The 230,686-nt window shown below is 71.4% G+C and carries 194 protein-coding genes and 6 tRNA genes (2 of these 200 cut by a window edge); 103 read left to right on the forward strand and 97 right to left on the reverse strand.

The features are described 5' to 3' along the window. Positions 1–997, forward strand: the 3' portion of a protein-coding gene (locus ABT034_RS03640) for a protein kinase domain-containing protein (protein ID WP_351210847.1). The gene continues 662 nt to the left of window position 1, outside the view; the window shows 997 of its 1,659 coding nt (coding positions 663–1,659); its start codon lies off the left edge, out of view; it ends in the stop codon at positions 995–997. Positions 998–1,102: 105 nt separating this feature from the next. Here ABT034_RS03640 and ABT034_RS03645 read toward each other — a convergent pair whose 3' ends face one another. Then, entirely contained in the window at positions 1,103–1,648 is a 546-nt protein-coding gene (locus tag ABT034_RS03645; protein WP_351210849.1) for a hypothetical protein, read from the reverse strand. Here ABT034_RS03645 and ABT034_RS03650 point away from each other — a divergent pair. The 5 genes from ABT034_RS03650 (at position 1,632) to ABT034_RS03670 (ending at position 7,033) form a co-directional block, all read left to right on the forward strand. Then, positions 1,632–1,919: a hypothetical protein gene (locus tag ABT034_RS03650; protein WP_351210851.1), complete on the forward strand. Its 288-nt coding sequence runs from the start codon at positions 1,632–1,634 to the stop codon at positions 1,917–1,919. The two genes, ABT034_RS03645 and ABT034_RS03650, sit on opposite strands and share 17 nt — an antisense overlap. 95 nt (positions 1,920–2,014) lie before the next feature. Next, positions 2,015–2,719 (forward strand): PadR family transcriptional regulator, encoded by a 705-nt coding sequence (locus ABT034_RS03655; protein WP_351210853.1) that lies wholly within the window; start codon positions 2,015–2,017, stop codon positions 2,717–2,719. A 69-nt stretch (positions 2,720–2,788) separates the two neighbouring features. After that, entirely contained in the window at positions 2,789–3,523 is a 735-nt protein-coding gene (locus ABT034_RS03660; RefSeq protein ID WP_351210854.1) for an ABC transporter ATP-binding protein, read from the forward strand. Continuing rightward, complete coding sequence (locus ABT034_RS03665; RefSeq protein ID WP_351210856.1) at positions 3,520–6,384, forward strand: FtsX-like permease family protein; 2,865 nt, start codon at positions 3,520–3,522, stop codon at positions 6,382–6,384. The genes ABT034_RS03660 and ABT034_RS03665 overlap by 4 nt, the downstream gene beginning before the upstream one ends. A gap of 97 nt (positions 6,385–6,481) precedes the next feature. Then, positions 6,482–7,033 carry a bacterial proteasome activator family protein gene (locus ABT034_RS03670; protein ID WP_351210858.1) on the forward strand — a complete coding sequence of 184 codons (552 nt, stop codon included), beginning with the start codon at positions 6,482–6,484 and terminating at the stop codon, positions 7,031–7,033. A 75-nt stretch (positions 7,034–7,108) separates the two neighbouring features. Here ABT034_RS03670 and ABT034_RS03675 read toward each other — a convergent pair whose 3' ends face one another. The 7 genes from ABT034_RS03675 to pdhA all read right to left on the reverse strand — a co-directional run bounded on the left by ABT034_RS03675 (position 7,109) and on the right by pdhA (position 15,252). Next, positions 7,109–8,095 (reverse strand): NAD(P)H-quinone oxidoreductase, encoded by a 987-nt coding sequence (locus ABT034_RS03675; RefSeq protein WP_351210860.1) that lies wholly within the window; start codon positions 8,093–8,095, stop codon positions 7,109–7,111. 89 nt (positions 8,096–8,184) lie between these two features. Beyond that, complete coding sequence (locus ABT034_RS03680) at positions 8,185–9,270, reverse strand: potassium channel family protein (protein WP_502972790.1); 1,086 nt, start codon at positions 9,268–9,270, stop codon at positions 8,185–8,187. After that, positions 9,267–10,610: a molybdopterin molybdotransferase MoeA gene (locus tag ABT034_RS03685; RefSeq protein WP_351210862.1), complete on the reverse strand. Its 1,344-nt coding sequence runs from the start codon at positions 10,608–10,610 to the stop codon at positions 9,267–9,269. The genes ABT034_RS03680 and ABT034_RS03685 overlap by 4 nt, the downstream gene beginning before the upstream one ends. After that, a complete protein-coding gene (locus ABT034_RS03690; protein WP_351210864.1) occupies positions 10,607–11,470 on the reverse strand; it encodes an NTP transferase domain-containing protein in 864 nt (287 codons plus the stop codon). The genes ABT034_RS03685 and ABT034_RS03690 overlap by 4 nt, the downstream gene beginning before the upstream one ends. 100 nt (positions 11,471–11,570) lie before the next feature. Further along, positions 11,571–13,046: a dihydrolipoamide acetyltransferase family protein gene (locus ABT034_RS03695; RefSeq protein ID WP_351210866.1), complete on the reverse strand. Its 1,476-nt coding sequence runs from the start codon at positions 13,044–13,046 to the stop codon at positions 11,571–11,573. Beyond that, on the reverse strand, positions 13,046–14,092 hold the full coding sequence (locus tag ABT034_RS03700) for an alpha-ketoacid dehydrogenase subunit beta (RefSeq protein WP_351210868.1): 1,047 nt from the start codon (positions 14,090–14,092) through the stop codon (positions 13,046–13,048). Before ABT034_RS03700 ends, ABT034_RS03695 begins: the two co-directional genes overlap by 1 nt. Further along, complete coding sequence (gene pdhA, locus ABT034_RS03705; protein ID WP_351211390.1) at positions 14,092–15,252, reverse strand: pyruvate dehydrogenase (acetyl-transferring) E1 component subunit alpha; 1,161 nt, start codon at positions 15,250–15,252, stop codon at positions 14,092–14,094. The genes ABT034_RS03700 and pdhA overlap by 1 nt, the downstream gene beginning before the upstream one ends. Positions 15,253–15,429: 177 nt before the next feature. Here pdhA and ABT034_RS03710 point away from each other — a divergent pair, with 177 nt between their 5' ends. Further along, positions 15,430–15,981 carry an Lrp/AsnC family transcriptional regulator gene (locus tag ABT034_RS03710; protein WP_351210870.1) on the forward strand — a complete coding sequence of 184 codons (552 nt, stop codon included), beginning with the start codon at positions 15,430–15,432 and terminating at the stop codon, positions 15,979–15,981. 22 nt (positions 15,982–16,003) lie between these two features. Here the strand turns inward: ABT034_RS03710 and ABT034_RS03715 are convergent, their stop codons facing one another. Next, the gene (locus tag ABT034_RS03715) at positions 16,004–16,597 is read right to left on the reverse strand and encodes a TetR/AcrR family transcriptional regulator (RefSeq protein WP_351210871.1); all 594 of its coding nucleotides are present in this window, start codon (positions 16,595–16,597) and stop codon (positions 16,004–16,006) included. After that, positions 16,594–18,174: a 3-hydroxyacyl-CoA dehydrogenase gene (locus ABT034_RS03720; RefSeq protein ID WP_351210873.1), complete on the reverse strand. Its 1,581-nt coding sequence runs from the start codon at positions 18,172–18,174 to the stop codon at positions 16,594–16,596. Before ABT034_RS03720 ends, ABT034_RS03715 begins: the two co-directional genes overlap by 4 nt. 124 nt (positions 18,175–18,298) lie before the next feature. On the opposite strand from ABT034_RS03720, the gene paaN reads away from it, so the two are divergent. Further along, the gene (gene paaN / locus ABT034_RS03725; RefSeq protein ID WP_351210875.1) at positions 18,299–19,996 is read left to right on the forward strand and encodes a phenylacetic acid degradation protein PaaN; all 1,698 of its coding nucleotides are present in this window, start codon (positions 18,299–18,301) and stop codon (positions 19,994–19,996) included. 60 nt (positions 19,997–20,056) lie between these two features. On the opposite strand, the gene ABT034_RS03730 is transcribed toward paaN, so the two are convergent. From ABT034_RS03730 to ABT034_RS03740, 3 genes are read right to left on the reverse strand one after another with little or no spacing between them, the layout of a single operon-like run. Next, complete coding sequence (locus ABT034_RS03730; RefSeq protein ID WP_351210877.1) at positions 20,057–20,746, reverse strand: TrmH family RNA methyltransferase; 690 nt, start codon at positions 20,744–20,746, stop codon at positions 20,057–20,059. After that, the gene (locus tag ABT034_RS03735; protein ID WP_351210879.1) at positions 20,743–22,020 is read right to left on the reverse strand and encodes an HTTM domain-containing protein; all 1,278 of its coding nucleotides are present in this window, start codon (positions 22,018–22,020) and stop codon (positions 20,743–20,745) included. The genes ABT034_RS03730 and ABT034_RS03735 overlap by 4 nt, the downstream gene beginning before the upstream one ends. Then, entirely contained in the window at positions 22,017–22,748 is a 732-nt protein-coding gene (locus ABT034_RS03740; RefSeq protein ID WP_351210881.1) for a DUF5819 family protein, read from the reverse strand. Before ABT034_RS03740 ends, ABT034_RS03735 begins: the two co-directional genes overlap by 4 nt. A 112-nt stretch (positions 22,749–22,860) precedes the next feature. Here ABT034_RS03740 and paaA point away from each other — a divergent pair, with 112 nt between their 5' ends. The 6 genes from paaA (at position 22,861) to ABT034_RS03770 (ending at position 27,761) form a co-directional block, all read left to right on the forward strand. After that, positions 22,861–23,883, forward strand: a complete 1,023-nt coding sequence (gene paaA / locus ABT034_RS03745; RefSeq protein ID WP_351210883.1) for a 1,2-phenylacetyl-CoA epoxidase subunit PaaA — start codon at positions 22,861–22,863, stop codon at positions 23,881–23,883. Beyond that, positions 23,880–24,167: a 1,2-phenylacetyl-CoA epoxidase subunit PaaB gene (paaB, locus tag ABT034_RS03750; RefSeq protein ID WP_015034815.1), complete on the forward strand. Its 288-nt coding sequence runs from the start codon at positions 23,880–23,882 to the stop codon at positions 24,165–24,167. The genes paaA and paaB overlap by 4 nt, the downstream gene beginning before the upstream one ends. Beyond that, positions 24,164–24,901 (forward strand): 1,2-phenylacetyl-CoA epoxidase subunit PaaC, encoded by a 738-nt coding sequence (gene paaC, locus ABT034_RS03755; RefSeq protein WP_351210885.1) that lies wholly within the window; start codon positions 24,164–24,166, stop codon positions 24,899–24,901. The genes paaB and paaC overlap by 4 nt, the downstream gene beginning before the upstream one ends. Beyond that, entirely contained in the window at positions 24,895–25,392 is a 498-nt protein-coding gene (paaD, locus tag ABT034_RS03760) for a 1,2-phenylacetyl-CoA epoxidase subunit PaaD (RefSeq protein ID WP_351210887.1), read from the forward strand. The genes paaC and paaD overlap by 7 nt, the downstream gene beginning before the upstream one ends. After that, a complete protein-coding gene (locus ABT034_RS03765) occupies positions 25,393–26,508 on the forward strand; it encodes a 2Fe-2S iron-sulfur cluster-binding protein (RefSeq protein ID WP_351210889.1) in 1,116 nt (371 codons plus the stop codon). 119 nt (positions 26,509–26,627) lie between these two features. After that, entirely contained in the window at positions 26,628–27,761 is a 1,134-nt protein-coding gene (locus tag ABT034_RS03770) for an acyl-CoA dehydrogenase family protein (RefSeq protein ID WP_351210891.1), read from the forward strand. Positions 27,762–27,775: 14 nt separating this feature from the next. Here ABT034_RS03770 and ABT034_RS03775 read toward each other — a convergent pair whose 3' ends face one another. The 4 genes from ABT034_RS03775 to ABT034_RS03790 all read right to left on the reverse strand — a co-directional run bounded on the left by ABT034_RS03775 (position 27,776) and on the right by ABT034_RS03790 (position 31,764). Continuing rightward, positions 27,776–28,120, reverse strand: a complete 345-nt coding sequence (locus ABT034_RS03775) for a rhodanese-like domain-containing protein (RefSeq protein WP_351210893.1) — start codon at positions 28,118–28,120, stop codon at positions 27,776–27,778. Between the two features lie 56 nt (positions 28,121–28,176). After that, the gene (locus tag ABT034_RS03780) at positions 28,177–28,995 is read right to left on the reverse strand and encodes a hypothetical protein (protein WP_351210895.1); all 819 of its coding nucleotides are present in this window, start codon (positions 28,993–28,995) and stop codon (positions 28,177–28,179) included. A 136-nt stretch (positions 28,996–29,131) separates the two neighbouring features. Continuing rightward, positions 29,132–30,592 carry a DUF2252 domain-containing protein gene (locus ABT034_RS03785; RefSeq protein ID WP_351210897.1) on the reverse strand — a complete coding sequence of 487 codons (1,461 nt, stop codon included), beginning with the start codon at positions 30,590–30,592 and terminating at the stop codon, positions 29,132–29,134. A 113-nt stretch (positions 30,593–30,705) separates the two neighbouring features. After that, on the reverse strand, positions 30,706–31,764 hold the full coding sequence (locus tag ABT034_RS03790) for an ABC-2 transporter permease (protein ID WP_351210899.1): 1,059 nt from the start codon (positions 31,762–31,764) through the stop codon (positions 30,706–30,708). Between the two features lie 91 nt (positions 31,765–31,855). On the opposite strand from ABT034_RS03790, the gene ABT034_RS03795 reads away from it, so the two are divergent. Continuing rightward, a complete protein-coding gene (locus tag ABT034_RS03795; RefSeq protein ID WP_351210901.1) occupies positions 31,856–32,335 on the forward strand; it encodes a MarR family winged helix-turn-helix transcriptional regulator in 480 nt (159 codons plus the stop codon). Positions 32,336–32,390: 55 nt separating this feature from the next. Here the strand turns inward: ABT034_RS03795 and ABT034_RS03800 are convergent, their stop codons facing one another. The 3 genes from ABT034_RS03800 to ABT034_RS03810 all read right to left on the reverse strand — a co-directional run bounded on the left by ABT034_RS03800 (position 32,391) and on the right by ABT034_RS03810 (position 35,121). Then, a complete protein-coding gene (locus tag ABT034_RS03800) occupies positions 32,391–33,050 on the reverse strand; it encodes a response regulator transcription factor (protein WP_351210903.1) in 660 nt (219 codons plus the stop codon). 38 nt (positions 33,051–33,088) lie between these two features. After that, entirely contained in the window at positions 33,089–34,867 is a 1,779-nt protein-coding gene (locus ABT034_RS03805; protein WP_351211392.1) for a sensor histidine kinase, read from the reverse strand. 167 nt (positions 34,868–35,034) lie between these two features. Beyond that, a tRNA-Leu gene (locus ABT034_RS03810) sits at positions 35,035–35,121 on the reverse strand. Positions 35,122–35,530: 409 nt separating this feature from the next. Between ABT034_RS03810 and ABT034_RS03815 the strand changes: the two genes are divergently transcribed. The 6 genes from ABT034_RS03815 (at position 35,531) to pknB (ending at position 43,762) form a co-directional block, all read left to right on the forward strand. Further along, positions 35,531–36,397, forward strand: coding sequence for an FHA domain-containing protein (locus ABT034_RS03815; RefSeq protein WP_351210905.1), 867 nt, complete (start codon positions 35,531–35,533; stop codon positions 36,395–36,397). A 10-nt stretch (positions 36,398–36,407) separates the two neighbouring features. After that, on the forward strand, positions 36,408–36,929 hold the full coding sequence (locus ABT034_RS03820; protein ID WP_351210907.1) for an FHA domain-containing protein FhaB/FipA: 522 nt from the start codon (positions 36,408–36,410) through the stop codon (positions 36,927–36,929). Between the two features lie 179 nt (positions 36,930–37,108). After that, positions 37,109–38,599, forward strand: coding sequence for a Stp1/IreP family PP2C-type Ser/Thr phosphatase (locus ABT034_RS03825; RefSeq protein WP_351210909.1), 1,491 nt, complete (start codon positions 37,109–37,111; stop codon positions 38,597–38,599). A gap of 26 nt (positions 38,600–38,625) precedes the next feature. Then, positions 38,626–40,065 (forward strand): FtsW/RodA/SpoVE family cell cycle protein, encoded by a 1,440-nt coding sequence (locus ABT034_RS03830; RefSeq protein ID WP_351210911.1) that lies wholly within the window; start codon positions 38,626–38,628, stop codon positions 40,063–40,065. After that, a complete protein-coding gene (locus tag ABT034_RS03835; protein ID WP_351210913.1) occupies positions 40,062–41,525 on the forward strand; it encodes a peptidoglycan D,D-transpeptidase FtsI family protein in 1,464 nt (487 codons plus the stop codon). The genes ABT034_RS03830 and ABT034_RS03835 overlap by 4 nt, the downstream gene beginning before the upstream one ends. Positions 41,526–41,680: 155 nt before the next feature. After that, complete coding sequence (gene pknB, locus ABT034_RS03840) at positions 41,681–43,762, forward strand: Stk1 family PASTA domain-containing Ser/Thr kinase (RefSeq protein WP_351210915.1); 2,082 nt, start codon at positions 41,681–41,683, stop codon at positions 43,760–43,762. Between the two features lie 112 nt (positions 43,763–43,874). Here the strand turns inward: pknB and ABT034_RS03845 are convergent, their stop codons facing one another. The 6 genes from ABT034_RS03845 to ABT034_RS03870 form a co-directional block, all read right to left on the reverse strand. After that, positions 43,875–44,549, reverse strand: coding sequence for a class E sortase (locus ABT034_RS03845; protein WP_351210917.1), 675 nt, complete (start codon positions 44,547–44,549; stop codon positions 43,875–43,877). 37 nt (positions 44,550–44,586) lie between these two features. Beyond that, positions 44,587–45,765 (reverse strand): class E sortase, encoded by a 1,179-nt coding sequence (locus tag ABT034_RS03850; RefSeq protein ID WP_351210919.1) that lies wholly within the window; start codon positions 45,763–45,765, stop codon positions 44,587–44,589. Further along, positions 45,762–46,400: an aminodeoxychorismate/anthranilate synthase component II gene (locus ABT034_RS03855; protein ID WP_351210921.1), complete on the reverse strand. Its 639-nt coding sequence runs from the start codon at positions 46,398–46,400 to the stop codon at positions 45,762–45,764. Before ABT034_RS03855 ends, ABT034_RS03850 begins: the two co-directional genes overlap by 4 nt. After that, the gene (locus ABT034_RS03860; RefSeq protein WP_024760376.1) at positions 46,397–46,558 is read right to left on the reverse strand and encodes a hypothetical protein; all 162 of its coding nucleotides are present in this window, start codon (positions 46,556–46,558) and stop codon (positions 46,397–46,399) included. The genes ABT034_RS03855 and ABT034_RS03860 overlap by 4 nt, the downstream gene beginning before the upstream one ends. Positions 46,559–46,622: 64 nt before the next feature. Next, positions 46,623–47,300 carry a class E sortase gene (locus ABT034_RS03865; RefSeq protein WP_351211394.1) on the reverse strand — a complete coding sequence of 226 codons (678 nt, stop codon included), beginning with the start codon at positions 47,298–47,300 and terminating at the stop codon, positions 46,623–46,625. Between the two features lie 24 nt (positions 47,301–47,324). After that, positions 47,325–48,092 carry a DUF881 domain-containing protein gene (locus ABT034_RS03870; RefSeq protein WP_351210924.1) on the reverse strand — a complete coding sequence of 256 codons (768 nt, stop codon included), beginning with the start codon at positions 48,090–48,092 and terminating at the stop codon, positions 47,325–47,327. A gap of 140 nt (positions 48,093–48,232) precedes the next feature. Here ABT034_RS03870 and crgA point away from each other — a divergent pair, with 140 nt between their 5' ends. Continuing rightward, positions 48,233–48,487, forward strand: coding sequence for a cell division protein CrgA (gene crgA, locus ABT034_RS03875; protein WP_351210926.1), 255 nt, complete (start codon positions 48,233–48,235; stop codon positions 48,485–48,487). A 304-nt stretch (positions 48,488–48,791) separates the two neighbouring features. On the opposite strand, the gene ABT034_RS03880 is transcribed toward crgA, so the two are convergent. Both ABT034_RS03880 and ABT034_RS03885 read right to left on the reverse strand, forming a co-directional pair. Then, entirely contained in the window at positions 48,792–49,673 is an 882-nt protein-coding gene (locus tag ABT034_RS03880) for a rhomboid family intramembrane serine protease (protein WP_351210927.1), read from the reverse strand. A 22-nt stretch (positions 49,674–49,695) separates the two neighbouring features. Next, positions 49,696–50,223 carry a peptidylprolyl isomerase gene (locus tag ABT034_RS03885; RefSeq protein WP_351210930.1) on the reverse strand — a complete coding sequence of 176 codons (528 nt, stop codon included), beginning with the start codon at positions 50,221–50,223 and terminating at the stop codon, positions 49,696–49,698. 173 nt (positions 50,224–50,396) lie between these two features. Between ABT034_RS03885 and ABT034_RS03890 the strand changes: the two genes are divergently transcribed. Then, on the forward strand, positions 50,397–51,104 hold the full coding sequence (locus tag ABT034_RS03890; RefSeq protein WP_351210932.1) for a DUF5324 family protein: 708 nt from the start codon (positions 50,397–50,399) through the stop codon (positions 51,102–51,104). 208 nt (positions 51,105–51,312) lie between these two features. Here ABT034_RS03890 and ABT034_RS03895 read toward each other — a convergent pair whose 3' ends face one another. Both ABT034_RS03895 and ABT034_RS03900 read right to left on the reverse strand, forming a co-directional pair. After that, positions 51,313–51,696 (reverse strand): DUF6344 domain-containing protein, encoded by a 384-nt coding sequence (locus ABT034_RS03895; protein ID WP_351210934.1) that lies wholly within the window; start codon positions 51,694–51,696, stop codon positions 51,313–51,315. Between the two features lie 256 nt (positions 51,697–51,952). After that, positions 51,953–52,025 (reverse strand) — tRNA-Ala (locus tag ABT034_RS03900). A gap of 129 nt (positions 52,026–52,154) precedes the next feature. Here ABT034_RS03900 and ABT034_RS03905 point away from each other — a divergent pair. Both ABT034_RS03905 and ABT034_RS03910 read left to right on the forward strand, forming a co-directional pair. Continuing rightward, the gene (locus ABT034_RS03905) at positions 52,155–52,703 is read left to right on the forward strand and encodes a helix-turn-helix domain-containing protein (protein ID WP_351210936.1); all 549 of its coding nucleotides are present in this window, start codon (positions 52,155–52,157) and stop codon (positions 52,701–52,703) included. Between the two features lie 102 nt (positions 52,704–52,805). Continuing rightward, positions 52,806–54,182, forward strand: a complete 1,377-nt coding sequence (locus ABT034_RS03910) for a serine/threonine-protein kinase (RefSeq protein ID WP_351210938.1) — start codon at positions 52,806–52,808, stop codon at positions 54,180–54,182. Here the strand turns inward: ABT034_RS03910 and ABT034_RS03915 are convergent. The 11 genes from ABT034_RS03915 to dnaA all read right to left on the reverse strand — a co-directional run bounded on the left by ABT034_RS03915 (position 54,169) and on the right by dnaA (position 68,351). Beyond that, complete coding sequence (locus ABT034_RS03915) at positions 54,169–55,503, reverse strand: hypothetical protein (RefSeq protein ID WP_351210939.1); 1,335 nt, start codon at positions 55,501–55,503, stop codon at positions 54,169–54,171. The two genes, ABT034_RS03910 and ABT034_RS03915, sit on opposite strands and share 14 nt — an antisense overlap. A 104-nt stretch (positions 55,504–55,607) precedes the next feature. Beyond that, positions 55,608–55,742, reverse strand: coding sequence for a DLW-39 family protein (locus tag ABT034_RS03920; protein ID WP_003958712.1), 135 nt, complete (start codon positions 55,740–55,742; stop codon positions 55,608–55,610). A 158-nt stretch (positions 55,743–55,900) separates the two neighbouring features. Continuing rightward, a tRNA-Ile gene (locus ABT034_RS03925) sits at positions 55,901–55,974 on the reverse strand. Positions 55,975–56,072: 98 nt separating this feature from the next. Next, a complete protein-coding gene (locus ABT034_RS03930; protein WP_502972792.1) occupies positions 56,073–56,735 on the reverse strand; it encodes a DUF3566 domain-containing protein in 663 nt (220 codons plus the stop codon). Positions 56,736–56,739: 4 nt separating this feature from the next. Continuing rightward, a complete protein-coding gene (gene gyrA / locus ABT034_RS03935; RefSeq protein ID WP_351210942.1) occupies positions 56,740–59,400 on the reverse strand; it encodes a DNA gyrase subunit A in 2,661 nt (886 codons plus the stop codon). Between the two features lie 41 nt (positions 59,401–59,441). Then, positions 59,442–61,469: a DNA topoisomerase (ATP-hydrolyzing) subunit B gene (gene gyrB / locus ABT034_RS03940; RefSeq protein ID WP_351210944.1), complete on the reverse strand. Its 2,028-nt coding sequence runs from the start codon at positions 61,467–61,469 to the stop codon at positions 59,442–59,444. Positions 61,470–61,865: 396 nt separating this feature from the next. Next, a complete protein-coding gene (locus ABT034_RS03945; protein ID WP_351210946.1) occupies positions 61,866–62,438 on the reverse strand; it encodes a DciA family protein in 573 nt (190 codons plus the stop codon). Continuing rightward, positions 62,435–63,556 carry a DNA replication/repair protein RecF gene (recF, locus tag ABT034_RS03950; protein WP_351210948.1) on the reverse strand — a complete coding sequence of 374 codons (1,122 nt, stop codon included), beginning with the start codon at positions 63,554–63,556 and terminating at the stop codon, positions 62,435–62,437. The genes ABT034_RS03945 and recF overlap by 4 nt, the downstream gene beginning before the upstream one ends. Before the next feature lie 60 nt (positions 63,557–63,616). Beyond that, the gene (gene gnd / locus ABT034_RS03955; RefSeq protein ID WP_351210950.1) at positions 63,617–64,495 is read right to left on the reverse strand and encodes a phosphogluconate dehydrogenase (NAD(+)-dependent, decarboxylating); all 879 of its coding nucleotides are present in this window, start codon (positions 64,493–64,495) and stop codon (positions 63,617–63,619) included. A 108-nt stretch (positions 64,496–64,603) separates the two neighbouring features. Next, positions 64,604–65,734, reverse strand: coding sequence for a DNA polymerase III subunit beta (gene dnaN, locus ABT034_RS03960; protein ID WP_351210952.1), 1,131 nt, complete (start codon positions 65,732–65,734; stop codon positions 64,604–64,606). Positions 65,735–66,596: 862 nt separating this feature from the next. After that, complete coding sequence (gene dnaA / locus ABT034_RS03965) at positions 66,597–68,351, reverse strand: chromosomal replication initiator protein DnaA (RefSeq protein WP_351210954.1); 1,755 nt, start codon at positions 68,349–68,351, stop codon at positions 66,597–66,599. A 395-nt stretch (positions 68,352–68,746) separates the two neighbouring features. On the opposite strand from dnaA, the gene rpmH reads away from it, so the two are divergent. The 9 genes from rpmH to ABT034_RS04010 all read left to right on the forward strand — a co-directional run bounded on the left by rpmH (position 68,747) and on the right by ABT034_RS04010 (position 75,489). Beyond that, entirely contained in the window at positions 68,747–68,884 is a 138-nt protein-coding gene (rpmH, locus tag ABT034_RS03970; RefSeq protein WP_030205020.1) for a 50S ribosomal protein L34, read from the forward strand. A gap of 21 nt (positions 68,885–68,905) precedes the next feature. After that, complete coding sequence (gene rnpA / locus ABT034_RS03975; protein WP_351210957.1) at positions 68,906–69,277, forward strand: ribonuclease P protein component; 372 nt, start codon at positions 68,906–68,908, stop codon at positions 69,275–69,277. Further along, positions 69,274–69,600 carry a membrane protein insertion efficiency factor YidD gene (gene yidD / locus ABT034_RS03980; RefSeq protein WP_015034858.1) on the forward strand — a complete coding sequence of 109 codons (327 nt, stop codon included), beginning with the start codon at positions 69,274–69,276 and terminating at the stop codon, positions 69,598–69,600. Before rnpA ends, yidD begins: the two co-directional genes overlap by 4 nt. Positions 69,601–69,603: 3 nt before the next feature. Further along, on the forward strand, positions 69,604–70,923 hold the full coding sequence (yidC, locus tag ABT034_RS03985; protein ID WP_351210959.1) for a membrane protein insertase YidC: 1,320 nt from the start codon (positions 69,604–69,606) through the stop codon (positions 70,921–70,923). Positions 70,924–70,952: 29 nt separating this feature from the next. Further along, complete coding sequence (locus tag ABT034_RS03990; protein WP_351210961.1) at positions 70,953–71,462, forward strand: Jag family protein; 510 nt, start codon at positions 70,953–70,955, stop codon at positions 71,460–71,462. Positions 71,463–71,580: 118 nt separating this feature from the next. Continuing rightward, complete coding sequence (gene rsmG / locus ABT034_RS03995; protein WP_351210963.1) at positions 71,581–72,297, forward strand: 16S rRNA (guanine(527)-N(7))-methyltransferase RsmG; 717 nt, start codon at positions 71,581–71,583, stop codon at positions 72,295–72,297. A 236-nt stretch (positions 72,298–72,533) separates the two neighbouring features. Then, positions 72,534–73,625, forward strand: coding sequence for a ParA family protein (locus tag ABT034_RS04000; RefSeq protein WP_351210965.1), 1,092 nt, complete (start codon positions 72,534–72,536; stop codon positions 73,623–73,625). Further along, a complete protein-coding gene (locus tag ABT034_RS04005; RefSeq protein WP_351210967.1) occupies positions 73,622–74,710 on the forward strand; it encodes a ParB/RepB/Spo0J family partition protein in 1,089 nt (362 codons plus the stop codon). The genes ABT034_RS04000 and ABT034_RS04005 overlap by 4 nt, the downstream gene beginning before the upstream one ends. Before the next feature lie 161 nt (positions 74,711–74,871). Beyond that, complete coding sequence (locus ABT034_RS04010) at positions 74,872–75,489, forward strand: GNAT family N-acetyltransferase (protein ID WP_351210968.1); 618 nt, start codon at positions 74,872–74,874, stop codon at positions 75,487–75,489. Between the two features lie 97 nt (positions 75,490–75,586). Here ABT034_RS04010 and trxA read toward each other — a convergent pair whose 3' ends face one another. The 7 genes from trxA to ABT034_RS04045 form a co-directional block, all read right to left on the reverse strand. Further along, positions 75,587–75,919, reverse strand: a complete 333-nt coding sequence (gene trxA, locus ABT034_RS04015) for a thioredoxin (RefSeq protein ID WP_351210970.1) — start codon at positions 75,917–75,919, stop codon at positions 75,587–75,589. A gap of 45 nt (positions 75,920–75,964) precedes the next feature. Beyond that, positions 75,965–76,930 carry a thioredoxin-disulfide reductase gene (gene trxB, locus ABT034_RS04020; RefSeq protein WP_351210972.1) on the reverse strand — a complete coding sequence of 322 codons (966 nt, stop codon included), beginning with the start codon at positions 76,928–76,930 and terminating at the stop codon, positions 75,965–75,967. A 140-nt stretch (positions 76,931–77,070) separates the two neighbouring features. Next, entirely contained in the window at positions 77,071–78,003 is a 933-nt protein-coding gene (locus tag ABT034_RS04025; protein ID WP_351210974.1) for an RsmA family anti-sigma factor, read from the reverse strand. After that, on the reverse strand, positions 78,000–78,704 hold the full coding sequence (gene sigM / locus ABT034_RS04030) for an RNA polymerase sigma factor SigM (protein ID WP_351210976.1): 705 nt from the start codon (positions 78,702–78,704) through the stop codon (positions 78,000–78,002). The genes ABT034_RS04025 and sigM overlap by 4 nt, the downstream gene beginning before the upstream one ends. Before the next feature lie 25 nt (positions 78,705–78,729). After that, positions 78,730–80,415 (reverse strand): protein kinase family protein, encoded by a 1,686-nt coding sequence (locus ABT034_RS04035; RefSeq protein WP_351210978.1) that lies wholly within the window; start codon positions 80,413–80,415, stop codon positions 78,730–78,732. Positions 80,416–80,533: 118 nt separating this feature from the next. Beyond that, positions 80,534–82,771, reverse strand: a complete 2,238-nt coding sequence (gene murJ, locus ABT034_RS04040; protein WP_351210980.1) for a murein biosynthesis integral membrane protein MurJ — start codon at positions 82,769–82,771, stop codon at positions 80,534–80,536. Positions 82,772–82,816: 45 nt separating this feature from the next. After that, positions 82,817–85,219 (reverse strand): DUF6049 family protein, encoded by a 2,403-nt coding sequence (locus tag ABT034_RS04045; protein WP_351210982.1) that lies wholly within the window; start codon positions 85,217–85,219, stop codon positions 82,817–82,819. 225 nt (positions 85,220–85,444) lie between these two features. Between ABT034_RS04045 and ABT034_RS04050 the strand changes: the two genes are divergently transcribed. After that, positions 85,445–86,911 (forward strand): CCA tRNA nucleotidyltransferase, encoded by a 1,467-nt coding sequence (locus tag ABT034_RS04050; protein WP_351210984.1) that lies wholly within the window; start codon positions 85,445–85,447, stop codon positions 86,909–86,911. Positions 86,912–86,991: 80 nt separating this feature from the next. Here the strand turns inward: ABT034_RS04050 and ABT034_RS04055 are convergent, their stop codons facing one another. From ABT034_RS04055 to ABT034_RS04065, 3 genes are all read right to left on the reverse strand, one after another. Beyond that, positions 86,992–88,251, reverse strand: coding sequence for an MFS transporter (locus tag ABT034_RS04055; RefSeq protein ID WP_351210986.1), 1,260 nt, complete (start codon positions 88,249–88,251; stop codon positions 86,992–86,994). Positions 88,252–88,326: 75 nt separating this feature from the next. Next, entirely contained in the window at positions 88,327–89,409 is a 1,083-nt protein-coding gene (locus tag ABT034_RS04060) for an inositol-3-phosphate synthase (RefSeq protein ID WP_351210988.1), read from the reverse strand. Between the two features lie 48 nt (positions 89,410–89,457). Next, complete coding sequence (locus ABT034_RS04065; RefSeq protein WP_351210990.1) at positions 89,458–90,138, reverse strand: PadR family transcriptional regulator; 681 nt, start codon at positions 90,136–90,138, stop codon at positions 89,458–89,460. 371 nt (positions 90,139–90,509) lie between these two features. Between ABT034_RS04065 and ABT034_RS04070 the strand changes: the two genes are divergently transcribed. Together ABT034_RS04070 and ABT034_RS04075 are read left to right on the forward strand one after the other, a co-directional pair. Further along, positions 90,510–93,281: a transglycosylase domain-containing protein gene (locus tag ABT034_RS04070; protein WP_351210992.1), complete on the forward strand. Its 2,772-nt coding sequence runs from the start codon at positions 90,510–90,512 to the stop codon at positions 93,279–93,281. Positions 93,282–93,395: 114 nt separating this feature from the next. Continuing rightward, the gene (locus ABT034_RS04075; RefSeq protein WP_351210994.1) at positions 93,396–94,910 is read left to right on the forward strand and encodes a glycosyltransferase family 87 protein; all 1,515 of its coding nucleotides are present in this window, start codon (positions 93,396–93,398) and stop codon (positions 94,908–94,910) included. Positions 94,911–94,925: 15 nt separating this feature from the next. Here ABT034_RS04075 and ABT034_RS04080 read toward each other — a convergent pair whose 3' ends face one another. From ABT034_RS04080 to ABT034_RS04090, 3 genes are all read right to left on the reverse strand, one after another. Further along, positions 94,926–95,957: an alanine racemase gene (locus ABT034_RS04080; protein ID WP_351210996.1), complete on the reverse strand. Its 1,032-nt coding sequence runs from the start codon at positions 95,955–95,957 to the stop codon at positions 94,926–94,928. A 64-nt stretch (positions 95,958–96,021) separates the two neighbouring features. Then, on the reverse strand, positions 96,022–97,140 hold the full coding sequence (locus tag ABT034_RS04085; RefSeq protein ID WP_351210998.1) for a lipid II:glycine glycyltransferase FemX: 1,119 nt from the start codon (positions 97,138–97,140) through the stop codon (positions 96,022–96,024). A gap of 117 nt (positions 97,141–97,257) precedes the next feature. Beyond that, positions 97,258–97,572, reverse strand: coding sequence for a hypothetical protein (locus ABT034_RS04090; protein WP_351211000.1), 315 nt, complete (start codon positions 97,570–97,572; stop codon positions 97,258–97,260). Positions 97,573–97,856: 284 nt separating this feature from the next. On the opposite strand from ABT034_RS04090, the gene rpsF reads away from it, so the two are divergent. The 4 genes from rpsF (at position 97,857) to rplI (ending at position 99,577) form a co-directional block, all read left to right on the forward strand. Continuing rightward, the gene (rpsF, locus tag ABT034_RS04095) at positions 97,857–98,147 is read left to right on the forward strand and encodes a 30S ribosomal protein S6 (RefSeq protein WP_015034882.1); all 291 of its coding nucleotides are present in this window, start codon (positions 97,857–97,859) and stop codon (positions 98,145–98,147) included. Positions 98,148–98,221: 74 nt separating this feature from the next. Continuing rightward, positions 98,222–98,818, forward strand: coding sequence for a single-stranded DNA-binding protein (locus ABT034_RS04100; protein WP_351211002.1), 597 nt, complete (start codon positions 98,222–98,224; stop codon positions 98,816–98,818). A gap of 57 nt (positions 98,819–98,875) precedes the next feature. Then, entirely contained in the window at positions 98,876–99,112 is a 237-nt protein-coding gene (rpsR, locus tag ABT034_RS04105; protein ID WP_003956534.1) for a 30S ribosomal protein S18, read from the forward strand. Between the two features lie 18 nt (positions 99,113–99,130). After that, positions 99,131–99,577: a 50S ribosomal protein L9 gene (gene rplI, locus ABT034_RS04110; protein ID WP_073811712.1), complete on the forward strand. Its 447-nt coding sequence runs from the start codon at positions 99,131–99,133 to the stop codon at positions 99,575–99,577. Positions 99,578–99,661: 84 nt separating this feature from the next. Here the strand turns inward: rplI and ABT034_RS04115 are convergent, their stop codons facing one another. After that, positions 99,662–100,999 carry an MATE family efflux transporter gene (locus ABT034_RS04115; protein WP_351211004.1) on the reverse strand — a complete coding sequence of 446 codons (1,338 nt, stop codon included), beginning with the start codon at positions 100,997–100,999 and terminating at the stop codon, positions 99,662–99,664. A gap of 424 nt (positions 101,000–101,423) precedes the next feature. On the opposite strand from ABT034_RS04115, the gene dnaB reads away from it, so the two are divergent. Then, the gene (gene dnaB, locus ABT034_RS04120) at positions 101,424–102,905 is read left to right on the forward strand and encodes a replicative DNA helicase (protein ID WP_250762462.1); all 1,482 of its coding nucleotides are present in this window, start codon (positions 101,424–101,426) and stop codon (positions 102,903–102,905) included. Between the two features lie 10 nt (positions 102,906–102,915). Here dnaB and ABT034_RS04125 read toward each other — a convergent pair whose 3' ends face one another. Continuing rightward, complete coding sequence (locus ABT034_RS04125; RefSeq protein WP_351211007.1) at positions 102,916–103,641, reverse strand: dienelactone hydrolase family protein; 726 nt, start codon at positions 103,639–103,641, stop codon at positions 102,916–102,918. 134 nt (positions 103,642–103,775) lie between these two features. Here ABT034_RS04125 and ABT034_RS04130 point away from each other — a divergent pair, with 134 nt between their 5' ends. Next, complete coding sequence (locus ABT034_RS04130; protein WP_351211009.1) at positions 103,776–105,158, forward strand: serine hydrolase domain-containing protein; 1,383 nt, start codon at positions 103,776–103,778, stop codon at positions 105,156–105,158. A gap of 75 nt (positions 105,159–105,233) precedes the next feature. Here the strand turns inward: ABT034_RS04130 and ABT034_RS04135 are convergent, their stop codons facing one another. Together ABT034_RS04135 and ABT034_RS04140 are read right to left on the reverse strand one after the other, a co-directional pair. Next, a complete protein-coding gene (locus ABT034_RS04135; protein ID WP_351211011.1) occupies positions 105,234–105,686 on the reverse strand; it encodes a GNAT family N-acetyltransferase in 453 nt (150 codons plus the stop codon). Positions 105,687–105,799: 113 nt separating this feature from the next. Then, complete coding sequence (locus tag ABT034_RS04140) at positions 105,800–106,663, reverse strand: GNAT family N-acetyltransferase (RefSeq protein WP_351211013.1); 864 nt, start codon at positions 106,661–106,663, stop codon at positions 105,800–105,802. Positions 106,664–106,766: 103 nt separating this feature from the next. Between ABT034_RS04140 and ABT034_RS04145 the strand changes: the two genes are divergently transcribed. Both ABT034_RS04145 and ABT034_RS04150 read left to right on the forward strand, forming a co-directional pair. Next, a complete protein-coding gene (locus ABT034_RS04145) occupies positions 106,767–107,423 on the forward strand; it encodes an HAD family hydrolase (RefSeq protein ID WP_351211015.1) in 657 nt (218 codons plus the stop codon). A gap of 104 nt (positions 107,424–107,527) precedes the next feature. Continuing rightward, positions 107,528–108,787 carry a globin domain-containing protein gene (locus ABT034_RS04150; RefSeq protein WP_351211017.1) on the forward strand — a complete coding sequence of 420 codons (1,260 nt, stop codon included), beginning with the start codon at positions 107,528–107,530 and terminating at the stop codon, positions 108,785–108,787. On the opposite strand, the gene ABT034_RS04155 is transcribed toward ABT034_RS04150, so the two are convergent. The 4 genes from ABT034_RS04155 to ABT034_RS04170 all read right to left on the reverse strand — a co-directional run bounded on the left by ABT034_RS04155 (position 108,730) and on the right by ABT034_RS04170 (position 111,920). Next, the gene (locus tag ABT034_RS04155; RefSeq protein WP_351211019.1) at positions 108,730–109,209 is read right to left on the reverse strand and encodes an NUDIX domain-containing protein; all 480 of its coding nucleotides are present in this window, start codon (positions 109,207–109,209) and stop codon (positions 108,730–108,732) included. The two genes, ABT034_RS04150 and ABT034_RS04155, sit on opposite strands and share 58 nt — an antisense overlap. Positions 109,210–109,244: 35 nt before the next feature. Then, a complete protein-coding gene (locus ABT034_RS04160; protein ID WP_351211021.1) occupies positions 109,245–110,141 on the reverse strand; it encodes a LysR family transcriptional regulator in 897 nt (298 codons plus the stop codon). Between the two features lie 237 nt (positions 110,142–110,378). After that, positions 110,379–111,518 (reverse strand): cystathionine gamma-lyase, encoded by a 1,140-nt coding sequence (locus ABT034_RS04165; RefSeq protein WP_351211023.1) that lies wholly within the window; start codon positions 111,516–111,518, stop codon positions 110,379–110,381. A gap of 24 nt (positions 111,519–111,542) precedes the next feature. Next, a complete protein-coding gene (locus ABT034_RS04170) occupies positions 111,543–111,920 on the reverse strand; it encodes a phage holin family protein (protein ID WP_351211025.1) in 378 nt (125 codons plus the stop codon). A 50-nt stretch (positions 111,921–111,970) separates the two neighbouring features. On the opposite strand from ABT034_RS04170, the gene ABT034_RS04175 reads away from it, so the two are divergent. The 4 genes from ABT034_RS04175 (at position 111,971) to ABT034_RS04190 (ending at position 114,241) form a co-directional block, all read left to right on the forward strand. After that, positions 111,971–112,288, forward strand: coding sequence for a cupin domain-containing protein (locus ABT034_RS04175; RefSeq protein WP_351211027.1), 318 nt, complete (start codon positions 111,971–111,973; stop codon positions 112,286–112,288). 144 nt (positions 112,289–112,432) lie between these two features. Then, the gene (locus ABT034_RS04180) at positions 112,433–112,651 is read left to right on the forward strand and encodes a DUF5326 family protein (RefSeq protein ID WP_351211029.1); all 219 of its coding nucleotides are present in this window, start codon (positions 112,433–112,435) and stop codon (positions 112,649–112,651) included. A gap of 237 nt (positions 112,652–112,888) precedes the next feature. Next, on the forward strand, positions 112,889–113,659 hold the full coding sequence (locus ABT034_RS04185; RefSeq protein WP_351211031.1) for an IclR family transcriptional regulator: 771 nt from the start codon (positions 112,889–112,891) through the stop codon (positions 113,657–113,659). A 138-nt stretch (positions 113,660–113,797) separates the two neighbouring features. Beyond that, the gene (locus ABT034_RS04190; RefSeq protein ID WP_073811732.1) at positions 113,798–114,241 is read left to right on the forward strand and encodes an SsgA family sporulation/cell division regulator; all 444 of its coding nucleotides are present in this window, start codon (positions 113,798–113,800) and stop codon (positions 114,239–114,241) included. Between the two features lie 48 nt (positions 114,242–114,289). Here ABT034_RS04190 and ABT034_RS04195 read toward each other — a convergent pair whose 3' ends face one another. Then, positions 114,290–115,648: a YibE/F family protein gene (locus ABT034_RS04195; RefSeq protein WP_351211034.1), complete on the reverse strand. Its 1,359-nt coding sequence runs from the start codon at positions 115,646–115,648 to the stop codon at positions 114,290–114,292. Between the two features lie 199 nt (positions 115,649–115,847). On the opposite strand from ABT034_RS04195, the gene thiC reads away from it, so the two are divergent. After that, positions 115,848–117,635 carry a phosphomethylpyrimidine synthase ThiC gene (thiC, locus tag ABT034_RS04200; protein WP_351211036.1) on the forward strand — a complete coding sequence of 596 codons (1,788 nt, stop codon included), beginning with the start codon at positions 115,848–115,850 and terminating at the stop codon, positions 117,633–117,635. A gap of 72 nt (positions 117,636–117,707) precedes the next feature. Here thiC and ABT034_RS04205 read toward each other — a convergent pair whose 3' ends face one another. From ABT034_RS04205 to ABT034_RS04215, 3 genes are all read right to left on the reverse strand, one after another. Continuing rightward, on the reverse strand, positions 117,708–118,358 hold the full coding sequence (locus ABT034_RS04205; protein ID WP_351211038.1) for a hypothetical protein: 651 nt from the start codon (positions 118,356–118,358) through the stop codon (positions 117,708–117,710). Between the two features lie 160 nt (positions 118,359–118,518). Further along, positions 118,519–119,775, reverse strand: a complete 1,257-nt coding sequence (locus ABT034_RS04210; RefSeq protein ID WP_502972794.1) for a metallophosphoesterase — start codon at positions 119,773–119,775, stop codon at positions 118,519–118,521. 264 nt (positions 119,776–120,039) lie between these two features. Beyond that, positions 120,040–121,146, reverse strand: coding sequence for a LacI family DNA-binding transcriptional regulator (locus ABT034_RS04215; protein ID WP_351211040.1), 1,107 nt, complete (start codon positions 121,144–121,146; stop codon positions 120,040–120,042). Between the two features lie 391 nt (positions 121,147–121,537). On the opposite strand from ABT034_RS04215, the gene hisC reads away from it, so the two are divergent. The 5 genes from hisC (at position 121,538) to ABT034_RS04240 (ending at position 130,832) form a co-directional block, all read left to right on the forward strand. Continuing rightward, the gene (gene hisC / locus ABT034_RS04220; protein WP_351211042.1) at positions 121,538–122,635 is read left to right on the forward strand and encodes a histidinol-phosphate transaminase; all 1,098 of its coding nucleotides are present in this window, start codon (positions 121,538–121,540) and stop codon (positions 122,633–122,635) included. 249 nt (positions 122,636–122,884) lie between these two features. Further along, positions 122,885–124,393, forward strand: a complete 1,509-nt coding sequence (locus ABT034_RS04225; protein WP_351211044.1) for a cytochrome ubiquinol oxidase subunit I — start codon at positions 122,885–122,887, stop codon at positions 124,391–124,393. 18 nt (positions 124,394–124,411) lie between these two features. Further along, a complete protein-coding gene (gene cydB, locus ABT034_RS04230) occupies positions 124,412–125,419 on the forward strand; it encodes a cytochrome d ubiquinol oxidase subunit II (protein WP_351211046.1) in 1,008 nt (335 codons plus the stop codon). A gap of 30 nt (positions 125,420–125,449) precedes the next feature. After that, a complete protein-coding gene (gene cydD / locus ABT034_RS04235) occupies positions 125,450–129,100 on the forward strand; it encodes a thiol reductant ABC exporter subunit CydD (RefSeq protein ID WP_351211048.1) in 3,651 nt (1,216 codons plus the stop codon). Between the two features lie 19 nt (positions 129,101–129,119). Then, a complete protein-coding gene (locus ABT034_RS04240; protein WP_351211050.1) occupies positions 129,120–130,832 on the forward strand; it encodes a sensor histidine kinase in 1,713 nt (570 codons plus the stop codon). A gap of 82 nt (positions 130,833–130,914) precedes the next feature. Here ABT034_RS04240 and ABT034_RS04245 read toward each other — a convergent pair whose 3' ends face one another. Beyond that, positions 130,915–131,793, reverse strand: a complete 879-nt coding sequence (locus ABT034_RS04245; protein ID WP_351211052.1) for a Cof-type HAD-IIB family hydrolase — start codon at positions 131,791–131,793, stop codon at positions 130,915–130,917. Between the two features lie 274 nt (positions 131,794–132,067). On the opposite strand from ABT034_RS04245, the gene ABT034_RS04250 reads away from it, so the two are divergent. After that, a complete protein-coding gene (locus tag ABT034_RS04250; RefSeq protein WP_351211054.1) occupies positions 132,068–132,310 on the forward strand; it encodes a hypothetical protein in 243 nt (80 codons plus the stop codon). A 170-nt stretch (positions 132,311–132,480) separates the two neighbouring features. Here the strand turns inward: ABT034_RS04250 and ABT034_RS04255 are convergent, their stop codons facing one another. Together ABT034_RS04255 and ABT034_RS04260 are read right to left on the reverse strand one after the other, a co-directional pair. Next, positions 132,481–132,624 carry a hypothetical protein gene (locus ABT034_RS04255; RefSeq protein WP_351211056.1) on the reverse strand — a complete coding sequence of 48 codons (144 nt, stop codon included), beginning with the start codon at positions 132,622–132,624 and terminating at the stop codon, positions 132,481–132,483. Between the two features lie 145 nt (positions 132,625–132,769). Beyond that, positions 132,770–132,982 carry a hypothetical protein gene (locus ABT034_RS04260; RefSeq protein WP_351211058.1) on the reverse strand — a complete coding sequence of 71 codons (213 nt, stop codon included), beginning with the start codon at positions 132,980–132,982 and terminating at the stop codon, positions 132,770–132,772. Positions 132,983–133,246: 264 nt separating this feature from the next. Between ABT034_RS04260 and ABT034_RS04265 the strand changes: the two genes are divergently transcribed. From ABT034_RS04265 to ABT034_RS04275, 3 genes are all read left to right on the forward strand, one after another. Then, entirely contained in the window at positions 133,247–134,242 is a 996-nt protein-coding gene (locus ABT034_RS04265) for a helix-turn-helix transcriptional regulator (protein WP_351211060.1), read from the forward strand. Between the two features lie 352 nt (positions 134,243–134,594). Further along, entirely contained in the window at positions 134,595–135,146 is a 552-nt protein-coding gene (locus tag ABT034_RS04270; protein ID WP_351211062.1) for a LuxR C-terminal-related transcriptional regulator, read from the forward strand. A 118-nt stretch (positions 135,147–135,264) separates the two neighbouring features. Continuing rightward, a complete protein-coding gene (locus tag ABT034_RS04275; RefSeq protein ID WP_351211064.1) occupies positions 135,265–135,477 on the forward strand; it encodes an MbtH family protein in 213 nt (70 codons plus the stop codon). Here the strand turns inward: ABT034_RS04275 and ABT034_RS04280 are convergent. Next, positions 135,437–136,213 carry a 4'-phosphopantetheinyl transferase family protein gene (locus tag ABT034_RS04280; protein ID WP_351211066.1) on the reverse strand — a complete coding sequence of 259 codons (777 nt, stop codon included), beginning with the start codon at positions 136,211–136,213 and terminating at the stop codon, positions 135,437–135,439. The genes ABT034_RS04275 and ABT034_RS04280 overlap by 41 nt on opposite strands. Further along, positions 136,203–136,493 (reverse strand): phosphopantetheine-binding protein, encoded by a 291-nt coding sequence (locus ABT034_RS04285; RefSeq protein ID WP_351211068.1) that lies wholly within the window; start codon positions 136,491–136,493, stop codon positions 136,203–136,205. Before ABT034_RS04285 ends, ABT034_RS04280 begins: the two co-directional genes overlap by 11 nt. Before the next feature lie 307 nt (positions 136,494–136,800). Between ABT034_RS04285 and ABT034_RS04290 the strand changes: the two genes are divergently transcribed. The 11 genes from ABT034_RS04290 to ABT034_RS04340 all read left to right on the forward strand — a co-directional run bounded on the left by ABT034_RS04290 (position 136,801) and on the right by ABT034_RS04340 (position 166,831). Beyond that, positions 136,801–137,622: a TauD/TfdA family dioxygenase gene (locus ABT034_RS04290; RefSeq protein WP_351211070.1), complete on the forward strand. Its 822-nt coding sequence runs from the start codon at positions 136,801–136,803 to the stop codon at positions 137,620–137,622. 77 nt (positions 137,623–137,699) lie between these two features. Continuing rightward, on the forward strand, positions 137,700–139,067 hold the full coding sequence (gene glyA, locus ABT034_RS04295) for a serine hydroxymethyltransferase (protein WP_351211072.1): 1,368 nt from the start codon (positions 137,700–137,702) through the stop codon (positions 139,065–139,067). Between the two features lie 128 nt (positions 139,068–139,195). Continuing rightward, a complete protein-coding gene (locus ABT034_RS04300) occupies positions 139,196–154,111 on the forward strand; it encodes a non-ribosomal peptide synthetase (RefSeq protein ID WP_351211074.1) in 14,916 nt (4,971 codons plus the stop codon). Beyond that, entirely contained in the window at positions 154,108–158,730 is a 4,623-nt protein-coding gene (locus ABT034_RS04305; RefSeq protein ID WP_351211076.1) for a non-ribosomal peptide synthetase, read from the forward strand. The genes ABT034_RS04300 and ABT034_RS04305 overlap by 4 nt, the downstream gene beginning before the upstream one ends. Beyond that, a complete protein-coding gene (locus ABT034_RS04310) occupies positions 158,727–160,061 on the forward strand; it encodes a diaminobutyrate--2-oxoglutarate transaminase (protein ID WP_351211078.1) in 1,335 nt (444 codons plus the stop codon). Before ABT034_RS04305 ends, ABT034_RS04310 begins: the two co-directional genes overlap by 4 nt. A 63-nt stretch (positions 160,062–160,124) precedes the next feature. Continuing rightward, positions 160,125–161,174 (forward strand): cupin-like domain-containing protein, encoded by a 1,050-nt coding sequence (locus ABT034_RS04315; RefSeq protein WP_351211080.1) that lies wholly within the window; start codon positions 160,125–160,127, stop codon positions 161,172–161,174. 74 nt (positions 161,175–161,248) lie between these two features. Further along, positions 161,249–162,544: an MFS transporter gene (locus ABT034_RS04320; protein WP_351211082.1), complete on the forward strand. Its 1,296-nt coding sequence runs from the start codon at positions 161,249–161,251 to the stop codon at positions 162,542–162,544. Next, positions 162,541–162,732 carry an MbtH family protein gene (locus ABT034_RS04325; protein WP_351211084.1) on the forward strand — a complete coding sequence of 64 codons (192 nt, stop codon included), beginning with the start codon at positions 162,541–162,543 and terminating at the stop codon, positions 162,730–162,732. Before ABT034_RS04320 ends, ABT034_RS04325 begins: the two co-directional genes overlap by 4 nt. Positions 162,733–162,741: 9 nt before the next feature. Further along, positions 162,742–163,488 (forward strand): thioesterase II family protein, encoded by a 747-nt coding sequence (locus ABT034_RS04330; protein WP_351211086.1) that lies wholly within the window; start codon positions 162,742–162,744, stop codon positions 163,486–163,488. Between the two features lie 2 nt (positions 163,489–163,490). Next, complete coding sequence (locus ABT034_RS04335; RefSeq protein WP_351211088.1) at positions 163,491–164,348, forward strand: alpha/beta fold hydrolase; 858 nt, start codon at positions 163,491–163,493, stop codon at positions 164,346–164,348. Further along, a complete protein-coding gene (locus ABT034_RS04340) occupies positions 164,345–166,831 on the forward strand; it encodes a M28 family peptidase (RefSeq protein ID WP_351211090.1) in 2,487 nt (828 codons plus the stop codon). The genes ABT034_RS04335 and ABT034_RS04340 overlap by 4 nt, the downstream gene beginning before the upstream one ends. A gap of 70 nt (positions 166,832–166,901) precedes the next feature. On the opposite strand, the gene ABT034_RS04345 is transcribed toward ABT034_RS04340, so the two are convergent. The 5 genes from ABT034_RS04345 to ABT034_RS04365 form a co-directional block, all read right to left on the reverse strand. Further along, complete coding sequence (locus ABT034_RS04345) at positions 166,902–168,482, reverse strand: aldehyde dehydrogenase family protein (RefSeq protein WP_351211092.1); 1,581 nt, start codon at positions 168,480–168,482, stop codon at positions 166,902–166,904. A gap of 86 nt (positions 168,483–168,568) precedes the next feature. Beyond that, complete coding sequence (locus ABT034_RS04350; RefSeq protein ID WP_351211094.1) at positions 168,569–169,132, reverse strand: RNA 2'-phosphotransferase; 564 nt, start codon at positions 169,130–169,132, stop codon at positions 168,569–168,571. A 141-nt stretch (positions 169,133–169,273) separates the two neighbouring features. Beyond that, the gene (locus ABT034_RS04355; RefSeq protein ID WP_351211096.1) at positions 169,274–170,203 is read right to left on the reverse strand and encodes a MerR family transcriptional regulator; all 930 of its coding nucleotides are present in this window, start codon (positions 170,201–170,203) and stop codon (positions 169,274–169,276) included. Between the two features lie 83 nt (positions 170,204–170,286). Beyond that, on the reverse strand, positions 170,287–172,089 hold the full coding sequence (locus tag ABT034_RS04360) for an SDR family oxidoreductase (RefSeq protein ID WP_351211398.1): 1,803 nt from the start codon (positions 172,087–172,089) through the stop codon (positions 170,287–170,289). Positions 172,090–172,127: 38 nt separating this feature from the next. Beyond that, positions 172,128–172,973, reverse strand: a complete 846-nt coding sequence (locus ABT034_RS04365) for a M24 family metallopeptidase (RefSeq protein WP_351211098.1) — start codon at positions 172,971–172,973, stop codon at positions 172,128–172,130. A gap of 251 nt (positions 172,974–173,224) precedes the next feature. Between ABT034_RS04365 and ABT034_RS04370 the strand changes: the two genes are divergently transcribed. Genes ABT034_RS04370 through ABT034_RS04385 form a run of 4 tightly spaced genes read left to right on the forward strand, consistent with a single transcriptional unit; the run spans position 173,225 to position 176,793 of the window. Beyond that, positions 173,225–174,190, forward strand: a complete 966-nt coding sequence (locus tag ABT034_RS04370; RefSeq protein WP_351211400.1) for an ABC transporter ATP-binding protein — start codon at positions 173,225–173,227, stop codon at positions 174,188–174,190. After that, entirely contained in the window at positions 174,187–175,098 is a 912-nt protein-coding gene (locus tag ABT034_RS04375; protein ID WP_351211100.1) for an ABC transporter permease, read from the forward strand. Before ABT034_RS04370 ends, ABT034_RS04375 begins: the two co-directional genes overlap by 4 nt. Before the next feature lie 49 nt (positions 175,099–175,147). Further along, the gene (locus tag ABT034_RS04380) at positions 175,148–176,059 is read left to right on the forward strand and encodes an ABC transporter ATP-binding protein (protein WP_351211102.1); all 912 of its coding nucleotides are present in this window, start codon (positions 175,148–175,150) and stop codon (positions 176,057–176,059) included. Positions 176,060–176,073: 14 nt separating this feature from the next. Further along, positions 176,074–176,793 carry an ABC transporter permease gene (locus ABT034_RS04385; RefSeq protein ID WP_351211104.1) on the forward strand — a complete coding sequence of 240 codons (720 nt, stop codon included), beginning with the start codon at positions 176,074–176,076 and terminating at the stop codon, positions 176,791–176,793. A gap of 85 nt (positions 176,794–176,878) precedes the next feature. Here the strand turns inward: ABT034_RS04385 and ABT034_RS04390 are convergent, their stop codons facing one another. Together ABT034_RS04390 and ABT034_RS04395 are read right to left on the reverse strand one after the other, a co-directional pair. Continuing rightward, positions 176,879–178,198 carry a CynX/NimT family MFS transporter gene (locus ABT034_RS04390; protein WP_351211106.1) on the reverse strand — a complete coding sequence of 440 codons (1,320 nt, stop codon included), beginning with the start codon at positions 178,196–178,198 and terminating at the stop codon, positions 176,879–176,881. Beyond that, positions 178,198–178,875, reverse strand: coding sequence for a FadR/GntR family transcriptional regulator (locus ABT034_RS04395; RefSeq protein WP_351211108.1), 678 nt, complete (start codon positions 178,873–178,875; stop codon positions 178,198–178,200). The genes ABT034_RS04390 and ABT034_RS04395 overlap by 1 nt, the downstream gene beginning before the upstream one ends. Before the next feature lie 123 nt (positions 178,876–178,998). Between ABT034_RS04395 and lpdA the strand changes: the two genes are divergently transcribed. Continuing rightward, the gene (lpdA, locus tag ABT034_RS04400) at positions 178,999–180,402 is read left to right on the forward strand and encodes a dihydrolipoyl dehydrogenase (RefSeq protein WP_351211110.1); all 1,404 of its coding nucleotides are present in this window, start codon (positions 178,999–179,001) and stop codon (positions 180,400–180,402) included. Positions 180,403–180,592: 190 nt separating this feature from the next. Here the strand turns inward: lpdA and ABT034_RS04405 are convergent, their stop codons facing one another. The 9 genes from ABT034_RS04405 to ABT034_RS04445 all read right to left on the reverse strand — a co-directional run bounded on the left by ABT034_RS04405 (position 180,593) and on the right by ABT034_RS04445 (position 190,433). Further along, positions 180,593–181,399 carry an HAD family hydrolase gene (locus tag ABT034_RS04405; protein WP_351211112.1) on the reverse strand — a complete coding sequence of 269 codons (807 nt, stop codon included), beginning with the start codon at positions 181,397–181,399 and terminating at the stop codon, positions 180,593–180,595. Then, entirely contained in the window at positions 181,396–182,685 is a 1,290-nt protein-coding gene (gene serS / locus ABT034_RS04410) for a serine--tRNA ligase (RefSeq protein WP_351211114.1), read from the reverse strand. Before serS ends, ABT034_RS04405 begins: the two co-directional genes overlap by 4 nt. Before the next feature lie 496 nt (positions 182,686–183,181). Beyond that, complete coding sequence (pheA, locus tag ABT034_RS04415; RefSeq protein WP_351211116.1) at positions 183,182–184,117, reverse strand: prephenate dehydratase; 936 nt, start codon at positions 184,115–184,117, stop codon at positions 183,182–183,184. A gap of 48 nt (positions 184,118–184,165) precedes the next feature. Continuing rightward, positions 184,166–185,434 carry an iron uptake transporter deferrochelatase/peroxidase subunit gene (gene efeB / locus ABT034_RS04420; protein WP_351211402.1) on the reverse strand — a complete coding sequence of 423 codons (1,269 nt, stop codon included), beginning with the start codon at positions 185,432–185,434 and terminating at the stop codon, positions 184,166–184,168. A 9-nt stretch (positions 185,435–185,443) separates the two neighbouring features. Then, positions 185,444–187,396: a copper resistance protein CopC gene (locus ABT034_RS04425; RefSeq protein ID WP_351211118.1), complete on the reverse strand. Its 1,953-nt coding sequence runs from the start codon at positions 187,394–187,396 to the stop codon at positions 185,444–185,446. Positions 187,397–187,440: 44 nt separating this feature from the next. Continuing rightward, the gene (locus ABT034_RS04430; RefSeq protein ID WP_351211120.1) at positions 187,441–187,899 is read right to left on the reverse strand and encodes a copper chaperone PCu(A)C; all 459 of its coding nucleotides are present in this window, start codon (positions 187,897–187,899) and stop codon (positions 187,441–187,443) included. Then, positions 187,896–188,603, reverse strand: a complete 708-nt coding sequence (locus tag ABT034_RS04435) for an SCO family protein (protein ID WP_351211122.1) — start codon at positions 188,601–188,603, stop codon at positions 187,896–187,898. The genes ABT034_RS04430 and ABT034_RS04435 overlap by 4 nt, the downstream gene beginning before the upstream one ends. Positions 188,604–188,657: 54 nt before the next feature. After that, positions 188,658–189,467 carry a YcnI family copper-binding membrane protein gene (locus ABT034_RS04440; protein ID WP_351211124.1) on the reverse strand — a complete coding sequence of 270 codons (810 nt, stop codon included), beginning with the start codon at positions 189,465–189,467 and terminating at the stop codon, positions 188,658–188,660. Positions 189,468–189,641: 174 nt separating this feature from the next. After that, on the reverse strand, positions 189,642–190,433 hold the full coding sequence (locus ABT034_RS04445) for a hypothetical protein (protein ID WP_351211126.1): 792 nt from the start codon (positions 190,431–190,433) through the stop codon (positions 189,642–189,644). Positions 190,434–190,637: 204 nt separating this feature from the next. On the opposite strand from ABT034_RS04445, the gene ABT034_RS04450 reads away from it, so the two are divergent. Continuing rightward, positions 190,638–191,081, forward strand: coding sequence for an ATP-binding protein (locus tag ABT034_RS04450; protein WP_351211128.1), 444 nt, complete (start codon positions 190,638–190,640; stop codon positions 191,079–191,081). A 112-nt stretch (positions 191,082–191,193) separates the two neighbouring features. On the opposite strand, the gene ABT034_RS04455 is transcribed toward ABT034_RS04450, so the two are convergent. Both ABT034_RS04455 and ABT034_RS04460 read right to left on the reverse strand, forming a co-directional pair. Beyond that, on the reverse strand, positions 191,194–192,657 hold the full coding sequence (locus ABT034_RS04455; protein ID WP_351211130.1) for an aminopeptidase P family protein: 1,464 nt from the start codon (positions 192,655–192,657) through the stop codon (positions 191,194–191,196). 125 nt (positions 192,658–192,782) lie between these two features. Next, complete coding sequence (locus tag ABT034_RS04460; protein WP_502972795.1) at positions 192,783–194,234, reverse strand: PP2C family protein-serine/threonine phosphatase; 1,452 nt, start codon at positions 194,232–194,234, stop codon at positions 192,783–192,785. A gap of 578 nt (positions 194,235–194,812) precedes the next feature. Between ABT034_RS04460 and ABT034_RS04465 the strand changes: the two genes are divergently transcribed. Then, the gene (locus ABT034_RS04465; protein WP_351211134.1) at positions 194,813–195,496 is read left to right on the forward strand and encodes a bifunctional DNA primase/polymerase; all 684 of its coding nucleotides are present in this window, start codon (positions 194,813–194,815) and stop codon (positions 195,494–195,496) included. 168 nt (positions 195,497–195,664) lie between these two features. Next, the gene (locus ABT034_RS04470; protein WP_351211136.1) at positions 195,665–196,330 is read left to right on the forward strand and encodes a hypothetical protein; all 666 of its coding nucleotides are present in this window, start codon (positions 195,665–195,667) and stop codon (positions 196,328–196,330) included. A 220-nt stretch (positions 196,331–196,550) separates the two neighbouring features. On the opposite strand, the gene ABT034_RS04475 is transcribed toward ABT034_RS04470, so the two are convergent. The 3 genes from ABT034_RS04475 to ABT034_RS04485 all read right to left on the reverse strand — a co-directional run bounded on the left by ABT034_RS04475 (position 196,551) and on the right by ABT034_RS04485 (position 199,187). After that, positions 196,551–197,528: a DUF5926 family protein gene (locus ABT034_RS04475; protein ID WP_351211138.1), complete on the reverse strand. Its 978-nt coding sequence runs from the start codon at positions 197,526–197,528 to the stop codon at positions 196,551–196,553. Positions 197,529–197,657: 129 nt separating this feature from the next. Then, positions 197,658–198,263: an ATP-binding protein gene (locus ABT034_RS04480; RefSeq protein ID WP_351211140.1), complete on the reverse strand. Its 606-nt coding sequence runs from the start codon at positions 198,261–198,263 to the stop codon at positions 197,658–197,660. 102 nt (positions 198,264–198,365) lie between these two features. Further along, positions 198,366–199,187 (reverse strand): glycerophosphodiester phosphodiesterase, encoded by an 822-nt coding sequence (locus ABT034_RS04485; protein WP_351211142.1) that lies wholly within the window; start codon positions 199,185–199,187, stop codon positions 198,366–198,368. Between the two features lie 216 nt (positions 199,188–199,403). On the opposite strand from ABT034_RS04485, the gene ABT034_RS04490 reads away from it, so the two are divergent. The 12 genes from ABT034_RS04490 (at position 199,404) to ABT034_RS04545 (ending at position 210,382) form a co-directional block, all read left to right on the forward strand. Next, positions 199,404–200,822 carry a S1C family serine protease gene (locus tag ABT034_RS04490; protein ID WP_351211144.1) on the forward strand — a complete coding sequence of 473 codons (1,419 nt, stop codon included), beginning with the start codon at positions 199,404–199,406 and terminating at the stop codon, positions 200,820–200,822. Positions 200,823–200,870: 48 nt separating this feature from the next. Continuing rightward, positions 200,871–200,957 (forward strand) — tRNA-Ser (locus tag ABT034_RS04495). Positions 200,958–201,091: 134 nt separating this feature from the next. After that, positions 201,092–201,322 (forward strand): antitoxin, encoded by a 231-nt coding sequence (locus ABT034_RS04500; protein WP_351211146.1) that lies wholly within the window; start codon positions 201,092–201,094, stop codon positions 201,320–201,322. A gap of 115 nt (positions 201,323–201,437) precedes the next feature. Beyond that, on the forward strand, positions 201,438–201,959 hold the full coding sequence (locus ABT034_RS04505) for an O-acetyl-ADP-ribose deacetylase (protein WP_351211148.1): 522 nt from the start codon (positions 201,438–201,440) through the stop codon (positions 201,957–201,959). 478 nt (positions 201,960–202,437) lie between these two features. Then, the gene (locus tag ABT034_RS04510; protein ID WP_351211150.1) at positions 202,438–202,743 is read left to right on the forward strand and encodes a hypothetical protein; all 306 of its coding nucleotides are present in this window, start codon (positions 202,438–202,440) and stop codon (positions 202,741–202,743) included. Positions 202,744–202,974: 231 nt separating this feature from the next. Further along, positions 202,975–204,141 carry an acyl-CoA dehydrogenase family protein gene (locus ABT034_RS04515; RefSeq protein WP_351211152.1) on the forward strand — a complete coding sequence of 389 codons (1,167 nt, stop codon included), beginning with the start codon at positions 202,975–202,977 and terminating at the stop codon, positions 204,139–204,141. A gap of 47 nt (positions 204,142–204,188) precedes the next feature. After that, a complete protein-coding gene (locus ABT034_RS04520) occupies positions 204,189–205,184 on the forward strand; it encodes a bifunctional MaoC family dehydratase N-terminal/OB-fold nucleic acid binding domain-containing protein (protein WP_351211404.1) in 996 nt (331 codons plus the stop codon). A 1-nt stretch (position 205,185) separates the two neighbouring features. Continuing rightward, entirely contained in the window at positions 205,186–206,229 is a 1,044-nt protein-coding gene (locus tag ABT034_RS04525) for an acyl-CoA dehydrogenase family protein (protein WP_351211154.1), read from the forward strand. Continuing rightward, complete coding sequence (locus ABT034_RS04530; protein ID WP_351211156.1) at positions 206,226–206,609, forward strand: MaoC family dehydratase; 384 nt, start codon at positions 206,226–206,228, stop codon at positions 206,607–206,609. Before ABT034_RS04525 ends, ABT034_RS04530 begins: the two co-directional genes overlap by 4 nt. Further along, entirely contained in the window at positions 206,606–207,772 is a 1,167-nt protein-coding gene (locus ABT034_RS04535) for a lipid-transfer protein (protein WP_351211158.1), read from the forward strand. The genes ABT034_RS04530 and ABT034_RS04535 overlap by 4 nt, the downstream gene beginning before the upstream one ends. A gap of 264 nt (positions 207,773–208,036) precedes the next feature. Beyond that, entirely contained in the window at positions 208,037–208,582 is a 546-nt protein-coding gene (locus ABT034_RS04540; RefSeq protein WP_351211160.1) for a SigE family RNA polymerase sigma factor, read from the forward strand. A gap of 147 nt (positions 208,583–208,729) precedes the next feature. Next, positions 208,730–210,382 (forward strand): long-chain fatty acid--CoA ligase, encoded by a 1,653-nt coding sequence (locus ABT034_RS04545; RefSeq protein WP_351211162.1) that lies wholly within the window; start codon positions 208,730–208,732, stop codon positions 210,380–210,382. Between the two features lie 45 nt (positions 210,383–210,427). Here ABT034_RS04545 and ABT034_RS04550 read toward each other — a convergent pair whose 3' ends face one another. Both ABT034_RS04550 and ABT034_RS04555 read right to left on the reverse strand, forming a co-directional pair. Further along, positions 210,428–214,294 carry a response regulator gene (locus tag ABT034_RS04550; RefSeq protein WP_351211164.1) on the reverse strand — a complete coding sequence of 1,289 codons (3,867 nt, stop codon included), beginning with the start codon at positions 214,292–214,294 and terminating at the stop codon, positions 210,428–210,430. A gap of 196 nt (positions 214,295–214,490) precedes the next feature. After that, positions 214,491–214,919 (reverse strand): SSI family serine proteinase inhibitor, encoded by a 429-nt coding sequence (locus ABT034_RS04555; protein WP_351211166.1) that lies wholly within the window; start codon positions 214,917–214,919, stop codon positions 214,491–214,493. Positions 214,920–215,215: 296 nt separating this feature from the next. Between ABT034_RS04555 and ABT034_RS04560 the strand changes: the two genes are divergently transcribed. Beyond that, positions 215,216–215,306, forward strand: a tRNA-Ser gene (locus ABT034_RS04560). 211 nt (positions 215,307–215,517) lie between these two features. Continuing rightward, positions 215,518–215,590 (forward strand) — tRNA-Arg (locus tag ABT034_RS04565). Positions 215,591–215,906: 316 nt separating this feature from the next. Here ABT034_RS04565 and ABT034_RS04570 read toward each other — a convergent pair. Continuing rightward, positions 215,907–217,151: an NAD(P)/FAD-dependent oxidoreductase gene (locus ABT034_RS04570; protein WP_351211168.1), complete on the reverse strand. Its 1,245-nt coding sequence runs from the start codon at positions 217,149–217,151 to the stop codon at positions 215,907–215,909. Between the two features lie 93 nt (positions 217,152–217,244). Next, positions 217,245–218,189, reverse strand: coding sequence for an RNA polymerase sigma-70 factor (locus ABT034_RS04575; RefSeq protein ID WP_351211170.1), 945 nt, complete (start codon positions 218,187–218,189; stop codon positions 217,245–217,247). Between the two features lie 106 nt (positions 218,190–218,295). On the opposite strand from ABT034_RS04575, the gene ABT034_RS04580 reads away from it, so the two are divergent. Next, the gene (locus ABT034_RS04580; protein ID WP_351211171.1) at positions 218,296–218,661 is read left to right on the forward strand and encodes a PH domain-containing protein; all 366 of its coding nucleotides are present in this window, start codon (positions 218,296–218,298) and stop codon (positions 218,659–218,661) included. Positions 218,662–218,791: 130 nt separating this feature from the next. Continuing rightward, a complete protein-coding gene (locus ABT034_RS04585; protein ID WP_351211172.1) occupies positions 218,792–219,616 on the forward strand; it encodes a BRO-N domain-containing protein in 825 nt (274 codons plus the stop codon). A gap of 11 nt (positions 219,617–219,627) precedes the next feature. On the opposite strand, the gene ABT034_RS35290 is transcribed toward ABT034_RS04585, so the two are convergent. After that, positions 219,628–220,023: a hypothetical protein gene (locus ABT034_RS35290; RefSeq protein ID WP_502972797.1), complete on the reverse strand. Its 396-nt coding sequence runs from the start codon at positions 220,021–220,023 to the stop codon at positions 219,628–219,630. A gap of 221 nt (positions 220,024–220,244) precedes the next feature. Between ABT034_RS35290 and ABT034_RS04595 the strand changes: the two genes are divergently transcribed. The 9 genes from ABT034_RS04595 to ABT034_RS04635 form a co-directional block, all read left to right on the forward strand. Continuing rightward, positions 220,245–221,132, forward strand: coding sequence for a DUF2797 domain-containing protein (locus ABT034_RS04595; protein WP_351211176.1), 888 nt, complete (start codon positions 220,245–220,247; stop codon positions 221,130–221,132). Between the two features lie 160 nt (positions 221,133–221,292). Further along, the gene (locus ABT034_RS04600; RefSeq protein WP_351211178.1) at positions 221,293–221,628 is read left to right on the forward strand and encodes an antibiotic biosynthesis monooxygenase family protein; all 336 of its coding nucleotides are present in this window, start codon (positions 221,293–221,295) and stop codon (positions 221,626–221,628) included. Further along, positions 221,615–222,538 carry an amidohydrolase family protein gene (locus ABT034_RS04605; protein WP_351211180.1) on the forward strand — a complete coding sequence of 308 codons (924 nt, stop codon included), beginning with the start codon at positions 221,615–221,617 and terminating at the stop codon, positions 222,536–222,538. The genes ABT034_RS04600 and ABT034_RS04605 overlap by 14 nt, the downstream gene beginning before the upstream one ends. Before the next feature lie 96 nt (positions 222,539–222,634). Then, the gene (locus ABT034_RS04610) at positions 222,635–223,378 is read left to right on the forward strand and encodes a response regulator transcription factor (RefSeq protein WP_351211182.1); all 744 of its coding nucleotides are present in this window, start codon (positions 222,635–222,637) and stop codon (positions 223,376–223,378) included. A gap of 6 nt (positions 223,379–223,384) precedes the next feature. After that, on the forward strand, positions 223,385–225,004 hold the full coding sequence (locus tag ABT034_RS04615; RefSeq protein ID WP_351211184.1) for a sensor histidine kinase: 1,620 nt from the start codon (positions 223,385–223,387) through the stop codon (positions 225,002–225,004). Between the two features lie 26 nt (positions 225,005–225,030). Then, positions 225,031–226,341 (forward strand): bifunctional glycosyltransferase family 2/GtrA family protein, encoded by a 1,311-nt coding sequence (locus ABT034_RS04620; RefSeq protein ID WP_351211186.1) that lies wholly within the window; start codon positions 225,031–225,033, stop codon positions 226,339–226,341. Beyond that, positions 226,338–228,440 (forward strand): ArnT family glycosyltransferase, encoded by a 2,103-nt coding sequence (locus ABT034_RS04625; protein WP_351211188.1) that lies wholly within the window; start codon positions 226,338–226,340, stop codon positions 228,438–228,440. Before ABT034_RS04620 ends, ABT034_RS04625 begins: the two co-directional genes overlap by 4 nt. Before the next feature lie 86 nt (positions 228,441–228,526). Further along, positions 228,527–230,062, forward strand: coding sequence for an MFS transporter (locus ABT034_RS04630; RefSeq protein WP_351211190.1), 1,536 nt, complete (start codon positions 228,527–228,529; stop codon positions 230,060–230,062). A gap of 44 nt (positions 230,063–230,106) precedes the next feature. Next, a protein-coding gene (locus ABT034_RS04635; protein WP_351211192.1) for a TetR/AcrR family transcriptional regulator crosses the window boundary here: on the forward strand, positions 230,107–230,686 show its 5' portion. It continues 215 nt past the right edge of the window; 580 of the gene's 795 nt are visible here — the first part of the coding sequence; it begins with the start codon at positions 230,107–230,109; the stop codon falls past the right edge of the window.

Raw genomic sequence — 230,686 nt, forward strand, 5'->3', positions numbered from 1 at the left:
GCTGCTCACGGGCCGGCTCCCCTTCGACGCCGACTCCGCCCTCGCCATCGCGTACGCGCACGTGCAGGAGGAGCCGGTCGCCCCGTCCACCGTCAACCGGGCGGTGACGCCGGCGATGGACGCGCTCGTCGCCCGCGCGCTGCGAAAGAACCCGAACGAGCGGTTCCCGAGCGCGGCGGCGATGCGCGACGAGTGCCTGCGGGTGCTCGCGGCGGGCCAGACCGGCGCTCCGGTGATCGTCCAGGGCGGCGGCCCGGTCAGCAGCGGCGCGGGCGTCGGCTCGGCGGTCTTCCCGCCCGTCGGCCAGACCCCGCCGCCGCACCCGCAGCCCGGCCCGCACGGGGTGCAGCAGCCCTACCAGCCGGGACCGTACGGCCCGGCGACCCCCGCGCCCGCGCCCTCGTACGGCTACCCGCAGCAGGCGCCGACGCCCGCGCCGGTGTCGTACCAGACCCCCGCCCCGGCCCCCGCGTCGTACCGGACGCCGGGCCCCGCGCCGTACGCGCCGGTGCACACGCCCGCGCCCGCCCCGACGGGCGGCGGTTCGCGGCGGACGCCGCTGCTGGTGGGCGCGATCGTCGCCGCGCTGCTCGCGATCGGCGGAGTGCTCGTGGTGACCAACATGAAGGACAAGGACCCGGGCACCGAGGCGGGCGGCACCGGCGGCTCGGAGACGCAGCAGAGCCAGAGCGCGGCCCCGGGCCACAAGGGTCCCGACCTGACCAAGACGATCGACTCGAAGAAGTGCTCCCAGCCGAGGGAGTCGAGCGACGACCCCGAGAAGTTCGAGGTCCCGAACTTCATGTACAAGAACATCCAGTCGGTGAAGGACTGCGTCCAGGCCGCCGGGTGGAAGATCATGACCCAGACCCCGGTGGACGAGGCGACGTACGGCGAGGGCACGGTCCTTGAGCAGTACCCGCCGGCCGGTGAGGACATCACCGCCAAGGACGCCGAGTTCACTCTCAAGATCTCGACGGGCAACCCGCCGCAGTAGCCCTGGCGCTCACCTCTTCCACCTGCTGACCCCGTCCCGGATGCCGGAAACGTCCCGTCATGTGACGCTGAGTCGACCATCTCGGCTGCTCGGTACGGGAGGGGGTCACCCGGTGACTCCAGCACTCCGCAGGGCACGCGCGCGGGCTCTCGGCCCCGCGCTCACCTGCGTGTTCACCTGCGCGTGCACCCTGTACGCCGCGCCCCTCGGATACGGGCAGGGCCTGGCGTACGGGGTGGAGGCGGCCGCCGGCCCGTCGGCGGCGACCACGGCCCCGCCGCCCGCGACCGGCACCACCCCCGCGCCGCCGCCTTCTTCGACCCCGCCCGCGGCCCCTTCCTCGTCCGCCGCCGCGCCGACCGCGACCGTCAGCCCGTCCCGTTCCTCTTCCTCGCCCCCCTCGGCGTCCGCGTCCCCTTCCTCTTCCTCCTCCGTATCCGCCTCTGTCCCTGTCTCGCCGGGGCGGACCGGTGGCTCCGGTACGCCCCCGCCCCCGGCGCCCGCGCCGACCGGCACCGGGGCGCCGGCCCCGTCCGCGTCGAGGGCCGAGCCCAGCGACGCCCCCGCCCCCGTCGGCTCCGCCTCCCTCGCGGGCAGGCCGGCCGGTGAGGGGCGGACCCGGCCCGGCCGCTCCGTGCCGCCCAGCGCCACGGAGCCCTCGTCCGACGCCTCCCGTACCGAAACGGCAACAGACCCGGCTGCCCCGGAGGGCGAGGAGGAGGAAGCCGAAGCGGTACGCGAGGAGGACCCCGTCCTCACGGAGGTGCCGCCCGCGAGCCGGCCCGCCGCCGCGCCGCGCGGGGCGGCCGAAGCCGCTCCCGCCCTCGTCGACCAGCGGATTCCCGTCCTCACCCTGGGAGTGGGGCTGGCCATGATGGGACTCGGGATCGGTTTTCTCGGGGTGCGGATGCGCCGCCGCTGAGCCCCTCGGCCCGCGGGGGTCCCCCTTGAGGCGGACCTGCCGCTTCCGTCTCAGGGCGGTTGTTCGCACGGGCATACCCGGTATACATACTGAGTATGTCGATCCGCCACGGGCTTCTCGCCCTCCTCGAACGCGGCCCTCGGTACGGCTCCCAGCTCCGTACGGAGTTCGAGTCCCGCACCGGCTCCACCTGGCCGCTCAACGTCGGCCAGGTCTATACGACCCTGAGCCGGCTGGAGCGCGACGGCATGGTCACCCAGGGCGGCGAGGACGCGGCCGGGCACGCGCTCTACGCGATCACCGACAGCGGCCGCGCCGAGCTCAGGACCTGGTTCGAGAACCCGGTGGACCGCACCAGCCCCGCCCGTGACGAGCTGGCCATCAAGCTCGCCATGGCCGTGGGAGCCCCCGGTGTCGACATCCGCGCCGTCATCCAGTCCCAGCGCCGGCACACCGTGAAGGCGATGCAGGACTACACCCGCCTCAAGGCCCAGGCCCTCGCCGCCGTCGAGAGCAGCGCGGCCCGCGAACGGGACGACGTGGCCTGGCTGCTCGTCCTGGAGCAGCTGATCTTCCAGACCGAGGCCGAGGCGCGCTGGCTGGACCACTGCGAGTCCCGGCTGATCCGCCTGTCGGCGACGGCCGCGAACGCACCGGGCGTACCGGGAGCGCCGAGCTCGGCGGCCGAGTCGAACGCACCGGCCGAGAACGCTCCGGACGCGCCGCCCGCCGAGGCGGCACCTGCCGTCGCCGCATCCGCCACCGCACGGCCGGGTGCCGTACGGCCCCAGGACCACTGACGCACCACCTTTCCACCGCTCGTTCCCGTACCCGGCCGACCGCCGTGTACGTCCAAGGGGGGACCCCTCATGCCCGCACAGCAGCCCGTGCTGCAACTGCAGAACCTGACCCGCGTCCATGGCGCGGGCGCCACCGAGGTGCATGCCCTGCGCGGCATCGACCTCGCCGTGTACCCCGGTGAACTCGTCGCCGTCATGGGTCCGTCCGGCTCCGGCAAGTCCACGCTCCTGACCATCGCGGGCGGCCTCGACACCGCCACCTCGGGCCGGGTGATCGTCGAGGACACCGACATCACCACCGCCGGCGTCAAGGAGCTGGCGGCCCTGCGCCGCCGCAGCATCGGCTACGTCTTCCAGGACTACAACCTCATTCCGGCGCTCACCGCGGCCGAGAACGTGGCCCTGCCCCGTGAGCTGGACGGGACCTCCGCCCGCAAGGCGCGCGTCGAGGCCCTCAGCGCTCTGGAGGAGATGGGGCTCGGCCACCTCGCCGACCGCTTCCCCGACGAGATGTCCGGCGGCCAGCAGCAGCGTGTCGCCATCGCCCGCGCCCTCGTCGGCGACCGCCGGCTCGTCCTCGCCGACGAGCCGACCGGCGCCCTCGACTCCGAGACCGGCGAGTCCGTGCTCGCTCTCCTCCGCAGCCGCTGCGACGCGGGCGCCGCCGGCGTCCTCGTCACCCACGAGCCGCGGTTCGCCGCCTGGGCCGACCGTGTCGTGTTCCTCCGGGACGGCGCCATCGTCGACCAGACCGTGCGCAGCGAGGCCGATTCCCTGCTGTCGGGCCAGGTGGCTGAGGCGTGAAGACCTGGTTCCACTCCTGGCGGGCCGCGATCCGCATCGCCCGTCGTGACGCCTGGCGTTCCAAGGGCCGCAGCGCCCTCGTCCTGGCCATGATCGCCCTGCCGATCCTGGGTGTCAGCGCCCTGGATCTGACCATCCGCAGTTCCGAGCTGTCGCCCGCCGAGCGGGCGGACCGCACGATCGGCGCGGCCGACGCCCAGTTCAAGGACTCCGGCTACGGCGGGGTGCCGATCTTCCAGGATCCGATCGGCGAGTTGAACACACCGGCCAAGGACTACGGGGACGGGGTGTGGCCGACCGGTTCCGTCGATGTCACCAAGAGCATCCCGGCGGGTTCCACGGTCCTGACGGACAGCAACGGCTCCGCCAAGGTGACGACGGCTCACGGTCTGCTCATGACCGAGATCCGTGAGCTCAAGGCTGGCGATCCGATCGCCCGCGGCATCATGACGCTCCTCGACGGGCGCTTCCCGGAGAAGAACGACGAGGTCATGGCGACCTCCCACTTCCTGGAGACCAGTGGTCTGGCGATCGGCTCGAACCTTTCCGCCCGCAACTTCGACCGCCCGTACCGGATCGTCGGCTCCTACGAACTTCCCGACTCGCTGAAGACCGCCCAGGTCAACGCGCTGCCGGGGGCCTTCCTCGCGCCGTACGCGAAGGCCGCCGAGAAGGCCGGTCTGCCCGCACCCGGGTCCTCCACCACGTATCTGGTGCGCAAGCCCGGTGGTTTCACGTGGAACATGGTCAAGGAGCTCAACACCAAGGGTGTGGTCGTCGCCTCGCGTGCCGTGCTGCTCGACCCGCCGGCCGAGTCCGAGATCCCGCTCTTCCAGAAGGAGGGCTGGGGCAACTTCAACGACAGCCCGGCGGCGAACGCCGCCGAACTCGCCGCCCTCGGCACCGTCGTCGGCCTGGCGATGCTGGAGATCTGTCTGCTCGCAGGACCGGCCTTCGCGGTCGGCGCCCGCCGCTCGCGCCGCCAGCTCGGTCTGGTCGGGGCCAACGGCGGTGCCCGCAGCCACATCCGAGCGATCGTGCTGAGCGGCGGTCTGGTCATCGGTGTCGCCGCGGCCGTCACGGGTACGGTGCTCGCCCTGGTCCTCACCCTGGCGCTCCAGCCGGTCCTCGAAGAGGCCATGGGCCAGCGGTTCGGGGCCTTCGACGTCCGGCCGCTCGAGATCCTCGGCATCGCGCTGCTCGCCGTTCTGACCGGTCTGCTCGCCTCGATCGTGCCGGCCGTCACCGCCTCCCGGCAGACGGTCCTCGCCTCGCTCACCGGCCGCCGCGGAGTCCGCCGCAGCAGCCGGGTGCTGCCCCTGATCGGGCTCGGGGCCGTCCTGGTCGGCGGCGCCATCGCGCTCTTCGGCTCCGTGGTCAGCGAGCAGTTCATCATGGTGGCGGGCGGCTCGGCCATCGCCGAGCTGGGTGTCGTCGCCATGACCCCGGCCCTGGTGGGCCTGTTCGGGCGGGCCGGGCGCTGGCTGCCGCTGTCGCCGCGGCTCGCGCTGCGGGACGCCGTGCGCAACCGGGGCCGTACGGCCCCCGCCGTCGCCGCCGTCCTCGCCGCCGTCGCGGGCACCGTCGCCGTGGCCACGTACATGGCGAGCAGCGAGGCCCAGTACAAGGCCGAGTACCAGGCCATGCTGCCGTACGGAGCTGTCTCCGCCTTCGTCACGGAGGAGGGCGGCCGGGACGTCCCCGCGGTCCGCGAGACGGTCCAGCGCCTCCTGCCCGTCGACGTCCGCGCCGACGTCGAGCGCGTCTCCCTCGGCAAGCCCGGCTGCCCGCTGTGGGGCGGCGGCGAGGGCTGCGGCCGCTACGAGGTCGTCATTCCCCCGGCGAACGAATGCCCCATGTACGTGGCGGTTCCCGGGAGCGCCGACCCCTCGGAACGGTTCACCCCCGAGCAGCGGCGGAAGATGATGGCCGAGGACTGGCGGTGCCAGCAGTCGTCGAACGGCCACGGCGTCTACACCGACGGCGGTCTGCTGGTCGGTGACGCCAAGGTCCTCAAGGTCCTCGGCATCGAGGACGCGGGAGCCGTGAAGGCCCTCGCCGAGGGGAAGATCGTCAGCTTCAACCGCTCCCAGGTCGACAAGAACGGCACCATCGGGATCCGCCAGGTCACCGACATCGCCGCCGCCGACAAGGCCGCCGAGACAGGCCGCCCCGCACCCGGCAAGGTCAGCTCGATTCCCGCCTACCGCGTGCCCGGCAGCCCGAAGACCTACGGCCTCCAGGCCCTGATGACCCCGGCCACCGCCAAGGCCGCCGGACTCTCCACGGTGGCGCTGGGCGTGTACGCCTCCACCGACCACCTGCCGGACAGCGAGCAGCGGCAGAAGCTCGACAGCGAGCTCACCAAGCTCGGCAGCACCGTCGAGGTCCACGTGGAGGAAGGTTTCGTCAACGACAACAGCATCATCCTGCTCGCGCTCTCCGTCTTCGCGGGCCTCGTCACCATCGGCGCCGCCGGTATCGCCACCGGCCTCGCCCAGGCCGACGCCGAGGCCGACCTGAAGACGCTCGCCGCGGTCGGCGCTCCGCCCCGGGTACGCCGTACGCTCAGCGGCTTCCAGTGCGGGGTCGTCGCCGCGATGGGCGTGATCCTCGGCTCGGCGGCGGGGCTGCTGCCCGCGATGGGCCTCCGGCTCACCGAGGAGCGCGAACGGATCCGCTTCCACGAGGAGGCCGTCGCCCAGGGCTGGAGCACCGCGTCCGACCTGCCGTACGTCCCGATCGTCGTCCCGTGGGAGACCCTGGCGGGCCTGCTCGTCGCCGTACCGCTCGGTGCCGCGCTGCTCGCCGCCCTGGTGACCCGCTCGCGCGGCGCGGTGGCCCGGCGCGCGGCGACCTGACGGTCTTCGTTGCCGTCCTGTGCCCCTGTACGAGGGTGGATCACCCTCGTACAGGGGCACACCCCGTGGTGACGCATGTGTACGAGAGAATGGCGGCATGGAGATGCCGAGGAATGACAGGTCGCAGGAGAGCCCCCAGGTCCTCATCGTGGGACAGGACGGGATGGCGCTCGGCGGCACTCAGGGCGACGACGAACCCCGCGAGGTCCCGGTGACGGATATGGTCGAGCAGCCTGCGAAGGTCATGAGGATCGGCAGCATGATCAAACAGCTCCTGGAGGAAGTACGCGCGGCACCTCTCGACGAGGCCAGCCGCGTGCGGCTCAAGGACATCCACGCCAGCTCCGTGAAGGAGCTGGAGGACGGGCTCGCGCCCGAACTGGTCGAGGAACTGGAGCGTCTCTCCCTGCCGTTCACGGACGAGGCGATCCCCTCCGAGGCGGAGCTGCGCATCGCGCAGGCCCAGCTCGTGGGCTGGCTCGAGGGCCTCTTCCACGGCATCCAGACCGCGCTGTTCGCCCAGCAGATGGCGGCCCGCGCGCAGCTGGAGCAGATGCGCAGCAGGGCGCTGCCGCCGGGCGCGTCGCACGACGAGGACGACGAGGACCGCGGCCACGGCCACGCGGTCCGCTCGGGGCCGTACCTGTAGACCCGGGGAGACGGAAGGGGCCCGGCACGCGAAGTGCCGGGCCCCTTTGCCGTAGGTGCTTCAGGCCTGAGTCCTTCAGGCCTGGGGCGCGAGGAGCAGCACCTTGCCGACGTGGCCGCCGGATTCAAGGGCGCGGTGGCCCTCGGCGGCGTCCGTCAGCGGCACCGTACGGTCGACGACCGGTCGGACCGTGCCGGCGCCGATCAGCGGCCAGACGTGCTCCCGTACGGCGGCGACGATCGCCGCCTTCTCCTGTACCGGGCGGGACCGCAGCGTGGTCGCCAGGACGGCGGCGCGCTTCGCGAGCAGCGCCCCGAGGTTCAGCTCGCCCTTCACCCCGCCCTGGAGCCCGATGACGACGAGGCGGCCGTTCACGGCCAGCGCCTTCACGTTCCGCTCCAGGTACTTGGCGCCGACGATGTCCAGGATGACGTCCGCTCCCGCCCCGTCGGTGGCCTTGTGCAGCTCCTCGACGAAGTCCTGCTCGCGGTAGTCGATGAGGATGTCCGCGCCGAGCTCGGCGCAGCGCGCCAGCTTCTCTGGACCCCCGGCGGTGACCGCGACCCGCGCCCCGACCGCCTTCGCCAGCTGGACGGCCATCGTGCCGATCCCGCTCGCGCCGCCGTGCACGAGCAGCGTCTCGCCCGGCCGCAGGTGGGCGAGCATGAAGATGTTCGACCAGACGGTGCAGGCGACTTCCGGCAGCGCGGCGGCCGTGGCCAGGTCGACGCCCTCCGGAACGGGGAGCAGCTGGCCGGCCGGGACGACGACCTTCTCCGCGTAACCGCCGCCGGCGAGCAGCGCGCACACCTCGTCACCGACGGACCAGCCGGACACCCCCGGGCCGAGGGCGGCGATCCGGCCCGAACACTCCAGGCCGGGGTACGGGGAGTTGCCGGGCGGCGGGTCGTAGAAGCCCTGGCGCTGGAGCAGATCGGCGCGGTTGACGGCGCTCGCCACCACCTCGACGAGCACCTCGCCCTCGCCGGGTACGGGATCGGGCACCTCGGCCCAGACGAGGGCCTCGGGGCCACCGGGTTCCGGAATCGTGATCGCATACATGGCGGCGAGGCTACTCCCGCCGCCGCCCCGGGACGGGGTGCAGCCGGGCCCGGGGGCGGGGCTGGGGCCGAGGGCGGGGTGCCGCCGGCTCAGTCCTCCGGCGGAGTGCTGAGCGGGGTGACCGCCGCGGCGCGCACGATGGTGATCAGCCGGTCGGTGAGCTGGAGCGGGTTGGCGGCGGGGTCGTCGTACCCGAGGAGCCGGTGGCCGCGGAGCACGCTCACCACCAGGTCGCCGGTCTCCCGCGGGCTCTTGCCGGCCTCGCTCTTGGTCACCGGGCGTTCCACCAGGTCGAGGCCGGAGCCCTGCTGGATCAGGTCCTCCATCACCGTGCCGGCGCTGGGGCTGAGCACGGAGAGCCCGAGCAGACGCCCGGCGGCGCTGGCGCTGGTGATGACCGCGTCCGCGCCGGACTGGCGCAGCAGCGGCGCGTTCTCCTCCTCGCGGACCGCGGCGACGATCTTCGCGCCCCGGTTGAGCTGGCGGGCCGTGAGGGTGACCAGGACGGCCGTGTCGTCGCGCTGGGTGGCGATGACGATCTGCCGGGCCCGCTGCACCTCGGCGCGGAGCAGCACGTCACTGCGGGTCGCGTCGCCGATGACGCCGACGAACCCGTCCGCGTTCGCCGTCTCGATCACCTTGCTGGACGGGTCGACGATGACGATCTGTTCCTTGCTCAGGCCGGTCGCGCAGAGGGTCTGGATCGCGGACCGCCCCTTCGTACCGAAGCCGACGATGACGGTGTGGTCGCGCAAGGTGGACCTCCAGCGGTTCAGCCGGAACTCCTCGCGGGTCCGCTCGGTGAGGACCTCGAGAGTGGTGCCGACCAGGATGATCAGAAACAGCACGCGCAGGGGCGTGACCAGCAGGATGTTGGCGAGCCGCGCCGTGTCGCTGTACGGGACGATGTCGCCGTATCCGGTGGTGGAGAGCGTCACGGTCGCGTAGTAGGCGCAATCGAGGAAGTCGAGCGTCTCGTTGGCGTTGTCGTGGTAGCCCTCGCGGTCGACGTAGACGATGAGGACCGTCAGGGCGAGCACGCCGAGCGCCATGAGCAGCCGCTTGCCGACCTGGCGCAGCGGGCGCTCGACCTCTCGGCGGGGCAGCGTGACCCGAGGACCGGAGAGTTTCTCGTCCGCGTGGCGGGCCATCACGTCACGACTGGGAAGTTTCACGTGAAACACGCTCCTTGGGCCGGCACGGCCCCCGCTTCGGTCGGCCAGGGAAGATCGAGGATGTGCAGCTCCTGGCCGGACCGCGCACCGCCGGGTGGCACGACGGCCAGGCCGTCCGCGGCGGCGATGCCCCGGAGCATGGCCGGGCCGTTGTAGCGCAGGGGTACGGCCCGTCCGCCGCGGCGGACGACCGGGACGAGCCGCGTGTCGTACGGATGCCCGTGCACCTCGTCCTGAACGGCGGCGCGGGGCGGGGGCGGGGTCGTTCCGCCCTCCGTTCCCGGTGTCGCGAGGGCCGTGAGCAGGGGCTCGGCGAGGGTGAGGAGTCCGGAGACGGCCGCGAGCGGGTTACCGGGGAGCCCGACGAGATGCCGTACGGGGCGGTCCGGGGCGGGTTCGGCGTCGAGGCGGGCGAGCAGCATCGGGTGGCCCGGCCGGACCTTCACCCCGTCGACCAGGAGGGTGGCGCCGGCCTTGTCGAGCACTCCGTGGACGTGGTCCACGGGCCCGGCGGCGGTCCCGCCGGTGGTGACGACGAGGTCGGCGGTGGAGCCGGTGACGGCGGCGTACAGCTCCTCGGCGTCGTCACCGATACGGCGGGTGGCGAGGACGTCGGCGCCGAGCGCTGTCAGCCAGGGGCCGAGCATCGGGCCGAGGGCGTCACGGATCAGCCCCTCGTGGGGGAGGCCGGCCGTGAGCAGTTCGTCGCCGAGGACCAGGATCTCCACGCGGGGGCGGGACGGTACGGGCAGCTCGTCGTAGCCGGCGGCGGCGGCGAGGCCCAGCACGGCGGGGGTCACGGTGGTCCCCGAGGGGAGCAGCTCGTCGCCCGAGCGGCACTCCTGGCCCCGGGGGCGGATGTCCTGCCCCGGCACCACCTCGCGCAGGGCGTGCAGCAGGGTGGCGGCAGCGTCCGTGCCCGACTGCTCGGTGCGGGAGTGCTCGGTACGGACGACGGCGGTGGTCCCGGTGGGGACGCGGGCGCCGGTGGCGATCCGTACGGCCTCACCGGCGGCCGACACCTCGGCGGACGTCTGCCCGGCGAGCACGGCGCCGTCCTCGCGTACGGTCCAGGGGCCGGGGCCGGAGACCGCCCAGCCGTCCATGGCGGAGGTGTCGAAGGGCGGCAGATCGGTGAGGGCGAGGAGCGGCTCCGCCAGGACCTGGCCGAGCGCCCGGCCCAGGGGAACGCCAAGGGGCGCCCGGCCGGCCCGAGCGGAGACCCCGGCGCGTACGGCGGCGGCACGCGCCTCGGGCCAGGCGGTGGCGCGGTGCGGCTGCCCGGCGCGGGCGTCGGTGGCGGTGCCCGGGGTCACCGGGGCGGGCTCCCTCGGACTCATCCGGCCTCGTCCCGCTCGTCCTGCTCGGCGGCCCAGCGCTGGGCCAGCGCGGCGGCCTTGCGGGCGGCCTCGGCGACCGCCTCAGGACCGCCCTCGGCGCCCGCGCGCGCCGCCGCGTAGCCGACCAGGAAGGTGGTCAGGGGCGCGGCGGGGCGGGCCACTCCATGGGCGGCGTCACGGGCCAGGTCGAGCAGCAGGCCGGTGTCGACGTCCAGCTCGATGCCCAGTTCGTCCTTGACTGCGGTGATCCATTCATCCAGCACGGTCCCATGCTCCCTGATGCGGGCCCGGGCCGTGGCGATGTCCTCCCAGGTGTCGCAGTCGAAGGAGGCGAGGGGGCCCGCGGTGACGCGGGCGAGGCGGAGCGCCCCGGTGAGCAGGCGCAGCGGAGCACCGGAGAGGGTGCCGCGTCCTTCGGCGATCAGCGCCAGTTCCCGCCGGAGCGGAGCACTGCGGTACACGGCGACGAGCGGCTGGTCCCGTCCCTCGGGGTCGGTGAGGAGCACGGCCTCGGCGTCGGGGGCCTCGGTGAGTGCCCCGAGCAGCCGTCGCACGGTGTCCTCGTCCAGGAAGGGCAGATCTGCGGAGAGGACGAGCAGGACCTCGGCCCCGGTCTCCCGTACCCCCGCGCCGAGGGCGGCGAGCGGCCCTCCGCCGGGCGGGTCCTCCCTGGTCCAGCGGACGGGACGGGTGGTCGGGCGGGGATCCCCGACGACCACGGTCCGGTCCGCGCCTCGGGCAGCCGTGAGGACCCGGTCGAGGAGCGCCCGGCCTCCGATCCGTACACCGGGCTTGTCGGCGCCGCCGAGGCGCTCGGCGGCGCCTCCGGCGAGCACGACGGCGTCATGTGCAGTGGTCACCCGAGCAGTATGGGCTGCCACCGGCCCCCGCCGTCGGGCGCGTCTCCCTTGATGAGACGGACCCGGCGGCGGTGGCCGCGCGAAGCCCCCCGGTCGGGGGTCAGAGCGTGCGCAGCAGGACCGCGGGCTGCTCGACGCAGTCCGCCACGTACCGCAGGAATCCGCCCGCCGTGCCGCCGTCGCAGACGCGGTGGTCGAAGGTGAGGGAGAGCTGGACCACCTGACGGACGGCCAGCTCGCCCTGGTGCACCCACGGCTTGGGGATGATCCGGCCGACGCCGAGCATGGCGGCCTCGGGGTGGTTGATGATCGGCGTGGATCCGTCGACCCCGAACACCCCGTAGTTGTTCAGGGTGAACGTGCCGCCCGTCAGATCGGCGGGGGTGAGCGCGGACTGCCGGGCCGCCTCCGTCAGCCGGGCGAACTCCGCCGTCAGCGACTCGGCCGTGCGGGTCCCCGCGTCCTTGACGACGGGGACGACGAGGCCGCGCGGGGTCTGGGCGGCGAAGCCGAGGTGCACGGCCGGCAACCGGACGATCTCCCTGGCGGCGGTGTCCACGGTGGAGTTGAGCTCGGGGAACCGGGCCAGGGCGTGGACGCAGATCCGGGCGAGGAGCGCGAGCAGGGAGATCTTCGGCCCGCCCGCCGCGTTCATCGCCGTCCGCACGGTCATCAGCTCGGTGGCGTCGGCGTCGACCCAGCAGGTCGCGTCCGGGATCTCTGTACGGCTGCGGGACAGCTTGTCCGCGACGGCGCCGCGGACCCCGCGCAGCGGGACCCGTTCACCGGCCGCGGCGGCGACCGCCGGGGCGGTGGCGACGGCGGGTACGGGCGCCTGTGGGGCCACCGTACGGTCCAGGGCCGCGAGGGCCAGCTCCACGTCGGCGCGCAGGATCAGCCCCTCGGGCCCCGATCCGCGTACCTCCCGCAGGTCGAGCCCCCGGTCCCTGGCCAGCTTCCGTACGAGCGGAGAGATGACGGGCACCGGGCCCCCGTTCCCCGCGCCCCCCACGCCAACGGACGCCGACGGCAGGCCGGCGGGCGCCGGGGGCGCGACGGCGGGTGCCGCAGCCGGGACAGCGACGGTGGGCGCCGCCGCCGGGGCGGCGACGGGTACGGCCGTCCGCGCCACGGCCGGGCTCTCGTGCCGTACGCGACGGCGCCGGGCGGCGGGCCCGGCCGTGCCGTAGCCGACCAGCACGTTGCCCGAGTACTCGGACGAGACGGCAGAGGCGGCGTGCTCCTCCGACGCGGCAGGGGCGGCGGTGGCAGGAGCCGCGTCGGCTCCGACCTCGTCCGCCCCCGCTCCCGCACCCGCGCCTGTCCCCGTACCGCCCACCGCGACCGTCAGGAGCGGTGCGCCGACGGGCAGTTCGGCGCCCTCCTCGCCGTACCGGGCGGTGACGACACCGCCGTACGGGCAGGGCACCTCGACCATGGCCTTGGCCGTCTCGACCTCGACGACCGGCTGGTCGATGGCGACGACGTCGCCGACGGCGACCAGCCAGCGGACGATCTCCGCCTCGGTGAGTCCCTCACCGAGGTCGGGCAGCTTGAACTCGAGCACCTGGGCCATCAGCTTCCCGCCTCCCACTGCAGCCGCGCCACCGCGTCCAGGACCCGGTCCACGCCGGGCAGATGGTGCCGCTCCAGCATGGGCGGCGGGTACGGGATGTCGAAGCCCGCGACCCGCAGCACCGGTGCCTCCAGGTGGTGGAAGCAACGCTCCGTCACGCGCGCGGCGATCTCCGCGCCGGGGCCGCCGAACCCGGTCGCCTCGTGGACCACGACCGCGCGGCCGGTGCGCCGCACCGAGGCGCAGACGGTCTCGTCGTCGAAGGGCACGAGCGAGCGCAGGTCGACGACCTCCAGGTCCCAGCCCTCGGCCTGCGCGGCCTCCGCGGCCTCCAGGCAGACCGGCACCGAGGGACCGTAGGTGATCAGGGTGGCCCCGGTGCCCGGCCGCCGTACGACGGCCTTGCCGATCGGCTCCACGCGCGCGGGGGCCTCGGGGGACCAGTCCGACTTGGACCAGTAGAGCCGCTTGGGTTCGAGGAAGACCACGGGGTCGTCGGAGGCGATGGCCGCGCGCAGCAGCCCGTACGCGTCCTCGACGGTGGCCGGGGTGACGACGTGGAGGCCGGGGGTGGCCGTGTAGTAGGCCTCGGAGGAGTCGCTGTGGTGCTCGACGCCGCCGATCCCGCCGCCGTACGGGACGCGGATGACGATCGGCATCGGCATCGCGCCGCGGGTGCGGTTCCGCATCCGCGCCACATGGGAGATCAGCTGCTCGAACGCCGGGTAGGCGAACGCGTCGAACTGCATCTCCACGACGGGCCGCAGGCCGTACATGGCCATGCCGACGGCCGCGCCGAGGATGCCGGCCTCGGCCAGCGGGGTGTCCGTGCAGCGGTCCTCGCCGAACTCCTTGGCGAGCCCGTCGGTGACCCGGAAGACGCCGCCGAGCGTGCCGACGTCCTCGCCCATCACGTGGACGGTCGGGTCCTCGGCCATCGCGTCGCGCATGGCGCGCTGGAGTGCCTGCGCCATCGTGGCGGGCTTGGCCTTGCCGGCGTTTCCGCCGGCCTTGGCCGCCGCGGGGCCGGTCGTCGCGGTCGTCATCACGCCTCACCCTCGGCTTCGAGCTCGGCGCGCAGCTGCGCCGCCTGTTCCCGCAGCTGCGTGGTCTGCTCTGCGTACACGTGGGCGAAGAGGTCCATCGGGTCGAGCACCGGGTCGGCGTTCATCCGCTCGCGCAGCTCCGCGGCCATCGTCTCGGCGGCCTCGGCCGCCGCGCGCCTGCCGTCCTCGTCGAGCAGGCCGCGCTCCGTCAGTTCCCGTTCGAGGAGGAGGATCGGGTCGTGCGCCCGCCAGGTCTCGACCTCGCCTGCCGCGCGGTAGCGGGTGGCGTCGTCGGCGTTGGTGTGGGCGTCGATCCGGTAGGTGATGGCCTCGACGAGGGTGGGCCCGCCGCCGCGCCGCGCGCGTGCCACGGCCTCGGTGAGCACCTGGTGGACGGCGACCGCGTCGTTGCCGTCGACGAGCCGGCCGGGCATCCCGTATCCGACGGCCTTGTGGGCGAGGGAGGGGGCGGCGGTCTGCTTGGCGAGCGGCACGGAGATCGCGAAGCCGTTGTTCTGCACGAAGAAGACCACCGGGGCCTGCCAGACGGCCGCGAAGTTCAGCGCCTCGTGGAAGTCGCCCTCGCTGGTGCCGCCGTCGCCGACCATGGCGAGCGCGACCACGTCGTCGCCCTTGAGCCGGGCCGCGTGGGCCAGGCCCACCGCGTGCGGGAGCTGGGTGGCGAGCGGGGTGCAGAGCGGCGCGATGCGGTGCTCGTGCGGGTCGTAGCCGGTGTGCCAGTCGCCGCGCAGCAGGGTCAGGGCCTGCACGGGGTCGAGGCCGCGGGCGACGGCCGCCAGGGTGTCGCGGTACGAGGGGAAGAGCCAGTCCCGGTCCTCCAGGGCGAGGGCGGCGGCGATCTCGCACGCCTCCTGGCCGGTGGTCGACGGGTACACGGCGAGGCGGCCCTGCTTGGTGAGGGCGGTGGCCTGCGTGTTGTACCGGCGGCCGCGGACCAGCTCCGCGTAGAGCCGGAGCAGCAGCGCGGGGTCGGCGTCGGCCACGGCGTCCGTGCCGAGCACGCGCAGCGGCTCGGTGTCGGGCAGCAGCGGGGCGGGGTCGGTACGCGGCTGCCACGCCGGCGGCGGGGTCGGCCGGTAGGCGGGAACGGCACCGGGCGGCTCTTGGACTGTCGAACTGCGCTGTTGCAACGAGTCCACCTCCTCGTGGGAGCGGGCATAGAACCCGAAGGCGGGTGGCGCGGGTGTGGCGCGCCTCACCTACCGATTGTTCGGTCGTGGAGTCATTTTGGCTACAGGCACCTCCAGCCTGTGGACAAACGGTTCTCCACAGCCTGGGATATGAGCAGGACGTCCATCGGAGAGAGGCGGGGGCACATGGCGGATGAACAAATGGCCGTCGACCGGGGCGGCGCTCCGGGCGACGAGAACGAAATCCTGAGCGCCCGCGTCGGCCCGCTGACCGGCGCGCTGCCGGCCCGCCCGCTCGACGCGATCGACCGGGACATCCTGCGGCTGCTGCAAACGGACGGTCGCGCCTCGGTACGCTCCGTCGCCGAACGGGTGCACGTCTCCCGCGCCAACGCCTACGCGCGCATCAACCGGCTCATCGACGACGGGGTCATCCGGGGCTTCAGCGCCCGGGTCAACCACGAGCGCGCCGGCCACGGCGCCTCGGCCTACATCACGCTCAAGATCGTCCAGAACTCCTGGCGGACGGTCCGCGAGCAGCTCAGGGCACTGCCGGGCGCCGCGCACATCGCCCTGGTCAGCGGCGATTTCGACGTCCTGCTCCTGGTGCACACGCCGGACAACCGGACCCTGCGCGAGCTGGTGCTCACCCGGCTCCAGGCGATCCCGGAGGTGCTGTCCACGCGCACCCTGCTGGTCTTCGAGGAGACCGATCTCGACACCGACCAAGGCGGCTGACCCCTCCGCCGGAGGGCGACGCTCAGCGGGCCGTCCGCAGCCCGTCGAAGGCCAGGTGGGCGACGGTCTCCGCGAGCTGCTCGCGCTCCGCCGTCGCGTCCGGATGCGGCCGGTACCACTCCACCAGCGAGTTGATCATGCCGAAGAGGAGCCGGGTCGCGAGCCGGATGTCCACGTCGGCCCTCAGGTCGCCCTCGTCGGCGGCGGCCTTGAGCAGCTCGGCCACCTTGTGGTCGAACTCCCGCCGTCGCTCCATGGCCCACCGCTCGGTGCCCGTGTTGCCGCGCACCCGCAGGAGCAGCGTCACGTACGGCAGCTCCGCGATGAGCACCTCGACCGTCCGCCGTGTGACGTACTCGACCCGCTCGACGGCCCGGCCCCGCCCGGCGCCCGGCTCGTCGAGGATCGCGAAGAGCCCGTCGAGCGCCCGGCTGACCGCCCGCCGAAGCAGCTCCTCCTTGCCGGACACGTGGTGGTAGATCGACGACTTGGAGATCCCGGCCGCCTTGGACAGATGCTCCATGGAGGTGCCGTCGTAGCCACGCTCGTTGAAGACCCGCACGGCGACCGAGAGCAGCGTCTCGGGGGTGTAGGTGTCGCGCTTCGCGGTGGTCATCGGGAGTCCTCCGCGTCCTCGGCGTACGCGCGCCGCACGAGACCGACGCTCGGCGCGTACCGCCCCGTCGGGTACCGCTCGTGCAGCTCCCGCAAGAGCCCCACCGTGGGCCGGTGGCCCACCTTCGCGGCCCACTCCAGCGGCCCGGCCGGGTAGTTGACCCCGAGCCGCATCGCCGTGTCGACGTCCTCGGCGGTGGCGACGCCCCGGTCGACCGCGTCGGCGGCGAGGTCGGCCAGCATCGCGACCGTACGGGCCACGATCATGCCGGGGACGTCGCCGATCACGGACACCTGCTTGCCGAGGGCCTGGAAGAGGCCCGCGGCCTCGCGGAGCGTCTCGGGCGCCGTCCGGTCTCCGGTGGAGAGAACGATCCGGCTCGCGCGCGCGTAGTCCAGCGCGAGATCGAAGTAGATGATCTCATCGTTGTAGTACTCGAAGGCGGTCTCGCCGTCGGCAGGGCAGAGCCTGCCTCCCCCGGGCAACGCGATGTACCCCGGGCCGCCCTTGCGCCGGACCTTGATCCCGGCCTCTTCGAACAGCCCCACCAGCGGCTCCGCGGGCCCCAGGTCGCCCCGGACGACTATCTTCGCCGGTGCCTCGGCCGGCTCCGCCGTGTGCGGTGCGGGCCGCTCGGCGCCCTCCGCGTACGAGAACCAGCCCTGGCCCGTCTTGCGGCCGAGGCGCCCGGACTCCACGAGCCGGCGCTGCGCGAGCGAGGGCGTGAACTTCGGGTCCTGGTAAAAGGACTCCCACACCGACCGGGTGACCGCCTCGTTCACGTCCTGGCCGATGAGGTCGGTCAGCTCGAAGGGGCCCATCTTGAAGCCGCCGCAGTCACGCAGGGCCGCGTCGATGGTCGCGGGGTCGGCCGCGCCCTCCTCGTAGACCCGCAGTGCCTCGGCGTAGAAGGGGCGCGCGATCCGGTTCACGATGAAGCCGGGGGTGTCCGCGCAGCGCACCGGCGTCTTGCCCCAGGCCTTCATCGTCCCGTACGCGCGCGTGGCGACGTCCGCGTCGGTGGCGAAGCCGCTGACGACCTCGACGAGCGGGAGCAGCGGCGCCGGGTTGAAGAAGTGCAGGCCGACGAACCGGCCGGGCAGCCTCAGGCCGCCCGCGATGGCGGTGACGGAGAGGGACGAGGTGTTGGTGGCGAGGACGGTGTCGTCGCCGACGACCTTCTCCAGGTCGGCGAAGAGCTGCTGCTTGACCGGGAGCAGCTCGACGATCGCCTCGACGACGAGCGCCGCGTCCGCGAGCTCGGCGAGGTCCTCGGCGGCGTGCAGCCGCCCGACGGCGGCCTCGCGCGCGGTGGCGTCCAGGCGGCCCTTCTCGACGAGCCGGTCCAGGCGGGCCGTGAGGGCGGCGACGGCCTCCGCGGCGCGGCCCGGGGCGCTGTCGTAGAGGCGCACGGGGTGGCCGGCGACCAGGGCGACCTGGGCGATGCCCTGGCCCATGGTCCCCGTGCCGACGACGGCGACGGTGCGGTCGACGGGGACGGTGCGGTCCTGCGCGAGGGCGGTGGGCTCAGTGGCGGTCACGTCGTCGCTCCCCCTGACGGTCACGTTGGCGCTCATAGGGGTGATCCTCCCCGATGGGTTTTCCACAGGATCGACGGACCCCCTTGTCCCGACCGATCGTTCGGTTACTCTAACTCCGTACGCGTCTCCCTGCCCAGCTCGACGAGGAGTTGGTCCATCCATGGCCACCGCTCAGCTGACCACCGACCGTCTGGCCGAGAAGCACCGGTCCACGCTCGACCAGGCGCTCGACACCATCAGGACCCGTGCCTACTGGTCGCCGCACCCCGAGCACCCGAAGGCGTACGGGGCGGACGGCTCGCTCGACGCGGCGGCCGGCCTCGCCGCCCACCAGGCCCTGCTGAACACCCGCTTCGAGCTCGACCAGCCCGGCACGGACGGCTGGACCGGCGGCGAGACCTCGCCGTACGGCCCGTCGCTCGGCATCGAGTACCCGCACGCCGACATCGACGTCCTGCTCCCCGCGATGCGCGCGGGGACGGCGGCCTGGCGCGACGCGGGCGCCGAGACCCGCGCCCTGGTCTGCCTGGAGATCCTCGCCCGGATCTCCGCCCGCACCCATGAGTTCGCCCACGCCGTCATGCACACCAGCGGGCAGGCGTTCATGATGGCGTTCCAGGCCGGCGGCCCGCACGCGCAGGACCGCGGCCTCGAAGCCGTGGCGTACGCGTACGCGGAGCAGACCCGCACCCCCGCCGGGCGGGCCGACTGGTCCAAGCCCCAGGGCAAGCGCGACCCCCTGGAGCTGAGCAAGGAGTTCACCCCGGTCGGCCGCGGCATCGCCCTGGTGATCGGCTGCAACACCTTCCCCACGTGGAACGGCTACCCGGGCCTGTTCGCCTCCCTGGCCACCGGCAACCCGGTCCTGGTCAAGCCGCACCCGCGCGCGGTCCTGCCGCTCGCGCTCACCGTCCGCGTCGCCCGTGAGGTGCTCGCCGAGACCGGCTTCGACCCCAACCTGGTCGCGCTCGCCGTCGAGCGGTCGGGCGAGGGCATCGCCAAGACCCTGGCGGTGCGCCCCGAGATCCGGATCATCGACTACACCGGCTCCACCGAGTTCGGCGACTGGCTGGAGGCCCACGCCCGACAGGCGCAGGTCTACACCGAGAAGGCCGGCGTCAACACGGTGGTGGTCGACTCCACCGACGACTACAAGGGGATGCTGTCCAACCTGGCGTTCTCGCTGTCCCTCTACAGCGGCCAGATGTGCACCACCCCGCAGAACCTCCTGATCCCCCGCGAGGGCATCACCACCGATCAGGGCCCCCGGTCGTACGACGAGGTCGTCACCGACCTCGCGGCGGCGGTCGACGGTCTGCTCGGCGACGACGCCCGGGCGAACGGCATCCTCGGCGCCCTGGTCAACCCGGACGTGAAGGCCCGCCTGGAGGCCGCGGCGGGTCTCGGCGAGGTGGCGCTCGCCTCCCGTGAGGTGGCGAACCCGGAGTTCCCGGACGCCGTGGTCCGTACGCCGGTCATCGTGAAGCTGGACGGCTCCAAGCCGGACGCCCAGGCCGCGTACTTCTCGGAGTGCTTCGGGCCGGTCTCCTTCGCCGTCTCGGTGGACTCCACCGACGACGCCCTGGAGCTGCTGCGGCGCACGGTCCGGGAGAAGGGCGCCATGACGGTCGGGGCCTACACGACCTCGGCGGAGACCGAGCGCGCGGTGGAGGAGGTCTGCCTGGAGGAGTCGGCCCAGCTCTCGCTGAACCTCACGGGCGGGGTGTTCGTGAACCAGACCGCCGCGTTCTCCGACTTCCACGGCTCCGGTGGCAACCCGGCGGCGAACGCGGCCCTGTGCGACGGCGCCTTCGTCTCCAACCGCTTCCGGGTGGTGGAGGTCCGCCGCCAGGCCTGAGGCACGCGCGCGTGGAGGCCCACGGGGGGCCTCCACGCGGCGGAAACCGTCGGACAGGCCCTACCGCGGGCTCTCGATCTCGGCGTAGCGCTGCACCCACGCGTGCATGGCGATGGCGGCGGCCGCCCCGGCGTTGATCGAGCGCGTCGAGCCGAACTGGGCGATCGAGCAGACCATCTCGACGTGGGCGCGGGCCTCCTCGGTGAGTCCCGGGCCCTCCTGTCCGAAGAGCAGCACGCAGCGGCGGGGCAGCGCGGTCCGCTCCAGCGGTACGGCGCCCGGCAGGTTGTCGATGCCGATGACCGGGATGCCCTCGGCGGCCGCCCACGAGGTCAGCGACTCGGTGTCCGGGTGGTGCCGGACGTGCTGGTAGCGGTCGGTGACCATGGCGCCCCGGCGGTTCCAGCGCCTTCGGCCCACGATGTGGACCTCCTTCGCCAGGAAGGCGTTGGCGGTCCGCACCACCGAGCCGATGTTGAAGTCGTGGCCCCAGTTCTCCACGGCCACGTGGAAGTCGTGGCGCCGGGTGTCCAGGTCGGCGACGACCGCCTCCCGCGTCCAGTACCGGTAGCGGTCCACGACGTTGCGCCGGTCGCCGTCGGCGAGCAGCTCGGGGTCGTACCGCTCGCCCTCGGGCCACGGCTTCGGGTGCGGTCCGACGCCGACCTCGGGACCGAAGCCCTCGTCGTACTGGACCGGCTCGACGGCCTCGGCCGCGGGCTGCTCGTCGGTGGTGCTGGTGGTGCTCACCCGACGAGGGTACGGGGACCGTGCTCCTCACCCGTACGGCGCTGCTCGGGCAGCGGCCCGGCGGGCGCGCGCCGCAGCAGCCGTTCCCTGCCCCGTACGACCCACGCGCCGAGCGCCATCAGGAACGGCGTCGGCAGGAACACGGCGTCGGCGGAGATCATCGCGAGCGAGAAGACCGGCAGTCCGAGGATCACCGCGATTCCGGCGTGTTCCAGCATCATCGCGACCAGCAGGACGTTCTTGACCTTGCGGTGGAAGAGCGTGAACGGGAAGGCGACCTGGACGAGCACCGTGCCGTAGGTCAGCAGCATCACCATGACCCCGCTGGACCCGAGCAGCTCGGAGAGGGCGGGCCAGGGTGTGAAGTAGTCGAGGTTCAGCGGGTAGAACAGGGCGGTGCCGTCCTGCCAGCGCGAGCCCTGGATCTTGTACCAGCCGGCCGTGGCGTAGATCAGGCAGACCTCCGCCATGATCACGAAGAGGGCGGCGTTGTGCGCGAGGTGGGCGAGGGCGTCGAGCAGGGTGCGCGGTTCCTCCGGCGCGTACCGGCGGACCAGCCACCACAGGCCGTTCCCGAGCCACAGGACCCACAGCAGCACCGGCAGCCACCACTCGCCTGTGGTCTCGCTGAACCAGGTCGTGGCGAGGAGGAAGCCGCCGAGCACGGTCCACAGCAGCGGGCCGACGCGGTCGTCGCGCGGTGGTCCGCCCGCGCGGGCGGCGCGGGCGTCACGGGCCGCCCGCCGGGCGTCGAGTGACCACACCTGGGCGCAGCGGGTCAGGACGAGGTAGATCGCGGCGAGGTGGAGGACGTTGTCGCCGCCGTCACCCACGAAGACGGAGCGGTTCTGCAGCGAGAGCACCCCGACCATGAAGACCACCGACACGGCCCGGGTGCGCCAGCCGACCAGGAGTAGGACGGCGGAGAGCACGGCGAGCCCGTAGACGAGCTCGAACCAGATCCGGCCGTCCGACCACATGAGGACGGTGAAGGACCGGTTGTCGGCGATCAGCCGGCGGGCCATCTCCCAGGACCAGGGGCCGTCGGGGCCGTACAGCTCGTGGCGGTGCGGCAGCTCGCGCAGCAGGAAGGCCAGCCAGGTCAGCGAGAAGCCGATCCGCACGATCGCGGTCTGGTACGGGCCGAGGGAACGGCCCGTGACGGTCTGGACGGCGCGGGCGAGCCGGCGGTCGAGGGGCTCGCGGGTACGCGCGCGCGTGGCGGTGCCGGTGGGCGGGGGAGTGGGGGCGGGGGTGGGGACGGGGGTGCTCATCGGCCCGCCTCCACGCGGCTTCGGTCGGCTTCGGTGGGCCGGTCGGCTTCGGTCACCGGCCACCACGGGAAGTCGCGGTAGGAGGGGGCGGTGTCGGTCTTCTCGGAGCTCCACCGAGGGGCCCCGACGGGCCGGGTGACGGTACGGAGCTGGACCCGCCGCACGTCACCGGCGACGGCCTGCCCGTCGGGGCCTTCGAGGGCGGGGAGGGCGTCGAGGCGGAGCACCGCGATCCGGCGGATGTACTCCTCCGAGAGGCGGCCGCGCGACCCGTTGGGGTGGTCGTCGTCGGAGTGCGAGTTGAGATAGAAGTCCACGGCCCGGCGGAGTTCGTTCTGCTGGGCGTGGCTGGGCATCGGGTTGTGGCGGATCGCCTCGGTGTCCTGGGCGGTGAGGTCGATCCAGTCGGTGGTGCGGAGGGCGCCGTCGAGGGTGGCGAGCTCGGCGCGGACCTCGACGGAGATGTTCTGCTGGAGCGGATTGGGAGCGAAGAGCTTCCAGTTCTGTTCGAACTCGGGATAGACCCAGTCGTCGACGGCCTGGCCGTGCCGTTTGGTCAGCGTGTTCGACGGCGCCACGTGCAGGAACACCATCGCCAGATGGACGCAGGCGAACACCCCGGCGACGGCGAGCGCCACGGCGATAACGACCTGGTAGGGCAGCGAGAGGGCCATGATCCCGGTGGTCGCGCGCTCCGCGTCGGCGTCCTTCTCGACGTACGCGTCCATTCCGCCCCGATCTCGATCGGCCCACCTCGGTTATCCACAGGGTTGACACCATACGGGCCGTCGACTCACCATTGAAGTCATTCAACCGAACGATCGGTCGGTAGGGGGTCTGATGACCGCAGTGACGGCAAGGACGGCAGGGACCACGGGCGTGCCCGGCGTGTCGGACACGGCCGTGGCGGCGGAGCAGGCCGCCCACGAGGCCGTGTTCGACGCCGCCGTGGCCGCCGACGAGCGGATCGAACCGCGCGACTGGATGCCCGAGGCCTACCGGGCCTCACTCGTCCGGCAGATCGCGCAGCACGCACACTCCGAGATCATCGGCATGCAGCCGGAGGCGAACTGGATCACCCGCGCGCCCTCGCTGCGGCGCAAGGCGATCCTCATGGCCAAGGTCCAGGACGAGGCCGGCCACGGCCTGTACCTGTACAGCGCGGCGGAAACCCTCGGCACCAGCCGCGACGAGCTGCTCGACAAGCTCCACTCGGGCCGCCAGAAGTACTCCTCGATCTTCAACTACCCCACGCTGACCTGGGCCGACGTCGGCGCGATCGGCTGGCTGGTGGACGGGGCCGCGATCACCAACCAGGTCCCGCTCTGCCGCTGCTCGTACGGGCCGTACGCCCGCGCGATGGTCCGGGTCTGCAAGGAGGAGTCCTTCCACCAGCGCCAGGGGTACGAGGCGCTGCTCGCCCTCTCCCGGGGCACCGAGGCCCAGCACGCGATGGCGCAGGACGCGGTGGACCGCTGGTGGTGGCCCTCCCTGATGATGTTCGGCCCGCCGGACGACGAGTCGGCGCACTCCGCCCAGTCGATGGCCTGGAAGATCAAGCGCCACTCCAACGACGAGCTGCGGCAGCGCTTCGTCGACATCGCCGTGCCGCAGGCCGAGGCGCTCGGACTCACCCTCCCCGACCCGGACCTCCGGTGGAACGAGGAGCGCGGGCACCACGACTTCGGCCCGATCGACTGGGCCGAGTTCCGGGACGTCCTGAAGGGCAACGGCCCCTGCAACGACCAGCGGCTGAGCAAGCGGCGCCAGGCCCACGAGGACGGCGCCTGGGTCAGGGAAGCGGCCGCCGCCCACGCGGAGAAGCACAAGCACACCGGCAAGCACGGGGAGGCACAGGCATGACGAGCGACGGTTGGCCCCTGTGGGAGGTGTTCGTGCGCTCCCGCCGCGGACTGTCCCACACCCACGCGGGCAGTCTCCACGCGCCCGACGCGGAGATGGCCCTGCGCAACGCCCGCGACCTGTACACCCGCAGGAGCGAAGGCGTGTCGATCTGGGTCGTCCCCTCCACGGAGATCACCGCCTCCTCGCCCGACGAGAAGGACCCCTTCTTCGAGCCGGCCGCGGACAAGCCCTACCGCCACCCCACGTTCTACGAGATCCCGGAGGGGGTGAAGCACCTGTGAGCACCCCCGACACGCGTGAGGCCGCCGTGCCCACCGGAGCCGCCCTCGCCCTCGGCGACGACGCCCTCGTCCTCTCCCACCGACTGGGGGAGTGGGCGGGCTCCGCCCCCGTCCTGGAAGAGGAGGTCGCCCTGGCCAACATCGCGCTCGACCTCCTCGGCCAGGCCCGGATCCTGCTCTCGCTCGCCGGCGACGAGGACGAACTGGCCTACCTGCGCGAGGAGCGTTCCTTCCGGAACGTCCAGCTGGTCGAGCAGCCGAACGGCGACTTCGCCCACACCATCGCCCGACAGCTCTACTTCTCCACCTACCAGCGCCTGCTGTACGGGCAGCTGGCCGCCGGGGACGGGCCCTTCGCCGGACTCGCCGCCAAGGCCGTCAAGGAAGTGGCCTACCACCAGGACCACGCCGAGCAGTGGACCCTGCGGCTCGGCGACGGCACCGCCGAGAGCCACGAGCGGATGAGCCGAGCGTGCGACGCCCTCTGGCGGTACACGGGAGAGCTGTTCCAACCCGTCGAAGGCCTCGACGTGGACCACGCGGCCATGGAGAGCGCCTGGCTGGCGTCGGTCACGGACGTCCTCGGCAGAGCCACGCTCACCGTCCCCTCCGGACCGCGCACCGGCGCCTGGCGCGCCGGGGCCGGCCGGCAGGGGCTGCACACCGAGCCCTTCGGACCGATGCTCGCCGAGATGCAGCACCTGCACCGCAGCCACCCGGGGGCGACATGGTGACCATGACCGCCCTCGAGGAGGAGCTGAGCCGGATCGCCGGCGCCGTCCTCGACCCCGAGCTGCCCGTCCTCACCCTGGCGGAGCTCGGCGTGCTGCGAGGCGTCCAGGTCACAGGACCCGGCCGGGTCGAGGTCGCCCTCACCCCGACGTACACGGGCTGCCCCGCCGTCGAGGCCATGTCCTCGGACATCGAGCGCGCACTCCACGAGCACGGAGTGCCGGAGGTCTCCGTCGTCACGGTCCTCGCCCCCGCGTGGTCCACCGACGACATCAGCGAGGAAGGGCGACGCAAGCTGGCCGAGTTCGGCGTCGCCCCGCCGCGCCCCCAGGGCCCGGCCGCAGGACCGGTGCCGCTGACCCTGGCGATCCGCTGCCCCCACTGCGGCTCCACCGACACCGAGCTCCTGAGCCGCTTCTCCTCGACCGCGTGCAAGGCACTGCGCCGCTGCACCGCCTGCCGCGAACCGTTCGACCACTTCAAGGAGTTGTAGATGGTGACCTCAGGCTCCCCCAGCCCCCGCCGGGAGGGTCCCCCGGGGCGCGCCGGGTTCCATCCGCTCAGGGTGAGCGAGGTCGAGCGGCTCACCGACGACTCCGTGGCCGTCACCTTCGCCGTGCCGCCCGAACTCCACGAGGCGTACCGGCACCTCCCCGGCCAGCACCTCGCCCTGCGCCGCACCGGCGAGGAGGGCGAGGAGATCCGCCGCACGTACTCGATCTGCGCCCCCGCCGCCCCGGTCGGCGAGCCCCCCGTCCTGCGCGTCGGCATCCGGCTCGTCGACGGCGGCTCGTTCTCGACGTACGCGCTCAAGGAACTGGCCGTCGGTGACCTCGTCGAGGTCATGGAACCCATGGGCCGCTTCTCGCTCACCCCGCGCCCGGGCCGCTTCGCGGCGGTCGTCGGCGGCAGCGGCATCACCCCCGTCCTGTCGATCGCGGCCACCCTGCTCGCCCGCGAACCGGAGGCCCGGTTCTGCCTGATCCGCAGCGACCGCACCGCCGCGTCCACGATGTTCCTCGACGAGGTCGCCGACCTGAAGGACCGCTACCCCGACCGCTTCCAGCTGGTCACCGTGCTGTCCCGGGAGGAACAGCAGGCGGGTCTGCCGTCCGGCCGTCTCGACCGCGAGCGGCTCGCCGAGCTGCTGCCCGCGCTGCTGCCGGTCGACGCGATCGACGGCTGGTTCCTCTGCGGCCCGTTCGGGCTCGTACAGGGCGCCGAGCGGGCGCTGCGCGGCCTCGGGGTCGACCGCGGCCGGATCCACCAGGAGATCTTCCACGTCGACGACGGCTCCGCGCCCGCCGCGGTCCCCGCGGCCGACGCCCCCGCACACGCCACCCTGACCGCGACCCTCCACGGCCGGTCCGGCAGCTGGCCGGTGGACCGGGGGGAGACGCTCCTCGACACCGTGCTCCGCGCCCGCGCGGACGCTCCGTACGCCTGCAAGGGCGGGGTGTGCGGCACCTGCCGCGCCTTCCTCGTCGGCGGAGAGGTGCGGATGGACCGCAACTACGCGCTGGAACCGGAGGAGACCGAAGCCGGATACGTCCTGGCCTGCCAGTCCCATCCGGTCACGCCGGACGTGGAGTTGGACTTCGACCGCTGACGAAGCCGGCACCGCGCCGCCGGAGCCCGGACACCGCCGCAGCCATTCCCTTCCACTAGAACCTGTTCTATCTTGACGGATCGTCAGGAGAACAGCGGCAGCAACGGGAGGGCAGGGCAGTGGACTTCACCTTCACCGAAGAGCAGCAGGCGGCCGTCGAGGCGGCCAAGGCGATCTTCACGGACGTCGCGCCCGACGCGGTACCCAGCCCCGCCCTCACCCCGGGTGCCGTGTCCGAGGACCTGGACCGACCCCTCTGGTCCCGCCTCGCCGCCGCCGACCTGCTCGGCATGGTGGTGTCCCCGGAACACGGCGGCGCCGGACTCGACCCCGTCGCACTCTGCCTCGTCCTGCGCGAGTCGGCCCGCGTCCTCGCCCGCGTCCCCCTCCTGGAGACCAGCGCCGTCGCCATGACCGTCGAGCGGTACGCCCCCCGGCACACGGCCGCCGAACTGCTCCCCCGCGTCTCCCGCGGCGAACTCGTCCTCACCGCCGCCTCCCAGGGACGCACCGGCCACGACCCCGCCGAACGCGCCGTCACCGCCCGCCGCGACGGCACCACCTGGATCCTCGACGGCCTCCAGACCGCCGTCCCCTGGGCCCACGGCGCCGACCTCGTCGCCGTACCCGCGCACACCCCCGAGGGACGCACCGTGCTCGCCCTGCTGCCCCGCGCACACGACGGCCTCGCCCTCACCGCGCAGTACTCCACCCACGGCGAACTCCTCGCCGAACTACGACTCGACTCCGTACGCCTCGACGACACCCACCTCATCGACGCCGACGGCGCCTGGGAATGGCTGCGCGCCCTCCTCACCACCGGCACCTGCGCGCTCGCCCTCGGTCTCGGCGAGGCCGTCCTCACCATGACGAGCCAGTACACCGGGAAGCGGGAACAGTTCGGCCACCCCGTGGCCACCTTCCAGGCCGTCGCCGTCCAGACCGCCGACCGCTACATCGACCTGCGCGCCATGGAGGCCACCCTCTGGCAGGCCGCCTGGCGCCTCTCCAGCGCATCCGAAGGAGCGCTCCCCGCCGCCGGGGACATCGCCGTCGCGAAGATCTGGGCCTCCGAAGGGGTCAGGCGCGTGGTGCAGACCGCACAGCACCTGCACGGCGGCTTCGGCGCCGACACCGACTACCCCCTGCACCGCTACCACGCCTGGGCCAAGCACCTGGAGCTGTCTCTCGGCCCCGCCGCGGCCCACGAGGAGGCCCTGGGCGACCTACTGGCCGCCCACCCCCTCGGCTGACCGGCCGCCGGACGTCAGAGGACGAAGGCCGGGCTGCCGTTCCCCGACACCATCGGACGCCCGGCACCGTCCCAGGCGAGCATCCCGCCGTCGACATTCACCGCGTCGAAGCCCTGCTGCACCAGATACTGCGTGACCTGCGCCGACCGGCCGCCGACCCGGCACATCACATAGGCGCGACCCTGCTCGGCCACGGCCTCCGTCACCTCACCGAAGCGGGCCACGAAGTCGCTCATCGGCACGTGCAGCGCGCCCTCGACGTGACCGGCCGCCCACTCGTCGTCCTCCCTGACGTCCAGCACCAGGCCATCCGCCGGCACGGAAGCCGCGTCCACCGAGGGCAGCGGGGAGAAATTCATGGGACCGGCCTTCTCTCGTCAGTACCGCCCGAAGGAACTCGAGCGCACGGAAAAACCTACTGCACCAGCTCGGACAGCTCGTTCTCCCGCTCGGAGACCTGCGCGAGCAGCTGCTCCGCGATCTCCTCCAGAAGCCGGTCCGGGTCGTCCGGGGCCATCCGCAGCATCGCGCCGATCGCGCTCTCCTCCAGCTCGCGCGCCAACGCCGACAGCATGTCCTTGCGCTGCGCGAGCCACTCCAGGCGCGCGTACAGCTCCTCGCTCTCGCTGAGCCGTTCCTCCGCCGGTACGGGACCGGCCTCCCACTCCGCGGAGAGCTCACGCAGCAGCGCCTCGTCGCCCCGGGCGTAGGCGGCGTTCACCCGCGTGATGAACTCCTCGCGCCGCTTGCGCTCGGCCTCCTCACGGGCCAGGTCGGGGTGGGCCTTGCGGGCCAGCTCCCGGTAGAGCCTGCGGACCTCGTCGCTGGGACGGACCCGCTTCGGCGGCTGCACCGGCCGGTCGGTGAGCATGGCCTCGGCCTCGGGGGAGAGGCCGTCGGAGTCGATCCAGTCGTGGAACAGCTCGTCCACCCCGGGCATCGGCATGACCGCCGCCCGCGCCTCCTGCGCCCGCAGCAGATCCTCCGGGTCACCGCTGCGCGCCGCCCGGGCCTCGGCGATCCGGGCGTCGAGCTCGTCGAGCCGCGCGTACATCGGGCCGAGCTTCTGGTGGTGCAGCCGCGAGAAGTTGTCCACCTCGACCCGGAAGGTCTCGACGGCGATCTCGAACTCGATCAGAGCCTGCTCAGCCACCCGCACAGCCCGCTCAAGCCGCGCCTCAGGCCGCTCGTCCCCGGGCTCCTCGTTCACACCCTGGTCCACGCTCACGTCCACGCCCGCCCAGTCCTCGTTCCGCCTCGTCCCCCCAGCCTACGGGCCTCGGGGGGGCCTCCCCCCCTCCCTCCCCCTCCCCTCCCCCTCCTGCCCTCGCTCTCCTGCCTCGTTCTCGCTCTCACTCCCGCGACGGACGTCAGACGCCCAGTTCCGCCGCTATGCGGCCCGCGCGGACGGCCGAGAGCAGGTCGGCGTGGTCGGCGGTGGTGCGGTCCGCGTACGAGACGGCGAAGGAGGCGACGGCCTCGTCGAACTCCTCGTTCTTGCCGCAGTACCCGGCTATCAGGCGCGGGTCGGCGCTGTGGGCGTGGGCGCGGGCGAGCAGCGCCCCGGTCATCCGCCCGTAGTCGTCGACCTGCTCGACGGTGAGCGCGGCGGGGTCGACGCTGCCCTTCCGGTTGCGGAACTGACGCACCTGGAAGGGGCGCCCGTCCACGGTGGTCCAGCCGAGCAGGATGTCGCTGACGACCTGCATCCGCTTCTGTCCGAGCACCACCCGTCGCCCCTCGTGGCCGGGCTCCGCCACGGTGAAGCCCGCGGCCGGCAGGTGCGGCAGCAGCGCGGACGGCCGGGCTTCCTTCACCTGGAGCACCAGCGGCTCTCCCCGGTGGTCGAGGAGCAGGACGACATAGGAACGGGTGCCGACGCTGCCGGTGCCGACCACCCGGAAGGCCACGTCGTGGACGGCGTACCGCGCGAGCAGCGGCAGCCGGTCCTCGGACACCGTCTCCAGGTACGGGCCGAGGGCGGCGGCGACGGCGGCGGCTTCGGCGTCCGGGACCCTGCGCAGCACCGGGGCGGCGTCCACGAACCTGCGGCCGCCGCCTTCCGCGTCGGTCACCGCTTCGGTCGACCGGGCGGCGAACCGGGCACTCGTGTTGTTGCGGGCCTTGGCGGAGACCCGTTCCAGGGTGCCGAGGAGATCACGGGCGTCGGTGTGGGAGACGAGTTCCTCGTCGGCTATCGCGTTCCAGGCGTCGAGCGAGGGGAGCCGGGCGAGCAGGCGCATGGTGCGCCGGTAGGCGCCGACGGTGTCGAAGGCGGCGGCCCGGCACATCTCCTCGCTCGCGCCCACCTCGCGGCCCGCGAGGACCAGGGAGGTGGCGAGCCGCTTGAGGTCCCACTCCCAGGGGCCGACGACGGTCTCGTCGAAGTCGTTGAGGTCCATGACGAGCCGGCCGCGGGCGTCTCCGTAGAGGCCGAAGTTGGCGGCGTGGGCGTCACCGCACAGCTGGGCGGCTATCCCGGTGACGGGGGTGGCTTCGAGATCGTGGGCCATGAGTCCGGCGGATCCACGGAGGAAGGCGAAGGGGCTCGCCGACATCCTGCCGACCCGTATCGGGGCGAGCTCGGGGACGCGGTCCCGGCTCGACTCCTCTACGGCCCTGACCGCGTCCGGGCGGTCGTCGGCGAGGGCCGGCTGACGGTGTGCGGAGCGCGGGACCAGCTCCCGGAGCTTCTTGCCCTGCTGCTTGTGGGCGGTCCCGCCCATGAGGGCGGTGCGTCGCGCGAACCCCGGCACGTGCGGCACGCGCACGCCCTCCAGCCCTTCGTCCGTACCGCGCTGTCCCGGTACTCCGGCCAGGATCTCGTCCATGGCGCGCCCTCCCCCGATGCGAAGTCCAACATCATCCGGGGCTGACGGTACCGCCGTACCCGAGGGACCGTCTCCCCCTGTGGACAACGCCGCCCGCAGCCTGTGGACAACCCTCAGACCGCCACAGCCTCCTCCACCTCCTCCTCGGCCTCGGCTTCTCCGTGCGGACCCTGCCCCAGGCCGCCCGCGCGTCCGCGCCTCGCCTCCGTGATCCCGGCGGCGACGACGAGAGCTGCTCCGGCGAGGAACCAGAGGGCGAGGACGAGGACGTGCCCGCCGAGCGCGTGCCCGTCGAAGTACACATGGCCGCGTACGCCCTCGACGAAGCCCGCGCCGTTCCAGAAGGAGTGCAGCGCGCCGAAGAAGCCGGGCTGGAGTTCGGGCCGGTAGATGCCGCCGGAGCTCGTGAAGTTGAGCATGACGAACAGCACCATCACGCCAAGGGTGGTCCAGCGGCGCAGGAAGGTGTGGAGGCCGACGCCGACGAGCAGGATGCCCGCCGCGTACAGCCAGGACAGCGCCCACACGCTGCCGAGTCCCTGATCGACCAGGTGGAAGACCGGCCCGGCGAAGAGCGTCCCGATCAGGCTGACGACGAGCGACATCCCGGCGGCGAGGAGGACCCGGATCCGCATGGGCAGGACGGCGCCGGCTCCACCGATGACGGCGACCGAGGCGTACGCGCCGATGCTGAGGGCGACGAGCAGGAAGAAGACGCCCTGCCCGGTGGGGTCGCCGGAGGCGGCGGGCGCCACGTCGGTGACCTCGAGCGGGGCGCCCTGGCCGGCGGCGACCTTGGTGAACAGCTTCTCGACGGCCATGGCGCTGGTGTCGGAGGAGGCCGAGGCCACGAGCAGCTCGGGCTTCTCGCCGGGGACGTAGGCGCCGAAGCTGCCCTGCTCGCGCAAGGCGGTGACGGCCGTGTCCCGGTCGGCGACGGTACGGACGTCGAGGGCGCCGGCCCCCTTGTCCTGGAGGGTCTGCGCGAGGATCTGGGCGGGGGGCCCGGAGCCGACGACGTCGACGCGCAGGTCGTGGGGTTCGGGGGCGTGGAAGGCGCCGAGGTAGGCGAGTCCCATGCCGACGCACATCAGCAGCGGGGTGAGCAGATGTCCGAGGACGTGCCGCAACGCCCCGGTGGTGTTCGATCCTGCGGACACCGAGACCTCCATGGTTGGCTTTTACAACTAAACAACCGTTGTACTATACAACTGAAAGTCCGTGGCAGGCGAACCGTGCCCGCCCGCCGACGAGGGAGCCACCATGACCGGCGCCGCAGAACCCCCACGCGAGGTGTCCGTGGACGTCATCCAGCGCGAGCTGACGGCGTTCGCCCGCCGGGCACGCGCCGCAGCCGCCCGGGTCCACCCCGAACTCCCGCTCGTCTCGTACACGCTCCTCGCCCACATCGAGGAGCAGAGCGGCTGCCGCGCGACCGACCTCGCGGCCCACTACCTGCTGGACAAGTCGACGGTCAGCCGCCAGATCGCGGCCCTGGAGAAGCTCGGCTTCATCGAGCGCCGCCCCGCCCCCGACGACCACCGCGTGCACGTCCTGCACCCCACCGAAGCGGGCACCGAGGTGCTGGCCTCGGCCCGGACGAGCCGTCACGCGGCCTACCAGGAGCGCCTCAAGGACTGGCCGGCCGAGGACCTCGCCCGCTTCGCCGCCTACCTGCTCCGCTACAACGCCGCCGACCCGACCGACCCCCCGACCGACCTCCCCGAGGGCCCCTCACGCTGAGCCCCCCAGCCCGCCGCCCCCGATCCCGCCGCCCCCGATCCCGCTGCCCCGGCCCCTACAGCCCCGCGTCCCGGGCCAGCAGCGCCGCCTGCACCCGGTTCTCGCAGTCCAGTTTGGCGAGGATCCGGCTCACGTACGTCTTCACCGTCGCCTCGCTCATGTGCAGCCGCTTCCCCGCGTCCGCGTTGGAGAGCCCCTCTCCGAGCAGCGCCAGTACGTCCCGTTCCTTCTCGCTCAGCGCCGCGACCCTCCCCCGCGCCTGCTCCGCGCGAGCCGCCTCCCGGCCGCCGGCCAGCCGCTCCACCACGTGCCGGGTCGCCGCCGGCGACAGATACGCGTCGCCCGCCGCGGCCGCCCGTACGGCCCGGATCAGCTCCGCGGGGGCCGTGTCCTTGAGCAGGAACCCGGCCCCGCCGTGCTCGAGCGCCCGCAGCACGTTCTCCCGTTCCCCGAAGGTCGTCAGGACGATCACCCGGGCCTTCGGCGCCGCCCGGCGCAGCTCCGGCAGGGCCGAGAGACCGTCGAGCACCGGCATCTGGATGTCGAGGAGCACCACGTCGGCGGCGTGCGACCGAGCCGCCTCGACCGCCTCCCGGCCGTCAGCGGCCTCGCCGACGACCTCGATCTCCGGGTCCGAGGTGAGGATCATCCGGATCCCGGCCCTGATCAGAGGCTCGTCGTCGGCGATCACGACCCTGATCGACTGCCCTGCCACCGCTGTTCCCCCACCCCTTCGGTACGGGCGGATGAGCGCTACCGCGCCTCGACCTCGTACGACTTCTTCTCGATCAGCTTGCCGTCCTTGAAACAGAACCGGAAGACAGGCTCCGTCTCGAAGGTCTCACCCATCTCCGAGGACATCAGCACCAGGCAGTCGGCACCCTCCGGTCTTGCGGGCCCCTTGCCGCTCAGACCCGCGGTGGCGATCGTGTCCCCCGACGGAAGCAGGCCACGGACCTCCTCCTCGGACGCCCCCACCTTCACCGCGTCGTACTGCTCGGGGTCGATCATCCCCTCCTTCAGCGAGCCCACCAGGAAGTAGAGGCCGAACCCCGCAGCCACCACCAGCAGCACGAGCGCCGCGAACGAGATCCCGCAGCCCAGCGCGATCGAACCGCCCGTACTTCTGCCCCTGCCCCCACGCATCGCCATCGCGAGCTCCCGCTCCGTGAACGTCCAGTCGGCCGGTCCGACCACGACCGGACGACCATCGCCCACCAGCGGCTTCGTGGTCTGCTGCCGGAAGTCGTCGGCCACATCGACCAAAGGCGCTGCCTCCGCGACGGGCGCCGCCCCGTACGGCAGCATCCCGGCCACCCGGAACCCGCCGCCGTCGGCCGGACCCGCATGGCACATGCCTCCCACCAGGCGGGCCCGCTCGGCGAGTCCGTCCAGTCCCTGCCCGCCGCTCACCACGTCCTTCGCGGGCCCGTCCGTCGGCCTCTCGTTGAGGACCTCCACGACGAAGGTGTCCGGCTCGTAGCGCAGTTCGACACCGATCGGCGCTCCCGGCGCGTACTTGTAGGCGTTGGTCAGTGCCTCCTGCACGATCCGGTACGCGGCGTGGTCGGCGGCCGGCGCCAGCGTCCGCTCCTCCCCCGACCGTCTCAGCCCGACCGAGGTGCCGGACGCCCGTGCCGCCTCCACGAGCCCCTCGATGCCCGCGATCCCCCGTGCGGCCCGCCCCGTCTCGTCCCCGGCCCGCCCGGGTGCCGGGGACGTCCCGTCGACGGCCTCGACGCCGTCGCGGAGTATCCCGACGACCTCCCGCAGCTCGTGCATCGCGGTCACCGAGGCGTTCCGCAGGACCCCCACCACCTCGCGCTGCCGTTCGCTCAGCTCCCGGTCCACCTCGAGGGCGCCCGTGTGCACGGCGATGAGGGCCAGCTGGTGCCCGAGGCTGTCGTGCATGTCCTGGGCGATCCGCTGCCGCTCTCTCAGCCGCGCCTGCCAGGCAACCATCGTCCGCTCCCGCAGCAGCTGGGCGTTGCGCTCCTGGAGCGCGTGCAGCAGGGTCCGCCGCTGGGTCCAGTAGCGGTGGGCGAGCCCGGGAGCCAGCGTGGTGCCCAGGTAGTAGAGGGTCGCCGTGAGGGCGACGGCGAGCAGCCGCTGCCGGTCCCAGGGCCCGACGAGGCTCCCCCCGACGTTCAGGACGAAGGCGGCGATGAACGCGGCAAGCGCCCGCCCGACGCCCGCGATGTACCGGCCGGACGACCAGCCGACCACGAGCAGCAGGGGGCCGAAGCCGGGCACGAAGGGCGTGAGCCCCGCGGTCAGGACGAGCACGCTCGCGGGAAGTCTGCGCCGCACCAGCGACAGCGCGGCGGAACCGGCGGCCACCCCGGCCAGCCGCCAGCCCTCGCCGCCCAGCAGGTCCTCGGTCCCGGCGCCCAGCAGCGCGACGACCGCGGCGAGCGCCACCTCACCGGTGGTCCTGCGCCCCGACCACTGCCCCGGCACCGCGAACCAGGCCCAACCGGCAGCGAGCAAGGCCCCGACCCCGTACGAACTCCGGGTCCCCGACTTCGACATAACGTCCACGCTCGCACCGTAGGCCGCGGCCCGACGCCAGGACTTCCCTCTTTCGTCTCGGCCGCCGACGACCAAAGTCGCACCCGACCACCACGAGACGTGGGAAGCCTCACACGCACCCGACAACGCGGAAGCCCCGTAGGTCGATGACCTACGGGGCTTCCGTCTGGTGCGCGAGGGGGGAGTTGAACCCCCACGCCCTTTCGGGCACTGGAACCTGAATCCAGCGCGTCTGCCTATTCCGCCACCCGCGCATTGGGTGTGCTCCGGGCTCTCTCACTTTTCGGTGCGAGTGCCTGGCGACATCAGAAGATTAGCACGTCGCAGACCGTGGATTCACATCCGTTGTTTCGGCTCCGCTCGGGAAGACCAAGGTGAGGAAGGGACAGAAGCACGGAAGCGGGAAGGAGGGGAGAGAGGGAGGGCCGGAGAGGGAGGAAGGAGAGGGAGGAAGGGGACGGACCGCCCCCGCAGCCGGACCGAGCCGCCGTTCCCACAGCCGGGTGCGGGACACTGTCCACAGCCCGCCTCTACGATCCGTGGGGAAAGCCTGTGAGAGGTGACACTCGTCCACAGGGCAGAGAAGGGGAACCAGCCGATTTCCCGACGCGTGGATACGATCAGTAAGCAGTACCAGGACGACAACGACGGAGGAGGTGCCCCATGGGAGTCATGAAGCGTTTCGAGCAGCGTCTCGAAGGTCTGGTCAACGGCACCTTCGCCAAAGTCTTCAAGTCCGAGGTCCAGCCGGTCGAGATCGCCGGCGCGCTCCAGCGCGAGTGCGACAACAACGCGCAGATCTGGAACCGCGAGCGGACCGTCGTCCCCAACGACTTCATCGTGGAGCTGAGCACACCGGACTACGAGCGTCTCAGCCCCTACTCGGGACAGCTCGGCGACGAGCTCGCCGGCCTGGTCAGGGACTACGCGAAGCAGCAGCGGTACACCTTCATGGGCCCGATCAAGGTCCACCTGGAGAAGGCCGAGGACCTCGAGACCGGCCTGTACCGCGTTCGCAGCCGCACGCTCGCGTCGAGTACGTCACAGCCTCAGCCGCCCGCGGGCGGACACGCACACCAGCAGCCTGGCCCGGCACAGGGCGGCCGCGGCGGCTACGGGTACCCCCCGGCCGGCGCCCCGCCCATGCCCGCCTCCCCGCCGCCCGGCGCCCCCGGCCCCCGGCCGACGGCCGCCGCGGGCGGAGCCGGCGCCATGCCCGGCGCCGGTACCCACGGCGGAGCGGGCACCCGGGTGCGCCACTGGATCGAGATCAACGGCACCCGCCATCAGATCTCCCGCCCGACCCTGGTCCTCGGCCGCAGCACCGACGCGGACGTGAGGATCGACGATCCCGGCGTCTCCCGCCGGCACTGCGAGATCCGGACCGGAACGCCCTCGACGATCCAGGATCTGGGATCCACCAACGGCATCGTGGTGGACGGGCAGCACACCACCCGCGCTACGCTCCGCGACGGCTCGCGGATCGTCGTGGGTAGTACCACCATCGTTTACCGGCAAGCCGAAGGGTGAAGCGGGGGCAATGTCAGAGCTGACCCTGACGGTCATGCGGTTGGGTTTCCTGGCCGTTCTGTGGCTGTTCGTCATCGTGGCCGTCCAGGTCATCCGTAGCGACCTCTTCGGTACGCGGGTGACCCAGCGAGGTTCACGGCGCCAGGAGGCGCGATCCCAACAGCAGGCGCGGCAGGCTGCCGCGCCTCCGCAGCAGCGCGGCCAGCAGAGCGCGGGCGGTGGGCGGCAGCGCCGCGGCGCCCCGACCAAGCTGGTCGTCTCCGAGGGCACCCTCACCGGCACGACCGTCGCCCTCCAGGGGCAGACGATCACGCTGGGCCGGGCGCACGATTCGACGATCGTCCTGGACGACGACTACGCGTCCAGCCGGCACGCCAGGATCTACCCGGACCGGGACGGCCAGTGGATCGTCGAGGATCTCGGGTCCACCAACGGCACGTATCTCGACCGGACCCGCCTCACCACCGCCACACCGATTCCGCTGGGCGCGCCGATCCGCATCGGCAAGACCGTCATCGAGCTGCGGAAGTAGTGCTACATCATGAATAGGCGCGAGCGGAGCGAGCGAGTCGGGACGGTCCCCGCCACAGGCTGTGCCGCGCTCCCGACCGGAGCGAACGAGGCGACCGGCGTGACCGGAGCGACCGGAGGGTGGGCAGTGTGGGTCGAGACCGGCCGTACCCCGATGCAGCGGCGACAGGGCAGGTGCGCATGAGTCTGTCCCTGCGATTCGCCGCGGGTTCGCACAAGGGCATGATCCGCGAGGGCAACGAGGACTCGGGCTACGCCGGTCCCCGGCTGCTCGCCATCGCCGACGGCATGGGCGGCCAGGCCGCCGGTGAGGTCGCCTCCTCCGAGGTGATCTCCACCCTCGTCACGCTCGACGACGACGTCCCGGGCTCCGACATCCTCACCTCGCTCGGTACGGCGGTGCAGCGCGCCAACGACCAGCTCCGGATGATGGTCGAGGAGGACCCGCAGCTGGAGGGCATGGGCACCACGCTCACCGCCCTCCTGTGGACCGGCCAGCGGCTCGGTCTCGTGCACGTCGGCGACTCCCGCGCCTATCTGCTCCGCGACGGCGTCCTCACCCAGATCACCCAGGACCACACCTGGGTCCAGCGGCTCGTCGACGAGGGCCGGATCACCGAGGAAGAGGCGACCACCCACCCGCAGCGCTCGCTCCTCATGCGCGCGCTCGGCAGCGGCGACCACGTCGAACCCGACCTCTCCATCCGTGAGGTCCGGGCCGGCGACCGCTATCTGATCTGCTCCGACGGCCTGTCCGGCGTCGTCTCGCACCAGACGCTCGAGGACACCCTCGCCAGCTACCAGGGCCCGCAGGAGACCGTGCAGGAGCTGATCCAGCTCGCGCTGCGCGGCGGCGGCCCCGACAACATCACGGTGATCGTCGCCGACGTCCTCGACGTCGACGGCGGCGACACCCTCGCCGGCCACCTCAGCGACACCCCGGTCATCGTGGGCGCGGTCGCGGAGAACCAGGCCCAGCTGAACGACGGCGGGGCGATGCAGACCCCGGCCGGCCGCGCCTCCGGTCTCGGCCGCACGGCCGCGCACCAGCAGCCGCCCGCCGGCGGCTTCGGTCCGCCCGGCAGCGGCGACGACCACGGCTACGGCGGCATGCCCCCGCAGGGCTCCTTCGAGTCGTACACGGACGACGACTTCGTGAAGCCGCGCCCCGGCCGCAAGTGGCTCAAGCGCTCCTTCCTCCTCGTCCTCGTCCTGGCGGTCGTCGGCGGCGGTCTCTACGGCGGCTGGCGCTGGACGCAGACGCAGTACTTCGTCGGTTCCAAGGACCAGCACGTGGCGCTGTACCAGGGCATCAGCCAGGACCTGGCCTGGGTCTCGCTCTCGAAGGTCCAGAAGGACCACCCCGAGATCGAACTCAAGTACCTCCCCGCCTACCAGCGGAAGCAGGTCGAGGACACGATCGCGGGCGGCAGCCTCGGCAAGGCCGAGACGAAGATCGCCGAGCTGGCGGCGCAGGCCTCGGCCTGCAAGAAGTCCGAGCAGCGCCGCGAGGCCGCCGAGAAGGCCGCCGACCAGGCGAGCAAGCCGCCGACCGAGAAGCCCGGCGACGCCGCCACCCCTGACCCCAAGCCCACCACAGCCGCTCCGTCCCCGGGTCCCACCCTCACCGCGGAGGAGCAGAAGCTGGCCTCGAACTGCGGCAAGCAGTAAGCACCCGTAGGGGGCCTTTCACCACCATGAGCGTTGTCACCAACACGACCACCATCGGCGCGATCGACGCGCCGAGCCGCCGCAACACCGAGCTGGCGCTGCTCGCGTTCGCCGTCGCCATCCCGGTGTTCGCGTACCTCAACGTGGGCCTGGCCATCGACGGCAAGGTCCCGGCCGGCATGGCCGGGTACGGGCTCGGCCTCGCCCTGCTCGCGGGCGTCGCGCACCTCGTGGTGCGGAAGTGGGCCCCGTACGCGGACCCGCTGCTGCTGCCCCTGGCCACGTTGCTCAACGGCATGGGCCTGGTGCTGATCTGGCGTCTCGACCAGTCGCCGCGGCTGATCGCCACGTCGATGCGGCTGTACAAGTCCTACAGCCCCGACGCCCCCAGCCAGATGATGTACTCGGCGATCGGCATCGCCATGTTCGTCGGCGTGCTGCTGCTCCTGAAGGACCACCGTGTCCTGCAGCGCTACACGTACATCTCCATGGTGGTCTCCCTCATCCTGCTGCTGCTGCCGCTCGTCCCCGGCCTCGGCGCGGACGTCTTCGGTGCCAAGATCTGGATCCGCATCGGCGGTTTCTCGATCCAGCCCGGCGAGTTCGCCAAGCTGGTCCTGGCGGTGTTCTTCTCCGGCTACCTGATGGTGAAGCGTGATGCCCTGGCTCTGGCCAGCCGCCGCTTCATGGGGCTCTACCTGCCCCGTGGCCGTGACCTCGGCCCGATCCTGACGATCTGGGCGGTCAGCCTCCTCATCCTGGTCTTCGAGAACGACCTCGGCACCTCGCTGCTGTTCTTCGGCATGTTCGTGATCATGCTGTACGTGGCGACCGAGCGGACCAGCTGGATCGTCATGGGCCTGTTGATGGCCGCGGGCGGCGCGGTCCTCGTCAGCTCCTTCGCCAGTCACGTCAAGTCCCGTGTGGCCGCCTGGCTCGACCCCTTCGGCTGCCTGGAGACGGCCACCGACCAGAACATGCTCAACGCCTGCGACCAGATGACGCAGGTGCTGATGTCCTTCGGCTCCGGCGGCATCCTCGGCACGGGCCTCGGTCAGGGCAACTCCGACCTCATCAGCTTCGCCGCCAACTCCGACTTCATCTTCGCCACGGTCGGCGAGGAGCTCGGCCTCACCGGCGTGATGGTCTTCCTGCTCCTCTACGGGCTGATCGTCGAACGCGGTGTCCGCACCGCCCTCGCCGCCCGAGACCCCTTCGGCAAGCTGCTCGCGATGGGCCTCTCCGGTGCCTTCGCGCTCCAGATCTTCGTCGTCGCCGGCGGTGTGATGGGCCTCATCCCGCTGACCGGTATGACCATGCCGTTCCTCGCGTACGGCGGATCCTCCGTGATCGCCAACTGGGCTCTGATCGGCATCCTGATCCGGATCAGCGACACGGCGCGCCGTCCCGCGCCCGCGCCCGCCCCGTCCCCCGACGCCGAGATGACCCAGGTGGTCCGTCCGTGAACAAGCCGCTGCGCCGGGTCGCGATCTTCTGCGGCCTGCTCATCCTCGCCCTGCTCCTGCGGGACAACTGGCTCCAGTACGTCCGCGCCGACGAGCTGAACACCCACCCCAAGAACACCCGCGTCCGGATCGAGCGGTACGCGAACGAGCGCGGCAACATCATCGTCGACGGCAAGCCGATCACCGGCTCCGTCGACTCCAAGGACCCGTACTACAAGTACAAGCGGACCTATGTCGACGGCCCCATGTGGGCCCCGGTCACCGGGTACGCCTCGCAGGCCTACGACGCCAACCAGATCGAGAAGATCGAGGACGGCATCCTCACCGGCAACGACGACCGGCTGTTCTTCGACCGCACCCTCGCCATGTTCACCGGCGAGAAGAAGAAGGGCGGCGACGTCGTCACCACCCTCAGCGGTGCCGCCCAGAAGGCCGCCTACGAGGGCCTCGGCGGCAAGACCGGCGCCGTCGTCGCCATCGAGCCGAAGACCGGCAAGATCCTGGCGATGGCCTCCACCCCCTCGTACGACCCCGCCTCGTTCGCCGGCTACTCCGGCAAGGACGAGAAGGCCTGGGTGGCGCTGGAGAAGGACAAGTCCAAGCCGAAGCAGAACCGTGCGATCCGCGAGATCTACCCGCCCGGTTCCGTCTTCAAGGTCGTCACGGCCGCCGCCGCGCTGGAGAACGGCAAGGTCACCGACATCAACGCGGCGACCGACACCCCCGAGGGCTGGAAGCTCCCGCTCTCCACCAAGGAGATGAAAAATCACGCCAAGGGCTGTGCCAACGCCAGCCTGAAGCGTGCCCTCGACATCTCCTGCAACTCGGTCTTCGCGAAGCTCGGCGACGACATCGGCGTCGAGAAGATGAACGAGATGGCGGAGAAGTTCGGTTTCAACGCCGAGCAGTTCACCCCGGTCCGCTCCGCCGCCTCCGTCTACGACAAGAAGGCCGACCGCCCCGGCAACGCGCTCTCCTCCATCGGCCAGTTCAACACCGCGACCACCCCGCTCCAGATGGCGATGGTCACGGCGGCGATCGCCAACGACGGCAAGCTGATGAAGCCGTACATGATCGACCAGCTGCGCGCCCCGAACGTCGACATCATCAAGCAGAACGAGCCGGAGGAGATGAGCCAGCCGATCAAGCCGCAGAACGCCCAGCTCCTCCAGCAGATGATGGAGAGCGTCGTCACGGACGGCACCGGCGGCAACGCCGACCTGAACATGGACGGCGTGAAGGTCGGCGGCAAGACGGGTACGGCCCAGCACGGCGACAAGAACGCCAAGCGCCCGTACGCCTGGTTCATCTCGTACGCGAAGACCTCCGAGGGCTCCCCGGTCGCGGTCGCCGTCATCGTCGAGGACTCGGAGGCCGACCGCGAGGACATCAGCGGTGGCGGTCTGGCCGCGCCGATCGCGAGGGACGTCATGAAGGCGGTCCTGAAGAGCCGGGGCTGACGTCTCGGCCCCGTACGTGCCAGGTACCGGTCAGGTATCAGCTACCGGCCCCGGGCGGAACGTCTCCCCGGGGCCGGTAGCGTATGCGCGAACAGCACACACCGCCGGACCACCCATGGGTGCGGTCGGGACAGACGGAGAGGGCTGGATTAGCTATGGAAGAGCCGCGTCGCCTCGGCGGCCGGTACGAGCTGGGCTCGGTGCTCGGCCGTGGTGGCATGGCCGAGGTGTACATCGCCCAGGACACCCGGCTCGGCCGCACCGTCGCCGTGAAGACGCTGCGGGCCGACCTGGCCCGCGATCCGTCCTTCCAGGCCCGGTTCCGCCGTGAGGCACAGTCCGCCGCCTCGCTGAACCACCCTGCGATCGTCGCGGTGTACGACACCGGCGAGGACATGGTGTACGACAGCGCCTCCGGCTCGGGCTCCGGGGTCTCCATCCCGTACATCGTGATGGAGTACGTCGACGGGTCGACCCTCCGTGAGCTGCTGCACTCCGGGCGCAAGCTGCTGCCCGAGCGCACCCTCGAGATGACGGTCGGCATCCTCCAGGCGCTGGAGTACTCGCACCGCGCGGGCATCGTGCACCGTGACATCAAGCCGGCGAACGTCATGCTGACGCGCACCGGCCAGGTCAAGGTCATGGACTTCGGCATCGCGCGCGCCATGGGCGACGCGGGCATGACCATGACGCAGACCGCCGCGGTGATCGGCACGGCCCAGTACCTCTCCCCGGAGCAGGCCAAGGGCGAGCAGGTCGACGCCCGCTCCGACCTGTACTCCACGGGTTGCCTGCTGTACGAGCTCCTCACCGTCCGGCCCCCCTTCATCGGAGACTCCCCGGTCGCGGTCGCGTACCAGCACGTCCGCGAGGAGCCGCAGACGCCGAGCAACTTCGACGCCGAGATCACGCCCGAGATGGACGCCATCGTCCTCAAGGCGCTGGTCAAGGACCCCGACTACCGCTACCAGTCCGCGGACGAGATGCGTGCGGACATCGAGGCCTGCCTCGACGGGCAGCCGGTCGCGGCGGCCGCGGCGATGGGGATGGGCATGGGCGCGCCCTCGTACGGCGGGGGCTACGGCGGCTACCCGCCGGAGGACCAGCCGACCACGGCGCTGCGCCAGGCCGACCCGGCCGGCCAGACCTCGATGCTGCCGCCGATCAACGCGGACGACGGCGGCTACGGCTACGACGACCGCCCGGACCGTCGTCGCGGCGGCCAGAAGAAGTCGAACACGTCGACGATCCTGCTGGTCCTCGCGGGCATCCTGGTGCTCGTCGGCGCGATCTTCATCGGTGTCTCCCTCTTCGACAAGAAGGAGGGCAACCGGCAGATCGGCGTCCCGCAGTTGGTCGGGCAGACGGTCGAAACGGCGAACGGGCTCGCGGCCAACGCCGGCGTGAAGTTGCTGCAGGCCGGCACCGAGCGCTGCGAGCAGCCCACGGGCTCCATCTGCCGCCAGACCCCGGTCGCCGAGCCCGGCGCGAAGATGGAGACGGGCGGCACGATCCAGCTGTACGTCTCCGAGGGCGCCCCGCTCGTGGAGGTCCCGGACGTCAAGGAGAAGTCCCAGGAGAGCGCCGAGACGCTCCTGAAGGAAAAGGGCTTCAAGGTCAAGGTCGAGCAGGAGGAGTCCGAGGAGGACCCCGGCACGGTCCTGCGCCAGAACCCTGACGGCGGCACCAAGGCAGAGAAGAACTCCGAGATCACGATCACCGTCGCGAAGCAGAAGCTGAAGACCGTTCCCCCGGTCGTCGGCAACCAGCTCGCCCAGGCCGAGCAGCAGCTGAAGGCGCTCGGTTTCGTCGTGGTCACCGAGGAGGTCGACTCCGAGAAGCCCAAGGGCGAGGTCCTGGAACAGACCCCGAACGGCAACGAGTCCGCGGCCGAGGGCGCCGAGGTCAAGCTGCGCGTCTCGAAGGGTCCGCAGGTGACCCAGGTCCAGATCCCGGCCGACATCGCCACCAAGCCGTTCAAGGACGTCAAGGCGCAGCTGGAGGCCTTGGGCCTGGTGGTTCAGCAGCAGGGCTCCGACAAGGAGGACGCCATGGTGGTGGGCTCGAATCCGGCGGCGGGTTCGATGGTCAACACCGGCGAGACGGTCACCGTCTACACGGTCGGCGGCGCCCCGGGCGACCAGGGCGGCAACGGCGACGGCAACAACGGGGACAGCAACGGGAACAACGGGGGCAACGGCGGGGACAACGCCGGCATCGGCGGCATCTTCGACTGACCCCCGCACCGCACCGCCCGCACACATGGGGAGAGCCCCGGCATCCAGTGGACGCCGGGGCTCTCCCCATGCCTGGGCAGGTGCCCGATCGCCCGATTAACCGATTACCCGATCAGCGGAGTTCCGCCGGAGGCGTCCGGTCGCGGTCGACCTTCTCCGTGCGCTCCAGCTCGCCCCAGACGATGTACCGGTAGTCGGAGGTGTACAGGGGCGTGCAGGTGGTCAGGGTGACGTAGCGGCCGGGCTTGGTCTTGCCGGATTCCTTGGGCACGGGCTGGAGGACGTCCACGTTGTACTTCGTGGTCTCCGGAAGGGACTTGTAGACCTTGTAGACGAACCAGGTGTCCTTCGACTCGAAGACGATCGCGTCGCCGGTCTTCAACTTGTGGATGTTGTGGAACTTGGCCCCGTGCCCGTCGCGGTGCGCGGCGAGCGTGAAGTTGCCCTGCTTGTCCTGCGGGAGCGCGGACTTGATCGGGTCGGTGTAGTAGCCGGCGACGCCGTTGTTGAGGATGCCGCTGGTGGTGCCCCGCTTGACCAGGATCTCGTCACCGCCCATGGCGGGGACGTGCAGGAAGCCGATGCCGTCCTTCGTGTCGAGCGCGCCGGGGCCGTCGGCCCAGCGGTCGCGGACCTGGGCGCCGTCCTGGTCGGCGGCCCGGTCGGCGAGGACGTTCGTCCACCACAGGGAGTAGACGACGAAGAGGCCGAGCACCAGGCCCGCGGTGATGAGGAGTTCACCGAAGAGGCTGATGATTCCGGCGATCCGATTACGCACGCGTGCCACTAGGTCGTCCCGTCGTCCCGTCCGGAGGTGTCGGGTCTCAGCCTACGAGCGCTTCGGGCTTTCCCTTGCTGCGCGGTCGTTCCTCGACCAGCTTGCCCCACACGATCATCCGGTACGTGCTGGTGAACTCGGGTGTGCAGGTGGTCAGCGTGATGTACCTGCCCGGTCCGGTGAAGCCCGAGCCCTTCGGCACCGGGTCGATCACGGAGACGTTGGAGGGCGCGGTCTGCGGCAGGATGCTCGCCATCTCGTAGGTGTAGTACGCGCTCTGGGTCTCGACGACGATCGGGTCGCCGGGCTTCAGGCGGTTGATGTACCGGAACGGCTCACCGTGGGTGTTGCGGTGGCCGGCGACCGCGAAGTTGCCCTGCTTGTCGGAGGGCATGGCCGTCTTGAGACTGCCCTCGGCGTAGTGGCCGGCCATGCCCTTGTCGAGGACCTTGGCCTTGTCGATGCCCTCGGCGACGGGGACGACGACGTCCAGCTTGGGGATGTACATGATGGCGAAGCCCTCACCCGGCTCGAACGCCTCCGGCTTGGTCTCGCCCTTGGCCCAGGTGTCCTCGATCTGCTCCTTGGCCTGGTCGGTCTCCTGACCGGCCAGGACGTTCGTCCACCACAGCTGGTAGGTGACGAAGAGCAGCATCACGACGCCGAAGGTGATGAAGAGTTCCCCGACGGCGCGGCTGGCGATGACGCCGAAGCTGTCCTTGGCGGCGCGGGCGGCGCGCCGGGCCTCGACGCGGGAGAGCGGGGCGGGAGAGGCGGGGGGCGTGGCCGGGCCGCCGGGCGGGCCGCCGCGGCTCTTGCCGCGGCCGCCGCCCTTGGCGGCACGGCGGCGTTCGGCCCTGCCGGGTCCGGGAAGGGGCTCCACGGCCGCCAGGGGCATCGTCTCGCTCGGGGAGGCCTGCCGGGGCTTCTCCGCCTCGTACGGCTCGTACGGGGGCACGTAGGGGTCCTCGTAGGGGGGCTGGGGGTTGGAGCGGCCCTGCTCGGTGGCGGCCTGTCCGTACCCCGGGTCCTGGCCGTACGCGGCGGTGGTGGCCTGTCCGTACCCAGGGTCCTGCCCGTACGCGGCCTGCCCCTGCCCGTACGTCGTCTCCTGCCCGTACGGGTACGGCGACGGCGCCCCGTACGGGTCCGCGGGTATCGGCTCGGGTCCCGGCTCGGCTCCCGGCTCGTTCGTCGGCCGGAACCAGGGAGAGCCCGTCGTCACGCGACGGCCTTGCCCACCACCGGCGCGAGCCCCGCCGACCGTCCGACCGCCCCCTTGTCGCCGCACTGCTCGAGCCAGTTGGCGAGCATCAGGTGGCCGTGCTCGGTGAGGACCGACTCGGGGTGGAACTGGACGCCCTCGACGGGCAGTTCGCGGTGACGCAGGCCCATGATGATGCCGTCCTCGGTCCGCGCGGTGACCTCGAGTTCGGCCGGCAGGGCCCCGGGCTCGGCGGCCAGCGAGTGGTAGCGGGTGGCGGTGAACGGCGAGGGCAGGCCGGCGAAGACGCCCTTGCCCTCGTGCGTGACGGGGGAGGTCTTGCCGTGCAGCAGCTCGGGCGCGCGGTCGACGACTCCGCCGTACGCCACGGCCATCGACTGCATGCCGAGGCAGACGCCGAAGACGGGCACGCCGGTGGCCGCGCAGTGCCGGACCATGTCGATGCAGACACCGGCCTGCTCGGGCGCGCCGGGTCCCGGCGAGAGCAGGACACCGTCGAAGCCGTCCTGGGCATGGCTCAGTTCGACCTCGTCGTTGCGCAGGACCTCGCACTCGGCGCCGAGCTGGTAGAGGTACTGGACGAGGTTGAAGACGAAGCTGTCGTAGTTGTCGACGACGAGAATCCGCGCGCTCACTGGCCGTCCACCGTCACATCGTTGAACGGAAGCAGAGGCTCCGCCCAGGGGAACACGTACTGGAAGAGGGCGTAGACGACCGCGAGGACCAGCACGATCGAGATCAGCGCGCGCACCCACGCGTTGCCCGGCAGATGCCGCCAGATCCAGCCGTACATGACGTCGACCGCCCCTTCCGTTCGTTACGGGGACCAGAGTACGGGGCGAGGGGGCCCTGAGGGGTCAGCCGGCCAAAGCCTGTGGACGACCGTCGGCGACCGGCCGGGTGGCGTCGAGGTGCGCCCAGACGACGAGCCGGTGGCTGCTGCCCCACTCGGGCTCGCAGGTCGTGAGGGTGAGATAGCGGCCGGGCCCGTCGAAGCCCGACTTCGCGGGCAGCGGGTCGACGACCCCGACGTCCGTGGGCACGGTCCGGTAGGGGCCGCGGGTGATCCGGTACGTGAACCAGGTCGTCCCGTCGGTCAGGACCACCGCGTCGCCGGCACGCAGCCGCGGGAAGTCCCGGAAGGGGTCCCCGTAGGTGCGGCGGTGCCCCGCGACGGCGAAGTTGCCGGTCCCGCCGAGCCGGGCGGTGGCGGCGTAGTGCCCGAGGCCCTTCTTCAGGACGTCGGTGCCGGTGCCTTCGAGGACCGGCCACTTCCAGTCCTTGCCGAGCCGTGGGACGTACATGACAGCGATTCCCTTGCCCGGGGCGTAGGACGCGGTACCGGGTCCCGCAGAGTCGGCGGGTGCGGCCGTGACCGGGGTGCTCGCCCACTCCCGCTGGAGGGTGTCGATCTGGCCGGCGCTCGCGCTCGCGGCCTGGACGCCGGTCCAGTGCAGGACATATGCGACGAAGAGGACGATCAGGGCGCCGGCGGTCAGGCACAGTTCACTGAGGGTCCTGACGACGAGACGCAAGCCCCCCAAGCCGCCCTCCCGCTGTCAGCTCACCGGCTTCGCGTGGTGGAGGTCCACTGTGCCCGAGTAGCCGGGCAGAGTCACCGCCCTGTGCTCGTCGACTTTCCAGCCGAGCCCGTACGCCTTCACGTACAGCTGGTAGTTCTGGATCGCCGGGGAACCGGCGAGCGCCCGGCTCAGCTTTCCCCGGTCGCCGACGGCCGTGATCTTGTACGGGGGCGAGTAGACGCGGCCCTGGAGGATCAGGGTGTTGCCGACGCAGCGCACGGCGCTGGTGGAGATGAGCCGCTGGTCCATGACCCGGATCCCCTCGGCTCCGCCCTGCCACAGGGCGTTGACGACGGCCTGGAGGTCCTGCTGGTGGATGACGAGGTCGTTGGCCTGCGGCTCGGGGTAGCCGGGGGCGGCCTGCGCGTTCGGCGGGGCGTCGTCGAGGGTGACGGTCAGACCGGAGCCGGCGACCTCGGTGGTGCCCGCCGACGCCTCCAGCGCGTCGAGTCTCGCGTCCTCCGCACGGGTGGATCCGTCGTCGCGGGCGGCGAGCGAGTCGACCTGGGAGCGGAGGGCGGCGGTGGACTCGTCGAGGCCGGCGTTCTTGTGGCTGCGCTCCTCGATCAGGTCGGAGAGCCGCAGCAGGGAGGCGTCCGTGCGGAGGTTGGTGCCCTTGGCGGTGTTGAAGCTCGTGACGAAGATCAGACCGGCGAGGGCGAAAACGGCAAGGGTGAGGACCCGGACGGGGCGCCACCTCGCGGTGCGACCCGCTCCTTCGGGAGTGCCGGCGGAATTGCTCAACGTACCCTGATCCCCTTCGGTGCCGCGGAACCACTACGCTAACGGACGCCTGGGGGACGCAGTCGTCCTCCTTCGTCACATCCCGGCGCCAGCCACAGTTCCCTGCGCGGTCACGCAGCGCATCGACAGGAGAGTCCCTCGTGCCGAAGTCACGGATCCGCAAGAAGGCCGACTTCACGCCTCCGCCCGCCAAGCAGGCCACCAGTATCAAGCTGACCAACCGCAGCTGGGTGGCGCCTGTGATGCTGGCTCTGTTCGCCATCGGTCTGGTGTGGATCGTGGTCTTCTACGTCACCGACGGTTCGATGCCGATCGAGTCGCTCCGGAACTGGAACATCGTGGTGGGCTTCGGCTTCATCGCGGCCGGCTTCGGTGTCTCCACGCAGTGGAAGTAGCGACGGCCGGACCTCCTCGGAGGCCGCTCGTCAAGCTCTGCCCTGAACTTATCCACAGCGTTGTGCACAGCACTGGATAACTTACGAAGATCTGTGGATAACTCGCACGGGGTTGACGCCGGTATGATCGGGATCACCCTCGCAAGAGCCGAGAACGCCCCTCACCTCCCTGGAGAAACACCAGGTCAGAGGTGAGGGGCGCGCTCTTTCCCCACAGAGCGGCCACGGGTCGCCACGCACTGTGGATAACTCTGGGGAAAGCTCGCAGAAGTGAGCAGTGGAGCTCTTCCACAGCTCTGTGCGCTCAGGTGAGCGCCGCCGAGCGGGCGAGTACGACCCCGACGTCGATCAGGAGCACCAGACCGCAGGCGCCGTACTGCACGAGGTCCCGGCGGGCCCGCGGCGCGTGCACGAGGGCGTACGTCACCAGGGCTCCGGCGACCAGACCGCCGACGTGGGCCTCCCAGGAGATCCCCGGACGGGTGAACGTCATGAGCAGCGACAGGGCCACGAAGAGGACCACCGGCCGCATGTCGTGGCGGCGCCGGCGGGCCAGCACCACCCAGGCGCCGATCAGCCCGTAGACGACCCCGGAGGCACCGAGCGAGGCCTGGTTCGGCGCGGCGACGAGGTAGGCGAGCGCGGAGCCGGAGAGACCGGAGAGCAGGCAGAGGGCCGCGTACCGGATCCGGCCCAGCTCGGGTTCGACGATCCCGCCGATCACCCACAGGCCCAGCACGTTGAAGAGGATGTGCCAGACCTCCTGGTGGAGGACGGTCGAGGTCAGCAGCCGGTACCACTCGCCGTCCGCGACCCCGACGACCTCGCCGGGCCGCGGGCTGAAGGCGCCGATGAGCATGAGCTCGTCGACGAGCCGGTCGCCGAAGGCGAGGACCGCGAGGTAGACGGCGAGGTTGATCCCGATGAGGACCTTGGTGACGAGCCGGTCGTCGGCCGCCACCCTGCCGCCCGCAAGCGTCCTCGGCTGGTTGGCGTCGGGCGCGTGGCCGGTCCCCGAGCCGTTGCGTACGCAGTCGGGGCACTGGAAGCCGACGGAGGCGGAGATCATGCACCGGGTGCAGATCGGCTTGTCGCAACGGGTGCAGCGGATGCCGGTCTCGGCCTCCGGGTGGCGGTAGCAGCGGGGCGGACCGGCGTGCGGGTCCGAGGAGGGTCGCGGGTCCATGGAGGTTCCGTCCCTTCCCGTCTCAGCGCTTCTCGATCACCACGGACTCGACGACCACGTCTTGGAGCGGTCGCTCGGTGTGCGGGTCGGTGGCGGTGGTCGCGATCGCGTCCACGACCTTCCGGCTCTCCTTGTCGACGACCTCGCCGAAGATGGTGTGCTTGCGGTTCAGCCAGGTCGCGGCGCCGACGGTGACGAAGAACTGCGAGCCGTTGGTGCCCGGTCCCGCGTTGGCCATGGCCAGCAGGTAGGGGCGGTCGAAGAAGAGCTCCGGGTGGAACTCGTCGGCGAACTCGTAGCCGGGACCGCCCGTGCCGTTCCCCAGCGGGTCGCCGCCCTGGATCATGAAACCCTCGATGACCCGGTGGAAGACCGTGCCGTCGTAGAGCGGGTCCGAGGAGACCGTGCCGGTCGCGGGGTGCGTCCACTCGCGCTCGCCGCCGGCGAGTTCGACGAAGTTCCGGACCGTCTTCGGCGCGTGGAACGGCATCAGCCGCACCTCGATGTCGCCCAGGCTGGTCTTGAGGATCGCGTACAGCTGCTCGGCCACGGTCGCCTTCCGTCCACGTCATGTCGCGTCATGCCACGTCTGTCGCTGGCGCCTCCGATCCTCGCATGCCCCCGTATGCCCGCCCCACATGCCGGACCTGATCCTGACGGGCATGATTCGGAAGAGGATGGATAGGTGAAAAACCGACATCGCCACCGAGGAGGAGGAATCCTGTGACCCGCATGGACAGCGTGCGCGCCGCGACAGGTTCGGCGAAGGAGAGCGTCATGCACGCCGCGGAAGTGGTGGCGCCGTACGCCGACACGGCGAGGGACCAGGCCTCGCACTACGCGCACGAGGCGCGGGCGCTGATCGCGCCGAAGGTCTCGAAGGCCGCTCACCAGGCCCGAGCGCAGGCTCGTACGCAGTACGACTCGTATGTCGCACCGCGTGTACCGCCGCGGGTCGACGCGGCCGCACACCGTGCGGCGGTCAAGACCCGCTATGCCGCCCGTCAGGCGGCCGACTACACCGTTCCGCGTGTCGAGCACGCGGTCGCCGTGACCGGTCCCGTCCTTGAGGAGGCCGGTTCGCGTTCCACCGCCGCCTGGGCCGCGCTGCGCGGTCAGGTGACGCCGAGGGAAATCCAGAAGATCGTGAAGAAGCACGAGCGTCGGGCCAGGGCCGGACGCCTCGCCAAGGGCCTCATGGTCCTGGGCGTTCTCGCCGGCGGCGCGTACGCCGCCTGGAAGTGGTGGGACAAGCAGGCCAATCCCGACTGGCTGGTCGAACCGCCCGCTCCCACCGACGTGGACGAGGGCGCCGTACTGGTGGCGTCCGTCGACGACACCGGGGAGGCCATCGAACCGGATGTGGAGGCCGACGAGGCCGCAGCCGCGGCCGAAGCCGAAGCAGCCGCCGAACGCGACGAGCGCCGCTGACCGACCGGGCACCGCTGGGATCCACCGGGTACTGCTGAGCTGGCCTTAACGGGTACTGCTGAGCTGGCCTTACCGGGTACTGCTGAGCTGGCCTTACCGGGTACTGCTGAGCTGTTCCTAGCTGTTCCTACCGGGTGCTGCTGGGCTGTTCTTGGCGGGTTCTGTACGAGTGCGGTGCGGGGAGTACGGATGATCGGCTCCCCGCGCCCTACGCCGCAGCGGCCTGCGCCAGCTCCGTCAGCGCGGCCGGCTCGTCGCTCTCGGCCCCGGCGGTCGCGCCGGTCGCGGAACGCTGACGGGTGGCGGGAGAGGAACCGTGCGCCTCGGCGGCGATGCGCTGCTTGATCGTGGGCGGCAGGGAGCGGTCCCCGGCGAGCGTCCACCGATGGGCCCTCTGCGCCGGTACGGAGGCGAGAGCGGCGCGCTCCCTGGCGACGGGAGCGGCGGCGGCGGGGCCGGCCGGCTCCTCGGGCTGCTGAACGGCGGGCTGCTGGGTCGCGGCGGCGGTGCCCGCCAGGCCGACGGAGGCGAGCAGGGCGAAGAGGACGGAGATGAAGGCGGTCCAGAACTGCTTGACCTTGGCGGTGGCCATGGCCCCTCACTTTCGTGACGTTCTCGGATGGTTCATTTCGGATTGCGCGCTTTTCGTACCTTCCTCATCATGTGGATGCGCCCCCGATTTCCGTGGACCGACGCCACCGCCGCGCAGTTCTTCCGATGAACACAACCCGTCCGGCCCAGCGGTCCCCCCTGGCAGGCGGGGACCGTGGCGTGCGCCGACGCCTCCGACCGCACGCGAAAATGCCCCCCGACACTGCGTTTCCGCAGGTCGAGGGGCATTTTTCCGGTGGAGCCTAGGGGAGTCGAACCCCTGACATCTGCCATGCAAAGACAGCGCTCTACCAACTGAGCTAAGGCCCCGGAACGAGAACAGCGTACCGGGTCACCCCCCATGTCCGGCAAAAGGATTGGGACTCCCGGTCGGCGACCACTCTCCGTAAGATGCTGACCGAGGTTCGCAGTGGCGAACCGCAGGGATGGGGAGAAGTAATGGACGCAGCGCAGCAGGAAGCCACGGCCAGAGCCAGAGAGCTTCAGCGCAGTTGGTACGGAGAGCCGCTGGGGGCGCTCTTCCGTCGGCTGATCGACGATCTCGGGCTCAATCAGGCCAGGCTCGCGGCCGTGCTCGGGCTGTCCGCGCCCATGCTGTCCCAGCTGATGAGCGGCCAGCGCGCCAAGATCGGCAACCCGGCCGTCGTCCAGCGTGTCCAGGCACTCCAGGAGCTCGCCGTGCAGGTCGCCGACGGCAGTGTCAGCGCCGCCGAGGCCACCGACCGCATGGACGAGGTGAAGAAGTCGCAGGGCGGCTCCGTCCTCACCAGCACGGGTCAGACCAGCACCGGCCCCGGCGCTCCGACCGTCCGCCGGGTGGTCCGCGAGATCCAGTCCCTGCTGCGCTCCGTAGCGGCGGCGGGCGACATCATCGACGCGGCCGACTCCCTCGCCCCTGCCCACCCCGAACTGGCAGAGTTCCTCCGGGTGTACGGCGCCGGGCGCACCGCGGACGCGGTCGCCCACTACGAGTCGCACCAGAACTGACGCGGGCGGCAGCCGGCCGGCATCGCCGAGACGAAGCCGCCGAAGCCGACCCGGCAGACGCAGCGCACGAAGCAGACGAGGCAACGGGAGCGACGCGGCACGATGGGTGAGGTCTTCGCTGGTCGGTACGAGCTGGTCGACCCGATCGGACGGGGCGGGGCGGGCGCGGTATGGCGTGCCTGGGACCACCGTCGCCGCCGCTATGTGGCGGCCAAGGTGCTTCTGCAGAGCGACGCGCACACCCTGCTCCGCTTCGTCCGCGAGCAGGCGCTGCGGATCGACCATCCGCACGTCCTCGCCCCGGCCAGCTGGGCCGCCGACGACGACAAGGTCCTGTTCACCATGGACCTGGTCGCCGGCGGCTCCCTGGCCCACGTCATCGGCGACTACGGCCCGCTGCCGCCCCTGTTCGTCTGCACCCTGCTGGACCAGCTGCTCTCGGGCCTGGCGACGGTGCACGCCGAGGGGGTCGTCCACCGGGACATCAAGCCCGCCAACATCCTGATGGACGTCACCGGCACCGGCCGGCCGCATCTGCGGCTCTCCGACTTCGGCATCTCCATGCGCAAGGGCGAGCCGCGCCTCACCGAGACCAACTACGTCGTGGGCACGCCCGGGTATTTCGCGCCCGAGCAGCTCCTCGGCGCCGAGCCGGACTTCACCGCCGACCTCTTCGCCGTCGGCCTGGTCGCCCTCTATCTGCTCCAGGGTCGCAAGCCGGACTCCCAGGCGCTGGTCGAGCACTTCCTCACGCACGGCACTCCCCGTGCCCTCGAGGGCATCCCGGAGCCCCTGTGGCAGGTGCTCGCGGGGCTGCTCCAGCCCGATCCGCAGGCCCGCTTCCGGACGGCCACGGGGGCGCGCAAGGCGCTGTCCGCCGCCGTGGAGATGCTTCCCGATCCGCCCGCCGACGAGCAGCCCGTGGAGATCTTCGACCAGCTCGGCCCCCTGCCGTCCGGCTTCGACCTCCAGGGCCCCACGGGCCGCTCCGGGACCGCCGACGGCACCGCAGCTCCCGCCACGCCCCCAGGGGCCGTGGGGGACGCCTCCGCCGCCCCCGAGGCCGTACGGACGCCCGCTCCCGCCCCCGAACCGCCCCAGCAGCCCCCACAGCCCCAGTACCAGCCCCCGCACCACCCCCAGCACCCGTACCAGTCGCCGTACCAGCCCCAGCACGCGGCCGCGCCCCTCGCCGCCCCGCTGCCCGGCCCCTCCGCGACGGGCAGCTTTCACCTGCCCCCTCCGGTCACGCACCCGACCCCCTCCTTCGAACGGGCCCCCACGGCCGCATCGCCGTACGGACAAGCCCCTACTCATCCATACACCGCTCGACCCGATCAGGTTCCCGGGCACCGCACCGCACCCGCGCCGCACACCCCCGCACGCCGACCGGGACCGCCCCCGAAGGTGACGATCCCGGTCCTCCTGCTCGCGCTGGCATGCTTCGCGGTCGGCTTCTGGGCCCTCACCCAGACCTGAGCCGCGCCACCACCGTCCACGCGCCGAGCCCGAGCAGCAGCGCCGAGCCGCCGCCGATGCCGGCCATCGCGACGACGCGCATCGAGTCGTTCCGCTCCGCCGCACGCGCCCCCGTGGCGCCGTTCGCGGCCGCCTCCTTGTCGTCGGCGGTCACCGTGAACGGCCCGGGGTCCCCGTCGTACCCGGGACCCGCCTTGGCGCCGCCGCGCAGGGACACCCGCAGCGTCAGCGGAACCGCCCCGGCCCCGTACTCCTTCGCGACCGCCGGGCTGAGCGTGGCCGACAGGTAGTACCAGCCGGCGAACCGCATGCCGCTGGTCGCGTCCTGGTACGAGGTGCGGTTCTCGTGGGCCACCGGCCGCAGCGCGTCGAGCGCGAGCGTCGAGGGCTTCCCGTCGTAGCTGGCGGTGTTCTTGTCGACGTGCCCGAGCGCCGGGTTCTCGAGGGAGAGGACCAGGGCGTTGCCGATGTACTCGTCGCCCGCGGCGCTGCTGCCGAGTTCGGCGCTGGCGAAGAGCTGCTGCCCCCAGTCGACGGGGACCCGGTAGAAGAGCGTCTGTCCCGGCCGGATGTCGGACCGCCACTCGCCCTGCTCCAGTGAGGCGGCGTCGTGGATGCCGGAGCCGCCCTGCCGCTTCCTCGAACCGCCCGTGGGGGGCGCGGGCGTGCCGGAGGCCCAGACCTCGGGGAGCTCGGTCGGCCCGGCCTTCTTGAGGCCGGGCTCGGAGGCGTACCGGATCTCGAGGTCCCAGTCGTCCGGGCTGGAGGTCGCCTTCGACTCCCGCTCGACCAGCACGTAGTAGGCGCCCGGGCGCTGGCAGGTGGAGCTGTCCGCGTCGACGATGCGGCGGGCGTACGCGGCGAGCGGCCGGGTGTACTCGGCCGACGAGAAGTCCACCTTCTGGTAGCCGCACTCGGTGCCGGAGCTGTCCTGCATGCTGATCTTGACGCCGTCGCCGTAGTCGACCTTGCCACCGGGCTTCGGGACGGCGACGACGGAGACGTACGCGTTCCGCTTGTCGTCGAGGTCGACGCGGTAGTAGACCTTGCCGTCCTTCGCGAGCTTGTCGCGGTAGGTCTGCCCGGTCTTCAGCGGCACCGCGTCGCCGCTCGAAGCCGCTCCCTGGACCTGCTGGGCCGCGCTGTCGAAGGTGTACGGCGGAAGCCCGCCCCCGTCGGCGTCCCCGTCGACGCCCTGGGCCGCGAGCGCCTGGCCGGGCAGCGCCGCCACCGCTCCGATCGCCGCCACCGCCACTCCCATGGGTGCGGCGGCCGTGATCAGGGCCCCCGCCCTCCGGCCGATGCCGGCCTGCGTCCTCACCCGCTGCTCCTCTTCACTCAAGCAAGTCGACAATTCGCTCAGGCAAAGCAAAGCCCCGGCCCGCTCACGCGCGGCCGGGGCTTCACCCACAGACGGTCTTCGTCTCAGACACCCGAACCTGCGGGCACGGAGTCGGTCGCCTCCGTCCACAGATCCTGCTCGGCGCGATCCGCCTGGATCTGGCGGTACACGAGGAGTCCGCCGATGGCGGCCAGTGCGACCAGGAGCAGCTTCTTCACCGCGCGACCTCGTCTTTCGTTGACGTAGGAGACTTCTGACGCCCACTCTACACATCGACCGATACCAATCGGTGATCTGTACGAGCTTCAAACCTCCCCCGGCCACGGGAAAAACAAATCGACCCGGACGGAGTAACCGTCCGGGTCGATCGATACTGTGGGGCTAACAGGATTTGAACCTGTGGCCTCATCCTTATCAGGGATGCGCTCTAACCAACTGAGCTATAGCCCCGCCGCGCTGTGCGGTGTGTGTCCCGCGCGCTGACTCCTGAAGATTAGCGCACGTGGGGGCCAGTCCCAAAATCCGTTCCCGGACCGGCCCCACGCGTCCTACTCGTCCTCGGCGAGCGTCAGCTCCACACCGCCCACGAAGCCTGCCGACAGGTTGTAGATGAACGCGCCCAGGGTCGCCAGGGCGGTCATCAGGACCACGTCGATCACGGCGATCACCGAGGTGAACATCAGCACCCGCGGCAGCGACAGGAACGACTGCAGGTCGAAGCCGTTGGACTCGTTCGAGCCCGTGGCCTCGCTGATCGTGCCGCCGACCGTCGAGAAGACGCCCATGGCGTCCATGACCATCCACAGCACCGCCGCGGCGACGACCGTGCAGATGCCCAGTGCGATGGAGAGCAGGAAGCTCACCTTCATCACCGACCACGGATCGGCCTTGGCCACCCGCAGCCGCGCCTTGCGCGTCCGGGGCGTCGTACGCGCGCCCGTACGAGGCCGGCGCACAGCCCCGGCCGCCGCCTGACCGCCCGGCGCCGGAGCGCCGTACGCCTGCGGCGGGTGGTACGGGCCGCCCTGCTGCTGCGCGCCCGCGCGTTCGCCGGGCAGCGGCCCGCTGTAGTTGTCGTACGAGGGCTGCTGCCCCCGAGTGTCCGTCACCGCAACCCCCTGGGAGTCCGTGGCGGGGCCACGGGCGCCGTTCGCTCCAGCACCAGCAGAAGCTCCGGCGGCCGCCGATCCGGCGCCCGTGGCTCCACTCACGCTCTTACTCCTCGTGCTCCCCGGCCGAGGGCTCCGTGCCCTCGGCTGCCTCGGTCTCGACCACGTCGGTCGCGACCACGCCGGTCCCGTCCACCGCGGCCTCGGACGCCTCCACGGCGCCCTCGGTGTCGATGGCGTCGATGGCGTCGTCGGCGTCCTCGACGTCCTCGTCGCTGCCGGCCTCGGCGTTCCGTGCGATGCCGACGACGGCATCGCGCTTGCCCAGGTTGATCAGCTGGACGCCCATGGTGTCACGGCCGGTCTCCCTGACTTCGTTGACTCGCGTACGAATCACACCGCCGGACAGCGTGATGGCGAGGATCTCGTCCGTCCCCTCGACCACCAGCGCGCCCACGAGCGAGCCACGGTCCTCCACGATCTTGGCGGCCTTGATACCGAGGCCGCCACGGCCCTGGACGCGGTACTCGTCGACGGGGGTGCGCTTCGCGTACCCGCCGTCGGTCGCGGTGAAGACGAACGTACCGGGCCGGACGACATTCATCGAGAGCAGCTCGTCGTCCGCGCGGAAACTCATCCCCTTGACGCCCGAAGTGGCGCGTCCCATCGGACGCAGCGCGTCGTCCGTGGCGGTGAAGCGGATCGACTGCGCCTTCTTGCTGATGAGCAGCAGATCGTCCTCGGCCGAGACCAGTTCCGCCCCGATCAGCTCGTCGTCGCTGCCGTCCTCCGTCTCCCGGAGGTTGATGGCGATGACACCGCCCGAACGCGGCGAGTCGTAGTCCTTCAGCGCGGTCTTCTTGACCAGACCGGCCTTGGTGGCGAGCACCAGGTAGGGCGCGGCCTCGTAGTCGCGGATCGCCAGGATCTGGGCGATCTGCTCGTCCGGCTGGAAGGCGAGCAGGTTGGCCACGTGCTGGCCGCGCGCGTCCCGTCCTGCGTCGGGCAGCTCGTACGCCTTCACCCGGTAGACCCGGCCCTTGTTGGTGAAGAAGAGCAGCCAGTGGTGGGTCGTGGAGACGAAGAAGTGGTCGACGATGTCGTCCTGCTTCAGCTTCGTGCCGCGCACGCCCTTGCCGCCGCGCTTCTGCGAACGGTAGTCCTCGGTCTTCGTCCGCTTGACGTAGCCACCGCGCGAGATGGTGACGACGATGTCCTCCTCGGCGATCAGGTCCTCGATGGACATGTCACCGTCGAAGGGCACGAGCTTGGAGCGGCGGTCGTCGCCGAACTTCTCGACGAGCGCGGCCAGCTCCTCGCTGACGATCGAGCGCTGGCGCTCCGGCGAGGCCAGGATCGCGTTGTACTCGTTGATCTTCGCCTGGAGTTCGTCGTGCTCGGCGACGATCTTCTGGCGCTCCAGAGCGGCGAGCCGGCGGAGCTGCATCTCCAGGATCGCGTTGGCCTGGATCTCGTCGATCTGGAGGAGGTCCATCAGGCCGCCGCGCGCGACCTCGACCGTGTCGCTGCGCCGGATGAGCGCGATGACCTCGTCGATCGCGTCGAGCGCCTTGAGCAGACCGCGCAGGATGTGGGCGCGCTCCTCGGCCTTCCGCAGCCGGAACTTCGTCCGGCGGACGATGACCTCGATCTGGTGCGTCACCCAGTGGCGGATGAACGCGTCGAGCGAGAGGGTGCGCGGCACGCCGTCGACGAGCGCCAGCATGTTCGCGCCGAAGTTCGTCTGGAGGTCGGTGTGCTTGTAGAGGTTGTTCAGGACGACCTTGGCGACGGCGTCGCGCTTGAGCACGATGACGAGGCGCTGGCCGGTGCGGGACGAGGTCTCGTCGCGGACGTCGGCGATGCCGCCGACCTTGCCGTCCTTCACCAGGTCGGCGATCTTCTGCGCGAGGTTGTCGGGGTTGGTCTGGTACGGCAGTTCCGTGACCACCAGGCACTGGCGGTTGTGGATCTCCTCCACCTCGACGACCGCGCGCATCGTGATCGAGCCACGGCCGGTGCGGTACGCCTCCTCGATGCCCTTGCGGCCGACGACGAGCGCGCCGGTCGGGAAGTCCGGGCCCTTGATCCGCTCGATCAGCGCGTCGAGGAGCTCCTCGTGGGTGGCCTCGGGGTGTTCGAGGGCCCACTGGGCGCCGGCGGCGACCTCGCGCAGGTTGTGCGGCGGGATGTTGGTCGCCATGCCGACCGCGATGCCGGCGCTGCCGTTGATCAGCAGGTTCGGGAAGCGGGACGGCAGGACCGTCGGCTCCTGGTTGCGGCCGTCGTAGTTGTCCTGGAAGTCGACGGTCTCCTCGTCGATGTCCCGGAGCATCTCCATCGACAGCGTCATGAGCTTGCACTCGGTGTACCGCATGGCGGCGGCCGGGTCGTTGCCCGGGGAACCGAAGTTGCCGTTGGAGTCGACGAGCGGCATCCGCATCGACCAGGGCTGGGCGAGGCGGACGAGCGCGTCGTAGATCGAGGAGTCGCCGTGCGGGTGGTACGTACCCATGACGTCACCGACGACGCGGGCGCACTTGTAGAAGCCCTTCTCGGGCCGGTAGCCGCCGTCGTACATCGCGTACAGCACGCGCCGGTGGACGGGCTTGAGGCCGTCCCGTACGTCGGGCAGCGCGCGGGACACGATGACGGACATCGCGTAGTCGAGGTACGAGCGCTGCATCTCGGTCTCGAGCCCGACGGGCTCGATCCGCAGCACGGGCTCCTGCTCTTCGGTGGTGCCGGAGGTGTTTTCGTCGGCCATTGCTGGTCGTCAGTCCTTTCGTACGGTCAGCTGAGACCGACTCAGATGTCGAGGAAGCGAACGTCCTTGGCGTTGCGCTGGATGAACGAGCGGCGTGCCTCGACGTCCTCGCCCATCAGCACCGAGAACAGGTCGTCGGCCTGCGCGGCGTCGTCCAGGGTGACCTGGCCGAGTACGCGGTGCTCGACGTCCATGGTGGTGACGCGCAACTCCTCGGCATTCATCTCACCGAGACCCTTGAAGCGCTGGATCGAGTCTTCCTTGATCCGCTTGCCGCTCTGCTTGCCCAGCTCGACGAGCGCGTCCCGCTCCCGGTCCGAATACGCGTACTCGAAGTCGTCCCGGCCCCACTTGATCTTGTAGAGCGGGGGGCGGGAGAGGTAGACGTGGCCGGCCTCGACCAGCGGCCGCATGAAGCGGAAGAGGAAGGTCAGCAGCAGGGTGTTGATGTGCTGGCCGTCGACGTCGGCGTCCGCCATCAGGATGATCTTGTGATAGCGGAGCTTCTCGATGTCGAAGTCCTCGTGGACCCCGGTGCCGAACGCCGAGATCAGCGCCTGGACCTCGGTGTTCTGCAGGATCTTGTCGATCCTGGCCTTCTCGACGTTCAGGATCTTGCCGCGGATCGGCAGGATGGCCTGGTACATCGGGTTGCGGCCGGACTTGGCCGAGCCGCCGGCGGAGTCACCCTCGACGATGAAGATCTCGCACTTGGCCGGGTCGTTCGACTGGCAGTCGGACAGCTTGCCCGGCAGCGACGCCGACTCCAGGAGACCCTTGCGGCGGGTCAGGTCGCGCGCCTTGCGGGCGGCCACGCGCGCGGTGGCGGCCTGGATCGACTTCCGGATGATGTCCGCGGCCTCGACCGGATTGCGGTCGAGCCAGTCGTTGAGGTGCTCGTAGACCGCCTTCTGGACGAAGGTCTTCGCCTCCGTGTTGCCCAGCTTGGTCTTGGTCTGGCCCTCGAACTGGGGCTCGCTCAGCTTGACCGAGATGATCGCGGTCAGACCCTCGCGGATGTCGTCGCCCGTGAGGTTGTCGTCCTTCTCGCGGAGCAGCTTCTTGTCGCGCGCGTACTTGTTGATCAGCGAGGTCAGCGCCGCACGGAAGCCCTCCTCGTGCGTGCCGCCCTCGTGGGTGTGGATGATGTTGGCGAAGGAGTACACGCCCTCGCTGTAGCCGCTGTTCCACTGCATCGCGACCTCGAGGGACAGCGCCTTGTCCTTGTCCTCCGCCTCCAGGTCGATCACGGTGGGGTGGATCAGCTCGCCCTTGCGCGAGTTGAGGTACTTCACGAAGTCGACGATGCCGCCCTCGTAGTGGTACTCCACCGTGCGCGCGGTGGGCTCCGCGGCCTCCGCCTCCGGGTCGTCCGCGCCGACCGTGGCCTTCGCCGACTCGCGCTCGTCCGTGAGCGTCAGGGTGAGGCCCTTGTTGAGGAAGGCCATCTCCTGGAAGCGGCGCGCGAGCGTCTCGAAGGAGTACTCGGTGGTCTCGAAGATGTCCGGGTCGGCCCAGAAGGTGACCGAGGTGCCGGTCTCGTCGGTCGCCTCGTGCTGGGCGAGCGGCGCCGTCGGGACGCCCATCTTGTAGTCCTGCGTCCAGCGGTGGCCGTCCGTCTTGATCTCGACGGAGATCTTGGTGGACAGGGCGTTCACGACGGAGACGCCGACACCGTGCAGACCGCCGGAGACGGCGTAGCCGCCGCCGCCGAACTTGCCGCCCGCGTGCAGCACGGTCAGCACGACCTCGACGGCCGGCTTGCCCTCGGAGGCCACGATGCCCACCGGGATGCCGCGGCCGTTGTCGACGACGCGCACGGCGCCGTCGGCCAGGATCGTCACGTCGATGGTGTCCGCGTGGCCTGCGAGGGCCTCGTCGACGGAGTTGTCGACGACCTCCTGCACCATGTGGTGAAGACCGCGCTCGCCGGTCGAGCCGATGTACATGCCGGGGCGCTTGCGCACGGCATCCAGGCCTTCGAGGACCTGGATGTTGCTGGCGGTGTACTGGTTGTTCTCGTTGGGGTTGCCGGAATCGGCCACGAAGCGCCCTTTCTGGCACAGCACAGGCCGTTCTCCGGGCATACGGGAGCGGCTGCGTCGTTCGACATGTTCCGCAGGGTGGCGGGATTGTCTCCCAGTCTACCGGTAGCGCCGACACTCATGGGGGTTTGCCGGTCCCTGAGTCCGCATGTGCCGCCCTGAGCGGGAGCGAGACGACTCCCCATATCCGGACAGGGGCTCCAGAGCCCTCTGACGGCCACCCAGCGCTTCGACCCGTAGCGCGTTGTGGGCATGGGGTGAGCGACGGGACGGGCGCTCCGCCGCACCGTGTTGTGGGCATACGTTCCGCAGGGCGTGGGGGTCCCCCCGGACGGAGTCTGGGGGAGGGTGGGCACGACACCCACGCGCGCGGCGCCCTTCCGCCCGCACCCGCGCCCCCAGGACCTGTCCGCCCGGCGGCTACCCGTACGTGTCCCCGGGCCCCACGCTGCCCGGCGCCCGCAACGGCCCGTACCCCCGCCGCGGCCCCCCCGGCCCCAGCACCTTGATCACCCGCACCGTCCCGTGCCCGAGGTCCTCGTTGAGGCGGGCGACGAGCTTGGGCGCGAGCAGCCGCAGCTGCGTCGCCCACGCCGTGGAGTCGCACTGCACGGTCAGCACCCGCGCGTCCGGCTCGTCGTCGAACTTCAGCGGTACGCAGTGCTTCGCCAGGTCCTCGCCGACGATCTGCGGCCAGCGGCCCATGACCCCGCCGACGGCCGCCGGCGTCTCCCAGCCCCGCTCGGTGATCAGCCGGTTGATCGCCGCCCCGAGCGCCATCGGGTCGCGTCCGTCGGCGCGCGCGCCGGAGCGCAGGCCGCCTCCGCGCCGGGCCTGCTTCTTCTGCTGCGCGGCCGCGCCCTTGGCCCTCGCCTGTTCCTTGGCCGCGCGCAGCGCGACCCGCGCGAGATCGACACCGGAGGCTTCGGGAACGGAAGGCGCCGGCGGAACCGCAGACGTATCCACAGCCTGTGGAAGCTTTTCCTCGCTCATACCCGCTCCACCGTCCCGCCGGCCACCTCGTACCGCGCCCCCGCGAGGACCCCCGGCACGTCGTCGTCCACGGCCGCCGTCACGAGGACCTGCTCGCCGCCCGCCACCAGCTCCGCGAGCCGCTCGCGCCGGCGCGCGTCCAGCTCGGCGAAGACGTCGTCGAGGACGAGGACCGGCTCGTTGCCCTCGGACCGCAGCAGGTCGTACGAGGCGAGCCGCAGCGCGAGCGCGTACGACCAGGACTCGCCGTGGCTGGCGTACCCCTTGGCCGGCAGCTCACCGAGCTTGAGCAGCAGTTCGTCGCGGTGCGGTCCGACCAGCGTGACGCCCCGCTCGATCTCCTGCTTGCGTACGTCGGTGAGCGCGGCGAGCAGCTGTCCGTACAGCTCCTCGCGGGTGTGGCCGGCGCCGGGCGCGGACGGGCGGTACTCCAGCAGAATCGGTCCACCACCGGGCGCCAGCTGGTCGTACGCCTTGTCCGCGAGCGGCTGCAGTACGGCGATCAGATCCAGCCGCTGGGCCAGCAGCTCGGCTCCGGCCCGCGCCAGGTGCTGGTCCCAGACCTCCAGCGTGGAGAGGTCCATCCCGCGGCCGCCGTGCCGCCGGGCCATCGCGGCCGACTTGAGGAGCGTGTTGCGCTGCTTGAGCACCCGGTCGTAGTCGGAGCGCACGCCCGCCATGCGCGGCGTGCGCGCCGTGATCAGCTCGTCCAGGAAGCGCCTGCGCTCGCCCGGATCGCCCTTGACCAGGGCGAGGTCCTCCGGCGCGAACAGTACGGTCCGTACGATTCCGAGCACGTCACGCGGTCTGACCTGCGAGGACCTGTTGATACGGGCACGGTTGGCCCGGCCGGGGTTGAGTTCGAGCTCGATCAGCTGGGAGCGCTCGCCCTGGGTGACGGCGGCGCGGACGATCGCGCGCTCCGCCCCCATCCGGACGAGCGGGGCGTCGGAGGCGACGCGGTGGCTGGAGAGGGTCGCGAGATAGCCGACGGCCTCGACCAGATTGGTCTTGCCCTGGCCGTTGGCGCCCACGAAAGCGGTGACGCCCGGGTCGAGCGGGACCTCGACCCGGGCGTAGGAGCGGAAGTCGGCCAGCGACAGATGCGTGACGTGCATAGTTGGGCGCCGACCTTCTTCCCCCGGCGGCTGTGCACCGCGGGGCACACAGCCTGTGGATTACTTCTTGGACTCGACCGCGTGGCCACCGAACTGGTTGCGCAGCGCGGCGATCATCTTCATCTGCGGGGAGTCGTCCTGCCGCGAGGCGAACCGCGCGAAGAGCGACGCGGTGATCGCCGGCAGCGGTACGGCGTTGTCGATGGCGGCCTCGACGGTCCACCGGCCCTCGCCGGAATCCTGGGCGTAGCCGCGGAGCTGCTCCAGGTGCTCGTCCTCGTCCAGCGCGTTCACCGCGAGGTCGAGCAGCCAGGAACGGATGACCGTGCCCTCCTGCCAGGAGCGGAAGACCTCACGCACGTCGGTGACGGAGTCGACCTTCTCCAGGAGCTCCCAGCCCTCGGCGTAGGCCTGCATCATCGCGTACTCGATGCCGTTGTGGACCATCTTCGCGAAGTGGCCGGCGCCGACCTTGCCCGCGTGGACCGAGCCGAACTCGCCCTCGGGCTTGAGCGCGTCGAAGATCGGCTGGACCCTCGCCACGTCCTCGGCGGAGCCGCCGTACATCAGCGCGTAGCCGTTCTCCAGGCCCCAGACGCCGCCGGAGACGCCGCAGTCGACGAAGCCGATGCCCTTGGCCGCGAGCTCCTCGGCGTGCTTCTCGTCGTCCGTCCAGCGCGAGTTCCCGCCGTCCACGACGATGTCGCCGGGGGAGAGCAGGTCGGCCAGCTCGTCGACGGTGGACTGGGTCGCGGCACCGGCCGGAACCATGACCCACACGACGCGGGGCCCCTTGAGCTTGCCCACAAGCTCCTCGAGGCTGTGGACATCGGCGAGGTCCGGGTTGCGGTCGTATCCGATGACGGTGTGGCCTGCGCGGCGGATGCGCTCACGCATGTTGCCGCCCATCTTGCCGAGACCGACGAGACCGAGCTCCATCAGAGATTCCTTAAGCGTCGTGTGCGGTTTACCCGGGTCCGAGCCTACGCCGGGACCCGGGTGCACACCTGTGGGGTCAGCCGCTCAGTCGTCGGCCGCCCCGAAGGGTCATCCGGAGAGCCGCACCGGCATGATCAGGTACTTGTACGCCTCGTCCGCCTCGGCGTCCACGGCCGGCTTGCCGCTCAGCAGCGCCGGCTTCGTGGAGGTCGTGAAGGAGAGCTGGGCGACCGGGGAGTCGATCGCGCTCAGGCCGTCCAGGAGGAAGGTCGGGTTGAAGGCGATCGAGATGTCGTCGCCCTCCAGCTGCGCGTCGACCCTTTCCACAGCCTGTGCGTCGTCGCTTGAGCCCGCCTCGAGGATCAGCACGCCCTGCTCGAAGCTGAGCCGGACCGGGGTGTTGCGCTCGGCCACCAGGGCCACACGCTTGACGGCCTCGACGAAGGGGGCGGTCTCGATCACCGCGACCGAGTTGAACTCGGTGGGGAAGAGCGTCCGGTACTTCGGCAGATCGCCCTCGAGCAGCCGGGTGGTGGTGCGGCGGCCGGCGCCCTCAAAGCCGATGAGGCCCTCGCCCTTGCCGGAGCCCGAGAGCGCCAGGGTGACGGTGTCGCCGCTGGTGAGCGCCTTGGCGGTGTCCAGGAGGGTCTTCGCGGGCACCAGGGCGACCGCGGAGGCGTCCGGGGACTCCGGCTTCCACAGGAACTCGCGGACCGCGAAGCGGTAGCGGTCGGTGGAAGCCAGGGTGACCGTGTCGCCCTCGATCTCGATGCGCACACCGGTGAGGACGGGAAGCGTGTCGTCACGGCCGGCGGCGATGGCCACCTGCGCGGCGGCGGAGGCGAAGACCTCACCGGGGACGGTGCCGGTCGCGGTGGGCATCTCCGGCAGCGCCGGGTACTCCTCCACAGGCAGGGTGTGGAGGGTGAAGCGGGAGGAGCCGCAGACCACGGTCGCCCGTACACCGTCTGTGGAGATCTCCACCGGACGGTTGGGGAGGGCACGGCAGATGTCGGCGAGCAGCCGACCGGAGACCAGGACGGTGCCGTCCTCCTCGACCTCCGCCTCGACGGACACGCGGGCCGAGACCTCGTAGTCGAAGCTCGAGAAGCTCAGGGCGCCGTTCTCGGCCTTCAGCAGAAGGCCCGCGAGTACGGGCGCCGGCGGACGGGCCGGGAGGCTGCGGGCCACCCAGGCCACCGCCTCGGCGAGTACGTCGCGCTCCACCCGGATCTTCACCGGAACCGCCTCCTGCTTGTTGCTGGCTCTTCGTCGACTGCGGGAACCAGTCTGACGTACGCCGCCGACACTCGGTGCTGCTCCGGGTCAAGTCGCGACGAGAGCGCGTCGGAACTCCGGCGCCGAGTTGTGCACAGGCCCCACTTCGAAACGGATTCCTAGCTAACTCTAAGTGGGAGTAGTAGTAGGGCCTGTGGAAACGGTGGATAACGTCGTTTTCGCAGGTCAGACCCGATTTTTTGTCCACCGACCCTGTGGGTGGAACCGGTGGACAACTGGGGTTCTCTGTGGACACCCGAAAGTTCTGCACAGCCCATGCACAGGGCACGGGGAGTTCTCCCCAGCGCTGTCCCCAGCTTTCCCCAGGTTCCCCACAGCCCAAACGTCTCCCTTGGTGTGACCGCTTTCACTCGGCCCGGTGAGCGGGGGTGTTTCGTTGCCGAACAGTGGACAGCGGTGTGGAGAAGCTGTGGGCAACCGGCCCTTCCCTGTGGGCGGCCGGTGGACAACCTTCCGGCCCCCCTGTGGACGAAAGATTCATCCACAGCCTGTGGAGATCTTTTACCAACAATTCCACAGGGGCCTGACCTGGGGTGATGATCAGTCAGCAGGTCAGCCTGTGGACAGGATCCGGATAACTCGGCAGTCCCCACCCTGTGGACGGGAGATCATCCCCCAATCTGTGGAGAACCCGCCACCGGAACGGAGTAATCGAACACTCCGGCCTCGTACACAGCTGTGCACAGCGAACAGACGCTCCCAGGAACGGGCCCACGAGCGGGCCCGGACACCTCCCGGGAACGCCGAAGGGCGCCCCGGGTGGGTTCCCGGAGCGCCCTTCGGCGGCCGCTGAAGCGGTCCGTCAGCCGTTCTTGATGCGGTTGGTCAGCTCGGTGACCTGGTTGTAGATGGAGCGCCGCTCCGCCATCAGCGCGCGGATCTTCCGGTCCGCGTGCATGACCGTCGTGTGGTCGCGGCCGCCGAACTGCGCGCCGATCTTCGGCAGTGACAGGTCCGTGAGCTCGCGGCACAGGTACATGGCGATCTGCCGGGCCGTCACGAGGACGCGGCTGCGCGAGGATCCGCAGAGGTCCTCCACCGTAAGACCGAAGTAGTCGGCCGTGGCCGCCATGATCGCCGGCGCGGTGATCTCCGGCGACGAGTCCTCGCCGCCCGGCATCAGATCCTTGAGGACGATCTCGGTAAGACCCAGGTCCACCGGCTGCCGGTTGAGGCTCGCGAAGGCCGTCACCCGGATCAGCGCGCCCTCCAGCTCACGGATGTTCCGCGAGATCCGGGAGGCGATGAACTCCAGCACCTCCGGCGGCGCGTTCAGCTGCTCCTGGACCGCCTTCTTACGGAGGATCGCGATGCGCGTCTCCAGCTCGGGCGGCTGCACATCGGTGGTGAGACCCCACTCGAAGCGGTTGCGGAGCCGGTCCTCCAGGGTCACCAGCTGCTTGGGCGGCCGGTCCGAGGAGAGCACGATCTGCTTGTTCGCGTTGTGCAGGGTGTTGAAGGTGTGGAAGAACTCCTCCTGCGTCGACTCCTTGCTCGCGAGGAACTGGATGTCGTCGACGAGCAGGATGTCCACATCGCGGTAGCGCTTGCGGAAGGCGTCGCCCTTGCCGTCGCGGATCGAGTTGATGAACTCGTTCGTGAACTCCTCCGAGCTCACGTACCGCACGCGCGTGCCGGGGTACAGGCTCCGCGCGTAGTGTCCGATCGCGTGCAGCAGGTGGGTCTTGCCGAGACCCGACTCGCCGTAGATGAAGAGCGGGTTGTACGCCTTCGCCGGCGCCTCGGCCACCGCGACGGCCGCCGCGTGCGCGAAGCGGTTCGAAGAACCGATGACGAAGGTGTCGAAGAGGTACTTCGGGTTCAGCCGCGCGTGCTGCTCGCCGGGGGCGCCGGAACCTCCCGGCGACGACGAGGACCCGTGGCCGCCGCCGGGCGCGGGACCACCGGGGCGGGAACCGGGGCGGCCCCCGTGGTTCTGCGGGTCGGGAAGCTCGGCGCGCTCGGGCCGCTGCGGCTCGTACCCCCGGGGCGGCTCGTCGTAACGCGACTGCCTGGGCTGCTCGGGACCGGTGTACGGCGCCCGCTCCTGGTAGCCGCCCATGCGGGGCTGCTGCCAGGACAGGTCCTCCTGGGTGCGCGGCCAGGCACCGGGGTCCGGCCGCTGCTGCGTGTAGTCCGGGTAGGCCGGGCGGGCGGTGGGCAGCCCGTCGTCGGGCATCGGCCGGTGGCCGTAGCCCTCGTACTTCTCGTACGGCTCGGGCTGCGCGCGCTCGTCGTAACGGGACTGCTGCTGCACGGGGGGCGCCGGCGGCGTCGGCTCGCCGACGGAGTCGTCGACGGTGATCGCGATCCGGATCGGGCGGCCGCACTCACGGCTCAGGGTCTCGCTGATCAACGGAGCGAGCCGGCCTTCGAGGACGCGCTTGCCCCACTCGTTGGGCACAGCGAGAAGCGCGGTGTCCGCGACCAGGGCGAGCGGCTGGCAGCGCTCGATCCACTGCTTGTCCTTGGGCTCGATCCCCTGCTGGCCCTCGGCGAGGAGGTGCTCCAGGACGCGTGGCCACACTGCGGCAAGATCGGCAGGAACGTCAGCCACAGGGCACGCTTTCTCGCAGGTCCCACGATGGTGTGGTTCTCGGGGGACGGTAGGTCGACGTCCGTGAGGACGGGTCCAGGAGGACAGGTGGGACAGAACGGAAAAGAATGTGGAGTCCATCCACGGTAGTCGCGGCGGCTGACGTGGTTCAAGTTGTTGTCCACAGCCTGTGCACAATGGGGGGCGATGACAGGTCGGTTTGACCGGATGGCGTAGCCGCGCGTACCGTAACCAGGTCGAGTTGTCGATGGCTGCTGCCGCCTGCCTCCGATGGGCAAAGATCACGGTCTGTGATCGTGAAGCGGTGCACTCGGGCGTATTGCGAGCTACTCGTGGGCGCACGGTGACAGCCAGGCGATGTCCCGCCATCTACGAATCATTTCTGGAGCCCCCGAGTGAGCAAGCGCACCTTCCAGCCGAACAACCGTCGTCGCGCCAAGACCCACGGCTTCCGCCTGCGGATGCGTACGCGTGCCGGCCGAGCCATCCTTGCGAACCGCCGTTCCAAGGGCCGCTCCGAGCTGTCCGCCTGATCTGCCTTAACAGGTCATGACGTGCTGCCTACCGAGAATCGGCTGAGGCGGCGCGAGGACTTCGCAACCGCGGTACGCCGAGGTCGCCGGGCCGGTCGCCCGCTCCTCGTCGTCCACCTACGCAGCGGTGCAACGAGCCCGCACGCGTCTGGGGAGAGCGCTCCCCCGGCACGTGCGGGTTTCGTCGTGAGCAAGGCCGTGGGCGGTGCGGTCGTACGCAACCAGGTGAAGCGACGCCTCCGCCATCTCGTCCGCGACCGGCTCACCGAGCTGCCCCCCGGTAGCCTGGTGGTCGTACGGGCGTTGCCCGGAGCCGGCGACGCCGACCACGCACAGCTGGCCCAAGACCTGGACGCCGCTCTTCAGCGGCTGCTGGGAGGGGGCACGCGATGAAGTACCCGCTGCTGGCTCTCATCAAGCTGTACCAGTGGACGATCAGCCCGCTCCTGGGCCCCGTCTGCCGGTACTACCCGTCGTGTTCCCACTACGGATTCACGGCCATCGACCGGCATGGCGCGATCAAGGGCACGGCCCTGACCGCCTGGCGCATCCTGCGGTGCAACCCGTGGTCGCCCGGTGGTGTGGACCACGTCCCCCCGCGTAAGCGCCCCCGCTGGCACGAAATGCTGAGGAACGCGCTGCGCGGAGACAAGGGCGGGTCCACCGCCGAGACGAGCCCGGCCGCAGAGACCTCGCCCAATGCTCAAGGAGCCTGATTAGTGGACACGATTGCCAGTTTTTTCAGCTTCATCACCACACCTGTCTCATGGGTGATCGTCCAGTTCCACAAGGTGTACGGGGCGATCTTCGGTCCTGACACGGGCTGGGCCTGGGGCCTGTCCATCGTGTCCCTGGTGGTGCTGATCCGGATCTGTCTGATCCCGCTGTTCGTCAAGCAGATCAAGTCGACCCGGAACATGCAGGCGCTCCAGCCGAAGATGAAGGCGATCCAGGAGCGCTACAAGAGCGACAAGCAGCGTCAGTCCGAAGAGATGATGAAGCTGTACAAGGAAACGGGTACCAACCCGCTCTCCTCGTGCCTACCCATCCTGGCGCAGTCGCCGTTCTTCTTCGCTCTGTACCACGTGCTCTCCAACATCGCCGAGGGCGACAAGGTCGGCGTGATCAACCAGTCGCTGCTCGAGAGCGCGCGACAGGCGCACATCTTCGGCGCCCCGCTGGCCTCGAAGTTCACGGACAGCGCCGCTGACGTCGCCGCACTCGACGCCTCTGTCACCTCGGTCCGTATCGTCACCGCGATCATGATCATCCTGATGTCGGCCTCGCAGTTCTTCACCCAGCGCCAGCTGATGATGAAGAACGTCGACCTCTCGGTGAAGACCCCGTACATGCAGCAGCAGAAGATGCTCATGTACATCTTCCCGGTGATCTTCGCCGTCATGGGCATCAACTTCCCCGTCGGTGTCCTCGTCTACTGGCTGACCACCAACGTGTGGACCATGGGCCAGCAGATGTACGTGATCAACCAGAACCCGACCCCGGGCAGCAAGGCACAGGACTCCTACCTCCAGCGTCTGCTGAAGAGCATCACGACCCACGGCGAGGTCCGCGGCCGCCGCCGCAAGACCATCGTGAAGATGATCGTCGCCAAGGCCAGCAGCGACCGCAACGAGAACGAGCGCCGCTTCTTCTCCGGCCTGACCAAGGCCGGCTTCGCCGCCCAGGCCGACGGCACCGTGATCAAGAGCGACACGATCGAGGCCGAGGCCGAGGGCGGTGCCGCCGCCAGGCGCCAGCAGCCCAAGCGCCAGACCAAGGCCCAGCGCCAGGCCGCCGCGGCCCAGGTCATGGCCAAGGACACCGGGGAAGTCTCCGAGCCGGCCGCCGAAGAGGCGACCACCTCGCTCGAGAAGAAGCCCCAGGGTCCGGCCAAGACCGCCGCGAAGGGCGAGCCGAAGGACGAGGCGGGCGACAAGCCCGCGCGTCCGAGCCGCGCCAACTCCGGAGGTACCCGTCAGGGCAAGTCCGGCCAGCGCAAGGGCCAGCAGCGGCCCAAGCACCCGTCCTCCAAGAAGTAAGCCTCGCCGAAGCAAGAAGGAGTCCATCCGTGACGGAAGGCACCACCTCCGCCGCCGCCGAGGGTGGCGACACCCTGACCCGCCTGGAGCAGGAGGGTGAGATCGCGGCCGACTACCTCGAGGGTCTGCTCGACATCGCCGACCTCGACGGCGACATCGACATGGACGTCGAGGCGGACCGGGCCGCGGTCTCGATCATCAGCGACTCCGACCGTGAGCTGCAGAAGCTCGTGGGCCGCGACGGCGAGGTCCTGGAGGCCCTCCAGGAGCTGACTCGCCTGGCCGTGCACCGGGAGACGGGTGACCGCAGCCGTCTGATGCTCGACATCGCCGGCTTCCGCGCCCAGAAGCGCACCGAGCTCGCCGAGCTGGGCGCCAAGGCCGCGATCGAGGTGAAGTCCACCGGGCAGCCGGTCAAGCTGGACCCGATGACGCCGTTCGAGCGCAAGGTCGTGCACGACGCGATCGCCGCCGCCGGTCTGCGCAGCGAGTCCGAGGGCGAGGAGCCGCAGCGCTTCGTCGTCGTGCTCCCGGCCTGAACCCTCACGTAGTGTCGGCCCCGTCTGTTCGCAGGCGGGGCCGATCTTTGTCAGCCCCATAAGTCAGCCACCACAGTGCGCTCGCACGCGAAGCGTGCGGTACGGAAGGACGGTTCCCGTGACGGAGGCAGCGGAGCTCCCCGAGGCTCCGGAGCAGGCGCGGACAGTCTTCGGTGAGTACTTCCCGGAGGCCGTGCGGTACGCGGAGCTCCTCGCGGACGCGGGTGTGAAGCGCGGCCTGATCGGCCCGCGGGAGGTTCCGCGGCTGTGGGAGCGCCACCTGCTCAACTGCGCTGTCCTCTCGGAGGTCGTCCCCCAGGGCGTCACCGTCTGCGATGTGGGCTCGGGTGCCGGTCTCCCCGGCATCCCGCTGGCGCTGGTCCGGCCCGATCTGAAGATCACGCTCCTTGAGCCGCTCCTCCGCCGGACGAACTTCCTCCAGGAGGTCGTCGAGCTGCTCGGCCTCGACCATGTGACCGTGGTCCGGGGACGCGCGGAGGAGATGCTCGGCAAGATCACGCCCGTGCATGTGGTGACCGCTCGTGCGGTGGCTCCCCTTGACCGGCTGGCCGGCTGGGGTGTTCCCCTGCTGCGCCCGTACGGGGAGATGCTGGCGCTCAAGGGCGACACCGCGGAGGAGGAGCTCAGCGGTGCTCGCGCCGCGCTCTCCCGCCTCGGCGTGGTGGAGACCTCGGTGCTGCAGGTGGGCGAGGGGATCGTCGATCCGCTGTCCACGGTCGTCCGGGTGGAGGTCGGCGAGAGTCCGGGTGGGGTGCGGTTCGCGGCGAAGCGGGCCAAGGCGGCCCGGACGAGCAAGACCCGTCGACGCCGCTGACTGTCGCATACGTACCATTTCGGAGTGTCGAACGACCGCGGCCGGGCAGCACGGGCATGGTGTTTCACGTGAAACGTCGCTCACTGCTGCAGGGGATCATCAGCCGCGGTCGCGCGGCTGCCACGCCCCGGGACCGTCGACCCCGTGTGAAGCCACCCGCGAGGGTTACGGAGATGTCCACAGAGGTGGATTCACCCACAGAACCACCGGCCTCGCTGGTTCACGACCCCGAAAGCATGGCAGGCTCTCCCCATCGCGAGCCTGAAGCCGAGGAGAGTGAATCCTTGCGGTCCGACGCCAACATCGCGGGACCGATGACCGATCCGGTCCCCGGTCCCCGAACCGAATCGGTGGGGGAGGATGTTTCACGTGAAACGCCGCCCCCGATGGACGACACCCCCATTGGTCGTGCTGCCCAGCTGGCAGTAGAAGCCCTGGGTCGTGCCGGTGAGGGACTTCCCCGCCCGGCGCAGACTCGCGTGATGGTGGTCGCCAATCAGAAGGGCGGCGTGGGCAAGACGACCACGACGGTCAACCTTGCCGCGTCCCTGGCCCTGCACGGTGCCCGGGTCCTGGTCATCGACCTGGACCCGCAGGGCAACGCCTCCACGGCTCTCGGCATCGACCACCACGCCGAGGTCCCCTCGATCTACGACGTCCTCGTCGACAGCAAGCCGCTCTCCGATGTGGTGCAGCCGGTCATGGACGTCGAGGGCCTCTTCTGCGCCCCCGCCACCATCGACCTCGCCGGCGCGGAGATCGAGCTGGTGTCGCTGGTGGCGAGAGAGAGCCGCCTGCAGCGGGCGATCCAGGCCTATGAGCAGCCGCTGGACTACATCCTGATCGACTGCCCGCCCTCGCTCGGTCTCCTCACGGTCAACGCCATGGTGGCCGGAGCCGAGGTGCTGATCCCGATCCAGTGCGAGTACTACGCGCTGGAGGGGCTCGGACAGCTCCTGAGGAACGTGGAGCTGGTACGGGGGCACCTCAACCCCGCACTGCATGTCTCGACGATCCTGCTCACCATGTATGACGGCCGGACGAGGCTCGCCTCGCAGGTCGCCGACGAGGTGCGCACCCACTTCGCCGAGGAGGTGCTGCGGACCAGCATTCCGAGGTCCGTCCGTATCTCGGAGGCTCCGAGCTACGGGCAGACGGTTCTCACCTATGACCCGGGCTCCAGCGGCGCCCTGTCGTACCTCGAAGCGGCCCGTGAGATCGCCCTGCGGGGGGCGGCCGTGCACTACGACCCGCAGCACGCCCCGGTGGGGCACGCCCCGGTGGGGCACCAGAACAACCAGCGCAGCATGTCGGAGGGGATTCAGTGAGTGACCGACGTAGGGGATTGGGGCGTGGGCTCGGTGCGTTGATCCCCGCTGCTCCCCAGGAACGACAGACGCCGACGGTCGGAGTAGGGGCGGGTGCGACCTCCCCCGGTGCGGTGCCTTCCCTGTCCTCGGACCGAGGGGTGGCGGCGGCCAAGCTGGCGACGCTCCCGCAGAGCGCACAGTCGCCGGAGTCCACGCCTTCCTGGAACGAGAACGGGTCGGTGTTCCGGCCGGAGCCGCCGGCCGGGGCGTACTTCACCGAGCTTCCGCTCGACTCGATCGCCCCCAACCGGCACCAGCCGCGTGAGGTCTTCGACGAGGACGCTCTGGCGGAGCTGGTCATCTCCATCAAGGAGGTGGGCCTGCTTCAGCCTGTGGTCGTGCGCAAGGTCGATGACGAGAGCTACGAGCTCGTCATGGGTGAGCGTCGCCTGCGGGCGTCCAAGATCGCCGGTCTGGAACGGATCCCGGCGATCGTCCGGGACACCGACGACGAGAAGATGCTCCTGGACGCCCTCCTGGAGAACCTCCACCGTGCCCAGCTGAACGCGATCGAAGAGGCTCACGCCTACGAGCAGTTGCTCAAGGACTTCGGTTGCACCCATGACCAGCTCGCGGAGCGGATCGGGCGGTCCCGCCCGCAGATCTCCAACACGCTGCGTCTCCTGCGGCTCTCGCCGCCGGTGCAGCGGAGGGTTGCCGCCGGAGTACTGTCCGCCGGTCACGCGCGGGCCCTGCTCGGTGTGGAGGACCCGGAGTCCCAGGACAAGCTGGCCTACCGGATCGTTTCCGAGGGCCTCTCGGTGCGCACGGTCGAGGAGATCGTGAGCGTCATGGGCTCCGAGGAGCCCGCCGGTACGGTCAAGCCGAAGGGCCCGCGCGCCGGCGGCCGTGTCTCGCCCGCTCTGACGGACCTCGCCTCCCGGCTCTCGGACCGCTTCGAGACCCGGGTGAAGGTCGACCTGGGGCAGAAGAAGGGCAAGATCGTCGTCGAGTTCGCCTCGATGGAGGATCTGGAACGGATCCTCTCGACTCTGGCTCCCGGCGAGGGCCGGGTCATGGACAAGAAGAACGCCGAAGCCTGATCTCCGGTTCTCCTCCGAGGACGCCCAGGGCGGGCCGCGTTCCGGTCTTCACCGGAACGCGGCCCGCCCTTTGCACGTGAGCGGTGTCCCCCCGATCGCCTGATCGATACGATTCCAAGAGGCGTATCCGTACGCGATGGCGAGGGAAGTGAGGAGCGGCTGTGGGGCGTCGGCTCGTACCGCTCACGCTGGACAACCTTCCGGACCTGCCCAAGCGGTGCCGCTCCTGCGTCTTCTGGGAGCTGGACCCGGTCAGCGGAGAGGCAGCGGTGAAGGCCGGGCGCCCGGAGCTGGAAAAGGAAGCCTGGATCTCCGGCGTTCTGTTGGAGTGGGGGTCCTGCGGTCGGGTGGTCTATGTCGACGAGGTGCCGGTCGGCTACGTCCTCTACGCTCCCCCGGCCTATGTGCCGCGCTCGACGGCCTTTCCGACCAGTCCCGTGGCCGCCGATGCCGCGCAGCTGATGACGGCCTGGATCATGCCCGGTTATCAGGGGCAGGGGCTGGGCCGGGTGGTGGTGCAGACCGTGGCCAAGGATCTGCTGCGGAGGGGGTTCAAGGCCATCGAGGCGTTCGGTGACGCCCGGTGGAAGGAGCCCGCCTGTGTTCTGCCGGCCGATCACCTGCTGGCGGTGGGCTTCAAGACCGTGCGGCCGCATCCGGCCTTCCCCAGGCTGAGGTTGGAGCTCCGGACGACGCTCTCCTGGAAGGAGGACGTCGAGATGGCCCTGGACCGGCTTCTCGGCGCTGTGCAGAAGGAGCCTGTCCTCCGGCCGCTCTAGGGTCAGGACATGAGAACGGCCCGCCCCCGTCAGGGGCGGGCCGCTTGTGTTTCACGTGAAACAACAGCGCTGTTTCACGTGAAACAGCGAGGGAGCATCAGGCCTTGGACGGCTCGACGAAGCCCTCGAGGTCGCGCAGGATGGCGGCCTTCGGCTTGGCACCGACGATCGTCTTGACGACCTCGCCGCCCTGGTACACGTTCAGCGTCGGGATGGACATGACGCCGTACTTGGCGGCCGTGGCCGGGTTCTCGTCGATGTTGAGCTTCACGACCTCGATCTCGCCGTGCTCGGCGGCGATGGCCTCCAGCGACGGGGCGATCTGGCGGCAGGGACCGCACCACGCCGCCCAGAAGTCCACCAGGACGGGCTTGGTGCTCTTGAGGACGTCCTCTTCGAAGGAAGCGTCGGTCACAGTCTTCAGGGCCACAGCGGCCTCCTTGATCTCGCGGGGTGTGGGTGAGGAGAGACGGGGTCAGACCGCGGGGGTCTCGGCCAGCTTCTCGCTGTCGGCGAGGGCGGCCAGGAAACGCTCGGCGTCCAGCGCGGCGGAGCAGCCGGTGCCGGCGGCCGTGATGGCCTGGCGGTAGGTGTGGTCGACGACATCGCCGGCGCCGAAGACACCGGTGAGGTTCGTGCGCGTCGACGGGGCGGCCACCTTGAGGTAGCCCTCCTCGTCGAGGTCCAGCTGGCCCTTGAACAGCTCGGTCCGCGGGTCGTGGCCGACGGCGATGAAGAGGCCGGTGACGGGAAGCTGACGGGTCTCACCGGTCTTCGTGTCACGCAGGGTCAGACCGCTGAGCTTCTGCTCACCGTGGATCTCCGTGACCTCGCTGTCCCAGGCGAACGAGATCTTCGGGTCGGCGAAGGCACGCTCCTGCATGGCCTTGGAGGCACGGAGGGTGTCACGGCGGTGGACGATCGTGACGGTCTTGGCGAAGCGCGAGAGGAAGGTGGCCTCCTCGATCGCGGTGTCGCCGCCGCCGACGACGGCGATGTCCTGGTCCTTGAAGAAGAACCCGTCGCAGGTGGCGCACCAGGAGACACCGCGGCCGGAGAGCGTGTCCTCGTTCGGGAGGCCGAGCTTGCGGTGCTGGGAACCGGTGGTGACGATGACGGCCTTGGCGCGGTGCACGGTGCCGGCGGTGTCGGTGACGGTCTTGATCTCGCCCGTCAGGTCCACGGCGATGATGTCGTCAGGGACCAGCTCGGCGCCGAAGCGCTCGGCCTGGGCCCGCATGTTGTCCATCAGGTCCGGGCCCATGATGCCGTCACGGAAGCCGGGGAAGTTCTCCACCTCGGTCGTGTTCATCAGTGCGCCACCGGCGGTGACGGCACCCTCGAAGACCAGGGGGTTCAGCGACGCTCGGGCGGTGTAGAGCGCAGCGGTGTAACCCGCGGGCCCGGAGCCGATAATGATCACGTTACGGACGTCGCTCACGGGTTTCTTCCTCGTCTCTGCAGACTGCCACTGCCTACGGGGGCGGTCGTCTCGGTCACTCTCACCCCACCCAACGGATCCTAAGGGGCGTACATTCCCGAGTTTGCCGCGCGGCGCCGGGGCCGGACGGGGGAGAGAGGTCAGGACCGGGGGTAGGTCCGGCTGAACAGGAGCTCGGCGACCGCGCTTCCGCTTCCCGCGGTCCGGTCCGCGCAGGAGGCGTCCAGTACGAAGGCCTGGATACGGGCGCTGTCCGCGGGGTCCGGCAGGACGACCAGATAGGCAGGCGTTCCCTGGTACTCGCCCCGTTCGTGGCCGAGCACCGCATCGGTGCGGCCGGTGCCGGCCAGGACACAGGCGGGGACGGCACTGTCCCTGTTCCGCTGGGGGGCCGTGGTGCCCGTCTCCGCGGACATCGACTCGGGGCCGATTCCCCGTGGCGTCTTGGCAACGCTCTCCTCGGCCAGGAGCGCTTGCACGCGGTCCTCGACCTGGGCCCCTGAGAAGGGGCTCAGACTCTCTCCCGCGACGTCGGCCTTCGTGGTCTTCTCAGCGGTGTCTCCGGCGTTGAGGTTGACCGCCTGGCTGAGGAAGAGGCTCGTTCCCAGGACGACGGCACTGAAAGCGGCGCCGAGCGTGGCGAGCAGCGCGATCCGGCGGCGGGGCCTCCTGGTCCGGCCGGGGCCGGTGGCAGCGCCGGGGCGTCCGGCGGGGCGGCCCGCGACGGGGAGCCGGGAGGGGGAGGTAATGGCCTCGGACGGAGTACGCGATGTTTCACGTGAAACAGGCGCCTCGCTCTCCGGGGTCGTGGCGTCGAGGAGAGCTTCGGCGGCCAGGGCGGCATCGATGCGGCCGGCGATCTCGGCGGGCATGCGGGGCGGGCCGGGCAGAGTGCCCAGGAGACCGCGGATCTCCTCCAGGGAGGTCCGTACGTCGGCGCAGAGCGGACAGTCGTCCAGATGGCGGCGTACGGCGGCGGAGCGGCTGGGTGAGAGCAGCCCCTCGGTCAGGTCGGAGATCTCCGAGACGTCCGGGTGCTGTGTCGTGTCGGCCTTGCCGGTCGTGGAAGTCACGCGCGCCCACCTCCGCCCTTCACAGCAGCTGGATCGATCGGTCCGGTATCCGTCGGCCCCGGCACCTGTGGGACGGATGTCCCCGGCGTCCGGTTCCTTCCCCCATCGGGGGCCTCGTTACCCACGGTGTCGGCGCGCAGATGAGTGACCATCGGAAGCAGGCGTGCCCGTCCGCGCGCGCAGCGGCTCTTCACGGTGCCGGTGGGAACGCCGAGGATACGGGCCGCCTCCGCCACCGGGTATCCCTGCATGTCGACCAGGACGAGGGCGGCACGCTGGTCGGCGGGGATGGCGGCGAGAGCGGCGAGGACTTCGCGGTGGACGTCCTGCCGTTCCACGGGGGCCTCGGCCGACTCATGGGGTTCGAGGAGCTGCTCGAAGCGGTCGGAGTCGTCGACGGGCGAGGTTCTGCGGGAGGCTGCCTTCCGGGCGCGGTCGAGGCAGGCGTTCACCGTGATGCGGTGGAGCCAGGTCGTGACGGCCGACTGGCCCCGGAAGGTATGGGCGGCCCGGAAGGCCGAGATCAGGGCGTCCTGGACGGCGTCGGCGGCCTCCTCGCGGTCTCCCAGGGTCCGCAGGGCGACCGCCCACAGCCGGTCGCGGTGCCGGCGTACGAGCTCACCGAAGGCGTCCGGGTTCCCGGCGACATGGAGCGCCAAGAGCTCCTGGTCGCCTGTGGCCTCGTCTATCGGATCGTCCAACGGTGAGCCCCCTCCCGTGGGGTGGTCAGCCCATGACCTTGATCTCGGTCAGCTTGCCCCGGAAACCGCCGTCCGCGGAGGGCAGATTCGTGAGCCAGACCAGAACGTAGCGGGTGGTGACGGGCTTGGTGGGCTTCAGTGTCACCTCGGTTCCGTCTCCGGAGGCCTGGGTCGTGAACGCGTCGGGTGTGGACGGTGCCGAGGAGGCGTCGGAGGGCGCGGTGCGCAGCTCCACCGAGGTGTGTCCCAGGAACGACAGCTCTACCGAGCTGACCTCCTGTGCCTTGCCCAGATCGAGCACGACCCCCACGCCGGTCTTCAGGTTGGCGAAATCGGGGCCGAAATAGCGATCGGTGTACCAGAAGGTGCTGGGGTCGCCGTCGAAGGCGCGGTCTATGGCCTGGGGCTTCTCGGCGCCGTTGCCCAGCGGGTCGAAGTCGTGAGCGGACTCGATGGTGAGCGGCTTGGGCGGCGGCGGCTTCTCGTCGGCCGTCGGCGTGGGCACCGGCGTCTTGGTGGTGGCCTCCGGGGCGAGGAGCCGGTCCGCGATCTGCCAGCTGCCCAGACCGAGGGCGGCGATGAGAAGGGCGGAGACGGCCCACTTCAGTGCCGTGCCGGTGCGGCTCTGGAGCGGGGGCGGCGGGACGACCAATGGCTGGGTGACCACCGGGTGCTGCTGGGGGCGGCCGTACGTGCCCTGCTGGTACGTCGTGCGCTGGTACTCGGGCGGGGCGGCGAACTCCGGCTCCGGCGGCTTCACACGGGGCATCGCGGCCACGGCCTTGGCCAGCTCGTCCGGTGTGGTGCAGGGCGGTTCCTGGCGCGAGGCGGTGGCCCCGTCGTTGGCCAGGGCGCGCATGGCGATCTCGGAGAGGCCCCGGTGGACGCCGGCGCGGACCTGGTCGGGCGGGAGCAGCCCGACGCCCTTGGGGAGGCCGGAGAGCCCGTAGGCGTCGCTGTCGTACGGCCAGCGCTGGGTGAGGGCGGCGTACAGGAGTGCGCCGATCGCCTCGGTGTCGGTGCGCTGGGGGCGCTCGGCGGTGATGCCGCGCAGGGCGGCGTTCACGGCGAGGCCGCGGATCCGGTACTGGCCGGTGGAGCTGCGCAGGACGGCGCTTGGTGTGAGCCGGAGGTGGGCGAGGCCTTCGCGGTGGGCGGCGGCCATGGCCTGGGAGACCTGGCTGACGAGCTGGTAGGCGTCGTGGGGCTCCAGCGGGCCCAGCGCGAGCAGCGCGGTCAGCTCGGTGGAGTCGGGCAGCCACTCGTGCACGACGTACACAAGCTCGTTCTCCTCGACGGCGTCGAGGACCTGGACGAAGCGAGGGTCGCCGAGGAGGGCCGAGGAGCGGGCCGCGGCCAGGACCGAGCGGGCCCGGGGGTGCTCGGCGGGCAGCAGGTGGACCCCGACGGCACGCCGCAGTTTCTCGTCGACGGCACGCCAGCTGCTGAAGCCGTCCAGACGGGTGACGCACTCCTCGAGCCGGTAGCGCCTGGCCAACTTGTGGCCGCTGTGCAGTTCGGGAGCCGTGAGGGAGGGCTGTTCGCCGTTCTGTCGTTCGACCGCCTTCTTCTCGGTGGGCTCGGCGGTCTGCTCCGCCGCCTTCTGCTCTTCCGCCACCCCGTCGGTCGCGGCCGTCTCCGCCTTGGCGGTCAGCGGGTCGTCACCGCTGTTGTCGGCCACGTCGACGGCAGCCGTGCTACGTTCCGCCACCGTCGTTCCTGCCTCCCCATCCGTTGCGCCACATCCAACAGCCAAGCCAATTGTGCCCACAGTCGGACGCTATGCACGACACGCGGTTCCCCCCGATGGTTGTGCGGGGCCCGTGGGTTCAGCGTCCCAGGCGTCCGCGCACCATGCCGACCAGGGTGTTCAGCTCCGCGATCCGCATCCGCTTGGCCGCGACGAAGAAGACACCGAGGAGTACCGCTCCGCCGGCGAGCAGGGCGACGAGCGAGCCCAACGCGCCCTCGCCGAGGAGCTTCAGCAGGCCGAAACCGACGGCGCCGGAGACGATCGCGGCGGGTACGGAGGCCATGCAGAGGCGGGCGTAGGTCCGCATCACCTGGGTGCCGTCCAGGTCGCCGCCCAGCCGCTTGCGGAGGCGCCGCCAGGCGATGCCGACACCGACGGCGTAGGCGAGCCCGTACGAGGCGGCCATGCCGACGACGGCCCACCGGGCGGGCAGCACGACGTAACAGAGCGCGGAGGCGGCCGCGTTGACGGCGGCGACGATGACCGTGTTGTAGAAGGGCGTCCGGGTGTCCTCGTAGGCGTAGAAGCCGCGGAGCACGACGTACTGGACGGAGTAGGGGATCAGGCCGAGGCCGAAGGCCATCAGGATGAAGCCCATGCCCTGGGCGGCCTCGATGCCGCTGGAGGCGTACAGCAGGGTGCACATCGGGACGCCGAGCGCCAGGAAGGCGAAGGAGACCGGGACGATCGCGACGGCCGAGTTGCGCAGGCCCTGCGAGATGTCGTCCCGCACGGCACCGGGGTCGTCGTCGTGAGCGGCGCGGGAGATCCGCGGCAGCAGCGCGGCCATCACGGAGACCGTGATGATGGCCTGCGGCATGCCCCAGATCAGCTGCGCGTTCGAGTACGCGAGGAAGCCGGCGCCGTTCTTCCCGGACTCCGCACCGGCGGCCGTGGCCAGCTGGGTGACGACCAGGACGCCCGCCTGGTTCGCGAGGACGAAGAGAACGGTCCACTTCGCGAGCTTGACCGTCTTGCCGAGCCCGTGGCCCTTCCAGTCGAAGCGGGGCCGGAAGCGGAATCCCGTCTCACGGAGGTACGGGATCATCGCCAGCGCCTGGACGACGAGTCCGAGCAGGGTGCCGATGCCGAGCAGGCGGATGCCGTCGTCCGGGATGGTCTGCACACCCATGTGGGACTCGGCGGAGGTGCCGTAGACCCAGATGAACAGGCCGAAGGTGACGATCATGACGATGTTGTTGAGGACCGGGGTCCACATCATCGCGCCGAACTTGCCGCGGGCGTTGAGGATCTGACCCATCACCACGTGCACGCCCATGAAGAAGATCGTGGGCAGGCAGTAGCGGGCGAAGGTCACGGCCACGCTGTTGGCCGCGGCGTCGTCGGCGATGGTGTTCGACATCAGCCTGATGAGCAGCGGGGCTGCGAAGACGGCCAGGACCACGATGGCGCCGAGCGCCACCATGACCAGGGTGAGCAGCCGGTTGGCGTAGGCCTCGCCGCCGTCCTCGTCGTTCTTCATCGAGCGGACGAGCTGCGGGACGAAGACCGAGTTGAGGCCACCGCCGACGGTGAGGATGTAGATCATCGTCGGCAGGGTGTAGGCGATGGTGAAGGTGTCGCCGAGCAGGGCCGCGCCGAGCGCGCCGGTGATCACCAGGCTGCGGACGAAACCGGTGAGCCGGGAGACGAGGGTGCCCGCCGCCATCACCGCGCTCGACTTCAGCAACCCGGAGGCTCGGCCGGACTTCTTGGGGGCGGGGGCGGGCATGGGGTCCGGCTCCGGGGCGGGTGGGGGCACCTGGCCGGGCGTCTGCTGGTCCCGGTAGAGGTGGGCGAAGGCGTCCGGCTCGGGGTCCTCCTCGCCGGCCCGGGTGACCAGGTCGTCGACGCCGGTGAACTGGACCGTGCGCGCGTCGTCGCCGTACGGCAGGTGGCGTGAGGGACCTTCGGGCTCCGGCGCCGGGGTCTGCGCCCACACCCGGGGGTCGGGAGCGTGCGGGGGCGCGGCCGGCTGCTGGTACAGCGGCTGCGGCTCCTGGTAGGTGCCGGGCGGGGGCGGCGGGTGCGCGGCGCGGTCGTAGAGCGCCTCGGTCACCGGGTCCTGCGCGGAGAGGTCCTGGGCCCGGTACGGGTCGTGGGTGTACGCGTCCTGGACGTAGGGGTCCTGGGCGTACGGGTTCTGCGGGTGGGCGCCCTGTGCGTAGGGGTCGTGCCCCTGCGGGCCGGGGGCGGCCTGCTGCGGGGGCGGCACCGGCGGGTAGCCGGAACCGGGAGGGGCCGCGGGCGTCCCACCGGACGGCGCGGGGCCGCCCGGGCCCTGGCCGCGGTCACCGTCGTACGGCGCGTTCATGGTTACCCCACCTCATCGTCCCCGGCCGACCGGCCACGACATCGCTCAACGGTCCACTTTCTCACCCGTGCCCGACGGGTCGGCGCTTTCGGGCCCGGTGTCCGGTGTCGGGTCACTCGGCTGCTCGGGTTCGTCCCCGTCGGCCTCCGGCGGCTGCGCTTCCGCCTCCGTGCCCTCTTCCGCCTGCTCCGCGGCCTGCTCCGCCGCTTCCTGATCCGCCTCGGGATCCGTGTCCGGCTCCGTCTCCGGCTCCGTCTCCTCGGCCTCGGCGTTCCGCGCGGCGAGCCGCTTGCGCTGGCTGTACATCCGCACGCCGGCCAGGACGAGGAGGAGGACTCCGCCGGCGATCACGAGCATCACCGTGGCGGTGATCTCGGAGACCTTCACGTTGAAGGTCATCGGCTTTCCGTACGGGGTGCCGTCGTCGGTGTAGAGCTGGGCCGTCATCGCCACCTGGCCGTTGACGCTCGCCGAGACGGGGAACTTCACCGACTGGCTGTGACCGCCGTTGATCCTCACGGGCAGTTCGGCCGGCCCGTCGCCGCCGTCCACCCTCAGCCGGTTCTTGTTGGCGGAGGTGAGTCGCAGCACCAGATGCACGTCCTGCAGCAGCTGGTTCTGGACGGTCACGGGGATCGTCGCGCTGCGGCCGGACAGCGTGAGGTCCGACTTGTCCACCAGCTGCACACCCTTGGTCAGGGTCTGCAGATAGTCCAGGACGTTGCCCCGGTAGATCGCGGCCGATCGCGCCTGACCGCGCCACGAGGTCGACATCTCGCGGTTGATCGCGTTGCCGAAGGGGGTCGCGACGCGGTACGGGAGAGCAAGGATGACCTTGAAGTCGTCCAGCTCGTCGCGGGTGGTCTTCATGTCCCGGAAGGCCTGGACCGGCAGCTCCCGGTCGCGCAGCTTCTCCGGGTACCGGGAGCTGCCGGGCACGGTGGTGGAGGCGCCCGGGTCCGGCTTGGCCGCCGCGGCCGCCATGAGGTCGATCGGCTCGCTCCAGCGCCGACCGGAGAGCCCCTGCAGGGCGGTCGCCATGGTCTGCGCCTGGGCGACGGTCGGCATCCGCTGGGGGGCGACCACGATGCTGCGCGGGGTCCCCGGCTGCTCCAGGGTGACGGCGAGGGACTGGGCGAGGAACTTCTGGACCGCGAGCGTGGAGTTCTCCGTCCGGACCATGTCCCCCTCGAAGGCGGTCGACAGGAGCGCGTCGCTCACGACGGCCGTCGTGCTGCCGTTGCCGAGGGGGCGGGCGGCCGTGGGCGTGTACGAGAGGTCGTCGCGGACACTGTCGCTGCGGGCGATCACCTTGTCGGCACCGGCCGAGGTCGCCACCGCCACGATCGAGGGGTCGACGGCTCCGTCGGCGGGCCAGGCGAAGTCGGTGGACGGCTGGACGTGGAGGATCGTCTCCACCGTTCCCCTGGCGAGGGCGGTCGCCGACTGGAGGTGCCCCAGCGAGCCGGGAACGTCCTTGCCGCGGTGGGCCAGGGAGGCGAGGTCGGGATCCGCGAACGGAAGGGCGACGACCTTGCGGCCCTGGACCGCCTTCTCCAGCTCGTTCAGCCACCGCTCGGCGACGGTCTGGTTCGGGCCCGGGACGTGCAGGGCGCCGGTCTTGACGCGGTAGCCGTTCGCCATGGCGTCGACGGAGGCCAGCAGGTCCGGGTCGACCACCCAGGTGACCGGGAGGTCCTTGCCCAGCGAGACCATCTGGTCGAGCCGTCCCCCCGGCTTCAGCTCGGTCGCCAGCGCGTCGTCCTCGAAGACCGGGGTCTGCTGATCGTCCGTGGCCGTCTCCGCCGAGACATGGGCGGAGGAGATCAGCGGCCACAGATAGGTGAGCTGGGTCTTCTTCTCGGTGGCCTCGGGCTGGTACGGCACGAAGGTCCGCTCGATGCCGAGGACCCGGTCGTAGCGCTGGTCCGCGGTCTGCCCGGTGAGGGAGACCCCCAGCTGGTAGACGCCCGCCGCGTCGAGCCCGAGCTCGGAGACCGGCACGGAGAGGGAGAACTCCGCACTCAGGCCGGCGCCCAACCGGGGGATGGCGACGGTGGGGGCGTCCTTGAGGGGGTCGGGGTCGCTGTCGCGCCGGAAGCCGGTACGTCCCGCCACCTGATCGATCTGGCTGCGGCTCGTCATCCGGGGCCCGACGTGCAGGTCCACGGTCGCGTCGATGACGGTCTTCTTGCTCCGGTTGGTGACCGTGCCGGTCACCTTGACGGTGTCCCCCTCGACGGGAGCGCTCGGGGTCAGCGTGTCGAGGGACACATCGACGGTCTTCGAGCCGGTGGCGTCCTCGGCGGCGACTGCCGGGGAGGTCACCGCCGGGGCCTGGAGCAGGCCGGCGAGGAGGGGCGCCCCGAAGGCGACGGTGATCGTGCGCCGCAGCCATCGGCGGGCAGGTGAGGGACCGGTTCCCTGGATGTCTGCCGCCTCGGCCACGCGTTCGCCCGTCCTCGTCGTTGTCTGTGGTGCCGGTGGTGTAGGTGGTTCCCGGTTGCTGTGTCCAGGCATGGTAACGAGGCACGCTGGGAGCAAGTGCCGGGGACTGCTCCAGCCGATCTCCCGCGGATCTCCGACCGGGCACCCGGCTGGGGCCTAACGGCGCCCGGAGCTCGGGAAAAACGGGGACGTCGCCGCGAGCCGGGGCACGTACCCTTTTCTGTTGTGCCGAACGCCAACGAAGACACCCCGACTGCACTGAGCCAGGTGCAACGCCGCGCGGTCAGTGAACTGCTGCGTGTGTCCCCTGCCGCCGACGACCTCGCCCGCCGTTTCCAGGAGGCGGGGTTCAGCCTCGCGCTGGTCGGCGGCTCGGTCCGGGACGCCCTGCTCGGCCGGCTCGGCAACGACCTGGACTTCACCACCGATGCCCGCCCCGAGGACGTACTGAAGATCGTCCGCCCGTGGGCCGACGCGGTGTGGGAGGTCGGCATCGCCTTCGGGACGGTCGGCTGCCAGAAGGACGCTCGCGTCGGAGACACCGTTCAGCGCTTTGAGATCGAGGTCACCACGTACCGCTCGGAGGCGTACGACCGGACGTCGCGCAAGCCCGAGGTGTCCTACGGCGACTCCATCGAGGACGACCTCGTCCGACGTGACTTCACCGTCAACGCCATGGCCGTGGCCCTTCCGGAGAAGGAGTTCATCGATCCGTACGGCGGCCTTGAGGACCTCGCCGCCCGGGTGCTGCGCACGCCGGGTACGCCGGAGGAGTCCTTCTCCGACGACCCCCTGCGCATGATGCGGGCCGCGCGGTTCGCCGCTCAGCTGGACTTCGAGGTCGCCCCCGAGGTCGTCACGGCGATGAAGGAGATGTCCGGCCGGATCGAGATCGTCTCCGCCGAACGCGTCCGTGACGAGCTCAACAAGCTGCTGCTCTCGGCCCAGCCGCGCAAGGGCCTCGGGCTGCTCGTGGACACCGGGCTCGCCGACCACGTGATCCCCGAGCTGCCCGCGCTGCGTCTGGAGAGCGACGAGCACCACCGCCACAAGGACGTCTACGAGCACTCCCTGACGGTGCTCGACCAGGCGATCGACCTGGAGGAGGACGGGCCCGACCTGGTGCTGCGCCTTGCGGCCCTGCTCCATGACATCGGCAAGCCGCGTACCCGTCGCTTCGAGAAGGACGGCCGGGTCTCCTTCCACCACCACGAGGTGGTCGGCGCGAAGATGACCAAGAAGCGTATGACCGCGCTCAAGTACTCCAACGAGATGATCAAGGACGTCTCGCGGCTGGTGGAGCTGCACCTGCGCTTCCACGGCTACGGGACCGGCGAGTGGACCGACTCGGCCGTCCGACGGTACGTCCGTGACGCCGGGCCGATGCTCTCGCGTCTGCACAAGCTGACCCGTTCGGACTGCACCACCCGCAACAAGCGCAAGGCGACCGCGCTCTCCCGTGCCTACGACGGCCTGGAGGACCGCATCGCCCAGCTTCAGGAGCAGGAGGAGCTGGACGCGATCCGCCCCGACCTCGACGGCAACCAGATCCAGGAGATCCTGGGCATCGGTCCCGGCCCGGCCATCGGCCAGGCGTACAAGTTCCTGCTGGAGCTGCGCCTGGAGAACGGGCCGATGGAGTACGACGGGGCGGTCGCCGCGCTCAAGGAGTGGTGGGACACGCAGAGCTGAGCTGCGTCGGGCGTCGCGGTGTTTCACGTGAAACACCGCCGCCCGCGGTACCGACGAGGGGTGGTGTTTCACGTGAAACATCACCCCTCGGTGCGTTCCCGACGCAATGCCAGCGCGATCGCCGCGTAGATCACGGCCACCAGCACGACCAACAGAGCGGAACGGCCGTCGGGCGGCAGCATCAGCGCCGCGACGCCCGCCGCGGCCACGAAGGCGACGTTGAACAGCACGTCGTACAGCGCGAAGACCCGACCTCGGTAGGCGTCGTCCACGGACAGCTGCACCACCGTGTCCGTCGCGATCTTGGACCCCTGGGTGATGAGCCCGAGGAGGAAAGCCGCGACGAGGAAGGGGACGGGGGCGAAGGTCAGGGCGAGTGCCGGTTCGAGTACGGCGGCCGTTGCCGCGCACACCGTCATCCAGCCGAAGGGGCCGAGCCGCCCCACCGCCCAGGGGGAGAGGACGGCGGCCGCGAAGAAGCCCGCGCCCGAGATGCCGACGGCGAGACCGAGCAGCCCGAGCCCCTCGGACTCCGTGGAGCTCCACGCGTAGCGGCAGAGCATGAGGACGGTGACCAGCAGGGCGCCGTAGCAGAAGCGCATGAGGCCCACCGCGGCGAGAGCGCGGGCGACGGGCCGACGTTCCGCGAGGTGGCGCAACCCGGCGGCCAGGCCCCGGGCGGTCGAGACCAGGGCCGAGGTGAGGCGCTGCGGTACGAGGTCCGGGTCGGGGCCGAGAAGCTCCCGGGACATCCGCAGGGAGGCGAGGGCGGCGCAGAGGTAGAGGACGGCGCCGAAGGTCACCACGGCCGCGTCGGACTGGGAGGCGATCAGCTGGATGCCGAACGCGAGACCGCCGCCCAGGGTCGCGGCGAGGGTGCCGGCGGTGGGGGAGAGCGAGTTCGCCACGACCAGCCGCTCGGCGTCGACGACGCGCGGGAGGGAGGCCGAGAGCCCCGCCAGGACGAAGCGGTTGACGGCTGTGACGGAGAGCGCGGAGGCGTAGAAGAGCCAGTCGGGGACGGAGGCGACGACGAGTACGGCGGTCCCGCCGGCGAGCAGGGCGCGCAGGAGGTTGCCGTACAGGAAGACCTGGCGTCGCTGCCAGCGGTCAAGGAGGACGCCGGCGAAGGGCCCGACGAGTGAGTACGGGAGCAGGAGGACCGCCATGGCGGAGGCGATCGCCGTCGGGGAGGTCTGTTTCTCGGGGGAGAAGACGACGTACGTGGCCAGGGCCACCTGGTAGACGCCGTCGGCGCACTGGGAGAGCAGCCGGACGGTGAGCAGGCGGCGGAAGTTCGTCAGGCGCAGGAGTACGCGCAGATCACGTACGACGGACATGGCAGCAAGACTCACATACGAAGAGGGCCCCCGGGGCAGCGCCTCGGGGACCCTCTGTCGACAAGCGCGCGGAGCTTAGCGCTCGACCTCACCCTTGATGAACTTCTCGACGTTGGCGAAGGCCTCGTCGTCGAAGTACTGCACCGGCGGGGACTTCATGAAGTACGACGACGCGGAGAGGATCGGGCCGCCGATGCCGCGGTCCTTGGCGATCTTCGCGGCGCGCAGGGCGTCGATGATGACACCCGCCGAGTTCGGGGAGTCCCACACCTCGAGCTTGTACTCCAGGTTCAGCGGAACGTCACCGAAGGCGCGGCCTTCGAGGCGGACGTACGCCCACTTGCGGTCGTCCAGCCACGCCACGTAGTCCGACGGACCGATGTGGACGTTCTTCTCGCCCAGCTCGCGGTCGGGGATCTGCGAGGTGACGGCCTGCGTCTTGGAGATCTTCTTCGACTCCAGGCGGTCGCGCTCCAGCATGTTCTTGAAGTCCATGTTGCCGCCGACGTTGAGCTGCATCGTGCGCTCAAGACGGACACCGCGGTCCTCGAACAGCTTCGCCATCACGCGGTGCGTGATGGTCGCGCCGACCTGCGACTTGATGTCGTCGCCGACGATCGGGACGCCCGCCTCGGTGAACTTGTCCGCCCACTCCTTGGTGCCGGCGATGAAGACCGGGAGAGCGTTGACGAAGGCGACCTTGGCGTCGATGGCGCACTGGGCGTAGAACTTCGCGGCGGCCTCGGAGCCGACCGGCAGGTAGCAGACGAGAACGTCGACCTGGCGGTCCTTGAGGATCTGGACGACGTCGACCGGCTCCTCGGCGGACTCCTCGATGGTCTCGCGGTAGTACTTGCCCAGACCGTCGAGCGTGTGACCGCGCTGGACCGTGACGCCGTTGCTCGGGACGTCACAGATCTTGATGGTGTTGTTCTCGCTGGCGCCGATGGCATCCGAGAGGTCGAGGCCGACCTTCTTCGCGTCGACGTCGAAGGCGGCGACGAACTCGACGTCACCGACGTGGTAGTCGCCGAACTGGACGTGCATCAGGCCGGGCACCTTGGCCGCCGGGTCGGCGTCCTTGTAGTACTCGACGCCCTGAACCAGCGAGGCGGCGCAGTTGCCCACGCCGACGATGGCTACGCGAACCGAACCCATTCCGGTTGCTCCCTGTGTGATCGTGGAAGCCCTGCAGTGCGCAGGGTTTCACTTGGCGGTGTCGTCGGACGGATCCGGCCGGGTACTGCCCCCGTGCCGGGGCAGGCCGCCCGTCTCTCCAGAATCGTTGTCGTGCAGAGCGGGGGCGTCGGAGCCGGATCGCTGATCCCGCCCTGCCCGCTCGCTCTCGATGAGCTCGTTCAGCCAGCGCACTTCGCGCTCCACGGACTCCATACCGTGGCGCTGGAGCTCAAGCGTGTAGTCGTCGAGACGCTCGCGGGTCCGGGCCAGGGAGGCGCGCATCTTCTCCAGGCGCTCCTCCAGCCGGCTGCGGCGTCCTTCGAGGACGCGCATCCGCACCTCGCGCTCGGTCTGCCCGAAGAAGGCGAAGCGGGCGGCGAAGTGCTCGTCCTCCCAGGCGTCCGGTCCGGTGTGGGAGAGCAGCTCCTCGAAGTGCTCCTTGCCCGCGGACGTCAACCGGTAGACGATCTTGGCTCGGCGTCCCGCGAGTGAAGCGGCGAGGGCCTCCTCGGGAGCGCTGCCCGGTTCCTCGATCAACCAGCCGTTGGTGACCAGCGTCTTGAGGCAGGGGTACAGCGTTCCGTAGCTGAAGGCCCGGAAGACGCCCAGCGAGGTGTTGAGGCGCTTCCGCAGCTCGTACCCGTGCATCGGGGCCTCACGCAGGAGTCCGAGGACGGCGAACTCGAGGATGCCGGAGCGTCTGCTCATGCGTCGCCTCCTCCTCCGCTTCGGGGCCCTTATGCCGTGCTGATGTATCGACTCGATACATCAGCACGATAGAACGGCCTCCCTGTCCCGACAAGTGGGACCGCCGTGACCGGCGTCACATCGTCAATTCACAGCGTTCGACTTGCCTGATTTGGGGTGAAGTCCGGCCCTAGGAGGGTTTTGGCCGTGCGTAGTCTGTGCGGCATGCAGAACACCGGGAACCGAGCATCGCCGTGGGGCGTCAGTGCTCCGGGTGACCGGCTGCGGTACGGAGGGGCCTCCGATGGGGTTCAGGCCGTGCGCATTTCGGGGGGACCGGAACTCAACTGCCGCTTCCAGGCGTATGCGCCTGCCCGAGGAGTAGTCGTTCGATGAGCGAGCATCGTCGCAAAATGCCGCCGCAGCAGCCGCCGACGGGCGGACGCGCGGCGGCACGGCGCGCTGCCCAGCAGCCGGTGGGCCGCAGGTCGGCCCCGGCCCATGACGTCGTTACCGGGGCCCCTTCGGCCTCGTACGGTCCCGCTTCCTCCCACGGGGAGGAGCAGCGTCCCTACGGGGGTCGCGCGGAGGCCCGCAGGGCCGCCCAGCGCGGCAGCCGCCGGAAGGGGGCCGACGCCGGCCCCGGCGGCCCCGTGGGTCCCGGCGGGTCCGGTGGTGGACGACGTGGCGGCGGCGGCCGTGGCAGCGGTCCGGGGCGTGGTTCCGGCGGTCCCCCGCCCGGCAAGAAGCGGTTCATCGACTACCCCCGTTACGGAAAGTACGGCTGGCGTCGCTGGATGCCGTCGTGGAAGCTCGTGACGGGCACGTTCCTTTTCTTCGTGGCGAGCCTGATGGGCGCGGGCGCTTTCGCGTACTCGCGGGTGGAGATCCCCAACGAGGCCCTGACCGCGAAGTCGCAGAACAACATCTACTACTGGGCCGACAAGACCCGCATGGTCGCGACCGGCAGTGGTACGAATCGCCAGATCGTCCCGTTCGCGAAGATCCCGAAATCGATGCAGAACGCGGTGATCTCGGCCGAGAACAAGACCTTCTGGGACGACTCCGGAATCGACCCCATGGGTATCGGCCGAGCCGTGTGGAACATGGCCAAGGGCGGCGAGACCCAGGGCGGTTCGACGATCACCCAGCAGTACGTGAAGAACAACCGTCTTGACGACCAGTCGCAGACCGTCAGCCGGAAGGTGAAGGAACTCTTCATCTCCATGAAGGTCGGCGGCGAGGTCGAGAAGGACGAGATCATGGCCGGCTATCTGAACACCGCGTACTACGGCCGGGGAGCCTACGGTGTCCAGGCGGCGGCGCGCGCCTACTTCAACACGGACGCCGAGAAGCTCAACCCCAGCCAGTCTGCGCTGCTCGCCGCGGTCCTCAAGGGCGCGACGTACTACGACCCCGCCGGCTACCCCGAGATCGACTCCGAGGCCACGCCCGAGAAGAACACGAAGCGTGCCACCGAGCGGTGGGCGTGGATTCTCGACGAGATGAAGAACGACGGGCACCTCTCCGCCGAGGAGCGTGCGAAGTACACGGCGTTCCCCAAGGTCGAGGGGCCGAAGAAGAGCGCCAACCTGAGCGGTCAGATCGGCTATCTGGTCAGCACGGCCAAGGCGAACGTCAAGGCCCAGTTCGGTATTACCGAGCAGGATCTGGAACGTGGCGGCTACGAGATCTACACCACCTTCGAAAAGGAGAAGGTGAATGCCCTCGAGAAGTCGGTCACGAAGATCCTGGACGAGTACATCGACCCGAAGAAGCGCCCGAAGGAGGACACCAACGTGCAGTTCGGTGGTGCCTCCGTCGACACGGCGACCGGGAAGATCGTCGCTCTCTACGGTGGCGTCGACGCGACCAAGCACTTCCGCAGCAACGCCGACAACACCGGTGCCCAGGTCGGATCGACGTTCAAGCCCTTCGTACTCGCCGCCGCCATGACCGACGGGGTCCGGGACAAGGACCTCGGAGAGGTCCAGGACCGGTCCACCCGCACGATCGTGGACCCGGACAAGAGCCGCTACTCCGGTCAGAACAAGCTGACGATCCGCAAGTACAACGGCGAGATCTGGCACGACGACAAGGGCAAGGAGTGGCGCCAGACCAATGACGACGACGCGAGCTACAAGGACATGACCCTGCGTCGGGCCATGGTCAAGTCGGCGAACTCGCCGTACGTGCAGCTCGGTATGGACGTCGGCATCGACAAGGTCCGCGAGGCCGCCATCAAGGCGGGCCTGCGCCCCGACTCGCTCGTCCCGGGCGAGTTCCCCTCCTTCTCCCTCGGTGTCTCCAGCCCCAGCGCCATCCGCATGGCCGGCGCCTACGCGACCTTCGCCAACGAGGGCAAGCAGAACGACCCCTACTCGGTGGAGACCGTGAAGCGGGAGGGGGTCGTCATCAAGCAGCACGAGGAGAAGCCGAAGGACGCCTTCTCCCCGGCCGTCGCCAACAACGTCACCGACGTCCTCCGGAGCGTCGTGGACGAGGAGGAGGGCACCGGCAGGAAGGCCCGGATCCCGGGCCGTGAAGTGGCCGGCAAGACGGGTACGACCGACGGCAACAAGTCGGCCTGGTTCGTGGGCTACACCCCGCAGCTGTCGACGGCGATCGACATGTACCGGTTCGACGACGACGAGACGAAGAAGAACCGCGAGTTCCAGGAGATGTTCGGCACGGGTGCCCAGCCGCGCATCCACGGTTCGTCGTTCCCGTCCCGGATCTGGCAGGACTACATGACCGGAGCCGCGGCGAGCTACCCGGTCAAGAGCTTCCCGAAGCCGGAGAAGCTGGAGGGCGCCGAGCCGGTCTTCGGTGGTGGCGCCACCAGCCCGACGCCGACGCCGACCGCGACGACGCCGTCGCCGACCATGACGACGCCGACGCCGACGACGACTCCCCCGACGACGCCGCCGACGACGGCTCCCCCGCCCACCGCCACCAGGACGCCCAAGCCGGGCAAGACGACCTGTGACGTCTGGAACTGGAACTGCGACAACACGGAGGAACCGGGTGGCCCCGGCGGCAACACCGGGCAGCCCACCAACACGGGTACCCCCACGGGCACACCGACGACGCCGAGCGGTACACCGAGCGACGACGGCAACGGCAACAACGGGAAACCCGAGGACGGGTCCTGGATCCCCTGATCCCTCCCGCCCGGGCACTCCCTGAGGGCCGCCGCGACCGCTCCGTACCTTCCGTACGGGCCGGGCGCGGCGGCCCTCGCCGTTTTCCCGGAGACGTACGGCAGGATGTCCCCCATGCCGAGCCTCCAGAAGACGAGTGCGCCGCAGGGACGGTCGCAGGGCCGCTCGCAGACGGTCATCCCCACCCACCGGGACAAGGTGGCCGCCGCGGGCAGCGAGCTGATCGGCGGTCCCTACGGCCGTCGGGCGCTGAGCGGTACCGGACAGCTGACGCCGGTGCGGGTGATCGCCCTCGTGGCCATCGGCATGTTCGCGCTCGGCATGGTGCAGAAGCTGCCCTGCTACAACTGGGCCTGGTTCCGGGGCACGACCTCCCAGTACACCCACGCCTGCTACTCGGACATCCCGCACCTCTACTCCGGGCGGGGCTTCGCGGACGGTCTGGTGCCGTACTTCGACCGGCTGGGCGGCGACATACCGTTCCTGGAGTATCCGGTCCTGACGGGTCTGTTCATGGAGGTCGCGGCCTGGCTGACGCCGGGCGGCGGCGACACGATGCAGCAGGAGCGGGCGTACTGGCTGGCCAACGCCGGTCTGCTGATGGTCTGCGCGGCCGTCCTCGCGGTCTGTGTGGCCCGTACGCACCGCCTGCGCCCCTGGGACGGCCTCCTCGTCGCCCTGGCGCCCTCGGTCGCGCTCGCCGCCACGGTCAACTGGGACCTGCTGGCCGTCGCGCTGACCGCCGCCGCGGTCCTGATGTGGTCGCGCGGGCGGCCGCTGGCCTTCGGCATCCTGCTCGGCCTGGCCGCCGCGTCCAAGCTCTACCCGGTCCTGCTCCTCTGCCCGCTGCTGCTGCTCTGCTGGCGGGCCGGGAAGTGGCGCGAGTACGGGGCCGCCGTGCTCGGCGCGGGCGGCGCGTGGCTGCTGGTGAACCTGCCGGTGATGCTGCTCGCCCCCGAGGGCTGGAAGCAGTTCTACCTCTTCAGCCGGCAGCGGAACGTGGACTTCGGTTCGGTCTGGCTCCTGGTCAGTCAGCGGACGGGCGTGTCGATCCCGCCGGACCGGGCCAACCTGTACGCGCTGCTGCTGATGCTGGCGGCGGTGGCGGGCCTCGCCTACCTGGCGTTCACGGCGCCCCGCAGGCCCCGCTTCGCCCAGCTGGCCTTCCTGATCGTCGCCGCGTTCGTACTGACCAACAAGGTCTACTCACCGCAGTACGTCCTGTGGCTGGTCCCGCTTGCGGCCCTCGCCCGGCCGCGCTGGCGCGACTTCCTGGTCTGGCAGGCGTGCGAGGTCATGTACTTCGTGGGCGTCTGGATGTACCTGGCGTTCACGTACAGCGGCAACAAGCAGGGACTGCCGGTGGACGGCTACCAGTTCGCGACCGTCCTGCACCTGCTCGGCACGCTCTACCTGTGCGTGATGGTCGTACGCGACATCCTGAGGCCCGAGAAGGACCCCGTCCGGCAGGACGGCGCCGACGATCCGTCGGGGGGTGTCCTGGACGGCGCGGAGGACGTCTTCGTGGCGGGCAGGGCGGCGCTTCCGGCCCGGCACGCGGCGCCGGCCATGGAGGCGGGGCCGCGCGTGGAGTGGGGTACCCCCGGACGGGAGGCCTCCCGGGGGTGAGCGGGTCCGGGCGGCTCAGCGCTCGACGATCCGGTCGAACTGCGTCGTGGTGTGGCGCAGATGTGCCACGAGCTCGTCGCCGACCCGGGGCTCCTGGGCGTCGGCGGGCACGAACAGGATCGACACCTGCATGTGCGGCGGTTCGGCGAACCAGCGCTGCTTCCCGGCCCAGACGAAGGGCGACAGGTTCCGGTTGACGGTGGCGAGACCGGCCCGCGCGACGCCCTTGGCGCGCGGCATGACGCCGTGCATCGCCTTGGGGGCCTCCAGGCCCACGCCGTGCGAGGTGCCGCCGGCGACGACGACGAGCCAGCCGTCCGACGCGGCCTTCTGCTGGCGGTAGCCGAACCGGTCGCCCTTGGCGACCCGGGTCACGTCGAGGACCGCGCCCCGGTACTCCGTGGCCTCGTGGTCACCCAGCCACAGCCGGGTGCCGATCCGGGCGCGGAAGCGGGTCTGGGGGAACTGCTGCTGGAGCCGGGCCTGCTCCTCGGCGCGCAGGTGGCTGACGAACATGGTGTGCAGCGGCAGCCGGGCGGCCCGCAGCCGGTCCATCCAGCCGATGACCTCCTCCACGGCGTCGGTGCCGTCCGGGCGGTCCAGGGGGAGGTGGAGGGCGAAGCCCTCGAGACGGACGTCCTCGATGGCGGCGTGGAGCTGCTGGAGCTCCTCCTCGCGGACGCCGTGCCGCTTCATCGAGCTCATGCACTCGATGACGACGCGGGCCCCCACCAGGGCGTGGACGCCGTCCACGGACGACACGGAGCGGATGACCCGGTCGGGCAGCGGAACCGGTTCCTCACCCCGGCGGAAGGGGGTGAGGACCAGCAGGTCACCGCTGAACCAGTCCTTGATCCTCGCGGCCTCGTAGGTGGTGCCCACGGCGAGCATGTCGGCACCGAAGCGGGCCGCCTCGTCGGCGAGGCGCTCGTGCCCGAAGCCGTACCCGTTGCCCTTGCAGACAGGGATGACACCGGGGAACTGGTCGATGACGGTCTTCTGGTGCGCGCGCCAGCGAGCGGTGTCGACGTAGAGGGAGAGCGCCATGGCCGGCCCGGAACCTTTCTGATGGCAGCGGTGTATCAAAGGTATGTACGAGACTACGGAAACGTCAGCGGCGGGACATGTAGATGTCGAGCGCCTTGTGCAGCAGCTTGTTCAGCGGGAAGTCCCACTCGCCGACGTACTCGACGGCCTCGCCGCCGGTGCCCACCTTGAACTGGATGAGCCCGAAGAGGTGGTCGGTCTCGTCGAGCGAGTCCGAGATGCCGCGCAGGTCGTAGACGGTCGCGCCCATCGCGTAGGCGTCGCGCAGCATGCGCCACTGCATCGCGTTCGAGGGCCGGACCTCGCGGCCGATGTTGTCGGAGGCGCCGTAGGAGTACCAGACGTGGCCGCCGACGACGAGCATCGTGGCCGCGGAGAGGTTCACACCGTTGTGGCGGGCGAAGTAGAGCCGCATGCGGTTGGGGTCCTCGTTGTTGAGGACGGTCCACATGCGCTGGAAGTACGAGAGCGGGCGCGGCCTGAAGTGGTCGCGGACGGCCGTGATCTCGTACAGCCGCTGCCACTCGGCCAGGTCCTCGTAGCCGCCCTGGACGACCTCGACACCGGCCTTCTCGGCCTTCTTGATGTTGCGGCGCCACAGCTGGTTGAAGCCCTTGAGGACGTCGTCGAGGGAGCGGTTCGCGAGCGGGACCTGGAAGACGTAGCGGGGCTGCACGTCGCCGAAGCCGGCGCCGCCGTCCTCGGCCTGCTGCCAGCCCATCTTCCGCAGCCGGTCCGCGACTTCGAAGGCACGCGGCTCGACATGGGTGGCCTGGACGTCCTTGAGACGCTTGACGTCCGGGTCCTGGATGCCGGACTTGATGGCGGCCGAGTCCCAGCGGCGGATGACGACCGGCGGGCCCATCTTCACCGAGAAGGCGCCCTGCTGCTTGAGGTGCGCCAGCATCGGCTGCAGCCAGTCGTCGAGGTTGGGCGCGTGCCAGTTGATGACCGGGCCCTCGGGCAGATAGGCGAGGTAGCGCTTGATCTTCGGCAGCTGGCGGTAGAGCACCAGGCCGGCGCCGACGAGCTCGCCGTCCTTGTCGAACCAGCCGAGGTTCTCCGAGCGCCACTCGGTCTTCACATCAGCCCACGCCGGGACCTGGCAGTGGCTCGCCGAGGGCTGGCTCTGGATGAATGCCAGATGCTGCTCACGGCTGATGGTCCTCAGGGTCAGGCTCATGCGGGGCGCTCCTCGGCAGGTGTGTCCCCATCGGTCAGGGGCTCCGGCTCTCGCGCCGAAGCCTACTGTGACCGGGGAGCGCCCCGGATGGGCATGTGTGCCCTGACGTGCCGCCGGTCAGCCGACGACGCCTCCGAAGAGACCGCCGTGGGCCATGCCGAGGAAGAAGCCCAGGGCTGCCGCGCCGAGTCCGACGATCAGGGCGAAGCGCTCGCGGGTCGTCACGGAGATGAACTGTCCGTAGGCGCCGGTCAGGATGCCGATCAGGCCCGCCCAGGAGCTCAGCAGATGCAGGTTGTGGAACTGCGCGGTGACGAGGGCGACGACGCCCAGCACCAGTGTCACTCCGACCAGGGTGTCCTGGAGCGGATGGGGCTTGCCGTCGGTTGCGAAGAGGGAGTGGCCCGGGTCGGGTCGCATTGCCTGTGCCATGGAGCACCTCCTGGCGTGCCTGCGGGAAGGCGGCGCGTCGTGGCGCCGCCGACATCCGATGTGTACAGATTGCGTCCCCTCACCAGTGAATTTCAACCGGAGGGCGATGTCCGGGTACGCTGTACGGTCTGCACCGGTGTCTGCCCTGGTCCGTCTCGGATCCCGGCGGTGTCCCTCGTTCGCGAGGGGGACTGTCAGTGGCGGCGGATACCGTTGCTAACGCATCACGACCCTCCTGCCACGGAACGACCGTGGCCGCTGAGTCCAAAGGAGGTGGGTTCCACATGCGTCACTACGAAGTGATGGTCATCCTCGACCCCGATCTCGAGGAGCGCGCTGTCTCCCCGCTGATCGAGAACTTCCTTTCTGTCGTCCGTGAGGGCAACGGAAAGGTCGAGAAGGTCGACACCTGGGGCCGTCGTCGTCTGGCCTACGAGATCAAGAAGAAGCCCGAGGGCATCTACTCGGTCATCGACCTGCAGGCCGAGCCTGCGGTCGTCAAGGAGCTCGACCGACAGCTCAACCTGAACGAGTCGGTCCTCCGGACCAAGGTCCTCCGTCCCGAGACCCACTGAGCTTCTAGCTCAGTGGTCATCGGGTCCGAGTAGCAGCAAAGCAGCCAGAAGCAATCCCGCCGAGAGGTTCCCCCATGGCAGGCGAGACCGTCATCACGGTCGTCGGCAATCTTGTCGACGACCCCGAGCTGCGCTTCACCCCGTCCGGTGCGGCGGTCGCGAAGTTCCGTATCGCGTCCACCCCCCGCACCTTCGACCGTCAGACCAATGAGTGGAAGGACGGCGAAAGCCTCTTCCTCACCTGCTCGGTCTGGCGTCAGGCGGCGGAGAACGTCGCCGAGTCGCTTCAGCGAGGCATGCGCGTCGTCGTGCAGGGCCGGCTGAAGCAGCGGTCCTATGAGGACCGTGAGGGCGTCAAGCGCACGGTCTACGAGCTGGATGTCGAGGAAGTCGGCCCCAGCCTCAAGAACGCCACGGCCAAGGTCACCAAGACCACCGGTCGCGGCGGCCAGGGTGGTTACGGCGGCGGTGGCGGCGGCCAGCAGGCCGGCGGAGACAGCTGGGGTGGGAACTCCGGCGGTGGCCAGCAGGGTGGTGGCGGTGCTCCCGCCGCCGACCCGTGGGCGACCGGCGGTCCCTCCTCTTCCGGCTCTTCCGGCGGCCAGCAGGGCGGCGGAGGCGGCTGGGGTGGAAACTCCGGCGGCGGCTACTCGGACGAGCCCCCCTTCTAGGGCGCAAGCCCTCGAAGCAGCTCGTATCCCACTTCTTGATCACACAGGAGAAACACCATGGCGAAGCCGCCTGTGCGCAAGCCTAAGAAGAAGGTCTGCGCGTTCTGCAAGGACAAGACCGTGTACGTGGACTACAAGGACACGAACATGCTGCGGAAGTTCATTTCCGACCGCGGCAAGATCCGTGCCCGCCGCGTGACCGGCAACTGCACGCAGCACCAGCGTGACGTCGCCACGGCCGTCAAGAACAGCCGTGAGATGGCGCTGCTGCCCTACACGTCCACCGCGCGATAAGGGAAGGGTGACCGAAAAATGAAGATCATCCTCACCCACGAGGTCTCTGGCCTCGGTGCCGCTGGCGACGTCGTGGACGTCAAGGACGGCTACGCTCGCAACTACCTGGTCCCGCGTGGTTTCGCGATCCGCTGGACCAAGGGTGGCGAGAAGGACGTGGCGCAGATCCGCCGCGCCCGCAAGATCCACGAGATCGCGACCATCGAGCAGGCCAACGAGATCAAGGCCAAGCTCGAGGGCACGAAGGTGCGCCTGGCCGTTCGCTCCGGCGACGCCGGCCGTCTCTTCGGCTCCGTGACCCCGGCCGACATCGCCTCGGCGATCAAGTCCGCGGGTGGCCCCGACGTCGACAAGCGTCGCGTCGAGCTCGGTTCGCCGATCAAGACCCTGGGCTCGCACCAGGTGTCCGTGCGTCTGCACCCCGAGGTTGCCGCGAAGCTCGGCGTCGAGGTCGTCGCCGCGTAACGCTGCCCTCGGCAGTCTGCGCTCAGCAGTGAGGAAGGGCCGCACCCCTCGGGGTGCGGCCCTTCCGCCGTTTCACGTGAAACATCACCGGGTCGCGCCGGTGACGATCCAGCGGCCGGAGCGGGACCGCAGCCAGAGCGTCGCCATCCGGACCGACATCATCAGTGCCATCGCCCACCAGACCGCCGTGAGGCCGCCCCCGAGCATCGGGATGACGAGGGCGACCGGGGCGAAGACCGCGAGGGTCAGCAGCATGGCCCAGGCCAGATAGGGGCCGTCCCCCGCGCCCATCAGGACGCCGTCGAGGACGAAGACGACTCCGGAGATCGGCTGTGAGAGCGCGACCACGAGCAAGGCCGGAAGCAGGGTGTCCTGGACCGTGGTGTCGCTGGTGAACAGCGGGATGAACAAGGGGCGGGCGACGATGATCAGGGCGCCCAGCACCACACCGGAGACCACGCCCCACTGCACCATGCGGCGGCAGACCTGGCGGGCGCCCTCGGCGTCGTCCGCGCCGAGATAGCGGCCGATGATGGCCTGGCCCGCGATGGCGATCGCGTCGAGAGCGAAGGCCATCAGGCTCCACAGGGACAGGATGATCTGGTGGGCGGCGACCTCCGCGTCGCCGAGTCGGGCCGCGACGGCCGTGGCGATCATCAGGACCGCACGCAGCGAGAGCGTACGGACGAGGAGTGGGACGCCGGCCTGGGCGGAGGCACGTATGCCGGCCGCGTCGGGGCGGAGGGAGGCCCCGTGGCGGCGGGCGCCTCGTACGACCACGACGAGGTAGGCGGCGGCCATGCCGCACTGGGCGATGACCGTGCCCCAGGCGGAGCCCGCGATGCCGAGATCGGCCCCGTAGACCAGACCGACGTTGAGCGCGGCGTTCGCCGTGAAACCGCCGATGGCCACGTAGAGCGGTGTACGGGTGTCCTGGAGGCCGCGGAGGACGCCGGTGGCGGCCAGGACCACCAGCATCGCGGGAATGCCGAGGCTGGAGATGCGGAGGTAGGTGACGGCGTAGGGGGCCGCGGTGTCGGAGGCCCCGAAGAGGTCGACGAGCCACGGTGCGGTGGGCAGGGTCAGCGCGACGACGGCGGCGCCGAGGAGCAGGGCGAGCCAGATGCCGTCCATGCCCTGACGGATGGCGGCCTGAAGGTCTCCGGCGCCGACACGGCGGGCGACGGCGGCGGTCGTGGCGTAGGCGAGGAAGACGAAGACGCTGACGGCGGTGGTCAGCAGTGCCGCGGCGATCGCGAGACCCGCGAGTTGAGGCGTGCCGAGGTGGCCGACGACGGCGCTGTCGACCATGAGGAAGAGCGGCTCGGCGACCAGAGCACCGAAGGCCGGGAGGGCGAGGGAGACGATCTCGCGGTCGTGTTGCCGGCGGATGGCCTTGGAGGTCGCGGGGGCCTGGGTCATGGGATCAATCTAATCTTCCACAGGTAAGAGATGCAATGGCTCTGTAGTCCTTACCTGGGGAGGGGAAGGGGCTTCGGATGTGGGTCGTTTGTTCTGATCTTGGGCCGACGGGAAAAGTTTTTCTCCCCCACAGGCCGTGGATGGGAAAAGCCCAGGTCAGATGGGCAGGGCCGGGAGGTCTATGAGTTTGTCCACATGACTGTCCCCTGCTGCGTGCACAGGTTCCGGCGAGTTCTCCACAGCATCTGGCCCTTCACCCACAGGGCCTGTGGATAACCAGATTGGCTGACGCCCCTCGCGGGCCTACCGTGGACCGGCGCCCGACGCGCCAGAAGCGGTCGCGAAGCCACTCTTTGATGAAGGCCGTGGCGTAGGAAAGAGTGGCATGGCGAGGTCCGCGGAGCGGACGGGAGGAGGTGGCTTGGTGAGCGTTACCGAGCCCTTGGACGACCCCTGGGCCGACAGCGGACCGAGCGACCGGCTGCCCGCCCGTCCCCGCGGCGAAGGGCGTGGCCGCGGCAGAGGCCGCGACGACCAGCACGAGCGGGGCGGGGACGGTCCCTGGGACGGGGGGCTCTCCGGCTTCGAGCGGGTCCCCCCGCAGGACCTCGACGCCGAGCAGTCCGTCCTCGGCGGCATGCTGCTCTCCAAGGACGCCATCGCGGACGTCGTGGAGATCATCAAGGGCAACGACTTCTACAAGCCCGCCCACGAGACGGTCTACGCCGCGATTCTCGACCTCTACGCCAAGGGCGAGCCGGCCGACCCCATCACGGTCGGCGCGGAGCTCACCAAGCGCGGCGAGATCACCCGTGTCGGCGGCGCCTCCTACCTGCACACCCTCGTCCAGTCCGTACCGACCGCGGCCAACGCCTCGTACTACGCGGAGATCGTCCACGAGCGGGCCGTCCTGCGTCGCCTCGTGGAGGCCGGCACCAAGATCACGCAGATGGGCTACGCGGCCGACGGAGACGTCGACGAGATCGTGAACTCGGCCCAGGCCGAGATCTACGCGGTCACCGAGCAGCGCACCACCGAGGACTATCTGCCGCTCGGCGACATCATGGAGGGGGCGCTCGACGAGATTGAGGCGATCGGCTCCCGCAGCGGCGAGATGACCGGTGTCCCGACCGGCTTCACCGACCTCGACTCGCTCACCAACGGCCTCCACCCCGGCCAGATGATCATCATCGCGGCCCGTCCCGCCATGGGTAAGTCGACCCTCGCCCTCGACTTCGCCCGGGCCGCGTCCATCAAGCACAACCTGCCCAGCGTCATCTTCTCGCTCGAGATGGGCCGCAACGAGATCGCGATGCGTCTGCTCTCGGCCGAGGCCCGGGTCGCGCTGCACCACATGCGCTCCGGCACGATGACCGACGAGGACTGGACCCGCCTCGCCCGCCGGATGCCGGACGTCTCGCAGGCCCCGCTCTACATCGACGACTCCCCGAACCTGTCGATGATGGAGATCAGGGCGAAGTGCCGCCGGCTCAAGCAGCGCAACGGCCTCAAGCTCGTGATCATCGACTATCTGCAGCTCATGCAGTCCGGCGGCTCGAAGCGGCAGGAGAGCCGGCAGCAGGAGGTCTCCGACATGTCGCGAAACCTGAAGCTCCTCGCCAAGGAGCTGGAGCTGCCCGTGATCGCGCTCTCCCAGCTGAACCGTGGCCCCGAGCAGCGCACCGACAAGAAGCCGATGGTCTCCGACCTGCGTGAATCCGGCTCGATCGAGCAGGACGCCGACATGGTGATCCTGCTTCACCGCGAGGACGCCTACGAGAAGGAGTCGCCCCGCGCGGGCGAGGCGGACATCATCGTGGGCAAGCACCGTAACGGCCCGACGGCCACCATCACCGTGGCCTTCCAGGGCCACTACTCCCGTTTCGTGGACATGGCCCAAACATGACGGCTCCAGCTCACTCCTGCAGGGGCAGGCATTCGGCGAGTAGGGCGACGATGTCCTGCCAGGCTCGTTGGGCGTGTCGGGGGTGGTAGCCGACGCCGGGGAGGACGGTCTGGTCGACCGGTGGGTGGTGGAAGGCGTGCAGGGCTCCGCCGTAGACCACGAGGCGCCAGTCGACGCCTGCGGCCTGCATCTCGGCGGTGAAGGCGTCCCGTTGCTCGGTGGGCATGATCGGATCCTGCGATCCGACCCCGGCCCACACGGGGCAACGGATGTGGGCGGCTTCGCCCGGGCGGCCCGTGGTCAGGCCGTTGACCGTGCCGATCGCGCGCAGGTCGACGCCGTCGCGCCCGAGTTCCAGTGCGATGGCGCCCCCGGTGCCGTAGCCGATGGCGGCGATCCGGCCCGGGTCGGTGCGTGGTTCGGAGCGCAGGACGTCGAGTGCCGCATGGCCGATCCCCCGCATCCGGTCCGGGGCGGCGAGCAGCGGGGTGACGTGCGCCAGCATCTCCTGGGGGTCGGTGAACCAGCGGCCGCCGTTGATGTCGAAGGCCAGTGCCACGTAACCCAGTTCGGCGAGGGCGTCGGCCCGGCGGCGCTGGACGTCGTTCAGGCCCGGGCCCTCGGGCCCGAGCAGGACCGCGGGCCGGCGGTCGGTTCCGGCGGGGAGCGCGAGGTGGCCGATCATCGTGAGGCCGTCGGCGGGGTACTCGACCGTGCGTGTGGTGACCGTCGTCATGAGACCGAATGTAGTGAGGGGCGAGCCCGGTCGGGCCGGACTTCACCGTCGGCGGAACGGCGCGGTGACGGCGCGGGGCCGACCGCGGACAAACCGGGGAGCGTTCTGCGGGGCCATCGCGTTGGATGGCCCTCATGTCCTCATCTTTCGAAGCCTTGTTGCCTGGTACCGAGCGGGCCCTGCTGCACCGCGTCGCCGTCGCCCAGTCCGAGGGGCGGGCGCCGTCCTTCGTGGGGGCCGTGGTGCGCGACGGAGCGCTGGTCTGGAGCGGCTCACGCAGTTGTGTGGACGGGCACGCCCCGGATGCCGACACGCAGTTCAGGATCGGCTCGCTCACCAAGGTGTTCACCGCGGTACTCGTGATGCGATTGCGCGACGAGGGGCTTCTCGGCCTTGACGATCCGCTGGAGCGGCACCTCAAGGACACGGGCGTCGGTGAGGTGACGATCGCTCAACTCCTCGGGCACAGCGGTGGGCTCGCGGCCGAGACCCCGGGGCCGTGGTGGGAGCGTTCCTCCTCCGCGCTCCGGCCGGAGCTCTCCGACGTCCTGGGGGAGCAGCCGTTCCTCGGGACGCCGGGGCGACGGCACCACTACTCCAACCCCGGCTACACGCTGCTCGGTTCGCTGATCGAGGCCGTGCGGGGGATGACCTGGGAGGAGGCCCTGCGGCGCGAAATTCTGGAGCCCCTGGGGATGGGCCGTACGACCGTCGATCCGGTCGCGCCGCACGCGGGTGGCTGGACGGTGCATCCCTGGGCCGATGTGATGCTGCCGGAGCCGTCCGAGTCGCTGGGGCTGATGGCGCCGGCGGGGGTGCTCTGGTCGACGGCGGCGGACCTCGCCCGGTTCGCCGCGTTCCTCGCGGCGGGTGACGAGCGGGTGCTCGCCCCGGCTTCCGTGGAGGAGATGAGGGTGCCGGCCGCCCCGGCCGGCGAGGGGGACTGGGAGGGCGGTTACGGGCTCGGTCTCCAGCTGCTCCGCACGGACGGCCGGACCCTGATCGGTCACACCGGTTCCCTGCCCGGCTTCGTCGCCGCCCTGTGGGTGAGCGTGGAGGACGGGCTTGCGGCGATCGCCCTCGCCAATGCGACGTCAGGGCCGTCGACGGCGGTCGTGGCCGCTGATCTCGTCCGGATCGTGGCCGAGGCGGAGCCGCGGTTCCCGGAGCCTTGGCGCCCGCTTCCGGAGGCCGAGGTCGACGAGGAACTCCTCGCCCTGACGGGGCCCTGGTACTGGGGCACGTACGCCTACGGGCTCCGGCTCGGCGCCGAGCGGGGAGTGGTACTCGGGCCCCTACGGGGAGCCGGGCGGCGGGCCCGCTTCCGGGCGCTGCCGGAGGGCGGCTGGGTCGGGCTGAACGGCTACTACGCGGGGGAGACGCTCCGGGCGGTCCGGCGCGCCGACGGCAGCGTGAGCCATCTCGACCTGGGCTCGTTCGTCTTCACGCGGGAGCCGTACGCGCCGGCGGACGTCGTGCCGGGCGGAGTCGACGAGGCCGGGTGGCGCGGTCTCTGAGCCGTTCCGCGATGTTTCACGTGAAACGGCGCGCCCGGACCTGTGTCCTGGCGCGCCGCCGCCTTGCTGCCCGTCTCAGAGGCTCTTCTTGAAGCCCACGTGGGAGGCCTCGAAGCCGAGGCGCTCGTAGAAGCGGTGGGCGTCGGTGCGGGTGGCGTCGGAGGTCAGCTGGACGAGCTGACAGCCCTGGCGCTCGGACTCCTCGACGGCCCACTCGATGAGCTGGGTCCCCAGGCCGCTGCCGCGCTCATCGGCGTGGATGCGGACGCCCTCGATGATCGAGCGGGTGGAGCCCCGGCGGGAGAGCCCCGGGATGACCGTCAGCTGGAGGGTGCCGACGACCTTCTCCGCGCGGACGGCCACGACGAGGTGCTGGTGGGGGTCGTTCGCCAGACGCTCGAAGGCGGTGAGGTACGGGCGGAGGTCGTCCGGGGATTCACGCTGGGCGCCCAGGGGGTCGTCCGCGAGCATCGCGACGACGGCTTCGAGGTCTGCCGCTGCGGCGGGACGTATCTCAAGATCGCTCATGGCTCGCAGCGTACGCCGGACCGGCTACGGATCCGTTTGAGGGTTCCGTGGCGCGAGGAGCGAGTACTTCCGCACGCTCAGACCGGGCCGGCTCTCCAGGGCATGTGGGGGGGCTATCCGGCCGCGACGGTGAGGGGGGCGAAGCGGCGGCGCCAGTCGCCGGGGAGGTCGGGGAGAGAGCGGACCATCACCGCGTTGGAGGCGATCGCGTCGAAGCCGTTCTCCTTGACCCAGCTCAGCAGGGCCGTGTGGCGTACGTCGATGTCCGTGCGCAGCGGGCGGTCGGTGGCGGCTGCCAGGGAGGCGATCAGGGCCTGGGCCGTCGCGGGGTCCCGGGCGATCAGCGGACCGACGACATGGGTGTCCATGTTGGGCCAGGCCGCCGCGAAGCCGGTGATCTCGCCGTTCTCCTCCGCGACTCGGAGGTGGTCCGCGAACGCGGGGAGCCGCGTGATGACGTGGGTGCGGTCGAGGCCGAAGATCTCGTGGTCCAGACGCAGGATCGCCTGGAGGTCCTCCGCTGTCGCCGGGCGCACTGGTACGGCCGGGGCGGGTGTGGTGAAGGTGAAACGCCCGAGCACCATCTCCGCCCGGCTGGTCTCGGTGAAGCCCAGCTGTTCGTACAAGGGCTGGCCGTTCACCGTGGCGTGGAGCGTCAGCGGCGTGTCCCCGGCTTCCGCGACGACGTGTTCCATGAGTCGACGTCCCACTCCTCGGCGGGCGTACCGCTCGGCGACGAGGACCATGCCGATGGCGGCGAGCTCCGGTCCGTACGGCGTGACCACCGAGCAGGCGATCAGCCCGGTTCCGGAGGGGTCGTCGATGCCGTAGCCGGTGCCGGCGGTGAGCAGCAGTCCCCATTTGTGTTCCTCGCGGTGCCAGCCCCGGTTCTCGGCGAGGTCGGCGCAGGCGAGGAGGTCGACCGAGGTGAGGCGCCGGATGGGGAGCTGTGCGAGGGCGGAGGTGGAGATCGGCATGTTTTCAGGCTGTCCGACTCGGAGATCTTCCGTCCACCGCTTTAGTGGATCTGGCCGATACGCGAGGGAGCGTGCGTTGCATCCGCCCGGCGGCTTGAGGACGATGTTTCACGTGAAACCCCCTCGGCAGCGACTGCACCTCTTCGACCTCGACGGCACCCTGATCCGGGGTTCGGCGGCAGCCGTGGAGATCTCCCGGCAACTGGGGCTCAGCGACGAGATCGCTGCTCTGGAGGAGAGCTTCCTACAGCGAGGGCTCACTCCGGACGAGTTCGCCGTCCGGGCCCACGCGCTGTGGTCCGCGCTCACCGAGGCCCAGGTCGCGGCTGCTTTCGAAGGGGCGCCGTGGCTGGCGGGCATCCGTGAGGTCTGGGCCGACATCCGGGAGCGGGGCGACCGCTGTGCGGTGATCTCCCTCTCCCCCGACTTCTTCGTCGAGCGGCTGCTCGACTGGGGTGCCGACGCGGCGCACGGTTCGCGCTGGCCGGCCGTCCCCTTCACCGAGCCGATCCACCGGCCCAGCATCCTCGACGCGAGGGCGAAGGTACGGATCGCGGGGCGGCTCTGCGTGCAGTTCGGGGTGGACCCGGTCGACTGCGTCGCCTACGGGGACTCGATGTCCGACGCGGAACTCTTCGCGATCGTGCCGGAGACCGTGGCCGTGAACGCGGACCACCATCTCGCCGGGCTCTCCCGTCACAGCTACGTGGGCGGCGATCTGCGAGAGGCCTACGCGCTGGTCCAGAACAGCGCAGCCTAGCCAGAAACCTTGCTCTTCGGCCCGAGAACGGCTGTTTCCGTCTGAAGCGTCGGGGGGTAGCGCATGCTGCGACCACGGAAGCCGTCCAGCGCGAGGCGAGGCACATGATGGATGCTCCGACCACCACGACGACAGCGGAGGACACGGACGAGCCCCGAATATCCGGCGAGCCCTCCGCCGGCACATCCGGCGAACCTTCCGCCGACGCGGTGCTCGTACGCCGCACCCTCGCGGAGATCGCCCCGGTCGCCGACCGGGTGACCTCGTACTTCTACGCCCTGCTCTTCATCCGGAACCCCGGGCTGCGCGAGATGTTCCCCGTGGCCATGGACACCCAGCGGGACCGGCTCCTGAAGGCCCTCCTCACCGCGGCGGAGCACCTGGACGACGCCCCGACGCTCACCGCGTACGTGGAGAACCTCGGCCGAGGGCACCGCAAGTACGGCACCCACTCCGCCCACTACCCGGCCGTGGGCGAGGCGCTCATCGGGGCGCTCGCCCGGTACGCGACGACGAGCTGGGACGAGGAGACCGAGGCGGCCTGGGTCCGTACGTACACCACGATCTCCCAGACCATGATCGACGCGGCGGCGGAGGACGAGCGGTCGGCGCCCGCCTGGTGGCAGGCCGAAGTGGTCTCCCACGAGCTGCGGACTCCGGACATCGCCGTCGTCACGCTCCGGCCCGACCAGCCGTATCCCTTCCTCGCGGGGCAGTACACGACGCTGGAGACCCCGTGGTGGCCGCGGATCTGGCGCCACTACTCCTTCGCCTCGGCCCCCCGCCCCGACGGGCTGCTCTCCCTCCACGTCAAGGCGGTCCCGGCCGGCTGGGTGTCCAACGCCCTGGTCCACCGGGCACGCCCCGGGGACGTGCTGCGCCTGGGGCCGCCCGCCGGCTCCATGACGGTCGACCACGCCACCGACACCAGCCTGCTCTGCGTGGGTGGCGGCACCGGGATCGCGCCGATCAAGGCCCTGGTGGAGGACGTGGCAGAGCACGGGGACCGGCGGCCGGTCGACGTCTTCTACGGGGCGCGCAGCGGTCACGACCTCTACGACATCGACACGATGATGCGGCTCCAGAAGACCTTCCCCTGGCTCTCCGTCCACCCGGTCACGGAGGAGCAGGGGCGGCTCCCGGAAGCCGTTTGCCGTTACGGGCCCTGGAGCGAGCGCGACGCCTATCTCTCCGGTCCGCTCGGCATGGTCCGTCGCGGGGTGGACGCGCTCCGGGGAGCCGGGATTCCCGCGGAGCGCATCCGCCATGACTTCCTCGCCGAGCTCGCCCCGGCGAAGGCTTCCGATCAGCCGAGGTCGGGGGCGTGCATCGCGCGGACGCCCTCGATGTTGCCGTCGAGGTAGTGGCGCAGCGAGAGCGGGACGAGGTGCACGGCGGCGATGCCGACCCGGCTGAAGGGCACCCGGACGATCTCGTACTCGCCGGCCGGTTCCTCCACCTCGGGGCCGTGGCGCAGCGAGGGGTCCATGGAGTCGAGCCGGCACACGAAGAAGTGCTGGACCTTCACCCCGGAGACCCCGCCGTCGACGATGTGCTCGACGGTGTCGACGAAGCAGGGCACCACGTCGGTGACCTTCGCGCCGAGCTCCTCGTGCACCTCGCGGTGGAGGGCTTCGACGACGGTGGTGTCGGAGGGTTCCACGCCGCCACCGGGCGTGACCCAGTAGGGATCCATCCCCGGCTTGGTGCGCTTGATGAGGATGAGGTCGTCCCCGTCGAGCAGGATGGCGCGTGCGGTGCGTTTGATCACGGGCCGTTCGTTCATGGGAAGAAAATGGCCCGTACGCGGTGTCCTGAAACTCACCAGTCCGCCGCGGCCCGCAGCAGCTCCTCGTGAGCCCGGGCGATCGGCGACAGCGCGAGCGTCCCCGTACGCACGACGAGGAAGTAGGTCCGCAGTGGGGGGACCGGCGGGTCGAGCAGCGCCACGAGCCGGCCCTGCTCCAGCGCCTCCTCGCAGAGGTAGCGGGGCAGGACGGCGAGCCCGGCGCCGGAGGCGGCGGAGTCCCGCACCGCGCGCAGGTCGGGGGCGATCACGGTGGCGGCGACCGCCGGCTCGGACTCGAAGACGCTCGCCCAGTAGCGGGCGACGAACGGCAGCGACTCGTGCACCTCGACCACGGGAAGCTGCTCGAGGACCACCGCGCCCCGGTGGAGGAGCGCCTCGGGGGAGAGCCGGGCCGCCCAGCGCGGCGCCGCGACCAGGACGTACTCCTCGTCGCAGAGCGGGGTGGAGACGAGCAGTCCGCCCCGGGGGCGGGCGGTGGCGACGGCCAGGTCGTGGTGGCCCGCGGCGAGGCCGTCGAGGATCTCCTCCGTGTTCCCGAGGAACGACGCCCGTACGGCGAGCCCCTGGCCGACGAGGGGTGTGAGGGCGGGCAGGACGCGGAACGCGGTGAACTCCGGCAGCCCCGCGACGTGGAGGGTACGGACGCCGCTCTCCTCGTCGAGGCCCGTCTCGGCGATCTCGACGAGGGCGTCGAGATGCGGGGCGGCGCGGTGCGCGAGTTCGTCGCCGATGGTCGTCGGGGTGACTCCGCGGGCCCGCCGGAGGAAGAGCGGGCGGCCGAGCTGCCGTTCGAGGGTGCGGATCTGGCTGGTGACGGCCGGCTGGGAGAGGCCGAGGAGCGCGGCCGCGCGGGTGAAGGAGCCGGCCCGGTGCACCGTGACGAACGTGCGCAGCAGGGCCAGGTCCATGTCCGTCCCCTCCCGGCCGTGCGGCCGTTCGACTTCGGCGGTCGGCTGACTGCGCCTCAGGAACGTCCAACTATAAATAAGTCGATAGGTCTCTGTCGCTACCGTGATTGGACACTGACGCTCGGTCAACTAGCCTTGCTCAGGCGGTCTCCGCGCGTGGACCGAGGGCGTTCCGAGCCACGAGGGGGGAGGCTCGGAGCGCCCCGTTCCGCGTATCCGCGGCCGGTGGCGCCGGTCTCAGCCGGCGGCTCCGGCCTCGTCGAGGGCCCGCAGCACGTCGGCGATCAGGTCCTCCGGGTCCTCGGCGCCGACCGAGAACCGGATGAAGCCCTCCGCGACCGCGTCCCCGCCCCACCGCCCGCGCCGTTCCGCCGTGGAGCGCACGCCGCCGAAGCTGGTGGCGTCGTCCACGAGCCGCAGCTCTTCGAGGAAGCGATCGGCCCGCTTGCGGTCCGCGAGCTCGAAGGAGACCACGGATCCGAAGCGCCGCATCTGCCGGGCGGCGACCGTGTGGGAGGGGTCGCCGGGCAGCCCCGGGTACCGCAGCCCGGTCACGTCCGCGCGCTCGGCGAGCGCCCGGGCGAGGGTGAGGGCGGTGGAGCACTGGCGGTCGATCCGCAGGTGGAGCGTGGCGAGCGAACGGTGGGCGAGCCAGGCCTCCATGGGACCGGGAATGGCCCCGACGACCTTGCGCCAGCGCCGCACCTCCGCCGCCCGCTCGGGGCCGCGGCAGCTGACGTGGCCGAGCAGGATGTCGCCGTGCCCGGTCATGCCCTTGGTGTCGCTGGCGACCGAGAAGTCCGCGCCCAGGGCGAGGGGTCGTTGGCCGAGCGGGGTGGCGAGTGTGTTGTCGACGGCCACGAGCGCCCCCGCGGCGTGCGCCTCGCGCACCAGGCGGCGGATGTCGCAGACGTCGAGCCCGGGGTTGGACGGGGTCTCGATCCAGAGGAGACGGGCCCCGTCGAGCACGGCGAGCTGGCCGTCGCCGCCGGTCGGCGCGGTGCGGACCTCGATGCCGTACGCCCGCAGCTGCTCGTGCAGCAGGGGCAGGGCCTGGTAGCCGTCGGTGGGCAGCACCACCGCGTCGCCCGCCTTCAGCTGGGAGAGGAGGACGGCGGAGATCGCGGCCATGCCCGAGGCGAAGACCAGCGTCTCGACGCCCTGCTCCCCCGGCGCCTCCAGCTCGCCGATGGCCCGCTCCAGATGGGTCCAGGTGGGGTTCTCGTCGCGGCCGTAGGTGTACGGGCCCGTCGGCTCGCCCGGCAGATGGAAGTGCGCGGCGAAGACCGGCCCCGGCAGCGTCGGCTCGTACTTCACGGGGTCGGGAAGCCCGGCCCGCACGGCGCGGGTGCCGTCGCCGTACTCCTTGTCGGTCACGGAGTCCCCGCTCGTGGCGCCCACTCAGTCGCCGTCCGGAAGCACGACGTTCAGCGCCCACGAGACGACGGAGATGATCAGGCCGCCCAGGACCGCGGTCCAGAAGCCCTCGACGTGGAAGCTGAGGTCGAACTGCTCGGCGAGCCAGGAGGTGAGGAGCAGCATCAGGGCGTTGACCACGAGGGTGATCAGGCCGAGCGTCAGGATGAAGAGGGGCAGCGTAAGCAGCTTGACGACCGGCTTGACCAAGAAGTTCACGAGCCCGAAGACCAGGGCGACGAGAATGAGGGTCAGGGCCTTCTTGCCGGTGCTCTCACCGGTCAGGGTGATGTCCTGGAGCAGCCAGATGGCGACTCCCAGGGCGCCCGCGTTGGCGAGCGTCTTGACTACGAAATTCATCATGTGTCTGATCGTGGCAGACAGGATCGGGCCAAGGGCAGGGGCAGCGGGCGATGAAGGCATTCCGACTGGAAGAACTGGAGGCGGAGCGTGCCGCGAACAAGGGTGCGTACCTCCAGTTCCTGCGGGAGCGGAACATGTCGGTGGGCCTGTACGCGCTGGACGCGGGAGAGCTCGACCCCCAGCAGCCGCACCGCCAGGACGAGGTGTACTTCGTCGTGAGCGGCCGGGCGGCGATCACGGTCGGGACGGAGACGACCCAGGTGGCGCGCGGCAGCGTGGTCTATGTGCCGGCCGGGGTGGAGCACAAGTTCCACCACATCAGCGAGGACCTGCGGGTGATGGTGGTCTTCTCCCCGCCGGAGAGCTGAGACCCCGTCCGGCACGCCACCCCCTAGGGGTCGGATCAGGGGAGAGCGGGGGCCTCGGCGCCCCCATGGGCCTCTCCCGGCCCCTAGCCTTGAGGGTGTTCGGCGCGGAGTGTGCCGGACGGACTTCGAGAGCGAGGTAGGACGATGGCCGTACAGGAGATTCTCGCGGGGATGCCCTGGTGGGTGAAGTGGCTCGCCATACCGGCGCTCGCCCTGCTCGTCTTCGGCGGGCTGATCACCAGCGTCCTCGCCGTCGTGGTCGGACTGCTCTTCAAAGTGCTGCTCTTCGTGGCCCTCGTCGCCGGACTGATCTACGTCGTCCGGAAGTTCAGCTCCTCCGACCGCTCCCGTGAGGAGTGGTAGCACAAGCTACTCATCGGTATGAAGGCGACGGAGGGTATTAGCCCGGCCGGGGGAACGCGCCGGTCGAATCGGGGCGGGGGCCCGAGGGCTGCCACTATGGTGGAATCTCTCCGCCGCGTTGGGGACTACAGGCGTAGACCTCCGTACTGACCAGCGGTTTCCCAGGCCCGGCGGGCGCGCGGGGGCGGCCCCCGCGGGCGGATGCACTGCATCCGTCGACACGCCTGGGGGTGACCTTTGGCCACGGCTACGCAGACAGCTGCGCCTACCCTGATCGGCTCGGTGCAGCGGGCGCTGAGACTTCTGGAGGCCGTGTCCTCCCACGAGGGCGGCGCGCCGGCCAAACAGCTCGCCCGTGAGACGGGCCTCCCGCTGCCCACCACGTACCACCTGCTCCGCACCCTGACGCACGAGGGCTATCTGCGCCGTGAGAAGGGTGTGTTCGTGCTGGGTGAGGCCGCCGTCCGACTGGCCGGCGGCGAAGCTGTGCAGAATCGTCGCATCAAGATCGAAGACTCCCTTGCCCGCTGGCGGGACGAGATCGGTGTGCCGGTCTACTTCGCCCTCTACCGCGAGGGGGAGATCGAGCTCGTCGCCGTCGCCGACACCCCCTCCGCCCCCGCCGTGGAGGAATGGGCCGACTTCCGGCAGACCGCCCACGCCCATGCGATCGGGCAGTGCCTGCTGAGCCAACTCGATCCGAAGTCCCGTCAAGACCACCTCGACCGCCATCCGGTGGAGGCCATCACTCCGTTCACGGTGCGTAACCACCGTGTGCTTTTGGAGCGTTTGGACGGTTTGGGGCGAATGGAACCCCTGGTAGAGCGTCAGGAATATGCGCTCGGCACGGTCTGTGCCGCGATCCCCATCACCGCGGGCTCCGCGGCGGCCGCGATGGCCATTTCCCTCCCCCTTCACCAGGAAGAACGGTTGCTGCCAGCGATCGAGCGGCTACGTAACGAGATCGGAAGGCTCTTCAGTTCACTCGCTTTCTCTATCAGTATCTGAAAAATCACTCCTTGTGATCTGCTAGCGCTTCCAGCACGATTGCGTCAAGAGGGCCACGGGGGATCATTCCTGGCCGTTTCGGTCACAGCTTTCAGCAGCGGTGTTCACACAACTGCTTCATCTACTGCGGGGTACACGATGCGAGAGTCCGTTCAGGCCGAAGTCCTGATGAGCTTCCTCGTCTCCGAGGAGCTCTCCTTCAGGATCCCGGTCGAACTCCGATATGAGACCCGGGATCCCTACGCGGTGCGGATGACCTTCCACCTTCCCGGGGACGCTCCCGTGACCTGGGCGTTCGGCAGAGAACTGCTGCTCGACGGGATCAACCGGCCGAGCGGGGACGGTGATGTGCACATCGCCCCGACCGAGCCCGAGGGACTCTCGGACGTCTCCATCCGGCTCCAGGTCGGCGGCGACCGCGCGCTGTTCCGCGCGAGCGCGCCACCGCTGGTCGCCTTCCTCGACCGTACGGACAAGCTGGTCCCGCTCGGTCAGGAACGGACACTCGGCGACTTCGAGGACAACCTGGAGGCCGCGCTGGGCCGGATCCTGGCCGAGGAGAGCGCGGGGCCGGCCGCCTGAGCCGGCGCGCACCCCCTCGTACGCCTCAGGCGGCCCGGCTCGCACGCCTCACTTGGCGCGGCGGCGCCGTCCGCCCCGTACCGCCGCGGGTCGGGAACCCCCGGAAGCCGGTCGGTCGGCGGAGACCACCAGGGCCGCGAGCGCCGTGGTGACCGGCACCGATGCGACCAGGCCGATCGATCCCACCAGGGTCCGTACGATCTCCTCGGCGACCAGCTCGCTGTTGGCCACCGTCCCCATGCTGCTCTGCGCGATCGAGAAGAGCAGCAGCAGCGGGAGGGCGGCACCCGCGTAGGCGAGCACCAGCGTGTTCACGACCGAGGCGATGTGGTCGCGGCCGATCCGGATCCCGGCCCGGTACAGCGCGCGCGGACCCATGCCCGGATCGGCCTGGTGCAGCTCCCAGACGGCCGACGTCTGGGTGACCGTCACGTCGTCGAGCACGCCGAGCGAACCGATGATGACCCCGGCCAGGAGCAGACCGGACATGTCGATGTTCGGGTACAGACCGTGGATCAGGCCGGTGTTGTCGTCGGTGTTGCCGCTCAGCGAGGCCCAACCGATGAAGAGCGAGCCGAGCAGGCCGATCAGCAGCAGGGAGATCAGCGTCCCGAGCACCGCGACCGAGGTGCGGGCCGAGAGGCCGTGGCACATGTAGAGCGCGAGCAGCATGATCGCGCTCGACCCGACCACCGCCACGACCAGCGGATTCGACCCCTGCAGGATCGCCGGCAGGATGAAGAACGTCAGCACGAGGAAGCTCACCGCGAGCGCCACGAGCGCCATCAGGCCCCGCAGCCGGCCGACGACCACGACCGCGAGGGCGAAGATCCCGGCGAGCAGCGCCATCGGGAGCTTCCGGTTCACATCGGTCACCGAGTACTGCAGGTCGCGTGGGGCGTCGGGGGCGTACGCCACCACCACCCCCTGCCCCTCGTGCAGTTGGCGTGGTGCGTCCGGCTGCACGATCTCGGTGAACGTCCGCCCCTTCTCCGGGCCGCTGGTCACCTCGACGGTCGCCTTCTCGCACTGCCCCTGCTGGGATTCGACGGCCTCGCGCCCCTCCGGGGTGGAGGTGTCGCCGGTCGGCGGGACCTGCGCGGCGTTCACGTCCTTGCAGTCGACCTGCTCGACGGAGACGACCGTGCCCTGCTCGGTCTGCCGGTCGAAGCCGACGCCGGTGCGCTCGTGCGCCGGGGCGCCGCCCGGCCACAGCCAAACGAGACCCACCACGACAGCGGTGGCGAAGGGGATCAGGACCGCGGCGATGACCTTGCGCAGGTGCCGGGAGACCGGGGCGGCGGGGCCGTGGCTGTGGCTGTGGCCGTGCCCCTGGCCGTGCCCGTGGGAGGGGCCTGGACCGTGGTCGTGGCCGTGCGGCTCGGGAGTCTGCTCGGGGGAAGTCACCGACCGATCATCGCAAGAACGACGGGGGCCCACTGTTCAGCACGCCAGGGATGACGCTAGCGTGGTGGCACCTTTGCACACGCGGGAGCTCGGAGCACCGGGCTGAGAGGGCGCTGATCACCGTACGCACGTACGGGAAGAGGCTGCGCCGACCGCCGAACCTGTTACCGGGTAATGCCGGCGTAGGGAGATCGGTCTCATGACCATTCAGGACGCACGCACGCCTGCCTCCGACCAGGACGGCACCTCTGTCGACGGCGAACGCACGCCGGGCTGGCACAAGGGGTACGTCCAGGGCTCGCGCCCCGACCTGCGGGTGCCGGTCCGTCAGGTGCACCTCACCAACGGCAAGGACGTCACGCTGTACGACACGTCCGGCCCGTACACCGACCCCACCGTCGACACCGACGTACGCCGGGGCCTTCCGCCGCTGCGGGAGAACTGGATCATCACGCGCGGCGACACCGAGGAGTACGCGGGCCGCCCGGTCCGCCCCGAGGACGACGGCATCAAGCACACCTCGCCGCGCGGGGGCGGGCTCAAGAACCTCGACGCCGTCTTCCCCGGTCGCCCGCGCCTGCCGCGCCGGGGCCGCGACGGCCAGGCGGTGACGCAGCTCGCGTACGCCCGCCGGGGCGAGATCACCCCGGAGATGGAGTACGTGGCGATCCGGGAGAACGTCTCCCCCGAGGTCGTACGGGAGGAGATCGCCGCAGGCCGCGCGGTGCTCCCGGCGAACGTCAACCACCCCGAGATCGAGCCGATGGTCATCGGCAAGCGGTTCCTGGTGAAGGTCAACGCCAACATCGGCAACTCCGCCGTCACCTCCTCCATCGAGGAGGAGGTGGAGAAGATGACCTGGGCGACCAAGTGGGGCGCCGACACGGTCATGGACCTGTCCACCGGCCGCAACATCCACACCACCCGCGAATGGGTGCTGCGCAACTCCCCCGTGCCGATCGGCACCGTGCCGCTCTACCAGGCCCTGGAGAAGGTCGACGGCAGGGCCGAGGACCTGACCTGGGAGATCTACAAGGACACGGTCATCGAGCAGGCCGAGCAGGGCGTGGACTACATGACCGTGCACGCCGGCGTACTCCTGCCGTACGTGCCGCTCACCGCGCGCCGCAAGACCGGCATCGTCTCGCGCGGCGGCTCGATCATGGCCGCCTGGTGTCTCGCGCACCACGAGGAGAACTTCCTCTACACGAACTTCGAGGAGCTCTGCGAGATCCTGGCGGCGTACGACGTCACGTACTCGCTCGGCGACGGACTGCGTCCCGGCTCGATCGCCGACGCCAACGACGAGGCGCAGTTCGCGGAGCTGCGCACGCTCGGCGAGCTGAACACGATCGCCAAGCGGCACAACGTCCAGACGATGATCGAGGGCCCCGGGCACGTCCCGATGCACAAGATCAAGGAGAACATCGACCTCCAGCAGGAGATCTGCGAGGAGGCGCCGTTCTACACGCTCGGCCCGCTGACGACGGACGTCGCGCCCGCCTACGACCACATCACCTCGGGCATCGGCGCGGCGATGATCGCCTGGTGGGGCACGGCGATGCTCTGCTACGTCACGCCCAAGGAGCACCTGGGCCTGCCGAACAGGGACGACGTGAAGACGGGCGTCATCACGTACAAGATCGCGGCCCACGCGGCGGACCTCGCCAAGGGGCACCCGGGCGCGCAGGAGTGGGACGACGCGCTGTCGGACGCGCGGTTCGAGTTCCGCTGGGAGGACCAGTTCAACCTGGCGCTCGACCCGGTCACCGCACGCGAGTTCCACGACGAGACGCTGCCGGCGGAGCCCGCGAAGACCGCGCACTTCTGCTCGATGTGCGGTCCGAAGTTCTGCTCGATGAAGATCTCGCAGGACATCCGCCGTGAGCACGGCGGTACGCAGCAGGAGATCGAGGCCGGGATGGCGGAGAAGTCCAAGGAGTTCGCCGCGAGCGGCAACCGCGTCTACCTGCCGCTGGCGGACTGACCCATGGCGGACTGACCCGCACCGGCGCATGACCGGCCCGCGACCCCGGGGGAGTCGCGGGCCGGTGGCGTGTCAGGGGTGGGGCGGTGCCGGCGGGCCGGCGGTGGGTGGGCCGGTGGCGGCCAGGGCGTCGCGGAGGAAGGGGAGGATGCCCCGCTCCAGGAGGGCCAGGCGCCAGGCCGCCCGGGCGCGGGTCAGCTCGTCGTCGGGTGGGGCGCTCGCGGCCGGGCTGTTGCGCAGGGCCGTCATGAGGAGTCCGGCGGCCGCGCAGAGCAGGCCGGCCGCGGCCAGGGTGCCGAAGACCAGGCCGGCCGTGAGGAGCGTCGCGCCGAAGGCCAGGGTGGGGGCGATGGCCCGTAGGACCGCGCCGACCAGCAGGAGTACGGCGGCGGCCGACCCGGAGAGTACGGGCACCAGGACGGTGAAGATCGCGACGACGCCCGCGCCGGGACCGGCCCGGTCGGCCGGTTCCGGTGACCGGGCCCCGAGCGCGGCGCGGTTCGCCTCGCGGACCTTCACGAAGTGGTCGTACTCGCTCGCCGCCGCGCTGGTGACCAGCGCCGTCGCGTTCAGCGTCATGGCGCGCAGCTGCGCCAGCGTGAGGCGGGTCCCGGCTCCGGGGAGGTCCGGGCGTGCGTGGGCGGTGCTCAGTGCCTCGTCGAGGATCCGCTCGTACTCGGCGCGGTCCTCGGTCAGCAGGTGCGGAGCCACGTTCATGTGCATCCCCCGATGCTCCGTAGGCCCGGATCAGCCGTGGGACACGGTGGGTCGGGCGGAAACGGAGGAGAGCCTGCTACGGATGGACCCGATGGTAGGGCCGGGGTGCCACGCGCTGACAGGGAGTTTCCGGAATTCGCCTTCCCCGGATGCGCAGGGTTATGCCTCAGCGGTCCAGGGGGAGTTGGACGACCAGTAGCTTTCCGGCCATGGTCACTCCGCCGTCCATGGCGATCGCCAGACCGTCCGCGTAGACGTGCGGTCCGTCGACGACCGGGCCGGAGTTGCCCTCGCCGTCCTCCGTGCCGACCTGGCCGAGGAGGTACGGGATGGGGCTGTGGCCGTGGACGATCCGGTGGCCGCCGTAGGTGGAGAGCAGCTCCTGGACGGCCTGGGGGCCGCCTTCGTCGCGGAAGGCGAAGCGCTTGGTGAACTTGCGGAAGACGTCCCAGACCTCGTCGGCGTCGTTCCGGTTGAGGATGTCGTGGACCGTGTCGTTGACGTCCTCGATGGTCTCGCCGTATTCGAGGTACGCGGTGGTGTCGGAGTGCAGGAGGAGGTGGTCGTCCTCGCGCACCACGGCGTCGAGCCGGGACATCCACTGGAGGTGGACGTCCTGGAGCCGGTCCATGTCGTGCTTCTGACCGCCGTTGAGCAGCCAGGCGGCCTGGAAGGTGGCGGTGCCCGCGCCGGAGTTCACCGGGGTGTCGCCGAAGCGCTTGGCGCCGATGAGCAGCAGCTCGTGGTTGCCCATGAGGGCCTTGCAGTAGCCGCCGGCGGCGGCGGCCTCGGCGGAGAGCCGCATCACGAGGTCGATGACGCCGATGCCGTCGGGGCCGCGGTCGGTGAAGTCGCCGAGGAACCAGAGGCGGGCGTTGCCCGCGGCCCAGCTGCCGTTCTCGTCGATGAGGCCCTGGGCGTGGAGGGCCCCGACGAGCTCGTCGAGGTAGCCGTGGACGTCACCGACGACGAAGAGCGGGCCGGGTCCTTCGCCGTTCGCGGGCGCGGGCTCGGTGGCGGGGGCGGTCTCGGGGGCGACCGGGACCTGGAGGGTGTCGCCGCGGTTGATGACCGGGAGGTCGCGCTCGGTCGGCGTGTAGCCCTCGGGCATCGCGTCGTCCGGGTAGCCGTTGCCCGGGTGGCCGGTGGCGACGGAGACGATCGAGGAACCGGCCGTGGCGCCGTACGCGGGTGCGGTACGGCGTCCCAGGTGGAGCGTCGGCTCGGCGGGCATGGGCGCGGGCGCGGGTGGGCTCCCGGCCGGTGCGGGCGCCGGTTGCGGCGCCGCGGAGGTCGGCCGGGGCTCCGCCGGCGTCGGTTCGGTGACATGGCCCTGTACGGGCACCCGGGCGTACGGCGGTACGCGGAAGTCACGCAATGTCGCCGTGCGCACCACGGGCTCCTGCCCGGCCCCCTGAGTCATGGACCCCTCCACCACCGTCGCGATGCCCTGCACATCGCGGCCCGGCCTGGTCGGGGTGGTCCACGATGTCGTGCGCCCATCATAGGAATGAGCTTCCTCCTGTGTGACGCACCAGGGGTGGTGAATCCGGGTCCACTCCGGGTTCACCGGTTGTTTCGCCCGAATTGAGAAGGTCGAGTCCAGGGTTGGGGCCGGTTCGGTGGCCGGTTTCGCCGTCCCTGCCCACGGGCAGGGGCGGGGACGGCGGCTTCGGTGGGGCGGATTTCAGTCCTTCGCGGGTGAGCGCGGCGGGCTGACCGTCGTGCGGGGCGGACGGCGCTGCGAGGAGGTGCGGACGATGAGTTCGGTCGGTATCACCTGTTCGACCGGGCCGTCGGCGTCGGTTCCCTCGATGGCGTCGATGAGGAGTTGGACGACGGCCGTGCCGATGCGGCGCGGCTTGAGCGAGAGGGTCGTGATGGGCGGTTCGGTGGTGGCGTAGACGGTCGACTCGCTGCAGCAGACCAGCAGCAGGTCGTCCGGGACGCGCAGTCCGTAGCGGCGCGCGGCCGCGAGGAGGTCGGTTCCGTTGGGGTCGAAGAGGCCGTAGACGGCGTCGGGCCGGTCCGGTCGGGCGAGCAGCCGGTCGGCCGCGACGGCGCCCGCGCACGGGTCGTGCGCCGGATAGGCCTCGTAGACGGGGTCCTGGCCCACTCGCTCGCACCAGTTGAGGTAGGCGGTGGTGGACAGGCGGGTGTAGGTGTCGGTGGTGGTTCCGGTGAGGAGGCCGATGCGGCGGGCGCCGGCGTCGGCGAGGTGGTCGAGCAGGTCGAGGACGGCGGTTTCGTGGTCGTTGTCGACCCAGGCGGTGACCGGAAGGGTGCCGGCGGGGCGTCCGTCGGAGACGACGGGCAGGCCCTGGCGGACCAGTTCGGTGACGACCGGGTCGTGGTCGGAGGGGTCGATGACGACGGTGCCGTCGAGGGCGACGTTCGACCAGACGTCATGGCGGGAGGTGGCGGGGAGGATGACCAGGGCGTAGCCCCGGGCGAGCGCGGCCGATGTGGCTGCTCTGGCCATCTCCGCGAAGTACGCGAATTCGGTGAAGGTGAAAGGTTCATCCCCGTACGTGGTCACGGTCAGGCCGATGAGTCCCGACTTCCCGGTGCGGAGCGTGCGGGCCGCCGCGGACGGGCGGTAGCCCAGCCGGTCGGCGACCTCGCGCACGTGACGGCGGGTGGCGTCGGGGAGTCGGCCCTTGCCGTTGAGCGCGTCGGAGACAGTCGTGATGGAGACCCCGGCGGCGGCGGCCACGTCCCGGATGCCCGCCCGGCCCTGCCGGCTTCCCCGGGTCTGTGCCCGGCTCACCTGGTGCTTCCCTGCTGCTGTCATGGCGAGCCGATAGTAGGGCGACGAGGGGCGGTTGAGACGGTCGCATATGCAAGCGTTGACAGGCACGTTTCTGCATGGTCATGAGTAGTCAATTGGCATGGAATCACAGGTAGTTGGGGTCCTTGGCATGGGACCTGTGGTTGTCGAACGGCGTAGGCCTGGCGTGGGGGCGAGGTCTCGAAGAGGTCTCAACTCACCTCTACGGGGGATGCGCGCCACGGCGCTCGCCACCAGCGCGCGCCACCCCGGTCCGCGCTCCCCCCTGCTCCGGGCCGCTCCGGGGCCGTGTCCCCAGCGTGTCCCTCCTGTTGTCCGCAGGCCATTCGCAGCGGGGGTGAATCCTCTTAAGGTGAGGAGTATTGGCGGTACGGACGGTCGAGGAGGCCACACAGTGAGCGAGACCAGCGGGACGAGTACGGGCAGCCCGAAGCTGCGCGCCGAGCTGGACGGCGTCCCCACCTACAAGCCGGGCAGGCCGGCGGCCGCGGGCGGCCCCGTGGCCTTCAAGCTGTCCTCCAACGAGAATCCGTACCCGCCGCTGCCGGGGGTCATGGAGAGCACACTGGCCGCCGCCGCGAACTTCAACCGCTACCCCGACATGGCCTGCACGGGTCTGACGGAGGAGCTGGCCGACCGCTTCGGCGTGCCCGTCTCGCACCTGGCCACGGGCACCGGTTCGGTCGGCGTCGCCCAGTCGCTGCTCCAGGCGACCTCCGGCCCGGGCGACGAGGTGATCTACGCCTGGCGTTCCTTCGAGGCGTACCCGATCATCACGCAGATCAGCGGGGCCACCTCGGTGCAGGTGCCGCTGACCGAGGGCGAGGTGCACGACCTCGACGCGATGGCCGAGGCGATCACCGACCGGACCCGGCTGATCTTCGTCTGCAACCCCAACAACCCCACCGGCACCGCGGTGCGCCGGGCCGAGCTGGAGCGCTTCCTCGACCGGGTGCCCTCCGACGTGCTCGTGGTGATCGACGAGGCGTACCGCGAGTTCGTGCGCGATGCCGAGATCCCCGACGGCATCGAGCTGTACCGCGACCGTCCGAACGTCGCCGTGCTCCGTACCTTCTCCAAGGCGTACGGCCTGGCGGGGCTGCGGGTCGGCTTCGCCGTCGCCCATGAGCCGGTGGCGGCGGCGCTGCGCAAGACCGCGGTGCCGTTCGGGGTGAGCCAGCTGGCGCAGGACGCCGCGGTGGCCTCGCTGCGGGCCGAGGACGAGCTGCTCGGGCGGGTCGGCTCGCTGGTGTGCGAGCGCGACCGCGTGCGCGCGGGGCTCGAGGCCCAGGGCTGGACCGTGCCGGACACCCAGGCCAACTTCGTCTGGCTGCGGCTCGGCGAGCGCACCCTGGAGTTCGCGGCGGAGTGCGAGCGGCACGGGGTGATGGTCCGGCCGTTCGCGGGCGAGGGCGTGCGCGTCACGATCGGTGAGACCGAGGCGAACGACCTGTTCCTGAAGGCGGCGGAGGGCTTCCGCAGGGAGAGCTGACCCGGCTGTCCCACCTTCTGGCCCAGGCCCCCGCGAGCGCTCCGCTCGTGGGGGCCTTCGCGTGCATATGTACCGGTTTGCGGCCCTGTCCGGTTCTAGGGGGCCCCGGTTGACGATACGGATTTCGTATGAGCCATAATAGCTTGTGAATGTGAACGCGTTCACAAGCGCTCCCGGTTCCTCCCGTTACGGGTGGGATTGACGGGGCGAACTGCCGATGTGATCGCGGCGATGTAAGGAGAGAACGACGTGGACCTCGCTCTGGCGCCAGAGACGTTGGCGCGCTGGCAGTTCGGCATCACCACCGTCTACCACTTCCTCTTCGTCCCCCTGACGATCTCCCTCGCCGCGCTCACCGCCGGGCTCCAGACGGCCTGGGTGCGGACGGAGAACGAGAAGTACCTCAGGGCGACGAAGTTCTGGGGCAAGCTCTTCCTGATCAACATCGCCATGGGTGTCGTCACCGGCATCGTGCAGGAGTTCCAGTTCGGCATGAACTGGTCCGACTACTCCCGGTTCGTCGGTGACATCTTCGGCGCGCCGCTCGCCTTCGAGGCGCTCATAGCCTTCTTCTTCGAGTCGACCTTCATCGGTCTGTGGATCTTCGGCTGGGACAAGCTGCCGAAGCGCATCCACCTCGCCTGCATGTGGATGGTGTCGATCGGCACCATCCTCTCCGCGTACTTCATCCTCGCGGCCAACTCCTGGATGCAGCACCCGGTGGGCTACCGCATCAACGAGGAGCGCGGCCGGGCGGAGCTCACGGACTTCTGGCAGGTGCTCACCCAGAACACCGCCGTCACCCAGTTCTTCCACACCATGACGGCGGCCTTCCTGGTCGGCGGCGCGTTCATGGCCGGCATCTCCGCCTTCCACCTGGCGCGCGGGAAGCACATACCGGTGATGCGGACCTCGCTGCGGGTCGGCCTGATCACCCTGATCATCGCCGGCCTCGGCACCGCCATCAGCGGTGACCTGCTCGGCAAGGTCATGTTCAAGCAGCAGCCGATGAAGATGGCCGCCGCCGAGGCGCTCTGGGACGGCGAGGCGCCCGCGCCGTTCTCGATCTTCGCCTACGGCGACGTCGAGAAGGGCCACAACAAGGTCGCCGTCGAGGTCCCCGGGATCCTGTCCTACCTCGCCAACGGCGACTTCGACTCGTACGTCCCCGGCATCAACGACATCAACAAGTCCGAGCAGGAGAAGTTCGGGCCCGGCGACTACCGGCCCAACATCCCCGTCGCCTACTGGGGCTTCCGCTGGATGATCGGCTTCGGCATGGCCTCGCTGACCATCGGGATGATCGGCCTCTGGCTGACCCGGAAGAAGTTCATGCTGGCGCCGGGCCTGAGGACCGGTGAGGACGAGGTGCCGAACCTGGTCCTGTTCAAGCGGAAGGCGCTCAGCCCCCGCCTGGGCAGGTGGTACTGGATCATCGCCCTCTGGACCACGGCCTTCCCGCTCATCGCCAACTCCTGGGGCTGGATCTTCACCGAGATGGGCCGCCAGCCCTGGGTCGTCTACGGCGTGCTGCGCACCCGGGACGCGGTCTCCCCCGGCGTCTCCCAGGGCGAGGTACTCACCTCGATGATCCTCTTCACCACCCTCTACGCGATCCTCGCGGTGATCGAGGTCAAGCTGCTCGTCAAGTACATCAAGGCGGGCCCGCCCGAACTCACCGAGGACGACCTCAACCCGCCCACCAAGATCGGCGGGGACTCGCGAGACCCCGACCGCCCCATGGCCTTCTCGTACTGAGGCTGAGGAGATCGAGGCATGGAACTCCACGACGTCTGGTTCGTACTCATCGCCGTCCTCTGGATCGGCTACTTCTTCCTCGAAGGCTTCGACTTCGGGATCGGAGTCCTGACCAAGCTGCTCGCCCGCGACCGGGTCGAGAAGCGGGTCCTCATCAACACCATCGGACCCGTCTGGGACGGCAACGAGGTGTGGCTGCTCACCGCCGGCGGCGCGACCTTCGCCGCGTTCCCCGAGTGGTACGCGACCCTCTTCTCCGGCTTCTACCTGCCGCTGCTGATCATCCTGATCTGCCTGATCATCCGGGGCGTCGCCTTCGAGTACCGGGCGAAGCGGCCCGAGGAGAACTGGCAGCGCAACTGGGAGCAGGCCATCTTCTGGACCTCGCTGCTCCCCGCGTTCCTCTGGGGTGTGGCCTTCGGCAACATCGTCAGGGGCGTGAAGATCGACGCCGACATGGAGTACGTCGGCGGCTTCTGGGAGCTGCTCAACCCGTACGCGCTCCTCGGCGGCCTGGTCACGCTCACCCTCTTCACCTTCCACGGCGCGGTCTTCGCCTCGCTCAAGACGGTCGGTGACATCCGGGTCCGGGCGAGGGCGCTCGCGCTCAAGCTGGGTCTGGTCACGGCGGTGCTCGCGCTGGGCTTCCTGGTCTGGACCCAGGTCCACACCGGGGACAGCTGGAGCCTCGGGGCGATGGCGATCGCCGTGGTGGCCCTGGTCGGCGCGATCGGCGCGATCAAGGTGGGCCGGGAGGGCTGGTCGTTCGCGCTCTCGGGCGTGACCATCGCGGCCGCCGTGGCGATGCTCTTCCTCGCGCTCTTCCCGGACGTCATGCCGTCTTCGCTCGACCCCGCGTGGAGCCTCACCGTGACGAACGCGTCGTCGAGCCCGTACACGCTCAAGATCATGACCTGGTGCGCGGCGATCGCGACCCCGCTGGTGCTGCTCTACCAGAGCTGGACCTACTGGGTGTTCCGCAAGCGGATCGGTACGCAGCACATCGCCGACGCCCACGCCCACTAGTCGGTCCGTAGTCGGCTCTTCTCAGGGAGCATGTTTCACGTGAAACCGATCGATCCGCGTCTGCTCCGGTACGCCAGGGCCACCCGTGTCTTCCTGATCGCGGTGGTGTTCCTCGGCCTCGTCGGGGCGGCGCTGGTCATCGCCCAGGCGATGTTCATCGCCGAGATCGTGGTCGGGGCCTTCCAGAAGGGGCAGTCGGTCGCCGATCTGACCACCCCGCTGCTCCTTCTCGCGGGCGTCGCGGCGGCGCGGGGCCTGGTCTCCTGGCTGACCGAGCTCGCTGCCCACCGGGCGAGCGCGGCGGTCAAGTCCGAACTCCGCGGCCGGCTCCTCGACCGCGCCGCCGCGCTCGGGCCGGGTTGGCTGAGCGGGCAGAAGGCCGGTTCCCTGATCGCCCTCGCCACGCGGGGTGTGGACGCCCTCGACGACTACTTCGCCCGCTATCTGCCCCAGCTCGGCCTCGCGGTGGTCGTGCCGGTGGCGGTCCTGGCGCGGATCGTCACCGAGGACTGGGTGTCGGCGGCGATCATCGTCGTCACCCTGCCGCTCATCCCGCTCTTCATGATCCTCATCGGCTGGTACACCCAGGCCCGGATGGACCGGCAGTGGAAGCTGCTCTCCCGGCTCTCCGGACACTTCCTGGACGTGGTCTCCGGGCTTCCCACCCTCAAGATCTTCGGCCGGGCCAAGGCCCAGGCCGAGTCGATCCGCTCGATCACCTCGGAGTACCGCCGGGCGACCATGCGCACGCTGCGGATCGCCTTCCTCTCCTCCTTCGCCCTGGAACTCCTCGCGACCCTGTCGGTCGCGCTCGTCGCCGTCACCATCGGCATGCGGCTCGTCCACGGGGACCTCGACCTGTACGTCGGGCTCGTCATCCTGATTCTGGCCCCCGAGGCGTATCTGCCGTTGCGGCAGGTGGGAGCGCAGTTCCACGCGGCGGCGGAGGGGCTCGCGGCGGCGGAGGAGATCTTCGAGGTCCTGGAGCAGCCGGGGCGGATCGGGGGTGCGGGCGCGGGTGTTGCCGTTCCGGGCTCCGTCCGGTTGGAGCTGGCGGGGGTGACGGTACGTCATGCCGGGCGGGCCGAGCCCTCGCTCGACGCGGCGACGCTGACGGTCGAGCCGGGCGAGACGGTGGCCCTGGTGGGGCCGAGCGGGGCCGGGAAGTCGACGCTGCTCGACGTGGTGCTGGGCTTCGCGGTACCCGAGGAGGGCGGCTCCGTGCGGGTCGGTGGCGAGGACCTCGCCGCGCTCGACCTGGAGGAGTGGAGGTCGCGGATCGCCTGGGTGCCGCAGCGGCCGTACCTCTTCGCGGGGACGATCGCCGAGAACGTCCGCCTGGCCCGTCCGGACGCCTCCGACGAGGCGGTGCGGGACGCTCTGCGGGACGCCGGTGCGGACGGGTTCGTCGCGGGGCTGCCGCGGGGGCTCGACACGGTGCTCGGGGAGGACGGGGCCGGGCTCTCGGCGGGGCAGCGGCAGCGGCTCGCGCTGGCCCGGGCATTCCTCGCGGATCGGCCGCTGCTGCTGCTCGACGAGCCGACGGCGGCGTTGGACGGGGCGACGGAGGCGGGGGTGGTGGAGGCGGTGCGGAGGCTGGCCGCCGGGCGGACCGTGCTGTTGGTTGTGCATCGGCCGGCGCTGCTTGCTGTCGCGGATCGGGTGGTCGGTCTGGCGGCGGCCGGGGTGCCGTCCCTGGCCGGGGTGCCGGGGGGCGGGGGTGCTGTCCTGGTGGACGCGCTCGGGGCGGGCCGGGGTGACGGGGGCGCCGGGTCCGGCGCGGGTGGGGTGTGCCCACCCGTTCCGCCCTTTGCGGAACAGATGCCCACAACCGGCGCGGACGGGGTGGGTGGGGAGCCCGCAACCGGGGCCGCGGGGTCCTCCGTCGCCCGTCGGTCCGTGTTGGGGCGGGTTCGGGGGATGGTGGGGGAGTTTCGGGGGCGGATGGGGCTTGCTCTGTTGTTGGGGAGTCTGGCGCTCGGGTCTGCCGTGGGGCTCATGGCCGTGTCCGGGTGGCTCATCTCGCGGGCTTCCGAGCAGCCGCCCGTGCTGCACCTGATGGTGGCCGTCACCGCCACCCGCGCCTTCGGTATCGGGCGGGCCGTGTTCCGGTACGCCGAGCGGCTCGTCTCGCACGACGCCGTGCTCCGGATGCTCGCCGAACTCCGGGTCTCCGTCTACCGGCGCCTGGAGCGGATCGCCCCGGCCGGGCTGCGCCGCACCCACCGGGGGGACCTGCTCGCCCGGCTCGTCCAGGACGTCGACGCCCTCCAGGACTACTGGCTCCGCTGGCTGCTCCCCGCGGGCGCCGCGCTCGTCGTGGGCGTCGCCTCCGCCGGGTTCACCGCCTGGCTGCTGCCCGAGGCCGGTGCCGTCCTCGCCGTGGGCCTGCTCGTCGCGGGCGTCCTCGTGCCGGCGGCCGGCGGGGCGCTCGGCCGCCGGGCCGAACGGCGGCTCGCCCCCGCCCGCGGCGCCCTGGCGACCGCCGTGGCCGACCTGCTCCGCGGCTGCGCCGAGCTGACCGTGGCCGGGGCCCTGCGGAGCCGTATCGAGCGGGCGCGGACCGCCGACCGTACCCTCACTGGCATCGCCTCCCGGCAGTCCGCCGCCACCGCGCTCGGCGCCGGGCTCTCCGCCCTGGTGTGCGGGCTCACGGTCGTGGCCGCCGCGGTCGTCGGCGTCCAGGCGGTACGGGACGGACGGCTCGACGGAGTGGCCCTCGCCGTGGTCGTCCTCACCCCGCTCGCCGCCTTCGAGGCCGTCACCGGACTGCCGCTCGCCGTCCAGTACCGGCAGCGCGTCAAGCACAGTGCCGAGCGGGTCTTCGAGGTGCTCGACGCCCCCGTTCCCGTACACGAGCCGGCCCGGCCCGGCACTCCCCCGGCGAGCCCGTTCCCGCTGGAGCTGGCCGGGTTGTCCGCCCGGTACCCGGGCCAGGAGCGGTCGGCGCTCGCCGACTTCCGGCTCACCCTGGAGGCCGGGCGCCGGGTCGCCGTCGTCGGCACCTCCGGCTCCGGCAAGACCACGCTCGCCCAGGTGCTGCTCCGCTTCCTGGACGCGGAGTCCGGCACGTACCGCCTCGGCGGCGTGCCCGCCCGGGAGCTCGACGGCGACGCGGTCCGGCGGCTCGTCGGCCTCTGCGCGCAGGACGCCCACCTCTTCGACAGCTCCGTCCGCGAGAACCTGCGGCTCGCCCGTACCGGAGCGAGTGACGAGGAACTGCGCGAGGCGCTGCGCCGGGCGCGGCTGCTCGACTGGGTGGACGGCCTTCCGGACGGGCTCGACACCCTCGTGGGCGAGCACGGCTCCCGGATCTCCGGCGGTCAGCGGCAGCGCCTCGCGCTCGCCCGTGCCCTGCTCGCCGACTTCCCCGTCCTCGTCCTCGACGAGCCGGCCGAGCACCTGGACCTGGCCACCGCCGACGCGCTCACCGACGATCTGCTGCGGGCCACCGAGGGCCGTACGACCGTCCTCATCACCCACCGGCTGCACGGTCTCGACGCGGTCGACGAGGTGCTCGTCCTGGAGGAGGGCCGGACCGTGCAGCGCGGCCCGTACGCGGAACTCGCCGCGGCGGACGGTCCGCTGCGCCGGATGCTCGAACAGGAGCGGGAGACCGACCTGCTCGCCGTTGGCGCCGGGGCGGGCGGCGACGGGCGGCCGACTTTTCTCGCCAAATAGGACTTACTAGGCTCAAGCCATGACCGCCGCAGCGTCCGACGCCCCGGACCCCCTGGAAGCCGCCACGCAGGCCGCCCGCAGCCTCCAGGGGCTGTCCACCGAGCTCACCGCCCGCGTACCGCAGCTCCTCGAGGCCATGCGCTCGGTCGGTACCGGGCTCGAACTCCACTCCACCCTCGACCGCATCTGCGAGACCGCCGCCGAACTCGCCGGCGCCCGCTACGCCGCGATCGGCGTCGTCGACGAGGAGGGCGAGAGCCTGTCGGACTTCGTCACCTTCGGCGTCGGCGAGGACGTGGCCCGCCGGATCGGGCGCCGCCCCGACGGCCACGCGGGGCTGCTCGGCGCGCTGATCCGCGAGCCCCAGACGATCCGCCTCGCCGATCTGTCCACCGATGCGCGCTCGGCGGGCTTCCCGGCCGGGCACCCCCCGATGGCCAGCTTCCTCGGCGTCCCCATCCGGGTCCAGGGCGAGATCTTCGGCAACCTGTACCTTGCGGAGAAGCGCGGCGGCGGCGAGTTCAACGACTACGACGTGCACATGGTCCGGGTGCTCGCCACCGAGGCCGGCATCGCCATCGGCAACGCCCGGCTGTACGAGGCGGCCCGGCAGCGCGAACGGTGGATCGACGGTTCGGTCGCCGTCACCACCGCGCTGCTCTCCGGTGGTGACGCGGACGACGCCCTCACGGTCGTCGCCGAGCAGGCCCGCCGCCTCGCCGACGCGGACGCGGGGATCGTGCTGCTGCCCGCCGAGGACGGCGGTCTCGAGATCGTCGCCGTCTCCTCGCCCCGGCCGACGACATTCCTCGGCGAGGTGATCCCGCCCGAGAGCGCCGTGGTGCGGCGGCTCCTGGGAGGCGAGACGGTCTTCGTGACGGACGCGGCGGCGGACCCGCGCATGATCAGCCGGCTGACCTCCTCGTACGGGCCGAGCATGATGCTGCCGCTGCAGAGCGGCGGGCGGGTGCTCGGCGCGCTCGCCACGCCCCGGGCGCGGGGGGCCCGCCCGTTCACGGAGACGGAGCGGACGCTCGCCACGCAGTTCGCCTCGCAGGCGGCGCTTGCCCTGATGATGGCCGACGCGCAGCGGGACCGGGAACGGCTGGCCGTGTACGAGGACCGCGACCGGATCGCCCGTGACCTGCACGATCTGGTGATCCAGCGGCTCTTCGCGACCGGCATGATGCTGGAGAGCGCCCAGCGCAGGTCGATCGTGCCGGCCGTGCGGGACGGCGTCGGCAAGGCGGTGGACGAACTCGACGTGACCATCCAGGAGATCCGTACGGCGATCTTCGCGCTCCAGCAGGGGCCCGCCGAGGCGCCGTCGGGGCTGCGCACGCGTGTTCTGCGGGAGATCAACATGGCCGCCGTGCCGCTCGGCTTCAAGCCCGCGCACCGCTTCCTCGGCGCGATCGACTCGACGGTCGGCGAACTTACCGGCAAGAACCTCATCGCCGCCCTGCGCGAGGCGCTCTCCAACGCGTTCCGGCACGCGGAGGCGAGCCGGATCGAGGTGGTCGTCGACGCGGGCGTCACCCTGCCCGACGGCTCCGCGGGCGTACGGCTCTCGGTCGCGGACGACGGCATCGGCCTCCCGGCCGGCGGTCGCCGCAGCGGCCTGCGCAACCTGGCGCGGCGGGCCGAGTCACTGGGCGGCGCGAGCTGGTGCGGACCGGGTGTCGGGGAGGACGGCGGCGGTACGACGGTGGTGTGGGAGGCGCCGCTCTGACGGGTGCCTGATCTGGCGGGTGTCCGCCGGGACGGCCGTCTGGTGCGGCGGGTGGCCGGTTCGGTCCGCGCCCGGACACGCCCTAGGTGGTCTGCCGGGGTTCGGCGGCGGCCTTCGCCTCGGTGATCAGTTGTTCGATGACGACGGCCACGCCGTCCTCGTCGTTGCTCGCCGTGCGGCCCGAGGCGGCGCTGATCACGTCGGGGTGGGCGTTGCCCATCGCGTACGAGCGGCCGGCCCAGCTCAGCATCTCGATGTCGTTCGGCATGTCGCCGAAGGCGACCACCTCCTCGGCCGTGATGCCGCGCTCGGCGCAGCACAGGGCCAGGGTGGAGGCCTTGGAGACGCCGAGCGCGCTGATCTCGATGAGGGCGGTGGGGCTGGACCGGGTGAACGAGGCCCGTTCTCCGGCGGCCGCGCGGGCCGTCGCGAGGAACACGTCGGGGTCGAGCTCCGGGTGCTGGGCGAGCAGCTTGAGGACCGGGGCCGCGGCGCCGGGCGTCTCCTCGAAGAGGAGCTTCTCCGCGGTGGCGACGGTCGCCCCGGGGTCGAGGAAGAACGGCGGGTACTGCGGCTCGTAGTGGATCCCGGTGGTGAGCTCGACCGCGAAGGACGTTCCCGGTGCGGCGGCGCGCAGCGCCCGGACGACGTCGAGGGCGATCGGCCGCTCCAGCGGGTGCACCTCGAGGAAGGTGCCTCCCGTGTGGAGGTCGACGACGGCGGCGCCGTTGGCGCAGATCGCGAGGCCGTGGCCGTGGACGTGGTCGCTGACGACGTCCATCCAGCGGGCCGGGCGGCCGGTGACGAAGAAGACCTCGATCCCGGCCCGCTCGGCCGCGGCGAGGGCGGCGACCGTGCGCTCGGAGACGGTCTTGTCGTCGCGCAGCAGCGTGCCGTCGAGGTCGGTGGCGATCAGCCGGGGCGCCGGGGCGGGAGTGTGCGGGGCACGGGGAGAGGTCACCGCACCATTCTTCCGCACCGAACGCACGGGCGTGCGGGGAGCCGCACATATGAGTGCCCGAAGGTCGTCGGCCGGGCCCGGCGGGGGCGGGACCGCACCGCCCGGCGGGTACGCCCCGACATGGCCGTAAACATCCGTTCGTTTTCGGGCCCGCGGGGGAATGTCCCTGAGAGCTGATGGCGTCTCAGGGGGGCGGGACATGGGCTCGGGCCGGCGAAGCGACGCGTGCGACTCCTGCGGTGTGCCGTACGGGACGGGGGTCCCGGGTCTCGGCATGGACCTCTGCCCGCGGTGCGAGGGTTTCGGGGCGGCGACGCCTGCGACGCGGGACCCGGTGCTGGTGGGGGACGTGCTGGCGGGCCTGGTGAACGCCGCGGCGTTCACGGCCGCCGTGCCGGAACCCCGCTCCGGGGCGCCCGCACCGGATACGGCCGCTCCCGCGCTCGCGGCCTGCGGGCAGTGCGGGGCCACGCCCGGCGGTTCGCCGTGCACGGTGACGCTCGCGCGTGAGGTGTGAGGTGGGTGGGGGGACGCGTGCGTGATCCCTGAAAGCCGAGACGGCATCGAGGACCGTTGTCCTCGATGCCGTGCTCATTCTGGAAAGGGCACTCCGGGCACTCCGGGCGCCCCGTCCCGCGTCACCGGGCGACGCCATGGCGGCGAAGCGTCGAGGCGTCGAGGCGGATGTCAGCCCCAGATCATGTCGTCCGGCGCGGGGCCGCCGACGACGACGGACTCCGTGGTGTCGCCGGACATGGCGACCGCCGGGGTCAGGAGGGCAAAGGCCGTCAGGAGAACCGCAGCCCAGCGGGCGGGACGAAAGCGCAGCAACGGATGATTCCCTTCCGAAGTCGGTGAGTTGTTCCTTCTGTGCGACAAGCTTCGCCAAGCAGAAAGACCTTCGGAAGAGGAATCCGGTGGACGGAACGGGCCCTGGACCGAAACGGTCAGCGGCACGTGTCCCCGTACTCAATGGTCAGACATCGGGACTCAGCCACAGGTCTTCGAGACCGTGCGGGGCGAGCAGCGGCGCCTCGGAGCGCCCGACCCGCCACCCCGGCAGCGGACCGATCGCGTCCACCGCGCGTCCGCACAGTCTCGCCGCCGTCTCCTCCGCGTCCCGCAGGCCATCGGTCAGCAGGTAGACGCCCACCGTCACCCCGTGCCCCGGGCGGGGGTGGATGACCACATGTTCCACCCCTTCGTCGGGGTGCGCCAGGGCGCGAAGGAGATCCGCGAGGTTCCGAGGGATACACAAGTCCACCTTCCTGTTAAGGAGTTCGGTGTGAACGAGATACACGCTCGCATTTTCCCAAAAGGGCGAACACGGGAGAAGAGCACCAGAAGTCCCATTCCGGCAATGGCCGGTACAGTCCACCCCTCCACCTGTAGAAATCAAGCCACACGTGTGATGATGTAGCGTCTTTACGAGAGCTCCGGGGGGAGAAGTTCCGTGCTCAAGTCGCTTGGTCTCGATGCCATTGCCGAGGCCGTCTACCGGGGCCTTCTCGCGCAGCCGCGTGACGGCGTCACGGACCTCGCTGAGCGACTGGGGCTCACTCCCGAGCAGGTGCGCCACGCCCTCGACACCCTGAGCGAGCTGGCACTGCTCAGACCCTCGTACGACCGCGAGGGCGAGCTGTGGCCCGTATCGCCCGAGGTCGGCCTCCAGATGCTGATGGCGCGCCAGCAGGCGGAACTCGCCGCGCACCAGAAACAGATGGAGGACTCGCGGGCGGCCGCGGCCCGGCTGATCGCGGAGTTCGCGGAGGCACGGCCGGCCGACACCCGCTCGCACAGCGAGCGCCTGACCGGGATCGACCAGATCCGCGACCGGCTCGCGGCCCTCACCCGGGAGACGCGGGAAGAGGTCATGACCTTCGCCCCCGACGGGCCCCAGCGGCCGGAGCACATCGAGGCCGCGAAGCCGCTCAACCAGGAACTCCTGGAGCGCGGTGTCCGGATGCGGACGGTCTACCTCAACAGCGCGAGCAACAGCCCGCACACCCTCCAGTACGTGAGCTGGCTGTCCAAGTTGGGCGGCGAGGTGCGTACCGTGCCGACGCTGCCGACCCGGATGATCGTCGTCGACCGCAAGGCCGCCGTCATCCCCGTGAACAGCGACAACAGCTCCGAGGGAGCCCTCGTACTGACCGGCCACGGCACGCTGACCGCGCTGTGCGCGCTGTTCGACAGCGTGTGGAACGGCGCCCGGCCGCTGAACGAGGAGAGCAGGGCCGACGACCAGGGGCTCACCGACCAGCAGGCCATGGTCGTGGTCCTGCTGGCCGAGGGCCACACGGACGAGACCATCGCCAAGCGGCTCGGGGTGTCGCCGCGGACCGCTCGACGCCTTGCCTCCGAGCTGATGACCCGGCTCGGGGCGCGCAGCCGGTTCGAGGCGGGTGTCCGCGCCGTGCAGAACGGCTGGATCCCGGAGCACCGCTGACCGTCGGAGACCGGTGGTCGTTGATCGGGCCGGTCGTTTCCTTGTAGACCGGTGGCCCTGAGATGGGCCGGTCGTTCGCCCCCGTAGACCGGTGGCCCTGAGGTGGGCCGGTCGTTCCCCCCCGTAGACCGGTGGCCCTGAGGTGGGCCGGTCGTTCCCCCCCCGTAGACCGGTTGCCCGTGTGGCAGGCCGGTTTTTTCGCCGTACCCCTGCGCGCCCTGCGCCCCGATGTCCCCTTCTGTCCAGGACCCCAATGGGCCACCGGAGTTGTCTTCCGTACCGTCCGAACGATCCAGAAGATTGGCCCCGTACCGCCGGAACGGACCGGAACCAGCGCAGACGGGGAGTCGACATGGTGCGTGCCGGGATCTTCGTCCGGAACCAGCTCGCCCTCCTGGGCGTCCGCTACCTGCTCGACGCGGAGGCCGACATCCAGGTCGCGTTCGCGACGGGCACGCCCTTCGCGGTGGCGGCCGGCACGGTCGACTGCCTGGTCCTCGACCTGGGCCTGCTCGACGCACTGCCCGCCGGGGTGCCCGCCGCCCGTACGGTCCTGCTGACGGCCGACGGAACCTCCGCCGGCCGCGCCGCGGGCCCGCACCGGATGGGCGAGACGCATCCGTTCGACGACGCGCCCCTGCTGCTCGTGGACGCCGTCCGGCGGGTGGCGGGCCCGGTCCCGGCCGGTGCCGGACCCGGCGCCCCGCAGGGCGTCGCCACGCTCTCCCCGCGGGAGCGCGAGGTGCTCGGGCATCTCGTCGAGGGCTGCACCCACGACCAGGCGGCCCGGCGGATCGGCATCAGCCAGCACACGGTCGACACGTACGTGAAGCGCATCCGCTCCAAGCTCGGCGCGCACAACAAGGCGCAGCTGGTCCGCGCCGCCCTGACCGCGCACCCCTAGGGCCTGTCTGACAATTCCCGCCGGGTCCGGCCCGCCCGGCACGCACGGCCTGATCCGACGCGAATTGTCAGACAGGCCCTAGCCGAAGAAACCCCCGACAACGACAGCAGGTGGAGACATGACGTCCGAAGACAACAGCGCCCATCTCGTGGTCCGCAATCACGAACTGCGGTACTCGCTCTGGCCCGCCGACCGCGAGCTGCCGGCCGGCTGGGAGCCGGACGGGTTCCGTGGCGACCGGCAGCAGTGCCTCGACCACATCGAGCAGGTGTGGACGGACATGAGGCCGCTCAGCGCCAGGACCCCGGAGCCCGCGGCGGCCCCGCGCTGAAGGCGGCGGCCGAGGGGCGGCTCCGGGAGTAGGCGGTGAAGGCCAGCGGCCCGCCGCCGATCACGGTCACCGCGGCCGCGCGGCCCGCACCCGCCTCCAGGTCGGCCAGTACGAAGTCCTCGGCCGGCCTGGCGGCCGGACCTCCCAGGAACAGCACCCTCGGGTCCTCCTCCGGGGCCGATACCCCGATCTCGGCCAGCGGCACCCGCAGCCCCAGGCCCGTCGCCTTGAGCACGGCCTCCTTCCGGGTCCACATCCGGTGGAAGCCGCTCGCGGTGGCGTGGGCGGGGGTGCGCGGTTCCGCCGGTCCGATGACATGGGGGAGCAGTTCCGCGGGGGACACGGACGTGCTGATCTCCTCCACGTCGATGCCGACCGCACCGGCCCTGGTCACGGCGACCGCCACCCGGTCGCCCGAGTGCGAGACCGACACCTGGAGCCCGGTGCCCGGCAGTTCGGGCTTGCCGTGGTTCCTGTCGCAGTCGGGGCAGTGGGCGACCACCTCGACACGCCGGGGCGGAAGGCCGAGGTAGCCGGCCGCGGCGGTACGCAGCAGGGCCCGGCCGGCGATGAACCGGCGGCGGTCCTCCGCCCTGCGCAGCTGCGGGACCCGTTCCTGTTCGGCCCCGTCGAGCAGGGTCTGGCAGTCGTCGGTGACCGTGGCCGGATCGGTCCACCAGATGTGGCAGTCGGCCGGACCGAGCGCCGGGACGGCCGGGGGCGCGTCAAGCAGCACGTGCTCTCCCTGGGGTCGAGGGCAGAGCCCGGGTGACGCGCTCCACCATGGAGCCGAACGAGGCGTCGACGGCCAGGTCGCTGCTGCTCACCTCGACCCCGAAGACGTCGGCCGCCCGCGCGGTGACCTGCACCGCGAGCAGGGAGCGGCCGCCGACGGCGAAGAAGTCCGTGGCGTCCTCGACGCGGTCCATCGCGAGCGCCCCGCACCAGATCTCTGCGAGCCGGCCGCGTACGGCGCCGGGCCCGAGGTCGTCTTCCACCGCATCGCCTTCCGTCATGCCTTCCACTGCCGGTCGGCCTCCCATGGTCACCGTCTCGCGGCGCGAACACACGCCCCCGAAAGCCGTGACACCTGTTTGGGGGACACCGCCTGTTCAGGAATGGGACATCGCACCGTCCACGCCTTGGACGGAATTGCACGCCCCCGGCATTGACCGGATCCGTCCAGGGATCCGATATTGCCCACCCTCTCGGCGCCCCTCTAACGTCACCGTCGTGATCGAAAGTCAGGGCCTCTCCTCACTAGGAATTCTCATGGCTGCAACCCCCTTCAAAATGTCTCCCCTTTCCGATCACCACGGTCTGGTGATCGAGAGTGCGGATCTTCCCCTCGCCGAACTCCCGCACTCCGAGATAGCCGAACTCTTCAAGCAGCACGGCACGCTGATGTTCCGCGGGTTCGGGGCCACCGCCGACGATTTCCGCGCCCTTGTGCAGAAGTTCTCGTCGAAGCTCTTCTTCCACCAGAACCCCAACCGCGAGACGATTTCCGACGACGGCGCCGTCCTCCTCGTGGACGCGCACCGGAATCCCATTCCGGCGCACTCCGAGATGAGTTACTGCCCGCTGCACCCGGGCCTCCAGTGGTTCTACTGCGTGCGGCCGGCCGACGAGGACGGTGAGACGACCGTCTACGACGGCGTCGAGGCGTACAAGCGGCTCGCCACCGAGACCCGCGACCTGTTCGACAAGCTCCGGCTGACCTGGCGCCTGCCGTTCCCGACCGCCCCGGAGCACCAGGAGCGCGTGTTCGGTACGGCCGACCGCGCCGAGCTGGAAGCGCTGTTCGCCACGTTCGACGACTTCGCGTACGACTTCGACGACGCCGGGAACCTCAACTGGAAGTGGACCGTCTCCGCGGTCCCGCAGGCGCCCTACGTGGACGCGCCCACGCTGTGCAACAGCTACCTGGGCTCCGGCGCGATCGTCTCCTTCGAGGACGGATCCTCCATCCCGCAGCACGTCCGCTGGGACGCGCTCGACGCCACCGAGCAGGTGCGGGTCGACCTCCAGTGGCAGGCCGGCGACATCGTCATGATCGACAACAAGCGCGTGATGCACGGCCGGCGCGGCTTCGAGGACCCCGACCGCAAGGTCGCGGCGATGCTCTCGACGCCGAACTTCTGACCGCCCCCACCACCTCCACGCGTCGTCGCCCTCGCCTCGCCCGTCGACCGCCGCTCTCACAGTTTGGATGCGACTCCATGACCCACGCCGTCGGTCTGCCCACGCTCACCGGTCCGACCGCCCCGCTGTCGTCCTTCTACGAAAACGCCCTGCACGCCATGGAGCTCGGCGACCCCGCGCTCTACGGGCTCATGGACGACGAGCTCCGCCGGCAGCACGAGACCCTCGCCCTGGTCGCCTCGTGCAGCCCGGTGACGCCCGCGGCGCTGCTCGCCGAGGGCAGCTTCTTCGCCAACGTCACGGCCGAGGGGTACCCGGGCCGCAGGTTCCACGCCGGCTGTGTGAACGTCGACAAGGTCGAGCGGCTCGCGGTCGAGCGCGCCAAGCAGGCCTTCGGCGCCCGCTACGCCAACGTCCAGCCCCACTCGGCGAGCACCGCCAACCAGGTCGTCATGAACGCGCTCCTGAAGCCGGGCGACCCGATTCTGGGCCTCGACCTGGACGCGGGCGGCCACCTCAGCCACGGCGCCTCGGTCAACATCTCGGGCCGGATCTTCGACGCGCACAGCTACGGCCTCGGGCCCGACGGCCTCATCGACTACGCGGAGGTCCGGGCCCAGGCCCTGCTGCACCGGCCGCGTCTGATCGTCGCGGGCACCACCGCCTACCCCCGTACGCTCGACTGGGCCGCGTTCCGCGCCATCGCCGACGAGGTGGGGGCGTACCTGCTCGCCGACATCACCCACATCGCCGGTCTCGTGGTGGCCGGGCTGCACCCGTCGCCGCTGGCCCACGCCCATGTGGTGACCACCTGCACGCACAAGCAGCTCTACGGCCCGCGCGGCGGTCTGATCCTGCTCGGCGACTCCGCCGACACCGTGCTCCCCACCGGCCGTACGCTCCGGCAGACCCTGCAGAGCGGGCTCTTCCCGCTGATCCAGGGCGCGCCGGTGGTGAACAGCATCGCCGCCAAGGCCTACGCCCTCGGGGCGGCGACCACGCCGGAGTTCACCGCCAGGATCCACCGGGTGCGCGACCTCGCGGCCGCGCTCGCCGAGCAGCTCGTGGGCCGTGGTGTGCGGGTCATCTCCGGCGGCACCGACAACCACATCGTCGTGGCCGACGTCCTCACCTCGTACGGCGTCACGGGCGTCAACGCCGAGAAGGCGCTGGAGCAGTGCGGCATCCTCGTCAACAAGAACCGGATCGTCGGTGACGCGCACTCGGCCATGGTGACGTCGGGCGTGCGGTTCGGCAGCAACAGCATGGCGGCGCGCGGGTTCGAGCTCGCCGACGTCGCGGAGGTCGCGGGCCTCGTCCACGAGGTGCTGACCGCCACGGAGAACACGGCGAACACCACGTACGCGCTCGACCCCGCGCTCCAGGCGCGCGTCCAGGAGCGGATCCGCTCCCTCTGCCACCGCCGGCCCGTCGCCGGCTACTGACCGCGATTCCCCGGCGGGCCGGCACCCCCATCACGCCGGCCCGCCCCCGCGGTGCGCCCTCGGGCGGACCCCCAGGCCCGCCCCACCCGTCCGGGCTCCAGAACTCCACGCCGATGCGAGAACGGTCTATGTACGCACACAACTCTGTCGTTGATGTCATCCGCCGCAATGTCTCCGAGCGCGGTGCCGCCCTGAGCTACGAGTTCCTCGCCGACGCCGGCGGTGTCGACACCGAGCTGAGCATGCTCGAGATCGACAGGCGTGCGAGGGCGATAGCCGTCTCGCTCCTGGAGCGGGCGAAACCCGGTGCGCGGGTCATGCTGCTCTATCCGCCGGGCGAGCACTTCGTCGTGGGCTTCGTGGCCACGCTGTACGCCGGCATGGTCGCGGTCCCCGTCTATCCGCCGGACCCGATGCGGATCGCCCGTACGCTGCCCCGGCTTCGTGCGGTCGTCGCAAGCTCCCGCGCCGAGATCGTCCTCTCCGACAGCCTCGTACAGGCCTTCACCCACGAGCTGTTCGAGCAGCAGGCGCCCGAGGTGGCCCGGCTGCCGTGGGTGGTGACCGAGGACGCGATGCTGGAGGGCGCCGACGACTGGCGCCGCCCGGACCTGAGGCCCGACTCGGTCGCCCTGCTCCAGTACACGTCCGGCTCGACCGGCACCCCGCGCGGTGTCGTGGTGACGCACGGGAACCTGCTGTCCAACGGCTCCGCGATCGCCGCCGGTTTCGGCATCGGCGAGGGCGACGTCGTCGCCTCGTGGCTGCCCTTCTACCACGACATGGGCCTGCTCGGCGGTGTGCTCCAGCCGATGCTCTCCGGCCTCTCCAACGTCCTGATGTCGCCGCTGGAGTTCATGCGCCGGCCCATGCGCTGGCTGGAGGCCATCTCCTCCCGCGGCGCGACGGTCAGCGGCGGCCCGAACTTCGCCTTCGACCTCTGCGTCAACAAGAGCACGCCCGCCGAGCGGGAGGCCCTCGACCTGTCGTCCTGGCGGGTCGCGTTCTGCGGCGCCGAGCCGGTGCGCCACCGCACCCTGGAGCGCTTCGCCGAGGCGTTCTCGCCCAGCGGCTTCGACCGGTCCGCGCTGCTGCCCTGTTACGGGCTCGCCGAGGCCACCCTGTTCGTGGCCGGCAGCGGCCGTGGCAACGGCGCCCGCACCACCCGGCTCGACCGCGCGGCCCTGGAGCAGGGCCGCGCCGAGGTGCGTGCGGACGGCGACCCCCTGGTCTCCTCCGGTCTCGTGGCCGAGGGCCACGAACTCGCCGTCGTCGACCCGGAGTCCGGCGCGCGGGTCGCGCCCGGCGCGGTGGGCGAGCTGTGGGTGCGCGGCACCTCCGTCGCCTCCGGCTACTGGGAGGACGAGGCCGCGACCGAGACGGCGTTCGGCGCCCTGCTCGCCGACGACCCGGAGCCGTACCTGCGCACCGGTGACCTCGGGTTCGTCCTGGACGGCCAGATCCACGTCACCGGCCGCCTCAAGGAGATGATGGTCGTCCGCGGCCGCAACCTCTACGCGCACGACCTGGAGGAGACCGCCGTCGCGGCGTCCTCCTGGGCCCGCCCCGGCTGCGGCGCGGCGTTCTCGGTGGAGACCGGGGACGGCGAGGAGTGCGTGATCCTCCACGAGGTCGCCGCCGGCACCCCCGAAGAGGAACTGCCCCGGATCGCCGACGCGATCGCCGCCGCCGTCCAGCACGAGCACGGCATCGCACTGTTCGACGTGGTCCTGCTCGGCGCCCGCAGCCTCGCGAAGACCTCCAGTGGCAAGATCCAGCGCCTGGCCGGCCGGACGGCGTACACCGCCGGTCAGGTCGAGGGCGAGCTGCACCGCCGCTCCGCGTCCGCCCCCGCCCGCGGCGAGAAGCGGCAGCTGACCCTCCCGGCGCGCGCCGAACTCCTCGCGCTCCCCCGCGAGCAGCGCGTCGACGCCATCGAGCGCGCCCTGAGCCTGGTCGGCCGGGGTGAGGGCGACGCGCCCGCCACCATGGTCGCCGAACTCGACCTCGACTCCCTCGCGGCGGTCGACCTCGCCTTCCGGATCGAGGAGCAGCTCGGTGTCGTCACCGACCCGGGCCTGCTGCTCCAGCCGACGAGCCTGCGCGAGGTGGCCACGGCCATCGAGGAGCGGACGCACACCGCCCCCGAGACACCGGTACGGCAGGAGCCCGGCCGGCGCGGCGGAGCCGTACCGCTGTCCGCCGGTCAGCAGTCGCTGCTGTTCATGCGCGACCTCGAAGGCCCGGACTGCCTGCAGAACGTGTCGGTGGCCGTCCGGCTGCACGAGCCGGTCGACACCGGCGTGCTGTCCGCGGCCGTACGGCACATCGGCGCCCGCCACCCCGTCCTGACCGCCCGCTTCACCACCGACGGCAGCCGGCGTACGCAGCTGATCGACCCGGCCGTCCCGTTCGAGCTCGACGTCGTCGACCTGACGGGCGAGGCGGAGCCGGAGCTCCGGGCCCGGGTCGACGCGTGCGCCCTCGCCCCCTTCGACATCGAGAGCGGCGACGTCGCCCGCGCGCGGCTGTTCACCGGCTGCGGCGCACCGGTCCTGGTCCTCGCGCAGCACCACGCCATCACGGACTTCTGGTCGGTGGTGACCCTGCTCGACGAGCTGACGACCGTCTACGGCGACCTGCTGCACGAGCGCACGCCCGAGCTTCCGGCGGCCGTCGGCTACGAGGAGTTCGTCCGCTGGCAGCAGGACTACGAGCGCTCCCCGCAGTGGGGGGCCGACGAGCGCTACTGGCTCGACCTGCTCGCCGGGGACGTCCAGGCGCCGACCCTTCCGGTACGGGAGCGTCCGCAGCCCGGGAAGGGCATCGCGAGCCACCGGGTGACCGTGGACGCCGAGCTGCTCGCCGACCTCGAACGGGTCGCGGGTGACAGCGGCACGACGGTGTTCTCGGTCCTGATGGCGGCGTTCGAGGTCCTCGTCGCCGCGCACAGCGGCTCGCGTGACTTCGTCGTCGGCGCCACCACGGCCGGCCGCCCGCAGGCACGTTTCCGCAACACCCTCGGCTACTTCGTCAACACCATTCCGGTACGCGCCGAGCCCGGCGCCCACGCCACCGTCACCGAGCTGATCCGCAGCACCGGGCAGCAGCTGCGGCAGTCCCTCGGCCACCAGCACTTCCCGGTCAGCCGGCTCGTCGAGCTGCTGCGCGCCCGGGGCAACACCTCGGTCGCGATCAACACCGCGGTCGTCTTCGAGCGGCCGCACAACGCGATCGCCGACGACGTCACCTCGGTGCTCTTCGGCGCGGGCCGTGACAGCGCGGTCCTCGGCGACCTCACCCTCGCGCCGTTCCCGGCCGGTGAGCTGGCCACCCAGTTCGACATCACCCTGCACGCCGTACCCGCCGACGGCGGCCTCCTCGCGCACATGCTGGTCCGCGCGGACCGCTTCGACGAGGCCCTCGCCGCACAGCTGGGACAGCAGTTCCTCGAACTGCTCGGGCAGCTCGCCACCCACGGCGACTCGCCGGTCTCGGCGCTGCGCCTCACCGGCGCGACCGAATCCCTCGGCCGGGCCGACGTCCCCGCCCGCACCCTGCCGGGCGTCACCTCCGTGCACGAGCTGTTCGAGGCGACCGCCGACCGCACCCCCGACGCGGTCGCCCTCACGGCCGGGCCGGTGGAGCTGACGTACGCCCAGGTGGAACGCGCGGCGAACCGCCTCGCGCACCGCCTTCGGCAGGACGGCCTCGGCCCCGAGGACACCGTCGGTCTCTGCCTGGAGCGCTCCACCGAGCTGATCGTCGCGATGCTCGCGGTCATGAAGTCCGGGGCCGCGTTCGTACCCCTGGACCCGACGCTGCCGCAGAGCCGTCTCGCCGACATGGTCGGCGACGCGCGCTGCGCGCGGATCCTCTGCCACGCCGCGACCGCGGACCTCGCCGGCTCCCTGGGCGCCGCGACCCGCGTCGACGAGGAGTCCGGCGCCGGCCTCCCCGAGGACCGCCCCGCGCTCGCCGCCACCGGCGACACCCTGGCGTACGTCATCTTCACTTCCGGCTCGACCGGACGCCCCAAGGGCGTGCAGATCGAGCACCGGTCGCTGGTCAGCTACCTGCTGTCCTTCCTCGACGCCTTCGACGTCGAGGAGGGCGACCGGGTGCTCCAGTTCGCGCCGCTCACCTTCGACCCCTGCCTGGAGGAGATCTTCTCCGCCTGGACCCGGGGCGCGGCCCTGGTGCTGCGGGACGAGTCCGTCCTCGGCTCGCCGGAGCGGTTCTGGGCCTGGTGCGAGGAGCAGCGGCTCACCCTCCTCGACATCCCCACCGCCTTCTTCCACGTCCTCGTCACCGCCCTCGACGCCGGCGCGCAGGTCCCGCCGACGCTCCGCTCGATCCTCATCGGCGGCGAGGCCGCGCACCCCGACAAGCTCGCCCGGTGGTTCGCGGCCGACCGCGGCCACGTCGGGCTCTACAACCGCTGGGGCACCACCGAGACCACGGTGTGCTCGACCGTCGCCCACCTCGGCCCGGAGTCGGGCCAGGTCTCCCGCGCCCGCGACGTGTCCATCGGCGCCGACATGACCGACGCGGTCGTCCACGTCCTCGACGCCGGGCTGCGACCCGTCGCGGACGGCGTCGTCGGCGAGGCGTACATCGGCGGCGTGGGCGTCGGGCGCGGCTACGCGTCGGCGCCCCGCAAGACCGCCGAGCGGTTCGTCCCCGACCCGTTCGCGACCGAGCCGGGCCGGCGCCTGTACGCCACCGGCGACCTGGTGCGCCGGTCCGCCGACGGCGAGCTGCGCTACGTCGGCCGCGCCGACCAGCAGGTGAAGGTACGCGGCTACCGCATCGAGCTCGGTGAGGTCGACGTGGCGCTGCGGCGCCACCCCGACGTCGCCGAGGCGGCCGTCGTCGCCTCCCGGGGTACGGGAGAGACGGAGCTGATCGCCGCCGTCACCGGCGAGGGCGTCGGCGTCGAAGGACTGCGCGCCTGGCTGAACCGCGAGCTGCCCAGCTACATGGTCCCGAGCCGGCTCCTCGTCCTGGACGCGATCCCGCTCACCTCCAACGGCAAGGTGGACGCGCACGCGCTGCGCGAACTCGCCCTCGACGCGTCCCGCTCGGCCGGGGCGGCGGACATGTCGCCCCTGGAGAGCAGGCTCGCGGCGATCTGGTGCGAGGTGCTCGAAGTCGCCGGGGTCGGTCCCGACGAGGACTTCTTCGGGCTCGGCGGGCACTCCCTGCGCGCGGCGGACCTCAACACCCGGGTACGCAAGGAGTTCGGCGTCCAGCCGCCGCTGCGGATGTTCTTCGAGTCGGTGACCGTACGGGCCCAGGCGGCGCGGATCGCGGAACTCGCGGTCACGGATGCGGTCTCTGTCGACGCGGCCGACACCGTGCCCGGCGTCGTCGAGCCCGCGCTCTCGCTGGGTCAGCGCCGGCTGTGGTTCCTAGAGAAGTTCGCCCCCGGCTCCCGCGCCTACGTCGTGCCCGGCGTGCTCCGGCTGTACGGGCAGCTCGACCCGGCCGTCCTGCGCGGCGCGCTCGACGCGATCGTCGAGCGGCACCCCGCCCTGCGTACCGGCTTCAAGGACGAGGGCGGCCGGCCCGTACCCTTCGTGCACACCGGCCTCACCTGCCCCTTCGAGGTCATCGACCGGACCGCGGTCACGCCCGCACAGCGCGAGGCGGAACTGGCCGGACTCGCCGTCGACCACACCCGGCAGCTCTTCCGGCTGGACGAGCCGCCGCTGATGCGCGCCGCCCTGGTGGAGTTCGGGCCCGACGAGCACGCGCTGCTCCTGGCCTTCCACCACATCGTTTCCGACGGCCGCTCCATGGAGATCATCGCCGGAGAGCTGGCCGAGCTGTACGCGCACGGCTCGGGCGTCGCCGGTCACGGCGAACCGCCCGCGCTCGTCCACGAGTACGCCCGGTGGGCGGTCGACGAGACCTCCCGTCTCGATGCGGCCGAGGGCCGGCGCGGCCTGGAGTTCTGGACCGGGCACCTCGCCGGTGCGCCGCTCGCCCTCGACCTGCCCTTCGACCGGCCCCGCCCGGCCGTGCAGACCTTCGACGGCGCGCGGGTGCCGCTGACGCTGAGCCAGGCCGACTCGGACCTGCTGCGCTCCCTCGCCAGGGACCAGCGGGCGACCGTCTTCATGACGCTCGCCGCGTGCATGTCCTCCACCCTGTCCCGTCTCACCGGGCAGGAGCGGGTGGTCATCGGCGTACCCGACGCCAACCGCACGGGCGACGGCTCGTACGACGACGTCGTCGGCTTCTTCGTGAACACCGTGCCGCTCTGCTTCGAGGTGCCGGGCGCCGCCACCGGCCGCGACCTCGTCGACCGCGCCAGGGCCACCACCCTGGAGACGCTGCCGCACAAGTGGGTCCCCTTCTCCGCGATCGTGGAGGCGACGGGACAGGACCGCGACCCGAGCCGCAGCCCGCTCTTCCAGGCCATCCTCGACGTCCGCACCGGCGCGCTGCCCACGCCGGCCCTGCCCGGCCTGCGGGTCGAGACGGCGCCGCTGTACACCGGCACCGCCAAGACCGACCTGACCTTCGAGATCACCGACGACGGCGGTCCGCTGACGGGCTGGCTGGAGTTCAACTCGGACCTGTTCGGGCCCGAGACGGCTCAGCTCGTCGCCCGGCTCTTCGGCGAGACGGCCCGCGCGATGGCGCAGCGGCCGGACGAGCGCGTCGAGACCCCCTCGGCGGCCGCGGCCCTGGACCGCTGGCCGTCCCCCGCGGGCGCCGAGGAGCGGCCCGACACCTTCTGGGCGCGGTTCGAGCGGGTCGCGGACAGCCGCACCGACGCGATCGCGCTCGAGGGTCCGGACAGCGCGCTGTCCTACGGCGAGCTGCGTGCCCGGGTGGACCGGGTCGCCGGGGTGGTCGCGCGGCGGTTCGCCGTGCGCCCCGGGGACGTCGTCGCCGTGTCGGTCGAGCCGTCCGTCGAGGCCGTCGTCGCCGTCCTGGCGGCGCAGCGCTGCGGAGCGGCGTACCTGCCGATCGACCCCGCCTACCCGGCCGAGCGCAAGGAGTTCATGCTGGCCGACTCGGGGGCGCGCGGTCTGGTGACCCGCGACCTCGTCGAGGAGGCACTGCGCGAGGCGCCGGCGGCGGAGGCCTCGGCGCTGCCGCCGGCCGAGCCTGACGCCCCCGCCGAAGCTGCGGCGCTGCCGCCGGCCGACCCTGACGCCCCCGCGTACCTCCTCTACACCTCGGGCTCCACCGGCCGCCCCAAGGGTGTGCTCGTCTCCCACCGTGCGCTCGCCCACCTCACGGCGTACCAGGCGGGTGTCTTCGGGATCGACGCCGACGCCCGCATGCTCCAGTTCGCGAGCCTGAGCTTCGACGCCTCCGTCTGGGAGATCTTCTCCACGCTAGCCGCGGGCGGCACCCTGTGCGTCGCCGGCCGTGAGCACGCCCTCGTCGGTGAGGCGCTCGCCGATGTCCTCGCCGAGCGCGCGATCAGCGTGTGCCTGCTGCCGCCCTCGGTGATCGCGTCCCTGCCCGTCCGTGAACTGCCGGAGCTCAGGACCCTGGTGTCGGGCGGCGAGGCCTGCCGCGCCGAGCTGGTCGAGCGGTGGCAGCCGGGCCGGCGCTTCGTCAACGCGTACGGCCCCACCGAGTGCACCGTCGTCATCACGGCCGCCGAGTGCGTCCCGGGGCGTCCCGCCTCGCTGGGCGCGGTGCTGCCGGGCGGGACGGCGTACGTCCTGGACGCGGAGCTGCGTCCGGTGGTCGCCGGCGCGGTCGGCGAGCTGTACGTCGGCGGCGCGGGCCTGGCCCTCGGCTACCACGGCAGGCCGGGACTGACCGCGGGGCACTTCCTGCCCGACCCGTTCTCCGCCGCTCCCGGCGCCCGGATGTACCGTACGGGCGACCTCGTCCGGCTGCGCGCCGACGGGACCCTGGACTACTGCGGCCGTCGCGACAGCCAGATCAAGCTGCGCGGCTACCGGATCGAGCCGGCCGAGATCGAGTCGGTGCTGCTCGCCCTGCCCGGTGTGACACGGGCCGTGGTGCGGGGCCTCGACGGGGTGCTCGTAGCCCATGTCGAGTCCGCCCATGTCGAGTCCGCCCATGTCGAGTCCGCCCATGTCGAGTCCGAGCTGACCCCGCCGGCGCTGGCGAAGCTGTGCGCGGCCGAGCTGCCGCCGCACATGGTCCCGGCCGCGTTCGTGGTCCGTCGGGAACTGCCCCGGCTGCCCGGCGGCAAGATCGACCCGAGCCGCCTCGGGCGTCCGGGCCGGGCCGACTTCGCGCTCGCCGAGTTCGCCGCCCTGGAGACGGAGACCGAGCGGACCGTCGGCCGGGTCTGGGCCCAGGTCCTGGACGTCGACATGGTCGGCGCGGGTGACGACTTCTTCACCATCGGCGGCCACTCCCTGCTCGCGACCGTGATCACCTCGCAGGTGAGCGAGGAGCTGGGCCGGGAGGTCCCGCTGCGGGCGCTGTTCGAGGCGCCCGTGCTCCGGGAGTACGCCGCGCTGTGCGACGCCGCCGCCGTCCGGGACACCTCCGGCGGGATCGCCGCCCACGCCGCCGGCGGTGCGGACGCACCGCTGTCGGTGATGCAGGAACGCCTCTGGCTGCTTGAGGAGATCGAGAACGGCTCCGGCGAGACCGGCTCCACCGGCAACACCTCCACCGGCCGCTACCACCTGGCCGGCGCGATCCGGCTCACCGGCGCCCTCGACGAGGCCGCCCTCCAGCGGGCCGTCACCCGCCTGGTGGACCGGCACAGCACGCTCCGCACGGTCGTCGCCCACCAGGAGGGCGAGCTGACGCAGGCCGTCCTGGACAGCGCCGACGTCACCCTGACGCGCACCGAGCTGACCGGCGCGACCGCCGAGGAGCGCGCCTCCGAGGCCCGCGCCCTGGTGGAACGCGAGGCGGCGGAGCCGATGGACCTGGCGGGCGGCCCGCTGCTGCGGGTCCGGCTGCTCCAGCTCGGCCACGACGACGCGGTCCTGGTCCTGACCCTGCACCACATCGTGGGCGACGGGTGGTCGATGGAGATCCTCAAGCGGGATCTGACCCACTTCTACGCCGAGGAGACCGGCCACGAGCCGTCCTCCCCGCTGCCTCCGCTCCAGGTCACCTACGAGCAGTTCTCCCGCTGGCAGCGCCACCAGCTCGACTCCGGCGCGCTCGACGCCTCCGTCGCGTACTGGTGCGAGCAGCTCGACGCGCTGCCCTCGCTCAGCCTGCCGGTCTCGCGCGGCGCGGCCGAGCCCGCCGCCGACGAGGGCCGGGGCCACCGGGCCCGGGCGACCGTCACGCCGGAGCTGCGGGAGGCGATGGAGCGGCTCGCCGCCGAGTCCGGGGCGACCCTGTTCATGGTGCTCGCGGCGACCCTCCAGCTGACCCTCGGGCGGCTCGCGGGCCAGCGTGACTTCGCGATCGGCGTGCCCATCGCGGGCCGCGGGCACCGCGAGGTGGAGGACCTGATCGGCTTCTTCATCAACTCGCTCGTGCTGCGCGCCGACCTGTCGGGCGACCCGACCTTCGACGAGCTGCTCCAGCGGGTCCGCACCAGCACCCTCGACGCGTACGAGCACCAGGACGTGCCGTTCGAGACGCTGGTCGGCAGGCTCGCCCCCGAGCGCGACCTGAACACCACCCCGCTGTTCCAGGTCTATCTGAACCTGCTCAACATCCCGCCGCACCGGGGCGACCTGCCGGGCCTCACCGTCGACACCTTCGCCGTCCCCGACCTGGGCGCGAAGTTCGACCTGACCTTCTACGTCGACCCTGGGCAGCCGGGCCTCTCGCTCGACCTGATGTACGCCGCCGACCGCTTCGACCGGGCCACGGTGGACGAGCTGCTCGCCCAGTGGATCAGGGTCATCGAGCAGGCCGTCGCCGACAGCGGCAGCCCCGTCGCCGCGCTGCGGCTCGACACCCCGCTCGCGCGCCGCGCGCTGCCCGACCCGGCCGCACCGCTGGACACCACCTGGTACGGGTCGGTGGTCGAGCAGTTCGAGCGGCGGGCCGCCCGTGAACCGGGGCGGATCGCGATCACCGAACCGGGCCAGGAGCTCACCTACGGGGAGCTGTCCTGGGCGACGGCCGCCATGTCGGGCCTGCTGAACCAGCAGGGCGTCGCCAAGGGCGACGTGGTCGCCATCTACGGCGAGCGCAGTGCCTCGCTGGTCTGGGCGATCCTGTCCGTGCTGCGCGCCGGTGCCTCGTTCGCCATCCTCGACCCGAGCTATCCGGCGGACCGCATCGCCGACTGCCTCGCGGTGGCCCGCCCGAGCGCCTTCCTCCAGCTGGAGGGCGCCGGAGCCGTACCGCTCGCCGTGGACACCGCGCTCCAGGCGGCGTCGCTGCGCTGCCGCTTCGAGCTGCCGTCGAGGCTGGCGGACGCCCGGCACCTGGTGCCGCAGGGCGCGGAGCCGGCCGAGGCCGTCGAGGTGGGGCCGGGGGACTGCGCGTACATCGCGTTCACCTCGGGTTCCACCGGCAAGCCGAAGGGCATCCGGGGCGCGCACGGCTCCCTCACCCACTTCGTGCCGTGGATGGTGGAGACCTTCGGGCTCCGCGAGACCGACCGCTACAGCCTGCTCTCCGGCATCAGCCACGACCCGCTGCACCGCGAGGTGTTCACGCCGCTGGTCACGGGCGCCACGATCTGTGTACCCGACCGGCTCGACGTCGAGACCCCGGGCCGGCTCGCGCAGTGGTTCCGTACCGCGCAGGTGTCGGTCAGCCACATGACGCCCCCGATGGCGAGGCTGTTCGACCAGCTGTCGGTCGCGCCGGGCACCCTGCCGCTCCTGGAGCGGGTCTTCTTCCTCGGCGACACGCTGACCAGCCGTGACGTGCGGGCCATCACCCGCATGGCGGGCTCGGCGACCTGCGTCAACCTGTACGGCTCGACCGAGACGCAGCGCGCGGTCGGCTACTACGTGGTGCCCGCGGCCCACGGCGTCGCCGACACCGACCCGGGTGTCACGTACCCGCTCGGCCGCGGCATGAAGGACGTCCAGCTCCTCGTACTGAACGAGGCGGGGCGGCAGGCCGGCGTCGGGGAGCCGGGAGAGATCGTCATCCGCTCCCCGCACATCTCGCTGGGGTACGCCCACGACGAGGCGCTCACCGCCGCCAAGTTCGTGCGCAGCCCGTTCGGCGACTCCGACGGCGACCGCATGTACCGCACCGGCGACCTCGGCCGCCATCTGCCCGACGGCTCCGTCACCCCGCTCGGCCGCGCCGACACCCAGGTCAAGATCCGCGGCTACCGCGTCGAGACGGACGAGGTGCAGCACGTGATCTGCGCCGCGCCGGACGTCCAGGACGCCCTCGTCCTGGCCCGTGCCGACGCGAGCGGCGAGAACGCGCTGGTCGCGTACGTGGTGTCGAGGCCCGGCACCAGGGCCGTCGGCAACGACGTGAAGGCCTTCGTCCGCAAGCGGCTGCCGGACTACATGATCCCGGCGTTCGTCGTCGCCCTCGACGCCTTCCCGCTGACCCCGAACCGCAAGATCGACCGCGCCGCGCTGCCCGAGCCCTCCTCGGTGGCCGGCGGCCACGAGGACGGACCGCGCGCGCCGCTGACCCCCACCGAGGAACTGGTGGCCGGCCTGTGGCAGGACGTGCTCGGCGCGCCCAAGGTGGGCCCCGAGGACAACTTCTTCAACCTCGGCGGCCACTCCCTCATGGCCACCCAGGTCGTGTCGCGGATCCGCCGGGTGTTCGGCTGCGACATCGCACTGCGCACCCTGTTCGAGAAGCAGACCGTACGGGACCTCGCCGCGCACATCGACGGCGTCTCCGGCGGAGGCAGCGAGACCGCACCGGTCGTCGCCCTGCCCCGCACCGGACCGCTGCCCGCCTCGTACGGCCAGGAACGCCTCTGGTTCCTGGACCAGCTGGAGGGCGATACCGGCGCCTACAACAGCGCCACCGTCGTGCGCATGCGCGGCCCGCTGGACACCGGAGCCCTGGCCGCGACGCTCGACGAGCTGGTCGCCCGGCACGAGGTGCTCCGCACCCGGCTCGTCATGGACGACGGGCGGGTGAGCCAGATCGTCGAGCCCGCCGACGCGGTCACCATGCCGCTCACGGTCGTCGACCTGAGCGGCGAGCCGGAGGAGACCGCCGAGCGGCGCTGGCCGGAACTCGTCGACGAGGCCGCGCGGCACCGCTTCGACCTGGCCGAGGCACCCCTCGAACAGGCGACCCTGATCCGGCTCTCCGACGAGGACCACGTCTTCGTCCTCGCCGTGCACCATGTCGTCGCCGACGGCTGGGGCCTGCAGATCGTGGTCCGCGACTTCGCGGCCCTCTACCAGGCGCACCGCCAGGGCACGGCGTCCCCGCTGCCCGAGCTCGACGTGCAGTACGCCGACTGGTCGAGCTGGCAGCGCGAGCGCGTCGAGGGCGGCGACCACCAGGCGCAGCTCGACTTCTGGTGCGAGACGCTGGCGAAGCCGGCGCCGCTCCTGGAGTTCCCCGCGCAGCGGCCGAGGCCGGCGGCGATGACCAACCGGGGCCTGACGGTACGCCGGATCCTCGACGCCGAACTGGTCGGCGGGGTACGGCAGGTGGGCCGCGAGCACAACGCGACCCTGTTCATGACGTTGCTCGCGGCGTTCAACTGCCAGCTGCACCGCTACAGCGGCGCCGCGGACATCGCGGTCGCCACCCCGGTGGGTACCCGCTCGGTCGAGATCGAGGACGTGGTCGGGTTCTTCGTGAACACGATCGTCTTCCGCAACACGCTCCGGGCGGAGGAGTCCTTCACCGAGCTGCTCGACCGCGTCCGGTCCACGACCCTGGCCGCGTACGCCAACCAGGACGTTCCCTTCGACCGGGTGGTGGACGCGCTCCAGCCGAGCCGGGACCTGAGCACGAGCCCGCTGTTCCAGGTCATGTTCACCCTGCACAACGCGCCGTACTCGGAGATCGACCTCGGCGACCTCAGGCTGGAGCGGCTGCACGCCCCCGTCGGCACCGCCAAGTTCGACCTCAGCCTGGACCTGGCCGAGGAGAAGGACGGCCTGCACGCCACCCTGGAGCTCAACGCCGACCTCTTCGACGAGGAGGCAGGCCGGACGCTCCTGGACCACTTCGAGGCCCTGCTCGGCAGCATCGCCGCCGCCCCGAAGCGCTCCGTGGCCGACCTGGAGATCCGCCCGGAGGCCGAGGCCGCCGCGCAGGACGCCCTGAGCGCGGGACCGGGGGCCTTCACGCCGATGACCACCACCGAGTCCCTCGCGCACTGGGCGCGGCTCACCCCGGACGCCCCCGCCGTCATCGACGGCGGCACCGTCTGGACGTACCGCGAACTGCGGGACCGGGTCGCGGCGCTCGCCGAGCGGCTTTCCGCGGCGGCCTCCGGCCCCGAGCCGGCCGTCGTGGTGTGCGCCGGGCGCTCGGCCCGGCACATCGCCGCCGCCCTCGCCTGCGACGCGGCCGGAGCGACGTACGTGCCGGTCAGCCCCGCCGTACCGGACCGGCGGATCGCCACCGTCCTCGACCGGCTTGGCGAGGTCGTCGCCCTCACCGACGACGAGCAGGCGGAGCGGATCGCCGCCCTGCTCGCCGACGCCCGCGGCACCCACCTCGTCCTCGACGACTCCGTCTCGGACCGGCCGCTCGACACCCACGGGACGCACCCGGCCCGGCGCTCGTACGTGATCTTCACCTCCGGTACGACCGGTGAGCCCAAGGGCGTGGAGATCGAGCAGGCCGGCCTGCTCAACCACCTGGAGCTGATGGCCCACGACCTGGAGCTGTCCTCGGGCGACGTCATCGCCCAGACCGCCTCGCAGTCGTTCGACATCTCGGTCTGGCAGATGCTCGTCGCGGTGACGCGCGGCGCGGCCACCGTGGTCAGCGACGACGCCACGAGCCGGGACGCGGAGGCGCTGACCGCCCTCGTCCGGGAGCGCGGTGTCAGCGTCCTCCAGCTGGTGCCCGGCATGATCAGGGCGCTGCTCGACCACGCGGAGGACGGCGACCTGGCGAGCCTGCGGTATCTCATCGCCACCGGAGAGGCGCTGCCGCCGGACCTCGCGGCGGAGTGGCTTCGCCGCTTCCCCGGGATCCCGATGGTCAACGCGTACGGCCCGGCGGAGTGCTCGGACGACACCCACCTCGCGGTGCTGACCACCCCGCCGCCGACCGACCGCGCGGTCCCGCTCGGCACGCCCGTCGCCGGAGTGACGTCCTACGTCCTCGACGCGCAGGGACGGCGGCTGCCGTTCGGCGTGCCGGGCGAGCTCGCCATCGGCGGCCCGGCGGTCGGCCGCGGCTACCTCGGGGACCCGAAGGCCACGGCGGAACGGTTCGTCCCCGACCCGTACGCGGCGGAGCCCGGCGCCCGGCTGTACCGCACCGGCGACCGGGTGAGGCTGGGCTCCGACGGCCACCTCGAGTTCCTCGGACGGCTCGACGACCAGCTGAAGCTCCGCGGCTTCCGCATCGAGGCCGGCGAGGTCGAGACGGCCCTGTGCGAGCTGCCCTCCGTACGGGAGGCGGCGGTCGTCCTGCGCGACTGCGACGGCGAACCGACCCTGGTCGCCTGCGTGGTCACCGCCGAACGGGACCCGGCCGTCCTGGCCGCCGCGGTCGGCACCCGCCTGCCGCGCTACATGGTCCCCACCGGCTACGTCTTCGCCGACCGGCTGCCCCGCACCCCCAACGGCAAGGTCGACCGGGCCGCGCTCCAGCGGGACGACGTGACCGTCGAGCGGGTCCGCCGGCGCTTCGAGGAACTGTCAGGACCGACCGAGCGGCTCGTGGCCTCGGTGTTCGAGGAACTCCTCGGCACCCCGGCGGTCGGCGCGCTCGACGACTTCTTCACCCTGGGCGGCCACTCGCTGCTCGCCACCCGCCTGGTGGCCGAACTGGCCGCCCGGACGGACATCGAACTGCCGCTGCGCACGGTCTTCGAGCAGCCCACCGTGCGCGGTGTCGCACAGGCCCTGGAGGAACTCCAGCTGGCCGGGCTGAGCGAGGCCGAGCTCCTCGAACTCGAGGTGCTGCTCGACGGCGTGACCGACGACCAGGCCCGCGAGCTGCTCGCGGCCGGCGAGGAGAGGGACGCATGATCCGGGAAGCCGCCACCGAGCGGGAGAGCATCGAGAGCCTGTCCGCGGCCAAGCGGGAGCTGATGGCCTCGCTGCTGCTGGCCCGTGGCAAACAGCGGGCCGCGGCGCGCACCATCCGCCGCCGCGACACCGCGAAGCCCGGCCCGCTGTCCCGGGGCCAGGAGCAGCTGTGGGTCGCCGAGTCCCTCGCGGACGGCCGGCCGCTGTACAACGTCCCCTACGGCGTCCGGCTGCGCGGCGCCCTCGACACCACCGCGCTGCGGGCCGCGCTCGACGGGCTCGTCGACCGGCACCCCGTCCTGCGCACCGTCTACCGGCAGCTGCCGGACGGCGGCCTCGAACAGGTCGTCCTGCCGGCCGCGCCGATGGAGCTGCCGGTCGAGGAGGCCGCCGACGAGGAGGCCGCCGTGGCCGCCGCGCAGCGCGAGGCGGCCCTGCCGATCGACCTGGCGGACGGCCCCGTGATCCACGGGCGCCTCTTCCGGATCGCCGCCGACGACCATCTCCTCGCCCTGGTCGTGCACCACATCGCGACCGACGCCTGGTCGGTGGGGGTCCTCCTGGAGGACCTCGCGGAGCTGTACGACGCGGCCCGCGAGGGCCGCTCGCCCCGGCTGCCCGCGCTCGGCATCGACTACGCCGACGCGGCCGCCCACGAGCGGGCCCAGGAGCCCGAGGACTACAACTGGCTGGTCGCGCAGTGGCGTGAGCAGCTGGCCTGGGCCCAGCCGCTCGGCCTCTCCCCGACCGGAGACCGGGGCACGGCCCGTACCGGCCGGCGCATCCGCTCCCAGTGGGACGGGCAGTTCGGCCGCGAGCTCCAGCGCACCGCCGAGGCGCACCGTACGACCGTGTTCAACGTGATGCTCACCGCGTTCGCGGTGCTGCTCAACCGGTACACGGGCACCTCCCGGTTCGCCGTCGGCACGGTCATGGCCAACCGGAACCGGCAGACCGAGCGCCTGGTCGGCTACTTCGCGAACACCGTCCCCGTGGTGGCCGACCTGTCCGCGGGCGGCGGCAGCCTCGGCGACGTCCTGGCCGGCATCAGCCGCGAGTCGCTGTGGGCGCAGGAGCACCAGATCCCCTTCGACGTCCTCGTCGACAAGGTCGCGCCGCAGCGCACGCTGGCCGAGAGCCCGCTGTTCGAGGCGATGTTCGTCTTCAACAACGGCCCCGGCCACGAGATGCGGCTGCGCGACCTGTCCCTGACCCCCACCCACCTGCACTCGGGCACGGCCAAGTTCCCCCTCGACCTGTCCTGCGCGGTGACGGACGACGAGGTCATGGTGTCCCTGGAGTTCGACGAGTCGGTGCTCGACACCGCCGCCGCCGAGCGCCTCCTCGGCCACTACCGGCGGCTGCTCACCGGCCTGTGCGAGACCCCGGACGTCCACGTCGACAACGCGGACCTGCTCACCCCGGCCGAGCGGGAGCTGGTCGTCGACGAGTGGAACCGTACGGGCGAGGAGTACCCCGCCCACGCCACCGCCCACGGCCTGTTCGAGGAGTGGACGGACCTGGAGCCGGACGCTGTCGCCGTGACCTGCGGCGACGAGGCCGTGAGCTACGCCGAACTCGACGCCCGCGCCAACCGGCTCGCCCATCTGCTCATCGCCGAGGGCTGCGGCCGCCACGCACGCGTCGGTGTCTGCCTGGAGCGGGGCGTCGACCTGGTCGTCACCCAGCTCGCCATCGCCAAGACGGGCGCGGGGTACGTCCCGCTCGACCCCGGCTACCCGGCCGAGCGTCTCCAGTGGATGCTGGCGGACTCCGGGGCCCGCCTGGTCGTCACCCGTGACGACCGGCTCGCCGGCGAGGGCGTCACGGCCGTCGACCCGGCTGCCGCCGCCGCCCACCCGGCGACCCGGCCGGAGCGGGACGTCCGCCCGGACGACCTGCTGTACCTGATCTACACCTCGGGCTCGACCGGACTGCCCAAGGGCGTCCTGCTCGACCACAGGGGCCGCGTCAACAACTTCACCGACTTCAACCGGCGCTTCCTCGTCGGCCCCGGTGACAAGGTCTTCGGCGTCTCGGCGCTGGCCTTCGACATGAGCGCGTACGACGTGTTCGGCACGCTCATGGCCGGTGCGACCGTGGTGTTCCCGGCCTCGGAGGACGAGCGTTCGCCGCACCGCTGGATCGAGACGATCGAGCGCGAGTCCGTCACCGTGTGGCACTCGGTACCGGCGCTCTTCGGACTCCTCGTCGAGGAGTGCGAGATCCGCGCCGGCGAGCGGCTGCCGATCCGGCTGGTGCTGCTCGGCGGCGACTGGATCCCGCTGGCACTGCCGCAGCGGGGCGCCGCGCAGCTGATCCCCTCGGCGCAGCTCGTCAGCATGGGCGGCGCCACCGAGGTCTCCATGGACTCGACGATCCACCTGATCGGTGACGTCCTGCCGGAGCAGCGCAGCATCCCGTACGGCGTCCCGATGGCCAACCAGACCTCGTACGTCCTCGACGCGGGCCTCTCCCCGCTGCCCGTGGGCGTGCCCGGCGAGCTGTACCTCGGCGGTGTCGGTGTCGGCTGGGGCTACCACAACCGGGCCCGGCTGACCGGCGAGCGCTTCGTGCCCGACCCGTTCAGCACGGCCCCCGGGGCCCGGCTGTACCGCACCGGTGACCGGGCCCGCTGGATGCCCGACGGCAACCTCGAACTGCTCGGCCGCATCGACTTCCAGATCAAGATCAACGGCTACCGGGTGGAGACCGGTGAGATCGAGGCCGCGCTGCGGGAGGTCATCGGCGGCGGTTCCTGCCTGGTCGCGGCGCACGGCCCGCGCGACGGCGCGAAGACCCTCGTGGCCTATCTGGTGGCGCCCCCGGGCGGTGAGGTCCCCGACGACGCCGAGCTCAAGCGGCAGCTGTCGGCGAGCCTTCCCGCGCACATGGTGCCCGCCTCCTTCGTCCGTATGGAGTCCTTCCCGCTGACCCACAACGGCAAGGTCAACCGGCGCGAGCTGCCGGCGCCCACGGCCGCCGCCCTCACGGGGCGCGCCGCGAGCACCGGGACCGAGCGGGCCCTGGTGGAGCTGTGGCGCGAGGCCCTCGGCCGTGACGACGTCCCCGTCGACATCGGCTTCTTCACCCTCGGCGGCAACTCGATCGCGGTCATCCGCATGGTGAGCGCGGCCCGCCGCGCGGGGATCGAGATGACGCCGCGCATGGTGTTCGCCCACCAGACGGTCGAGGCACTCGCGAAGGCGATCGACGAGCGCGAGGCCTCGGCCCCGACCCGCGAGGCCTCGGCCCCGACGGCGGGGGCGAGTCGGGCCCGGTCCGCCGGCCCGGTGGTGACGCCCGGGCAGCAGCACATGCTGGACGTCCTCGACAGCGCCTGGGTCCCCGGCCTCTACCAGATGCAGTCCACGACCGAGCTGCCCTTCGAGATCGACCCCGACTGCTTCCGGACGGCCTGGCGGCAGCTCAACGACCGGCATGCGGTGCTGCGCACGGGGTTCCGGAGGGACGGCGGGAGCGAGGGAAATGTGGGCGCTTGGACGCCTGTCGTCGCCGACGCCGACGGACTCGACCCGGTGATCGAGGTCCTCGACTGGAGCGAGCACGCGCCGGACGCGGTCGCCGACGAGCTGATCGCCCTCCTCGAAGCCGAGCGCGCCACGCCCTTCGACGTGTCCGCTCCGCCCCTGTGGCGGGTGTGGCTGGTGCTCGGCCCGTCCACCTGGTGGCTGGGCCAGATCCAGAGCTACCTCGTGGCCGACGGCTGGTCGAACCTGGTGCTGCTCGACGAACTCCTCGCGCTGTACCTCGCCGCCCTCGAAGGCCGCGACGCGGGCCTCCCGCCAGTCCCCGCACTCGACGCCGAGGACGCCGACCCCGAGGCGGACCGCGCCTTCTGGCAGAACCAGCTGGCCGGGGCGCTCCCCTCGCGCCTCGCCGCGGAGCCGGGCCGCCTCGGCCCGTCCCGCTTCAGCCGTACGGCGGGCAGGCTGGACCCGGCGGTCGCCGAGACGCTGCGGGAGCGGGCCGCCGAGCACGGCCACACCTTCTCGACCCTGGCCTGCGCGGGCTGGGCCCTGCTCGCCTCCTCGCGCCTCGACCGCGCCGACGTCACCGTCGGCGTCGTCTCGGCGGGCCGCGACCGCGCCGTCGAGGGCCTGGAGCGGGCGGTCGGCCTCTTCATCGCCGCCCTGCCCGTCCGGGTCGAGGTGAACCGGGACGACACCCTGACCTCCCTCTTCGACCGCTTCCAGCTGGCCCGCGTCGAGGGCGCCGAGCACACCTCGGTCCCCACCGGCGCCCTCCAGCGGATGGGGTCGGGCGAAGGACCGCTGTTCGACTCGGTCGTCGTCGTCGCCAACTACCCGGTGTCCTCGGGGCTGCGCGCCCAGCAGTCCGCGAGCGTCCAGCGCGGCACCGAGAGCGACGGCACGCGCAACCAGACCGAGTACGCGCTCCGCCTGGACATCACCGACGACGCCGAACCCCGTATCGCCCTGTCGTACTACGGCGACCGCGTCGCCGACACCGAAGCCCGGCGGCTGCTCGACGACTACCTCGCGCTGCTCGCCGCAGTCGCCCGTACGCCTGCCGCCACCGTCGGGCAGGTACTCCCGCTCCCGCTCTCCCCCCTCCCGATAGGAGACCTCCGATGACGGTCCTGGCAGATCTGACGACGTCCACCCAGGTGCTCGAAGCCACCCCCGCCCCCACCGCGGCGGCGCGCGAAGCCACCGCCACCACCGTGTTCGAGACGCGCGAGTCCGGTGTCCGCTCGTACTGCCGGGCGTTCCCCGTCCTCCTCAGCTCGGCTCACGGCACCACCCTGGTCGCCGAGGACGGCACGGAGTACGTCGACTTCTTCTCCGGCGCCGGTGCCCTCAACTACGGCCACAACCACGCCCACATCAAGCGCCAGGTCGTCGCGCACCTGGAGGGCGACGGGCTGCTGCACGCGCTCGACTTCCACACGGCGGCCAAGCGGGAGTTCCTGGAGCGCTTCGGCCGGGAGGTCCTGGAGCCGCGCGGGCTGAACCACCGCGTGCAGTTCTGCGGCAGCACCGGCACCGACGCCGTCGAGGCGGCCCTGAAGCTGGCCCGTAAGCACACCGGCCGCTCCCAGGTGATCGCGTTCTCCGGCGCGTACCACGGTGTCAGCCGCGGCAGCCTCGCCGCGACCGCCGACCTGTCGCTGCGCAAGGTGGCCGGTACGCCCCTCGGCGAGGTCACGCACCTGCCGTTCCCGGTCGGCCCGCGCGGCCCGTTCCCGACGATGGACCTCCTGGAGCAGTACCTCGGCGACGACCTGTCCGGCGTCGACGTGCCCGCGGCCGTGATCCTCGAAGTCGTGCAGATGGAGGGCGGCGTCTACCGCATCCCCGACGCGGACCTGCGGCAGCTGCGCGACATCTGCGACCGGTACGGCATCGTGCTGATCGCCGACGAGATCCAGGCCGGCTGCGGCCGGACCGGCGGCTTCTTCTCCTTCGAGCAGGCCGGGGTCGTCCCCGACCTCATCACCGTCTCCAAGTCGATCGGCGGCCTGGGCCTGCCGATGTCGATCCTCCTCATCCGCGAGGGCCTCGACTCGTGGGCGGCCGGCGACCACCCGGGCACCTTCCGCGGCAACCAGCTGGCGTTCGTCGCCGCCTGCGGCGCCCTCGACCTCTGGCAGAGCCAGGCCTTCCTCGACCAGGCCCGCGACGGCGCCGAACTGCTGCGCGACTTCTGGGAGAACCACCCGCTGCCCGGCGTCGAGGTGCGCTGCGAGGGCCACGCGATCGGCATCGACCTGACCCACGCGGGCGGCCGGCAGGCCGCGGACGACGTCGTGGCCTGGTGCTTCGAACGCGGCCTGATCGTCGAGTCGACCGGCCGCGACAAGGCCGTCCTCAAGCTGCTGCCCGCGCTGACCATGGAACTCGACGTGCTCCGTTACGGCTGCGAGCTGATCCACGAGGGCCTGCGCACGGCGCTGGCCCGCTGATCCGCCGTATCCCTTCTCGAACCCCCGCCCCCACAGGACACAGGAACAGGAACAGGACCCGTCATGACCATCGACCAGGCCGAACTGGACGCGACCGTCGCCGGCACGATCTTCCCCGAGGCCACGGTGAAGACCGACGCGATCGACCGGATCCACGCGCCCTCCCGCGAGGAGTTCACGCGCGAGTACGTCTACAAGCGCAAGCCCGCCATCATCACCGGCCTGATGGACTCCTGGCCGGCCATGGAGCGCTGGAGCCTCGACTACTTCCGCGAGCACTTCGGCGACCTGGACATCCACGCCAACCTCCAGCGGCTCGACAACGAGCTGATCCTGGGCAACGTCGGCGGCTTCCGCGGGATGAAACTGGCCGCGCTGCTCGACGAGATCGAGAAGAACACGGACGCGAACCGCGCGTACTACCTGCGCGCCTACCCCGTCCACCGCATGGTGGAGCACTTCCCGGGGCTCGCGGACGACTACGACCTCCCCGACCTGGCGCCGAACTGGGCCGACATCCGCTTCAAGGCGGACTGGCGGACCGGCACGGCCAACCCGGCCAAGCTCCTCGGCCTCTACCTCGCCAAGACCTTCCTCAACCGCGGCGGCGGCAAGGGCGCCCCGCGCGAGACCGTGTCCTCGCGGGTCGCGGCGGTGATGTTCGTCGGCAGCAAGGGCACCGTGACGCCGTTCCACAGCGACGGCATGCAGACCGCGGCCTACCTGAGCCAGGTCGTCGGCCGCAAGCGCTGCTACTTCGTCTCCCCCGACCAGCACGAGAAGCTGTACCCGCGCCGGTTCCGCCGCCAGTTCGGCATGGCGCAGGTCGACTACCGCCGCCCCGACCTGACGCGCCACCCGCGCTTCAAGGACGTGGTCGTGGAGGAGACCGTCCTGCACCCGGGCGAGACGCTGTACGTCCCCAGCGGCTACTGGCACGCCATCGAGGCCATGGACACCTCGATCTCGTACAGCCACCAGATCGTCGGCGAGGACAACGCGCTCGGCTGGCTGACCTGCATCCCCGAGCGCTACCTGGCCCAGATGTACTTCAAGTCCCAGGGCGGTCTGCGCAACGTGACCGGCGCCAAGGACTGGGACGACTGGGCCTGACGGTGAGCACACCAGCGAGCACACCACCAGCGGGCACACCCCCAGCGGGCACGGCCGCGAGCACGGCCGTCGGCGTGGCAGCGAGTACGGCCTCCGGCACGGCAGCGGGCACGGCCGTCCCCGCCGGCCCGAATCTGCTGCGGGACCGCGACTTCCTCCTGTTCGCCGGCGGCCAGGGCGCCTCCGCACTCGGCGACGCGCTGAGCAAGACCGCCCTGCCGCTCCTCGTCCTCGCCCTCACCGGCTCCGGACTGCACATGGGCCTCATCGCCATGCTGACGGCGCTGCCCATGATGCTGCTCGGCGTCGCCGCGGGCGCCTGGGCCGACCGCTTCGACCGGCGGCGGATGATGCTCTGGTCGGACGTCGGCCGTGCCGTGCTGGTCGGCGCGGTGCCGCTCGCCGCGCTGCTCGACCTGCCGATGCTGCCGGTGCTGTACGCGATCGCCGTGCCGGTCGGTGTGCTGTACGCCGTCTTCGAGGCGGCCTGCCTGTCCTGTGTGCCGTCGCTCGTCGGCCGGGACCGGCTCGGCGAGGCGAACTCGCTGCTCTCGATCGGCAACGCGCTCGGCTACATCGCGGGTCCCGCGCTCGCCGGTGTCCTGGTGACGGGCGTCGGCGGGGCCGGCACCCTCGGGGTCGACGCGCTGACGTTCGCCGTGTCGGCGGTCTCCCTGATGCTGATCCGCCGCCCGCTCCAGACCGCGCGGGAGCTCCCGCCGGCTCCGATGCGCCGGCAGGTCCTGGAGGGCTTCCGGTTCATCGCGGGGCACCGGCTGCTGCGGGCGGCGCTGCTCTACTGGGCGGCGATCACCTTCTTCACCGCGCCGATCATCATCTGTGCCACGTACTTCATCCGTGAGGACCTCGGCTGGTCGCCCGGCGTGCTGGGGTCGATCATCGCGGTCTACGCCGTCGGGGCGATCGCCGGCGCGGTGCTCGCCTCGCGGATCAAGGAGGCCTCCGTCGCGGTCATGTGCGCCGGGACGGTCCTCGGCAGCGTCGGACTGCTCGTCCTGAGCGGCACCGCGTCGCTGCCGCTGGCCCTCGGCGTCGTCCTGCTCGCGGGCGGCGGCGAGTCGCTCTCCGCGATCCTCTACAGCACCCTGCGCGCCCGGCTCACCCCGGACGAGCTCCTCGGCCGGGTGACGACGACCGCGCAGGTCGCCGCGTTCAGCCTGAAACCCCTGTCCGTCCTGGTGGCCGGTCTCGCCCTCGAAGCGACCTCCGGCTCCCTGACCCTGGCCGTGATCGCGGTCTCCTGCATCGCGATCAGCGTCGGCTTCGGCGTCTTCAGCCGCCGGCTCCCGACGGCGGCCCCCGCGACCCCCCTTCTCCCGAACCTGACACCCCAAGAGGTAGTGCGATGACTGTGACCACCGTGGAGCCCGAGTACGTCGTCGTGGTCAACGACGAGGAGCAGTACTCGATCTGGCGGAGCGACCGCGAGCTGCCGGCCGGCTGGGAGGCCGACGGTCCTTCCGGCACCAAGGACGAGTGCCTCGACCACATCGAGACCGTGTGGACCGACATGCGTCCGCGCTGCGTGCGGGGCTGATCGGCCGTCATGACACTGCTCAGAAGGCTCAGCGCCGGTGCCGGAAGCAGCCGGATCGTCTGCCTGCCGTACGCGGGAGGCAACGGGACGATCTACGAGAGCTGGACCGCGTGGCTCCCCTCGGACGTGGAGCTGTGGGCGCCCGACCTGCCCGCGCGCGAGCAGCGGATGCTCGAAGCGCCCGTGGAGGACATGGAGCTGCTCGTCGCCACCCTCGCCGACGAGCTCGCCGCGGACGGACGGCCGACCAGCCTGTTCGGGCACAGCTTCGGCTCGCTCGTCGCGTTCGAGGTGGCCCGCACGCTCCAGCGGCGGGCGGACCCGGTGGACTGCCTGGTCGTGTCCGGGATGCCGGCGCCGCAGGTGCTGCCCGACCGGCTCGCGCCGACGGACGCGGAGATCCTCTCCAACCTCCGTTCGCACGGTGTGGCCCCGCCGGAGTTCTTCGAGCAGCCGGATCTGCTCGAACTCGTCATGCCGGGCCTGCGGGCCGACTACCGGATGGCGATGGGCTACCGGTACCGGGACGGCGAGCAGCTCTCGGCCAGGGTGTTCGCCCTGGGAGGCACCGACGATCCCGGGGTGCCCGCCGAAGGACTCACGGCCTGGGCGGCGCAGTCCGGGTACGGCTGCCCGACCCGGATGTGGCCGGGCGGACACATGTATCTGCTGAGTCATGCCGAGGAAGTCGCCGCATTCGTGATCGGCTGCCACATGCGGTCGATCGGCCGCACTCTGCAGTCACTGGAAGGATGAACATGGAAACGCGCAGGATCACCGTCCCCGGCGGAGAGCTCTGGACCGCCGGCAGCGGCGCGGAGGCCGCCCCCGCCACCGTCATGGTCCATTCCGGCATCGCCCACGGGGAGATGTGGTCCCCGCTGCTGCGGGCCCTCGGCGACGAGGTGTTCGGCGTCGCCTACGACTGCCGCTGCTTCGGCCGGTCCACGACGGTGCTCGACGGCGAGTTCTCCGACATCGACGACCTCGCGAGCGTCCTGGACGCGTACGGACTGAAGTCAGCCGTCCTGGTGGGGGAGTCCCGGGGCGCGCGGCTCGCGATCGACTTCGCGCTCGCCCACCCGGAGCGGGTCAGCGGCCTCTTCCTGCTCGCGCCCGACGTCTCGGGCTTCGACGGGCCGGTCGCGGACGACGAGCGCCCGCTGCTCGACGCGGTCGACGCGGCCGAGGAGGCCTGGGACGCCGCCGAGGCGGCCGACACCGACCGGGCGGTCGAGGAGCTGATCGCGCACGAGGTACGGCTGTTCGTCGACGGCCCCGGCCGTGAGCCGGTGGCCGAGCGCGCCGCCGTACGCGAGACGGTCGCCGACATGCTGCGGCTCAACTACACGCAGCAGAAGGACACCCCCGACTTCGTGAAGGCGGAGCCCGCGGCCGGGCGCCTCGCGGAGCTGGGCTGCCCGGTCCGGGTCCTCGTCGGGGACGCGGACACCGCCGGCATGCGGGCCACGGCGGAGGAGATCGAGAAGACCACGCCGGGGGCCTCGCTGGTACGGGTCCCGGACGCGGCGCACGCCCTCACCCTCGAACACCCGGAGACGGTCGAGCGGGAACTGCGGTCCTGGTTGCGGGAGATCAGGGGCACCGGGTCATGACCGAAGGAGCAGGCACGGCGGTGAGCGCACGGAAGTCGGGGGCGGACGAGGGCGTACGGGACGGGGCGGACGTGCGGACCGTACGGGACGGGGCCCGCGCCCGGTCTGTACGGGACGGGGCCGACGCCCGGTCTGTACGGGACGGCGCCGACGCGCGGACCGTACGGGACGGCGCCGACTCCGCGCGGTCCGGTCTCGGCGATGTTTCACGTGAAACCCCGCGCCGCGTGGGTGTCACGGGCCGGCCCGGTCCGGGCCGGTTCGCCGGCACCTGGGCCGTCCTGGGCCTGCTCCTGGTCGTCGCCTTCGGGCTCGCGCACTGGGCGACCCGCCCGGCGCCCGACGGGGAGGCCGGCCGCGCCGCCCTCGCCACCACCCAGCGCCTTGAGGACCTCGGCCCGCACGTCGCGGCGAGCCCGCAGGTCGCCGAGGCGCTGGACATCGTCGCCGGTGAGCTGAAGGGGGTCCCGGGCCTGGAGGTGGAACGCCAGCGTGCCTCGGGCTCGTACCGCTTCCATGACCGCGCCGTCGACTACAGCGTCGAGAACGTGATCGCCCGCCAGCCCGGAGACTCCGACGACGCCCTCCTGGTGAACGTCCACGTCGACTCCGCGATGGAGGGCCCCGGCGCCGCCGACGACGGCGTCAACGTCGGCGCGCTGATCCAGGCCGCACGGCAGCTGGCCGGCCAGGACCACCACCGTACGGTCATCTACCTGTTCAACGGCGGCGAGGAGGTCGGCCTCACCGGGGCGGACGCCTTCACCCGGCACCCGTGGGCGGCGGACGTCCGCTGGTTCCTGAACCTGGAGGCCGTCGGCTCCGGCGGACTGCCCATCCTCTTCCAGGCGGGCGAGGACGACGGTCGGCTGATCGAGCTGGCGGGCAACACCGAACGGCCCTACGGCTCCGTCCTCGGCCAGTGGCTGTTCCAGGCGGGCCTCATCAACTCCGACACCGACAGCCGGGTGTGGCGCGCCCAGGGCTGGTCGGGCCTCGACTACGCCCTCTTCGAGGACGGTTACCGGTACCACACGCCGAACGACCGGGTCGTCGGCATCGGCTCCGGATCGGCGCAGGCGGTCACCGACATGACCGTCCGGTTCGCCACCGACGTGGCCGGGACCGCCGACCTGGGCGAACGGAAGCCCGCCCCCTACTACTTCGACGTGCTGTCCCGCGGCTGGGTCACCCTCGACCCGCTCCAGATGAAAGTCGGCACGCTCGGGCTGCTGCTCGCCCTGGCCGCGCTGACCTGGCGGGCCTGCCGGGTCTGGGACCTCAGGACCGGCCGGGTGGCGGCCACCGCGGGCGCCGCGCTCCTCGGTCTACCGGCGGCCGTGGTCACGGGCGTCGCGCTCGGCGCGGCCCAGTCCCTGGCCGGCCCGCACTCCTGGTTCGCGCATCCGTGGCTGGTCCACGCGGTGACGCTGCCCCTCGTCGTCCTCGGCGCGCTCGCCCCCCAGCTGCTCCTCGAACGCAGGCGCCGCCGCCGCACCCCGGACGCCACCCGGCGGCCGGCGGCCCGTACCGCGCTCCTCGGCAATGCCTGGGCGGTCGGCCTCCTCGGCGCGGTCACCGCCTGGCTGGGCATCGGCCCCGGCTATCTGCTGTGGATCACCTCGGCCCTGCTCGTCGTGTCGATCGGCGGCTTCCTGGTGCTGCCGGGCCGCTGGCGGGCGGTTCCGCTGGTGGTGAGCGCGTTCGTGTCGTTCGTGCTGATCGCCCAGTTCACCCGGAACCTGTTCGAGCTCGCGGTCCCGATGATGGGCCGGCTGCCGACCGCCATCCCCCTGGACGCGGCCCTCGCCGTGGCGTCCGTCCTGGTCGCCGTACCGCTGGCGCTGATCCTCGCGCCGTTCGCCGCCTACGCGGGGCGGCCGCCGCGCCGGTCCGGCCTCGTCCTGGCGGCGTACACCGTCTGCGGACTGCTCGTCGTCGGCCTCACCTCGCCGTACGACAGCGCGCACCCGAAGCTGGTGGAGCTGTTCCAGGAGCAGACCGGCGGCGAGGACGCGCGGATCGTGCTGGAGGGCCGCGACTACCTCACGCCGCAGAAGCTGGGCGTCGTCGACCAGGTCGCCCGCGAGACCGGGCTGCGGGCCCGCGACGGCGCGCTCACCGCGCGGAAGGTGTCCGTACCGGAGGGGACCGTCTCCTTCGCCACCGCCGGTACGACCGCGCCCGTCCGGATCACCCTCGGCGCGAACCGCGCGGAGCTGATCAGGATCACGGTGACGGGCTCCGGCCTCTCCGTCGGCGGCCGGTCCTTCGACGGCGGCGAGGCGGTGATCGACGTCGTCGGCCGTTTCGACGGGCACACGGTGACCGTGACCCGCTCGGGTCCCGTCGAGATCCAGGTCGACCAGGTCTTCCTGCAGACCGGGGAGGACGCGAAGCGGGCCCTGGCGGCCCTGCCGGAGTGGACGGTGGGCCACGCGCAGACGGTCGTCCAGCGCAGGTGGGCGGACGACCGGTCCTGAGAGGGCGTTACTGCCGAGGGCGCCGACGGAGTTGGTACGACCACCGCCGTCGGCGCCCTCGGCTCGGCGTCTATCGGGTGCCGTCGGTCCAGGCAGCCGGGAGCCGGTAGGTCAGGTCGGCTTCGACCGTCGCCACGTCCATCTGCGCCTTCTGCAGCGAGCCGGAGAAGTCCCAGTTCATCGACTGCCAGCGGGTGAACTGGTCGAGCACCCACACCCCGGACTGGCGGCTGCCGTTGCCGGACTTGCCGTTGCCGCCGAACGGCAGGTGGGCCTCCGCGCCCGAGGTGGAGTTGTTGACGCTGATCATTCCGGCGCCGACGCCCTGCCGGAAGCGGAACGCGGTGGCCGGGTCGCTGGTCCAGACGGCGGCGGAGAGCCCGTAACCCGGGGTGTTGGCGAGCTCGATCGCCTCGTCGATCGTCCGGTACGTGGTCACCCCGACGATCGGCCCGAAGGTCTCTTCAAGGAAGATCCGGTCCGTGGGACGGACCCCGTCCACGAGCACCGGGTGGTAGTACAGGCCGTCCGACGGGTCACCGACGAAGCCCTCCCGGGGCGACTCGGCGGTGATCCTGCCGACCGCGGTCGAACCGAGGACCGTGTGGTGCTCGTCGATCCAGCTCAGGGCGGTCTCGTAGGAGCGGGCGAACTTCTCGTCGAGCAGCGGGCCGTAGACGACGCCCTCGGACGGCTCGCCCACCGGCGCGGTCCGTACCGCCTCGGTGAAGCGGCGCACGAACTCGTCGCGCACGTCCTCGTGCGCGATGACCGTGCCCAGCGAGGTGCAGCGCTGGCCCGCCGTGCCGTAGCCGGAGAACAGCGCGGCCTGCACGGCCAGGTCGAGGTCCGCGTCGGGCGCGACGACCATCGGGTTCTTGCCGCCGAGCTCCAGGCACGGCGTCTGCAGGTGCCGGCCGCACAGCTCGCCGATCCGCCGGCCGACGAGCGTCGAGCCCGTGAAGCCGACCTTGTCCACCAGACCGCGGCCCAACGCGGCGTCCAGACCCTCGAACGTCGTCTCGCCGTCGGCGAAGACCAGGTTGAGGACCCCGGCGGGCACACCCGCCCGCCACGCGAGTTCGGCCAGGGCGCGGGCGGTCGCCGCCGCGTACTCGGCGGGCTTCCACACCACCGCGTTGCCGCACAGCAGGGCCGGGGCCAGGTACCACGAGGGCACCGCCACGGGGAAGTTGCCCGCCGTCACGATGACCGCCACGCCGACCGGCATCCGGAAGGTGAAGAGCTGCTTGTCGGGCATCTCCGACGGCACCGTGTGCCCGTACAGCCGCCTGCCCTCGCCGAGGAAGAACTCGCAGGTGTCGATGATCTCCTGGACCTCGCCCAGCGCCTCGGCGTACGTCTTGCCCACCTCGCGGGTGACCAGCCGGGCGAGGGCCTCCTTGTTCTCCTGCACCAGGCGCCCGAAGGCCCCGACGACCTGCCCGCGCACCGGGGCCGGCACCCGCGCCCAGTCGCGCTGTGCCTCGCGCGCCGCCGCGCAGGCGTCCTGGAACGTGTCCGCGTCGGCCAGCCGGACCTCGGTGACGACGTCGCTCAGGAGCGCCGGGTTCCGTGAGGTGTAGACGACGCCGTCCCCGGCGGTCTCCTTGCCGTCGATCACCGAGTTCAGCGCAGTCGGAGCCGCCACCTGGGTTTCCTCTCACCGTGTCGAATGCGGCCGCGAGTATAGCTGTCGGTGCCCGCGCGACCGGCTCGGCGGACCAGGCCCTTCGGTCACGCCCCCGGGAAGCGCAGGAACTCCGGTGGGACGGCGTCGGACAGCCAGACCCCGTTGGCGCTGACGTGGAAGACGTGTCCGGCCCGGTGCATGGCGCCGGCGTCGACGACGAGCACGACCGGCCGCCCGCGGCGGGCGCCGACCCGGGTCGCGGTCTCCCGGTCGGGGGAGAGGTGCACATGGTGGCGGGCCATGGGGCGCAGCCCCTCCGCCCGGATCGCGGGGAGCACGGCCGCGACCGTGCCGTGGTAGAGGTACGCGGGCGGTTCGGCGGCCGGCAGGTCCAGGTCCACCTCGACGGTGTGGCCCTGGCTGGCGCGGATGCGGGTGCCCTCGATCGCGAACCGCTTCTTGTCGTTGGTCGCGACGACGTGGTCGAGTTCCTCGCGGGTGATCGGGAAGCCGCTCCGCGCGGTGGCGTCGAGCAGCGCGTCGATCTCGGTCCAGCCATGGGCGTCGAGGACGAGTCCGATGCGCTCGGGCTGGTGGCGCAGATGCTTGGAGAGGTACTTCGAGACTTTCACCGTGCGGCGCTCGTCCGACGGTTGTTGACGGGTCATTCCTTCAGGATGCCGGAGCCGGGTCCGCTTGACCATTGATGTGCGGCGGGCAGGTTTGGTCCACAACCAAAGTGAGTTATCCACAGGCTAGTTGCGAATTCTGTGGACAACGGGGCCGTGCTGACAGCCTAATTGAGCAACTTATCCACTCTCAGGGCGACTTGCGGTAAGAGCATCCAATGTCCTCTTGTGCACCTCTCGTTCGGCGGCGGCGGTGACAAAGGCCGCGACCCCGTCCTGCCCGACGAGATCCTGAACCGCCCGTATGGTCCCGGCCGGAAGCGCCACCGGACGCGGCTCGTCGTCCCGCACCGGCGGCGCGTCCGGTGACAGATGGAGCTGGAGATGCCGGGTCGCCAACACTTGCATGGCCCGCGCCAGTTCGGCGTCGACGGTCTGCTGGGCGAGCGGCCGGAGCCGTCGCACCATCGTCGCCGCCTCCGTCGCGTCCGCGTCCGTGGGTGGCCGGTGCTCCAGGTAGCGGGCGAAGACGTGCTCGGTCGTGAACTCCAGGAAGCGGGAGGCGATGTACTCCACCTGGTCGCGAAGTTCCCTCAGATGGCCGGTGATCGCCACGAGGGGCACCCCCGCCGCGTACAACTCCACCGCAACGGCCAGTTCCTGGGGACTGGGTACGAGGTACTCCTCCGTCTCCCGGTCCGGTATCCGTTCCAGTACGCCGAGCTCGACCGCCTCCCGGATGGCGTCCTCGTCCGGCGTGCCGCCGAAGCGGGCGTCCAGCTCGGCGCGCGAGATCCGGGCCGCCTCCTCGTCCGTCCACGGTCCGTGGACCTCCGCGACCAGACCGAGCACCCCGCCGAGGCCCCGGCCGGTGTCCCAGGCCTCCAGGAGCTCCTTGATCGAGGCCAGGGTGTAGCCCCGGTCGAGGAGGTCGGCGATCTGCCGGAGCCGCGCGAGGTGCGCGTCCCCGTACACGTTCGACCTGCCCCGCCGCTCCGGACGGGGCAGCAGACCGCGGTCCTGGTAGGCGCGGATCGTCCGGACGGTGGCCCCGCTGTGATGGGCGAGGTCCTCGATCCGGTACTCCGGCTGTGCTGACTGCTCGGACAAAACCGCTCCCACCGACCGCTCGCTCCACCCCGCCACCGGGGCCCCTCAGACAGGGATCGTACGACCGCCGCCCCGCCCGCTCCCTACTCCGGCGGCTGCCAGCGTGCGAAGGCGCGCAGCGCTCCCGGGCTCAGCCGGGACAGGAGGCGGACGCCCCGGGCCTCGGGGGTCACCGGCACCACCGCGCGGTCGTGCAGGACCGCCCCCAGGATGGCGTCCGCGACCTTCTCCGGCGGGTAGTTCCGCAGGCCGTACAGCCGCGACGCCTTCCTCTGGCGCCGCTTCTCCTCCGCTTCGTCCATGACCCCCGCGAACCTCGTCGTCGCCGTGATGTTGGTGTTGACGATGCCGGGGCATATCGCGGACACCCCGATGCCCTGGTCGGCCAGCTCCGCGCGCAGGCACTCGCTGAGCATGAGCACCGCCGCCTTCGACGTGCTGTACGCGGGCAGCGTCCGGGAGGGCTGGAACGCCGCGGCGGACGCGGTGTTCACGATGTGACCGCCCTGACCACGCGCGGTCATCTGCGCGCCGAAGATCCGGCACCCGTGGATCACGCCCCACAGGTTGACGTCGAGGAGCCGCTTCCACTCCTCGCTCGTCGTGTCGAAGAAGGAGCCGGCGAGCCCGATGCCCGCGTTGTTGACGAGGACGTCGACGATCCCGTACTCGTCGGCCACCTTGGCCGCCAGTTTCTCCATCGCCTGTTCGTCGGCGACGTCGACGGACTCGGCCCAGGCCTCCGGGGCGCCGATCAGCCGGGCCATCTCGGCCGTGCGGACCGCGCCCTCGCCGTCCCGGTCCACGGCCACGACCCGCGCACCGGCCTCGGCGAAGGCGAACGCGGTGGCCCGCCCGATGCCGCTGGCCGCGCCGGTCACCAGGACCAGCTGCCCGCCGAACCGCTCCGCGTACTCCGGCCTCACCCCGCTCTTCGCCGCCGTCGCGGCGGCCGGCCAACGGGCCCCCGGCGCCTTGGCCGCCGGTTCCTCGTTGGCCCGGACGAACGCGCCGATCCAGGCGGACAGCTGGTCCGGCCGGGTCCGCGGCACCCAGTGCTTCGCGGGCAGCGTGCGCCGGGTCAGCTCCGGCACCCACGTCCCCAGGTCGTCGTAGAGCCGCTCGGAGAGGAAGGCGTCACCGGTCGGCGTGATCAGCTGCACGGGCGCGTGCGCGAACGCGTCGGGGCGCGGCCTGCGGAGCCGGGCGCGGACGTTGTCCCGGTAGAGCCACGCGCCATGGGCGGCGTCGCTCGGCAGCGAAGGCGTCGGGTAGTCCCCGGCCGGGACCTTCTCGATCCGCTCCAGGATCTTCGGCCAGCGCCTGCCGAGCGGCCCCCGCCAGGCGAGCTCGGGAAGGACGGGCGTGTGCAGCATGTACACGTACCAGGACTTGGCGCCCTGGCCGAGGAGCTGGCCGACCCCGCGCGGGGTGGGCCGGGCCATCCGCTGCTTGATCCAGTGCCCGAAGTGGTCGAGCGAGGGCCCCGACATCGAGGTGAAGGAGGCGATCCGGCCCTCGGTGCGGGGGACCGTCACGAACTCCCAGGACTGCACCGAACCCCAGTCGTGGCCGACGAGGTGCACCGGCCGGTCCGGGCTGACGGCGTCGGCGACGGCGAGGAAGTCGTCGGTCAGCTTCTCCAGGGTGAAGCCGCCGCGCAGCGGGGCCGGCGCCGTCGAGCGGCCGTGGCCCCGGACGTCGTAGAGGACCACGTGGAACTCCTCGGCGAGCCGGGTCGCGACCTCCGACCACACCTCCTTGGAGTCCGGGTAGCCGTGCACGAGGAGGACGGTCGGCCGGCCCGTCTCACCGAGTTCGGCGACGCACAGTTCGATCCCGCCCGTACGGACCCAGCGCTCCCGCGCTCCCGCGAGCTGCGTCATCCCCGTCGCCCCCGTCGTCGTTCCGTCGTGCCCCGCCATCAGACCGCCCCTTCGTTCCAGCGCCGCACGTGCGGCAGATCGTCGTCCAGCCAGAACGCGCTCTGCTCGGGGTCCCGGGAGTCGGTGACGACCAGGATCTCCTCGAACTTGGCGCCCGTCCCCCGGAATCCGAGGTGCGGCTCGACCGCCCAGAGGCCGGGCCTCGGCGGGTGGTCGGAGAACGTGTAGGGCGACCAGAGCGGCGACCAGCCGTCCCGGTGGCCGTGCAGGGCGTCGCTCGCGAGGCCCTTGAGGGCCTGGGTGCCGAAGCCGAAGAGCGTCGGGGACCAGCGGCGCTCCTTCACCCGGTCGATCTTGTGGGCGATGACGCCGAAGGGATAGGCCCGGTGCCGGTTGGCGTATCCCTGGCGGACCATGAGCCGGTCCACGTCCTGGTAGATCTCGCGGAGCGTGCGGCGCTCGCGGACCTCGCGCAGGATCAGCTCGCGATGGTCCTCGAGGTCGGCGAGCAGCTTGTCGTGCAGGGGGTTGAGGCCCAGGCAGCCGCTGTAGCCGATGTCGGCGGTGTACCCCTTGTAGACGGGGGCCATGTCGAGGATGAAGGGCATGCCCGCTTCGAGCCGCCGGTTCGTCGGGAAGAACTGCAGCGGGATCCTGAAGTCCACGAAGGCCGTGCGGTCCCCGAACCAGGCGAACGGCCGGTGGAACCAGTCCCGCACCCCCCGCTCGTACAGCCACTCGCGCTGCATCCGCGCGGCCTCGCGCTCGGTCACGCCCGGCTTGAGCTGCGCCGCGACGGCCTCCGCGCACTCGTAGGAGAGCCGCTGTACGTCCCTGAACCCGCGCAGCTCCGCGGAGAGTTCGCCAGTCACTGCTGAGGCCATGCCACCCGCCGTCCCGTGTGAGCGTCCGGTCGCGCTACGCGTTCGTAACGTGACATCGATGAATGTGACAATGCCTGGCGGCTACGTCAAGGGGTCCGACACGAGGCTGTGGAAAAGTCCGGCGGCCCGCCTGTGGAAAAAGACTTTCGTCTCGACCCCCCTACTGGGTTTGTACTCCTGTAGTCGGACAAGGATCGAGCCGTTGGGCTGACGACCGCTGTGGTGCACACCACTACCGTCGAAGCGTGACTGTGATCGCGACCGAAAGCCTCAGCAAGCGGTTCCCCCGGGTGACCGCTCTTGACCGGCTCTCCCTGGACATCGGACCCGGTGTGACCGGACTCGTGGGTGCCAACGGAGCCGGCAAGTCCACCATGATCAAGATCCTGCTCGGACTCTCCCCCGCCACGGAGGGCCGTGCCGAGGTCCTGGGCCTCGACGTCCGGACGGATGGCGCCCGGATCCGTGAGCGCGTGGGATACATGCCCGAGCACGACTGCCTGCCGCCCGACGTCTCGGCCACCGAGTTCGTCGTCCACATGGCGCGCATGTCCGGGCTGCCCCCGACCGCCGCCCGCGAGCGGACCGCCGACACCCTGCGGCACGTGGGCCTGTACGAGGAGAGGTACCGCCCCATGGGCGGCTACTCGACCGGGATGAAACAGCGGGTGAAGCTCGCCCAGGCCTTGGTCCACGACCCGAAGCTGGTCCTCCTCGACGAGCCGACCAACGGTCTGGACCCGGTCGGCCGGGACGAGATGCTGGGACTGATCCGCCGGGTCTGGACCGACTTCGGCATCTCCGTCCTCGTCACCTCGCACCTCCTCGGCGAGCTGGAGCGCACCTGCGACCACGTCGTCGTCATCGACGGCGGCAAGCTGCTCCGCTCCAGCTCCACCAGCGACTTCACCCGCACGACCACGACCCTCGCGGTCGAGGTCACCGACTCCGACGCCCACCCCGACGGCACGTCGTCGCTCCGCGCGGCGCTCGCCGCCGCGGGGGTCACCCTCCACGCGGGCGTGGAGGACGGTCTGCCCGGCGCCGGCCACATCCTGCTCCTGGAGGCGCAGGGCGAGGAGACGTACGACCTCGTGCGGGACACCGTCGCCGACCTCGGCCTCGGTCTCGTCCGCATGGAGCAGCGCCGCCATCACATCGCCGAGGTCTTCCGGCCCGAGGCGTCCCCGCAGCACGAGGAGGTGCCGGCCCGATGAGCACCCAGACCCCCCAGCCCTCCCAGGCCGCTCCCGACACGACGCAGATCCACAACATCGGCTACCGGTCGTACGACGGCCCGCGCCTCGGCCGGGCGTACGCGCGCAGGTCGCTGTTCTCGCAGTCGCTGCGCGGCGCGTACGGACTGGGCCGCAGCGCCAAGTCCAAGGTGCTGCCGATGCTGCTCTTCGGCGTGATGTGCGTCCCGGCGCTGATCTTCGTCGCGATCGCGGTCTTCACCAAGCAGTCCAAGCTGACGATCGAGTACACGCAGTACGCGATCTTCCTCCAGGTCGTCATCGGCATCTACCTGGCCTCGCAGGCCCCGCAGTCGGTCTCCCGCGACCTCAGGTTCAGGACCGTGCCGCTGTACTTCTCCCGCCCGATCGAGCGCGCGGACTACGTCCTCGCCAAGTACGGCGCGATGGCGTCGGCTCTCTTCATCCTGACGGCCGTGCCGCTGCTGATCATGTGGATCGGCTCGATGCTCGCCAAGATGGACTTCGCCGAGCAGACCAAGATGTTCGGCCAGGGGCTCGTCTCCGTGGCGCTGCTCTCGCTGCTCTTCGGTGGCATCGGCCTCGTCTTGGCGGCTCTCACGCCGCGCCGAGGCTTCGGCGTCGCCGCCGTGATCGGCGTCCTGACCATCTCGTACGGCGCGGTCTCGACGCTCATGGGCATCGCCTACGCCACGGAGAACACGGGCGCCATCGAGTGGCTCGGCCTGTTCTCGCCGATCACCCTCATCGACGGCGTGCAGACCGCCTTCCTGGGCGCCCCGCCCATGTTCCCCGAGCTCGGAGGCCCGGGCGCCGGCGTCGGCGCGGTCTATCTACTGGTCGTCCTCGCGCTGATCGCCGGCTCGTACGGCATCCTGATGCGCCGCTACCGAAAGGTCGGGCTGTGACCGCCCTCCCGTCGCCCGCCACCACCCCACTAAGGAATGGGCTGCGCCCATGAGCATCCTCTCCATCGACCACGCCTCCCGCTGGTTCGGGAACGTCGTGGCCGTGAACGACGTCACGATGACGGTGGGCCCGGGCGTCACCGGCCTCCTCGGGCCCAACGGCGCCGGGAAGTCCACCCTGATCAACATGATGGGCGGCTTCCTCGACCCCTCCACCGGCTCCGTCACCCTCGACGGGCAGACGATCTGGGGGAGCGAGTCGGTCTACCGCGAGATCGGTGTCGTGCCCGAGCGGGAGGCGATGTACGACTTCCTCACGGGCCGTGAGTTCGTCCTGGCCAACGCGGAGTTGCAGGGCCTCGGCGCCAAGGAGGCCCAGCGGGCCCTGGGCACGGTCGAGATGGAGTACGCCCAGGACCGGAAGATCTCCACGTACAGCAAGGGCATGCGGCAGCGCGTGAAGATGGCTTCGGCCCTCGTCCACGAGCCGTCCGTGCTGTTGCTCGACGAGCCGTTCAACGGCATGGACCCGCGCCAGCGCATGCAGTTGATGGACCTGCTGCGGCGGATGGGCGCGGACGGCCGCACGGTCCTGTTCTCCTCGCACATCCTGGAGGAGGTCGAGCAGCTCGCCTCCCACATCGAGGTGATCGTGGCCGGGCGCCACGCGGCCTCCGGTGACTTCCGCAAGATCCGCCGGCTGATGACGGACCGGCCGCACCGCTACCTCGTCCGCTCCAGCGACGACCGGGCGCTCGCCGCCGCGTTGATCGCCGACCCGTCCACGGCCGGCATCGAGGTCGACCACGGGGAGGGCGGTCTGCGCGTGCAGGCGGTGGACTTCGGACGGTTCACGGAGCTGCTGCCGAAGGTCGCGCGCGAGCGGGGGATCCGTCTGCTGACGGTCTCGCCCTCGGACGAGTCCCTCGAATCGGTCTTCTCATACCTCGTCGCGGCCTGAAAGGAGCCTGACCGATGTACAACCCCACAGTCGCCCGGCTCACCTACCGGGCCCTCCTCGGCCGCCGCAGGGCCCTGATCCTCTTCCTGCTGCCCGGCATGCTGCTGCTCATCTCGGCGGCGATCCGCGTCCTCAGCGGTGCGGACGACCAGGCCGCGGCCGACGTCCTCGGCGGCTTCGCGCTCGCCACGATGGTGCCGCTGATCGGCGTGATCGCCGGCACCGGGGCGATCGGCCCGGAGATCGACGACGGCTCGATCGTCTATCTGCTCTCCAAGCCGGTGAAGCGCTCCTCGATCATCTTCACGAAGCTGATCGTCGCGATCGCGGTCACGATGGTCTTCTCGGCGGTGCCGACGCTGATCGCCGGCTTCATCCTCAACGGCAACGGCCAGCAGGTGGCCGTGGCCTACATGGTGGCGGCGCTGGTGGCCTCCATCGCGTACAGCGCGCTGTTCCTGCTGCTCGGCACGATCAGCAGGCACGCCGTGGTCATCGGCCTGGTCTACGCCCTGGTGTGGGAGACCCTCTTCGGCTCCCTGATCGCGGGCGCGCGGACCCTCAGCGTCCAGCAGTGGGCGCTGGCCCTCGCGCAGAAGGTCACCGGTGACGGACTGGTCACCTCCGACGTCGGGCTGACCACGGCGGTGGCGCTCCTCGCGGGCGTCACGATCGCGGCGACCTGGTTCGCCGGCTTCAAGCTCAACCGGCTGACGCTGGCGGGTGAGGAGTAGAAACCGAGGAAGAAGCGGTACGACTCCGCGGGCGGACGCCCCACCCCGAACCCCCCACCCCGGAGCCGTACCGCACCCCCCTCCCTCACACCGTCCGATCCCGGGCGGCGAGCAGTCCCACGGCGAGGGCCGCCGCGCAGACGGCGAGGACCCCGCAGATCGGCAGGGTCCAGGAACCGGTGGCCTGGTGGAGGACACCGGCCGCGAGCGGCCCCACCGCGGCGAGCAGATAGCCGACGGTCTGCGCCATCCCGGACAGCCGGGCCGCGGTCACCGCGTCCCCGGCGCGCAGGACGATCAGGGTCAGGGCGAGACCGACCGCCCCGCCCTGGCCGACGCCGAGCACGGCCGACCAGAGCCAGGCCCCCTCGACCGGCGCCACCATCAGACCGGCGTAACCGGCCGCGACCAGCGTGGTGACAAGGACGACCAGCGGGCGCTGGCTCCGCATCCGGCCGGCGAGCAGCGGCACCGCGAACGCGCCCGCGACCTGGATCAGGTTGTTGAAGGCGAAGACGACTCCGGCGGTGGAGCGGCTCATCCCGTGGTCGGTGAAGATCGTCGGCATCCAGGCGATCAGCACGTACGTCCAGAGCGACTGCAGGCCCATGAACAGCGTGACCTGCCAGGCGAGCGCGGAGCGCCAGACGCTCACCGGCCGGGCGACGGCGGCCGGGGCGGCCCGTACCCCGTGGTCCGTACGGCCGCGGGCGATCAGCACCTGGGGCAGCCAGGCGAGGGCGGCGACCACGGCGAGCAGCGACCAGAAGGCCAGCGAACCCTGCCAGCCGCCGCCCAGCGACTTCTCCAGCGGCACGGCGGCCGCCGCCGCGACCGTCGCTCCGGCGATCATCGCGCCCGTGTAGACCGAGGTCATCGCGGCGGCCCGGCCCGGGAAGTCACGCTTGATCAGGCCGGGCATGAGCACGTTGAGCAGGGCGATCGACGTGCCGACGAGAACCCCGCCGCCGTACAGCGCGTACACGGACGGCAGTACGCGCGCGAGGATGCCGACGGCGAGCAGGAGGAGCGCCGCGAACAGGACGCGCTCGGTACCGAACCGGCGGCCCAGCCACGGTGCGACCAGCGCGCCCGCGCCGAGGAACAGCACGGGCACCGAGGTGACGAGGGAGCCGGCCGCCGCGGAGAGCCCGAAGGCGTCGGATATCTCGCCGACCAGGGGGGCCACGCTCGCGAGGGCGACCCGCATGTTCAGCGAGGCGAGCACGATCCCGGTGAGGAGCAGCGCCGGGTGGGCGAGCAGGGCCCTGCGGGCGGCCGTCCCCGCCGCTGAGGTCCGAACCCCGGCCTCGGCGTTGACGAGGACCCGCGACGACGCCGCCTCGGGCTCCGCCGAAGGTATCTCCGCCGTACGTGTCTCGGCCGTACGTGTCTCGGCGGTCATCAGGAGCGCTCCGTGAGCGCGGCGACCGTCTCCATCGGCACCCGCAGCAGTTCGCGGGCCTGCCGTTCCGCCGCGTCCGGATCGGCCGCCTCGATCGCGGCCACCAGCGCCTCGTGGGCGTCGATGTCGACCGGCGGCATCTCCCGGTCGCCGAGGGCCTCCACGAGCACCTCGTGGACCTGGGCGGAGAAGAACCGGTACACCTCGACGAAGGCCGCGTTGTGCGTCGCGCCGACGACGGCCAGGTGGAAGGCGAGGTCCGCGTCCGCGTCCCGGTCGCCCTCCTCGCGCAGGCCGGTGAGGGCCGCCCGCAGCCGCAGCAGGTCGTGGGTGTCCCGGCGGGCCGCCGCGAGCCGGGCGGCTTCGGCCTCGAGGGCGACCCGGAGTTCGAGGACGTCGGCCGCGCCGGCGTGCCGCACACCGCGCAGGACGGCTGCCGGGTCCGCCGTCGACCTGACGAAGGTGCCGTTGCCCTGACGCGACTCCAGAAGGCCCGCGTGGACCAGGACCCGGACCGCCTCACGGACGGTGTTGCGGCCCACGCCGAGCTGCTGGGCGAGCTCGTGCTCGGTCGGGATGCGGTCGCCGACCGCCCACTCCCCGTCCGCGAGCTGCGTCCGCAGCTGCTCCACCACGGAGTCCACCAGTGAGGTCCGCCCCGCCGCCCTGAGTGCCATGCCGTTCCGACCTCTCCATTTGCCCGGTTGCCCAGTCATCCTACAACTGACCGCGCCGGGAACACCGGACTACTGTGGGCCCGTACGCGGACCGAACACCCTCACCACCCTCGGGAGTCAGTCATGTCAGACCGCTTCGACGTCGTCGTACTCGGAGCTGGCCCCGGCGGCTACGTCGCCGCCATCCGCGCCGCCCAGCTGGGCAAGCGGGTCGCGGTCGTCGAGGAGAAGTACTGGGGCGGTGTCTGCCTGAACGTCGGCTGCATCCCCACCAAGGCGCTGCTGCGCAACGCCGAACTCGCCCACATCTTCAACCACGAGGCGAAGACCTTCGGCATCAAGGTCGACGGCACCGTCACCTTCGACTACGGCGACGCCTACCGCCGCAGCCGCTCGGTCGCGGACGGCCGCGTCAAGGGCGTCCACTTCCTGATGAAGAAGAACGGCATCACCGAGTTCGACGGCCGGGGCACCTTCCTCGACGCGAACACCCTCCAGGTGGCCAAGTCCGACGGCACCTCGGAGACGATCACCTTCGACAACTGCATCATCGCGACCGGCGCCACCCCGCGCCTGCTCCCGGGCACCGCCCGCAGCGAGCGCGTCGTGTCGTACGAGGAGCAGATCCTCGCCGAGGACGCCCCGAAGTCGATCGTCATCGCGGGCGCCGGCGCCATCGGCATCGAGTTCGCGTACGTCCTCAACAACTACGGCACCAAGGTCACGATCGTCGAGTTCCTCGACCGGATCGCCCCGTTGGAGGACGAGGAGGTCTCCAAGGAGCTGGCGAAGCAGTACCGCAAGCTCGGCATCGACGTCCTGACCTCCACCCGCGTCGAGACCATCGACGAGTCCGGCCCGCGGGTCCGCGTCACCGTCACCGGCAAGGACGGCACCCAGAAGGTCCTTGAGGCCGACAAGGTCCTCCAGGCCATCGGCTTCGCCCCGAACGTCACCGGCTACGGCCTCGAGGCGACCGGCGTCGCCCTCACCGAGCGCGGCGCGATCGACGTCGACGGCCGCTGCCGCACCTCCGTGCCGCACATCTACGCCATCGGTGACGTCACCGCGAAGCTGATGCTCGCGCACACCGCCGAGGCCATGGGCGTCATCGCCGCCGAGACCATCGGGGACGCCGAGACCATGGAGCTCGACTACCCGATGATCCCGCGCGCCACCTACTGCCAGCCGCAGATCGCCAGCTTCGGCTGGACCGAGGCGCAGGCCCGCGAGAAGGGCTTCGACGTCAAGGTCGCCAAGTTCCCCTTCGTGGCGAACGGCAAGGCGCACGGTCTCGGCGACGCCACCGGCTTCGTCAAGATCATCGCCGACGGGACCCACGGCGAGATCATCGGCGCCCACCTGATCGGCCCCGACGTCACCGAGCTGCTGCCCGAGCTGACCCTGGCCCAGCAGTGGGACCTCACCGTCCACGAGGTCGCGCGGAACGTCCACGCGCACCCGACGCTCGGCGAGGCCGTGAAGGAAGCGATCCACGGCATCGCGGGACACATGATCAATTTCTGAGCCGGCGGACGGAAAACCGCTCGCCCCCGAACGGCGGCCCGGCGCACACTAGTTGTACGGGGGGCACGGGGGACCCCCCGGGAGCGGCCGCTTCGAGCGCGCGGACTTCGGTCCGCGCGGGCCGCGACCCGCGAAGGCCCGCTCCCTCACCGGGAGCGGGCCTTCGAACGGGTGCGAGTGCGTGCGGCGCTCAGGCGGCCAGCAGGTTCTCCAGGACGACCGCGATGCCGTCCTCCTCGTTGGAGGTGGTCACCTCGTCCGCGACCGCCTTCAGCTCCGCGTGCGCGTTGCCCATGGCCACGCCGTGGGCGGCCCAGCCGAACATCGGGATGTCGTTCGGCATGTCGCCGAAGGCGATCGTCTCCGCGGCCTTCACGCCGAGACGGCGCGCGGCCAGCGAGAGACCGGTCGCCTTGCTGAGACCGAGCGGGAGGATCTCCACGACGCCCGGCCCCGCCATGACGATGTCCACGAGCCCGCCGACGGTCTGACGGGCGGCCAGGGTCAGCTCGTCGTCGGTCAGCGTCGGGTGCTGGAGGTAGAGCTTGGTCAGCGGCGCCGCCCACAGCTCCGCCGGGTCCTCGTACGGAAGGTACGGCAGCCGGCCCTCGTGGACCCGGTAGCCGGGGCCCATCAGGACCTCGCCCTCCAGACCGTCGCGGCTCGCGGCCAGCGCCAGCGGGCCCACCTCCGCCTCGATCTTGGAGAGCGCGAGCCCGGCGAGCTGCCGGTCCAGGGTCAGCGAGGTGAGCAGCCGGTGCTCACCCGCGTGGTAGACCTGCGCCCCCTGCCCGCACACCGCGATCCCCTCGTAGCCGAGGTCGTCGAGGATGTGCCGGGTCCAGGGCACCGCCCGGCCGGTGACGACGATGTGGGCGGCGCCCGCCGCCGTCGCGGCGGCGAGCGCGTCCCGCGTACGGTCCGAGATGGACTCGTCGGACCGCAGCAGCGTGCCGTCGAGGTCCGTCGCGACCAGGCGGTAGGGGAAGGAGCTCACTTGGCGATCGGCTCCAGGACCTCGCGGCCGCCGAGGTAGGGCCGCAGGATCTCCGGCACCCGTACCGAACCGTCGGCCAGCTGGTGGTTCTCCAGGATCGCCACGATCGTGCGCGGTACGGCGCAGAGCGTGCCGTTCAGGGTGGCCAGCGGCTGCACGGTCTTCTTGCCGCCCTGCTCGTCGCGCATCCGGACGGAGAGGCGGCGGGCCTGGAAGCTGTCGCAGTTCGAGGCCGAGGTCAGCTCGCGGTACTTGCCCTGGGTCGGGATCCACGCCTCGCAGTCGAACTTGCGGGAGGCGGAGGAACCGAGGTCACCGGTGGCGACGTCGATCACCTGGAACGGCAGCTCAAGGGCGGTCAGCCACTGCTTCTCCCACTCCAGGAGCCGCTTGTGCTCGGCCTCGGCGTCCTCCGGAGCGACGTACGAGAACATCTCGACCTTGTCGAACTGGTGGACGCGGAAGATGCCCCGGGTGTCCTTGCCGTACGTGCCGGCCTCGCGGCGGAAGCAGGGCGAGAAGCCCGCGTACCGCAGCGGCAGCTTGTCGGCGTCGATGATCTCGTCCATGTGGTACGCCGCGAGGGGCACCTCGGACGTGCCGACGAGGTAGTAGTCGTCCTTCTCCAGGTGGTACACGTTCTCCGCGGCCTGGCCGAGGAAACCGGTGCCCTCCATGGCGCGCGGACGGACCAGCGCGGGGGTCAGCATGGGGATGAAGCCGGCCTCGGTGGCCTGGGCGATCGCCGCGTTGACCAGGGCGAGCTCCAGGAGGGCGCCGACGCCGGTCAGGTAGTAGAAGCGCGATCCGGAGACCTTGGCGCCGCGCTCGACGTCGATGGCGCCGAGCGCCTCGCCGAGTTCCAGGTGGTCCTTGGCCTCGAAGCCCTCGGCCGCGAAGTCACGGATGGTGCCGTGCGTCTCCAGGACGACGAAGTCCTCCTCGCCACCCACGGGCACGTCCGTGTGGACGATGTTCCCGAGCTGGAGCAGGAGCCGCTTGGCGGTCTCGTCGGCGTCGTTCTGCTCGGCCTCGGCGGCCTTGACGTCGGTCTTGAGCTGCTCGGCCTTCTGGAGGAGTTCGGCGCGCTCCTCGGGGGTGGCCCTGGGGATCAGCTTTCCGAGCGCCTTCTGCTCGGATCGGAGCTCGTCGAAGCGGACGCCGGACGACCTGCGCCGCTCATCGGCGGAGAGCAGGGCGTCGACGAGCGCGACGTCCTCTCCACGGGCGCGCTGGGAGGCGCGAACACGGTCGGGGTCCTCACGGAGCAGGCGAAGGTCAATCACCCCACCAGGCTACCGGTGCGCGTTCGCCCGCCCCCACCGATTAACGTCACGAGTACTGTTTCGCCCGAATTGCCACCCGCGGAATGCGGGGATCAGGTGCCGCGCATTCAAGTTATCCACAGGCTGTGCGGAAAATCTGTGGACTGCGGGAAAGCGTGGGCGGATTCCCGCCCCCTGACCTGGGAAATCCGTGATCAAACGCCATTGAGGCACTCATTTGGGTGGGAATTGCTCGCTCCAAAGAGTTGGGCAAGCGGGAAGTGCTGACGGCAGAGCCCTCTCGGCACGGTGGAGCGCTGTGGACAGGCGAGGTCCGGCCCGAGAATGGCTAGGGCGATTTGTCGACCTTGTCGGGGTGGGCTGTCGACTTGTCCCCAGGTTGCGGGTGACCCCTGTGGATAACCATGGTGGCGAACTGAAAATACGCAGGTAGGACTAGTGGTTCGTACCTGTGGACGAACGCTCCCGCCGAAGGGAGCGTTCCGTCACCATCGGGTCAGGCCCGACCGTCCTGGGCCCTCGCCAGCCAGTCGGAGGCCGACATGAACTCCCCGTCCGAGGTCCCGCGCCGCAGCGCCCGCACGTCCTCGACCTCGACACCCGCCCTCGGGTACGAGCCGAGGAAGCGCACCTTGGGGCAGATCCGCTTGAGCCCCATCAGCGCCTCGCCCACCCGCCGGTCCGAGATATGGCCCTCGGCGTCCACCGCGAAGCAGTAGTTCCCGATCCCCGCCCCCGTCGGCCGGGACTGGATCAGCATCAGGTTCACCCCGCGCACCGCGAATTCCTGGAGCAGTTCGAGGAGGGCACCCGGATGATCGTCACCCAGCCACAGCACCACCGAGGTCTTGTCCGCGCCGGTCGGGGCCGCCGGCCGGGCCGGCCTGCCCACGAGCACGAACCGGGTCTCGGCGTTCTCCGCGTCGTGGATCTCCGTGACCAGCGCCTCGAGACCGTACGTCGCCGCCGCGAACTCCCCCGCGAAGGCGGCGTCGAAGCGGCCCTCCTGCACCAGCCGGGCCCCGTCCGCGTTGGAGGCGGCCGACTCCCACACCGCCTCGGGCAGGTGCGCCCGCATCCAGTTCCGGACCTGCGGCTGGGCCACCGGATGGCCCGTCACCGTCTTGATCTCCGACAGCTTCGTCCCCGGGCGCACGAGCAGCGCGAAGGCGATCGGAAGGAGCACCTCGCGGTAGATCATCAGCGGCTCGCCGGAGGCCAGCTCGTCCAGGGTCGCGGTCACCCCGCCCTCGACCGAGTTCTCGATCGGGACGAGCGCGGCGGCGGCCTCCCCGTTCCGTACGGCGTCGAGCGCGGCCGGGACCGAGACCATGGGGACGAGTTCCCTCGTCGCGGCCTCGGGCAGCGTACGCAGCGCCGCCTCCGTGAAGGTGCCCTCGGGGCCGAGATACGTGTACCGGGTGGCGGACATACCGTCACCCTAATGGGCCCGGAGGGCGCGGGCCGCCCGCTCGGGGCGTCACGACTCCAGGAGCCGCTGCCCCACGTACTCGCCCTCGGCGGGACCGCCCGGGACGGCGAAGAGACCGCTCGACTCGTGACGGATGAACGCGGACAGCGCGTCGCCCCGGTCGAGCTTGCGCTGCACCGGGACGAAGCCCCTCAGCGGATCCGCCTGCCAGCAGACGAAGAGCAGGCCGGCGTCCGGCGCCCCGTCGGGGCCGATGCCGTCGTGGAAGGAGAACGGCCTGCGCAGCATCGCCGCCCCGCCGTTCTGTTCGGGGGCGGAGATCCGGGAGTGCGCGTTGTCCGGGATGACCGTCCGCCCATCCGGGCCGACCTTGTTCAGATCCAGCTCGGTGGTCTCCGTACCGCCGGTGAGCGGGGCGCCGTCGGACTTCCTGCGCCCGATCACCTTCTCCTGCCCGTCCAGCGGCAGCTTCTCCCAGTCGTCGAGCAGCATCCGGATCCGGCGCACCACCGCGTACGAGCCGTCGGCCATCCACTCCTCCGCGCCGGTGGCCCCGGCCGGGACGAAGATCCGCCGGTCGAAATCGGGGTCGGTCAGCTTCGGGTTGCCCGTGCCGTCGACCTGGCCCATCAGGTTGCGCGCGGTCATGGGCTTCGCGGTGGCACCGGCCGAGCGGTTGAAGCCGTTCATCTGCCAGCGCACCCGGGCCGCGTCGCCCGCGTCCTTCTGGAGCGCCCGCAGCGCGTGGAAGGCGACGAGGGCGTCGTCCGCACCGATCTGCACCCACAGGTCACCCTCCGAGCGCCGGGGATCCAGCGCGTCGGCGGAGAAGGCGGGCAGCGGGTCGAGCCCGGCGGGGCGGCGCGCCACGAGCCCGGTGCGGTCGAAGAACGTACGCCCGAAGCCGAAGGTGACGGTGAGGGAGGAGGGGCCCGCGTCGAGCGCGATCCCGGTGTCCCCGGTCGGGGCCCCGCCCGACATCACCGCCTTCGCCGTCGCCGACCAGCGGCGCAGCAGAGCGACCGCCTCCTTGCGGCCGGCGCCCGGCGCGAGGTCGAAGGCGAGCAGATGGCCTCGGGACTGGAGCGGGGTGGTGATACCGGCCTGATGTTTCCCGTGAAACATCACCTCGGTCGCGCCGACCGTGGACAGCGCCGGGGCGCCACCCGCTCCGGTCGCGGTGGCGCCCTCGCCCGAGGCGGCCTCGGTGACTCCGACGCCGGCGGCCGCGCCGATGACGAGGCCGGCCGCGCCCGCCGCGCCGACGGTGCCGAGCAGGCGCCGCCGGGAGATCTCAGGGGTGTCGTTCTCGGTCACGGTCACGGGTCAGCCGATCTTCACGTTCTTGTCGATGGTGGTCTGGTCGATGTCGGAGGTACGGACGGTCACCTGGATCCGCCACTCCCCGGGCATCGGGATCTGGACGCCGCTCGCGCTCCAGTGTCCGGTCTGGATCCGGTCCGGGGCGACGGGCAGCGGCCCGACGTCCTTCGCCTCCAGGGTGAGGGCGACCTTGATCTCGGGGACGTCCAGCGGCTTGCCGTTGGGGCGCTCGACGTACAGGTGGAGCGCGTTGGCGCCGACGCGGCCGGGGTCGAGGCTCAGCCGGACGACGCCCTTGCCGTCGACGCCGCCGGTGTCGAAGGGCAGCCGGATGTCGACGGGCCGGTCCGGCACGGCGGCCGGGCCGGAGGCGGCGGTACCCCGCGCGGCCTGCTCCTCGGTGCGGCCGGGCTCGGTGGAGGTGAGGACGGTGGTCACGGCGAGGAGCACGACGGCGACCGCGGCCTCGGTGAGCACCGAGCGGCGCAGACCGGACCGCTCGGGGTCGGCGTCCCGCTCCCGCTTGCGGCGCGCGGTGGCGACGGCGGCCCGCTGCCGGGCGAGCTGAGCGGCCCGCTCGGGATCGGCGGCGTCGGGGGCCTCGGTGGCCTCCTCAGCCTCGTCGGTCGCTTCAGTCGCTCCGGTCGCTTCCGCTTCTTCGGTCGCTTCGGTCGCTTCAGTCGCTTCCGCCTCGTCGGGCGTTTCAGCCGGCGTCGGGTCGGCGAGGCGCTGGATCCAGCGGCGGCTGATCCACGCGATGCCGAGGAGGACGCACATCAGGCCGATCTTCACGAGGAGCAGCTGCCCGTAGCGCGTCCCGGTCAGCGCCGACCAGGAGCCGACCTGCCGCCAGGACTGGTAAAGCCCGGTGGCCGCGAGGACGGCCACGGAACCGAAGGCGACCTTGGAGAAGCGCTCGACCGCCGCGCGTTCGACGGACGGCGTCCGGTAGAGGGCCACGAGCAGCACCGTGAGACCGCCGAGCCAGGCGGCCACGGCGAGGAGGTGCAGGATGTCGACGGGCATGGCGATGCCGGGCTGGATGCCGGTCGAGGCGTGCTCGGCCAGCGCCCAGGTGCCGGCGATGCCGGCGGCGACGACGGTGCCGCCGATGCCGAGCCCGAAGGCGAGGTCCTTCTTCTCCTTCGGGTCGGTGCGCCGGGCGTAGGCACCGAAGAGGACGGCCACGAAGAGCGCGGCCGCGCCGAGCAGCAGCAGCCGGGAGGTGAGCGCGGCCCCGGTCTTCGTCTCCAGGACGGCCTTGAGCCCCGCCAGGTCGAAGGCGTCGGAGAGTTCGCCGGAGCCGGTGTACGGGTTGCGCAGGAGCAGCATGACGAGGGTGGCGCCGGTGAGGGTCAGCCAGCCCCGGACTACGGTCTGCTGGACGGGCCGGACGCTCGCGCCGCGCGGCCAGCAGGCCAGGACGAAGGCGCCGCCGCCGACGAGGACGGCGAATCCGGCGTACGAGAGGTAGCGCGCGATGCCGTAGAGGGCGCCGACGAGCCCGCCGCCGGCCGTTTGGTCGGGCAGGGCGACGGACGTGGCGGAGGGGGCGCCGATGGAGAAGGTGAAGGCGCCGGAGATGGGGTGGCTGTCGGCCGAGACGGTCTGCCAGGCCACCGTGTAGGTGCCGTCGGGAAGCCCGGCGCGCAGCCCCACCCCGTAGCGGACGACGGAGCCGCTGCACAGGTCGCGCATCTCGCCGGTGTCGGCCCGCCGGCCCGCCGGGTCGAGGACCCGGATCGAGTCGGCGCTCATGGCGACCTGTTCGGAGAAGGTGAGGTTGACCTCCTTGGGAGCGGTGGCGACCACCGCCCCGTCCTTCGGATTGCTTCCGGTCAGCGCCGCGTGCGCGGACGCGGGGGCGGCGCCGGCGAGCAGCGTGCCGAGCAGCACGGCCGCGAGGATCAGCAGCCGGCCCAGGGCGGTACCGAGGCGCGGGGCGGTGGTTGTCATCTCTGGGTCACTCCGTCAGTTCTCTCGGAACTCCGTCAACGCGCTCAGTGCTGCTGCGGGTTGTGGGTGGCGGCCTCGACGGGAAGCTCGACCTTGATGGGGCCGGACTTCTCGAAGTGGAGCTCGATGCTGACCTTCTCGCCCTGCTTGGGCTTCGTCTTCAGCTCCATGAACATGATGTGGTTGCCACCGCGTTCCAGGGAGAGGGTGCCGTTGGCCGGGATGTCGAAGGACTTCACCTCCTGCATCTTCTGGTTCTTCGTCTCGTGGATGGTGACGTCGTCCGAGATCGGGCTGGTGACGGAGGTGAGCTTGTCCGCCGTGCCGCCGTCGTTGGTGATGGTGAGGAAGCCGCCGGCCATGTCCGTCACCGGCTGCGGCATGAACGCGCCGCTGACCTTCAGCTCGGGCGTCCCGCCGTCGGACGAGGACGAACACCCGGTCAGTGCGAGCGTGGCGGCGAGGGCCACGGCGGCGGACAGGGTGGTGGTGCGGCGGTTCACGGGTTCTCCCCCTTGATGAGCTTCGGCAGGTCCTTGGCGTAGTCGTCGACGGACGCGTCCTCGCCGTACAGGACGTAGCCCTGGTCGGTCGTGGGCGAGAAGGCGATCACCTGCGCGCCGTGCATGGAGACGACCTTGCCGTCCTTCTCCTTCTTCGGCGGGTCGATGCCGATGCCGATCTGCCGGGCTCCCGCCTGGATGGTGGAGAACGAGCCGGTGAGACCGGTGAAGGAGGGGTCGCCGAAGGCCGGCAGCCACTTGGCGAGCTCGGCGGAGGTGTCCCGCTCGGGATCGGTGGTGACGAAGACGACCTGCAACTTGTCCTGGTCGGCCTTGGGGAGCTGCTTCTTGGCGATGGCGATGTTGCTCATCGTCAGGGGGCAGACGTCGGGGCAGTGGGTGTAGCCGAAGTAGATGAGCGTCGGCTTGCCCTTGGTGCGTTCCCGCAGGTCGTACTTCTGGCCCTTGGTGTCGGTGAGGACGAGCGCGGGCTTGGTGAACGGCCGGTCGAGGACGGTGGCGGCCTTGGTGGAGTCGCTGCCACCGGAGACCTCCGCGACCGCGCCGGAAGTCTGGCCTGAGGCCTTGTCGTCGTTGCCGCCGAGGCCGACGGCCGCGGTGATGCCGAGCGCGGCGACGATGGCGACCGCGGCGACGATCAGCGGGGTGCGGCGGCTCGGAGAGGATGTCTTCTCTGCGGACATGCTGTTTCTTTTCCGCTTCTTTCCGGAGTCTGAAAGGGGTGGTGCGGCCGGCTGTCAGACCGAGCGGCGGCGGCCGGCGAGGACACCGAAGGCGACACCGGCGACGCCGATGAGGATGCCGAGGACGCCGAGGATCCGGGCCGTGGTGTCGGTGGAGTCGGCGGCGGCCGTCTCCTTGTGCGACGCCGTCTTGTCGTCGTGACCGGCCTCCGCCGCGGCGGAGGCGGACGGGGCGGCGGACGCGGAGGCCGACGGGGCGGCGGCGCCGCCGTGGTGGTCGGCGGAGGCGGCGGAGAGCTTCAGGACGGGGGCGGGGTTCTGCGGCTCCTCCGCACCCTCCTTCTGCTCCTCGATCCAGCGCACGACCTCCTTGTTGTCGTACGTCTGGATCGCCTTGAGGACCAGCTGGTCGGCGTCCTCGGGCAGCTGGCCGAGGGAGAGCGGGAACTGTTGGAACTGGCCGGGGCCGATCTTCGAACCGTCGGCGGTCCAGGTCACCTTGGAGACGGCCTCGTTGATCGTCCTGCCGTGCAGCTCCAGCGGCTTGCTGAGCTTGCTCTTGGTCACCTCGGCCTTCCAGCCGGGGACGGGCTGCGGCATGACGGAGGCGAGGGGGTGGTCGAGCGGGAAGTTGACCTCGACCTTCACGGTGGAGGCGTTGTCGCGCTCGTTCGGGACCTTGATGTTGACGGTCGCGTAGCCGCCCTTGGCGGCCTCGCCCTGCGGCTGCACGCTCACGTGCGCGAAGGCCGTGCCGGACAGCAGCACGACGGAGGAGAGGGCGATGCCACCGGCGAGGGCGACACGGGAAGCGGAGACCCGGGACGAGGAGACACGGGAGGAGGTGGGACGGGAAACGGTCATGGCAGAAGACACTCCAGCTCGGAGAACGACGGTGGGGTCCGGCACGCCGGAGGGAGGGAACCTCCACGGGCGTGCGGACGAGCGCGGCCCCCGCTCCTGTCGAGCGGACCGCGGCGGACTGCGTCGGCCCGCGTCAGGCCGGGGCAGCCCGCGCCGGGCCGGGTCGGGCCCGCGTCAGGCTGCGAGGACGCAGTCGGCGGCCGGCGGGCCGCGCCTGATCACCGTGTCCTCGAGCGCCTCGGCCACCGGCGGTGGCGAGGAGCCGAAGGCCGTACGGACCGCCTGCCGCGGCCCGGTGCGCGGAGCCGTCGAAAGCCCGGTGAGCATCGCCCGTACGAGACGGAGCGCGGCCCGCAGCGAGCGGACGAGCGCACATTCGGCGAGCTCCGTCGCCCCCTGCTCGGAGAGCTCGACGAGGCGGCTGAGGGCGCGGTCACCGCGGCGTAGCAGCCAGCCCGTGGCGAGGGCGGCGAGCAGATGGCCGAGGACCATGGGCAGGCCGGGCAGCCCGGGCAGCAGCTCACCGGCAGGCGTGACGGCCGAGTGTCCCGCGTGGGCGTGGCCGGCCGGGGCGGCGGCCGGGTCGACTCCGGCGTCGCGGAGGATCCTCGCGGCTTCGGCGGAGTTCAGGGACGCCGTCCCCGCTCCGCAGACCAGCCGGGCCGCCATCCGGATGAGGGCGTCGTCCGCCTCGGGGCTCAGGCCGAGCCGGCGCTGGCCGAGGCCGAACAGGACGTGCAGACCGAGCTGTCCGCCGGCGAGGGCGCCGACGACGAAGCCGAGGGAACGCTCCCGCCCGGTGAAGAGGACGGTGACGCCGAAGACGCCGAGGAACCCGGCGAGCAGACTCCACACGGCGATCCCCGCGCAGGCGGCGAGCGCGTGCCCGAGCGCGGACAGCACGACGCAGACCGCGGTGAACACCGCGGCCCTCAGCAGCCGTGGAGCGAGCGCGGGGGCATTCATGGCGGGCCCATCATCGCACCAGGGGCCCTACCGGCATGCGGCAGGTCCAGAAGGTCGTCCTTGGGGGCCTTCGGGGTGACATACACCGGCGCACTGGGCGAATGCATCCGCCGAACGAGCGCTCTTGTCGCGCTCGGGGGCTTACGAAGGGTGGTGACCGGCAATACGTATCGGTATGTCGAGCCGCTTCCAGGAGGCTGGAGCATGAGCATCTGGTGGTCACTCCATCTGCGGCGCGAAGCGGCGAGCGTGCCACTCGCCCGGCGGCTTCTGATGGGGACGATGGAGACGGCGGGCGTCGATCCGGACGTGTCCTACGAGCTGTCGGTCGCGCTGACCGAGGCGTGTGCGAACGCGGTGGAGCACGGGGGCGGTGCCGGGCGCGGCCGTCCGCACGGGGCGTACCGCGTGACGGCGTACCTCGACGGCGAGACCTGCCGGATCGAGGTGGCCGACTCGGGTCCGGGCTTTCCCGGCGCCGAGGTGCCGACGGCTTCCCCAGACGCCGAGAACGGCCGGGGGATGCGGCTGATCGAGGAGCTCGCGGACCATGTGCACTTCGGCAACCGGTCGGGCCGGGGCGGCGCGGTGGTCAGCTTCGACAAGATCCTGAAGTGGAAGGACACCCCTTCCCTCCTCATGGCGTGACGGCCTGGTGGTGTGACGGCCCGAGCCGCCCGCGGCAGGCACGCGGAGGGCAAGGGGAAGGGCCCCCGCCGGTCGGTCGGCGAGGGCCCCTCGGATCCAACGTACGACGGGATCAGCCCTTCAGCGAGGCCATCCACGCCTCGACCTCGTCGCTGCGGCGGGGCAGCCCCTCCGAGAGGTTCCGGTTGCCGTCCTCGGTGACGAGGATGTCGTCCTCGATCCGGACGCCGATGCCGCGGTACTCCTCCGGCACGGTCAGGTCGTCGGCCTGGAAGTACAGACCCGGCTCGACGGTCAGGCACATGCCCGGCGCGAGGGTCGTGTCGACATAGGCCTCGGTGCGCGCGGCGGCGCAGTCGTGGACGTCCATGCCGAGCATGTGGCCGGTGCCGTGCAGGGTCCAGCGGCGCTGGAGGCCGAGCTCCAGGACGCGCTCGACCGGGCCCTCGACGAGGCCCCACTCGACGAGCTTCTCGGCGAGGACGCGCTGGGCGGCGTCGTGGAAGTCGCGGTAGGCGGCGCCGGGCTTCACCGCGGCGATGCCGGCCTCCTGCGCCTCGTACACGGCGTCGTAGATCTTGCGCTGGAGCTCGGTGTACCGGCCGTTGATCGGCAGGGTGCGGGTGATGTCGGCGGTGTAGAGCTCGGTGGTCTCCACGCCGGCGTCGAGCAGCAGCAGGTCGCCGGAGCGGACGTCGCCGTCGTTGCGCACCCAGTGCAGGGTGGTGGCGTGCGGTCCCGCGGCGCAGATGGAGCCGTAACCGATGTCGTTGCCCTCGACGCGGGCGCGCAGGAAGAAGGTTCCTTCGATGTAGCGCTCGCTGGTGGCCTCGGCCTTGTCGAGGACCTTGACGACGTCCTCGAAGCCGCGGGCGGTGGAGGCGCAGGCCTTCTCCAGCTCGGCGATCTCGAAGGAGTCCTTGACGAGACGGGCCTCGGAGAGGAAGACGCGGAGTTCCTCGTCGCGCTCGGCGGTGACCTTGTCGGTCAGCGCGGCCTCGATGCCGGCGTCGTGGCCGCGGACGTTGCGGACGGGGCCGGTGGCCTCGCGCAGCGCGGCGGCGAGCTCGCGCACGTCCTTCGCCGGGATGCCGAGGAGCTGCTCGGCCTCGGTGAGGGAGTGGCGGCGGCCGACCCACAGCTCGCCCTGGCCGTCGAGCCAGAACTCGCCGTTCTCACGGTCGGAGCGCGGCAGCAGGTAGATCGTCGCCTCGTGGCCGTCCGCCGCGGGCTCCAGGACGAGGACGCCGTCCTGGGTCTGGTCGCCGGTGAGGTACGCGTACTCCGTCGACGCGCGGAAGCTGTACTCGGTGTCGTTCGACCGGGTCTTCAGGTTGCCGGCCGGGATCACCAGGCGCTCGCCCGGGAAGCGGGCGGAGAGCGCGGCGCGGCGCGCGGCGGTCTTGTCGGCCTGGGCGATCGGCTCGAGACCGCGCAGCTCGGTGTCGGCCCAGCCGGACTTCATGTTCTCGGCCAGCTCGTCGGAGACGCCCGGGTACAGGCCGTTCTTCCGCTGCTTGATCGCCTGCTGCTCGTCGGTCTCTTCCGGGGTCTCCGGCGTGAGCTCCTCGGCCACGGGTCTGCCTCCTCTTGGTACGACACTGAACCATCACCATCGTACGGTCGTACGGAAGGGGGCCCAGGGCCGGAAGACCCATTACCGGAGTGTCATCGTCCGCTTACCGGGGCTCACGGCGCCGGTCACTCGAAGCGGGCAGCGAGCAGGACCACGTCCTCTCCGTCCTCGGCGGTGCCGAGGCCCTCTGGCAGCAGGCTCCGCAGGACGTGGTCGGCGACGGCGCCCGGGTCGCCCCGGTCCGCCTTCGGCACACTGGCCGCCGCCGCGTGGAGCCGGGCGAAGGCGCGGTCCATGGCGTCTCCGGTACGGCGCAGCAGCCCGTCCGTGTAGAGAAGCACCGTTTCTCCGGGTGCCGGGGACAGCTCCACGCTCGGCGCCTCCCAGCAGGAGAGCATCCCGAGCGGAGCGGAGAGCGAGGTCTCGACGAACTCGGTGCGCCGCTCGCCGATGACCAGCGGCGGGGCGTGCCCGGCCCCGGCGAGGACGATCCGGCGCTGGGCGGGTTCGGCGTACGCGAAGAGCGCGGTCGCCGAGCGGGCCGGTTCGGTGAGCCGGAGCAGGAGTTCCAGATCGGAGAGGACGGCGACGGGATCCTCGCCCTCCATGACCGCGTACGCCCGGAGGGAGGCGCGCAGCCGACCCATGGCGGCGAGCGCGCTCGGGCCGGTCCCGGAGACCGAGCCGACGGCGAGCCCGAGGGCGCCCTCGGGCAGCGGCAGCGCGTCGTACCAGTCGCCGCCGCCCCGGGGGCCGGTTCGGTGGCGGGCGGCGAGCTGGACGCCGGGGACGCGGGGGAGGCGGCTGGGGAGCAGCTCCTCGGCGACGGTGGCGATCTGCACGCGGGCGCGTTCGACCTGGAGGAGGCGGGCGAGGTGCTCGGTGGCGAAGCGGCCGTACAGCCCGATGAGGTGGCGCTGGCGGTCGCTGGGTTCGGCGGGCTCGTCGTAGAGCCAGACGGCCGCGCCGAGCCGGCCGGCGTCCTCGGTGGCGAGGGGGAGGGCGTAGCTGGCGGCGTAGCCGAGGCGGGCGGCGACCTCGCGGTGCCGCGGGTCGAGGCCTTCCTCGGTGCGGACGTCGCGGATGGCGATCGGGTCGGGGACGCGCTCGGGGTGGACGGGGTCCGGGAGGCCGTCCAGGAGGCGGCCGTAACTGCTGGTGCCGCGCGGGACGGTCTCGATGCTGCCGAGGTCGGAGTGGGCGAGGCCGAGGCCGATGGTGGTGGCGGGGCCCAGTCCGTCGGCCGGTTCGAGGACGGCCATGCCGCGGCGGGCGCCGACGAGGGCGGCTCCGGCGCCGAGCACCTCGCGGAGGGCCTCGTCGAGGGAGGCGGTCCTGATGAGGCGCTCGGTGAGTTCGTGGAGGGTGGTGAGGTCGGAGACCCAGGCGGCGAGCCTGTCCTGGATCAGCGCCCCGGGCGGGGGGACCGGATCGGAGGGTGCCGCCGCCGCGGGAACCCCGGGGAGGGGCGCCGTAGTGTGCGGGGGCCCGGGAACCGTTGAATCGATTCCAGCCACTTTCGGCATGTGTGGGGCGCTCATGTCAGTCGGCTTTCCGACCGGTGCGTTTGACGCCATAGCATCGCAAACCCCCATGTCATTCTGCGCCGCTCGATGCATCCACATGTACACGCACAAGAGGAGCGATGTCCAGCATTGTCCCCACGGGACTTGTGGTGTCCACGGGGTTGTCGACGAGGTGGTGCGCAAGGGTTGAACTCCTCGGGAAGTTGGCCGAAAATTGTCCCCGGTGTGCACCTTTTGCGGTCGACTGGCGTCGTTTGAAGGCGCGTCATTCCGAGCGTGCTGGGTACGTAATCGGTGACAGGCAGGGGCAGTTGGAACTGCCCCGGAACGGGACGCGGGTCCCCGGCGTCTCTCATGCCGCAGGCCTCAGCCCGTCATCGAGTGGCGGGGAACGTGTACTGACCGCCCTGGTTCCGACCCGGCTCCATCTCGTTCTGACCTGGCTCCACCTGGTTCTGATCCCGCTCCATCCGGTTCCACGTGGCTCCACCCGGTTACGGCCCGGCCGGCCCCGCTCCGACGGGGGCCGCCATCCCCCCGCGGGCCCGGTACGCGCTGATACGCACGGTGAAAAGTCCTGCACATGGTGTGATGTGGATTCGGCGTTCAACGGAAAGGAACGAGCGCTCATGCGCGAGATCCTCGGAAGGCGACGCATGTTCCGGTTCCGACGCAAGGCGCGGACCGCCCGGCGTGAAGCGGCGATCACCTTCGCCGTCCGATGGAACTGGCCCGTGCTGCCGGGAGCAGGCCTGAGAGCGACGACCCGTACGGCCGTGGGGGCCGCGGCCTGCGCCTGCCCCGACCCCGACTGCGTGGTGCCCGGCGCCCACCCCTTCGACCCGGGGCTGCTCGCGGCCACCACGGACGAGCGGATGATCCGCTGGTGGTGGACCCGGCGCCCGGACGCCCCGGTGGTCCTCGCCACGGGCGGCGCCGCGCCCTGCGCGGTCAGCCTGCCGGCGGCGGCGGGCGCGCGGGCGCTCGCCGCGCTCGACGCGACGGGCATGCGGCTCGGCCCCGTGGTGGCGACCCCGACGCGATGGTCGATCCTCGTCGCCCCGTACGACTTCGAAAGGCTCGGCGAGCTGCTGTACGCGAAGGACAGCGTGCCGAGCTCGCTGCGCTTCCATGGAGAGGGCGGCTATCTACTCCTGCCGCCCTCGCTCGCCGGTACCGGGCAGGTGCGGTGGGAGCGGGCGCCGCTCGCGGGCTCGGCCCGCCCGTGGCTGCCGGACGTGGAGGCGGTGGTCGACGCCCTGGTGGAGGCGAGCACGAGCACCCCGGGCGGCGGGAGCCGACTGACGTACTGAGCGGGCAGCCGGGGCAGCGGGCAACTGGGGTGCCCCTTCACCCGAACGGGTGTGTCCTGGTCCGACTTGTACGGGAAATGGGCGCGCGGCCGACCGCGCGCCCGCCGGCCGCCGATATGTTCCCCCCACCGTTCAAGATCTCCAGCCGAGCAGGAGCAGGTGGGACGCATGGGTCCGGTGAACCTCCGCGTGGTCGGACTCGGGGCCGCCGTCACGGTCGCCGTCCTGGTGCCGCTCGTCGCGATGGCGGGGCCGGCGGGCGATCCCGTACGACCGGCCGGTGCGACTGACGCCGCCGACGCGAAGCCGGGGGATCTGCTGAGTGGGCTGGGCGTGGGGTCCCGTACGGAGCCCTCACCGGCCCCGGTGGCTCCGGCTGTTCCGGCTGCGCCGGCGGCTCGCGCTGCCGCCCCCGCGTCTCCCACGTCTCCCACGTCTCCCCCGTCCCCGGCGTCCCCGGCGTCCCCGGAAGGGGGCGCGGAGCGGGTCGAGAACTGTGGGCCGGAACTCGCCTCTCCCGACGGGGTCGAGGCACAGACCTGCGTGCTGGCCGAAGGACCCGACACCTGGGGGCGTACGTACTACCGGAACGCCACCGGCCAGGATCTCGACGCGTTTCTGACCCTCATGGCCCCCGGCGGGCGGACCGTACAGGTCCGTTGCCGAGTCCCCGCGCAGGACGAACCGGGGACCTGTGAAACGCCCAGGGAACGCGGTCAGGGCGGGGCCACGGCCTATACGGCGGTCGCGGAATTCGCGGGCACGGGCGAGGGTGACAGCACTCCGCTGCTGCTGCGGGCGGGCAGCAACACGGCGGACCGGGAAGGAAGTTGAGCGTCGACGCCCCGGAGCCTGCCGGGAGCGGACATGGAAAGGCCCGATCGCTGGCGACGGGGGATGCACCAGCGACCGGGCTTCCAGAACGGTAACAAGAGATCTGCTGTTCGCAAATTCGATCTCGGTTATTCGGACAGGGATTTACCCGTCCCCTGACCGGGTTGTGGCAGAAGTCACCGACCGGTCGGTCTGTCAGTCACCGATACCACCTGGGGTATCAGCTGAGAGTCACCTGACGGTTGGTGAGGCCGCCGCGCGCCCGCCGCTCCTCCGCGGTGAGCGGGGCGTCCGAGGCGAGCGCCCCGGCCAGTCGCTCCGCGAACTCGGCGGCCGGCTTCTCGCACTCCTCGGCGGTCATCGACGTCGGCAGGTCCCAGACCGGCACCATCAGGCCGTGGGCACGGAACGAGCCGACGAGCCGGGTGTCCGCGCCGATGGAGGTGCCGTCGCCGGCCTGGAGGCGGGCGAGCGCGTCGAGGAGCTTCTCCTCCGGGTGCGGCATGACCCAGCGCAGGTGGTTCTTGTCCGGGGTCTCGCACCAGTAGGCGGAGTCGACGCTCGTCAGCTTGACGGTCGGGATCGCGGCCGCGTTGGCCCGCTCCAGGGAGGCGGCGACCTCCGGGTCGGCGCCGTCCGCGGACGGCGGGATCCAGAACTCGAAGCCCGAGTGGACCTCGGGAGCGAAGTCGGCGTCCGCGTCGAGCAGGTCCTGCAGACGCGGGCCCTCGGCCGGCACGCGGCGCGGGGGGACCGGGTTGCCCGGCTCGGTCTCCAGAGCGCGCTGGAGCGTGTCGGCGAGGTCGCGGGCGAGGTCGCCGGAGGTGGAGTCGTTCTGCAGGGCGAGCAGGACGGAGCCGTCGTCGCGGCGCAGCGCCGGCCACGCCATCGGCAGCACGGTCGCGAGGGTCACGGACGGTACGCCCTCCGGGAGCCCGCCCTTCAGGGTGAGCGGCACGGTGGCGGCGGGCACCAGCTCGCGCAGGGCGACCCAGTCGCACTCGCCGGCCAGCCCCTCGAAGGGGCGCTGGACGAGCTCGGTCACGGCGTGCGCGGCGGCCCGGCCGTGACACGCCTTGTAACGGCGGCCTGAACCGCACGGGCACGGCTCGCGGGCGCCGACGACCGGGATCTCCCCGCTCGTGACCTGTGCCTGGCCGGTCTTGCCGGCCTTCGTCTGGGGGCGCTTCTTGGCCATGGTGTGGCTTTCTCCCGATCGCGGCTGTGCGGTGCTTGTTCCGGGCGCGAGCCTAGCCGCACCGGGCGCCGACACCCCTCAGGCGGGGCGCGCTGCCCCGCCCCGCCCGCCGGACGCACCGGACGCGCGTCAGTCGAGATCGTCGTACGCGTCCAGGATGTCGAAGCGCGAGCCGCCGCCGCCGACGCGGGCGGCGAAGTCCTCGCGGCGGTGTCCCTCGGTGACCACCACCCAGACCGTGACCTCGCCGGTCGCGCTGTCCCGTACGCCCCAGTCCTGGGCCAGCGCACTGATGATGTTCAGCCCGCGGCCTCCCCGTGCGGTGACCGAGGGCGTCGACGGGACGGGCCGTGTCGGACCACCGCCGTCGGTCACCTCGACCCGCAGGCCGCCCGCGGAGTCCACCCGCCAGGCCGCCCGTACGTCCCCGTCGCCCCGATCCGCCCGCCCCAGCGGCCTGCCGTACCGGCAGGCATTGCTGAGCAGCTCGGAAAGGATCAGTACCGCGTCGTCGACCACCGTGTCGGCCACCCCGCTGCGGTACAGCTCGTCCCGCATCCGGTGCCTTGCCGCACCCACGCCCGCAGGGCCATGGGGTACGGCCATGCTCGACGACGTGGGCACCTCCTGTGCCACCACCAACGCCACCCCCGAGACCTCCTTTGCCCCACGCCACGGTGTGAATGCCCCAATGGCCTGGACCGGAAACCGGCCAATCCGCGTGGGATGAGGCACTCGTGACGATCGCGTAGGTACCGAACGCGCCGGTGCACACCCTGAAACCCCTGGGAACCCTTGTGGCGCAAGGGAAAGAAGGGGCTGTGGGGGAGTGAGGGGTCAGTCGCGGCCCAACTGGGAGAGCACCTGCTTGGGGCGGTTCGTGATGATCGCGTCCACGCCGAGACGCTCGCAGAGCTCGATGTCCTCGGCCTCGTCCACGGTCCAGACGTGCACCTGGTGCCCGGCCTTCCGGAGCCGGAGGATCACGGCGGGATGGTGCCGGACGATCCGGATCGAGGGGCCGGCGATGAGCGCGCCCGCGGGGAGTCGGCCGTCACGCAGGCGCGGCGAGACGAACTGGGCGAGGGAGACGGTGGGGAGCGTCGGCGCGGCCACGGCGATCCGCTGGAGGGAGCGGGCCGAGAAGCTCATGACGCGGACGGGGGAGTCGGTGGCGGACGCGGGCGCGTGGAGGCCGAAACGCTTGAGGAGCTGGAGGAGCCGCTCCTCGACCTGGCCGGCCCAGCGGGTGGGGTGCTTGGTCTCGATGGCCAGCTCGACCCGGCGCCCGGCGTCGGAGACCAGCTCGAGGAGGCGCTCCAGGGTGAGGACGGAGGTGTACCCGGGGTCCCGCCAGTCGGGGCTCTCGCCGGAGTCGTCGCGGCCCTTCCAGATGCCGAAGTCGAGGGCGGCGAGATCGGCGAGTTCGAGGGCGGAGACGGCACCGCGTCCGTTCGAGGTGCGGTCGACGCGCCGGTCGTGGACGCAGACGAGATGGCCGTCGGCGGTGAGCCGGACGTCGCACTCAAGCGCGTCCGCGCCGTCCTCGATGGCCTTCACATAGGCGGCCAGGGTGTGTTCCGGTGCGTCCTCGGAGGCTCCACGGTGGGCGACGACCTGGAGGGGGACGCGGTTCGGGTGCTGCCGTGCGTGAGTCACGGCGTCATGGTGCCATTGGCGGGGCGGAGCGGGCACACGGGAAGGCGTCCGTTCTGCCCGTATATAAAGGAAGAGGTGCGAACGCACAGCTCCGCCTTACCGTGCCCTGACGTCCGGTGGGAAAAGCTGGTGCAGCACCCTGAATCCCCTAGGTGATCCTTCAGGTGACCCCATAGGCACACCACCCCGCGACGCAGTCAACGAGGAGAGCGAGCTGTGAGCACCGAGAACGAGGGCACGGCGGTTCCGGCGGACCCGGCTGCCCCGTCCGCCCCGCCGACACCTCCCTCGACGACGGCACCGGACCAGCCGACGGCGCAGACCCCGCCCCCGCCGCCCCCGGCGGACGCCCCGACGGTCGTGCGGCCCCCGGAAGCGGTGGCGGCGGCCGCCCCGGCTCCTGCTCCCCCGACCGCGCCCGCCGCGGCGGGCGGCTGGCCGCCGCCTCCGCCGGCCGTACCGGCCTGGGGCGCCCCGCCGCCCCCGACCCCCGCTCCCGGCGCGCCGCGCAAGCGGGCCGGCGGCCTCGTGGCGGCCGTCCTCGCGGCGGCGCTCGTCGCGGGCGGAGTCGGCGGTGGCATCGGCTACTGGGCGGCCGAGCGCGGGGACGACGGCGTCAGCTCGACGACGGTCTCCTCGGGCCAGACCCCGGCGGCCTTCAAGCGGGACCCGGGCACGGTCGCCGCGGTCGCGGCGCAGGCGCTGCCGAGCGTGGTCACGATCCAGGCGAAGTCCGGCGCCGCGCAGGGCGGCGGCGAGGGAGAGGGCGGTACGGGCACGGGCTTCGTGTACGACCAGGAGGGCCACATCGTCACCAACAACCACGTGGTGGCGTCGGCGGCGGAGGGCGGCACGCTCTCCGTGACCTTCTCGGACGGCAAGGCGTACGACGCGGAGGTCGTCGGCCGGGCCGAGGGCTACGACGTGGCCGTACTGAAGCTCACGAACGCGCCGAAGGGGCTGAAGCCGCTGCCGCTCGGCGACTCCGACAAGGTGGCGGTCGGCGACTCGACGATCGCGATCGGAGCGCCGTTCGGCCTGTCCAACACGGTCACGACGGGCATCATCAGCGCCAAGAACCGCCCGGTCGCCTCGGGCGACGGCTCCGGCGGCGGCAACTCGTACATGAGCGCACTGCAGACGGACGCGTCGATCAACCCGGGCAACTCCGGCGGCCCGCTGCTCGACGCGAGCGGCGCGGTGATCGGCATCAACTCGGCCATCCAGTCCACGGGAAGCGGCTTCGGCCAGTCCCAGGCGGGCTCGATCGGCCTCGGCTTCGCGATCCCGGTGAACCAGGCGAAGAACGTGGCCCAGCAGCTGATCAAGACGGGCAAGCCGGTCTACCCGGTGATCGGTGCGACGGTGAACATGAGGGGCGAGGGCGCCACCATCGCCTCCCAGGGCACGGGCGGCACCCCCGCGGTCGTCCCCGACGGCCCCGCGGCGAAGGCGGGCCTGAAGCCCGGCGACGTGATCACGGGCTTCGGCGACCGCCAGATCGACAGCGGCCCGACCCTGATCAGCGAGATCTGGACCCACAAGCCGGGCGACTCCGTCAAGATCACCTACGAACGCGACGGCAAGACCGCTACGGCCACGGTCACCCTCGGCGAACGCACCGGCGACAGCTGACCGGTTAGGCTGTTCCCCGCGCCGCCCGTGCACATACCGACGGCGCGGGGTGGGTTGCCCGAGCGGCCTAAGGGAACGGTCTTGAAAACCGTCGTGGCAGCGATGTCACCGTGGGTTCAAATCCCACACCCACCGCAGATGAACGGCCCCTGACCAGGCGTTTCGGTCAGGGGTCGTTTGCTGTTCCCCGCGGCGGGTCGCTCAGCGGATGCGGGAGTCGGGTGGTGCCGCGATGCTGGAGGGGCTGGAACAGCGGCTAGGAGGGCCAGATGTCTGTGTTCGACAAGCTCAAGGGGATGCTCAAGGGCCACGAGGAACAGGCCTCCAAGGGCGTCGACAAGGCCGGTGACTACGTCGACGGCCGGACCCAGGGCAAGTACAGCCGTCACGTCGACACCGCCCAGGAGAAGCTCAAGCAGCAGATGGGTGGCACGGGGCAGGGGCCGGACACCCCACCGCCGAACTCCCCGCCGCCGCCGGACTCCCCGCCTCAGCGGTAGCGCGGAGGCGCACATTGCCCTCAGGGGCGCCCCGGATGTTTATGCGGGGCGCCCCTTCGGGGTTGATCCGGTTATATGGACTCGCCGGGAGGGTTGCTGGAGAAAGGGTTCTGTCGTGGTGCGGATCGTGCTCGTGCAGGGGGACATCACCGCCGAACCGGCGGACGCGATCGTCAACGCCGCGAACTCCTCGCTCCTCGGAGGTGGGGGAGTCGACGGAGCCATCCACCGGAAGGGCGGCCCCGAGATCCTCGCCGCCTGTCAGGACCTGCGCCGCGCGCACTACGGCAAGGGGCTGCCGACCGGGCGGGCCGTGGCGACGACGGCGGGGCGGCTGCCGGCCCGGCATGTGATCCACACGGTCGGGCCCGTCTGGTCGCGGGAGGTGGACCGTTCGGACGCGCTGGCCTCCTGCTACCGCGAATCGCTGCGGGTCGCCGACGAACTGGGGGACCGCACGGTCGCGTTCCCCGCCATCTCCACCGGCATCTACGGCTGGCCGATGGAGGACGGCGCCCGGATCGCCGTGGAGACGGTACGGGAGGCCCGTACCGAGGTGGAGGAAGTGCGGTTCGTGCTGTTCGACGCGCACGCGTACGCGGCCTTCGAGTCGGCTGTGGGGCAGGAGACCCCGTAGGAGATCCCGTAGGGCATCCCGTACGGCGCGGAGATCCACCTGCCGCCTCCCTTGTTGTCGAACCTTTCTTCCTCGTTGCTCATTTGTTCTGGTGCTGCGCCGGGGCGACTCGCCGTCGCGTTCTTCTCGCAGGGAGATTGGCGGGAAATCTGCCGGAACGCTTCCTCCCTTGCGGCACACCGGCTGTGCCTGTCCTGAAGTGCCTCTCCCCTGGCGACCTGGGCCTTTCCTTGTGTTCATGGGGTTTATCGGCTTGTCCTCACGCTTGCGGGGGAAACAGCCGCTCCGAGGTAGTTCGCCGGGGATTCGGTGGGCAACTCTGGATTCGCGACGTCGAGCACGAACAACCGGGGCGGTCGGCCAACTGCCCTGAAAACGGCCGTTGTTCACAGCAGTTCACAGCAGTGCAGAACAGTCCAGCGCACTTCAGAGCAGTTCCGTGCAGTCAGCACCAGTTTTCGTTCCCGGAGGAACACACATGGCAAGCATCCGTACCGCCCGCATCCTCGCCGCCACCGCCGCCCTGCCCCTCGCCGCCGCGCTCTTCGCCGGGGTGGCCCAGGCCGACAACGGCGGGTTCGCGGACAACGGATCGAACACGAGCGTCGCCACGATCATCGGCAGCGGCGTGGGTGGGGAAAACGACGGCAACTCGACCACGACGCAGCAGGTGGCGACCGGTTCCGGTGCCTCCAACCAGAACAACACCGCCAGCGTGAACGGCTCGGGCTTCACCCACATCTCCCAGAGCAACCCGGTGGTCAACTTCTACCCGTGGTGGTGACCAGCAGCACGCCAGCCGGCCCGTCGGGGGGCGTGCCCGCGGTGTGAACGGCGGCCTGTGCGCCGGTACTTCGGTACCGGCGTGCGGGCCGTCGCGCTTTCGTGCGCGGGGGCGCGTACGGGGTGCGCTCAGGGGTGCGCGTGGGACGCGCGCTCGGTCGCCGACCTTGACAGGCGTCCTGAATCTGACGGACAGTCAGAAATCTCAGTCGTCCCACGGGAGGCCGTCGCCGTGCACCTCGCCCCGACCGAGCGGCAGCTGCGGCTGCGCGCCGAACTCCGCGCGTACTTCCGGGACGTGATGCCCGACGGCCCGCCGCCCGCCACCGACACCGCAGCCCAGCGCCTGCTGCTCCGCCGGATCGGTGCCGACGGACTCCTCGGCCTCGGGTGGCCCGAGGAGTACGGCGGACAGGGCCGGGGTTCCGACGAGCAGTTCGTCTTCTTCGACGAGGCGTACCGCGCGGGCGCCCCCGTCTCGATGGTCACCCTCAACACCGTCGGCCCCACCCTGATGAGCTACGGGACCGAGGAGCAGAAGGCCTTCTTCCTCCCCCGGATCCTGCGTGGCGAGACCGTCTTCGCCATCGGCTACAGCGAACCCGAGGCCGGCACGGACCTCGCCTCCCTCCGGACGCGGGCCGTCCGAGACGGGGACTCCTGGCTGATCGACGGCCAGAAGATCTTCACCTCCAACGCCCAGAACGCCGACTGGATCTGGCTCGCCTGCCGCACCGATCCCGACGCGCCCCCGCACCGGGGCATCTCGATCGTCCTCGTCCCCACCGACGCCCCGGGCTTCTCCTGGACCCCGATCACGACCGTGGGCGGCCTCACGACCACGGCCACCTACTACGACGGGATACGGGTGCCCGCCGGCAACCTGGTCGGGCCCGAGCACGGCGGTTGGGGGCTCATCACCAACCAGCTCAACCACGAACGGGTCGCGCTCGCCGCGATCGGCATGCAGGCCGAGGACTTCTTCGCGGCGGTGCTCGACCGGGCCCGTCTCCCCGATCCGGTGACGGGCAGGCGCCGGGTTGACGAGCCGTGGATCCGCATCCGGGCCGCCGAAGCGCACGCCCGACTGGCGGCGACACGCCTGCTCAACTGGCGTTTGGTGGGTGATGTGGGGGCGGGCCGGCTGGCCCCGGGGGACGCGAGCGGCGTGAAGTTCGTGGGAACCGAATCGGCGGTGGAGGTGTATCGAATATGTCAGGAGATCGCGGGCGGGGCGGGGACGGTGCGAGCGGGATCGCCGGGGGAGTTCGACGGCGGTGAGCTGGAGCGCATGAACCGGGCCGCGCAGATCAACACCTTCGGGGGAGGGGTGAGCGAGGTGCAGCGCGAGATCGTCGCGAGGATGCGGCTCGGCATGAGGGGGAGGGGTCGGCGATGACCCTGGTGGAGGGAGAGAGCGGCGCCGATGCGGCTGGGGCATCGGAGATGTCGGAGTTGTCGGAGGTGTCCGACGGGTTGTACGAGCGGCTCCGGGGTTTCGTGGGGCGGGCCGCCGCCACCGCGGAGCTCGGCAAGGATCCGGTGAACCTGCCGATGATCCGGCACTGGTGCGAGGCCATGGGGGACGCCCACCCCGCCTACCGGGGGCCGGAGGCCGTCGCGCCGCCGACGATGCTCCAGGCCTGGACGATGGGCGGCCTCTCGGGGCACAGCGGCCGCTCCTCCGCCCACGAGGAACTGTTCGCGCTCCTCGACGGGGCCGGGTACACCTCCGTGGTCGCGACCGACTGCGAGCAGGAGTACCCGCGGCCGCTGCGGCCCGGTGACGAGATCACCTTCGACACCGTCATCGAGTCCGTCTCGCCCCGCAAGACCACGAAACTCGGATCGGGGCACTTCATCACCACCAGGACGGACGTCCGCGCCGGTGGCGAGCTCGCCGGCACCCACCGCTTCCGCATCCTCAAGTACGCGCCCGCCGCCCGGCCCCCGAAGCCGGAACCCGGGCCGGAGCCGCCGCCCAGGGCCGCGTCCGGGGCGGTGACCGAGGCCGTGACCGGGGCCGTGGCCAGGCCCGCGCCCAAGCGGCCCCGGCCCGTGGTCAACCGGGACAACGCCGGGTTCTGGGAGGGCGTGGCCGAGCACCGGCTGCTCATCCAGCGCTGCGGCGCCTGCGCCGCCCTCCGCTTCCCCTGGCTGCCAGGGTGCGCCGACTGCGGCTCGCGGGAGTGGGACACGGTCGAGGCGAGCGGCGCCGGGACGGTCTTCTCGTACGTGGTGATGCACCACCCGCCCTTCCCGGCCTTCGACCCGCCGTACGCGGTCGGGCTGGTCGAACTCGCCGAGGGCGTGCGGATGGTCAGCAACGTGGTGGGGGTGCCGTACGACAAGGTGCGGATCGGGATGCCCGTGCGGCTGGAGTTCCTGCGGGTCGACGAGGAGCTGGAGCTTCCCGTCTTCCGCGCGGGAGGGGAGGACTGACATGGACTTCACCCCGACCGAGGAGCAGGAGGCGGCCCGGGAGCTGGCCGGCCGGATCTTCGCGGATCTCGCCACGCACGAGCGGCTCAGGGCGGCCGGCACCGGCACCGACGCCGAGCTGTGGAAGGCACTCTGCGCCGCCGGACTCCCCGGCGCCGTCGAGGAGACCGGCCTGCTCGGCCTGGTGCTCCTCCTGGAGGAACAGGGGCGTGTGACGGCCCAGGTGCCTTTCGCCGCGAGCGTGGCGTACGGGCTCCTCGCCGTCACCCGGAACGGTACGGACGAGCAGCGGGCCCGGCTCCTGCCGGGCCTCCGCGACGGTACGACGGTGGTGACGGGAGCGTTCCCGGCGCCCGGCACGGTCACCGCGCGCGACGACGGCCGCGGCACCCGGCGGCTCGGCGGGGCCGTGGACTGGGTGCCGTGGCTGAGGGACGCCACGCATGTCCTCGTGCCGGACGCGGACCGTGCCCTGTGGCTGGTCCGCGTCGAGGAAGCGGCCCGCGTCGAGCCGGTCGAGCTCACCGCGCCCTGGTCCGCCGCCCGGCTGGTCCTCGACGGGGCGCCGGGGGAGCGACTCGGCGGGTCCGGTGCCTATGAGGATGTGCTCGCCGCGGCTCGGATCGCGTTCGCCGGACTACAGGCGGGGGTCTGCGCGGGTTCGCTGGCCAGAGCTGTGGAGCACACCTCCGTACGGGAGCAGTTCGGCCGCCCGCTCTCCACCCACCAGGCCGTCCAACTCCGGGCCGCCGACGCCCATATGGACACCGAGGCCATCCGGGTCACCGCGTACGAGGCCGCCTGGCGTTTCGACGCGGGCCTGGATGCCGCCGGGGCCGCTCTGACGGCCGCCTGGTGGGCCTCGGAGGCGGGGAAGCGGGTCGTGCACGCCGGGCAGCATTTGCACGGAGGCATGGGGGCGGACCTCGACCACCCCGTCCACCGGCACTTCCTCTGGGGCCGGCAGCTCGACGCCTACCTCGGCTCCGGCACCGAACTCCTCGCCGAACTCGGCGGACTGCTCGCGGAAGGAGACCTGTCATGAAGCCCGGGGACGAGCTGCCGCCGCTCACCATTCCGATCACCCGCACCTTGATCGTCGCCGGGGCCGTCGCCTCCCGCGACTACCAGGACGTGCACCACGACGCCGAGCTGGCCCGGGAGAAGGGATCCCCGGACATCTTCATGAACATCCTCACCACCAACGGCCTCGTCGGCCGGTACATCACCGACCACTTCGGCCCCCGCGCCGTCCTCCGCAAGGTCGCCATCCGGCTCGGCGCCCCCAACCACCCCGGCGACACCATGGTCCTGACCGGCACGGTCACCGACGTGGACGGCGACACGGCGCACGTCCGGATCGTCGGTGCCAACGGGCTCGGGCACCACGTCACCGGGACGGTCACCGTGGAGGTCCCCCGATGAGCGTGCGTACGCGGGACGGACTCGGCGGCCGGGCGGCCGTCGTGGGCATCGGGGCGACCGAGTTCTCCAAGGACTCGGGCCGCAGCGAGCTCTCCCTCGCCGTCGAGGCGGTGCGGGCGGCCCTCGACGACGCCGGGCTCGCCCCCGCCGACGTCGACGGCCTGGTCACGTTCACCATGGACACCAACCCGGAGATCACCGTCGCCCAGGCCTCCGGCATCGGCGAGCTGTCCTTCTTCTCCCGCGTGCACTACGGAGGCGGGGCGGCCTGCGCGACCGTGCAGCAGGCCGCGCTCGCCGTCGCCGCCGGGATCGCCGAGGTCGTCGTCTGCTACCGGGCGTTCAACGAGCGCTCCGGCCGCCGCTTCGGCTCCGGTGTCCAGCAGCGCGAGCCCTCCGCCGAGGGAGCCGCGCTCGGCTGGCAGCTGCCCTTCGGACTGCTCACCCCGGCCTCCTGGGTCGCGATGGCCGCCCAGCGGTATCTGCACACCTACGGTCTGACCCCGGACGCCTTCGGGCACGTCGCCGTCACCGACCGGCGCCACGCCGCCCGTAACCCCGCCGCGTACTTCCACGGGAAGCCGATCACCCTCGCCGACCACGCGGCCTCGCGCTGGATCGTCGAACCGCTCCGGCTCCTCGACTGCTGCCAGGAGACCGACGGCGGCCAGGCGATCGTCGTCACCTCCGCCGAGCGCGCCCGCGACCTGCCGAACCCGCCCGCGGTGATCCTGGCGGCGGCTCAGGGCGCCGGACGGAGACAAGAGGCGATGACCAGCTTCTACCGGGACGGCCTGACCGGGCTCCCCGAGATGGGCGTGGTGGCCCGGCAGCTCTGGCGGACCGCCGGGCTCACCCCGTCCGACATCGACGTGGGCATCCTCTACGACCACTTCACCCCGTTCGTGCTCATGCAGCTGGAGGAGTTCGGCTTCTGCGGACCGGGGGAGGCGGCCGACTTCGTCGCGGCCGACGCGCTCCCGCTGAACACGCACGGCGGGCAGCTCGGCGAGGCCTACCTGCACGGAATGAACGGCATAGCGGAGGCGGTACGGCAGGTCCGCGGCACCTCCGTGAACCAGATACCCGGCGCGGAGCGGACCCTGGTCACGGCGGGCACGGGAGTTCCCACGTCCGGGCTGATCCTGGGCACGGACAGCTGAGGCGAGGGCTGACCGAGCGGCCCCCGCGACGGCTGACCGGGCGGCCCCGGCGACGGCTGACCGGGCGGCCCCGGCGACGGTTGACCGGGCGGCCCCCGCGGCGGCCGGGACCGCCGCTCTCTCCCCGGCCCCGACCCTGAGGTGCCCCCGGGGGGTCTCCACCCAGAGGAGGTGGAGCGGTCCCCACCCCTACAACCTGAGGCGGACTGCGGTTCGGGACCTGGGGCCGATCCCCCGGTGCCCCTCCCCTCCTAGCGTGGAGTCATGACTCCGCCACCCTCTGGCCCCGTCTGCGCCGGTGCCTCGCAGTTCGCGTCGTACCCGACCTTCTCCTCGTACGTACGGGCGCGGGGGCCCGTGCTCCTGCGCACCGCGCGCTCCCTGACCGCCAACCCCTGCGACGCCGAGGACCTGCTGCAGACCGCGCTGGCCAAGACCTTCGTCGCCTGGGAGCGCATCGAGGACCACCGTGCCCTGGACGGTTACGTCCGCCGCGCGCTGCTGAACACCCGTACGTCCCAGTGGCGCAAGCGCAAGGTCGACGAGTTCGCCTGCGAGGAGCTGCCCGAGCCCGCGGGCCTTCCGGAACCGGACCCGGGCGAGCGGCAGGTGCTGCACGACGCGATGTGGCGCGCGGTGATGAAGCTTCCGGAGCGGCAGCGCCAGATGGTCGTCCTCAGGTACTACGAGGACCTCAGCGAGGCCCAGACCGCCGAGGTGCTCGGGGTGTCGGTCGGCACGGTGAAGAGCGCGGTGTCCAGGGCACTCGGCAAGCTCCGCGAGGACCCGGAACTGGCCCCCGTACGGTAGCGACGGGTGGCGAGCGGCAGGCCTCCGTCCGCTCCCGCCAGCAATCACTGGCAATTTTGGTACTCCCGGGTAGTGACATACCGCGTGGTATGTGCGCAGAATCTCCACACCCTTTCTGCCACGTAGCGCCCACCGGGAGGACGCCCCGTGTACAGCACCATGCAGGACGTACAGCTGACCGTGAGCCGCATCCTCAAGCACGGGATGACGATTCACGGGAAGTCCACCATCACCACCTGGACGGGCGAGCCCGAGCCGCAGCGCCGCACGTTCGCGGAAGCCGGGGCGCGCGCGCACCAGCTGGCCAACGCCCTGCGCGACGAACTCGGGGTCACCGGTGACCAGCGGATCGCCACCCTGATGTGGAACAACTCGGAGCACGTCGAGGCGTACTTCGCGATCCCCTCCATGGGCGCGGTCCTGCACACCCTCAACCTCCGTCTTCCTCCCGAGCAGCTGGTGTGGATCGTCAACCACGCCGCCGACCGGGTCGTGCTCGTCAACGGCTCCCTGCTCCCGCTCCTCGCCCCGCTGCTGCCGCACCTGCCGACGATCGAGCACATCGTGGTCGCGGGCCCCGGGGACCGTTCCGTCCTGGACGGCGCGGCCCCGCGCGTCCACGACTACGAGGAGCTGATCGCCGGCCGGCCGACCACGTACGACTGGCCCGAGCTCGACGAGCGTTCGGCCGCCGCCATGTGCTACACCTCCGGCACCACCGGTGACCCGAAGGGCGTCGTCTACTCCCACCGCTCGATCTACCTGCACTCGATGCAGGTGAACATGGCCGAGTCGATGGGCCTGACCGGCAAGGACACGACCCTGGTCGTGGTGCCGCAGTTCCACGTCAACGCCTGGGGCCTGCCGCACGCCACCTTCATGACCGGCGTCAACATGCTCATGCCGGACCGTTTCCTCCAGCCCGCCCCGCTCGCCGACATGATCGAGCGCGAGAAGCCGAGCCACGCGGCCGCCGTCCCCACCATCTGGCAGGGCCTGCTCGCCGAAGTCACCGCCAACCCCCGCGACCTCTCCTCCATGAAGCAGGTCACCATCGGCGGCGCGGCCTGTCCGCCCTCGCTCATGGAGGCGTACGACCGGCTCGGCGTCCGCCTCTGCCACGCCTGGGGCATGACCGAGACCTCCCCGCTGGGCACGATGGCCCACCCGCCGCACGGCCTGACCGCCGAGGAGGAGTGGCCGTACCGGGTCACGCAGGGCCGCTTCCCGGCCGGCGTCGAGGCGCGTCTGGTCGGCCCCGCCGGCGACCACCTGCCCTGGGACGGCGAGTCGGCCGGTGAGCTGGAGGTGCGCGGCACCTGGATCGCGGGCTCGTACTTCGGCGGCATCGACGCCGAGGCCATCCGGCCGGCCGACAAGTTCAGCGAGGACGGCTGGCTCAAGACCGGCGACGTCGGCGTGATCAGCCCCGACGGCTTCCTCACCCTCACCGACCGCGCCAAGGACGTCATCAAGTCGGGCGGCGAGTGGATCTCCAGCGTCGAGCTGGAGAACGCGCTCATGGCGCACCCGGAGGTCGCCGAGGCCGCCGTCGTCGCCGTGCCGGACGAGAAGTGGGGCGAGCGCCCGCTGGCGACCGTCGTCCTCAAGGAGGGGGCGACGGCGGACTACGAGACGCTGAAGGCCTTCCTCGCCGACGAGGGCGGCATCGCCAAGTGGCAGCTGCCGGAGCGCTGGGCGATCGTGCCGGCGGTGCCGAAGACGAGCGTGGGCAAGTTCGACAAGAAGGTCATCCGCAGGCAGTACGCGGAGGGCGAGCTGGACGTGACCCAGCTCTGACCCACCGGTAGCGACCCGTCGGCACCGACCGGCCCCGCCGAGGGGCTAGTTGGTGCCGATCTTCGCGAGCAGGTCGACGATCCGGGCCTGGACCTCGGCGCTGTTCGAACGCTCGGCGAGGAAGAGGACCGTCTCGCCGGAGGACAGCTCCGGCAGCTCCTCGCCGACGAGGTCGGCCGAGGTGTAGACGACGAGCGGGGTGCGGTTGAGCTGGCCGTTCGCCCGCAGCCAGTCGATGATCCCGGCCCGGCGGCGGCGTACCTGCATCAGGTCCATCACCACCAGGTTCGGCCGCGTCTGCGTGGCCAGGGCGACCGCTTCCGTGTCCGTGGCGGCCCGCGCAACCTGCATCCCGCGCCGCTCCAGGGTGGCCGCGAGCGCCTCGGCGATGTCGTCGTGCTCCTCGATCAGCAGGACGCGGGACGGGTGTTGCTCGCTGTCGCGCGGCGCGAGCGCCTTGAGGAGTACGGCCGGATCGGCGCCGTACGCGGCCTCCCGGGTCGCCTGGCCGAGCCCGGCTGCGAGCAGGACGGGCACCTCGGCGGCGACGGCGGCCTGGCGCAGCGACTGGAGTGCGGTACGGGTGATGGGGCCGGTCAGCGGGTCGACGAAGAGCGCGGCCGGGAAGGCGGCGATCTGGGCGTCGACCTCCTCGCGGGAGTGCACGATCACCGGCCGGTAGCCGCGGTCGCTCAGGGCCTGCTGCGTGGAGACGTCGGGCGCGGGCCAGACGAGCAGCCTGCGCGGGTTGTCGAGGGGCTCGGGCGGCAGCTCGTCGTCGACCGGACGCGGGGCGGGCCGGTTGGCGACCTCGACGGCTCCGCCGGGGCCGTCGAGCGGCTCGGGACCCTCGGCGGACCCCTCTGCGGGCGCTCCTATGGCGTACGCGCGGCCCTCGGGCGCGGCGGGCGCCAGCCCGAGCGCGGACTCGGACCCCGGGGTCGCTTCCGCCTGCTGCGGGTGCGGCCTGGCCTCGCCCGTGGCGGATACGGGGAGCGCGGCGGCCGGACCGGGCGGGTCGACCTCCGGCGGGGTGGCGAGCTTACGCCGCCGCCCGGAGCCGTTGGAGGGGGCGGCGGGGGCTGTCGTGACTGGAGGTGCGGCGGGGGCGATGGGTGCGGCGGGGGCCGCCGGCGCCGGGGGTGCGGAAGGTGTTGCCGCGGCGGCCGGAGGGACGAAGGGGACGCCCTGCCCGAGGGTGCGGACGCTGAACGCCCGCCCCTGGCTGGAGTCCTTGGGCATGGGCAGCTCGGGCGGCAGCGGAACGGAACCGGTACCCGTACCGGAACCCGTGCTGTTACGGGGCGCGGCCTGCGGCTGCGGATGGGCTTCCGGCTCCGGCCGCGGAGGCGCGACGGCCCGACGGCGCCCGGTCGGTTCGGCCGGCGGCATGGCCGGGGGGACGACCGGAGGGACAGCCCCCTGCGGCTGCGCGTGCGGATGCGGATTCGGATGAGGCTGCGGAGGCGTGTGATCGGCGCCCGGGAGACCTCGTACGGCCTCGTGCTGCCCCTCGTCGGAGACCGGCAGGGGCCCGGCGACCGGCCCGGCGACCGGCTCGGGGCGGTCGGCGTCGGCGGGCGGGAGCGCGAACGGCGTCCGGGGCCCGGCCTCGGCCGCCGCCGCCCGCTCCTGAGCGGCGGCCAGCGCACGCCGCCGGCGCCCGCTCGGCTGCCCCTCCGCCCCACCCTCACCGGAACCGGAACCGGAAGCGACAGCCGGCAGGGCGCGAGCGGGCAGGGCGGCGGGAACGCCAGAGGGCTCGACGGGGACGCCCTGCGGCGGCACGGCGGCACCGAGCGCGGCCCGCCCCTGCGCACCTTCGGCGGCGGTCACCACGGACCCCTCGGCGGGCCGACCCCGCCGACGCCCGGTCGGCTCGACGCCGGACCCGGCGGAAGCGACAGAAGAAGCAGGAGGTACGAAAGAAGCGGGAGGTACCGAGGAAGCGGCAGGCCCAGAGTGAGCAGCAGCCCCAGAGGAAGCAGCAGCCCCAGAGGAAGCGGGGACGGAATCGGCGGCCGCGTTCTGCTGGGCCGGGATCAGCTCGGCGGGACCGGCGCCCGTGCCCGTACGGGCACGGCGGCGCCCGCTGGGTTCCGTACGCCCGCTGGGTTCCGTACCGCTCTCAGGGGCGACCGCGCTCTCCAGGAAGGCGTCGGTGGAGCCGCGCCGGGCCCGTCGCCGCCCTCCACCAGAGGTCTCCGTGGAGGAGTCGGTGGCCGGGGGAGGCGTGTAGGGAGCGCCGGCCTGGACGGGCAGCGCGAGGGCCTCACGGCCACCGCCGGCCGGTGCCGCGGCCCTCGTCTCCGCCGCGGGGACGGTGCCCCGCCCGGAGCCGATCGGGACTTCGAGGACGTACGCGCCGCCGCTCGTCCCCGGCACCTCGTGGGTCTGCACGACACCGCGGTGCGCGGCCACGATCCCGCGGACGACGGGCCCGTGGACGGGGTCGCCGCCCGCGTACGGGCCGCGGACCTCGACCCGTACGACATCACCGCGCTGTGCGGCCGCGACGACGATCGTGGAGTCGGCGGATACGGAGCCCGGGGCGGTGGCACGGTTCTTGCCGGTCGCGTCGACGCCGGCGACGTCCGCGACGAGGTGCGCGAGCGCCGTCGCGAGCCGGGCCGCGTCGATCTCGGCCTCGATGGGCGGGGCGTGCACGGCGAACTGGGCGCGACCGGGGCCGATCAGCTCGACGGCCCGGTCGATGCCGGCCGCCACGACCCCGTCGAGCAGCGCGACACGCTTGTCGAGCTGCTCCGCGCCGGAGTCCAGGCGCTGGTAGCCGAGGACGTTGTCGACGAGCGCCGTCATCCGGGCGTACCCGGCGGCCAGGTGGTGCAGGACCTGGTTGGCCTCGGGCCACAGCTGCCCCGCGTCGTCGGCGGCGAGGGCGCCCAGCTGGGTGCGCAGCTCCTCCAGGGGACCGCGCAGCGAGTCGGCGAGGACGGCCGTGAGCTGCTCGTGCCGGGCGGCGAGCGCGGCGTACCGCTCCTGCTGCGCCTCCCGTTCGGCCGCGTTCCGCTCGGCGCGGTCGGCGAGTTCGGCGGCGTTCCGCTCCGTGATTTCGGCGATTTCGGCGGCGTGCTGCTCTTCGAGCTGCTCGTACGGCCTGCGGTCGGTGAAGGTCATGACGGCGCCGACGAGCTGGTCGCCGTCGCGTACCGGTGCGGTCGTCAGGTCGACGGGTACCCGCTCGCCCTTCTTCGACCATAGGGCCTGCCCGCGTACCCGGTGCTTGCGGCCCGACTTGAGGGTGTCGGCGAGCGGCGACTCCTCGTACGGGAAGGGCTCGCCGTCGGCGCGCTTGGCGAGGATCAGCGGGTGCAGCTCCTGGCCGCCGAGTTCGCCGGCGCGGTAGCCGAGGATCTGCGCGGCGGCGGGGTTGACCAGGACGACCCGGCCGTCGGTGTCCGTGCCGACGACGCCCTCGGCCGCGGCGCGCAGGATCATCTCGGTCTGCCGCTGCGAGCGGGCGAGTTCGGCCTCGGTGTCGAGGGTGCCGGTGAGGTCCCGTACGACCAGCATGAGCAGCTCGTCGCCGGTGTAGCCGCTGTACGAGTCGTAGGCCTCGCGCCCGTCCTCCAGGCTGGCGCTGGTCACCTCGACGGGGAACTCGCCGCCGTCCGTACGGCGGGCGATCATCCGGGTCGGCTTGGTGCGGCCCCGCTCGTCGGTGCCTTCGGGGCGGCGCATGGAGCCGGGGATGAGCCGCGAGTCGAAGTCGGGCAGGAGGTCGAGCAGGCCGCGGCCGACGAGTGCGGTGCCGGGCGTCTCGAACATGCCGAGGGCGATGGTGTTCGCGTTGACGACCGTGCCGTTGCAGTTGACGAGCACGAGGCCGTCGGGGAGGGCGTCGAGTATGGCTGCGAGGCGAGCAGCGCCTCGGGATGGCCTGCTGCTCACGACGACGCTTCCTCCCTGACGCACTGCACGTGCTTGCCCAACGGCCCTACCGGCCCTGTCGGCCGGCCGGCCCCATCTTGCCCCGCGGGCCGCAGCCTGTCACGGAAGGGAGTCTAAGGGAGCCTCCGGGGGTGCCCCCTGCCTCATCCCCTCCGCATCACCCCACATCCCCCCTCATCCGCTCCTCATCCCCTCCTCATCCCCGGACGAGGGGAAGGACCGGCTCCAGGTTCTCCCAGCGGTCGATCTCGCAGCCGTTCGCCCGGGAGAAGCGGGCGTCGATCGTGCGCCCCTGCCAGGTGCCGGTGATGCGCGCGACGGCGGACCCGCCGTACAGCTGCGTGCAGAGCTGGTCCTTGGGCACCGGCAGGAACGGGTCCCCGCCCGCCCTCGCGTGCCGGTCGAGCCGCTCGCAGGCCTTCTCGCGGGCCGGGTGGTTCCCGCCCGCCTTGTCGTCGCACGTGAGCTCGAAGGTGCCGTCGGCGTTCCGGTGCCCGCTCTCGGAGACCACCACGGTCAGCGTGTCGGAGGACGGCGCGAGCAGGGGCAGTGGCGGCAGCGGGGCGAATCCGGCGGTGCCGGCGGCGGTGGTGGCGAGGGTCGCGAGGGCGAGGCGGCGCAGCATACGGATCTCCAGGAAACGAGGGAGTACGGCGGGCACGGGCGCGCGCACATGCGTGCCCCGCCCCGTCTAACGCTCCGGACGCCGGGGCGTTGCGCAACCGGGGTGCGCCGGGTGGGCGGCGCGGGGCCGGCGGGGGGCGGCTGGGCGGGGTGTGGGGGGCGCCCCTCGCCCTCCCGAGATCGCCGTGGGGCTTTGCCCTCGACCCCGGAGGGCTAGTACGGTGAGAATCGATTGGTGACAGCCGGTTCGCCTGTGTCATCATCTGCACGCACCACTCGCGTATGCGCGGGGTGCATGGAGGCGTCGCCTAGTCCGGTCTATGGCGCCGCACTGCTAATGCGGTTTGGGTCTTAAAGCCCATCGAGGGTTCAAATCCCTCCGCCTCCGCCCCTACCGAAGCCCCGGCCCCAGGCCGGGGCTTCGGCCGTTCCCGCCCCGGTCCCCGACCGGGCCCCGGATCCCTGGGCGGCACGTTTCCGCAGGTCACAAGGGGTGTGGCCAATGGATTTCACATGGCGGCGGCAGTCATGTAATGTTCTTCCTGTCGCCGCGAGCGGGTCGAAAGACCGGGGAGCGAAGACAAGAAAACAAAAGACAAGCACTCGTAGCTTAACGGATAGAGCATCTGACTACGGATCAGAAGGTTGCAGGTTCGAATCCTGCCGAGTGCACACAGGTGAGAGGCCCCCGGAGAGATCCGGGGGCCTCTTGCGTTGTCTCGTGTGGCTTGCGCCGCGTTGCCGTCGGCTCAAGTCGTGGTGCTTTTTATTTGGTGTCCACGCAGGGGCACTGTCCCAGTTGGCCCCGTGCGTCCCGGGGTAGCCGTAACCCGCACTTCTGGCAGTGGGATGTGCCCCTCCGTATGTCACGCGCCGGAGGCATGTGGGCTTTGCCCTTCGGACGCTCTACGGGGTACGACATGACCTGGCCCCCCAGCCCTGCCCCAAGGCTGCGCCCGTCGGAGTGAGGGGCCGTCAGCGACGGGGCTCACACCTGAGTTTGGCAGGCGGACGCGGGGTGCGTAAGCGATCGGCGTACACGGATGTGGCGGCGGCGGGTCGGGAGGCCGAGGGTGGGCTTCGTGATGGCCCAGGCCGCGCCCTTGCAGACCAGTTCCTTGTAGGTGGCGGCGAGTCGGCCCGTCAGGGCCGTGCTGACGGCGCGGTCGTCGGCCGTGACGTACTGGATGAGGCCGTCGCGGCGGCCGAGCGAGATGCACTGGTTGAAGTAGCGGAGCGGGATGGTCGGGATCTTTCCGCCGGTCAGGCGGGCCGCGATGGCGTCGGCGGCCTGCCAGGCCATGGGGCTGCCCGTGGCGCACGACATCCGCAGCGGCTTGTCGCCGGGGCCCAGCGCCATGGCGGAGTCGCCGACGGCGTACACGTCGGGGTGCGAGACCGAGCGCATGGTCCGGTCGACCATGATCTGGCCCGCGTCCGTGAGCTCCAGGGTGGTGGCCCGCGCGAGGGAGTGCGCCGCGAAGCCGGCGGTCCAGACGGTGACCGCGGCCGGGAGGTCCGTGCCGTCGGCGGTCGTGACGTGGTCGGCCGCCACGGCGGTGACGGCGGCCCGCTCGTGCACGGTGATGCCGAGCCCGTCGACGACCTTCCGCAGATGCCCGCGGCCCTTCGGCGAGAGCCAGTCGCCGAGTCCGCCCCGTACCGCGAGGGCGACGTCCAGGTCCGGGCGCGCCTCGGCGATCTCGGTCACGGCCTCCAGGCCGGTCAGGCCGCCGCCGACCACGACCACGGGCTGTCCCGCGTCCAGCCGGGCCAGGCGGTCGCGCAGCCGGAGCGCGCCGGGGCGGCCGGCGATGTCGTGGGCGTGCTCGGCGGTGCCGGGGACGCCCTGGCTGTTCCAGCCGCTGCCGAGGGCGTACACGAGGGTGTCGTAGGGGAGTTCCTCCGTCCGGCCGGCTCCGACGGTTTCCTCTCCGGTGCCGTTCGCGACCGCGGCCGCCGTGACGGTGACCGTCTTGCGGTCGACGTCCACGGCGGTGACCTGCGCGAGCTTCAGTTCGACGCCCGTGCCCGCGAACATCTCGCTGAACGGCCGGGGCCTCAGGTCCTGGCCCACCGCCAACTGGTGCATCCGGACGCGCTCGACGAAGTCGGGCTCGGCGTTGACGAGGGTCAGGGCGATGTCCTCGCGGTGCAGCCGCTTGGCGATGCGCCCGGCCGCGACGGCTCCGGCGTAACCGGCTCCGAGGACGATGATGCGGTGCTGCTGCATGTCCGTGCTCCTGTCTTCCGCGGGTTCGCCCCTTGAACCGGGCAGCCCGGCGATTCCTGACAGGGATGCGGTGTGAAGCAGGTCACAGTGGGGTCAGGAGAGCGTGAGCAGGGGTTCTCCGTGGTCGGCGGCGGCCCACTGCCGGGTCGCGCGCTGGAGCTTGTCCGGGTTGACCTGGTTGCGGAACGCGGCGATGCCCTCGGCGTCGATCTCCAGGCACATCACGCCGACCACCACGCCGTCGACGACCGCCACGAGGGCGGGGGCGCCGTTGGCCGCCGTGATGTGGATCTCGGCCGCGCCGCCGACGAGGGCCCGCTTCGCCGGACTGGGCTTGAACAGGCCCCGCATGAACTTCGCGACCGCGAGAGCGCCCTCGAACGCCTTGGCGCGCGCCGGGACCTTCCCGCCGCCGTCGCCGATCGAGACGGCGTCCTTGGTGAGCATCCGTACGAGCTGATCGATCTGCCCGCTGGTGGCGGCCGCGAGGAACTCCTCCACGATCCGCCGGGCGGCTGCCTCGTCGACCTCGGAGCGGGGCCTGCCGTCCGCGACGTGCTTCTTGGCGCGGTGGAAGATCTGCTGGCTGGCGGCCTCGGTGAGGTCGAGGATCTCGGCGATCTCCCGGTGCGGGTAGTCGAAGGCCTCCCGCAGCACGTACACCGCCCGCTCGTTGGGGGTGAGGCGTTCGAGCAGGGTGAGGACCGCGTACGAGAGCGAATCGCGCTGCTCGGCCGTGTCGGCGGGGCCGAGCATCGGGTCCCCGGCGAGCAGCGGCTCGGGGAGCCATTGGCCCACATACGTCTCGCGGCGCGCGCGGGCCGAGGTGAGCTGGTTGAGGCACAGGTTGGTGAGGACCTTCGTCAGCCAGGCCTCGGGCACCTCGATGCGGTCCACGTCGGCGGCCTGCCAGCGCAGGAACGTGTCCTGCACAGCGTCCTCGGCCTCGCTCGCGGAGCCCAGGAGGCGGTAGGCGATGGCCTCCAGGCGTGGCATGGAGGCGGTGAACCGGTCCATGTCGTTCACGGTCAGGGCCATGGTCGCGATCCTAGCTTCCGCCACCGTCACGGCGATCGGGATCCTTGCGTTCCGAGGGCGCGGGATCAGATGATCGTTCTTTCACTTCGAATATGGGGGTTGGGGCATGGCACTCTTCGGGAACGCGCACGCGATCGATCCGGCGCAGGCGCAGCAGGACTACGCGCGGCTGCTCGGGCAGGGGGAGCAGGTGCACGCCGCGTACCTGCTGATCCGCGACACGATCTTCTTCACCGACCGGCGGCTCGTGCTGGTCGACAAGCAGGGCATCACCGGCAAGAAGGTCGAGTACCACTCGATCCCGTACCGGAGCATCACGCACTTCGCCGTCGAGACCGCCGGCACCTTCGACCTGGACGCCGAGCTGAAGATCTGGATCTCGGGCAGCCCGATGCCCGTGCAGAAGACCTTCACCAAGGGCGTCGACATCTACGAGGTGCAGGCGATCCTGACGCAGTTCGTCGCCAAGTAGGTGCCGAGGTGGGAGGCCTCCAGGGATCCGCGGGGATCCCTGGAGGCCTCCCCTTTTGGGTGAACCTGTCTTATTTGCATGTCAGTTGAATATGCCTTCGGCCTAGCTTGCGTGGCGGAGGTGATGATCGATGGACGCGATCGACATCGATGACTTGGTGTACGCCGCCACCGGCGCGCCCCTGCGGCGCCTGACCGCGCCCGACGGGGCCCACTGGTTCCCGGTGGTGGACGTCGCGAAACGGCTGGGGTACGCCGGGTCGCGGGAGGCGCTGCGGACCGTGGCGCTGCCCGAGGCGTGCCTGGCGTCCGCCCGGGAGCTCGCCGAAGGCGACGAGTTCCCCGGCCGGTACGGAATCAGGGCGACGACCCGGATGGTGAGCCTCCAGGGGCTCGTCCAGCTCGTCGGGGCGTGCCGAAGACCGGAGGCCGGGCCCTTCCGGGCCTGGGCGGCCGAGGTCGTGGCGACGGTCCAGCGGTACGGCGGCTACGGGCTCGAACCCTCCCCGGTGCACACCGGGTTCGTGCTGCCGCCGGAGCTGGTCGACGTTCTCGTACGGCTTGAGGGGCGGTTCGACGAGCGGGCCCCCGCGTACGCCGAGCACACCGAGTACGCGGAGCTGCTCCGCGAGACCCGGCAGAGCCTCTCAAGGGTCGCCGACTCCCTTGAGCGGCTCTCCGTGCCCCGTCAGCGCACCGGCGCCGCCGTCGCGCTCACCCCGCAGCAGCTCGTCGAGTCCTGGGCCGTCACCGGGGACGTACGGACGGTCGCCTTCTGCCTCGCTTCCGCCCTGGTCCGGGGCGGTGTCCGCTACCGGACCCAGGACGTCACCCGGCGCACCGGTCTCTCCCGCGAACGCGTCCGGGACTGCGTGCGCCTCCTCGTCGAACGCGGCTGCATACGAGAGGTCGGCGGGCCCGACGGGGACGGGGCGCGGATCTACGTCCTGCCCTGAGGCACGCGGATCTACGTCCTGCCCTGAGGCACCAGCCCGGCCTGCGGCGCCACCGCCACCACCTGGTACGCGTCCGCGTAGACGATCCTGCCGGGCCGGGCGGACTCCAGGCGTACGCAGGGCACGCCGTGGTCGCGCAGGATGCGCAGGTACGGGGCCACCCGGGCCAGCGCCTCGGTCGCCGTCGGGCGGAACCAGGCGGCGGCCCCCGGGTTCAGGTGCGGGTCGTAGACCGTGGGGTCGGTCGCCGTGGGGTTCGGGAAGTGGGCGTCGTACCAGTCGTTCGACGCGCGCCAGACGGCGTACTCCTCCGGGGAGAGCCTGCCCTCCCGCGCCAGTGCGTTGGCCAGACCGAAGACGCCGGGGTGATGTCCCCGGGGGCTCCTGGTCGGGGACTGGAAGCGGATGTGGCGGAGACTGGGGGGTCGGCGCGGGGACGGTGGCTGTGGCTGTGGCTGTGGCTGTGGCTGTGGCTGTGGCTGTGTCTGTGTCTGTGTCTGTGTCTGTGGTTGTGGTTGTGGCACGGGCAGGGGCAGGGGCAGCGGTGGTGGCAGGGGTGCTCGCACAGAGGCAGCTTGCACCAGGAGCGTCGGGTCGTGCCGTGGTGTGCGTGTGGAGGAGGAGCGGCGTGGAGTGGCGGTGTCGGGGGATCACCTGGAGCGGCGGGGCGCCCGGGCTGAGGTGGCAGGGCGGGAAGGTCAGCCCCCTCTCGTACGGGCAGCAGCTCGCCTTCCGTGCCGTGGGGGAGCGGCGCTGCCCCGGGGCCCGGGGAAACCCCTGCCCCCTGGACGCCGTCGTGCCCGGCCGGGCCACCGGTGGGCGGTGCCCGGAGTGCGCGCGGCTCGACCGGGCCCACTCGGTCGCCGCCGACACCTTCCTGGACGATCCGCAGCCGTACCGCGTGTACCTGGCCTGGTTCGGGCCCGGGATGACCAAGGTGGGGATCACCGCGGAGGCCCGGGGGGAGGCCCGGCTCCTCGAACAGGGCGCCGTCACGTTCAGCTGGCTCGGGCGGGGACCGCTGATGGCCGCCCGGCGGACCGAGGAGGTGCTGCGGCAGGCGCTGGGAGTCCCCGACCGGGTCGCGTACGAGCGGAAGCGCGCCGCCCGGCACGCCCTGCCGTCCGCGCCCGACCGGGCCGGCGAGGTCGAGGCCTTGCACCGGCGTGCGGCAGCGGTCGACGGCTGGACGGAGACCCTGGAACCGCTGGCGTTCGCCCCGCGCGACCATGTCGGCGTCTTCGGTCTCGACGGGCTGCCGCCGCTCGCCGGCACGGTCTCCGAACTGGTCGACGGGGGAGTCGTCCGCGGGCGGCTGCTCGCTGCTGCCGGACCCGATCTGCATCTCCTCGACTCCGGCGGACGCTGCCTCGCCCTCGACACCCGGCTGATGGGCGGGTGGGCGCTCCAGAGTGCCGGGAAGGTGGCGGAGGGGGAGGAGGGGGCCGGGTTCTCGGTGCCGGTTGCTCCGGTGATCGCCGCCGATCCGGAGAGCGCTCAGGGCGAGCTCTTCTGACGCTTCGGCCGGGACGGCGCCGGGAGAGCCACTTCGGCTGAGGCGGCGCCGGGAAGGCCGCTTCGGCCAGGACGGCTCCGGGAAGCCGCTTCGTAAAGTCTTGGATCCCTTTGCCCCGCAGCCGTGGACAGGCCCGTCCGGCCCCGGCGAGGGTGATCACATGACCCAGAAGCTGGTGGCGGGCATCGAACCGCCGTATTACACCGCCCTGTTCACTTCCATCCGCCCCGAGGCTCCCGAGGGCTACGCCGAGACGAGCACCCGCATGCAGGAGATCGTCAAGGAGATCCCCGGCTTCCTCGGCTACGAGGCCGCCCGCAGCCCCGGGGGCATCGGCATCACCGTCGCCTACTTCCGCGACCTGGAGTCCCTCGACGCCTGGCGCCTCGACACCGAGCACCAGGCCGCCAAGGCGTACGGCCGCGAGCACTGGTACGAGAGCTACAGCGTCCACATCGGCAAGGTCGAGCGGAGCTACAGCTATGAGCGGGAGTGACACCCCGGCGGGCGCGGCGGGGACGGCGGGCGCGGTCGGCGCCACCGACATCCCCGCGCTGCTCGCGCGCCTCGGGATTCCCGGGCTCGTCGACGTGCACACGCACTTCATGCCGCAGAACGTCCTCGACAAGGTCTGGGCCTACTTCGACGCCGTCGGTCCCCTGACCGGCCTGGAGTGGCCCATCACCTACCGCGAGGAGGAGGACCGCCGGCTCGCCCTCCTGCGCGGGTTCGGGGCCGTCGCCTTCACCGCGATGCTCTACCCGCACAAGCCCGGCATGGGCGCCTGGCTGAACTCCTGGGCCGCGGACTTCGCCGCCCGTACCCCCGACTGCCTGCACACCGCGACCTTCTTCCCCGAGCCGGGCGTCGACCGGTACGTCCACCAGGCGCTCGACTCCGGCGCCCGCGTCTTCAAGGTGCACCTCCAGGTCGGCGGTTTCGACCCGAGCGGCAGCGAGCTGGACTCCGTGTGGGGAACCCTCGCCGACAGCGGCACTCCCGTCGTCGTCCACTGCGGCTCCGGGCCCACCCCGGGCAACTTCACCGGTCCCGGGCCCATGGGAAGGGTGCTGGCCCGCCACCCCCGGCTGCGGGTGATCGTCGCGCACATGGGGATGCCCGAGTACAGCGACTTCCTCGACCTCACCCAGCGGTACGAGGGCGTCCACCTCGACACCACCATGGCCTTCACCGACTTCAGCGAACGGCTCGCACCCTTCCCGGAGGCGGAGCTGAAGCGGCTCGTCGACCTCGGCGACCGGATCCTCCTCGGCTCCGACTTCCCGAACATCCCGTATCCGTACGCGCACCAGCTCCACGCACTCGAACGCCTCGGGCTCGGGGACGACTGGCTCCGGCGGGTCCTGTACGAGAACGGGGCCACGTTGTTTCACGTGAAACCGTGACACCGAGGCAGCGGTTCTGAGGTCCTTTCTCCTTTCTCAGCGAATTCACAGGAAAGGGAAAGAGGGCTCTCAGCGGCGGCCGACAACGTGGGCCGCATGACCGTCACCACACGCCGCCCCGGCACCCGCGCCGACATGCTCCGTGCCGACGGCACCGCCGTCCGCGTCCTCGTCGTCGACGACGAGGCCTCGCTCGCCGAACTGCTCTCCATGGCCCTGCGTTACGAGGGCTGGCAGGTGCGCAGCGCCGGGGACGGCGCCGCCGCTCTGCGCGCCGTACGTGAGTTCCGGCCCGACGCCGTACTCCTCGACATGATGCTCCCCGACGCCGACGGGCTCAGCCTTCTCGGCTCGATCCGGCGCGAGCTGCCGGACGTGCCGGTGCTGTTCCTGACGGCGAAGGACGCCGTCGAGGACCGGATCGCCGGACTCACGGCCGGTGGCGACGACTACGTCACCAAGCCGTTCAGCCTGGAGGAGGTCGTCGCCCGGCTGCGCGGTCTCATCCGCAGGTCCGGGGTGGCGGTGGCGCGCAGCGAGTCGCTGCTCATCGTCGGGGACCTGACCCTGGACGAGGACAGTCACGAGGTCACCCGGGGCGGTGAGTCGATCCATCTCACCGCCACCGAGTTCGAGCTGCTGCGCTACCTCATGCGCAATCCGCGCCGGGTGCTCAGCAAGGCGCAGATCCTCGACCGGGTCTGGTCGTACGACTTCGGCGGCCAGGCCAACGTCGTCGAGCTCTACATCTCCTATCTGCGCCGGAAGATCGACGTGGGCCGCGCCCCGATGATCCACACCCGGCGTGGAGCCGGCTATCTCATCAAGCCGGGGGAGTAGCGTCCCGTGCGCGTACGACGCCGGGGGCCGTGGTCGCTGCGCACCCGGCTCGTCGTCTCGGCGGTCGCTCTGATCGCGGTCGTCGCGGCCGTCATCGGCGCGGTCACGACGATCGCTTTCCGCTCGTACCTGTACGACCAGGCCGACGAGCAGCTCCACAACGTCTCGCGGCGCGCGTCGGGCCCGCCGGCTGCCCTGGCCCCCGGGTCGGGTCTGCCCGACCCGGGCCGGGTGAAGGACCCGCTCTCGTTCGTGCAGGGCCCCGGCGCCCCGATCGGCACGCTCGGCGCGGTCCTGGTCGACGGCGAACTGACCTCGGCCGGCTACTCGGACGAGGCCGAGGCCGAGGTCGCGGGGAAGGACCAGGCCGCGGGCGAGGCCGATGGCGGGGCCGCGTTCGAGGCCGAGGCCGGGGACGGTGGGAGGTACGGGCGGAACGTGCGGACCACGGAGCTCGACGCGGCCCAGCGGGCCGCGCTGGCCGCCGTCCCCCGCGACGGCGAGCCGCACACCGTCGAGCTGCCCGGCGGCCTCGGCTCGTACCGGGTCGAGTACGCCGTCGGGGTCCAGGGCGCGTTCCTCACCGGCATCCCGCTCGCCGGGGTCGAGAAGGCCCTGTCCACCCTCGTCCTCGTCGAGCTGAGCGTCACCGGCGCCGGGCTCGTCGCGGCCTCGCTCGCCGGGACCGTGCTCGTCGGGGTGGCCCTGCGGCCGCTGCGGCGGGTCGTCGCCACCGCGGGTCAGGTCGCCCAGCTGCCGCTGCACAGCGGCGAGGTGGCGCTCCATCAGCGGGTCCCGGAGACGGAGGCGGATCCTCGGACCGAGGTCGGCCAGGTCGGCGCTGCCCTCAACCGGATGCTCGACCACGTCCGCTCGGCCCTCGAAGCCCGACAGCAGAGCGAGACCCGGGTCCGGCAGTTCGTCGCGGACGCCAGCCACGAACTGCGCACCCCGCTGGTCTCGATCCGGGGGTACGCGGAGCTGACCCGGCGCGGCCGGGAGCAGTGCGGGCCCGACACCCGGCACGCGCTCGGCCGGATCGAGTCCGAGGCGACCCGGATGACGGGCCTGGTGGAGGACCTGCTGCTGCTCGCCCGGCTCGACGCCGGACGCCCCCTCTCGTACGAGCCCATCGATGTCGTGCCCCTCGTGGTGGACGCCGTGAGCGACGCCCGCGCCGCCGGGCCGGGCCACCACTGGCGGCTCGAACTGCCGGAGGGCCCCGGGTCGCCCGTACGGGCCGACGGCGCCCGGCTCCAACAGGTGCTCGTCAACCTCCTCGCCAACGCGCGCACCCACACCCCGCCCGGCACGAAGGTCACCGCCCGCGTCCGTACGGAGCACGGCGCGGTGCTCGTCGACATCGCGGACGACGGGCCCGGCATCCCGTCCGAGCTGCTGCCCTCCGTCTTCGAGCGGTTCGCGCGCGGCGACGCCTCCCGCTCCCGGCACGCCGGATCCACCGGCCTCGGGCTCGCCATCGTGCGCGCGGTCGTCCTTGCCCACGGCGGCGAGGTGAGCGTCGAAAGCGCCCCCGGCCGGACCGTGTTCACCGTCCTGCTGCCCGCGGACCAGGACGTCCGTCCGGACTCACAGGCGGGGCACAGGCTCATCACACGGCCGTGACAGCGGCCCCGGCGAGTGTCGGTGCCATGCGAACCCCAATGATCGCGGGGCCCACATCCACGGCCTCCGGAAGGACCGACGCCCTCCCCGCGCGGGAACACCTGCCGGTGAACATCGCGGGGCGGCCCGTCCTGGACGTGGTCATCCCCGTCTACAACGAGGAGAAGGACCTGGAGCCGTGCGTCCGCCGGCTCCACGAGCACCTCCTCCGGACCTTCCCGTACGGCTTCCGCATCACCGTCGCCGACAACGCCTCCACCGACACCACCCCGGCCGTCGCCGCCGGCCTCGCCGCCGAGGTGCCCGAGGTGCGTTCCGTACGGCTCGAACAGAAGGGGCGCGGCCGGGCGCTGCGGACGGTCTGGTCGGGCTCGGACGCACCCGTCCTCGCCTATATGGACGTCGACCTCTCCACCGATCTGAACGCCCTGCTGCCGCTGGTCGCACCGCTCATCTCCGGCCATTCCGACCTGGCGATCGGCTCACGGCTCGCCCGTTCCTCGCGGGTGGTGCGCGGGCCGAAGCGGGAGTTCATCTCGCGGGCCTACAACCTGATCCTGCGCGGCTCGCTCGCCGCCAGGTTCTCCGACGCGCAGTGCGGATTCAAGGCGATACGGCGGGATGTCGCCGAGCGGCTGCTTCCGATGGTCGAGGACACCGGCTGGTTCTTCGACACCGAGCTGCTCGTCCTCGCCGAGCGGGCCGGGCTGCGCATCCACGAGGTGCCGGTCGACTGGGTGGACGACCCCGACTCGACCGTGCACATCGTCAGGACGGCGACCGACGACCTGAAGGGCGTCTGGCGGGTCGGGCGGGCCCTCGCGACGGGTTCGCTGCCCCTCGACCGGCTGGCCAGGCCCTTCGGGGACGACCCCCGGGACCGCGAACTCAGCGGGGTGCCCGGCGGACTCGCCCGGCAGCTGGTGGGCTTCTGCGTGGTCGGGGTCCTGTCCACGCTCTTCTACCTCGCCCTGTACTCGGCCTTCCGGCTCGGCGTGGGCTCGCAGTCCGCCAACGCCGCCGCCCTCCTTGTCTCCGCCGTCGCCAACACGGCGGCCAACCGGCGGCTCACCTTCGGGGTACGCGGCCGGGGCGGGGCCGTCCGCCACCAGGCGCAGGGCCTGGTGGTCTTCGCCATCGGCCTGGCCCTGACCAGCGGTTCGCTCGCCGCCCTCGGCGCGGCGAGCGGCGACCCGGCCCACTCGACCGAGCTGGCCGTCCTGGTCGTCGCCAACCTCGCCGCGACCGTCCTGCGCTTCCTGCTCTTCCGGCTCTGGGTCTTCCCCGACCGGCCCGCCCCGCGGACTCCCTCAAGGAACTCAAGGAACGAACGATGACCACCCCGTCCACCGCCGTCCATGCCGCACCCCGCGCCGGCCGGCTCACCCGGCTGTGGCGCGGGCGCGCCGAGGACGCCCCCTGGGTCCGGCCCGCCTTCCTCGGCCTGCTCGCCGTGACCACCGCGCTCTACCTGTGGAACCTGAGCGCCTCCGGCTACGCCAACTCCTTCTACTCCGCGGCCGTCCAGGCGGGCGCCGAGAGCTGGAAGGCCTTCTTCTTCGGCTCGCTCGACGCGGCCAACGCCATCACCGTCGACAAGCCGCCGGCCGCCCTCTGGCCGATGGCCCTCTCCGTCCGCCTCTTCGGCCTCGGGTCCTGGCAGATCCTCGTGCCCGAGGTGCTCATGGGCGTGGCCACCGTCGCCGTGCTCTACGCGGCCGTACGACGCCGGTTCGGCGCGGGCGCGGGCCTGATCGCGGGCGGGGTGCTCGCGCTGACGCCCGTCGCCGCGCTGATGTTCCGGTTCAACAACCCGGACGCGATGCTCGCGCTGCTCATGACGGTGGCCGTGTACTGCGTGCTGCGCGCCCTGGAGCAGGACGGGGGAGCGGCTCGGTGGCTCGTGTGGGCCGGGGTGGCCTTCGGGTTCGCGTTCCTCGCGAAGACCCTCCAGGCCTTCCTGATCCTGCCGCCGCTCGCCCTCGTCTACGGGGTGTGCGCTCCGGGCGGGATCGGGCGCCGGATCGGCCGCCTCGCTCTCGCCGGGCTCGCGATGCTCGTGTCGGCGGGCTGGTGGGTGGCCCTGGTCGAGCTGTGGCCGGCGTCCTCCCGCCCGTACGTCGGAGGCTCGCAGAACAACAGCTTCCTCGAGCTGACCTTCGGTTACAACGGCCTCGGCCGCATCAACGGCAACGAGACCGGCAGCGTCGGCGGCGGGGGCCGTGGCGGCGGGCAGGGCGGCGGCTGGGGCGAGACCGGTATCGGCCGGATGTTCAACGACTCGGTCGGCGGGCAGATCTCCTGGCTGCTGCCGGCCGCGCTCGTCCTGCTCGTCGCGGGGCTCGTCGTCACCTGGCGGGCGCCCAGGACGGACACGGCCCGGTCCGCGTTCCTCGTGTGGGGCGGCTCGCTGCTGATCACCCTGGCCGTGTTCAGCTTCATGGCCGGCATCTTCCACGAGTACTACACGGTGGCCCTGGCGCCGTACGCCGCGGCGCTCGTCGGTATGGGCGCGGCCGTGCTGTGGGAGGAACGCACCCGGTGGGCCGCGTCGGCGGCCCTCGCGGTGACGGTGGCGGTGACGGCCTGGTGGGCCTGGACGCTGCTCGGTCGTACGCCGGAGTGGCTGCCGTGGCTGCGCTGGGCGGTCCTGGTGGCGGGCGCGGTGGCCGCGCTCGGCCTGTTGTTCGCGGGCCGGCTGGACCGGCGGCTCGGGCTCGGGTTCGCGGGCCTGGGCCTGGCGGCGGGGCTCGCGGGGCCGTTCGCGTACACCTTGGCGACGGTGGACTCCGGTCACCAGGGCTCGATCGTGACGGCGGGCCCGGCGGGCGCGGGCTTCGGCGGGATGCGCGGCGGGCCCGGCGGCGGCCGGGACGGCGGCATGCGGATGGCGTACGGCTTCCCGGCCGGCGGCGGCCAGGGCCCCGGCGGCCAGGGCCGGCCCCCCGGCGCCCAGGGGCAAGGCCGGATGCAGCCCCCGGGACAGATGCCCCCCAACGGCAACAGCAACGGCACCTCCCCCGCCCCCGAGCGCGCCGGCATCGCTGGTGGCATGGGCGGTCTGCTCAACGGCGCGAACGTCGGTACGGAGGCGAAGGCGGCCCTGCTCAAGGACGCCGACGACTACACCTGGGCCGCGGCCGCCGTCGGTGCCCAGAACGCGGCCAGCTACCAGCTCGCCACCGAGAAGCCGGTCATGGCGATCGGCGGCTTCAACGGCAGCGACCCGTCCCCGACGCTCGCCGAATTCAAGCGGTACGTGGCCGAGGGCCAGGTCCACTACTTCATCGGTTCCGGTGGTGAAAGTGGAGGCGGTGGCGGAGGCGGCATGGGCGGCAACGGCACCAGCGCCCAGATCACCGCATGGGTCCAAGCCACCTTCGAGCAGGTCACGGTAGGCGGTTCCACGCTCTACGACCTCACGTCCGCCACGTAGCCGCGAAGTAATCGCTATACACCGTACGAGAGTCCTTGTACGGTGTACGAGACCCAGTCCCGTACACCGTACAAGGAGCCCTGCCCATGACGGCGACGACCGCCGCGAACGAACCGCCCGCCGCCCCGGCCGCGGGCGGTCACCCCCAGCGCTGGCTGATCCTCGGCGTCATCTGCCTGGCCCAGCTCACCGTGCTGCTCGACAACACCGTCCTCGGCGTCGCCATCCCCTCGCTGACCACGGAGCTCCACGCCTCCACCAGCGACATCCAGTGGATGATCAACGCCTACTCGCTCGTCCAGTCCGGCCTGCTCCTGACCGCGGGCAACGCCGCCGACCGCTACGGCCGCAAGAAGCTGCTCGTCGCCGGACTCGCGCTGTTCGGCCTCGGTTCGCTCGCCGCCGGCCTCGCCGACTCCACGGCCCAGCTCATCGCCGCCCGCGCGGGCATGGGCGTCGGCGGCGCGCTCCTCATGACCACGACCCTCGCCGTCGTCATGCAGATCTTCGACGACTCCGAGCGGGTCAAGGCGATCGCGCTCTGGGCCACCGTCAGTTCGCTCGGCTTCGCCGCCGGGCCGCTCATCGGCGGTGTCGTCATCGAGCACTTCTGGTGGGGAATGATCTTCCTCATCAACATCCCGGTGGCCCTCGTCGGCCTGATCGCCGTCATCAAGCTCGTACCGGAGTCGAAGAACCCCCAGGGCGACCGCCCCGACCTGCTCGGCGCGCTGCTCTCCACCATCGGCATGACCGCCGCCGTGTACGCGATCATCACGGGCCCCGAGCACGGCTGGACCTCCGCCGAGGTGCTCGTCCCGGCCGCCATCGGGGTCGTCGTGCTCGCCGCCTTCGCGCTCTGGGAGCTGCGCACCCCGTACCCGATGCTCGACATGCACTTCTTCCGCAACCAGAAGTTCGTGGGGGCCGTCGCCGGCGCGATCCTGGTCATGTTCGGCATGGGCGGCTCGCTCTTCCTCCTCACCCAGCACCTGCAGTTCGTGCTCGGCTACGAGCCGCTGGAAGCCGGCCTGCGGATGGCGCCGCTCGCGCTGACCGTCGTCGTGCTGAACCTCAGCGGCGTCGGCCCGCGGATCGTGATGAAGCTCGGCACCCCGCCCACCGTGGCCGTCGGCATGACCCTGGTCGCGGCCGGGCTCGGCTCGATCGCCCTGATCGGCGGCGGCACGGACGGCACCTACTGGGGCATGCTCCTCGGCCTGGTCCTGATGGGCACCGGCCTCGCCGTCTCCAACCCGGCCATGGCCAACGCCATCATGAGCGCGATCCCGCCGGAGAAGGCCGGTGTGGGAGCGGGCATCAACGGCACCCTCGCCGAGTTCGGCAACGGCCTCGGCGTCGCCGTCCTCGGCGCCGTGCTCAACGCCCGCTTCGCCGCCCTCGTCGCCGTTACCGCGACCTCGCTGCCCGCCGCCCTCGCGGCGGCCGGGACCGACGCCGAACGGGCGGAGATCTCCGGCGCCTTCGCCTCCGGCCTCCAGACCAGCCAGCTCGTGGGCGCCGTCGCCGTCTTCGCCGGCGGTCTCCTGGCGGCGGCCCTGCTGAAGCGGGCCGAACGCACGGAGAAGTCCCTTGCCGCCGAGCAGCCGGCCGCTGCCTAGCATGGTCACCCTGGTCACGGACCACTGACAGACGGAGGAACGCGATGGTCAAGGCAGCCGAGCGGGCCAAGAACCCGGCGCGTTCCAGCGTCTGGCTGGAGAAGCGGGCCGCCCGCAGCGGGGGCGGCCCGGCCGGGCTCGACCGCGACCGGATCGTCGCCGCCGCGATTCGGATGCTCGACGAGGAGGGCCTGGCCGGACTGTCGATGCGCAAGCTCGCGGCCGAGCTGAACGTCACCGCGATGTCCCTCTACTGGTACGTGGACACCAAGGACGACATCATCGAGTTCGCCATGGACAGCGTGTACGGCGAGTTCGACCTCGCGGCGATCGACGCCGCCGACGGCTGGCGGGACATGATCCGGGTGCTCGCCCTCGAATACCGCCGAATGCTGGTCCGCCACCCGTGGATGTCGCCGAGCGCCGGGCAGTACCTGAACATCGGCCCGCACGCGATCGCCGTCGGCGGCAAGATCCAGGAGGCGATGGGCGGCACCGGCCTGCCGATCGACCGTCAGCCCAGTGCGACCTCGGCGGTCTTCCAGTTCGTGTACGGCTACGGGACGATCGAGTCCCAGTTCGGGCGGCGTGCGGCGGAGGCCGGGATGTCGCAGGACGACTTCT

This window comes from Streptomyces sp. NPDC002773 (genome assembly GCF_040295605.1).
Taxonomy (GTDB): domain Bacteria; phylum Actinomycetota; class Actinomycetes; order Streptomycetales; family Streptomycetaceae; genus Streptomyces.

Bases quoted from the DNA above. Each gene is read 5' to 3' on its own strand.
- ABT034_RS04465 (WP_351211134.1), top strand. From the start codon at position 194,813: ATGCGCGAGATCCTCGGAAGGCGACGCATGTTCCGGTTCCGACGCAAG.
- ABT034_RS03910 (WP_351210938.1), top strand. From the start codon at position 52,806: ATGGGTGAGGTCTTCGCTGGTCGGTACGAGCTGGTCGACCCGATCGGA.
- ABT034_RS04525 (WP_351211154.1), top strand. From the start codon at position 205,186: ATGGACTTCACCCCGACCGAGGAGCAGGAGGCGGCCCGGGAGCTGGCC.
- ABT034_RS03820 (WP_351210907.1), top strand. From the start codon at position 36,408: ATGTCAGAGCTGACCCTGACGGTCATGCGGTTGGGTTTCCTGGCCGTT.
- ABT034_RS04145 (WP_351211015.1), top strand. From the start codon at position 106,767: ATGTTTCACGTGAAACCCCCTCGGCAGCGACTGCACCTCTTCGACCTC.
- ABT034_RS03905 (WP_351210936.1), top strand. From the start codon at position 52,155: ATGGACGCAGCGCAGCAGGAAGCCACGGCCAGAGCCAGAGAGCTTCAG.
- ABT034_RS03660 (WP_351210854.1), top strand. From the start codon at position 2,789: ATGCCCGCACAGCAGCCCGTGCTGCAACTGCAGAACCTGACCCGCGTC.
- ABT034_RS04090 (WP_351211000.1), bottom strand. From the start codon at position 97,572: ATGGCACAGGCAATGCGACCCGACCCGGGCCACTCCCTCTTCGCAACC.
- ABT034_RS04375 (WP_351211100.1), top strand. From the start codon at position 174,187: ATGAGCACCCAGACCCCCCAGCCCTCCCAGGCCGCTCCCGACACGACG.
- ABT034_RS04460 (WP_502972795.1), bottom strand. From the start codon at position 194,234: ATGGCGTCAAACGCACCGGTCGGAAAGCCGACTGACATGAGCGCCCCA.
- cydD (WP_351211048.1), top strand. From the start codon at position 125,450: ATGTTTCACGTGAAACCGATCGATCCGCGTCTGCTCCGGTACGCCAGG.
- yidD (WP_015034858.1), top strand. From the start codon at position 69,274: ATGAAGTACCCGCTGCTGGCTCTCATCAAGCTGTACCAGTGGACGATC.
- ABT034_RS04285 (WP_351211068.1), bottom strand. From the start codon at position 136,493: ATGACGGAAGGCGATGCGGTGGAAGACGACCTCGGGCCCGGCGCCGTA.
- ABT034_RS04520 (WP_351211404.1), top strand. From the start codon at position 204,189: ATGTCGGAGTTGTCGGAGGTGTCCGACGGGTTGTACGAGCGGCTCCGG.
- ABT034_RS04215 (WP_351211040.1), bottom strand. From the start codon at position 121,146: ATGACAGCAGCAGGGAAGCACCAGGTGAGCCGGGCACAGACCCGGGGA.
- ABT034_RS03945 (WP_351210946.1), bottom strand. From the start codon at position 62,438: ATGAGCGAGGAAAAGCTTCCACAGGCTGTGGATACGTCTGCGGTTCCG.
- ABT034_RS03655 (WP_351210853.1), top strand. From the start codon at position 2,015: ATGTCGATCCGCCACGGGCTTCTCGCCCTCCTCGAACGCGGCCCTCGG.
- paaB (WP_015034815.1), top strand. From the start codon at position 23,880: ATGACGAGCGACGGTTGGCCCCTGTGGGAGGTGTTCGTGCGCTCCCGC.
- ABT034_RS04210 (WP_502972794.1), bottom strand. From the start codon at position 119,775: ATGACTCAGGGGGCCGGGCAGGAGCCCGTGGTGCGCACGGCGACATTG.
- ABT034_RS03685 (WP_351210862.1), bottom strand. From the start codon at position 10,610: ATGAGTCCGAGGGAGCCCGCCCCGGTGACCCCGGGCACCGCCACCGAC.
- rplI (WP_073811712.1), top strand. From the start codon at position 99,131: ATGAAGATCATCCTCACCCACGAGGTCTCTGGCCTCGGTGCCGCTGGC.
- murJ (WP_351210980.1), bottom strand. From the start codon at position 82,771: ATGAACGCGCCGTACGACGGTGACCGCGGCCAGGGCCCGGGCGGCCCC.
- ABT034_RS04450 (WP_351211128.1), top strand. From the start codon at position 190,638: ATGAGCATCTGGTGGTCACTCCATCTGCGGCGCGAAGCGGCGAGCGTG.
- ABT034_RS03895 (WP_351210934.1), bottom strand. From the start codon at position 51,696: ATGGCCACCGCCAAGGTCAAGCAGTTCTGGACCGCCTTCATCTCCGTC.
- ABT034_RS03695 (WP_351210866.1), bottom strand. From the start codon at position 13,046: ATGGCCCAGGTGCTCGAGTTCAAGCTGCCCGACCTCGGTGAGGGACTC.
- ABT034_RS04360 (WP_351211398.1), bottom strand. From the start codon at position 172,089: ATGACGCAGCTCGCGGGAGCGCGGGAGCGCTGGGTCCGTACGGGCGGG.
- thiC (WP_351211036.1), top strand. From the start codon at position 115,848: ATGACCATTCAGGACGCACGCACGCCTGCCTCCGACCAGGACGGCACC.
- glyA (WP_351211072.1), top strand. From the start codon at position 137,700: ATGACCCACGCCGTCGGTCTGCCCACGCTCACCGGTCCGACCGCCCCG.
- ABT034_RS04540 (WP_351211160.1), top strand. From the start codon at position 208,037: ATGACTCCGCCACCCTCTGGCCCCGTCTGCGCCGGTGCCTCGCAGTTC.
- ABT034_RS03860 (WP_024760376.1), bottom strand. From the start codon at position 46,558: ATGTACGGCTGGATCTGGCGGCATCTGCCGGGCAACGCGTGGGTGCGC.
- ABT034_RS03775 (WP_351210893.1), bottom strand. From the start codon at position 28,120: ATGAATTTCTCCCCGCTGCCCTCGGTGGACGCGGCTTCCGTGCCGGCG.
- cydB (WP_351211046.1), top strand. From the start codon at position 124,412: ATGGAACTCCACGACGTCTGGTTCGTACTCATCGCCGTCCTCTGGATC.
- ABT034_RS04175 (WP_351211027.1), top strand. From the start codon at position 111,971: ATGAAGGCATTCCGACTGGAAGAACTGGAGGCGGAGCGTGCCGCGAAC.
- ABT034_RS03830 (WP_351210911.1), top strand. From the start codon at position 38,626: ATGAGCGTTGTCACCAACACGACCACCATCGGCGCGATCGACGCGCCG.
- ABT034_RS04160 (WP_351211021.1), bottom strand. From the start codon at position 110,141: ATGGACCTGGCCCTGCTGCGCACGTTCGTCACGGTGCACCGGGCCGGC.
- ABT034_RS03805 (WP_351211392.1), bottom strand. From the start codon at position 34,867: ATGTCGAAGTCGGGGACCCGGAGTTCGTACGGGGTCGGGGCCTTGCTC.
- ABT034_RS03670 (WP_351210858.1), top strand. From the start codon at position 6,482: ATGGAGATGCCGAGGAATGACAGGTCGCAGGAGAGCCCCCAGGTCCTC.
- ABT034_RS04365 (WP_351211098.1), bottom strand. From the start codon at position 172,973: ATGGCCTCAGCAGTGACTGGCGAACTCTCCGCGGAGCTGCGCGGGTTC.
- gyrA (WP_351210942.1), bottom strand. From the start codon at position 59,400: ATGGCCGACGAAAACACCTCCGGCACCACCGAAGAGCAGGAGCCCGTG.
- ABT034_RS04620 (WP_351211186.1), top strand. From the start codon at position 225,031: ATGCGAACCCCAATGATCGCGGGGCCCACATCCACGGCCTCCGGAAGG.
- ABT034_RS03700 (WP_351210868.1), bottom strand. From the start codon at position 14,092: ATGACGACCGCGACGACCGGCCCCGCGGCGGCCAAGGCCGGCGGAAAC.
- ABT034_RS04100 (WP_351211002.1), top strand. From the start codon at position 98,222: ATGGCAGGCGAGACCGTCATCACGGTCGTCGGCAATCTTGTCGACGAC.
- ABT034_RS03825 (WP_351210909.1), top strand. From the start codon at position 37,109: ATGAGTCTGTCCCTGCGATTCGCCGCGGGTTCGCACAAGGGCATGATC.
- ABT034_RS04625 (WP_351211188.1), top strand. From the start codon at position 226,338: ATGACCACCCCGTCCACCGCCGTCCATGCCGCACCCCGCGCCGGCCGG.
- ABT034_RS04630 (WP_351211190.1), top strand. From the start codon at position 228,527: ATGACGGCGACGACCGCCGCGAACGAACCGCCCGCCGCCCCGGCCGCG.
- ABT034_RS04155 (WP_351211019.1), bottom strand. From the start codon at position 109,209: ATGAACGAACGGCCCGTGATCAAACGCACCGCACGCGCCATCCTGCTC.
- ABT034_RS04390 (WP_351211106.1), bottom strand. From the start codon at position 178,198: ATGACCGCCGAGACACGTACGGCCGAGACACGTACGGCGGAGATACCT.
- ABT034_RS03675 (WP_351210860.1), bottom strand. From the start codon at position 8,095: ATGTATGCGATCACGATTCCGGAACCCGGTGGCCCCGAGGCCCTCGTC.
- ABT034_RS03720 (WP_351210873.1), bottom strand. From the start codon at position 18,174: ATGAGCGCCAACGTGACCGTCAGGGGGAGCGACGACGTGACCGCCACT.
- ABT034_RS04470 (WP_351211136.1), top strand. From the start codon at position 195,665: ATGGGTCCGGTGAACCTCCGCGTGGTCGGACTCGGGGCCGCCGTCACG.
- ABT034_RS04060 (WP_351210988.1), bottom strand. From the start codon at position 89,409: ATGGGTTCGGTTCGCGTAGCCATCGTCGGCGTGGGCAACTGCGCCGCC.
- ABT034_RS04435 (WP_351211122.1), bottom strand. From the start codon at position 188,603: ATGTCCGCAGAGAAGACATCCTCTCCGAGCCGCCGCACCCCGCTGATC.
- ABT034_RS04350 (WP_351211094.1), bottom strand. From the start codon at position 169,132: ATGACCCGTCAACAACCGTCGGACGAGCGCCGCACGGTGAAAGTCTCG.
- paaD (WP_351210887.1), top strand. From the start codon at position 24,895: ATGGTGACCATGACCGCCCTCGAGGAGGAGCTGAGCCGGATCGCCGGC.
- ABT034_RS04125 (WP_351211007.1), bottom strand. From the start codon at position 103,641: ATGACGACGGTCACCACACGCACGGTCGAGTACCCCGCCGACGGCCTC.
- ABT034_RS04580 (WP_351211171.1), top strand. From the start codon at position 218,296: ATGGCACTCTTCGGGAACGCGCACGCGATCGATCCGGCGCAGGCGCAG.
- ABT034_RS04555 (WP_351211166.1), bottom strand. From the start codon at position 214,919: ATGCTGCGCCGCCTCGCCCTCGCGACCCTCGCCACCACCGCCGCCGGC.
- ABT034_RS04070 (WP_351210992.1), top strand. From the start codon at position 90,510: ATGAGCGAGCATCGTCGCAAAATGCCGCCGCAGCAGCCGCCGACGGGC.
- ABT034_RS04305 (WP_351211076.1), top strand. From the start codon at position 154,108: ATGATCCGGGAAGCCGCCACCGAGCGGGAGAGCATCGAGAGCCTGTCC.
- ABT034_RS04445 (WP_351211126.1), bottom strand. From the start codon at position 190,433: ATGAATGCCCCCGCGCTCGCTCCACGGCTGCTGAGGGCCGCGGTGTTC.
- ABT034_RS03815 (WP_351210905.1), top strand. From the start codon at position 35,531: ATGGGAGTCATGAAGCGTTTCGAGCAGCGTCTCGAAGGTCTGGTCAAC.
- ABT034_RS04575 (WP_351211170.1), bottom strand. From the start codon at position 218,189: ATGGCCCTGACCGTGAACGACATGGACCGGTTCACCGCCTCCATGCCA.
- ABT034_RS04190 (WP_073811732.1), top strand. From the start codon at position 113,798: ATGCGAGAGTCCGTTCAGGCCGAAGTCCTGATGAGCTTCCTCGTCTCC.
- ABT034_RS04610 (WP_351211182.1), top strand. From the start codon at position 222,635: ATGACCGTCACCACACGCCGCCCCGGCACCCGCGCCGACATGCTCCGT.
- ABT034_RS04385 (WP_351211104.1), top strand. From the start codon at position 176,074: ATGTACAACCCCACAGTCGCCCGGCTCACCTACCGGGCCCTCCTCGGC.
- recF (WP_351210948.1), bottom strand. From the start codon at position 63,556: ATGCACGTCACGCATCTGTCGCTGGCCGACTTCCGCTCCTACGCCCGG.
- ABT034_RS04085 (WP_351210998.1), bottom strand. From the start codon at position 97,140: ATGAGCCTGACCCTGAGGACCATCAGCCGTGAGCAGCATCTGGCATTC.
- ABT034_RS04205 (WP_351211038.1), bottom strand. From the start codon at position 118,358: ATGCACATGAACGTGGCTCCGCACCTGCTGACCGAGGACCGCGCCGAG.
- ABT034_RS04150 (WP_351211017.1), top strand. From the start codon at position 107,528: ATGATGGATGCTCCGACCACCACGACGACAGCGGAGGACACGGACGAG.
- ABT034_RS04180 (WP_351211029.1), top strand. From the start codon at position 112,433: ATGGCCGTACAGGAGATTCTCGCGGGGATGCCCTGGTGGGTGAAGTGG.
- ABT034_RS03735 (WP_351210879.1), bottom strand. From the start codon at position 22,020: ATGAGCACCCCCGTCCCCACCCCCGCCCCCACTCCCCCGCCCACCGGC.
- ABT034_RS04140 (WP_351211013.1), bottom strand. From the start codon at position 106,663: ATGCCGATCTCCACCTCCGCCCTCGCACAGCTCCCCATCCGGCGCCTC.
- ABT034_RS04535 (WP_351211158.1), top strand. From the start codon at position 206,606: ATGAGCGTGCGTACGCGGGACGGACTCGGCGGCCGGGCGGCCGTCGTG.
- ABT034_RS03740 (WP_351210881.1), bottom strand. From the start codon at position 22,748: ATGGACGCGTACGTCGAGAAGGACGCCGACGCGGAGCGCGCGACCACC.
- ABT034_RS04380 (WP_351211102.1), top strand. From the start codon at position 175,148: ATGAGCATCCTCTCCATCGACCACGCCTCCCGCTGGTTCGGGAACGTC.
- ABT034_RS03795 (WP_351210901.1), top strand. From the start codon at position 31,856: ATGACCGGCGCCGCAGAACCCCCACGCGAGGTGTCCGTGGACGTCATC.
- ABT034_RS04075 (WP_351210994.1), top strand. From the start codon at position 93,396: ATGCCGAGCCTCCAGAAGACGAGTGCGCCGCAGGGACGGTCGCAGGGC.
- ABT034_RS03715 (WP_351210871.1), bottom strand. From the start codon at position 16,597: ATGACCACCGCGAAGCGCGACACCTACACCCCCGAGACGCTGCTCTCG.
- ABT034_RS04080 (WP_351210996.1), bottom strand. From the start codon at position 95,957: ATGGCGCTCTCCCTCTACGTCGACACCGCTCGCTGGCGCGCGCACCAG.
- gnd (WP_351210950.1), bottom strand. From the start codon at position 64,495: ATGGAGCTCGGTCTCGTCGGTCTCGGCAAGATGGGCGGCAACATGCGT.
- rpsR (WP_003956534.1), top strand. From the start codon at position 98,876: ATGGCGAAGCCGCCTGTGCGCAAGCCTAAGAAGAAGGTCTGCGCGTTC.
- ABT034_RS04315 (WP_351211080.1), top strand. From the start codon at position 160,125: ATGACCATCGACCAGGCCGAACTGGACGCGACCGTCGCCGGCACGATC.
- ABT034_RS04335 (WP_351211088.1), top strand. From the start codon at position 163,491: ATGGAAACGCGCAGGATCACCGTCCCCGGCGGAGAGCTCTGGACCGCC.
- ABT034_RS04270 (WP_351211062.1), top strand. From the start codon at position 134,595: ATGGTGCGTGCCGGGATCTTCGTCCGGAACCAGCTCGCCCTCCTGGGC.
- ABT034_RS03880 (WP_351210927.1), bottom strand. From the start codon at position 49,673: ATGGACCCGCGACCCTCCTCGGACCCGCACGCCGGTCCGCCCCGCTGC.
- paaN (WP_351210875.1), top strand. From the start codon at position 18,299: ATGGCCACCGCTCAGCTGACCACCGACCGTCTGGCCGAGAAGCACCGG.
- ABT034_RS03765 (WP_351210889.1), top strand. From the start codon at position 25,393: ATGGTGACCTCAGGCTCCCCCAGCCCCCGCCGGGAGGGTCCCCCGGGG.
- ABT034_RS04275 (WP_351211064.1), top strand. From the start codon at position 135,265: ATGACGTCCGAAGACAACAGCGCCCATCTCGTGGTCCGCAATCACGAA.
- ABT034_RS04475 (WP_351211138.1), bottom strand. From the start codon at position 197,528: ATGGCCAAGAAGCGCCCCCAGACGAAGGCCGGCAAGACCGGCCAGGCA.
- ABT034_RS04300 (WP_351211074.1), top strand. From the start codon at position 139,196: ATGTACGCACACAACTCTGTCGTTGATGTCATCCGCCGCAATGTCTCC.
- ABT034_RS04530 (WP_351211156.1), top strand. From the start codon at position 206,226: ATGAAGCCCGGGGACGAGCTGCCGCCGCTCACCATTCCGATCACCCGC.
- ABT034_RS04240 (WP_351211050.1), top strand. From the start codon at position 129,120: ATGACCGCCGCAGCGTCCGACGCCCCGGACCCCCTGGAAGCCGCCACG.
- ABT034_RS04130 (WP_351211009.1), top strand. From the start codon at position 103,776: ATGTCCTCATCTTTCGAAGCCTTGTTGCCTGGTACCGAGCGGGCCCTG.
- paaA (WP_351210883.1), top strand. From the start codon at position 22,861: ATGACCGCAGTGACGGCAAGGACGGCAGGGACCACGGGCGTGCCCGGC.
- ABT034_RS04065 (WP_351210990.1), bottom strand. From the start codon at position 90,138: ATGAGCAGACGCTCCGGCATCCTCGAGTTCGCCGTCCTCGGACTCCTG.
- ABT034_RS04500 (WP_351211146.1), top strand. From the start codon at position 201,092: ATGTCTGTGTTCGACAAGCTCAAGGGGATGCTCAAGGGCCACGAGGAA.
- ABT034_RS04170 (WP_351211025.1), bottom strand. From the start codon at position 111,920: ATGATGAATTTCGTAGTCAAGACGCTCGCCAACGCGGGCGCCCTGGGA.
- pheA (WP_351211116.1), bottom strand. From the start codon at position 184,117: ATGTCCGCCACCCGGTACACGTATCTCGGCCCCGAGGGCACCTTCACG.
- pknB (WP_351210915.1), top strand. From the start codon at position 41,681: ATGGAAGAGCCGCGTCGCCTCGGCGGCCGGTACGAGCTGGGCTCGGTG.
- rpsF (WP_015034882.1), top strand. From the start codon at position 97,857: ATGCGTCACTACGAAGTGATGGTCATCCTCGACCCCGATCTCGAGGAG.
- ABT034_RS04440 (WP_351211124.1), bottom strand. From the start codon at position 189,467: ATGACCGTTTCCCGTCCCACCTCCTCCCGTGTCTCCTCGTCCCGGGTC.
- lpdA (WP_351211110.1), top strand. From the start codon at position 178,999: ATGTCAGACCGCTTCGACGTCGTCGTACTCGGAGCTGGCCCCGGCGGC.
- ABT034_RS04055 (WP_351210986.1), bottom strand. From the start codon at position 88,251: ATGTCCGTCGTACGTGATCTGCGCGTACTCCTGCGCCTGACGAACTTC.
- ABT034_RS04425 (WP_351211118.1), bottom strand. From the start codon at position 187,396: ATGACAACCACCGCCCCGCGCCTCGGTACCGCCCTGGGCCGGCTGCTG.
- ABT034_RS04340 (WP_351211090.1), top strand. From the start codon at position 164,345: ATGACCGAAGGAGCAGGCACGGCGGTGAGCGCACGGAAGTCGGGGGCG.
- ABT034_RS03790 (WP_351210899.1), bottom strand. From the start codon at position 31,764: ATGGAGGTCTCGGTGTCCGCAGGATCGAACACCACCGGGGCGTTGCGG.
- ABT034_RS04325 (WP_351211084.1), top strand. From the start codon at position 162,541: ATGACTGTGACCACCGTGGAGCCCGAGTACGTCGTCGTGGTCAACGAC.
- ABT034_RS04310 (WP_351211078.1), top strand. From the start codon at position 158,727: ATGACGGTCCTGGCAGATCTGACGACGTCCACCCAGGTGCTCGAAGCC.
- ABT034_RS04395 (WP_351211108.1), bottom strand. From the start codon at position 178,875: ATGGCACTCAGGGCGGCGGGGCGGACCTCACTGGTGGACTCCGTGGTG.
- ABT034_RS03785 (WP_351210897.1), bottom strand. From the start codon at position 30,592: ATGGACGAGATCCTGGCCGGAGTACCGGGACAGCGCGGTACGGACGAA.
- ABT034_RS04135 (WP_351211011.1), bottom strand. From the start codon at position 105,686: ATGAGCGATCTTGAGATACGTCCCGCCGCAGCGGCAGACCTCGAAGCC.
- ABT034_RS04000 (WP_351210965.1), top strand. From the start codon at position 72,534: ATGGCAGGCTCTCCCCATCGCGAGCCTGAAGCCGAGGAGAGTGAATCC.
- ABT034_RS04605 (WP_351211180.1), top strand. From the start codon at position 221,615: ATGAGCGGGAGTGACACCCCGGCGGGCGCGGCGGGGACGGCGGGCGCG.
- ABT034_RS04600 (WP_351211178.1), top strand. From the start codon at position 221,293: ATGACCCAGAAGCTGGTGGCGGGCATCGAACCGCCGTATTACACCGCC.
- ABT034_RS04585 (WP_351211172.1), top strand. From the start codon at position 218,792: ATGGACGCGATCGACATCGATGACTTGGTGTACGCCGCCACCGGCGCG.
- ABT034_RS04570 (WP_351211168.1), bottom strand. From the start codon at position 217,151: ATGCAGCAGCACCGCATCATCGTCCTCGGAGCCGGTTACGCCGGAGCC.
- ABT034_RS03710 (WP_351210870.1), top strand. From the start codon at position 15,430: ATGGCGGATGAACAAATGGCCGTCGACCGGGGCGGCGCTCCGGGCGAC.
- ABT034_RS04510 (WP_351211150.1), top strand. From the start codon at position 202,438: ATGGCAAGCATCCGTACCGCCCGCATCCTCGCCGCCACCGCCGCCCTG.
- ABT034_RS04250 (WP_351211054.1), top strand. From the start codon at position 132,068: ATGGACCTCTGCCCGCGGTGCGAGGGTTTCGGGGCGGCGACGCCTGCG.
- ABT034_RS04115 (WP_351211004.1), bottom strand. From the start codon at position 100,999: ATGACCCAGGCCCCCGCGACCTCCAAGGCCATCCGCCGGCAACACGAC.
- ABT034_RS04330 (WP_351211086.1), top strand. From the start codon at position 162,742: ATGACACTGCTCAGAAGGCTCAGCGCCGGTGCCGGAAGCAGCCGGATC.